Genomic DNA, 224668 nt, shown 5'->3' on the forward strand with positions numbered 1-224668 from the left:
TGGCATCGAACACAATATCGGGATTGGGCACGATATCGCGCTGCGACTGCCGCACCGGATCGGTATGCCTCAGTTCGACCCCAAGCGTCAGCCGGGCATTGTCGCGCAACCGCGTGAGCCCGACATTGCCAGTGCCGCGCGCGCTATTGCCGCGCGTTGTGCCGCCGATCATGCCGCGCACCTCGGTCTGTTCAAACCGGCGTTTGGAGATGACATTGACCAGCCGCCGGGTCGGCGGATAGCCATATTTGAGCGCGGCGGGCTCGGATAGCACCTCGATTTTGTCGATCGCTTCGGGTGGTAAAGAGAAGATTTCTTGGCCGCTCGAAACACGCTGGCCGTTGAACAGGAAGATCGGCTCTCCGCCACTGGCCGACTGCGTTACGCCGCGGATCGTTCGCATCAATTCCGCCACCGTCGACGCGCCGGTGGCCGCGATCGCCTGGGCATCGATCTCCGCCAGCGGATCGACGTTGCTGACTGCCGTGCCACGCCTTCCGGTGACCACGACATCGGTCGCCACCGCCTGCTCGGCAGGGGCCGACTGCGACGGCGCCTCGCCGGTGTCTTGAGCCAAGGCGGAATGACCGCCCGCCAGGATCAGGAGGACGGGAGCCGCCCGCGTGCTCTTCATCAACCACGGAACACAACCGCTTGATCTCACGTGCACAAAAATGCCCTCCCCCCGTCGTTCTAACCGGGGGAGGGCTATTCGTGCAACGCGCGAGGCGCGGCTGCGGTAAGATTAGTTGCGGCTGGAACCGAACAGACGCAGGATAAACAGGAACATGTTGATGAAGTCGAGGTACAGCGACAATGCCGACATAATCACGGTGCGGCCCTCGTCTGCTGTTCCGGCTACATGCGCATACATGCTCTTCGTACGCTGCGTATCATACGCCGTGAGGCCAGCGAACAAGAGCACACCAACAATGCTGATCACCAGTGCCATCACGCTCGACTGGAAGAACAGGTTGAGCAAGCTTGCCACCAGCAGACCAACGACGCCCATGATCAGGAAGGTGCCGAATGCCGACAGATCACGCTTCGTGGTGTAACCGTACAGCGACAAGGCACCGAACGACGCCGCCGTCGCGAAGAAGGCCTGAGCGATTGACGTGCCGCTATACTGCAGGAAAATGGTCGAGAGCGACAGGCCCATCAGGACCGCAAAGCCCCAGAACATCGCCTGCAGCGTTGGCGTGGACATGCGCCCCTGCCCGAAGCTCATGCCGAACACGATCGCCAGGGGCGCGAACATGATGACATATTTCAGAATGCCGGGGTTCATGAACACCTGCTCGGCATAACCGGAGCGCGCGAACAGCAACGCCACGATGCCGGTGAGCAAGATGCCCGACGTCATGTAGTTGTAGACCGAAAGCATGTACGACCGAAGGCCAGCGTCGTACGCTTCCGTACGCGCACCCGCCGCCGTCGCGAAAGTCGCGCCGTTCGGACGTGGGTCAGACCAATTAGCCATTTCCAAGAAACTCCTCTGCCCGGCCACACGCCGGATACTCTGGAATATCGGCGCTCAGTAAACGATTTTCAAGCGATTTGGGGGCGCCGGCCGCAGGCAACATTTCGTTACATGCCGGGGTCCATTCGTTACGCTTCGCCCGAGCGAAGCAGCAAGCGCCCGCGCCTCCTGCCCCGTTCGCCGCATGAGCCCAGCGCGCCGGGATACGTTATAAATCGCAGCGCGCCATAGGCGTCAGGCGGCGCCGAACACCCCGCACGCGATCCGCGCACCGCTATTGCCCGAAGGATCGGTCATCAGATCGTCAGCCGCGGCATGCACGACCAGCGCCGAGCCGTCCGCGTCAAACAACCCAGCCATGGTCATGCCGGGGATGGTGATGCCCAGCGTCCCGCGACCATCGGTGCCGACGATCAGATTGGGTAGATCGCCCCCATGCGGACCCTGCGGGTTCATCGAGCCGTGTTTCATCGCGGTCGGGTTCCAATGCCCGCCCGCCGTCGTGAAGTCCGGCGCATCGCAGCGACCGACCATATGCACATGCGTGCCATGCGTGCCGGAAGGCATCCCGCGCGCGTCGATCGTGAAGCGCAGCCCGCCCGCTACCTCGCTGGCGCTCGCCGTGCCGACCGCCGCGCCGTCGGCCGTCTGCAATGTCGCGACGGCGCGCGCGCCGCCAGCCATCGGCGCGCCAACCGCCAGCTTGTCCTGGTTGCACGCGGCCAGGCCGAGCGTCAGCAGGGCCGCCGTGCCGATGATCGCGATCCGCATGATAATTCTCCGAGGTTGGTGTTCATTAGCGAACACTTACCTGCTCGGAACGGTTCCGAAAAGCGGTGGGGAGCGCCGCCCCCCGGCCATCATCCTGACCATCACACCGGATCCATCGCGCCGCGCTGGCCAGCGAGCGTCGACACGATGGATTCTGACCTTCTTCAATATTGGGTGGGTGGGGGGCAGCCGCCCCTCAATCCCCGGTTAAAATCCGGTCCACCAATTGCTTCACCGACGGGACGAAGCCGTTTGAATAGAACGGATCCTTCTTGAAATTATACGCCCCGTGCCCGGCAAACATCAGGTTGTTATCGGTCGGCCCGCCGTGGGCGATATCCTGCAATGTCTTCTGGATGCAGAAGCTGCGCGGATCGGCCAGCCGGCCCGTTGAATTCGTCTCGCTATCCGCCCAGGCGGAGAACGAGCATTGCGACAAGCAACCCATGCAATCGGCCTGATCCTTGCGGATCCAACCCTTTTCCTCGGGCGTGACGAAGACGAGCGTATTGTCCGGCGTCTTCAGCGCATCGGTATAGCCCTCGCCGAACCATTGCCGCGCGCGTAGCAGATCGTTGCGCGTGACCCAGAAATTCTTGCCCTTCACGCCAACGTCGAGCTGGAACACGTGATCGCCGGCTTCCTGCGTCGAGAAAGCGATCTGGCGTTCGGAGCGCGTCTCCAGAATACGCAAGAATGGGTTCTTCACCGCGCTGGAATAGAAACCGGTGGGGGAGAATTTGTGCAGCAGCACTTCGCCCGGCTCGATCTCCATCAGCTTGTTCTTCCAGCCTTCGGGGATCGGGCTCTCGCGCGTCAGCAAGGGGCGCGTGCCGAATTGGAAGGCGATCGTGCCGAGCTCGGGATTGTCGATCCAATTGCTCCAATCGCGCAGATACCACACGCCGCCGGCCATCACGATCGGCACCGCGTCGGAAATGCCGCCTTCGCGCATCACGTCGCGCAGTTCCTTGACGCGTGGATAGGGATCCTGTGGCTTCAACGGATCTTCGGCGTTGGACAGGCCGTTATGCCCGCCGGCCAGCCAGGGATCCTCATACACCACGGCCGAGAGATAGTCGGCGGCCTTAGAATAGGCCCGCTTCCACAGCGCGCGGAAGGCGCGGCCGGAGCTGACGATCGGAAGATACGTGACATTGTACGAGGCGGCGATTTCGCTCAGCTTATAGGGCATGCCGGCGCCGCAGGTGACGCCCGCGATCAACCCCTTGGTGCGTTCGAGTATGCCGTGCAGGATGCGCTGTGCCCCGCCCATTTCCCACAGCACGTTGATGTTGATCGCGCCCTGCCCACCGGCAATGTCATACGCCTTGTGCACTTGCTGCACCGCGCCCTCGATCGCATAGTCGATCAGCTCTTCGTGCCGCTCGCGCCGCGTCAGCGATTTATAGACCTGCGGAATGATCTTGCCGTCGGGATCATAGCTATCGGCATTGACGGCAGAGACCGTGCCGATGCCACCGGCCGCAGCCCAGGCGCCGGCCGAGGCATGGTTGGTCGCCGCTACGCCCTTGCCGCCCTCTACGAGCGGCCAGACTTCGCGGCCGTTATAGACGATGGGCTTGAGACCTTTGAACACCATTCTCTCCGAACTTAACATACGTTTGATACAAGCAAAGGATGCCGCGACACGAACGAATTGCGACTCAAAGAAGGCGCGCGTGCCGCCCCATTACAGTTTCGTACAGCGACGCATAGCGGGCGATCATGATGTTCTCATCAAAATCCGCCGCTTTCCGTCTGTTAGCGGCGCCGATCGCGGCGCGTAAGGCAGGATCGCGCGCAAGAATCTCAATCGCGTCGCGCAGGGGAACCTCGCCGGGCTGCTCAAGGATGAACGGCGCGTTTTCGACGGCGACCATGCGCGGCACATCGCCGACCGGGGGCGCGACGATCGGCAACCCGGCGGCCATGCCCTCAATCACCGCGATCGGGAATTGCTCGCTTTTGGAGGACAACGCCATGATGTCAAACAGCCCGACAAACGTGTGCGGCGCGCCTAGAAAACCGGGCAGCACCAGCGCATCCTCCAGCCCCATATTCTCTGCCGCGTCCAGGATAGCCTGCCGCTCCGGCCCCTCGCCGACGATCACCAGCCGGATGCGCGCCGAACACCCCCCGACGGCACGAACCAAAAGCGGCAGATCCTTGATCGCGCGCAACCCGGCCAGCGTGCCGACGACGATCTCGCCCGGCTTGCGCTTGAACCCGGGAATCGCCTTGGGATCGCACGTGCCGGCATATGCTGCGGTGGCGATGCCATTAGTGATGCGGTGCACACGCGCTTCGGGCTGCTTCCACACGTCGAGCGCGATGCGGTGCAGCACCTCGGACGGCACGACCAGGGCTTGCGCGGCGGACAAGGCGACGCGGCGATAATAATTGCGCTCGCGCTTCAGCCCGCCCGCTTCATCTTCGGTGAACCCGTCCTCGTGATGCACCAGCGGCGGCGCCCCCTTGGCGAACACGCGCCGCGCCATCACCCCGTCGATCGCGCCCCAGTTATGGCTCAGCACCAGATCGAAGCGCCGCATGTAACGCGCCAGCGCCTCATATCGCGCGACCGAGGGCCGCCCGGTCAGCGGCGGCGGGTTCTGCGCGATCTCGTATTTGATTCCCGCTGCGATCGCGTCACGCGCGCCAAGCTGACCGGGCATGCCCGAAACAATCGTATGCCGCGCACGATCCCCAAAGGCGTTCATCAGCCGCGCCGCGCGAGCCTCGTTGCTGCCCAGATTGAAGCTCGAATGCAGATGCAGGATGTTGGCTGGCTGAGGCATGAGATGCGGCACTAGCGAGGAATGGCGGCGGACACAAAAAACCGCCGCGGATTTCTCCGCAGCGGTCTTTTAGTTACGATAAGGTCGCTTACAGATCGTTGACGGCGCCCTTGACGCTGCCTTTGACGTCCTGCGCGGTGCCCTTGAGCTGCTGCGCCTTGCCTTCGGCCTCCAGCGACTCATTGTCGGTTGCGTCGCCAAACAACTCCTTGGCTTTGCCCGCAATCTTGTTGCCGGCGGCATCGAGCTTGTCGGTGAATTCACCCATGATACTCTCCTTTGTTCACGCAGCGTAATGAACTCGGTCAGCCGGCTGCAGTTCCACGCCAGGCGTCGAAAGCTCGTTTGGAAATATGTGTGATGCGACAGGCGAGATCGGCCTCACCGCTCGCCACCACATAATGATCGCCACCATCGGCAATTCCCGTCGTGAACACGACATTGTCGAGATACATCAGATCCTTGAGCGGCTCGGTCAGCGCCGGCGCCGGCTCCAGCAGCGCTTCGTGCGAGGTGCGCAACACGATGCTGGGGTCATCGCGGTCGAGCATAGACCAATAAGTCCGATAAATGCCGACCACGCCCGACGGCTCGACCCCGTGCCACAAGGTCAGCCAGCCATCCTCGGTCAGTACAGGCGGCGATCCGCCGCCCATCCGCGCGGTGAACACGGTCGCGGCATGCGGCCGGATGCCGGGCTTGTCATAAGGCTTCCAATGTAGCGCATCGGGCGACGACGACAGGTTAATCGACGGCCCGGAACGCCATTCGCTGCCCGGCGGATACGCGAAATACAGATCGCCCAGTGGCCGCGTCTGGGCAACGAATTTACCGCCCACCATGCCTTCGAAGATCAGCATATCCTTGTTCTGGTGATCGAGCACGATCCCCTCCAGTATCCAATCGAGCGCGTCATTCGAGCTGTACAGCGTGGTGCAGTGCCGCTCGGGGCTGACCGAGCAGGTTGTCATCAAATAGCGCTCGCCGACCTTGCTGATCCGAGCATCCTCGACGCCGTAGCATTGATAATCGGCCTGGGGCGCGATCGCGCGATCGTAATGCACCTCGACCAGTGCGGTGCCATCAGCCGACAATTCCACCGGGAGCAGCCACGACAGGCTGGTCAGCGCCATCACTTTCCAGCCGCCGCCGGGGATGAGGAATTTGCGCGGATCCTTGGTATCGACCAGTTCGAGCGGCCAGGCATCGAGCACGTAAGCCCCGTCCGTCCAGCGTATGGCGTGGATTTTCTGCTCCTTGACCGGATGCTTCAGCGCTTCCGCCACGCGGACCATCAGCAGCAGATTGCCGTTGGCTAGCCGCGTCATGCCAGGATTGAACGCGCCAAGCACATAGGTCTCGGCGTCCAGCTTGCCGGCCAGGGGCGAGCGCGCGAGATCGATATCGGCAGGGGTAAAAACGAGTTGGTCGAACGCGAAGGTCATTGGTGCTGGTCCTGTTGCCGGTCCCCAACCCGCTTGTGTCGCCCCGGGACTGTTCCGGGGTCCGCCAGGCCGCTAGGGATTAGAATAGTGCCTCGCGCGGCCATGCCGGCACAATGGACCCCGGAACAAGTCCGGGGTGACGATTTTCGTATTCTTCCCGAGGGTCACGGGCATCAACATTTCTACCGCACTGCGCGGCGCGGCGGCATAAGCCCGTTGTGTGAAGGGCGGACGCCTCGGAGCGGGGGAAGGTTCCGCGGCCTCAAATCCCTTCCCGTCAGCGCAGGGACTTTAGTTCAGCAGCACCCGCTCCAGCAACCGCTCGATGCCTGCCACCACTGCCGGCTCGCAGAGCGTCGGCGTGTGCCCCACGCCCTCCACCGTCACCAGTTCCGACCCCGCCAACGTCTCGGCCATGCGCGCCGCCGTCCGCGGCCCCAGCACGTCCGATCGCTCGCCGCGCACGATCAAGGTAGGCACGCCCTGCAGTTGCTCCAGCGCGCGCCACATATCAGGCCCCGCCTCGTTGCCCGGCACGCGAAACGGCTCGGCGATCTTCATGTCGTAATCAAGCACGATGCGCCCCGCGCCGTTCAACCGGTACAGTCGCTTGGCCATGCCCAGCCAATCGTGGATCGTGTAATGCGGATAAACCTCGGCATTGCCCTCCATCACCGCGCGCGCCGCGTGCATCCAGGTTGGCCAGGTATTCGATTTGCCGACATAGGTGCGGATGCGGCTCAAACCCGCGGTCTCGATCTCGGGCCCGACATCATTGAGCAAGGCGCCGACGATCTTCTCGCGCGCCGTACCCGCTAAGAGCATCGTCACGATCCCGCCGAGCGATGTGCCGAACGCGACATACCGCGCAACGCCCAGTTCGCCGAGCAGCCCCTCGACGTCCTGCACATAGGTCAGCGGCACATAGCTCATCGGATCCTTTGCATAGCCGCTCTCGCCGCGCCCGCGCAGATCGATCGCGATCACCCGCCATTCGCCCCCCAATCGCTCGGCAAGCGCGGCATAATCGCGCGCATTGCGCGTCAGCCCGGGAATGCACAGGATCGGCGGCTTGTCTCTCGGCCCCGGATAATCACGATAATGCAGCCGGACCCCGTCGTTGGACCACCAATATTTGTTTTCGTAAGCGGCCATGGTTGCGTCCCGAGGTTGCGAGCCACCATATCGCCGCATGACCTTGACCCCGCAAGCCTATCGTCCGGAAGCGAAGATCCTCGATCTGGGTGACGCATTCTACGATGCCGTCGACGCCGCAGATTTCCCACAAACAATCCTGCGCTTCCGCAACGATCGCGCCGCCAGCCAAGTAGGCCTCGACACGCTAAGCGACGCCGATTGGGTCACTCATTTCGGCCGCTTGCAGCCGCTACCGGGCAGCCTCGAACAGCCCTTGGCGCTGCGTTATCACGGCCATCAGTTCCGTAATTACAATCCCGATATCGGCGACGGTCGCGGCTTCCTGTTCGCCCAGTTGCGCGACGACCGGGACCGGTTGATGGACCTCGCCACCAAGGGCAGCGGCCAGACACCGTGGAGCCGCTTTGGCGACGGCCGGCTGACGCTGAAGGGCGGCATGCGCGAAATTCTCGCCACTGAGATGCTTGAGGCACTGGGCGTGGAGACGTCGCGCACCTTCTCGCTGATCGAAACCGGCGAGGCGCTGACGCGGGGTGATGAGCCCTCCCCCACGCGCTCGGCAGTGATGGTCCGGCTGAGCCACGGCCATATCCGCATCGGCACGTTCCAGCGCCTCGCGCATTTGCAAGATGCGGATAATATGAATCGGTTGATCGGCTACGTGCTGCGCAATTTCTACGGCGAAGAGCCGGGGGACGCCGCCGCCGCCCGTCTGCTCACGCTGGTCGTCGAGCGTACCGCGAAACTCGCCGCCAGTTATATGGCCGCCGGGTTTGTTCACGGCGTGCTCAACACCGACAATATCAACGTCACCGGCGAAAGCTTCGATTACGGCCCATGGCGCTTCAACCCGAGCTGGGAGCCGGGCTTTACCGCTGCCTATTTCGATCAGCAGGGGCTGTATGCCTTCGGTCGCCAGCCGGAGGCGATCCACTGGAACGCGATGCAGCTCGCTATTGCGCTGCGCACCGTCAGCGAAGCGCAGCCGCTGATCAACGCGCTCGACACGTTTGGTGATCACTATCAGCCAGCAGTCAGCACGGCGCTGCTCTGGCGCCTCGGCTTCGCCCCGCAAAATCCAACGCAGGATCGCGCGCTCATTCAGGCGATCGAACAGCCGCTACGCGAAGGCGCCATCGCGCTCGATCGCTTCTTCTTCGACAGCTTTGGACGGGGTATTCCGGAAAGCTATGGCGATGCCTTCGCCGAAGCCCGCACGCTGATCGCCTTGTACGAACCGCGCAACGATCGCTCGCATCCCTATTGGCATGGCGAACCATGCAGCATGCTCATCGACGAGGTCGAAACTTTGTGGTCGGCAATCGCCGAGCGCGACGATTGGGCACCGCTGAACGCCAAAATCGGAGCAATCCGTCAAATGGGTGAAGCGTTGCTCTAATTCTTCTCCCAAGCGTGCTGGTGAAGGGGGACCGCCCGGCTTCTTCTGCCGGATTGTGGAACGGTAAGCCTAGCAGCGCAACGCTCGTGGCTGCCCTCCATCAGCTTCCTGGTCGCCCTCCCCAAGCAGAGCTCAGGAAGGAATTGCAGAAGCTAGACCCCTCCCGAAATCTGAGGCAAAGACCCACTTAATGTCCGCCGAGCTCATCTCCTACGAACCCGCCACCGGCGCTTTGCTATGGCGTGCCCCAATCGGCGATGTGGATCAGGAGGTCGCCACCGCGCGCGCCAATTGGGCCGGCTGGGCCGCGCAGCCGCTCACCTATCGCATCGAGGCGTTGCGCCGTTTTGGCAACGTCGTCCGCGCACGCAGCGAAGCGTTTACCGATTTGATCGCACGCGAAACCGGCAAACCCGTGTGGGAAGCGCGGACCGAGGTCGACTCGGTCATCGCCAAGGTCGATATTTCGGTCAAAGCTTATTCGGAGCGGACCGCACAGCGCCGCATGGACGCACCAATGGGCAGCCGCATGGCGCTCAGGCACAAGCCGCACGGCGTCCTAGCGGTGCTAGGGCCGTATAATTTCCCCGCGCACCTGCCCAATGGCCACATCGTCCCCGCATTGCTCGCCGGCAACGCGGTGGTGTTCAAACCATCGGAAAAGACCCCGGCGACCGGTGCCTTCCTAGTCGAATGTTTCCATGCCGCCGGCATCCCGGAAGGCTGTATCCGCGTGGTGATCGGCGGACCGGACGAGGGCAAGGCCCTGGCCGCGCATGATGGCATTGACGGGCTGCTCTTCACCGGATCGGCGCGCACCGGGATCGCGCTCAACCGCGCCTTCGCCACCAAGCCCGAAAAGATCCTCGCGCTTGAAATGGGCGGCAACAATCCGATCATCGTGTGGGAATCGCCCGATCTGCATTCCACCGCGGCGCTGATCGTGCAGAGCGCCTTCACCACCGCGGGCCAGCGCTGCACCGCTGCGCGCCGCCTGATCATCGACACGCGCGTGTATGATCAAGTGATTGAGCAGGTGCTCAAGCTCACGGGCAAGCTTATCGTCGACGAACCGCATGCCACCCCCGCCCCGTTCATGGGCTGCGTGATCGACAATGAATCGGCGGACATGCTGACCGACAGCTTCGTTGAGCTGATGATGCGTGGCGGGCGCGCGCTACGCCATCCTGAACGGTTCCGGCCCGGCCGCCCTTTTCTCACTCCCGGGCTGATCGACACGACCGATATGAACGAGCGCCCCGATATCGAACTATTCGGCCCCATCCTGCAGGTGATCCGCGCCACGACCTTCGACGATGCCATCGCCGAGGCGAACAACACGCGCTATGGATTGTCGGCATCGTTGATCAGCCAGACGCCGGAACTGTACGATCGCTTCTGGGCCAATGCCCGCGCCGGCATCGTCAACTGGAACAAGCCGACCAACGGGGCAAGCTCCAGCGCGCCGTTCGGCGGCATTGGCTGGTCCGGCAACCATCGCCCCAGCGCCTATTACGCCGCAGATTATTGTGCCTATCCAGTGGTCAGTAACGAGGCCGATCAAGTGCGGGCAAGCATCGGCATTGGCCTGCGCGACGGATAATTATCTTGCGCCGTTAAGGAACCATAAAGGAGAACAATGGTTTGGGCGTGCGACGTCCAAGGGAGTTATTAAAATTATGCGTAAATTTGTTATTGCTGCTGCTCTGCTCGCAGCTTCCACCGCCGGCGTCGCTTCGGCGCAGGATTCCACCAGCAGCAACGGCACGACGTTCCGTGGCATTCGCGTCGAAGGCCAGGTTGGTGGTGATCGCTTCCAGTCGCAGGGCACGCATAACGACAGCTTCGGTTATGGCGGCCTGATCGGCTTCGACGGCACGATCGGTGATCGTTTCGTCATCGGCGCTGAAGGCACGTTGTGGAATCCGGATGACACCGAGAATTGCGTTGCCGCCGGCGTCAACGGCAGCGGCACGCTGTGCCAGAAGAGCTTCCAGGAATATGGCGTCGCAGTCCGCGCAGGCGTGCTCGTGACCCCGCAGCTGCTGGTCTATGGTAAGGGCGGCTTTGTGAACAACGAACAGCGCAAGAGCTTCACCGGTTCGGCAATCGCTGCACCGGCAGGCGGCGGCAACCTTGCTACGGGCGTTGGTGGATATTACGACCACTTCAACACCGATGGTTACCAGGTTGGCGGCGGCGTTGAGTATTCGCTGACCGACCAGTTCTACGTCAACGGCGAGTATAAGTTCTCGCAGTATTCGGACAACACGTCGCGTCAGCGCGCGCTGATCGGCGTCGGCTTCCGCTTCAAGTAAGCTCAACTCCCGCAGTGATGCGGTAGCAAAGACCCTCTCCCGCGCTGCGGGGGAGGGTTTTTTTGTGCCCTCCGGGCCTCTATAGCGCCCCACATGTCGATCCCCATCCGTGCGCTTGCCGCCCTCGTCGCGAGCTTGCTCGTCGCCCCTGGTTTTGCCAATCCAGTGCGCAAGCCGGCGCCCACGGCTGCCGCACGCGCCGGCATCGTCCGGGTTCAACTCGTCACGACGGCGGGCCCGATCACGCTGGCGCTGGATACACGGCGAGCGCCCGAAACCGCCAAGAACTTCCTCGCCTATGTCGATGACGGTCGCTTCGACGGCGCGATCATCTACCGCGCTGCGCGCTCCAAGAACGCGCCGCAATACGGCTTCATCCAGGGCGGTATCCGCACCGACGCGCGCCGCATCCTGCCCCCGTTCAAGCACGAGCGCACCGATCAAAGCGGCATCCGGCACACCGATGGCACGATCAGCATGGCCCGGCGCACCACCCCCAACTCCGCAGGCGGCAATTTCTTTATCACGGTGGGCGCGATGCCCAGCTTCGACGCCAAGGGCAGCTTCCCTGGCTATGCCGCGTTCGGCCATGTGACCGCGGGCATGCCCACGGTTAAGCGCATTATGGCCGGCAAGACCGGTGGCGCGATGGGCGGGCAGATGTTGCTGAACGGCATCCGCGTGATCAACGCCAAGCGGCTGGATGGCCCGGCCAAGCCGACCGGGCTGGTCAAACCCTGGCTGGTCAAGCGTTAGCGCTGCCACGGTCGAATTGTTGCACCACCGCCACACTGCGTAACAATTCGATAGAAACCATATTGGTCTGATTGTCAGACCAAATCGGTTGGGTCACCTTCGCTCGCGCAACGAACGGGGGATCATCGATGACGTCCAAAGCTGTTTTACGCGGCGGCGCGGCCTTTTGCGCGACAGTCTTTTTTCACATCGGATCGGTTCACGCGCAAACCGTCGAGCCGGTGGCTGCCGCCCTCCATCAGGCGCCAGTCGAGGACATCGTCGTTACCGGTTCGCGCATCCGCCGCGATCCGCTGCAGAACGACAGCCCGGTCGTGCTCATCGATCAGGCCTCGCTTGCGCGTACCGGGCTGTCCTCCGTCGCCGATGTGTTGCAACGCTTGCCCAGCGCGAGCGGCGGGCTGAACTCCAAGGTCAACAATTCGGGCAATCTCGGCAATCCGCCCGATGGCGGCGGCGTGGGTGCGGGATCGGCTGAAATCGATCTGCGCTATCTCAGCTCAAAACGCACGCTCGTGCTGGTCGATGGCTTGCGCTACGTACCCGGCACCAGCGGGAGTGGCATCCCCGCCACGGTCGACCTCAACACGATCCCCGGCAACATGATCGACCGCGTCGAAGTGCTGCAATCGGGCGCCTCCTCGCTCTACGGCTCGGACGCGATCGCCGGCGTGGTCAACATCATCACCGTGGCGCAGCAGGAAGGGCTGCGCGCCTCGGCCCAGTTCGGCACGTTTCGCCAGGGTGACGGCCATACGCAGGATTACAGCGCCAGCTATGGCATCAAGCGGCCGGGGACCAATTTCGTGTTCGGCGCCTCTTATGTGAAGCAAGAAGCGGTGCGGTCGGGCGATCGCGGCATCTCGCTCTTCCCCAATCCCGGGCAGACCGCCTGCACCGATCCGATCGGCGGGTGCTCCAGCGCGGCGGTCAACGGCCGTTTTCTCGGTTCATTCGGGAATCTGACGATCGCCAATCCGCCCAACAACAATCCGACGCTGGCCAATCTGCGCCCGTTCACTGCGTCGGATCGGTTCAATTTCGCGCCGTTCAATTACATTCTGACGCCATCCGAGCGCTACGGCGGCTGGTTCAGCTTCAGGCAGGAGGTCAGGGACAGCGTCAATCTGCGCGTCAAGGCAGCCTATAACCGGCGCAATTCGCAGAATCAGGCCGCGTTCCTGCCGCTGTTCATCGGGCCCGATGCCGGCAATGGCGCGGGCAGCCTGTTCGACACGCTCTCGATAGACGCGACCAACCCGTATAATCCGTTCGGCTACACGCTCTCGGCCGGCAAACCGGGCGAGGCGCCGGCCAACTACTCCTTCATTGCCCGCCGTCTGGTCGAAGCCGGACAGCGCACTTTTAACCAGCAAGTCGATACGATGACCGGCTCAGCCACGCTGGACGGTTCGTTCGGCGTCGGCGAGCGTCGCTGGTATTGGGATGCCAACGCCGCGTTCGGCGTCAACAACGCGCATCAAAGCTTCACCGGCAACGTCAATGCTGCGCGCGTGGCGCAAGCGATTGGTCCCGTCGCATTGTGCACCGGCGCCTGCGTGCCGCTGAACCTGTTCGGCGGCAACGGCTCGGTCACACCCGCCCAGCTCGCCTTCATCGCCTTCACTGAACGCGACAAGAGCGAGCAGAAGCTCTACGATTTCACCGCTAACCTCAACGGCGATCTGTTTGATCTTCCCGCCGGGCCGGTCGGCTTCGCGGTCGGCTACGAACATCGCATTCAGATCGCCAGCTTCGATCCCGACCCGATCGTCGCTGCGGGATTGGGTGCTGACATCCCCTCGAAGCCCGCCGCGGGCCGATACAATTCGGACGAATTCTATGGCGAACTGCGCGTGCCGTTGCTTAAGGACACGCCGTTCTTCAATTCGCTCGAACTCAACGGCTCGGTGCGCCACGCCGATTATTCGATCAGTGGCGGCAGCACGACCTATACCGGTGCGGCGATCTGGAAACCAGTCGCCGATCTGTTGCTGCGTGGTTCCTACGCCACCGGCTTCCGCGCCCCCAGCCTGGGCGAATTGTTCGGTGATCGTTCGCGCTTCGATTTGCCGGCCAACGATCCGTGCACCAGCGCGGCCGGCGGCCTGTTCCAAAGCAACGCCACCGTGCGCGCCAACTGCATCGCCGATGGCGTGCCGGCGGCCGGCAGCTATGCCGAGGACCAGGGCGGGCAGCTTCCCGTGCTGACCCGCGGCAATCGCAATCTTCGCCCGGAAAAGTCGCGCAGCCTGTTGTTCGGCGGCGTTTATTCCCCCGCCTGGACGCGCAGTGCCGGGGCCAGCTTTAGCGTGGAGGCCAATTATTACGACATTCGTGTCACCGACGCGATCGCGGCGGTGGATGCCAACGTGAAGCTCAATAATTGCGCGCTGAGCGGCGATGCCGCGAGCTGCGCGCAGATCGTCCGTACCGCCAACGGCTTCATCAACGAGATCGACGCCACGCTCGACAATCTCGATGCGATCCGCACAAGCGGGTTCGACGCCACGATCAACTACCGCTCGCCCGTCAGCTCGCTCGGCACCTTCGGCCTGTCGGTCAACGCCACACGGCTGCTCAAATACCGCCTGTCCGCCTCGAACGGTGCCGTAGTGATCGACCGTGAAGGCACCGAGCGCGGCAGTCCCGATCAGGCCTTCCCCAAATGGAAGGGCAATGCCACGATCGATTGGGCTTATGGCCCGATCGCTGCGTCGTTCACCGGCCGCTACATCGACGCGGTCACCGAACTCGACGCCAATGGCGATCCCAACGAGCTCAAGAGCCGCTTCTATGGCGATGCGCAGATCATCCTGTCGCCAGCGTTTCTCGATCAGCGCGCGGCGCTGACCATCGGCGTCAACAATGTGTTCAACACCGATCCGCCGGCCTGTTTCAGCTGCAGCCTGAACAATTTCGATCCGACGACGTACGACGTGCCCGGCCAGTTCGGCTATCTGCGCCTATCTTACAAAATGTAACTTCTGCCGGAGCCGCTCGCGCAGTCGGGCGGGCGGCTCTCCTTCTGCGTTGGCGTTGCGTGAGATATTGCCACCGCGGCAGCGAAAGCCCACGAACGATGCTCATCGTTCGAGGAGAGAGACATGTCCGTCAAAGTGGTCGCCTTGGTGTCCGTCAACCCAGGTCAGGACGACGCCTTCATCGCCGCCGCGCAGATCTGCGTCGCCGCCTCGCGCGCCGAGCCCGGCGTACTCCATTACGAGCTATGGCAGGAAAATGACGGCGAGCGCCGGTTCGTATTCAACGAACTGTACGCGGACGACGCGGCCGTGCAGCAGCATATGGCCTCCGATCACTTCAAGGCATTCGGTCTCGCCGTCCGCGATATCGCCGCTGCCCGCCCGACGATCATCGTGACGCACCCGATCGATATCGGCTGAGCACCGGCTGCGATGCTGTACCTCGTCTTGAAAGCCAGCATTTCCGGTGTGCTGATCGCCGTCGCCTCGACGGTCGCCAAGCGCTATCCGGGGTTCGGCGCACTGATCGCCTCGCTGCCGTTAGTCTCGGTGCTCGGCATGATCTGGTTGTGGAACGAGTCGCCGGATGCGGAAACCATGGCGGCGCATGCCGGTGCGACCTTCTGGTACGTCCTGCCGTCCTTGCCGATGTTCCTGCTGATCCCGCTGCTGCTGCGCCACGGCATGAGCTTCTGGATCGCGCTCGCGGCCGGCTGTGCGCTGACCATCACGCTGTATGGCGCGATGACATGGCTCGGCCCACGCTTCGGTTTGCAGCTCTAGCGCGCTCGACAGCCGCCGATCTCACGATCGGCGGCTGCTACTGACGAGACCGGAAATCAGGCCGAACGCGTCGCCACAGTTTTGCCGCGGCGCCGGGCGGCACCGCCGATCATGCCAAAGCCCATCAGCATCATTGCCCAGGTCGCAGGTTCTGGCACGGCCGCTACGGCGCCCAGCACGATGTTGTCGAACTGCACGCCGCTGCCCGTCACCGGCGTCCAGCTGACCGAGGTCACCGGCGCCAGATCGAACGCGAAAGTCGTCGGCAGAAACTTGCCCGCCGTACTGAACGTGCGCGCGGCAGTGCCAAGCGTGCCATCCTGGAAGACAAAGCTGAAATTCACATTGGTCGAAAACGGATTGTAGGCGCCGTTGTCGAAATATTCCGAGAAATCGATCGATTGGAACACGAAAGCGGCACCATCGTCGCTCTTGACCGTCACCGTCGGCGACACGAACTGCGTGAACAGCGATGCCCCCACCTTGTCCATGCTTTTGTATGGTTGCACCGCGGCGAAGCAGCCGCTCTTGTCCCTGCCCTGGCAGTTCGACGCCGTCAGCGTGAAGCCGTCTTCTTTGTATGGGCCGGTGACATAAGTGTAGCTGGTCGAGCTCTTGTTGCGCAACGCATCGAAATCGAGCGTCGTTGCGGCGTGCGCCGGCGCCACCCAGGACAGCAGGCCTGCGGTGGCCGCACCCATGGCACGTGAGATCAGTTTCATAACGCTTTACCCCTTCAACCTGACCGATCATCGGAAAGTTAATGGAGCATTAATGATTGTAAGCGACAGTTCGGTGACGTCGCGCGACATTTTTGACCGCGTCGGCGGGGCGCAAACTTTCCCTACCCCAGCCCCAAGCAACCTTCGGTTGCGCCGCCGCCGCCACGCGACCATCTGACAGCCATGGCCAGTTTGCTCGATCCCACCGCCCGCGGGCGCGTTATCCTCGTCGGCGCGGGGCCGGGGGATCCCGGCCTTCTAACCGTCCGCGCGGTCGAAGCGCTCCGCCAAGCAGATATCGTCGTGCATGATGGCCTGATTGATCCACGCGTGCTCGATATTGCGCCCGCTACGGCGCAGCGCATCTCGGTCGCCAAACAGCGCGCGCGCCACACGCTGCCGCAGGAGGCGATCAATGCGCTGATCGTCGCGCACGTGAAGACCGGCGCGATCGTCATCCGCCTGAAGGGCGGCGATCCGTTCATCTTCGGGCGCGGCGGCGAGGAAGTCGAAGCGGTGCGCGCCGCGGGGCTTCCGGTCGAGGTCATCCCCGGCGTCTCCGCCGCTTTGGGTTGCGCGGCCGAGGCGATGCTACCCCTCACGCACCGCGATCATTCCAGCGCGGTCAGCTTCGTTGCCGGCCAGTGCAAAGGGCTCGCCGATCAGGACTGGTCGGGCTTGGCAGGCCAGGGCCGCACACTGGTCATCTATATGGGCGTCGCCACCGCGTCGGACATCGCCGATAAGTTGATGGCCGATGGCGTTGCCCCCGACATGCCGGTCGCGGTGCTGGAAAAAGGCACGCTTGCGGGGCACCGCGCGATCAAAACCTTGCTTGCCGATCTGGGCCAGATGGTGGAACGCGAGCGCGTCGCCAGCCCGGCGATCATCGTCGTCGGCGAGGTCGTTGAGCTGAGCGACGCCGAGGACAAACTCGCCCGCTGGGCCAAGATTGCGGAAGCTGCAGCATGAAACTTCTTACCGGTAACGATCTGCCCAGCGGCGACGTGGTGTGGTGGACTGGCCAGGGCTGGTCGCGGCATGTCGAGGACGCGACCGACGTTGGCGACAAGGGTGAAGCGATCCTGCGCGCAGAGGAAGGCGCGCGCCGCGTTAACGTGCCCTATGTCATCGATGCGACGCTCACCCCCGAAGGCCCCCGCCCCGCGCATATCAAGGATCGCATCCGCGCGCTCGGGCCGACCGTGCGCACGGATTTGACGTTGAAACCAGCTGATCCGTCGGCGGGCAGTTGGGTGATATGATCCCCTCCCGTCACCCCAGCGAACGCTGGGGTCTCGTGCCGCAAGGGCGCACCATGTTGCTTGAGATCCCAGCTTCCGCTGGGATGACGAGGTAAGAAATGTACAAATACGACTCTTACGACCAGCAGATGGTCGACAACCGTGTCGAGGAATTCCGCGACCAGGTGAAGCGCCGCCTCGCCGGCCAGATCACCGAGGATCAGTTCAAGCCGCTCCGCCTGATGAACGGCCTGTATCTGCAGTTGCACGCCTATATGCTGCGCGTGGCCATTCCGTACGGCACGCTGGACAGCCGCCAGATGCGCATGCTCGCGCATATCGCCCGTACATACGACCGCGATTACGGGCATTTCACCACGCGCCAGAACCTGCAGTTCAACTGGATCAAGCTGGAGGATACGCCCGACATTCTGGCCGAGCTTGCGACCGTCGAGATGCACGCCATCCAGACCAGCGGCAATTGCATCCGCAATATCAGCGCCGATCAATATGCCGGCGCCGCCGCGGACGAGGTCGCCGATCCGCGCATCTGGGCCGAATTGCTGCGCCAGTGGAGCACGTTCCATCCCGAATTCACGTACCTGCCGCGCAAGTTCAAGATCTGCGTGATCGGTGCCGACGAAGATCGCGCGGCGATGCGGCTGCACGATATCGGTATCCAGTTGCTCGAGCGTGACGGCGTGCTGGGTGGCCGCATCCATGTCGGTGGCGGCATGGGCCGCACGCCGATGATCGCCCCCGAAATCCGCGATTTCGTGCCCGCCGACGATCTGCTGAGCTACCTCGAAGCGTGCCTGCGCGTGTACAACCGCTACGGCCGCCGCGACAATATCTACAAGGCTCGCATCAAAATCCTGGTTCACGAGATCGGCGCGGAGGAATATCGCCGCCAGGTCGAAGAGGAATTCGTCGCGGTGAAGGCGCTCGACCTGGATCCGCCCAAGGCCGAGTTCGACCGCATCACCGCGATGTTTGCCGACCCCGCCTTTGATGCCGATGACGGGGCGATCGTGGATCGCAGCGATCCCGATTTTGCGCTGTGGCTCGATCAGAACGTCAAGCCGCACAAGCGGCCCGGCTACGCGATCGTCAATATCAGCCTCAAGCCGCAGGGCGGCATTCCGGGCGATGCAAGTTCGGCACAAATGGATTTGATGGCCGATCTCGGCGAACGCTATAGCTTCGATGAGCTTCGCGTGACGCATGCGCAGAACATCGTCCTGCCGCACGTGCGCCAGGCCGATCTCCATGCCGTGTGGCAACAGCTCGACGCCGCCGGGCTTGCCCCCGCCAATCTCGATCTGATCAGCGATATCATCGCTTGCCCCGGCCTCGATTATTGCAGCTTGGCCAATGCGCGCTCGATCCCGCTGGCGCAAAAGATCACCGAGCGCTTCGCCGATCCCGCACGCCAGCGCGACATCGGCGAATTGAAGGTCAAGATCAGCGGCTGCATCAACGCCTGCGGCCATCATCATGCCGGGCACATCGGCATTCTCGGCGTGGACAAGAAGGGCGTCGAAAACTTCCAGCTGTCGCTCGGAGGCTCGGGCGCGGAGGATGTCAGCCTGGGCAAGATCACCGGCCCCGGCTTCGACGAAGACGGCGTGGTAGATGCAGTCGAGCGCGTCACCGAAACCTATCTCGGGCTGCGTGAGGATGGCGAACGCTTCCTCGATACCTATCGCCGCGTCGGCATGACCCCGTTCAAGGAGGCGATCTATGGATAATCTTCTCCGCTACCGCGACGATCAGCCGCACGAAGAGCCCGCCGTCACGCTCGACGCGTTCCTTGGGCAAACCAACGCCACTGCCGTGCGGATAGAAGCCGGCGACGACGCCCGCGCGCTGCTGCCGCATCTGGGGCAGATCGCGCTGATCGAGATCAGCTTCCCCAGCTTCCGTGACGGCCGCGGCTATAGTGCGGCGCGGATCCTGCGCGAGGCGGGCTATGAGGGCGAATTGCGCGCGCAGGGCGACGTGCTGGTCGATCAGTTGCTGCCGATGCGCCGTTGCGGTTTCGACAGCTTCGCGCCCGAATCCGAAATCGACGCCGCCACTGCCGAAGCCAGCCTGTCGCGCTACGAAAGCTATTACCAGAAAGCGGCCGATCCCGTCGTGCCAATCTGGAAAATGCGGCATGGCTGAAGCAGCGCGCGTTCTCGATTATGTCGACGTAACCCCGTTCACCAAGGTGGACGCGGCGGAAATGAACGCGCGTTTTGCCGGCGTGTCCACGCAGGATATGCTGGCCGAATTACTCGCTGGCGAGCTCAAGGGGCGTATCGCCGCGGTGTCCTCGTTTGGCGCCGAAAGCGCCGTGTTGCTGCACATGGTGGCGCAGATCGACCGCGACGTGCCGGTGATCTTCGTGAACACGCAGAAGATTTTTGGCGAGACGCTGCAATATCGCGACGAGCTCGCCGAACGTCTGGCACTGACGGATCTGCGCGTGTTTCGCCCCGATCCGCGGCTGCTCGCCAGCAAGGATGCAACCGGGCTGCGCTGGAATTACGATCCCGACGGCTGTTGCGATCTGCGCAAGGTCGAGCCGCTGCGCCGGGCGCTTGCCCCGTTCGACGCGTGGATTTCCGGCCGCAAGGGTTTTCAGGCCGGCACGCGCATCGCCATGCCGCGCTTCGAGGAAGACGAAGGCCGCCTGAAGCTCAACCCGCTCGCCGATTGGGATAAGCCCCGCCTCGACGCCTATTTCGCCGAGCATCAGTTGCTGCGCCACCCACTGGAGGCGCAAGGTTATCCCTCGATCGGCTGCGCACCGTGCACCAGCAAAGTGCAACCCGGCGAAGATCCCCGCGCCGGCCGCTGGCGCGGCTGGGAAAAGGTCGAATGCGGCATCCACGTCGCCGAGAAGCCAGGCGAAGAACCGGTCTTCTGAACTCCTTCTAAAGCCCTCTCCCGCCCTTCGCGGGAGAATGGGAGAGGGCTAAGAAGGCAGACGCCTCAATACCCACTCCCGACGAAATCCGAGAAACGCGTGATGCTCGGCTCGAACTTCAGCACCACCTTGCCGGTCGAGCCGTGGCGCTGCTTGGCCACAATGAACTCGGCAAGCCCGAACACGCGCTCCATATCCGTCGCCCAGGCGGCATGATCCTCGAAGATCTTCGCGTTATCGCCCTCGGTCGGTCGCTTGGGCTCCTTCGCCGCGACGTAATAATCCTCGCGGAACACGAACATGACGATATCGGCGTCCTGCTCGATCGAGCCGGATTCGCGCAGATCGGACAGCTGCGGGCGCTTGTCTTCGCGCTGCTCGACCTGACGGCTAAGCTGCGACAGCGCCAGCACGGGCAGGTTCATGTCCTTGGCCAAAGTCTTCAGCCCGCGCGAAATCTCGGAAATTTCCTGTACGCGGCCATCGCCGGAAGCCTTGGCAGAGCCGGTAAGCAGCTGGAGGTAATCGACCACCACCAGCCCGATCTCGTTATTGTGCCGCCGTTGCAGCCGCCGCATGCGCGTGTGCAGCGCACCGATCGTCAGGCCCGCCGTATCGTCGATGAACAGCGGCAGATTTTCCAGATCAGCGGCGGCGGCGGCGAGCTGGTTGAATTCGGCGCGGCTGATCTTGCCCATGCGCAGCGCCTCGCCGCTAATCCGCGCCTGTTCGGCCAGGATACGCGTCGCGAGCTGATCGGCGGACATTTCAAGGCTGAAAAATGCCACCTTCGCGCCCATGGAGGCGCTGTGTTCGATCCCGTCCTGCCGGTCGCGCATGTAACGCTGCGCGGCGTTGAACGCGATGTTGGTGGCGAGCGCCGTCTTGCCCATGCCCGGGCGGCCGGCGAGGATCATGAGATCCGAATGGTGCATGCCGCCGATCTTGGCGTTGATGCTGTCCAGCCCGGTGGTGATGCCCGACAGATGCCCGCCCGAATTGAGCGCCTTTTGCGCCATCTTCACCGCCAGCGTGGTCGCCTGGGCGAAGGTCTTGATCGCGCTCTCGGTGCCGCCATCCGCCGCGACCTTGAACAATTCCTCTTCGGCCAGCTCGATCTGGCCGCGCGGATTGACCTCCTCGGACGTGTCCATCGCGCGTTCGACCAGCCCGCGCCCGACCGTTACCAGCGTGCGCAGCATGGCGAGATCATAGATCTGCTTGGCGAACTGCCGCGCACCGATCAGCCCGGCGCCGCTGCCGGTGAGCTGCGCCAGATAGGCGGGCCCGCCCAGCTCCTTCATCCCCGCATCGCCCTCGAACATCGGGCGCAGCGTGACCGGCGAGGCCAGCATGTCGTTGGCGCGCGCGGTCTTGATTGCGGCGAAGATGCGCCCGTGCAGCGGCTCGAAGAAATGCTCGGGCTCGAGCTTGTCGACCAGATCGTCGGCCAGCCGGTTGTCGATCATCATCGCGCCGAGCATCGCTGCTTCCGCCTCGACATTCTGCGGCAGCTCGGTGATTTCAGGAACGGGTTGAAGCGGGATGATGGAGGCCATCACCGCGTCATAGCCCCCCACGCTCCCGGCTCAAGCCGCTTGCGCCGAACCGCTTGTGGAAAGCGGGGAATGTGGCGCGCGGATGATGCAACCGCGAATGTTGACAATGTTGAGACGCTAGCGGGGTTTTTGGCCTCTTCCGAAAGCCCCCGGTACGGTCGACGACGGCATTGGTATGCACCGCTGGGGCGTTGTAGGACAGCAAGTTTTTCGTCCACGAACATAACGACTTAGCCTGAGCCGACGGATTGAATGCCGGATAGTCGGATCGACTCACCCGCGTGGCACGGGCCTTGGCGCCGGGTGGGCAAGCGAGCGCGACGGGGCCGCGGGGCAGGCCCGGCCCACCGCGCCGAGGCGCGCAATGGATCGCTTCCATTGTCCCCCGCGCGCATCCCTTATAGGGCATGACGGATGGCCGACCCGCGGATCATCAATGTCGAGCTGGACGAGCGCACCATTTTATGGCGCTCGGCGGATATCGAACAGGAACGGCGGATCGCGATCTTCGATCTGATCGAGGGCAATCATTTTGCGCCGCAGCGCGTTCATGCGGATGGCTATGCCGGGCCGTACAAGATTTCGCTCAGCGTGGAGGACGGCCGGCTCGGCATCGCCATCCACCGCGCCGATGACAGCCATCTGGAAACCTATGTGCTCGGGCTCGGGCGCTTTCGCCGCCCGATCAAGGACTATTTCGCCATCTGCGACAGCTATTATGCCGCCATCCGCAACGCCACGCCGGCCCAGATCGAGACGGTCGATATGGCCAGGCGCGGCATTCATAACGAGGCGGCGGAGCTGCTGAAGGAACGGCTGGAGGGCAAGATCGAGATCGATTTCGATACCGCCCGGCGCCTCTTCACGCTGATCTGCGTGCTGCATATCAAGGGCTGACCGAGTGGCTTTACGGGCAGGAGGCGTGCGCATCGACCGCGCCGCGGCGATCATGGTCGTGCTTGGCCTGGCCGCGATCGCCTTGTGGATCGTGGCGCGCGGCTGGCATCCGTCCGACGAGACCTATGCCTTCCAGGGCATCGACATCACGGCGGAACAAGGCACGGTCCATTTCCCGACCGTAGCGGCGGATGGCGTCGATTTCGTTTATCTCCGCGCCACGATGGGCGCAGACGGCCGCGACGCGCAATTCCCCACCTATTGGGCTGACGCCGAGGCCGCCGGCATGCGCCGTGGCGCGCTGCATGTCTGGTCGTTCTGCCGTTCCGGCGCGGACCAGGCGAATAATTTCAACACCAACGTGCCGCGCGCCGATGATGCATTGCCCGCAGCGGTGCTGATCGATTTCACCGATGCGTGCGCCGCACGGCCGCCGCGCGACACCGTCATCGCCGAATTGACCCGATTCGTGATGATGGTCGAGGCGCACACCGGCACACCGATGTTGCTCAAGATCGCCGCCCCGGTCGAACGCCGCTACCAGCTCTCCGGCGCGATCGACCGCCCGGTGTGGAGCATGCGGAATTTCGTCCGGCCAACCTACGCCGTGCGCCCATGGCGCATGTGGCAGGCAAGCGACATGCGCCGTATAGACGGCCTCCCCGGCCCCATTCACTGGAACGTAGTCGCCCCATGACGCTAGACGACATTGTACGAGATCGCCTGATTACCGCCGCGCGCGACGCCGCCACCCGCGCCCATGCGCCCTATTCCAATTTCGGCGTCGGCGCCGCGCTGTTGCTGACCGATGGCAGCGTGGTCACCGGCGCCAATTTCGAAAATGCCAGTTACGGCCTGTCGCTCTGCGCCGAAACGGTGGCGCTGGCCACCGCGAGCAGCGCCGGGCGGCTGGCCGATGTCGTCGCGCTCGCGGTGATCGGCGGCGCGATCGTGCATGGGAAGGTCATCGGTGACACGCCGGTCAGCCCCTGTGGCCGCTGCCGCCAGGTCATCAACGAAGCCGCGCAGATCGGCGGACGCGATATCGTCGTGTGGTGCGGCAGCGCGGAGGGGGATGCAGTGGGGCAGCATTTACTGTCGGAATTGTTGCCATATGCCTTCGGTCCCGCGGATCTCGGCATCGGCTGATGCCGCGTGGCCGCGCTTTGATCGCCGGTGGTGGCATTGCCGGCCTGGCAGCGGCATTGGCCTTGCGCCAGGCGGGCTACGACGTGACGATCTTCGAACGCGCCGGTGCGATCGAACCGGCCGGCTCAGCACTCAGCCTGTGGCCCAATGCAATCGCCGCGCTCGATCGCCTTGGCGTGGGCGCCCGTGTTCGCACTGAAGCTGCGCCGATTGCCACGATGGTGCTTGCCGATCGGCGTGGCGGCGCGCTCTTTGGGCCTCATCCGCTGAGCTCCAACCAGGCGTTCATGGTTACGCGGGCACTATTGCAATCGACGTTGCGTGAGGCCCTTGGTGCCGTCGATCTCCGGTTGGGCCAGCCGATCGCCCAGCTTGAACAGAATGCCGATAGCGTGGCGTTCACCCTGATCGATGGGACGATCGCGCGTGGCGACATCGCGATCGTCGCCGATGGCATCTGGTCTCCCACTGCCACGGAGCTGCTGGGCAACCCGCCCCGCTACCGCGGCTACGGCGGCGTGCTGGCGCTATCCGACCCCGTCGCCGGCCTGGCCTCCACCGGCATCGCTGCTGAATATCAGGGGGACGGCGCGCGCTTTGGCGTGTTCGATATCGGCAACCGCCGACAATATTGGTTTTATATGCACGACACACCCGAGGCGGACATTGCCAGCCTGACGCTTGGCGCTGTTGCCGAGCGCGCCTTGCACTGGCCGGCGGTGGTCCGCGCGGCGATCGCCGCGACACCTGCCGATCGGCTGCTGCCGTTTGCCGTCCATGCCCGTCCGGCCCCCCGCCGCCTCGGCCACGGCCGCGTGCTGTGCGTCGGCGATGCCGCACATGCGATGGAGCCCAATCTCGGCCAGGGCGCTTGCCAGGCGCTCGAGGATGCCGTCGCGCTCGGGTCCGCCGCGAGCATCGTGCAGCCTGACGCCATGCTCGCTACCTATCAGAGCCTGCGCCTCGCCCGCATCCGCGCCTTTGTTCGCCAATCATCCGACGCCCGGCACAGCGCCCATGGCAGCCTGTTCAAGCAGCGCATGGCCCGTGCCATGCTCAGGGCCGTGCCCTCCGCGATCGAACGCCGCCTGCTCGCCCTCATGCACGACATGCCCGCCTATCCGCTTGCCTCGCTCTCCCATTCCCGCAAGAGGATGACGACGCCAACAAGGGGGAGCGCACTATGACCGTCATGTCCGACCGCTGGATTCGCGAGCAGGCACTTACCACCGGCATGATCGAGCCGTTCGTCGACGGGCAGAAGCGCGATGGTTGCATCAGCTATGGCCTGTCCTCCTACGGCTATGACGCGCGCGTGTCGGACGAGTTCAAGATCTTCACCAACATCGATAGCGTGATCGTCGACCCCAAGGATTTCGCCGCCAACAGCTTCGTCGATCGCCAGACCGACGTGTGCATCATCCCGCCGAACAGCTTTGCCCTGGCCCGCACGGTGGAATATTTTCGCGTGCCGCGCGACGTCCTCGTCATCTGCCTGGGCAAATCGACTTATGCGCGCTGCGGGATCATCGTCAACGTAACCCCGCTGGAGCCAGGCTGGGAGGGCCATGTGACGCTGGAATTTTCCAACACCACGCCGCTCCCGGCGAAAATCTACGCCAATGAAGGCGCCTGCCAGTTCCTGTTCCTGCAGGGCAACGAACCGTGCGAGGTCAGCTATGCCGACCGCGCCGGCAAATATATGCGCCAGCGCGGCGTTACCCTGCCGAAAATCTGATCGCCAACCCGCCGGCGGCGCGGGCGCCAGCTGCACCCGACGCCGCCTAGGCCGCTCAGCGCGACGACATCTGCACCCCTGCCAAGTGACGCAACCCGTTGCGCGCAATGTCATGCGATCCCGCGGTGCGATCAGCGGGCACGTCCATCGCCACGTCTGGTTGCGTCAGTACCATGTCATACAACGCACGCGCCTGCTCAAGGCGACCGGTGCGCTGATAGACTGCCGCCAGGTTGAGCAGCAATTCAGGGCGCTGCGGGAAGATCCGCCGCTCGGCGACCAAGGTCCGCTCGGCCGTGGCGAGATCGCCCGCAGCGATCTGGCTATACCCGGTGCGATCCTGCGCGCCTGCTGCCAACGGGGTGGCGGCCGCCACGGCGGCTAGAGTGAAAAGCGCGATACGCATGATCTTTCTCCTGTCAGGCCCTTCGTTCCTGTTCGAAAGGTTTCATATTTATGACAGGAGAATGTCACTTTTGTGAAATACATTCAAGCGTGACCGCACCGCAGCATATTTGCGGTAAGACCCCACTTTTCAGTGGTTTAGTGAAAACAGAATAGCGCAGGCAAAAAAAAGGCGGCCCCGAAGGACCGCCCAATGCGTCTATCTCGTCCGACTCAGAAGTCGTTGCGATACTGCTCGTTGCCGATGAAGCCGAGCTTGGTCACGCCGGAGCGCTTAACGACCGCGAGGACTTCGTCGACCTTGGCATAACGCGCCGCCGGGTCGGGCTGGAAGTGCAGCTCCGGCTCGGGGCTGATCTGGGTCGTCTGTTCCAGATACTGCTGCAGCGTCACGGTATCAACCGGCGCGCCGTTCCACGAAACGACCCCCGCCGGATCGATCGACACCTTGTTCTTCTGGGCATCGACCACGTTCTGCTGGCTGTTCGGGTCATTGACCGGAAGGTCGACCTTCACAGCGTGCGTCTGGATCGGAATGGTGATGATGAACATGATGAGGAGCACGAGCAGGACGTCGATCAACGGCGTCATGTTCATTTCCATCATCGGTTCACCGTCGTCGGAACCTCCGGCCATTGCCATATCAAATTACTCCTATGTGGCTCAGAGCCGGCTCGACGGGGCGCCGGCCGGTGGTTCGGAAATGAACCCGACCCGGGCGAACCCTGCCATCTGCATGGTGTAAACCGTGCCGCCGATGCAGCGATACGGGGTGTTCACGTCGCCGCGGATATGCGCTTCGGGAAGCTCCAGATCCGGGTTGCCGACGCCGCCCTGGCGTTCGATCTCGACCTTGAGCTTGTCGACGGCCTTGGTCAGCAATTCGCCGCTCTTTACGCGCGTCGTGTTCCAATACACGCCGCACGTGCCATCCGGCTCGGTCGTGACGGAGAGGTTGACGTTCTCCGGCTTGGTCGTCGTCGGATCGTACTTCACCTTCGGCAGTTCGAGCTTGATCGCCTGAATGGCGACCGGAACCGCGATCAAGAAGATGATCAGAAGCACGAGCATCACGTCCACCAGCGGCGTGGTGTTGATGTCCGACATTGGCTTTTCGGGGTCGCCCCCACTACTCATTGCCATTGAGGCTTATCCCTATCCATTCAATCGCGCTGGCGGACAGTTCCGGCAACGATGGTCGGGACCGCGCCTGGCGCGGCCCCGGACCCGTCAGCTCAGGTGCGCGGCACGCCACCGGTCTGGCCGGCTGTCGTGGTCGCTACAGCAGGCTTGGCGACGATCGGCTTGGCACCGCTGCGCAGCGAGGTCGGGCGAACCTGGCCATTCGACGCGAGGTTGCCGAGCACGTCGTTCGAGAAGGCCGAGAGGTCTTCCGCGATCGACTTGTTGCGGCGCTGCAGCCAGTTGTAGGCCAGCACGGCCGGAACCGCGACGGCCAGGCCGAGTGCGGTCATGATCAGTGCTTCACCGACCGGGCCGGCAACGGCGTCGATCGAGGCCTGACCAGCGGCGCCGATCTTGATCAGTGCGCGGTAAATACCGATAACCGTGCCGAACAGGCCGACGAACGGCGCAACCGAACCAACCGTTGCAAGGAAGGCGAGACCGCCACCCAGCTTCGAATTGATCGTCGCTTCCGAACGCGCGAGCGAGCCGTGCAGCCAATCATGCGCTTCGACCGGATCGGTCAACTGCTTGTGCTGTTCCTGCGCCATCAGGCCGTCGTCGACGATCTGGCGATAGGCCGAGTTCTTGTCGAGCTTGGCAGCGCCTTCACGCAGCGAACCGGCATTCCAGAAACCTTCGCGCACGCGCTTGGCCTGGTTCATCACCTTCTGCTGTTCGAACAGCTTGGTGAACATGATGTAGAACGACACGATCGACATGAACGCGAGAATGAAGAACACGGTCCAGGCGATCACGCCGCCCTGCTGGAGCGCTTCCCAGAAACCGTATGGATTGGCGCCTTCGGCCGGTGCCGCGCCGGCGGCGAGAATGGTGGTCAACATGTGCGAATAGTCCTCTTAAATAGCATCGACGATCTGCCGGAGCGCGTCACGCGCCCCGGCCGTGGCGTTAATCTTTGGGTAGCACCCATTTCACCGGCAGTGTCGCCGTCGAAGCGATGTTCTGACCGTTGACGTCCTTCGCCGGGGTATATCGAACCCTGCTCTTGGCGATCCGGCACGTGGTCGTATCCAGATCGTTATTGCCGCTCGAGCTGGTCACCGTGCAATCGGTCACGCGACCGTCTACACCCACCGTCAAGCGCGCCACAACACGACCCTCGGCCTCGGCACGAATCGCCGCGGGAGGATAATTGTCGGCGCCAAAATACTGGCCCGGGTTACCCCTGAGGCCGGCAGCCTGCGACGCGCGCGGCGGGGCCGCTGGCGGTGCAGGAGGCGCTGGCGGTGCCGGCGGTGCTGCCACAGGCGTATATTGAATAGCCGGCGGCGGCGTCTGCACGGTCTGAATCTGGACCGGCGGACGGGGCACATTAACGATCGGCGGCGGCGACACCACCGGGGGTGGGGTCAGCGGCGTGTCGGGCGGCGGCGGTGGCGGCTCGTCCGGCGGCGGGGGAGGTGGCTCCTCCACGTCGAACACGTCCATCTTCTCCGTCGCCTTCTTCACGTACTTGTACGCGAGTCCGGTAACGAAGGCATATCCGATCACGGCATGGATGAGCGCGACGATAACGATCGCGACCACCTTGCTACCGCTCATTTTTTGGTCAGCATAGGCCATTCAGAAACGACACTCCTCTATCACGGCCAATTCGGCGCGGCCCTTTCGGCCGTTGGTCCGCCTGCCATGGGCTAGTGTATCCTCAGACAGAGCCGAACCTCTATCGCGAGGTATACAGCGACGCAAACGCTTTGTCGGACGCAACAAACGTACAATCGCAACGCTGCAGAATTATTTCTGTTTAATCGGCGCCCGATACCTTAACTCCATGGTTATGATATTCGTCCTAAAATTGCTTGGCATGGCGCTGCTCGCCACGACCGCCGCTCCCCCCGCCACGGCGCAGGATTCCGCGGTTAACCGCGGGTTAGCGGTTGCCGGACCGCCATATCCGCTGTTTGTGGATTTAACCCTCGCCGCGCCGGTGATCGTCGACGCGACGATCCGCCGCACGACCAGGATCAAGGGCGGTGAAGCCGCTACGGTTCCGGCGGGATTTGTCCGACTTTATATCGAAGCCGATGTGCTCGCGTTGCTCCGGGGGCCGCAAGCACTGCCCGGGCGAATCGGGTATCTGCTTGATGTGCAGCCCGATTCGCGGGGCCGCTTGCCGCAGCTCAAGCGCTTGCGCGTGCTGCTGTTCGCGCGTCCGGTGACCGGTCGCGCCGACCAGATCCAGCTCGTCCGGCCCGATGCGCAACGGCCGTGGAGCCCGGCGGCGGACGACCTGACCCGCCGCATCGCGACGGAGGTCGTCTCGGGCACGGCACCGCCAGAAATTACCGGGGTGGGCAATGCATTCCACGTGGCGGGCTCGCTGCCCGGCGAAGGCGAGACGCAGATCTTCCTCACCACCGCGGATGGCCGTCCGGTATCGCTCGGCATCGCGCGTCGCCCGGACCAGCCACCTTTATGGGGCGTTTCGCTGGCCGACGTGGTCGATCAACGCGGCGCCCCGCCGCCGCGCGATACCTTGTTATGGTATCGGCTGGCCTGCGCCTTGCCGGCCACGCTGCCGGACAGCGCCGTCGGCGAAACCGAGCGGCCCAATGCCGATATTGCGCGCGAGGATTATCGCTTTGTGATCGAATCGCTGGGGCCGTGCACGCGGGAGTGATCGCCTAACGACCAAAATACATCAGAACTGCAGCGCCGGCGCTAACCGCCGACGACCAGCACCTGCCCTGTCGTGGACTTCGCCCCGGCGAGAAACCGCGCTACCGCCACCACGTCCGCCTCGGCAGCATGGTGTCCGATATCCAGCGCGCACAATCGCCTGGGCGCTCGCGCCACTGCCAGCGGTGCGATCGCCGCCAGCACCATCGCCCGATCCACCGCCGGCAGTTCGGGCCCGACAATCACCAGCGCCATCGCCGCATCCGCGCTCTTGATCGCGGCGATCGTCTCCGCGATCGGCAGGCGCGCCACGATCACCGCCCCCTGCCCTTCCAGCGCCGCGCTGACGATGCCCAGCATCGCCTTAGCTCCGATGGCGGACCAGCGTCATGCCGATCGATTCGCCTGCTTCGGCAATCGCCAATTTGACGATTTTGACCTGCACGCGCGCCACGCGCCGATCCTGGAGGAACAAGGTCTCGGTAATATGATCGGCCACGCCCTCGATCAGCGTGAAATGCACGCCGACCGGCAATGCGGTCGTCGCCGCATGTTTGAGATCGAGATAGTTTTTCGACGCGCCAAGCGGCGTATCAGGCTCGAACCGCGCCGGACAATCCAGTTCGACATCGATCGAGATGCGCAGCGGCTGCGGCAGATGCGTCTCTTCGGAATAGATGCCGGTCAACACCTGCACTTCGAGATCATGTACGGCGAGAGTGAGACGATCGTCCAAGCTTCATCCTTTCGACGCACCATCACAGCGCGGGGCTGCGCCATAGCAGATGGCCGCGCAAGCGAAACCCGTGGTCACTGTAGCCCATTCCGCTTGCGTTCACGCGCGCCCGGTCTAAAGCGCGCGGCCCGCGCGCTACGGGCCGAGGAGAGGTTTGTGGTCCAGATCGTGCCGATTGCCGAGATCCCCGCCCCGGACGTCGAGCGCTTGCTAGATGTCGCGTTCGGCCCGGAACGGCACGGCCGTACCGCCTATCGCATCCGCGAGGGCATGGCGCCGCTCGCAGAACTCAGTTTCGCCGCTTTGGAAGAGCGTGCACTGGTCGGCACGATCCAATGCTGGCCGATCACCTTCGATGCCGATGATGGGGAGAGCACGCCGCTGGTTATGCTTGGTCCGGTCGCGGTGGCACCGACGCGCCAGGATATCGGCATCGGACGGCTGCTCATCCATCACGCGCTCGAAGCCGCCGACTCAAGCCGGCACGGCGCCGCCATGGTGCTGATCGGTGATCCGGAATATTATGGTCGCTTCTTCGGCTTCAGCGCCGATCGGACTGCCGGCTGGCGCGTCCCCGGCGTGGTCGAGCAACACCGGCTGCTCGCGCGCGGCGTCGCGGTACCGGCGGGGGCCGGCCTGCTCGCGCCCCGACGCACCATCCAACCCTGACTTGCCCGGTACGCCGCAGCGGCCTAACCCGGCGTCATGCCCATGCCGCCGCCGCCCGATCTGTCCTCGCTGTCGCTCGCCGAGATCGCCCGGCTGGCCGAGGAGCACAAGCTTCCCCCGGTCGATCAATGGCACCCGGAGCATTGCGGCGATAGCGAGATGCGCATCGCGCGCGATGGCACCTGGTTTCACCAAGGGTCACCGATCGGCCGACCGGCAATGGTGCGTTTGTTTTCCACCATCCTGCGCCGCGAGCCCGATGGCGGTTACGTCCTCGTCACCCCGGTCGAGAAGCTCGATATCGAGGTTGAGGATGCGCCATTCCAGGCGGTGGAGCTGAAGGTGGAGGGCGAAGGATCGGCCATGCGCCTCGCCTTCCGGCTCAACACCGGCGATCTGGTCGCTGCCGACGCCGATCATGCGCTGCGCTTCGCGCAGGGTGAGGATGGCCCGCGCCCCTATCTGCGCGTGCGGGGCGGGCTCGAGGCGCTGGTCGTGCGGCCGGTCTATTACGAACTCGTCGCGCTGGCACTGGCGGGGGACGATGCGGCCCCCGGCGTATGGAGCAACGGCGCGTTCTTTCCGATCATGGCATGACGCTGGACCACCGGCTGGCGCGCGCGCTCGCCGCCGGGCAGCACCGCGACACCAACTTGCTGACGGGCGATCACCACGATGCTGCCGATCTGATGATCGCCACCACGCCGGCCGCGGTGCTGATCGCGGTGACCGATCGCGCCGCGCCCGGCGTGCTGCTCACGCGCCGCAACGATGCCATGCGCAAGCATGCCGGGCAGGTCGCCTTTCCCGGCGGGCGCATCGATGCGGACGATGCCGATGCCGTGGCGGCGGCGTTGCGCGAAGCCGAAGAGGAGATCGCGCTGCCGCGCGCTGCGGTGCGCGTCATCGGCACGGCGGATCGCTATCGTACGATCACCGGATTCGAGGTGACGCCAGTGATCGGTGTGGTGCCGCCCGATCTGCCGCTGGTGCTCAACCCCACGGAAGTCGCCGACCTGTTCGAGGTCCCGCTCGATTTCATGCTTGATTCGGCCAACCATCTTGAAGCAACCGTCGAATGGCAGGGCCGCCAGCGGCATTATTACGAGATTTTGTGGGACAGACATCGCATTTGGGGCGCCACTGCGGCGATGATCGTCAATCTATCGCGGCGGCTGCGATGGACCGGGTGATCCCGGCGGAGACGCTGCGGGAGCGCGACGGTCTGGCCGCGCTGATCGAGGCGCTCGGCGCCGCGCAGGGAATGGTGCGCTATGTCGGCGGCATCGTGCGCGATACGTTGCTCGGCATCGATGCCGCAGACATCGATCTCGCCACCAGCCACGCGCCCGAAGATGCGATCTTCGCGCTGAAGCGCGCCGGGATTAAAGTCGTCCCCACCGGCCTGGCGCACGGCACGATCACCGCAGTGCTGCCGTCCGGCCCGGTCGAGGTTACCACCTTGCGCCGGGACGTCTCAACCGATGGGCGCCATGCCGTGGTCGCCTTTACCGACGACTGGCGCGAAGATGCCGCACGGCGCGATTTCACCATCAACGCGCTCTATGCCGATCCACTCAGCGGCGAAGTTTTTGATTATTTCGGCGGGCTCGACGACCTCGCTGCCGCGCGCGTACGCTTTATCGGCGATCCGCTACAGCGCATCGCCGAAGATCACCTCCGCATCCTGCGCTTCTTCCGTTTTCATGCCCGCTTCGGCGACACCCCCGATCCCGCCGGGCTTGCCGCCTGCGTCGATCGCGCCAATGATCTGATGGCGTTATCCCGCGAGCGCATTGCCGCCGAGCTGCTCAAGCTGCTCGTCGCGCCGCACGCCGTGCGCGTTATCACGCTGATGGTCGACCACGCTGTGCTCGCCCCCGTCCTGCCCGAAATCGACGCTACCGGCGTCACCCGCCTGGCGCATGTGGCGGCGCGCGAAGCGGCATCGGGCATTGCGCCCGATCCGATCCGGCGGCTCGCCGCGCTGTTGCCGTGCGATACGGCCATTGCCGAGAATGTCGGCGCGCGCTTGCGGCTGTCGACGCTCGCTCGCCGCCGGCTGATCAGCGGCGCGACCGGCATCGGCCCCGAAGGCCCCGCCGCGATCGGCTATCGCCTCGGCATCGCGCACGCCACCGATCGGCTATTGCTGTCGGATCGCCCGATCGATCAATTGGCGATGCTCAGCGGCTGGACGCCGCCGACATTCCCGCTCAGCGGCGGTCAGCTGGTGGCGCGGGGCATCGACAAGGGCCCGGATGTGGCGCGGATCCTGCGTCAGATCGAGGGATCGTGGATCGCCGAAAACTTTCCCGATGCGACACGTGTCGCCGCGCTCGCCGATGCCGCGACCGCCGACTGGCTGGCCGCGAGAAACGCATAAGCCGCGTCCGCCTCCAGCGGCCGGGCATAAACATAGCCCTGCCCGTAGGTGCAGCCCAGGGCGGCCAGCGTTTGAGACAATTCCCGCGTCTCGATCCCCTCCGCGGTGGTCTGCATCCCCAATGCCTGTGACAAGCTGAGGATCGCCCGCACGATCGCGATCTTGTCGCGGTCGACCAGCATGCCGGTGATAAAGCTGCGATCGATCTTGAGCACGTCGATGGGAAGCTTCTGCAGATAAGCGAGGTTCGAATAGCCCGTGCCGAAATCGTCCATTGCGATCGTCGTGCCCAGCGCCTTTAGCGCGTGCATGATCCCGGCAATGCGATCGGGGTCGCTCACCAGCGCGCTTTCCGTGAGCTCCAGTGACAGCCGGCGGCCATCCAGCCCAAAGGTTGCCAGCGCGCGCTCGATCAGCACCGGGATATTATCACGCTGCAGCTGGATCGCCGACAGGTTGACGGCAAACTTCGCGCCGCAGTCGCCGCCGCTGCGCGCGTCCCACGCGGCTAAGGTGCGTGCCGCTTCGGCGATCGCCCAACGGCCGAGCGGGACGATCAATCCCGATTCCTCGGCCACGGGAATGAATGCGTCCGGGGCATGCACCTGCCCTGCCTTGTCGGTCCACCGGGCGAGCGATTCGAACGCGACGATACGCCCCGTCGCCAGATCGCAGATCGGCTGATAGGTCAGGCGCATATCACCATTCTCGATCGCGCGGCGCAGGCCGGTTTCCATGCCGAACTGCTCGCGCGCCATGTCAAATGCCTGAAACTGATACGCTTCGGCCTTGCCGCTGACCTTCGAGCGCCGCACGGTGAACTGCGCGTGCCGGATCAGATCCTCGGCATTGTCGACATCGGATGAACCAAAGGCGATCCCGATCGAGCAGCAAATCGTGATCTCGTAATCGGACAGGCGGAACGGTGCCGCCAACGCAGCTTCGATACGCGCGGCCACGCGATCCGCGTCGCTCGGCCCATCCTCAAGCGCGAGCAGGATGCCGAATTCGTCGCCCCCCGTCCGGGCAAGGATATCATTACCGCGAATCGCGCCCTTGAGCCGGCGCGCGACCGTGATCAGCAGTTCATCGCCGGCCATCGCGCCCAAACAGGCATTGACGCGGCTGAAGCGATCGAGATCGAGCACCATGACCGCATAACCGCCACGTTCCTGTGCATTTTCCAGCATCGTTTCCAGCCGGTCCGAAAAGCCGGCCCGATTGGGCAGCCCGGTAAGACTGTCGGTGAGCATTTCGCGCCGCAGATTATGTTCAGTGCGCAATTCCGCCGTTTGATCGAGCAACGTCACCAGGCAGCGCTGCCCCTCGCCGCGCACGATCCGCGCCAGGGTTACGCGGTAATGCCGGCAGTCGACGATTTCGCCGAATTGCCAGCTGAATTCCGCCGTCAGCGCATCGCTGTTGAGATAGCCGAGAATATCCGCCTGCATCTGGCGCAGGAAAGGCGACGAGCCGCCCGTCATCCCCAATCCCGCCTGCTGGAAGAGAAGGTTGCACGCGCCCAGCAGCAGCGTGCCATGCCCCGCGATCACCAACGCGGCGGGGATCGGCAACAAACTGATCGCGGACGAGGCGACGGCAAGATCGGGAGCCGCAATGAGCCGCTCGTCGACGATCGCCGTCGATGTTGTGCCGAACCGCGGTAGGGGCTTCGCTTGCGCCATGTTCTGCGGGGCTAGCGCAAGATCGTTAACGTACGCTGAAACCAACGCTCATTTCGGCTCCGTAACAGTGCCCCCGGCGGTGCTCAGGTCTCGTACGAGCAGCGCCATCAGAATTTGTTGTCGCGCGGGAACCCGGTGGGCGGCATCCGCCCCGCCGCGCCGCGGGCGGCACGCCATGGCGAGAGGTCCGTCTCGGTCCGCGTTCGCCCCGTATCCCCCCCCATCGTCCAGCTCAGTCCGCTCGCGAACACGAACGTCACTGCGTCGGACAGCCCGCCATCGCCGTAGCGCTGCAACTGCACCCCCTGCCCTTTGGAAAGTTCGGCGAGTTCGGTGATCGGAAATACCAGCAGTCGCCGATTGTCGCCGATCGCTGCGACATAATCGGCCGCCGGGTCGACCGGCTTGACGAGCTTGAGCTTCGCCCCGATCCGCGGCGTCACCAGCGTCTTGCCCTTGCGCGTTTCGGCGATGGTATCCGTCGTCTGCACGATGAATCCGCGCCCGTCGCTCGCCGCGACGAGCAATTTCTTTGCCCTGCTGGCCGGCAGCAGCGCGACGATGCCGACATCGCCACCCAGATCGATCATCAGCCGCACCGGTTCGCCAAAGCCACGCCCGCCGGGCAATTTGTCCGCGCCGAGCGTGAAGAACCGGCCATTTTCGGCGGCGAGCAACAGCTTGTCCGTCGTCTGCGCATTGAAGGCGAACATCGGTCCGTCGCCTTCCTTGAATTTCAGCGCTGCCAGTGTTGCCTCGTCGGCATGCCCCTTCATCGCGCGGATCCAGCCGCGCTCGGACAGGATCACCGTGATCGGCTCGCGCTCGATCATCAGCTCCATCGGTATCTCGCGCGAGGGCGCCGCCTCGGCGATTGTCGTGCGCCGTTTGCCGAGCGGCGTTTCCGGGCCATAGCGTTCGCGCAACTTGCCCATGTCGCGCTTGAGCCGCGTGCGCTGCCGCGCCTCGCTGCCGAGCAGCAGTTCTAACCCGCTGCGTTCCGTCTCCAGCCCGTCGCGCTCCTTGCGGATCTGCATCTCTTCCAGCTTGCGCAACCGACGCAGCCGCATGTCGAGGATCGCCTCGGCCTGGCGATCGGTCAGCCCGAATTCTGCGATCATGATCGGCTTGGGCTCGTCCTCGGTGCGGATAATCTCGATCACGCGATCGAGATTGAGATAAGCGATGAGATAGCCATCGAGCAGCTCGACGCGATCGGCGATCTTGTCGAGCCGGTGCTGCGAGCGCCGCTGCAGCACCACGAACTGGTGCTCGACCCAGCCCTGTAATGCCTCCCGCAAGCTCATCACGCGCGGCGTGCGCGTCTTGTCGAGCACGTTGAGGTTCAGGCTGACGCGGTTTTCCAGATCGGAGAGGCGGAACAGGCTCTCCATCAGCATGTCGGGATCGACCGTGCGGCTGCGCGGCTCGATCACGATGCGGATCACCGCGTCGGATTCATCCCGCACGTCGGCGAGAATCGGCAATTTCTTGTCGTTGATCAGCCCGGCGATCTGCTCGATCAACTTGCCTTTCTGGATGCCGTACGGAATCTCCGTGACGATGGCATTCCAGCCGCCGCCCTTTTCCTTCTCGATCGACCAGCGCGCCCGCACGCGGAAACCGCCGCGTCCGGTGGCATAGGCCTCCGCAATCGCCGCCGGCGCATCGACCACCAACCCGCCGGTCGGGAAATCCGGCCCCTGCACAAGCTCCAGCACCTGCGCATCGCTGGCATCGGGCTGGTCGATCAGCAGGATCGCCGCATCGAACAATTCGGCGGCGTTGTGCGGCGGAATGCTCGTCGCCATGCCGACGGCGATCCCCGCCGCGCCGTTCGCGAGCAGATTAGGGAACAGGCCCGGCAGCAATTCCGGCTCTTCGTCTTCATTGTTATAGGTCGGGCGGTAATCGACGGCATTTTCGTCGAGCCCTTCCATCATGTCGATGGCGACCTGTGTCAGCCGCGCCTCGGTGTAGCGATACGCCGCGGCGTTATCGCCGTCGATATTGCCGAAATTGCCCTGCCCGTCGACGAGCGGGTAGCGCATCGCGAAATCCTGCGCGAGCCGCACCATCGCGTCATACACCGACTGGTCGCCATGCGGATGATATTTGCCGATCACGTCGCCCACGACGCGCGCGCATTTCTTGTAGCCCTGGCTCGGATCGAGCTTGAGCAACCGCATCGCCCAGAGCAGGCGGCGGTGCACCGGCTTCAGCCCGTCGCGCACATCGGGCAGCGATCGCGCCGTAATCGTGGACAGCGCGTAGACCAGATACCGATCGCTGAGCGCACTATCGAACGGCGCATCGACGATGGCGTTGAAGGGATCTCCGGGGTCTTTTACGTCAGCGGGCATGAGGTTCGATTAGCAGCGCGGTTCGGTCCGCGCCATGGTGTCGGCAAAATCGCCGGCAATCTCGCGCAACAGCCAATCGCGGAACTGGCGGATCTTGGGCACCAGCCGGCGATGCTCGGGATAGACCAGCCAGTAGGCAAACCCCTGCGTCGCGACATGCGCGAACGGCCGCACCAGCCGGCCGGACTCCAGATCATTGCGCCAGAAGAACGGCGTGAGCAGCGCGATGCCCTGCCCGGCGATCGCCGCATTGCCCTCCAGCGCCTGCGAATCGAGCCGCACGCCGCGCCGGGGCGGCCCCGGTGGCGTGCTGCCCGCGCCCGCCAGCCAGACCGGCCACCACGGATCTTCCGGCCCGATCACCGGAAGATGATGCACGTCGTCCGGCGTCAGCCCTCCGCCGTGACGCGCGAGAAATTGCGGGCTGCACATCGGCGTAAAATCGATCGGCACGAGCCGTTCGCTGATCAGCCCCGGCCACACGCCCAATCCCGATCGCACCGCACAATCCACATCGTCGGCGGCAAAGTCGGTCACCGCATCGCTGGTGTGCAGCCGCACCGCCATGTCCGGATGCGCCATCTGGAAACTGCCCAGGCGCCAGGCAAACCAGGTGTTGGCGAAGGTTGTCGAAGTCGACACGGTGAGAAGCGCCGAACCCTCCGCGCGAATTCCAGCAAAAGCAGCATCCAGCCCGTCGAACGCGTGGGATACCTGCGCCCCGGCGCGACGCCCCGCATCCGTCAACACCACGCGTTTCTTTTCGCGGCGAAACAACGGCGCTCCGAGACGCTGCTCGAGCGACTTGATCTGATAACTCACCGCCGCCTGCGTCATGCCGAGTTCGGCCGCTGCGCTGGTGAAATTCTCGTGCCGCGCGGCCGCCTCGAACACGCGGACGGCAGAGAGGGGCGGCAGGTGACGCATCGGCGAATTGATAAGCCTGGCTTGTCGCCCGTGTCGAACGATTTGTTGGCTGCACGAAATATAAGCCGCCACAATCCAAGTCGTCATTAGCATATGATGCAGGAGCCGACAGATGCGCGACGATTTCCTGACTTCCGATTGGGCGGACCATCATCATCTGGTGAGTCGCGATATCCATAAGCTGGTAAAGAGGATCATCTTTGGCTTCAAGCGCCTTCAGGCGCGCCAATTCTATGCGCCTTGGAAGAAAGAACGCCGAGGCCGAAGGGGCGCGCATTGACCATGCGCCGGTGCAACCCATCGTCATCCCAGCGCACGTTGGGATCTCAAGCGGCATAAGCGGAGCATAGCCGCATGAGACCCCAGCCTTCGCTGGGGTGACGAAACGCAACGGTTTCCTGCGGCAACCCTCTCGCCTGCCTCGCCCCCGCCCGCTAAGCCCCGATCATGTTCCGTCTTGCCATTCTCGCGCTGGTCGCGCTCACTCCGGCGGTGACCGCCGCCGACACCCCCAAACTCCTGACCTGGGACGATCTCGCCAGCCGAGCCAAGCCCGCGCCCGATGCAACGATCTCCTACGGTGACGATCACCTGCAAAAGGTCGATCTGTGGCTCCCCGCCGGCCCGCGCCCCACAGGCAAGCGCTTCCCCACCGTGCTGATGGTGCATGGCGGCTGCTGGACCACCAGCATCGCCGATCGCAGCCTGATGAACTGGGTCGCCGACGATCTGCGCAAGGCGGGCTATGCGGTGTGGAATATCGATTATCGCGGCGTCGATCGCACCGGCGGCGGTTATCCCGGCACCTTCCAGGACGCCGCCAAAGCAGCCGATACGCTGCGCGATCACGCACGGCAGTACGGCCTCGACACCCAGCACGTCGTCGCCATCGGTCATAGCGCCGGCGGCCACCTTGCGTTGTGGCTCGCGGCGCGCTCCAAGCTGCCCGCAGACAGCCCGCTCCACACCGCGCGCCCGCTCAGGATCGCGCATGTCATCAGCCTGGGCGGCCTGCCCGATCTCGAAGCTACCGCCGCCAGCCCGGACAATGGCTGCGGCACCGAAGTCGTGGGCGCGCTGCTGGGAAAACCAACGCCGGGACGCCCCGACATCTACCGCGACACCTCGGTCCCTCGCCTGCTCCCGCTGGGAATGCGCCAGGATCTGGTCAACGGGCAGGAAGATCGCATCATCCCAATGCGCCTCGCCACCGGCTATGTTGCGCAGGCCCAAAAGGCCGGCGACAGCATCGCGCTGCACGTGGTGCCGCAAACCGGCCATGTCGAGCTCGTCACGCCAGACACCGCCGCCTGGGCCAAGACCAGGCAATTGCTCGCCGCCGCGCTTGCCCAACGCCACCACTAAACGGCGCCAGCAACGAAAGCCCGCGACGCATAATTGCGCCGCCGCCATGCATTCTATATAGGCGCGCTCATTCCCGCCCCGGCCCGCGACTCCCGTGGGTGCGGGGCGCTCTTGTCGAAGGGTAATGCCATATGGCCCGCCGCCGCCAGATCTACGAAGGCAAGGCCAAGATCCTGTATGAGGGTCCCGAACCCGGCACGTTGATCCAGTACTTCAAGGACGATGCCACCGCATTCAACGCCCAGAAGAAGGGCACGATCAGCGGCAAGGGCGTGCTCAACAACCGCATCAGCGAGCATGTCTTCACGCTGCTCGGGCTGATCGGCGTGCCGACGCACTTCATCCGCCGCCTCAACATGCGCGAGCAGTTGATCCGCCAGGTCGAGATCATCCCGATCGAAGTGGTGATCCGCAACGTGGCCGCCGGCTCGCTGACCAAGCGGCTTGGGATCGAGGAAGGCACGCAGCTCCCACGCACGATCATCGAATATTATTACAAGGACGACGCGCTCGGCGATCCGATGATCACCGACGAGCATATCGCCGCGTTTGGTTGGGCGAGCCAGGAAGAGATGCACGACATCGCCGATCTGGCGATTCGCGTGAACGATTTCCTGTGCGGCATGTTCGCCGCGGTCGGCATCCGCCTGGTCGATTTCAAGCTCGAATTCGGCCGGCTGTGGGATAACGATTACGCCCGTGTGATCCTGGCCGACGAGATCAGCCCGGATGGCTGCCGCCTGTGGGACATGCAGAGCAACGAGAAGCTCGACAAGGACCGTTTCCGCCAGGATCTGGGCGGCGAGGTCGAGGCGTATCAGGAAGTCGCCCGCCGCCTCGGGCTGCTGCCCGAAGGCGCGGACAATGCCGTGCTCGATCTTGAGACGCATCGCAAGAACAAGGCCAAGTAAGCCCCCGGGCTTGAAGGAAGACATATGAAACTCCGCATCATCGTGACGCTGAAGCCCGGCGTGCTCGACCCGCAGGGCAAGGCGATCCACAAGGCGCTTGATAGCCTCGGCTTTGCCGGCGTGCAGGATGTGCGCCAGGGCAAGCTGATCGAGCTCGACGTGGCCGACGCTACGAGCGAGGCGACGATCGACGAGATGTGCCGCAAGCTGCTCGCCAACACGGTGATCGAAAATTACCGGGTCGAGCGCGCATGAAGGCCGCGGTCATCGTGTTTCCCGGCTCCAACTGCGACCGGGATCTGGCCGTGGCGATCCGCGACGTGCATGGCACCGCGCCGACGATGGTGTGGCACGGTGACAGCGAGTTGCCCGACGGGCTCGATCTGATCGCGGTTCCCGGCGGCTTTTCGTATGGCGACTATCTGCGCTCGGGCGCGATGGCGGCGCGCTCGCCGATCATGCGCGCGGTAAGCGATGCCGCCCAGAGCGGTGTGCCCGTGCTGGGCGTGTGCAACGGTTTCCAGGTGCTGACCGAGGCGGGGCTGCTGCCGGGCGCGTTGATGCGCAATGCCGGGATCGATTTCGTCTGCCGCAATGTGTCGCTGACCGTCGACAACGCGCAGAGCCTGTTCACCAGCGGCTATGATGCGGGCGAAACGATCACCGTTCCCGTCGCGCATCACGACGGCAATTATTTCGCCGACGATGCCACGCTCGACCGGCTGGAGGGCGAAGGCCGCGTCGCCTTCCGCTACGCCGAGCGCGTCAACGGATCGTCGCGCGACATTGCCGGGCTGCTCAACGCGCAAGGCAATGTGCTGGGCATGATGCCGCACCCCGAACGCCGCATCGAAGCGGCGCATGGTGGCGACGATGGCCGACGGCTGTTCGAGGGTCTCCTGGAGATGGTCGGTGCCTAGACCTGCGCGCGGAACGGCGTGAAATCGGTGCCTTGGTCGAACACGTCGAGCCCCTCGCGGCGCTTGAGGAAGCCGACCACCAGGTAGGTCACCGGGGTCAGCAACACTTCCCAGCCGACCTTCAGCGCCCATTGCGTGACCAGCACGGTGAGCACCAGATCGTTGGTCCAGCCCGCCGCGCCCCAGAAGGCCAACGGATAGAAGATCAGGCTGTCGATGCCCTGCCCGCCGATCGTCGAGCCGATCGTGCGCATCCACAGATGCTTGCCGCCGCTCCACAGCTTCATCCGCGCGAGAATGTACGAATTGACGAATTCGCCCGCCCAAAAGGCGATCATCGAGGCGAATACGATGCGCGGCACTTGCCCGAACACCGTTTCATACGCCGCCTGGTTGGTCCAATCCGGCGCCGGCGGCAGCGCCACCACCACCCAGGACATGAATGCCATGAAGGCGACCGCGACGAACCCGGCCCAGATTACGCGCCGCGCGCGGGCATAGCCATACACCTCGGTCAGCACGTCGCCGATGACATAGGACAGGGGGAAGAACAGGATGCCCGCACCGAACGGCCAGTCCCCGATCCCCGGCAGATGGATTACCGCCACCTTGCCTGCACCGATCACGTTGGACAGCAACAGGATGGCGACGAACGCCGCCATGACGAAATCGAAATAGCGCAGGTGGCGCGCAGCGATAGCGCTGGCGGCGACGGGCGCTGGCTGATGCTGCAATTCCCCCTGGCTCATTGCGTCGTTTATGATGCCGGTTTCGCCGCCGCGCAATCCGCGCTATTCGGATGCCGTGCGCGCCCGTAGCTCAGTTGGATAGAGCAAGGAGCTTCTACCTCCTCGGTCGGGGGTTCGACTCCCTCCGGGCGCGCCAAGGATCGTTAGGGGGCGCTGGATGAGATTGCCGCTGTTTCTTGTCGCGAGCATGGCGGTGGCCACGCCGCTGCACGCCAGGCTGACCCCACCTGAGGCGCGGATGACCGCGACGGTCGATGCCGAATATGAGCGATCGGTCGCGTTGCTGCAGAAACTGGTCGATCAGAATTCGGGATCGATGAACCTGGCCGGCGTCGCGGCGGTCGGCCGGATGATGCGCGCCGAGCTCGAGCCGCTGGGCTTTGCCGTCCGCTGGGCGCCGATGACCGCGACCAAGCGCGCCGGGCATCTGATCGCTACCCGCGCCGGCAAGGCGGGGGCGAAGCGGCTGTTGCTGGTCGGGCATCTCGATACGGTGTTCGAACAGGATTCGCCGTTTCAGAGGTTCGTGCGGACGGGCGAGCGGGCCGAGGGGCCGGGCGTCGGGGACGACAAGGGCGGCATGGTGGTGATGATCGCCGCGCTGCGCGCGATGCACGCGGCCGGCACGCTGGACGCGGCGAGCATCGAGATCGTGCTGACGGGGGACGAAGAGGATTCGGGCGATCCGATCGCGCTGGCGCGCGCCGATCTGATCGCGGCGGGCAAGCGCGCGGACGTGGCGCTCGATTTCGAGGGACTGTTTGTCGAGAACGGGCAGGACATGGGATCGATCGCACGACGCTCGTCGAACAGCTGGACGCTCAAGACTCAGGGCAAGACCGGCCACTCTTCGCTGATCTTCAACGATATCTATGGCGACGGCGCGATCAACGAGCTGGCGCGCATCCTGGCGGCGTTTCGCAGCGAGTTGCCCGAGCCGAACCTCACCTTCAACACCGGGATCGTGGCCGGCGGCGCGACCGCCACGCTGGATGCCGATGGCGTGCGCGCCAGCGCGAGCGGCAAGAGCAACATCATCCCCTCCACCGCGATCGCGCGCGGCGATTTCCGCACGCTATCGGAGGATCAAACCGCGCGGGTGAAGGCGAAGATGACCGCGATCGTCGCGCGCCATGCGCCGGGCACCGGCGCCGAGATCGTGTTCGAACCAGGCGGCTATCCCGCGATGGCGCCGACACCGGGGAATCGCGCGCTGCTCGACAAACTCAACGGGGTGAACAAGGATCTGGGCCTGGCAGCAATGCCGCCGCTCGATCCGCTGCGCCGCGGCGCGGGCGACATTTCCTTTGTTGCCAATGACGTCGACGGCCTGATCGGGCTTGGCCCGGCAAGCGAAGGCGATCACGCACCGGGCGAGACGGTCGATCTGGCGAGCATGCGCCGCCAGGCAAAGCGCGCGGCGATCCTGATGACGCGGCTGGGCAACGGCGGCTAGCGTGAGCGTTTGCCGCTCGCGCGGCGCATCGCTACATCGGGCTTATGGCCCAATCGCATCCGTTTCATTCGATCCACAGCCACGGGCTGATCCGCGTCGGCGCGTGCACGCCGGCGGCCAGCGTGGGCGATTGCGCCGCCAACGCGGCATCGACCATTACGCTGGCCGAGCAGGGGCATGCGCGCGGCGCCGATCTGCTCGTCTTCCCGGAGCTCAACCTCACCTCGTACGCGATTGACGATCTGCATCTGCAGACCGCGCAGCAGCAGGCCACGCAAGCGGCGATCGCGGACGTGGTGGCGGCCAGCGCCGGCTTGCGCCCCGTCCTTCTGGTGGGTGCCGCCCTCCCCCGCAATGGCCGGCTCTACAATTGCTGCGTCGTCATCGCGCGCGGCCGCATCCTGGGCGTCGTGCCCAAGACGTTCCTGCCCAATTACCGCGAATATTATGAGAAACGCTGGTTCGCCAGCGGCGCCGGGATCACCGGCCCGTGCGATATCACGCTGGCGGGGCAGACCGTCCCGTTCGGCACCGATCTGATCTTCGCGGCGGACGATCTGCCGCATTTCGTTTTCCATGCCGAGATTTGCGAGGATTATTGGGCGCCCACCCCGCCATCGACGATGGGGGCGCTGGCCGGGGCGCTGATCTGCTGCAACCTTTCCGCCTCCAACGCGACGATCGGCAAATCACGCGAGCGTATGATGCTCTCGGCGGCGCAAAGCGCGCGCGCGCTATGCGCCTATGTGTATTCAGCCGCCGGGCCGGGGGAAAGCACCACCGATCTGGCCTGGGACGGCCAGGGCTCGATCCATGAACTGGGCGAGCTGATCGCCGAATCGGCGCGCTTCGATCATCACCCGGAAATCCTGCTCGCCGATATGGATGGCGAGCGCATCGCGCAGGAGCGGATGCGCAACGGCACGTTCGGCGATGCCGCGCGCCTTTCGGGCCACCCTGAAGGAAGCTTCCGTCGCGTCGCTTTCACGCATCAGCCGGCGCTGGGCGACATCGGCTTGTTGCGCGACATCCGGCGCTTCCCGTTCGTGCCCAACACGCCCGAAAAGCTCGACGCGGATTGCTACGAAGCGTTCAACATCCAGGTCGAGGGGCTGCTCAAGCGCTTCGTCGCGGCCCGCGCCGAGCGGCTGGTGATCGGCGTTTCGGGCGGGCTCGATTCGACCCACGCGCTGATCGTCGCGGCAAAGGTGATGGACCGCCTCGGCCGCCCGCGCACGGATATTCTCGGCTTCACCATGCCCGGTTTCGCCACGGGCGAAGACACCAAGCACAATGCGTGGACGCTCATGCGCGCGCTGGGCGTCACCGGCGCGGAAATCGACATCCGCCCCGCCGCGCGGCAGATGCTGGGCGACATGGACCACCCGTTTGCGGACGGCGCGCCGCAATATGACGTGACGTTCGAGAATGTGCAGGCCGGCTTACGCACCGATTACCTGTTCCGCCTGGCCAATCAGCGCGGCGGGCTGGTGATCGGCACGGGCGATCTTTCCGAGCTGGGGCTTGGCTGGTGCACCTATGGCGTCGGCGACCAGATGAGCCATTACGCCGTCAATGCCGGCGTGCCCAAGACGCTGATCCAGTTCCTTATCCGCTGGTGCATCAAGACCGATCAGTTCGACCGCCATACCGATGATGTGCTGGAGGCGATTCTCGGCACCGAAATCTCGCCCGAACTGGTGCCCGCCGGTGCGGATGGCGCGCTGCAAAGCACCGAGGCGCGGATCGGGCCGTATGCGCTCAACGACTTTTTCCTGCATTACACGATTCGCCACGGGCTAGCCCCGTCCAAGATCGCGTTTCTTGCCTGGCATGCCTGGCACGACGCCGATGCGGGGCGCTGGCCGGATCATTTCCCGCGCGAAGCGCATGCCGCTTATGATCTGGCGACGATCAAATTCTGGCTGGAAAAGTTTCTCGTGCGCTTTTTCGTCACCAGCCAGTTCAAGCGTTCGGCGCTGCCCAACGGCCCCAAGGTCTCGGCGGGCGGCGCGCTATCGCCGCGCGGCGACTGGCGTGCGCCCTCGGATGGCACCGCGACGGTGTTTCTGGAGGAGCTGGCGCGCAACGTGCCGTAACACTCGTCCCCACCCCGGACTTGGTCCGGGGTGACGGTCAGAGCTTAGCGTTTGGCCTTGCGCGCCGCATAGCGCGCATCGCGAGCCGCCTTGGCGGCAATGTCGGCATCGATCAGGCGCTGCTTTTCGGCTTCGATCGCAGCCAGCTCGGCTTCGGCCTTGGCGATTTTATCAAGCCGGGCCTGTTCGATCGCCTGGGCCTTTTCGGCGCGGCGCTGGATTTCCTTGGCTTCGCGCGCCTGGCGCGCGGCAGCGCGGGCGGCGGCAACCTCCGGATCGATCTGCGGCTTGGCCTTCAGCTTCTCCAGCGCCTTTTGCTTGGCCTGGGCAGCGAGCGCTGCGCGATCCTGGAAGGTCGGTTCCTTGTACGCCATGTGGTGTCGGGGCCTTTCGGGCACTGATCGTTCAGAATGTGGCGGAGAGGGTGGGATTCGAACCCACGGTACCCGCGAGGGCACGCCGCATTTCGAGTGCGGTACATTCGACCACTCTGCCACCTCTCCGCGAGGTCTTTGATGCTGCCGAACGGGCGACATCGGTCGATGAAGGCGGGCGTCTAATGGACTATCCGGGGCGTGGCAACCCTTCAGCTTGTGCGCTGCGAAAAGGACATTAGATTAGACCCATGTCCCGTTCCCACATTCCCATGACGCCTGCCAATTCCGAGATCGCGCTGCCCCCGATCGCCCATGCCCGCTTCGGCATCGGCGAAATCGTGCGCCATCGCATGTTCGATTTTCGCGGGGTGATTTTCGATATCGACCCGATCTTCGCCAATAGCGACGAATGGTATGATGCGATCCCCGAGGATATCCGGCCCAAGAAGGACCAGCCCTTCTATCACCTGCTCGCCGAAAATATGGAATCGAGCTATATCGCCTATGTCAGCCAGCAGAATCTGATCCCGGACGATAGCGACGAGCCGGTCGATCATCCCGCGATCCGCGGGCTGTTCAGCGACTATGCCGATGGCCGTTACACGCTGCGGCCGCAGCACCGCCACTGAGCGCGTTGCGGCGCACGTAAGCGCCACATTTCCTAAACGTGGCCCCGGACTTGCGCCCGGGTGCCGCAGTTCGGACATACGCCCGGCACCGCATTCTCCGGTCGATCCGGGGGCGCCGCAACGTCCCCTGGATGCCTAGGCTCAATATTTGATGCGCAACCGCGTGTAATAGAAGCCGCCGTTGAAACCGAACGGCCCGCCATTCCGCGCATAAACCTGCCCATCGGCCGCGCCCCCAGTGAGCGGATAAAGCTGCACCGTCGATGTCGCCTTCAGCCGATCGGGTTTTTCGTCAGTGAAGTTCTGCGCGCCGATCGCCAGTGTGAAATGCTCCGCGAAGGTGTAGCTCAGTTCGAGATCGGTGACGAATTTGCTGCCGAACTTCTGGTTCGCATAACCTTCCTCCGGCGTGGTCGCCGTCGCTGCCTTCGTAACGGTCACGCCGTAATCCTGCGCGCCCGTCCACGAGCTGTAGTAGTTTTCGCGCACGTTAAAGCTGAGATCACCCAGCGTCCAACCCACATTGAATACGGCGCGATGGTTCGGTGCCAAATTCTCGGCATCGATCCGTTGAGCCAAGTTGATCACACGCGAATCAAACTCCGTGACCCTGGTTTTGTTGTAATTATACGCCAGCGAGAAATTGAGCTGAGCATCGCTAACCGTGGCACGATAGGTCGCCACGACGTCCACGCCGCGTGTGCGCGTGCGGAAGCCGTTGGTGAAATACTGCACCTGGCCATCGACGCCGACCGGCAGCAGCGCCGGTTGCGCCGCCAGATCCGCCGCCGTCACAATAAACGGCGAGGTCAGGCCGATGCGATCCCGCAGGCTGATCTGATATCCATCGACGGTGATGGTCATGGCGGGGATCGGCTCGAGGATGAAGCCCAAGCCGTAGTTGGTCGATTTTTCGGGCTTGAGCGTGGTGGCGCCATAATATTGCGCGACCGGATTGTTGGTCGGATACGTACCGCTCTGGAAGGCGACGCCGTTGTTGAACGAGGTCGTCACGATCGACACGTTCGCTTGCCCCGGTGACGGCGCGTGGAAGCCGGTGCCGAAGCTGCCACGGATCGAAAAGGCATCGGCCAGCTTGTAGAGTGCGTTGACCTTGCCGACCCAGGCGTCGCCAAACGTATTGTAATGCTCGTAGCGCCCGGCCGCGCCAACCGTCAGCGCCTCGGTCAGATCAGTTTCGAGACCGATATAGGCGCCATAGTTTTCCTGGCTGAACTTGCCCGCAGTGGCCGGGCTGGTGCCGGCATAGCCGCTCGCCCCCACGCCCTGCGCCGCCGTGGTGCCGGTAAAGGTATACACCCCCGGCGCGGTTTGCGTGTAAAGCCGTTGCGCGATGGCATAGGGGCCGGCGCCGTAGGATTGCTCATCGCCCGCCGTCTGTTCGTAGGTTTCCTTGCGGAATTCGCCCCCCGCCGAGATGGTCAGCGGCGCGGCCAAGCCGACATCCGCTGCATAAGTGAAATCGGCGTTGAAGTTCATTTCCTTCTGGATCAGATCGCCAAATTCGAAGCTGGTTTGCGTCGCTGGGCCATAGGAAAAATTGGCCGAATCATACATCGACAGCGTCAGCTTGTTGCGCGCCAGCGTGCCCGACACGTCGTAGCTGAAATCACCGGCCGTGCCCTTATACCCGAGAACACCATAGAGCTGCTCGGTCTCCCCCACGAAGCGCGGCGTAAAGCCAGCGGGATAAAGCTGGCGGAAACGAAAAATATTGCCATCCTGGACAAAGCCCCCCGCCGGGCAGGTCGCGTTGCCGGCCGGGCATGGCGTCATATAGAAGATATTGTTAAACGCGCCGTTGGCGCCCTGATTGCGCACCACGCCCGTAGAATCGACCGCAGTGCTGGACACTGAGGCGCGATAATTGAAGCTCTGATTGCCTTTGTTCTTGGCATAATTGCCGAAGAAATAGATTTTGCTGTCAGCGGTAACGTTGAGCGCAGCATTCACCACGCCCTTGTAGCCATGCGACGGGGAATTGCCCCAAATCTGCACTGGTAGGGGATAATTGGGCAGATCGGGTGCAAGCGCGGGGAAGTTGGCGGCAAAATTGGCGGCTGATGGCCGCGTCTTGCCGCGGCTGGTCTGCCCTTCGTCGACATATTCGGCCGTAACATTGATGAAGCCGAAATCGCTCTTAAGCCCGGCATTGCCGGCGATCTGATAGCTCTCGCCGTCACCTTCATAATATTGCCCGGCGCGGCCGACAATCTCGATCCCCTGATCCTCGCGCAGCCCGTAATTGAGCACGCCGGCAATCGCATCGGAGCCATATTGCGCCGTCGCGCCTTCGCGCAACACCTGCAGGCTGCCGATCGCCAGCGATGGAATAGCCGAGATATCCGGCCCCTGCGCCCCTCGACCAAGCCCCGTGTCGCTGCCGCCATAGACCTGCACCAGCGCGGAGCGGTTGTACCGCTTGCCGTTGAGCATCACCAGCACCTGGTCACCCGACAGGCCGCGCAACGAGGGCGAGCGCACGAAGGTCGAGGCGTCGGAGATCGAGTTTTGCCCGACGAAGAACGACGGCACGATATTCTTCAGCGCGTCCATCATATTGGCGGCGGGCTGCGAGGTCAGCTCGGCGGAACTGATCACATCGACCGGGGAGGGAGAATTGGTCAGCGTGCGATCGGTGCGGCGCGTCCCGATGACGATAACCTCGCTGCTATCCTGCTCCTCGGCTTCGTCAGCGTTGCCGCCAGACTGCTGCGCCACCGAGTTGGGCTCCGCCGGGATGGTATCGGCAAATGCTGGCGCGACGCTAAGGTTGGCTACGGCCAGCGCGAAGATCGAAATCAATGAGTTCTGCATGATGATGAGTACCCCCAAATGAGAAAAGCTCATGAATCCGCGAACAGCGGCCCGTTATGACCGTGCACCACCCTGCCTGGAGGGGTTAGTTACACGACGGCTTTGCTCCACCTGCATATACATTACGGACCGTGTTCATCCTGCTCTGAGCACCGCCCGCGATAGTTCGCATCACGGTAGATCAGATAAAATGGGGATTCACGGTGACGCCCGCATAATCCGTGCGCTATTGCGCATCGGGACCATTTGGTCTTACTCGTTCCGAACACATCACTGTCTGCGGATTTTCCCCCTTACTCATTGTTCTTCATTATTACGGCCGACTGCCCACGGATAAGACGCCACAATAACATCTATATTGCAACATGATGTTGCCCTACCCGGCTAAAAAATGTCCGAGGCGGCCGCTTTCACTGCCTACTATGGCAGATCGGCAACGCTTTCCTGCGCTTGGCGCCGCGTGAATCGGTTGACAGCGACGCCACCCTGACTTAGCTGGCGCTTCTTTCCCGCGTCGGGCTTGCTCGACGTGGGGTATAGTTATTTTGAAAGTGATGTAGGCCATGTTCGCAGTCGTGCGCACGGGCGGCAAGCAATATCGCGTCGCCGCCGGAGACAAGATCGTCGTCGAGAAACTCGATGGTGAAGCAGGTTCGTCGATCTCGTTGAGCGATGTGTTGCTCGCCGGGGAGGGCGCTGAGCTCAAGTCGGTTGAGGGGCTGCTGGTCTCCGCCGAGATCATCGCGCAGGCGAAGGCCGACAAGATCGTCGTCTTCAAGAAGCGTCGCCGGCAGAATTATCGCCGCAAGAACGGCCATCGCCAGCAGCACACGATCCTGCGCATCACCGCGATCGGTGATCACAAAGCAGAAAAGAAGGCTGACAAGCCGACCACCGATGCGACGGGCGCTGAAGCCCCGGCCGCTCAGGCGTAAGGAGTAGTTCGAGATGGCACATAAGAAAGCAGGCGGCTCTTCGCGCAACGGTCGCGATTCGGCCGGTCGTCGCCTTGGCGTGAAAAAGTTCGGTGGCGAATCGGTCGTCCCGGGCAACATTCTCGTGCGTCAGCGCGGCACCAAATTCTATCCCGGCACCAATGTCGGCATGGGCAAGGATCACACCTTGTTCGCGCTGACCGAAGGCCGCGTGACCTTTAAGGAAGGCAAGCTCGGCCGTAAATTCTGCTCGGTCGACATGCCAGTGGCGATTGCCGCGGAATAACATCGGGTAACCAGCCGGGTTGCCCACCAGGGTGACCCGGGTCCGCGCAAGCGGTCCGAACAAGGGAGACGGGTCACCCCGGCTCCCTTTTTTTTGCTCCCTCCCCTGCCCTGTCGCCGGCCCGTCATGAGGATGTGGTTGGGCGACCGCACACGAGGAGAGTAAGATGTTCGCTCGTACCAAGAGATTGACGCTCAGGCCTGGCTGGCCCGAAGATGCGGCCGCGCTGGCGAAGGCCATCGGGCATGAAAGCGTAGTGACCAAAATATCGCAAGCGCCATGGCCCTACACGGCCGAGGACGCACTGGATTTCTTGTCACGGCCGCGCCCGGACAAGGACGCGATAATGCTGATCACAGTGCCGGAGGATACGACCAGGATCATCGGCTGCATCGGCGTGCACGCCGATGGCGATGCGCACGAGCTCGGCTATTGGCTGACGCCCGAGGCCTGGGGCCAGGGCTATGCCACGGAAGCGGGCCGGCAGGCGGTGCAGATCGCGCGCCACGCGCTGGGGCTGAAGCGGCTGAACGCGGGGCATCATATCGACAATCCGGCGTCCGGCCGCGTGCTGGCCAAGCTGGGGTTCAAGCCGACGGGGCGGATCGAGCAGCACTATTGCCGCGCGCGGGGCCACCATGTGCCGTGCGTGAAGATGGCGCTCGATCTGGACGAGGACCGACCGTGTGAGCAACGGCTGGCCGCGTGATCATGGCGCGCAAGCCCCTCACATGCCGGGGGCTTGCGCGGACTAGGCCGCCACCGCGCTCTGGCGTTGCGCCTCGGGCAGCACCGCGGCGGCGTAATCGCTTTCCGCCAGCGCGATCAGCGCGCGATCATCATGATTCCACGGGTGGAAGCCGGGCAGGAAGAAGGCGATCCACGCGCCCAGGATCTTGCGCGCCATGCCGGGATTGCCGAACGCGTAGCGCGCCAGCCCGGCCCATGCCCTGGCACCGGTAATCCCGTCCTGCCGCAGCAAGTCGAGCATCCCGCGGCGACGGCCCTGAAAGAATTTGATCGTCGTGGCGATCATCACGATCGATTTGACCTTCCAGCGCTGCCAGCGGCTCCAATCCTTGGTCGCGTGCAGCCACGTGTCATACGCGACGCCCTTATGCTCGATTTCCTCAGCGGCATGCCAGCGCCACAAGGCCGCGGCCTGCGCATCGCCGCCCGCCAGATGCTGGGGATCGGCGATCAGCTGGTGCGCCAGCATCGCGGTAAAATGCTCGAGCGCCATCGTCGCCGCCAGGCTGGCGATCGGCGGGCGCCCCTTGGTCAGCGCCAGCGCCTTATCGACATCGCGTTCGAGCAACGTCGTGTCATAACCCTGATCGGTGACATGGCGGTTGAACGCGACATGCTCGCGCGTGTGGATCACTTCCTGCTTGATGAACGCCTGGATCTCGGCGCGCAATTGCGGCGGCGTGCCCTCGCGAAACGCGCGCACGCTATCGACGAAATAGCCTTCGCCCTTGGGGAAGGTGACGGACAAGGCGTTGTAAAAGGCGGTCGCATAAGGATCGTCGTTGAGCCACCAACGGCGCATCTGCGTGCCGCGGCCAAAGCGCAGATCGCGCGGCGTGATCGTGAGATCGGCCGGAGTTGTTGCTTTCGGCATGAAAACCTCGGAACAGAAAGAGACTAAAGTGACCGTTGCACCAAACTAGGCTTTACTTACACTCATGTCAATAATGCGTCGCCGGCTCTCCCCCGAACAATCGCGTGAAGCGGCGATCGAGGCGGCGCGTGCGCTGCTGATCGAGGACGGGCCGCAGGCGGTGACGCTGAAGGCCGTGGCGGCGCGGATCGGGCGGACGCATGCCAATCTGCTGCACCATTTCGGCTCGGCCGCGGACCTGCAAAAGGCGCTGATCGCGCATCTCGCGGACACGATCACAGCGCAGATCGGCGACGCCGCCAAGCGCGCGCGCGCGGGCGACCAGGATCCGCGCGAAGTGGTCGATATGACGTTCGATGCGTTTGCGCGCGGCGCCGGCGCGATGGCCAGCTGGATGATCCTGACCGGCAACGAGGATGCGCTCGACCCGATCCTGGAGGCGATCCACAAACTGGTCGATGATCTGTCCGAAGGCCATCAGCCCGGACGCCCCTCGATCCACGAGGAAACGCTGCAGCTGGTCCTGACCGCCCTGGGCGATGCATTGCTCGGCGGGCCAATGGCCAAGGCGCTGGGCTTGCCCCGCACGACCGCGCGGGAATTGGCGGTGAAGACGCTCATTGCCTCGCACGTGAGCGGCACGGCAGGATAAAGCACCGCGTCGTGGCAAAGCCACGCCGTCGTTCCTCGCTCGAGCGAGGCCGGCCGGGCGCGCTTCAGCCTCGCTTTAGCTGCGCTAAAGCTGTAGGCCGCGCGTCATGCACTTCCTAGACCAAGCAAAGATCTTTGTCCGTTCCGGCAATGGCGGCCCCGGGGCCGTCAGCTTTCGCCGTGAAAAGTTCATCGAATATGGCGGCCCCAATGGCGGCAATGGCGGCAAGGGCGGCGACATCGTGTTCGAAGCGGTCGCCGGGCTCAACACGCTGATCGATTTCCGCTACACGCAGCATTTCCGCGCCCCGCGCGGCAAGGGCGGCGCGGGCAGCAATATGACCGGCGCAGGCGGCGAGGATCTTGTCATCAAGGTGCCGGTCGGCACGCAGGTGCTGAGCGAGGACCGCGAAGAGGTGCTGGCCGATTTCACCGAAGTCGGCGAGCGTGTCGTGTTCCTGCGCGGCGGCGATGGCGGGCGCGGCAATGCCAGCTACAAGACCTCGACCAACCGCACGCCGCGCCAGCACGGCACGGGCTGGCCATATGAGGAAATGTGGGTGTGGCTGCGGCTGAAGCTGCTTGCCGATGCCGGGCTGGTCGGCCTGCCCAATGCCGGCAAATCGACCTTCATCAATGCGGTCACCAACGCGCAGGCCAAGGTCGGTTCCTATGCCTTCACCACCACGCGCCCGCAGCTCGGCGTGGTGCGGCACAAGCACAAAGAATTCGTCGTCGCGGATATTCCGGGGCTGATCGAGGGCGCCGCCGAAGGCGCCGGGATCGGCGACCGGTTCCTCGGGCATATCGAGCGGTGCAGCGTGTTGCTCCATCTGGTCGACGCCAACGACAAGGACGTGGCGGAAAGCTACCGCATCGTGCGCGACGAGCTGGAGATTTACGGCGCCGGGCTGATCGACAAGCCGGTGATCGTCGCGCTCAACAAGATCGACACGCTCGACGACGAACTGATCGCGGCGCTCTCGGCCGAACTCGAGGAAGCCAGCGGCGCGGAAGTGATCCCGATCTCGGGCGCGGCCGGCACCGGGCTCGACTGGATCCTCGACAAGATGCTCGAGGCGATCGGGCCATCGGGCGGCGTGGTCGGCGCGGATGACGAGGGCGAGGACGAGATTGCCTGGTCGCCGGTTTGAGCGGTATGCGGGCTGTGATGGGTAACGCCGATGGCGCCTCAACCGGATTACCCTCTGCTGACCGCTGAAGAGTTTCTTCGGTTCGACTTCGGCGATCGAAAAGCCGAGCTCGACAATGGCGTGATTCGGATGCTGGCGGGCGGCACGCGCCGCCATGCCGAGGTGCAGGGCACTATATTTGGCTGGTTGTGGCAGCATCTGCGGGGCAGCCAATGCCGCCCCTACGGGCCAGACATGGCGACCCGCACACGATCAGTCGATCCGCAAACCGGACGTATCGCTCTTCTGTAACGATCGACGCGACGACGATATCCGCTCCTACGATGATCCTCGCATGCTGTTTGAAATACTATCGGCTGGCACGCCCCGCACCGACCTGCGCACCAAGCCCGAAGAATATAAGGCGCTTGATAGCGTCGATACGATCGTTTTCGTCGATACTGCCGCTGAACGGTTGAGGATCGTGCAGCGTACGGCCGCCCACGGCTGGCGCGATATGACTTATCAAGAAGCAGCCGATGTGCCGCTGCCGTCACTAAACATGACGCTCCCGCACAACGAGATTTTTGCGCGAGGTTAGGTTGTAGACTCATAAAGCGGTCATTCCGCTTCCGCCCAATAGCGAACATTCATCTGCTCGTCACAATGAGCTGGTCTCTCGTTCCTGACGCAGGAGACAAATATGTGGCAGCGCACACGCTCGCTTCGAAACTGGATTGTCGTCATGGCTACAGTCGTCGGGCTGAGTGGGATCTGGCTATCTGCCAATGATTGGATCGTGGGCCTGTGCCTGTTAACAGTCCTAGTCATAAACGCGGCTGATTTCTTGGCCGATCGTGTCGGGAGCAGCAGCTAGCCACCAAGTTGCGACATTCGTGATTGGCAAAGCGGACAGACCGAAAACGCCCAGTAGCGGGCATGGTCTCGCCTGTTTGATGACGACCTTCTATTCACCTCGCGTATCCATAGGCGTCGGTGCAGAACGTCATCAGGATGGGATTAGTAAGGTCGCCTCATTGCTAACAAGGAAAGATGCGATACTTTGGCGCTAACCGGAGGTGGGAACGTCTTTCATGGAATGGGTAAATAGTTACCGCCAGCACGTGTCGGGTGAGAAGCCTAACGCGTTCCTATTGCTGATCATGAGGATCTTGCGTGGATTTCGGACTATCTATTTTGGGCTCGCCGTACTTGTCTTAGCTTTTGGGGTTTGGTATGCTTCGACAGTCGATATGGGGCTCGGTGGGGGGATGGCACTAATCCTATTTCCTGCGGCTTCAATCCTTATCAGCATGGTGGGAGTGTTTACTTACGGGGTGGCTCAACTATTTCTGTCACCGTCCTCTCAGGAAAGCTGAGGCTGTGCCCCTCAAAGATGCAGGTCTCTGACGCGTTAGCGTAACGCAAAGGCCGGTTTGTCCACTTGCTTCTCAAAGCGGTCCTTCCGCTCTCCACCAATTCTTGCCGTTCGCGCCATGAGTAGGCGGCCCACATTTTCTGATCACCCCGGGACTTGGTCCCGGGATCACGGCGCCGACAGCGGGGCGCGCTTCCCACTATTGGCCTTGGACGCCGCCTGGTGGACCCCGGACCAAGTTCGGGGTGACGAAGCCGGGAGCAGCACGACGCGCTCGATGCGTCCGCCTCGCGATGGCTTAACTTGGCCGTAAAGCGTGCTAACGCATCGGCCATGTCGCTCTTTCCGCCTTCCGCCTGCCCGCGTCTGATCGTCAAGATCGGATCGGCGTTGCTGGTTGATCCCGATGGCGGGGTGCGGCGGGCGTGGCTGCAGGGGATGGCCGCCAATATCGCCGCGCGCCACGCCGCCGGGCAGCAGATCGCCGTGGTGTCGTCGGGCGCGATTGCGCTCGGCGCGCGGCGGCTGGGGCTGGCCAAGGGCGGACGCGCGAGCCTGGAGGATGCGCAGGCTGCCGCCGCGGTCGGGCAGATAGCGCTGAGCCAGGTCTGGGCCGAGATGCTGGGGGCCGAGGGGCTGACCGCGGCGCAGATGCTGGTCACACTGGATGATCTGGAAGATCGCCGGCGCTACCTGAATGCGGCGGCGACGTTGGACCGACTGCTGGGCCTGGGCGTCGTGCCGGTGCTCAACGAGAATGACAGCGTGGCGACCGAGGAAATACGCTTCGGCGATAACGACCGGCTGGCCGCGCGCGTGGCGCAGGCGGCGGGGGCGCAGGGCGTGGTGCTGCTCAGCGACATTGACGGGCTGTACGATCGCAACCCGGCGCTGCCCGGCGCGGTGCATGTGCCGCGCGTCGAGCGGATCGACGGCGCGGTGGAGGCGATGGCGGATCGCGGCTCCGCCTCGGGCATGGGATCGGGCGGGATGGTCTCGAAGATCGCGGCGGCGCGGATCGCCAATGCCGCCGGCGCGCATCTGGCCATCGCCAGCGGGCGGATCGAACGACCGTTATCTGCGGTGGCGCGGCATACCGTGTTCGTCGCGGAGAAATCCGCGCCGGCGCGCAAGGCGTGGCTGGCCGGCGGGATCACCGCCAAGGGCGCGATCCATGTCGATGCCGGCGCGGCCGCGGCGCTGGCCAGGGGCAACAGCTTGCTGGCGGCGGGCGCGACGCGGATCGACGGCGCGTTCGTGCGCGGCGATCTGGTGACGGTGAACGGGCCGGACGGCGCGATCATCGCGCGCGGGCTGGCGGAATATGATGCGGCGGAGGCGGCGCGGATCATGGGCAAACGCAGCGACGTGCTGGCGGAGGTGCTGGGCTACGCCCCGCGCGGCGCGCTGGTGCATCGCAATCACATGGCAGTGTTGTGATGCGTGACCTCACGCCCCGGTGCGGCGGCATGGGGGAAGCGGCATGAGCGTTCTTGCCATCACCGGCGGCACCGGCTTCGTCGGCACCCGCCTGATCGATCTGGCGCTCGCGCAGGGGCATGGCGTGCGGGCGCTGGCGCGGCAGCCGCAGGAACCGCGCGCCGGCGTCACCTGGATCAGCGGCGCGCTCGATTCGGCCGACGCGCTGCCGCACCTGCTCGACGGCGCGGACGCGGTGATTCACGTCGCCGGCGTGGTCAACGCGCCGACGCGCGATGCTTTTGCGGCCGGCAATATCGCTGGCACGCGGGGCATGGTGGCCACGGCGCTGGCGCACGGCCCGAAGCGCTTCATTCATGTCTCCTCGCTATCCGCGCGGGAACCCGAACTCTCCAATTACGGCTGGTCCAAACGCGGCGGCGAAGACGTGGTCGCCGCGAGTATGCTGGACTGGACGGTGGTGCGCCCGCCGGCGGTGTACGGCCCGGGAGACATGGAGATGCGCGACGTTTTTCGCCTGGCGCGGATGGGGCTTGCGCTGATGCCGCCGCCGGGGCGCCTGTCGCTGATCCATGTCGACGATCTCGCGCGGCTTCTGCTGGTGCTGGTCGCGCGCGATCCGGGGCCGGTGATCCTGGAGCCGGATGATGGCAGAGCGTGGACGCATGACGAGTTCGCCCGCGCGGTGGGCGTGGCGGTGGGGCAGCGCGTGTTGACGTTGCCATTGCCGAAAGGGCTGCTGTCGCTCGCGGCAGCGGCGGACAAAATGTTCCGCGGCGACGAGGCCAAGCTGACGCAGGACCGGGTGAACTATCTCGCGCATCCCGATTGGGCGGCGGACCCGGCGCGGCGCCCGGCGGCAGATTTGTGGCGCGCGGAGATCGCCACGCCCGCCGGACTGGCGGCGACGGCGGCATGGTATCAGGCACACGGGCTGTTGCGGTAGCTAGCGCACCACCCCGGCCATGCGGGGGTGACCATGGTCCGCCACGCTCAGGCCCCCTTCCCGCCGCATTCGCTTGGCAAGTTGCGCGGCAATTGCATATGGACATGGGCATGACAGACCGCACCGAGATTTTCGACACGATCACCGCCCAGATCGCCCCCTTCAACAAGAAGGGCGTGACCGTTACCGAGGCCACCACATTCCAGGGCGATCTGGAATGGGACAGCCTGACGGTGATGGATTTCGTGGCGGCGATCGAGGACGACTTCGACATCCTCATCACCATGAACATGCAGGCCGAGATCGAGACGGTCGGCCAATTGGCCGATGCCGTCGCCAAGCTGAAGGGTTGAGACGATGACCGATGCTGGCCTGGCGGCGGAAAAGCTTCCCGTCGACCCCGTGGAGAGCGCGCCGGCCAATGACGCCGGGCGCGACCTGATGTCCAAATTCGATGCGCTGATCGCCGAGCGCCAGGCGCTGATCGATACGGGCGTGACCGATCCGTTCGCCATCGTGATGGAACAGGTCACCTCGCCGACCGAGGCGGTGATCGCTGGTCGCGACACGATCCTGCTCGGCACGTACAATTATATGGGCATGACGTTCGATCCCGACGTGATCGCCGCCGGCCATGCCGCGCTCGACCAGTTCGGCTCGGGCACCAATGGCAGCCGCATGCTCAACGGCACGTTCCGCGATCATATCGAGGTCGAGGATGCGCTGCGCGATTTCTACGGCATGTCGGGCGCGATCGTCTTTTCCACCGGCTATATGGCCAATCTCGGGATGATTTCGACGCTCGCCGGCAAGGGCGAATATGTCATCCTCGACGCCGACAGCCATGCCTCGATCTATGACGGCTGCAAGCAGGGCAATGCGGAGATCGTGCGCTTCCGCCACAATGATGTCGAGGACCTCGACAAACGCCTGGGCCGCCTGCCCAAGGACGCGGGCAAGCTCGTCATCCTCGAAGGCGTCTATTCGATGCTCGGCGATATCGCACCGCTGGCCGACATGGTCGCGGTGGCCCGGAAGCACGGCGCCATGGTGCTGAGCGACGAGGCGCATTCGATGGGCTTTTACGGCCCCAACGGGCGCGGCGTGTACGAAGAGCAGGGCTGCGACGTCGATTTCATCATCGGCACCTTCTCCAAGTCGGTTGGCACGGTCGGCGGCTTCTGCGTGTCGAACCATCCCAAGTTCGAGGCGATCCGGCTGGCGTGCCGGCCGTATATCTTTACCGCCTCGCTGCCGCCGTCGGTGGTCGCCACCGCCGCGACATCGATCCGCAAGCTGATGACCGCGACCAAGAAACGCGCGCAATTGTGGGACAATGCCCGCAATCTGCATGGCGGGCTGAAGGCGCTTGGCTTCAAGCTCGGCACCGAAAAGCCCGACAGCGCGATCATCGCGATCATCCTCGATGATCAGCAACAGGCGGTGGCGATGTGGCAGGCGCTGCTCGACGGCGGCCTCTACGTCAACATGGCGCGCCCGCCGGCAACGCCGGCCGGCACCTATCTGCTGCGCTGTTCGCTGTGCGCCGAACATACGCCGGCGCAGATCGAAACCGTGCTCGGCATGTTCGCCGCAGCGGGTCGTGCGCTGGGCGTGATCTGAGACGTTTGTCGAACGGCCGAGGCGCGGTGTATATAACGACGGCATGAACGGGATCGAGGGCGAAAGCGCAGCGACCGGAGGCCCCCGAGCCGCCTGGCGCACCATCATGCTGGTCGTGATGGCCGTGCTCGGCGCGGCCACGCTGGTGGCGCTGATCCTGACGCTGACCAGCGCCAACCGCCAGCGCGATCATGCGCTGCGGCTGCAATCGCACAGTTACGAGGTGATGATCCTCGCGCGCACGCTCTCCGGCACGATCGCGCGCAGCGAGGCCTCGCTCGGGCGCTATGTGATCAGCGGCGACAAGCAACTGGGCCGGCTTTATGCCGATGGCTGGCGATCGGCGGGGCGGCAGATCGTGCGGCTCGATCAGGTCACCAGCGACAATGCCGGGCAGCATCGCCGCGTCGACGCACTACGCCGCGGTTATGACGAGCGCGGCGCCGAACTGGCGCTGATCGCGCTCAGCACCAATTACGCCAAGAACGATCAGGCCCTGGCGCGCTATTATCAGGCGCGGCAATCCGTCTCGCTGGCGCGGATCGATCGGCTGCTCGATGCGGTGATCGATGCCGAGCGGCGCTTGCTGCAGGCGCGCACGGCCATCGCCATGGCCACGATCGAGCGCGCCAACCGGCTGGCCGCGGTGCTGGCGACGTTCGGCGTGCTGATCGTGCTGGGGGCGATCGTCCTCGGCTGGCTGACGCTGCAGGCGCTGGGCGACAAGGCCAGCGCGCGCGCCGAGGCGGAGAGCGAGCGCGAGCGCGCGCACGAACTACAAGTGGCGGTGGAGGAAGCGACGAGCGAGCTCAGCCGCCAGGAAAGCAAGCTGCGCCAGGTGCAGAAGATGGAGGCGGTGGGGCAGCTGACCGGCGGCATCGCGCATGATTTCAACAATATGCTGGCGGTGGTGCTGGGCGGGCTGGAGCTTGCGCGGCGCAGCCTGAGCAAGGATCCCAAATCGACGCACCGGCATATCGACAACGCGATGGAGGGCGCCAACCGCGCTGCCGCGCTGACCCGGCGGCTGCTCGCCTTCTCGCGCGAGGAAGCGCTGCATGTCGAACCACTCGCGGCGGGCGCGCTGGTCGCCGGCATGTCCGATCTGCTCGATCGCACGCTGGGCGACGCGATCACGGTGAGCGCGCAGGATCTGTGCGGCGACTGGATGACCTGCGCCGACCGCCACCAGCTGGAAAACGTCATCCTCAATCTCGCGGTAAATGCGCGCGACGCGATGCACGGGCGCGGCACGCTCACCATCGTCACCGCCGCGACGCAGCTTGCCGAACAGGCCGTGGGGCGCTGCGCCGCGGGGGACTATGTCACGATCGCGGTCAGCGACACCGGGCACGGCATGACGCCCGAAGTGATGGAGCGCGTGTTCGAGCCGTTCTTCACCACCAAGCCGATCGGCCAGGGCACCGGGCTGGGGCTGAGCCAGATCTTCGCCTTTATCCGCCAGGCCGAGGGCGAAATCCATCTTGCCTCGACGCCGGGCGAAGGCACCACCGTGACACTGTACCTGCCGCGCTACGTGGCCGTGGGGCTGGCTGTGCCGGAACGGGTGAGCGACGCCGCGCCGATGCAGATCGGCACCACGCTCGACATCCTGGTGGTGGAAGACGATCCGCGTGTGCTGACCGCGACGATCGGCGCGCTGGAGGATCTGGGCCATCGCCCCATTGCCTGCGCCGATCCGCTGGCCGCGCCCGCGTTGCTGGCACAGACCCCGCAGATCGACCTCATCGTCTCGGACGTACTGATGCCGGGGCAGACCGGGCCGGAAATGATCGCCGCCCTGGCGCCGGCCTACCGACATATAGCCGTGCTGTTCGTCACCGGCTTCGCGGGCGACACCAGCGAGGCGCAATTCGGCGGCCACCACGTGCTGCGCAAGCCGTTTACCATCGCCCGGCTCGAACAGGCACTGGCCGAGGCGATGGCCGAACGCCCGGCGGCACCGAGCATCGCGGCGGAATAATCGCGCACGCCAGCGCGACCATTTTGCGGCTGACGGACGCCGATCGCGCCGGTATAGCGACACATTCCCCCGCGCATCCGCGCCCGATCGCGAAAGACCGTTTCCCGCACCATGAAGTCGATCGATCGCTACATGGTCCGGCTGATCCTGCTGCCGCTGATCTCCACGCTGGTCATCTCGGCCATGCTGCTGGTGCTCGATCGCATGCTGCGGCTGTTCGATTTCGTCGCCACCGAAGGCGGGCCGATCAGCGTGGTGTGGAAAATGCTCGCCAATCTGCTGCCCGAATATCTCGGGCTGGGCATCCCCATCGGGCTGTTGCTCGGCGTGCTGCTCGCGTTCCGCAAGCTTGCCACCAGCTCCGAACTCGATGTGATGCGCGGCGTGGGCATGAGCTATTGGCGGCTGTTGCGCGTCCCCTTCATGTTCGCGTTCGTCCTGGCGCTGGCCAATCTGGCGATCGTCGGCTTCGTCCAGCCGCGCGCGCGCTACGCATATGAAGGGCTGCGCTTCGAGCTGCGCACCGGCGCGCTCGGCGCCTCGATCAAGGTCGGCGAGTTCACGCATTTCGGCGATCAGATGACGATCCGCATCGAGCAGAGCCGCGAACAGGGCCGCAAGCTTTCGGGCATCTTCGTGAAAGCGGTGACCAAGAACGGCGCGTCCTATGCGGTGACCGCCGAGACGGGCAAGTTCATGGCCACCGACAATCCCGACGAGATCGTCTTCCAGCTGACCAACGGCGTGCTGATCAACGACGCGCCCGGCCTGTCCTCACCCCGGGTGCTGACCTTCACCACGCATAACCTGCCCATCCCGCTGCCCAAATATGGCGCGTTCCGGCAACGCGGCCAGCGCAACCTGGAGCTGACGCTGCCCGAACTGGCGCAGATCGGTCGCAATCCCGCCGCGACCGAGGACCTGCGCGATACCAGCCGCGCCGCGTTCCACTTCCGCGTGGTCGAGGTGGCGACGATGTTCCTGCTGCCGCTGCTCGCGCTCGCCTTGGGCATCCCGCCCAAGCGCTCGACCTCGGCGCTCGGCGTGTTCCTGGCGATCGTGATGGTGGTGACCTATCACAAGATCAATCAATATGCCGAAGCGATCGGCAGCCTAGGCAAGATCGATCCGCTGATCGCCTTGTGGACGCCGTTCGTGCTGTTCGCCGCGCTGGTCGGCTGGATGTTCTACACCATCGCCTATGTGCCCGACGGCCAGCCGATCGGCGGGCTGGAGCGCGTCGCCGGCAAGATGGCCAAATGGATCGCGCGCCGCATGCCCGGGCGCCGCATGGAGCCGCAATCGTGAGGAATTTCCTCGAATTCTTCCCCTCGCGCGTGGTCGCCTTGTACATGGCGCGGCTGTTCGTCGTGCGCACCTTTGCGATCATGGCGGCGCTGGTGCTGGTGCTGCAGGCGCTCGACCTGCTTGGCCAGACGGGCGACATCCTGGCCTATCCCGGCAATGGCGATACCGAGGTATGGCGCTATGTCGGCCTGCGCGCGCCGCAGATCATCGCCTTCATCCTGCCCTTCTCGGTATTGCTCGGCACGATCCTGACCCTGTCGACGATGAACCAGAATAGCGAGATCATCGCGCTCAAGGCATCGGGCCTGTCCGCGCATCAGGTGCTGGCGCCGCTGATCGCCGCCAGCCTTGTCGTGGCGATGGTGTCGTTCGCGTTCAACGATCGCATCGTGGCGCGCGCCTCGGCCACGCTGGCGCAGTGGCAGAAGGTGAATTACGGGCCGCTGCCCGTGGATCGCGGCGACCGCTACAACGTATGGGTGCGCGATGGCGACGATCTGATCGAGGTCGGGCAGATCAAGGGCAAGGGCGCCGCCGCGCGGCTCGGCAACGTCACGCTATACGATCGGGCCAAGGGCAATCTGGTGTCGATCGTGCAGGCGCCGCGCGGCTCCTATACCGGCGCGGCGTGGCGCATCGAGGAGGCGACGCGCTTCGACGTGGCCAGCGGCCGCGAGACCAAATTGGGCACGGTGATCGTAGCCCAGGGCGTGCGGCCCGATCAGTTCACGCTGGCCACGGTCAACGCCGAAGGCCTGTCGTTCGGCGCGCTGCGCGAGGCGATCGGCGACTTGTCCGACGCCGGGCGCCCGACCAAGGCGCTGGAAGGCGCGGCCTGGCATAAACTGTCCGCGCCGCTGTCAGCGATCCTGATGCCGCTGCTGGGCGCGGTCGCCGCCTTCGGCGTGGCGCGCTCTGGCAAGCTGTTCCTGCGCGCGGCGATCGGCATGGGGCTGGGCTTCGCCTATTTCGTGGCCGACAATTTCGCGCTCGCGATGGGCAATCTGGGGGCCTATCCGCCGTTTCTGGCGGCCTGGGCACCGTTCCTGCTGTTCTTCCTGATCGGCGAAGCAGTGCTGGTGCGGACCGAGGAATAGGATTCGAGCCTGCCCCCAGCGGCCGCCATTTCGGGCTCCCGCAACCCTGACGGTCGTCGGGATTACGCGCGTTGGCGGCTACCGCGCCACCATCGTGCTGCGCGCGATCTTCGCGACCAGGCTGGGCAACCCCGGATAGCTCGCCTTGTGATAAGGCGAGCCCGTCTCGAGCGCTGCCGTAAGGCGACGATGCGCCTCGCCCAGCGCGTGATAGGGCAGTCCCGGCAGCAAGTGATGCAGCGCGTGATAGCGCAAGCCGACCGGCGCCCACAGCATCGGCAGGAAAGCCGGCGGCGGCACGTTGACGCTGTCGAGATACTGGCCGGTGACGGTCATCGCTTCGCCCTCATTCTCCCACAGATGCGCGACCAGCGTGCGCACCTGATTGATCACCATCGATGCCGAGAGGATCACCAGCCCGATGATGAAGGCGCGCAACGGGATCACGCCCGTTGCTACCATCGTCAACAACGCGATTGCCCACAGGCTGGTCAACGTTTCCTGCCACAGCCAGGCGCGCTTCGCCTCGCCCTCGGGCAGGCGGCGGCGGAAGGAGGGGTTGATCGACAGCGACGAATAGCGCTCGACCGTCAGCTTGCGCACCGCAGGGATGAGCGCCGACAACGGCGACAGCACGGCATAGCGGAACAGCAAGGCGACCGGGCCGAGCGCCGAGACGACGATGAACAGCGGCAGCGTCCATGGCTTCATCAGCGCCAGCGGCAGATATTCGGGATCTTCCGCCGTGCCGTAGCGCGTGCGCGCGTGGTGCAGATTGTGCACCCCTTCATACATGAAGCTTGGCAGCAGCAGCGGGATGCCGGCGATCAGGTTCCACCCGAGATGGAAGCCGGGCACCGCCGATGGCTTGAAATGCGTCAGTTCGTGGATGAAGCTGCCGGCGCGGTACAGCGCCAGCACCGAGATCACGCCGGCGAGGATCGCCAGCCCTGTCGTGGGCAGCATCACTGCGGCGACCAGCGCGCCATAGCCGATCCCGGCCGAGGCGATCAGATCGGCCCAATAGACCACCGGCTTGTGCGGCAGCAGATCGCGGCTCAGCTCCGCCGCGGTGCGCAGCATCGCGCGATCATCGGCGATGCGCTCGCGCGTGGCGCGCGGGGGGGCGTCGGCGGGCTGCCCGACAAAGGCGAGTGAGCTATCCATGGTGCGTTGCATTACAGGTAGATAGTGGCGGCACGGTGGCAATCAACGTGTCCTTGACAGCAACACACGCACGCGGGACTTGGACGCCAGTTATGACAAGAGGTGCTGCCGCCGTGGCCAATCCCGCGCTTTCCATCCGCCCCGCCGACAGCAAGGCCGATCGCAAGGCCTTTATCGCCCTGCCCTATCGGCTCAATGCCGATGATCCCAACTGGGTGCCGCCGCTCAAAAGCGAGGAAGCGGAAAAGATCGATCCGAGCAAGAATGGCTGGTTCAGCCATGCCGTGGGGCAATTGTTTCTCGCCCTGCGCGGCGATGCGGTGGTGGGGCGGATTTCCGCGCATATCGATACGCTGGCGCTGACGCTGCCGCCGGAACAGGGCTTCGGCCCCGGCGTCGGCTGCTGGGGCATGCTGGAGGCGGAGGATCGGGGCACGGCGCATGCGCTGATCGTGGCGGCCGAGGACTGGCTGCGCGGCAAGGAGATGACCCGCGCGCTGGGGCCAATCAGCCTGTCGATCTGGGAAGAGCCGGGGCTGCTGGTGATGGGGCATGAGCATCCCCCGACCGTGATGATGGGGCATCACCAGCCGCATTATCAGGAATGGATCGAGAGCGCCGGCTATGCCGGGGTGAAGACGCTTTATACCTACGAGCTCGACATCACGAAGCAGTTCCCGCCGATCTGCGGGCGGATCATCGCCGCGGGCGAGAAGAATGCGCGCATCCGCATTCGCAACGTCGACAAAGCGAAGTTCGACGAAGAGGCGCAGATCATCCTCGCCATCCTCAACGATGCATGGTCGGACAATTGGGGGTTCGTGCCGCTCACCCCGCCGGAGATCGCCGATGTCGGCAAGAAGCTGAAGCCGATCGTGTTCGAGGATCTGATCCGCATCGCCGAAGTGGATGGCGAGCCCGTCGCGTTCATGATCACGCTGCCCGATCTCAACGAGGTGATCGCGCCGCTCAAGGGGAATCTGCTGCCGTTCGGCTGGGCCAAGATCCTGTGGTGGCTGCGCAAGCCCAAGGCGCGGACGATGCGCGTGCCGCTGATGGGCGTGCTCAAGCGGCTGCAATCGTCGCGCATGGCGAGCCAGCTGGCGCTGATGATGATCGAATATATCCGCCGCGCCGCAGTGGCCAATTATGGCGCGTCGCGCGGCGAGATCGGCTGGATCCTGGACGACAATCAGGGGATGCGCTCGATCGCCGATATCCTGGAATGCGATGTAAACAAGAAATACGAAATCTACGGCAAGGACCTGTAACGCCCAGACCCGCGGCGATGGCGTCGCCGCGGGTCTTGCGGGGGTTCATTTGGCCAGCGGATCATATCCTTGGGCGAGCCACTGGTCGCGGGTCTTGCAATATTTGCGCTTGAGATGCGATCCGGTCGGCGTATCGACGATGCAATAGCGGCGATTGGCAGAGGCCTGGGCTGGCTTCTCGGCTGACGGCATAGCTGCAGCGCCGCTGGCGCTGGCGGGCGCAGGCGCTTCCACGGCGCGAGCCTTTTCCGCGGCGGCAGGCGTGGCGATGGCAACGAGTGCGCCGGACAATGCGACGATGACAGTATTGATCATGATATCCTCCATCCGACCTGACGTTTATGCCGGCCGTAGCTGTGTTAGTGCATTATGCATGCCAAACACATGGAGCGTTATATTTCAGTGTCTTAGCGGAAATTCAGCTGCGATGTGGGTAGGATTAGGCACGATCAGTTGGCAAAAATCGCCAATCATCGGCTGATCAGAACCGGCGCGACACGCCGAGATAGAGTTCGGCATCGGGCGTATCGTGATTGAGCCCGGCATTGGCGCCGCAATCGAGCTGAAGATCGTCCCCGATGCGATATCCGAACGACAGGCCGGCGAGCGCCTGGCGGGTTTTGTCGGCGGGATCACGATCACGCAGCATCTGCAGTTCGAGCGAGGTAGAAAGGTTTTCGCTCAGCTTGAGCTCGAGGCCTGCGACCGCACTGTACGCGAGATGCCGACCATGGCCGTCCTCGTCCACCGCGGCATCGATTTCGGGGGTGAATTGCAGATTGACCATATCGCTGAGGTCATACGTGACCGGCACCAACAGTCCCGCGCCCCAATCGCCGCTGCCGACCGCGCCGTGGCCGACCGGCAGCGTGGCGAAGGACGACACTGCTGCCGAAAGCCCCTTGCCGTCGGGATGCGCGACACTGGCCTTGAAGCCGAAATAGGCATCGCCGGCGCCACCGCGGCGCTCGACGCCGCCGACGCCTTTGTCGCGCGTGCGGACATGGCCGAACGGGGTCCAGCCCGCTTGCAGTTCGAGCCTATCGGTGACGCCGAAGCGCGCCTGCGTATCGCCGAGCAATATCGTATCTTCGCGCCCGTCCGAGGTGTCGTCGCGCGTCCAACCGATCAGCGCGGTCTCGACCGATACCTTACCGGGCGACATCGTGCAGGGCGTGGTGCCGAGCCCGCCACGTGACGGACAATATTCGCGCGCCGCGGCCAGCGCAGGCGCGGCAATCGCCGCCGGCAGGAGCAGCACGGCGCGCATCAGGCGTGTCCTCATCGTGCCGTCTTCCTAGCGCAGACGAACCCAGGTGGGGGCGTGATCACTGGCCTTCTCGCGCCCGCGATACTCCTTGTCGACGCCAGCGTCACGCAGCCGATCGGCGGCGATCGGCGACAGCAACAGATGATCGATGCGGAAGCCGGCATCACGCTGCCAGGCACCCGCCTGATAGTCCCAGAAGGTCCACACGCCGCCCTTGGGGAAGCGCGTGCGCAGCGCATCGGTCCAGCCCTGCGCGACCAGCCGGCGATAGCCCTCACGGCTTTCGGGCTGCATCAGCGCATCGCTGGCCATCGCGCGCACCGAAAACGTATCGTCGTCATTGGGAATGACGTTGTAATCGCCCGCCAGCACGACCGGCTTTTCTTCCGTCAGCAAGACGCGCGCACGGGCGGACAAGCGCTCGATCCAGCGCAGCTTATAATCGAATTTGGGGCCGGGAAGCGGATTGCCGTTGGGCAGATAGATCGACGCGACGACCACGCCATTCACCTCGGCCTCGAGATAGCGGCTATGCTCATCCTCCGGCTCACCATCGAGCCCGCGCTGGCGCTCGACCGGATCGGATCCACGCGCCAGAATGGCAACACCGTTCCAGCTTTTCTGGCCATGCCACAACGCACCATAACCGGCCGCGCGGATATCTTCGATCGGGAACGTCTCATCGCTGGTCTTGAGTTCCTGCAGGCACACCACATCGGGCTGCTGCTCGACGAGATATTCCAGCAAACGCGGCAAACGCGCCTTGATACCGTTGATATTGAACGTGACGATTTTCACGAGGGGCGTCAGACCGAAAAGCTGGAGCCGCAGCCGCACCCGGATGCGGCGTTGGGATTCTCGACCTTGAACGCCGCGCCACCCAGCGATTCGACATAATCAACGGCGCAGCCGCGAACGAGATCCAGGCTGATCGAATCGACCACCAAGCGCGCGGCACCCGTTTCGGCGACGGCGTCATCATCGGCGACTGTATCGGCCAGCTCAAATTTATACTGGAAGCCGGAACAGCCGCCGCCATCGACCGCCAGCCGCAGAATAGCGGGCTTGCCTTGCCGCGCCGCGATGGCCGCGACACGCGCGGCAGCGGACGGGGTCAGCGTAACTTCAGCGGGTGCGAGAGTGGCCATGCGGTTTGAGATAGGCGGTCGCGGGGGGAACGGCAACCGGGCGCGGAACGGAGACGTCCCGAGCCCCATGCTTCAACGCCCTCTCATGTTCTTCACGCGAGAGGGCTCAAGACATCATCAGTCAGATGCCGGGCCGCCCACCGCGACCGGGGCCGCCTGCGCGCCGCGATCCTGCACGCCGGCCAGATAATCAGCGGTCTGCAGGAACGGGATCGGGCTGACCGCATGACCATCGATGCGGACTTCGTAATGCAGATGCGGGCCGGTTGAGCGCCCTGTCGACCCCATCAGAGCGATCAACTGCCCGCGCTTCACGCGGGACATCGGCGCGACCATGATCTTGGAAAGGTGGCCGTAGCGCGTCTGGATGCCCTTGCCGTGATTGATTTCGACCAGATTGCCGTAGCCGCCCGACCGCTCGGCGCGGCCAATAATGCCATCCGCCGTCGCATAGATCGGCGTGCCCACGGGGCCGGGAATATCAACGCCCGCATGCATCGCCGCGGTGCCGCGGAATGGATCCGAACGCACGCCGAAATTGCTGGTAAAGCTCATGTGCGCGACCGGCTGCACCGAAGGGATCGAGATCGCGCCGTGCTCGTGGTTATCGAGCTTCTTCCAGGTCATGAACAGGGTGCGGAACTGCGTGTCCGATTGCGCGTCCACATTGGCCGCACTGGCGCTCGCTGCCTCGAACGGGCCACCCTCTGCCGGCGCCGGCGTGGCAGCAGGCGGCGCCGCTGGCGCGGCCTGGGCCATAACGGAAGACGAACAGCAGATTGCCAACGCGGCAATAGTGCGGCCGGTGCGAGCCCGGAGCCGTGCGGTGTTGCCCGCGACATGCGCATTAAAAATATCGGTCATCAGTCCCCGGCGATCTGCTGTGGAAACCGGGAAGTACCGGCGCCCGCCCCTGAACCGTCTGGATCGCAAACCCCTCCGCGCTCCAGACGCCTCCTTGTGACCTTCGGGAACAAATAAGAGCAAGCGCGAAACGGCGATCGAGCGGTCAAGCGCCGGAGACGCGCGGCGAGCCGTTGAAACGAGCGCCGCACCCGCGACATTTCGTAGGGAACCAATCGGTGATTTTAACGTCGCGCTCGAATCTATTGATCGAATTGAGCTTTATTCAGAGCGCGCGAACCGCATCCAGCACCTGCGCGACATGACCCGGCACCCGCACCTTGCGCCAGGCGCGCCGCAGCACGCCACCGGCATCGAACAGGAAGGTCGAGCGATCGATCCCCATATAGGTTTTGCCGTACAATTGCTTCTCGACCCAGCTGCCAAAGGCGGCAAGCACGACACCGTCTTCGTCCGAGGCAAGCGGCACGGCGAGATCATATTTGGCCGCGAACTTCTGATGTTTGGCCGGCGTATCGCGCGACACGCCCAGCACAGCGCAGCCCGCCGCCTGGAAATCGGGATAGGCCGCGCCGAATTCCTGCGCCTCACGCGTGCAGCCCGGCGTGTCATCCTTGGGATAGAAATATAGCACCAGCGGGGCGCCGAGATAATCACGCAGTTTCAGCGTCGCGCCATCGGGCGCCGTCAGCGTGCCTTCAGGCAGGGTCCCGCCTTCTTCAAGTGCCATTGCCGCCTCCAATCTGATGCCAATACTGCAACACTTCCTGCCGCGTGCGCTCGAACGCAGCAAGCGTCTCGGGCCAATCGGCCAGGCCGACGGCGCGCGCGATCAGCGCCTGGGTGACAGGGCCGGGCTCCTGCGCATCCGGCGCCACAAGCCTTAACGTCACGAGCAGCCGGCCGAGCAGATCATAGGCCGGCCGCAGGGCAGCGGGCGCCAGTCCGGCGGCAATCAAGCCATCGATCGCGCGCCCGAGATTGGCGTCGAAGCCGGTGCGATGCACCAGTTGCACGACATGCACGGCGAATTCCAGATCGACCAGGCCGCCGGGCAGCATCTTGGCATCGAGCGGCCCGGCAGGCGGCTTATGCGCCGCCATGTCGGCGCGCATCGTGGTCGCGTCCGCCACGATATCGCGCGCCGGGCGATCGCCAGCGAGCACCGCATCGATCACTGCGATCGTCGCCGCGCGCGCGGCGGGCGCACCGAACACCGGGCGGGCGCGGGTCAGCGCCATATGCTCCCAGCTCCATGCGCTCTCGCGCTGATAACGCGCAAAGCCATCGAGCGAGACGCTCAAGGGACCCTGCGTACCCGACGGGCGCAGCCGGGTATCCACCTCGTAAAGCGGCCCGGCTGCTGTCGCCACGGACAAAGCGGCAGTCAGACGCTGCGCCAAGCGGTTGTAATACAACACCGCCCCCAACGGCTTTTCGCCGTCGGACTCGGCGGCGAAATCGCCGGTGAAGAGATAGATCAGATCGAGATCGGAGGCATGCGTCAGCGCGCCCCCGCCCATCCGGCCGAGCGCCAGCACGACCAATTCGCTACCGGCCACGCGGCCGTGCTTGGCGGCGAATTCGGCGATCGTGGCCTGCGCCAGCACCTCGATCGCCGCCTCTGCCACGCGGGCATAGCCGGCGGACACGTCGAGCGGATCCGCCGCGCCGGCGACGATCTGCGTGCCCAGCGCGAAACGCTTTTCGCCGACGATCTTGCGCACGTGATCGAGCTGCGCCTGATAATCGCCGACGTCGTTCGTCATCTCTACGGCAAGCTGCGCAACCGAGCCGACGGCATCCAGCGCGGTGGCATCGATCAACCCATCCAGCAGCGCGGCGCGTTGGCCAAGCGCATCGGCCAAGGGCGCCGCGTGGCTGAGGATCGCGCCAAGCAGCCGCGCCAGCGCGGGTCGCGCCTCCAGCAAGCGCAGGAAGTTGATCGCGCTGGGCAGGCGCGACAGCATGGCATCGAGCCGCAACATCGCAGCATGCGGATCGGGCGATGTGCCCAGCGCATCGATCAACCCCGGCAACACCGCCTCCAGCGCAGCCAGCGCCGCCGGGCTGCGCAGCGCCGGATAGCTGCCCGCGCGCCATTGTTCGATCCGCTGCACCGCGCTGGTCGTGTCGGCAAATCCCGCGCTGGCGAGCTGACCCGTAAGGCGGGCACGATCATGCGACAGGCCATCGCCTTCATCGGGCTCGATCGCATCGTAGATCCGCGCCGTGCTGCCGATGTGCGGGCGGAGCAGATCGAGCAGATCCGCCCCCTGCCCCAATCCATGCAGCCGCGCGACATTGTCGAGCGCTTCGCCAGTGGGCAGATGATGCGTCTGGCGATCATCGATCATCTGCACGCGGTGTTCGATCGTGCGCAGCACTGCATAGCTATCCGACAGCGCGGCGGCGTTGGCGGGATCGATCCAGCCGCCCGCCGCCAGCGCCGCCAGCGCATCGCGCGTGGCCGGCGCGCGCAGCCCCGGATCGCGCCCGCCATGGATCAACTGATGGATTTGCGCGAAAAACTCGACTTCGCGAATCCCGCCGCGACCGCGCTTGAGATCGAAGCCGGGGCCGAACGCCTGCCCCTGCGCGTGATGATCGCGGATGCGGCGCGAGATGCCGCGAATCTCGCCGATGGCGCCGAAATCGAGCGCGCGACGCCACACGAACGGGCGGATCGTCTCCAGGAAACGCTGCCCCAGCGCGATATCGCCGGCCGCGGCGCGCGCGCGAATGAAGGCGGCGCGCTCCCACGGCAGCGCCTGCGATTCATAATAGCCGATCGCGGCGTCGACGGGCAGCGCCGCCGGTGTCGCCTCGGGCGACGGACGCAGGCGCAGATCGACGCGCAGCACATAGCCATCGCCATCGCGTGCCTGCAGCAGTTCGACGACGCGCTTGGCGATACGCACCGCCGCTTCCTGCGGCTCCTCCTTGCCGCGACACGGCAAGGTGGCAGGATCGAACAGCAGAATGGGATCGATATCGGACGAGTAATTGAGTTCGTGGCTGCCCTGTTTGCCCAGCGCAATGGCGACGAAGCCGCGCGGCGCGGCATCCGGCGTGCGCTCGAGCATCGCGGTGCGAATGGCGGTATCGAGCGCGCGATCGGCGAACGTGCTGAGCGCGCCCGTTACGGCAGTCAGATCCAGCACGCCGGCCAGATCCCCGATCGCGACCAGCAGCGCGAGCCGCCGCCGCTCGAGCCGCAGACGCCGGGCGACCGGCATGGCCGCATCATCGATCGCTACTGCGGCAAGCGGCGGCAGGACGCCGCGTTCGAGCGCTGCCGCCAATGCCGGCTCGCGCGCCAGAATCATGTGCAGGAACGGAGCGTGCGCATGCGCGCGCGCGACCGCGCCGATGATGTCGGGATCAGGCAATGTTGCCATCATGCACCAGCCTCAGCACATTTCGCGGTGTCAAGCATGGGCAAGAAACCAAAGCGCGGGATGATCGTTCGGTAAATATGTCAAAGGATTTTGATCTACCCCGGCGCCAGGCGCAAAGCGGCGACATTGCCGTGGCGGCGCCGCGCCCTTGTGATCAAGTCAGCGGCGCCCTGCACCGCGCCTATGACAATGGCCGCGGCATGCCCGACGATTTCCTCCGCCTGCTGGCCAAGCTCAACGCGCTTTAGTCTCAGCCGCGATCGCGGCTGAGATGTTCTACTTCACCCATGATCGTGTCCAGCGCGGTCATGCCCGGTTCGTTGCTGTGCGTGCGACGCGACGGCAGCGAGCCATCGCCCAGGATCGTTTCCAGCGCCACGCGGCCACGCGCCACGCGGCTTTTGATCGTGCCCACGGCCACGCCGCAGATCTCGGCTGCTTCTTCATAGGCAAAGCCGCCCGCGCCAACGAGGATCAGCGCTTCGCGCTGCGGCTGCGGCAGATGCAACAAGGCACGCTGCATATCGCCCAGTTCGACGTGGCGATCCTGGCTGGCCGGGGCGGCGAGGATCTTGTCGGCGACGAGATCGTCCCATTCGCCCTTGAAGCGCGCGCGCCGCATCTGGCTCAAATACAGATTGCGCAGGATGATGAAGGTCCAGGCGCGCATGTTGGTGCCGGCCTGAAAACGCTGGCGCGCCGCCCAGGCCTTCATCAGCGTTTCCTGCACGAGATCGTCGGCCAGATCGCGATTGCCCGACAGCGAGCGGCCAAAGGCGCGCAGATGCGGAATGACCTGCGCGAGCTCTTTTTTGAACTCCGGATCGGACAGCGCGACGTGTTCAACGACCACATCCTGGCCGCTCTCGTCATCACTGGTTTCGGACTCGATCATGGACACCCGCTTTTTCGCCTCGCTGGCCTGTTACATAGGAAGGCCGCCGGCCGCATGCCAGCGTGCCCCGCAATCGCTGTCGATCAGCCCGCGTAGAACAGGTACGCGAAAATGACGATAACGAGCACCAGTGAGATGGCGAGGATGTACCGCGTCATATGCGGCGTGGAACCCGCGCGGGCTTCCTCGGTCGACACGTGAATCTTGTCATTGGGGTCTGTCATGAATCACCAAACCATCAAAAAACGTTTTGGGTCCGTATCGTTGGGAACTTTCGATACGGACCCTGAGGCTCAGAGCTCCGGCACCGTGGCGGAATCGAAGAACAGCGCCTGGCTGATCGCCGCTTTGACGGTGGACCGCTGGAACGGCTTGGTGATCAGGAACGTCGGCTCGGGCCGCTCGCCGGTGAGCAGACGCTCCGGGAAAGCGGTGATGAAGATCACCGGCACGTTGAATTCGGCCAGGATATCCTTGACCGCATCGATGCCCGACGAATCATCGGCCAGCTGGATATCGGCGAGCACCAGGCCGGGGCGATCCTCCATGGCAAGTGCCACCGCTTCGTCGCGCGTGACGGCAACGCCGGTGACGTCATGCCCGAGATCACGGACGATCGTCTCGATATCCATGGCGATGATCGGCTCGTCCTCGATGATCAGGACGCGCGCACGCGTCTGCTTTTCGATCTCGGCCAGCGCTTCGGCAATCAGGCTGTCGACTTCCGCCACGTCGACATCGATCAGATAGGCCGTATCCTCGGGCGTGAACCCTTCCATCGCGGTCAGCAGAAGAGCCTGGCGCGACAATGGGGTCATCCGTGCGAGGCGCGCGCGCGCGATCGACTCCTGATCGTCATCGGCGCTGGCGCCGGCATTTTCGGGCGTCTCGTCATAATTGGTCGAATTCCAGATCGCCTGGAACATACGATAGAGACCAAGCCGCGGATCGACTTCGCGGGGAAATTCATCCGGCGCCGCGACGATCGCCTCCAGCGTGGCACGGACATAACGATCCCCCTGCGTCTGGCTACCGGTAAGCGCGCGGCCGTAGCGGCGCAGAAAGGGAAGATGGGGGGCAAGCTGCTGTCCAAGCGACATGGCTGTCGGGGTCTCCTGACATGAAAAAGCGCCGTCCTTGTGAAAGCCGGACGGCGCCAATGCAATGCGTTTTGAAAAGGCCAGCAAAACGCCGGACTTTTTCGCATCGTAAGTGGAACAATCGGTGCGCAATTTGGTTTCATGTTGTCGTCACGTGATTTATGCGAGGCAAACGGCGCTTGTGTCTTGCGCCGGTCTTTACATTTTGGCGTCGTCTGCGAAGGACCGCGCGCGATTGGGCTCAAGGCCGGCCACCGCCGGGTGCTTCAGGGGATATTGCATTGCAATCGGGCGATAATACATCGGGCAAGGCAGCTTCCGTGAAGACCAATGAAAAGACGGCGGGCGCTAGCGTTCAGAACAAGGACCGCGATATGGGGTCTGCGCTGCGCACCGTGTATCAAAAAACCGTTGAAGAGAGCATTCCGCCGGAGATGCTGGATCTTTTAGGCAAGCTTGACTGACGCCGTGACCACTTCATCGTGACCACGCCCGTCAACGACCAAGACGCAGCTCCCTCCCGGCCTACCAATCGACCGCTCGCAATGCTGCGACAAATACCGACCGGCGCCAAAATATTCCTGATTCTGAGCGCCGCATTGCTGCCGTTAGCGGTAATCGGGTTCTTCGCGACACTGAAGAGCACGCAGAATGCCGCGGACGAATATCGCGCACAATTGAGCGTGGCCGCCTCCGAGAGCGGCCGTCGCCTCGCGATCGAACTGATCGGCGACATGACGGCGCTGCGGGTGGCTCTGAACGCACTCGAAGCCGATCCGGGTGATGCCCCAAGCTGTGCCCGCGCGCAGGGCGTGTTCGCACAGCAAGTTGCCAGCGGCACGCGCTTCGCCATCCTGGATGGGCAACGACGCGTGTTGTGCGGCGCCGCGCTTCCCGCCGGCGTGACCGCCCCCCCCACACAGTTGGCAAAACCGATTGCCGCCCACTTGATCCCGGGCCGCGGACTGGTGCTGGCGATCCACGGCAGCGGCGGCGCGAGCGCCAACGTGTTCTTCCCGGTGCCGTTCCTCGCCGCGATCGGCCAGCCAAGCGGATTTGGCGCTGCGTTCGAATCGCAATTGTCGAATGCGGATGAAACGCTGACGCTGGTGGCCTTGCCGCCCCGTGGCGCGCTTGAACGGCGCGATATGCTGGAAGCGGATCTCGGCATCGCCGATCTGTCGATGCAGATGACCGTACGCAGCCTGCCGATCTCCTCGCCCCTGCTCATCGCCATGCTGCTGCCGATCCTGATGTGGGCCGCCGCGGCCAGCATCGGCTGGTTCATCGTGGATCACCTGCTCATCCGACCGCTGCGCAAACTGCGCACCAGTGTTGCCGCTTATGTGCCGGGGGAGATCATCGATCCAGCCGAGGTGCGCGCGCTCCCCGCGCAGGAAATTCGCGAACTGGGCGATACCTTTCGCAATATCACCCGCACCGTGGCGGAGCATGAGGCCGGATTGGCCGAAGGCCTGGTGCGTCAGACCAAGCTGACACGCGAAGTGCATCACCGGGTGAAGAACAACCTGCAGGTTATCTCCAGCCTGATCAATTTCCACGCGCGCGGCGCAAAATCGGTCGAAGCAACCGCGGCCTATGCCGGCATCCAGCGCCGCGTCGATGCGCTGGCGGTGGTCCATCGCCACCATTTTGCCGAGATGGAGGAGCATCGCGGCCTCTCGCTCCGCTCGGTGATCGGCGAACTCTCCTCCAACATCCGCGCGACGGCGCCCGAGGGCTCGGGCGGCCTCAGCATCGTTCTCGATGTCGAACCCTTCCTGGCCAACCAGGATGTGGCGGTCGCCATCGCCTTCCTGCTTACCGAAATCGTCGAACTGGCGATGAGCTGCAATCCCGCAGCGCAGATCCGCATCTCGGTCAAACCCAGCGAGACGGCAGAGCGTGCCACGGTGCGGATCAGCTCGCCGGCGCTGATCGAAAGCGATGCGCTGCGCGAGGCAATCGGCCAGCGCTATGGCCGCGTGATGGAGGGCCTGTCGCGGCAGTTGCGCTCCAAACTGCACCACGATCCGCTGATCGGCGCCTATGAAATCTCGGTCGCCGTGACCGGACGCGACTGATTGCTGCAGCGCAGCCAGCTTTCGATCAATAAAATACATTACGGCCGCTTTTTGCGGGAACCGATTATCGCGATGTCCGTTTTACATTCCGGATAGCGAATTTATGCCCCCCCGCTCTCGCTATCCACACCATGGGCCCGACAGCGTCTACCCTCCCCCCCCGGAGACGCTGCCGGGCCCAATACTTTCTTGCCGCCTCTCATGCTGCCACCGGAACGATATTCGGGCGTCGCGCATTGGGCTGTCAGGCAAAACGCCTTTTCATCAGGGAGATTTATATGCGCAAGATCATGGGAATGGCCGTCGTTGCCGCTGCACTGCTGGTCAGCGCCTGCAACACGATCGAAGGCGCCGGCAAGGACGTTTCGTCGGCTGGCAGCACGGTCGCCAAGACGGCAGACGACGCCAAGTAAGCCGCATCCGGTTCGCCGGATACGCACAAGGCCCTCTCCCAAACGGGAGGGGGCCTTTTTCGTGTCTATTTGAAGTCGCTCAAGCCCGCCAAGCTACCGGCAGAAACATCCACCGCGCGACTTTAGCGCCCGACCCGACACGCGCGAACGATGGCAGTTGTCGATCGGCGGCGCCCCGCCGGCCTCAGGCCGCCTCGCTCGCCTCCGCTGCCACTTTGGCACGCTTGCGTTCGGTGAACCAGATCCCGATCAGCGCGAGTTCGTACAACAGCACCAGCGGGATCGCGAGCAGCAGCTGCGAGCCGATATCGGGCGGGGTCAGCACCGCGGCAATGGCGAACGCGCCGACGATGGCGTAGCGCCGTGCGCTGACGAGTTGCGCGCGCGTCACGATGCCGGCGCGTTCGAGCAGCATCAGCAGCACGGGCAGCAGGAACGACAGGCCGAACGCGAACAGGAACTGCATCACGAACGACAGATACGATGTGACGGTGGGCAGCGTCTCCTGCTTGATGCCGCCCAGATCGCCCTGGAACGACAGCAGGAAGTGCAGCGCCATCGGTACGGCGATGCAATAGGCCAGCGTTGCGCCGAGCAGGAACAAGATCGGCGTGGCCAGCAGGAACGGCAGCAAGGCGCGCTTTTCCTGGCGGTACAGGCCGGGCGCGACGAACTGCCACAATTGGTTGGCGATGACCGGGAATGACAGCATCAGCGCGGCGAAAAACGCGACCTTGATCTGCACGAAAAAGGCGCTGAACACTTCGGTGGAAATGATCGTCTTCTGCCCCGCCACGACCAGCGGGCGGACGAGGAAGGCAAAGATTTCGCGCGAGAAATAGAAGGACAGGCCAAAGGTGATGGCCAACGCCACCGCACAATACAACAATCGGCGACGCAGTTCGATCAGGTGATCGAGCAACGGCGCGCGCGAGGCGTCGATTTCGGTTTCTGCCGCATCGCTCACGATGCGGCCTTGCGCTTGCGCGGCTTTTTGGCCGGGGGCACGGCGCCTTCGTCGGATTGGGCCGTGACGGGTGCGTCGAACGCCAGTTGTGGTGGGGATTGCTCGGCAATCGGCGCGGCCGGCGATGGTGAGGCCGGCAGCACAGGCGGATCGGCCGCAAAGGCCGGTTGCTCGACCATCACCGGGGGCGCTTCGCCGTCATGCTCGTCCTGATGCTCGATCACCGTCGGCTCGCTCTGCGGCAACATGGCTGGCGCGGGGTGCTCGCTCATGATGCGGGCATTTTCCGCCGCCCACTTCTTTTCCATTTCTTCAAGCTCGGCCTCACGCACCATCGAATCGAAACCGGAGCGGAACTGGCGCATCACGCCACGCGCCCGCCCGACCCAATAGCCGACGAAGCGCATCGCCTTGGGCAGATCCTTGGGGCCGATCACGACCAGCGCGACCAGCGCGACCAGCAGCAATTCGGTAGGCGCGACGTCGAACATGAATGCCTATCGCTCAAAGTGGACGAATTCGGCCGCGGGGCGAAGCGCCCCGGCAGCAAAATCGACGCCGGTCGCGACTAAGCGCGAACGGCGTAGTTTACGGGCGCTCCTCGCGCAGCTTTTCGCCGTCGCGATCGAACGCCGGATCGGCCGCCGGCTTGGCGTCGATCCGCGATGGCGCCGCCGGCGTCACGGTACGCTCGTCTTCCTCGTCCGCCATGCCCTTCTTGAAGCTTTTCAGCCCCTTGGCGACATCGCCCATCATGTCCGAAAAGCGCCCCTTACCGAACAGGAGCATCACGATCACACCGACTACCAGCCAATGCCAGATACTAAGGCCACCCATCACAGAATCTCCTGATTTCGGCCCCCATCTAGTCCTGTTCGTCCGCGCTTTCCACCTCCGTCTCATCGGGCCCGATTTCATCGCCGGTTTGATCGCCCAAGTGATCAAAGGCGAGATCGACCGGATCGAGCAATCCGGCGGCCTTCAGATCATCGAGCCCGGGCAGATCGCGGCGGCTGGCCAGCCCGAAATGCGCGAGGAAATCGGGCGTTGTCGCGTAGAGCAGCGGCCGCCCGGGGACCTCGCGCCGCCCCGCGGGCCGCACCCAGCCCGCCTCCATCAGCACGTCGATCGTGCCCTTGCTGATCTGCACGCCGCGAATCGCCTCGATCTCTGCGCGCGTTGCCGGTTCGTGATAGGCGATGATCGCCAGCGTCTCGATCCCCGCGCGGCTCAATTTTCGTGGTTCTTCCCGGTCGCGGCGCAGCAGATGCGCCAGATCGGGCGCGGTCTGGAAATGCCAGCGCTCACCGCGCCGCACCAGCTCCACGCCGCGCCCGGCATAGGCCGCCTGCACCGCCTCCAGCGCCGCGGGGATGCCGCTCGCCCCGTTCAGATGCGTGGCGATCTGATCGACGCTCATCGGCTCGGTCGCGGCGAACAGCACCGCTTCGACGGCGCGCGCGCGATCGTCGGGCGCGCTCATGCGGGCGCCCTAAGATAGAGCGGCGCGAACGGCGATTTCTGCCTGAGTTCCACCCGCCCCTGCCGCGCCAGTTCCAACGCCGCGACGAAACTGGAGGCGAGCGCGGATTTGCGGAACGCGCTGCTCTCCGTGTCCGGCAGGAAACTCTCGATCACGCCCCATTCCACCGTCATGCCGAGCAGCCGCGAAACGCGCTCCAGCGCCGCCTCCAGCGTCATTACGTGGCGATCGGCGACGACGTGCATCACCGGGCGGGTGCGCGCGCTGATGCGGCCATAAGCGGCGATCAGATCGTAAAGCTCGGCCTGCCACAGCGACTTGCGCACCGTCCGCAATCCCTCGGGCGCGCCGCGCGGGAACACGTCGCGCCCGATGCGATCGCGCGCCATCAGCCGTGCGCCGCCCTCGCGCATCGCGCTGAGCCGCTCCAGCCGCAACTGCAGCCGCAGCGCCAGTTCTTCCGGATCGGGCTCGACGGTCGGGTCGCGCGGCAGCAGCAGCGCGGATTTGAGATAAGCGAGCCACGCCGCCATCACGAGGTAATCCGCCGCCAGTTCGAGTTTCAGCGTCTTGGCCTGGTCAACGAAGCGCAGATATTGATCGACCAGGGCAAGGATCGATATCTCGCGCAGATCGACCTTCTGATGCCGCGCCAGCGCGAGCAAAAGATCGAGCGGGCCTTCCCAGCCGCCGAGATCGAGATTGAGGGTTTCAGGGTGGTCGTTCACCAGATCAATCTAGCGCTATTCGTCTTTGTGGCCATCCCCGAGCCGGCGACCTCACGCCCGCGAGGTTGCGGTCTCAGTGGGGCGAGCGCGCCGCGCGCCGCATCAAGATCCCAGCGTTCGCTGGGATGACGGACGATATCGGCAGCTATGCCACCGCCAGAAGCGCATCGCGCTTCGCGATCAACGACGCCAGATCGCCCTCACCGCGTACACCCGCAATCGTCGCCATCGCGCGATCCAGCCGCGCGCGGGACACGTCAGAGATGGGCGCCAGCCGCGCGGCGATATGCTCCATCTCGTCCATCCGCCCCCAGCAATCGAGCACCACGTCGCAACCCGCAGCGATCGCGCCCGCCGCTTTGTCGCCCGCGCTGCCGGAGAGCGCCTTCATGTCGATATCGTCGGTCATCAACAATCCGTCGAAGCCGATACGCTGGCGGATCACCTGCTCGATCACGATCGGCGACAGCGTCGCAGGGCGCTCCTTGTCCCACGCGTCGAACACAATGTGCGAGGTCATGCCCATTGCCGCCCCGTTGAGCGCGATGAACGGCGCGAGATCGATCTCCAGTTCAGCCTCGGACGCCGAGACGGTCGGAAGCGACAGATGCGAATCGACCTTGGCGCGGCCGTGCCCCGGCATATGCTTGACCACGCCGACCACGCCGCCGCGCTGCAGCCCCTCGAGCATCGCCCGCCCCATCGCCGCGACGCGCAGCGGCTCGCGCCCCAGGGCGCGGCTGGTGATCATCTCGGTCGTATCGGCATGCGCGACATCGAGCAGCGGCAGGCAATCAACGGTGATGCCAACTTCGGCCAGCGTGAGCGCGATCGCCTCGGCATTGGCGCGCGCTGCTTCGATCGCGGAGATCGGGGCGGTCTCATATAATTTGTCGAAGGCCGGCCCCGCTGGGAAGGCGGGCCATTCCGGCGGCTGCATCCGCGCCACGCGCCCGCCTTCCTGATCGATCAGGATCGCCAGATCATTGCGCCCGGCAAGCGCACGCAGATCGTCCGTCAGCGCGCGGACCTGCGCCCGGGTTTCGATGTTACGCTTGAACAGGATGTAACCGGCCGGCTCGACCGCGCCGAAAAACGTGCGTTCGGCCGGCGTGAGAGCCGGGCCGGAGAGGCCGAAAATGACGGGGATCATGAGAGCTGCTCCAACGCGCGCGGTGCGCAAGGGGAGGCCTATATCAAGCCCCTCCCCGTTAGGGGAGAAGCTTGCGAACTCAATCGCTCGCCACGAAACAGGCTTCGCCCGCCACCTTCAGCTTGCCGCACAATTCGCGCGCCTGCCCCGCGCTGCCGGCGTTGACGCGCAAGCGATACACCGTGCGCCCGTTGACCTCGGCCTTCTGCACCGACTTGCCGAGCGGCTCGAGATACGCAAAGCGCGTCGATGCTCGCGTCCAGCCGGCATTGGCCTCGCGCTCGCTGTCGAACGAACCGATCTGCACCAGCGCGCCACCCGAGGCGCCGGACGCGGCCGACCTACGGCCCGGCCCGGTCGGTGCTGCGGTCAGCTTGCCGCTCGACGCGGGCAATGCGGCGACCGCGGTGTTGCCACCGCTCTGGCCGGTCGTCGCGCTGCTCGCCTTGGTCCCGACGATCGGCGTCTCCGGCACTGCATCGACGTTGATCCTGGCGTCGCCCGTCGCACTGCCATCGCTCGTGGCGATCGCGCTATCGCCTTCGCCCTCGACCTTGAGCCCACCCGGTTCGTCCGGCTTGATCTTGTAATCCCCCGCCGGCGCCGCGATCAGATCGCCATTGCCGTCCGAGACGCGCGCGCCCTGATAGTAATAATATCCGAACACCGCCGCGGCGAGCACCGCCAGGCCAAGCGCGACGAGCAGCACCAGCCGCAGCACCCCACTATTATCCTCATAATCGTCATCGACCGTTTCGAGCCAGGGCAGTCGATCCTCGTCCCGCACCTCGACATCACCAGAGGTTGCCATCGTCACATCTCCTGGACCGCCTGCACCCCCATGATGCCCAGACCGTTACGGATAACTTGCCCGATCGCGTCGGCCAAGAAAAGCCGCGCGCAGGTCAACGCCGCATCATCGGCAATCAGGAAACGACGCGATGGATCATCCTTGCCGGCATTCCATAACGCATGGAGCGATGCCGCCAAGTCATAGAGATAGAAAGCAATCCGGTGCGGCTCGCGCGCTTGCGCGGCGGTATCGACGACACGCGGGAATTGCGCCGCGAGTTTCACCAGCGCCAGTTCCTGCGTATCAAGCTGGGACAGATCGATCGCCTTGCAGCCGATCCCCGCCTCCGCCACTTTGCGCTTGAGCGACGCGATCCGCGCATGCGCATATTGCACGTAGAACACGGGATTATCCTTCGAGGCCTCGACCACCTTGGCGAAATCGAAATCCATCTGCGCATCGGCCTTGCGCGTCAGCATCGTAAAGCGGACGACATCCTTGCCCACTTCGGTAACGACATCCGCCAGCGTGACGAAATTGCCCGAGCGCTTGGACATCTTGACCGGCTCGCCGCCGCGCAGCAGCCGCACCATCTGCACCAGCTTGACGTCGAACTTGGTCTTGCCGCCGGTCAGCGCCTGCACTGCGGCGACGATGCGCTTCACCGTGCCGGCATGATCCGCGCCCCAGATGTCGATCAGCGCATCCGCGCTTTGCGCCTTCTGGTAGTGATAGGCGAGATCGGCGCCGAAATAGGTCCATTCGCCGCTCGATTTGCGGATCGGGCGATCCTGATCATCGCCAAACTGCGTCGAACGGAACAGCGGCAGCACCACTGGCTCCCAGTCTTCGAGCTCCTGGCCCTTGGGGGCTTCCAGCACGCCATCATAGATCAGCCCACGCGCACGCAGCTCCTTCTCGGCCGCCTGCGGCTTGCCCGCTGCCTGCAACTCGGCCTCGGACGAAAACAGATCGTGATGGATGCCGAGCAGCGCCAGATCCGCCTTGATCAGCACCAGCATCGCCGCGACGGCGCTTTTGCGGAACAGCACCAGCCAGTCGGCCTCGGGCGCATCGACGTAGCGATCACCGAATTCCTGCGCCAATGCCTGCCCCACCGGGACAAGATAATCACCCGGATACAGACCTTCGGGAATCTCGATCGTCGCGCCGAGCGCCTCGCGGTACCGCAGGTGCACCGAGCGCGCGAGCGTATCGACCTGCCCACCGGCATCGTTAACATAATATTCGCGGATCACTGTATTGCCGGCGAATTCAAGCAGGCTGGCCAATGCATCGCCGACCACCGCCCCGCGGCAATGCCCCATATGCATCGGCCCCGTCGGATTGGCCGAGACATATTCGATGTTCACCGTCGTCCCCCGCCCGCGCGCGGAGCGACCGTAATCGTCGCCGCCATCGACGATGGCTGACAGCTCGGCGCGCCACGTATCTTCGCTGAGCGTAAGATTGATGAAGCCAGGCCCGGCGACGGACACCGCCTCGACCTCATCCAGCTCGCCGAGCTTGGCGGCGATCTTCTCCGCCAGCGCGCGCGGGTTGGTTCCTGCCGGCTTGGCCAGGACCATCGCCGCGTTGGTCGCCAGATCGCCATGCGTCACGTCGCGCGGCGGCTCGACCGTCACGGCGGTGCGGTTAAGCGCTGCGGGCAGATCGCCCGTAGCAACGAGCGTATCGAGAACGGCATCGAGATGCGCGGCGAACCTGGTGTAAAGCGTCATGCGCGGGCGCTTAGAACAATGCGCGGCGAAAGGGAATTCTGTGCTGGCGGCCTGCATCCCCGAGAAGCCGGTTGCCGATTGCGTTTGATGCAACCACGCCCACACCCTTTGCGATTGGCTTTATGTGGCAGTGCAATATTATTGCCGACAGTTAGCGATAACACGAACCTCAGGACAGGGTGCTGGATCCGGCCTTCGACCATTCGAAAGGACCAGAAACATGACCAAATTCCTCACCGCCGCGCTGCTCGCCGCCATCGCCATCCCTGCCGTCGCCTCGGCCGAAGAAGCGCCGCAGCGCAGCTTCACGCGCGATGGCCAAACCTTCGTCTACACCTCAGTCGTCAAGGACGACAAAACCGTGCTCAGCGGCCATGCCTATCCATCGGGTCGCGATTTCACGCTCTCCGTGCGCGGCAAGCGCGTACGTGGCTATGCCGGTGGCGTTCCCGTGTCGTTTGTGGCCGAAAGCGCATTGCCGCGCAGCACCGGTACCGCGCTGGCATCACGCTAACGGTACCCAGCACCGGGCCGGTCAGCGACCGGCCCGGTGCATTTTGCCCTGCATTAGAACCCTTCGGGCAGATCCACCGGCCCGACCGCCTCGCGATAGCGCGTAACCGCATAGCGATCCGTCATGCCGGCGATAAAATCGGCGATGTGCCGGCTGCGATACGGCTCCGATGCGGGCAAGCGCCCGGACCAGTCCGCCGGCATCAGCCCCGGATCGGCGCGATAAGCGGCAAACAGCCCGGCGACCACGTGATGCGCCGCCTGCGCCGCCTCCAACTGGCGCGGATGATGATATAAATTGGTATACATGAAGCGCTTCAGATCGCGCTCATGCTCGCGCATGGCCGGCGAAAAACCGACCAGCTGATCCGCCAGCCGCACGTCGGCCGCGGTTTCGATGCGTGCTGCGGCGATCCGCGCCTCGCTCTCGGCAATCACGTCATTGACCATTCGGCCGATCTGGCTTCGGATCAATTCGCCGACCAAGCGTTCGGGTGGAAGATCGGCATTGCGCGCGCACGTTGCCGACCATCCTTCGGCCACCACCGGCACCGCCAGGATCTGATCGACACTCAGCAGCCCGGCGCGCAGACCATCATCGATATCGTGATTGTCATAGGCGATATCGTCAGCGATCGCCGCCACCTGCGCTTCCAGGCTGGGCCAGCGCGTCAGATCGAGCGGAAAGGCCGCATCCGCCGCCGCCAGTGCCCAGCCCGGTCGGTGGATCGGCCCGTTATGCTTGGCCAGCCCCTCCAGCGTTTCCCAGGTGAGGTTGAGCCCCGACCAGCGTGGATAAGGCGAATCGATCATCATCAGGGCGCGCAGCGTGTTGCCGTTGTGATCGAAGCCGCCATGCCCCCCCTCTTCTTCGGAAGGGCCGAGCGCCTCCTGCAGCGCATCCTCGCCGGCATGGCCGAACGGCGGGTGGCCGATATCGTGCGCCAGGCATAACGCCTCGGTGAGATCCTCGTTCAGCCCCAAGGTGCGCGCGATCGTGCGGCCGATCTGCGCCACCTCCAGGCTGTGCGTCAGCCGGACACGGAAATGATCGCCATCGGGCGACAGGAACACCTGCGTCTTGTGGCGCAAGCGGCGAAAGCTGATCGAGTGGACGATACGATCACGATCGCGCTGAAAAGCATCGCGCGGCCCGCGAATTTCCTGGGCGACAGTCTCGCTTTGTTCTTTATGCAGACGACCGCGGCTCTGCGATGGATCCGACGCCCAGGGCGCCGGATGCCTCATTGCATCAATCCATTCGTGTCGCTGAACAATGGGATCACTTCGCCGCCAATTTGGCGACCTTTTGCCCGGCCTCACTGGTAAAGGTAAAGGCCGAAAGCCCCTCTTTAGACAATGTATTGACGAAGCTGCGCGCCTCGGACTCGCTCTTGAACGGCCCGGTCAGCACGCGATTGGAGGCGCGTTGCGCCGCAGTCCAGCCCGTCTTGCCTTTGAAGGCGAGCGGCGCCTTGGTTCGCACCCGCGCCCATTCCTTGGGCAGATCGCCCTCATTGGCGCCGCCCGCCACCTGCACCCATATGCGCGCCGGTTCGAGCAACTTGGGGTCGTTTTTCTTCTTGAGCTCTTCGGCCTTCTTCGTCTCGGCGAGCTTCTTGGCCTCGGCGAGCTTCTTCGCATCCGCCAGCTTCTTGGCTTCGACCGCCTTCTTGGCCTCGGCCAGCTTCCTGGCATCGGCCAGCTTCTTGTCACGGAGCGCCCTTGCGGCGGCGACGGCCTTATCGTTGGCCAGGCGATCCGCAGCGCGCTGATCGTCGGACACCGGCGCAACCGTTGCGGGCGACGTCGCCGCGATCGGTTGCGACGCGACCGGCGCAACGGCGGCAACAGGCTCGGCGCCGACTGGTGGAACATCAAGCTCGGCACCGGGCACAGTGATATTGGCGATGATCTTGGCCAGGATCGAATCCTCGCCGCGGGCCGGGCCAGGCGCCGGCGGCAGGATCGGCGGCGGCAGGATCGGCGGCGGCAGGATCGGCGGCGTTACGGCCGCAACCTGCTGCGTCGATTCCGTGGCGGCACTGCTCGATATGGGCTGCGCGACGGGAGGCATAGTCGCTGCTGGCGGCATTGCGCCGGGTTGCACTGGCGCAGGCGTCGGTTCGGCCGCGACCACCACCGGCCGCGGGGTAACCACCTGCGCGATGCTGACAGCGGGCGGCACGGCGCGCACCGGCACCCCGTTAGCGGGCGCCGTGCTCGGTGCCGGGCTCGGCGCCGCGCGATCGGTCGGCGCCGGTGCACGCATCGGCTGCACCGCGGCCACCGACGCGTCGCGCGCCGCCGCGCCCGCGTTCTGCGATTGGCTCGCCGCCGCGCTATAAGGCGGCGAGATTCGGGCCGCTTGATTGGTCGGGGTCGTTACTGGAGCCTGATAGGATGGCGGTTGCGGCGACGGCGCCGGGGCGCGCACCGTCGCCACCTGGATGCTGCTGCGGGCCTGCGTCTCGCGTTTTTCGCGCGCGCGCCGGGCGCGACGATCCTCCTTGGCCGGCACCGCGGCGACCGTGACCACCGCCGCCGCGACCGGTGCGGGCCGCCCCGGCTCGGGCAACAAAACGGGCAGGCGTGGCGTCAGCCGGGCATCGGCGAGCCGCTGCGGGGTCGCGCGCACTTCGCCGAAATGCACGGCGAAAGCGCGATCGATCGGCCCCAGCGTGGCAAGCCTACTGAAGAACGGTTGCAGTCCCTGCCCCAGCCCGCCCGGCATCATGCTGGCGGCGATGCGCTCGGCGCCCTGGCTATCGCCGGTCATCGCCAGGATGAAGGCGCGCGTGCGCCACGCGCCACGATCGCTGCGGCGGAGCAGCGGATCGATGATCGCCAGCGCCTCGTCGCGCTTGCCCGAGATACCGAGCGACAAAGCATAACGGCGCAACGTCTCGTCCGCCGGGCCGCCACGCAGCGCCAGCCGGTAATCGCGTTGCGCGCGCTCCTGCTCGCCGATCAGATCATAGGCCAGCCCGCGATCCGCGGCAAAACGCCGCATGTCGCCGCGCAGCGCTTCCGCCTCGGCAAACAGCCGTAGCGCCTCGCCGGGCCGCCCGGCCTGGACAAGGATCGTCGCGCGACCGGCCTTGATCCGCGGATTGCTCGGATCGATCCGCTCGGCGCGCGCGAAAAAGCCGGCAGCGGCGGTGGCGTCGCCCAGCTTGAGCGTCAGTTCGCCCGCCCGCACCATGGCATTGAGGTCACCGGGATTGGCCGCCAGCGTGCGCATCTCGCCGGCCAGCGCATCGGCATCGGGCGTGGCGGGCTGAACGAACACGGTCTGCGCGCGCGCCGCAAGCGGCGCCAGGACGAGTGGCGCAGCGAGGGCAGCGGCAAAAAGGCGGCGGGTGCGAAATACTGTCATCGGAATCGATGCTAGACGCCAGCGCAGGTGAACCGGCAATGTCCGTCACCCCACCGGCGCGACGGGCCGACGCACACCGGCGACCGGCCGGTGGCGCCCGCCGCGATTGCCTTACTGATTGTTCTGACGATGCAGGAAACGCGGAATATCAAGCGGATCCTTCTCCGGCTCGTCCTCACGCGCCGCGCCGCGCGTCGCGCCCGACATGCGCTCGAACAGCGTCCCGCCGAGCTTCACGCGCGGCGCCGGAGCGATCGGCGCGGGCTCAGCTACCGGCTCGGCCTGCGGTGCGCCGGGCGACAACCAGCGGCGGCGCTGGCTGCCATCGGCCACGTCCTGCGCCGGCACCGCGGCGGCTTCATTACCGAAGCTCAGCGGCGCGCGCGGCGGGGCCACGGCATCGCTTCCCAGCACCAGTTCGTCCTCGTCCGCCGGCGCTTCGGGCGCGGCAAGGCCCGAGGCATCATCCATCGTCGGCATCGGCTCGACCAAGGGCGCGACCGCGGCGGGGGCCGGTGCGGCGACCGGCTCCTCGGTCTTCTTGGGCGCTGCAAAGGTGAAAGCGCGCGTCGTCGTGGCGGGCGTCTCAACACGCGCCACAGCCTCTATCCCGGTGGCGACCACCGAGACGCGGATCTTGCCTTCGAGATCGGGGTTGAACGCCGAACCCCAGATAATGTTGGCGTCTTCATCGACCAGTTCGCGAATATGGTTTGCGGCCTCATCGACCTCGAGCAGGCGCATATCGTCGCCGCCGGTGATCGAGACGATCACGCCCTTGGCGCCCTTCATCGACACGCCATCGAGCAGCGGGTTGGCGATCGCCATCGATGCCGCCTCGATCGCGCGATTATCGCCCGATGCTTCGCCCGTGCCCATCATCGCCTTGCCCATTTCCTGCATGACGGAACGGACATCGGCGAAATCGAGATTAATCAGGCCAGGCATGACCATCAGATCGGTGATCCCGCGCACGCCCTGCTGCAGAACTTCGTCCGCCATCTGGAACGCTTCCTTGAACGTCGTGTTGGCGTTGGCGACCAGGAACAGATTCTGGTTGGGGATGACGATCAGCGTATCGACGTACTTCTGCAGTTCCTCGATGCCGGCATCCGCCGCCTTGGCGCGTCGGCTGCCCTCGAAGGCGAACGGCTTGGTCACCACGCCGACGGTCAGGATGCCCATGTCGCGTGCCGCCTTGGCGATGACGGGGGCTGCCCCAGTGCCGGTGCCGCCGCCCATGCCTGCGGCGATGAACACCATGTGGCTGCCTTCGAGCGTCTTGGCGAGCTGGTCGATCGTTTCTTCCGCCGCGGCGCGACCGATTTCGGGGCGGCTGCCCGCGCCCAAGCCCTGCGTGATCTTGGCACCCAGCTGGATGCGCTGCGACGCGCTCGACTGCTTGAGCGCCTGCGCGTCGGTATTGGCGACCAAAAAGTCGACGCCCTGCACTTCGGCACGGATCATATTGGCAATCGCGTTGCCACCCGCCCCGCCGACGCCGATCACGGCGATGCGCGGGGTGAGTTCGTCAACTTCCGGAGCCAGAAATTCGATGCTCATGGGTCTTGTCTCCAGCGTGCGCCCATACACCGGCGCACATGATTAATTTGCATTGTGTTTGCACTATCGCCTTGGCCGGTGCCAGCGCGAATGATGCAGGCTGTCGGAAAAGCTCAATAATTCGCCCGTGCCATGGCGATTAGCCGCCGGATCACGGAAAAACCCTTCTGCCGATGCACCGTCTGGTGCTTGCTCGAGAGCGAGCGCAGATCGACCGGATCGGAAGCAGCGTAAAAGGCGAGCCCGGCCAGAGTGGTGAATGCCGGCCCGGAATGCGCCTCGGGCAATGCCGTCAGCCCGCGCGGCCGCCCGACCCGAACCGAACGCCCCAGCGCCTGCTGCGCATAATCGGCCACGCCCTTCAATTCCGCGCCCCCGCCGGTCAGCACGACCTGGCGCCCGACAGGGCCGGAGAATTTCAGCTCGGTCAGCGCCTTCTGCACTTCGCCGATCAGATGATCGAGCCGCTGGCGGATCACCGCGATCAGCTGCGCGCGCGTGATCCGCGTGCCATCGCCCTGCCCGTCCTCCGCGCTGATCGGCGCGACATCGATCATGTCGTGATTGTCGCGGGGGCTGGCATTGGCCGATCCGTAGAAGCATTTCATCCGTTCGGCCTGCGCGCGGCTGGTGCCGAAGGCCGACGCGATATCGTCGGTAATATCCTGCGCGCCGAACGGGATCGAGGTCAGCCCGACGAGCATGCCGCCGGCGAACAGTGACACATTGGTGATGCCCGCGCCCAATTCGACCAGCGCTACGCCCAGTTCGCGCTCTTCATCGGACAGGCACGCCATGCCCGTCGCCACCGGCGCGGCGATGATGGATTTCACCTCGAGATGGGCGTTGGCGACGCACAGCCCCAGATTGCGCACCGGCGAACCATCGGCGGCGACGACATGGATATGCACGCCGAGCCGATCGGCATGCAGCCCGAGCGGCTTCTTGACGCCGGTCAGCCCATCCAGCGTGTACAGCGCGGGCTGCGCATGCAGCACCATGCGGCCCGCTGGGTCGATCGACTCCCGCCCGGCATGCAGCAGCGCATCGATATCGGATTGCTCGACCCGGTGGCCGCCCAGCTCGAATTCGATCGACGCGACATCGCTGACCAGCCCGCCGGCGGAAAAGCTCACCCACACATTCTGGATGTTGACCCCGGCAATGCGCTCGGCCTGCTCGACCGCCTCGCGCACCGCCGCTTCGGTGGCATCGGCATCGGCGATGTAACCGCGCTTCACGCCGCGGCTTTCGCGCTGCCCGGTGCCAAGCACGATCAGTTCGCCGCCATCGCCCTTCTGCGCGATCATCGCCGAAACCTTGGACGACCCGATATCGAGCGCCGTGATCAATCCCTCTGGTGCTACCTTCGCCATGTTCTTTACCCCTGCCCCGCCACGCTACCACGCTTATGCGCTTCGATCACTGCCGGTGGCGGCGCCGCCCCCGCCTGGTTGGGATCGGTGATCGCGCGACCGGCGCTGTCGCCCGGCTTGCGCGCCACCAATTTGGCCGGATCACGCATGTCGAAGCGCAGCCAGCCCTTGCCGAGCAGCGGCTTCACCCCATCCAGTTGCGCGAACTTGGTCAGCGCGGTCGCCGCGGCCTGTTCGCCCTCGGGCAAGGCCAGCGTCTCGCCGCTTTCGAACGTCAAATTCCACCGCCGATTGCCGACCCAGGTCGCCGCCTTGACGATTGGCCGCAACGCCGGCGCTGCGCCGAGCAATTTCTGATACGCCGCTTCCTGCATGTTCGCGCCCGGCCCGATGACCAGCGGCAGATCCGGCATCGCATCGGGGCGCACCGGCTCCAGCCATACGCCATCCGAACCGATCAGCGACAATTGTCCCTTATCCTGCCACACGGCCGTCGGCTTGCGCTCGACGATATGGACCAGCAGCGTGTCGGGCAGCCGACGCGAGACATGCGCGTCCTGTACCCAGCCGTAACGCAGCAATTTCTGCCGCACGTCTTCCAGCCGCACCAGTGGCATGGCGGTCGATTGCTGATCGAGCGCCACGGCATAGACCGACATGCGATCCATCCGGCTGACCCCCGTCAGCTCGATCTTGTCGACGCGAAAGCCGGCGCGCCCGACGCCTTCGGCCATGGCGGTCCCGATCGCCGAGGGCACGCCGGCCCATACCGCGATGGTCCCGAGGCCGGCGATCACTGCGCCGGTAATCGTCCAGGTCGCCAAACGATGGAGCGTGGCTTCGCTGATCGGCAGCGCCGCGATCATGCGGTCGATCACCGAGACGCGCGGGGCTTTGCGTTTCTGCACCGGCCGACGCGCCGGGCTGCGTTTCAGCGTGCGGCTGCTCACAGCAGCGCCTCGTCGACGATCTTCTGCACCAGTTCGGGATAACTCATCCCGTTGTGCCGCGCCTGTTCGGGCACCAGACTGAGTGCGGTCATCCCCGGCTGCGTGTTGACCTCGAGCAGGAACAGGCCGTCGACGCCACGCTCGTCATCCCAGCGGAAGTCCGAGCGCGAGCAGCCTTTGCAGCCGAGCAAGCGGTGTGACTCCAGTGCCAGTGCCTTGCAGGCTTCGGCTATCTCGTCCGGAATGTCCGCTGGATAGACATGCTCGGTCAGGCCATCGGTATATTTGGAATCGTAATCGTAAAACCCACTCTTGGGCTTCAACTCGGTGACGCCCATCGCCCAGTCGCCGAGCACCGCGGTGGTCAGTTCGCGGCCACGGATAAACGGCTCGGCGAGCAATTCATCGAATTCCTGCCACGGGCCCACCGCGCCCGGCGCGATCGGGTTGCCGTAATCACCATCCTCGGTGACGATCGCCACGCCGACCGAGGAGCCCTCGTTGACCGGCTTCAGCACATAGGGCCGCGGCAGTGGATCGCCTTCGTACAAGCTCGCGCTTTTCACGATCCGGCCGCCGGGCATCGGAATGCCGTGCGGCACCAGCGCCTGCTTGGTCAGCACCTTGTCGATCGCGATGACCGAGCTGACCATGCCGGAATGCGTATAACGCAGGCCCATCAGATCGAGCATGCCCTGCACGGCGCCATCCTCGCCCGGCGTGCCGTGCAGCGCGTTGAACACCACATCGGGCGCAGCCTCGGCCAGCCGCGCGGCGACGTCATGGCCCATGTCGATGCGCGTCACACGATGCCCGAGCGATTCCAGCGCCTCGGCCACGCCCGCGCCCGACAGCAGCGACACGGCGCGTTCGGCCGACCAGCCGCCCATCAATACAGCGATATGCAGAACGCTCACGATGTCACCCCCACCCGCTGAATTTCCCATTCCAGCTCGACCCCCGATTGCGCCTTCACCTTGGCCCGGACCTCTTCGCCCAGCGCCTCGATCTCCGCGCTCGTCGCATTCCCCAGGTTGAGCAGGAAATTGGTATGTTTTTCACTGACCTGCGCGTCACCGCGCTTCAGCCCGCGGCACCCGGCCTCGTCGACCAACTGCCACGCCTTGTGCCCCTCGGGATTCTTGAACGTCGATCCGCCGGTCTTCGAGCGCAGCGGTTGCGACGCTTCGCGCGCGGCGGCGATGCGATCCATCTCGGCCTGGATCGCCACCGTGTCGCCCGGCGCGCCGCGGAACGTTGCGCTGACCACGACGCAGCCGTCGGGCAGCGTGGAGTGGCGATAGGTGTAGCCGAGTTGGTCGACGCGCAACGTGATCTGCTCGCCCGAGCGCAGCACGACATCGCACGCAACAAGAATTTCGCTGGTATCACGGCCATAAGCGCCGCCATTCATGCGCACGAACCCGCCCACCGTACCGGGGATCGAGCGCAGGAATTCGACCCCGGCAATCCCGGCGTCGCGCGCGGTGGAGGACACCAGGATGCCGCTTGCCCCGCCGCCGCATTGGAGCGTCGTCGCATCGAGCGCCGCGACCTTGGCGAACGGCTTGCCCAGCCGCACGACCACGCCGGGGACGCCGCCATCGCGCACGATCATGTTGGACCCGAGACCCAGCGCCATGACGGGCACGGCGGGATCGAGCGCGGCAAGGAAGTCGCTGAGATCGGCGATGTCCTTGGGCTCGAACAGCCACTCGGCGGCACCGCCGGATTTGAACCAGACGAGCGGGGCGAGCGGGGCGTCTGCCGTCAGGCGGCCACGAATGTGCTTAAGGGGGGTAGAGGAGGGCACGGCACTCACCGTGCAGCCTCGATTCCGGCGACAAGGCCAGCGGCCCATTTGGTGATATCCCCAGCCCCCAGGCATACCACCATATCGCCCGGCCTGGTCACTTCGGCCAGCAGCCCGGCCAGCGTGTCCGCATCCGCCACCGTCGCGGCCGAGCGATGCCCGCGCCGCTTCAATCCTTCGACCAAAGCCGCCGCATCCACGCCCTCAATCGGCGCTTCGCCCGCGGCATAGACCGGCGTGACCAGCACCATATCGGCATCGTTGAACGCCTGCTGGAACTCCTCCATCAGATTGCCCAGCCGCGTATAGCGATGCGGCTGGACCACCGCGATGACGCGGTTTTCCACGCCCTCGCGCGCCGCCGCCAGCACGGCCTTGATCTCGACCGGGTGGTGCCCGTAATCGTCGATCACTGTTACGCCGCCGGTCTCGCCGACCTTGGTAAAGCGCCGTTTGACGCCGCCGAACTTGGCAAAGCCGGTGCGGATCGTCTCGTCAGGGATGCCCATTTCCAGCGCGACGCCGATCGCCGCCAGCGCATTCTGCACGTTATGCCGCCCGGGCATCGGCATCTCGATCCCCTCGATCGAGCGCACCGATCCGTCGCGCGCACGCACCAGGCATTCGAAGCGATTGCCGCCGGGGATCGGCGTCACATTGACCCCGCGCACATCGGCCTGCGCCGCGAACCCGTACGTGACCACTCGGCGATCGCGCACGCGCGGGATGATCGCCTGGACTTCGGGATGATCGAGGCACAGCAACGCCGCACCGTAAAACGGCACGTTCTCGATGAAATCGACGAATGCGTCCTTCACGGCCTCGAACGAGCCGTAATGATCGAGATGCTCGGGATCGATATTGGTAACCACCGCGATCGTGCCGTCCAGGCGCAGGAAGCTGCCGTCGCTCTCGTCCGCCTCGACCACCATCCAGTCGCTCGCGCCCAGCCGCGCGTTCGAGCCATAGGAGTTGATGATCCCGCCATTGATCACCGTGGGATCGACCCCGCCGGCATCGAGCAACGCTGCGATCATCGACGTGGTCGTCGTCTTGCCGTGCGTGCCCGCCACCGCGACGGTCGATTTCAGCCGCATCAGCTCGGCCAGCATCTCCGCGCGCCGCACCACCGGCACGCGCTTTTCCAGCGCCGCTTCGACTTCAGGATTACTGCGCACGATCGCGGTGGAGGTGACGACCACCGCCGCCTCGCCAATATTCTCTGCCGCATGGCCGATCGCCACGCGGATGCCCTTGTCGCGCAGGCCCTGCACGACATAGCCCTCGGCCACGTCCGAGCCCTGCACGTCATAGCCCAGATTCTTCATCACCTCGGCAATGCCCGACATGCCGATCCCGCCGATGCCAACGAAATGGATCGTGCCGATATCGGTGGCGACACCCCTCATGCTTCAGAATCCTTCATGCGTAAGCCGCCGCGTCGCCGAACTTGATCGGCCGGTTGAGCCCGATCGGCATGTCGCCGTGCGGGCTATCGAGACTTTCGACCAGATCGGCCAGATCGCGCACCGCATCGGGCCGCCCGCAGCTGCGCGCGCGCCCGGCGGCATTTTGCAGCGCTTCGGGATCGAGCCCCAGCCGCTGCATCTGCCGCGCCAGCTCGATCGGCGTGAAACTGCGCTGATCGATCGTCCGCGCGCCACCGGCATCGGTCATTTCGCGCGCATTGACCGTCTGGTGATCGTCGGTGGCCGAGGGCAGCGGCACGAGGATCGCGGGCCGCCCGGCCACGGTCAATTCGGCCAGCGTAGAGGCGCCCGCGCGCGCGATCACCAGATGCGTCCAGGCCAGTTGCTCGGGCATATCGGGCAGATAAGTGGCCAGTTCTGCGGCGATCGACAGCTCGGCATATTTCGCCCGCGCGGCATCGATATCTTCGATGCGCGCCTGATGCGTCACTTGCAGGCGGCGGCGGAAGCTGACCGGCAGCAGCGACAACCCATCGGGCACGACGTGCGACAGGATGCTCGCACCCTGGCTCCCGCCGGTTACCAGCACGCGGAAAATGCCGTCTTCCTCGAGCAGAGGATACGGTTGCGCGCGCAATGCCAGCACCTCGGCGCGCACCGGATTGCCGACCAGATGCGCCTTGCCGCGATATTTGGGCTTGAGCCGTTCGACATTGGCATAGGACGTGGCGATGGCATTCACACGCCCCGCCACCAGCCGGTTGACCCGCCCGAGCACGGCGTTCTGCTCATGCACCGCGGTCGGGATCCCCGCGCTGAATGCCGCGAGCAGCGCCGGCAGCGCGGGATAGCCGCCGAAGCCGATCACCGCCGACGGCTTTTGATGCTTGTAGAGCTCGATCGCCAGCGCCCGCCCGGCGACCATCGCCTTGATCGCCTTGGCCCAGCCGATCACGCCGCCCGACAGCCGCCCGGCGGGGAGCACATGCGTCTGTATGCCGTCGAACAACCCGGGGAAGCGCACGCCGCGCGCGTCGGAAATCAGCGAAACGTGATGCCCGCGTTTGCCCAGTTCCGCAGCCAGCGATGCTGCCGGCACCATGTGCCCGCCGGTGCCGCCCGCCGCCAATACGAAATGCTTCTGTACACTCATTCGCCGCTCCACCGCGCGATATAGGGAGAGCGCGACACGAACGGGTTTCGCCGTGTGAATGCAAGCAGCAATCCCATGCCGATCGACAGCGCGATCATCGACGATCCGCCATAGCTGATGAACGGCAGCGTCATGCCCTTGCTTGGCGCCATGCCGGTATTCACCGCCATGCTGATCAGCGCCTGCGCGCCGAACTGCGTGGCGAGACCCGCCGCGGCATACAGGCGGAACTCGTCCTGCTCGTCGAGCAGTTTGACGAACACGCGCACCACGATGGCGAGGAACAGGATGGCGATGATGGCGCAGGCGATCAGGCCGAATTCCTCGCCGATCACCGAATAGATATAATCGGTATGTCCCTCGGGCAGGCGGAATTTCATCGTGCCGCCGCCGGGGCCGGTGCCGCGCCAGCCGCCATTGGTGATCGCGTTATAGGCGGCGTTGGTCTGGAAATTGTCCGATCCGCCCTCGGTGCCCGGGAACAGGAACGCATCGATGCGCACGCGCGCGGTATCGTAGAACAGATAGGCCGCGACCAGCGCGACCGGCACGCAGCCGAGCAACCCGATCATCACCCGCACCGGCGTGCCCGCGATCATCAGCAAGGCGATCCATACCGAGCAGAACACCACGGTCTGGCCGAAATCGGGCTGCAGCATCAGCAGCAGCGCGACCAAGGCGGTCAGCCCGCCGGTAATCCATACCACCGGCACTTGCGCATCCTTGGCGCGCAACGACAGCAGCCACGCCAGGGTGACGATGAAGAAGGGCTTGAGGAACTCCGATGGCTGCATCGATGCCACGCCGAAATTGATCCAGCGCGTCGCGCCGTTGCGCTCGAAGCCGATCACCGGCACGGCCATCAGCAGCACCAGGCAGACCAGCGCGCCGATCAGCGCCATGCGCCGTGCGACCGTTACCGGCAGCATCGAGGTGATGAACAGCACGGGCAGCGACACGCCGACCCAGCCCAATTGCCACCAGAGATAATATAGCGGCGCAATATGATGCTTGTCGTCCGAATAGCGTTGCGCCGCGGCGGGCGATGCCGCGCCGACCGCGACCAGCCCGATGGCGATCAGCAGCAGCGCGAGCAGCAGCAGCACGCGATCGATATCCCAGAACCACATGCCGAGCGCCGAGCGATCGCCGCGCCCGCCGCGATCCTTCATGCTGGTCCAGAAACCGGGTTTGGGGCGGGTGCGCAGGTCGGTCATGCCAAGGCCTCCACCAGCGCCCGGAACTGATCGCCGCGATCCTCGAAATCGCGAAACTGGTCGAACGAGGCGCAGGCCGGGGAGAGCAACACGGTCTCACCAGAACGCGCATTGGCCGCGGCGCTGGCGACGGCGGTGGCAAGTGTGCCGCTCCGTTCGACCGGCACCCTGCCAGCGAGGATCGCGGCAAAGCTCTGGCCCGACGCGCCGATCGTATAGGCCTTCACGACATGGTCGAACGCTGGCGCGCAGGCGTCGAGATCATCCGACTTGGCCTGCCCGCCAAGAATCCAGTGAATGCGGGGGAACGCGGCCAGCGCCGGTGCGACGGATTCCGGGTTGGTAGCCTTGCTGTCGTTGACGAACGCCACGCCGTTGATTGTGGCGACATGCTCCATCCGATGCGGCAATCCGGCAAAGCTGACCAGCGCCGCATCGATCACCGCATCCGCCACGCCGAGATGCCGCGCCACCGCAATTGCGGCTTTGGCGTTGAGCAGATTGTGCGGGCCGCGCAAGGCCGGCCAATCCGCCACCGCGCCCGGATCGACATCGGCGACGAATTGGATGATCGGGTCTTCCGCATCATCAAGCACATCGAAATCCGCTTCGGCTTCGCCATCCACGACGGCGAGTTGCTGCGGGGACTGCATGGCAAACAGCCGTGCCTTGGACGCGGCGTAATCGGCCAACCCGTCATAGCGATCGAGGTGATCCGGCGTGATGTTGAGCAACACCGCGACATCGCAATCCAGCGTCTGCGTCAGATCGATCTGATAGCTCGACAGTTCCAGCACATACACGCCGCCCTCGGGCAATGGCTCCTGCTCAAGGATCGGCAGCCCGATATTGCCGCCGAGCCGCGACGGCACGCCCGCGGTCTGCAGGATATGGTGGATCAACGATACCGTCGTCGATTTCCCGTTGGTCCCGGTAACGCCGACCACCTTGTGCGCCGGCAGCGAGGCACGGGCCTGCGCGAACAATTCGATGTCGCCGATGATCGGCACCCCCGCCGCGCGCGCCCTGGCGGCGATCGGGTGGCGGTTGAGCGGGACGCCGGGGGAGACTACCACAGCGTCAAAGCCGGAAAGATCTATCGTCTCCGGGTCTGCGAACGTCAAAAGCCCCTCCCCTTCAGGGGAGGGGTTGGGGGTGGGGGCTATCCCCAAGCGCGGCGTATGCGGCATGTCCCCACCCCAACCCCTCCCCTGAAGGGGAGGGGCTTCAAGAAGCGCGTCACGCTTCGCCGCATCCGTATCCCACGCCACCACCCGCGCCCCGCTCGCCACCAGCGCGCGCACCGTCGCCGCGCCGGAACGCGCCAGCCCCAGCACAGCGAAGCTCTTGGCCGCCCAGAGGGGCGAGGTGATCACCGCAATTTCAACGTCGAGAGGCCAGCCAGCGCCAGCACGAAGGCGATGATCCAGAAGCGGATCACGACCGTCGCCTCGGCCCAGCCGAGCTGTTCGAAATGATGGTGGATCGGCGCCATCTTGAACACGCGGCGGCCGGTGCGCTTGTAGAAGAACACCTGGATGATGACGCTAAGCGCCTCCATCACGAAGAGCCCCCCGATGATCCCCAGCACGATCTCATGATGCGCGACGACCGAGATCGCGCCCAGGGCGCCGCCGAGCGCGAGGCTCCCGGTATCGCCCATGAACACCGCGGCCGGCGGCGCATTGAACCACAGGAAGGCGAGCCCCGCCCCGACGATGGCGCCGCAGAAGATCGCCAGTTCACCCGCGCCGGGCACATGGGGGATGCCGAGATAGGTCGCGAACTTCACGTTGCCGCACAGATACACGATGACCATGAACGCCACCGAGGCGATGATCACCGGCATCGTCGCGAGGCCATCCAGCCCGTCGGTCAGGTTCACGGCATTGCCGAACGCCACGATCGTGAACGCGGCAAACACGATGTAGAAATAGCCCAGATCGATCGAGATGTTGCTGAAGAACGGCAGATACAGAAGCGTGCCGTTCTGCCCGACGATGATCCAGCTGGCGAGCAAGGCGATGGCGAATTCGCCCAGCAGCCGCGTCCGCCCGGACACGCCCGCGGTGCTGGCTTTACGCACCTTGTCGTAATCGTCGAGGAAGCCGATCGCGCCGAACCCCAGCGTGACGAACAGGCAGGCCCAGACATAGGGGTTGCGGATATCCATGAACATCAGGATCGACAGACCCATGCTGGTCAGGATCATCAGCCCGCCCATCGTCGGCGTGCCGCGCTTGGCGAGATGCGTTTGCGGCCCGTCGGCGCGGATCGGCTGCCCCTTGCCTTGGCGCACGCGCAGCCAGCCGATGAAGCGCGGCCCGATGATCAGCCCGATCACCAGCGCCATCGTCACCGCCCCGCCGGTGCGCACCGATTGGTAGCGCAGCAGATTGAGCAGCCCCGGAAAACCCAGATAATCGGCGAGGATAAACAGCATTATAGTGTCCCGGCGTGCAGGCTGGCGACCAACGCCGCCAGCCCCACGCCATTCGATCCCTTGATGAGCACCGCATCGCCCGGCGCCACGATTGTCATCAGGCTTGTCCGGGCAGCGGCGGCATCGGCCACATGGACGAATTGCACGCGCCCCTCAAGCGCTTCCGCAAGCGCTGCCATCTCCGCGCCCACCAATATGGCGCGGGATACCCCCGCTTGGACGATCGGATCGGCCAGCGCGGCGTGATACGCGGCACTGCCCTCGCCCAGTTCACGCATTTCGCCCAGCACGGCGATCTTGCGCGTGGCAGCATCGGCGCCGAGCACGGCAAGCGTGGCGCGCATCGAGGCCGGGTTGGCATTATAGCTCTCGTCGATTACCAGCGCCTCGCCCCCCGGCAGCGGCGCCGTGAAACGCGCGCCGCGCCCCTGCAGACCGCCCAGTTCGGCAAGCGCCAGCCCGGCCATGGCCAGATCGCCGCCAACCGCATCGACCGCGGCGAGCACGCCCAGCGCGTTGGACACCCAGTGCATCCCCGGCTGCGCCATGGTGAAGCTCAGCTCGCGCTCGCCGAGACGTGCGGTAACGAAGGTCGCACCAAGCGACGTGCGCATGGCCTCGATCGCGCGCACATCCGCGCCGTCGTCGAGCCCGAACGTCACGATATGTGCCGCATGCGGCCGCGCCGCGGCGAGCAGCCGTTCGCGATGCGGGCTGTCGTACGGAATGATCGCGGTGCCGCCGGGCTCGAGCCCGGCAAAGATTTCGCCCTTCGCATCGGCGATCCCCGATTCGTCGGGAAAGAAGGCCGTATGCGCCGGCGCGATCGCGGTGATCATCGCCACATGCGGCCGCACCAGCGTGGTGAGATGCGCGAGCTCGCCCGCATGGTTCATGCCCATTTCGAACACGCCGTAGCGCGCCGTCGCCGGCATCCGCGCCAGGCTGAGCGGCACGCCGGTATGGTTGTTGTAGCTTTTCACCGAGCGATGCGCCGCGCCGGGCTGCGCGCGATCGAGCGCGGCGAACAGCGCTTCCTTGGTGCTCGTTTTGCCCACCGATCCGGTCACGCCGATGATCCGTGCGCTGCTGCGCCTGCGCGAGGCCACCGCCAGCGCCTCCAGCGCGGCCATCGTGTCGGCCACGCGGACGTGCGGGTGCGCGGTGTGCTGGCTGACGATCGCCCCCGCCGCGCCCTGGGCGAACGCCTGATCGAGGAAACGATGGCCATCGGTCGTCTCGCCGGTCAGCGCGATGAACAGATCGCCCGGCCCTACTTCGCGCGAATCGAACGTGACGCCGGTAACGGAGAACACGCCCGAGGCGGCGCCGCCCGTCGCCGCGGCGATTTCGGCAGAGGTCCACAAGGTCACGCCGCCATCTCCCGCGCCACGCTCACATCATCAAACGGCAGCACCAGATCCCCGACGATCTGCCCCTGCTCATGCCCCTTGCCCGCGACCAGCACGATATCCTCCGGCCCCGACAGCGCGATCGCCGCGCCGATCGCCTCGCGGCGGGACCCGATCTCGGTCGCCCCCGGCGCGCCTTCCAGCACCATCGCGCGGATCGTGGCCGCATCCTCGCCGCGCGGGTTGTCGTCGGTCACGATCACCACATCGGCCAGGGCGGCGGCGATGGCGCCCATCGCCGCGCGCTTGCCCTGATCGCGATCGCCGCCTGCGCCGAATACCACGATCAACCTGCCCTTCGCGTGTGGTGCCAGGGCGGCGATGGCGGCCTCCAGCGCGTCGGGCGTATGGGCATAATCGACATAGACCGGCGCGCCGCTGCGCGCGATCACCGCCCGTTCGAGCCGCCCGCGCACCGGCTGTAACCGCGCCAGGCTGGCCAGTGTCGCCGCGACATCGCCGCCCGTGGCAATCACCAGCCCCGCCGACACCATGGCATTGGCCGCCTGATACGCGCCAATCAGCGGCAGATTGATCTCGAACGTCCGCCCTTCGGCCATGATCGCCAGCCCTTGCCCCAGCAAGGTCGGATCGCGCGACACCAGCTTCAGCGTCTCCCCCTGTGTTCCCACTGACAGGACCCGCACGCCGCGCGCGCGGGCAATCTCCATCACCTGCGCGGAGAGCGGATCATCGGCCCAGACCACCGCGGCGCCATCAGCAGAAACGACTTCCGAAAACAGCCGCATCTTGGCCTCAAAATAGGCCGCCATCGTGCCGTGATAATCGAGATGATCGCGGCTGAGATTGGTAAAGCCCGCTGCCCGCACGGGCAGCCCTTCGGTGCGATATTGCTCCAGCCCATGCGAGGAGGCTTCGAACGCGACATGGCTGACGCCCTCGCGCGCCAGCCCTGCGGTATTGGACAGGAACGTCACCACATCGGGCGTGGTCAGCCCCGTGGATACGCGGTCATCGCCCGTGGTCACGCCCAGCGTGCCGATCGACGCGGCGTGAAACCCCGCCATGCGCCACAATTGCCGGGTCATTTCCACGCACGAGGTTTTGCCGTTGGTGCCCGTCACCGCCACGGCCACCGCGGGAAACGGCGCGAAGAAACGCGCCGCCAGCCCGGCAAACGCCCGGCGCGGATTGGCATCGGCAATGTGCACCGCGCCCTCGACACGTGCCTCGGGCCGCGCCACCACGGCGATCGCCCCCGCCTTTACCGCCGCGGCGATATAGTCTTCGCCATTCACCTTGCTGCCCGCGAACGCGCCGAACACGGTGCCGCTGGCCACCTTGCGATGATCGATGGCAAAGCCGCTGACCGTCGCTTGCTCATCGCCGCCCGTGAGAAGGCCGAGCTTCATTCGGCATCCAGCGCGGATTCGCCCGGCGCACGCCACAGCAATGGCAGCAGGTCGGATACGTCCACATCGCGCGCATTATCCGGCATCACGCCCAGCATCGCGCCGGTGCGGCTGATCACCCGGCTGACCACCGGCGCCGCGGTATACGCCGCGGTGGTCTGGAAGGAATTCTCCTTCACGCGCTTGGGGCTGTCCATCATGGCGACCACGACATAGCGGGGATTATCCATCGGGAAGGCCGCGGCGAAGGTCGAGACGTTGGCATTCTTCAGATAGCCGCCGCCGCCCGCCACTTCGGCCGTGCCCGTCTTGCCACCGACGCGGTAACCCGGCGCCTCGGCCATGCGGCCGGTGCCCTGCGTCACGATCATACGCAGCAACTGGCGCATGCGCGCGCTGGTTGATGGCGCGATCACGCGCCGCCCCTTGGCCGCCTGGCCTGGTGCCACCCGCAGCAGGGTGGTGGGACGCCAGATTCCGCCATTCACCAGCGTGGCATAGGCATTGGCCAGATGCAGCGGGGTGACGGCGATGCCGTGGCCATAGGCCGTCGTCATCACCGTGGTGCGCGCCCAGTATACCGGCCATAGCGGCTTCTGCTTTTCGCGCAGCTCGATATCCGGCTTGGTGCCGAAGCCCAATTTAGTGAACATCGCCGACAGCCGTTCCTTGCCGATCTGATCGGCGATCCGCGCGGTGGCGATGTTGGACGAGTGGATCAACGTTTCGGGGATATTGAGGAAGCGTTTCTGCGCGTGATCGTCATGGATGGTGAAGCCGCCGACATGCAGCGGTTGCGTGGCATCGAAGCGCTTGGCCATGCTCGTCACCACGCCGGTGTCGATCGCGGTTGCCATGGTGATCGGCTTGAAGGCCGAGCCAAGCTCATACACGCTCTGCGTCACGTTGTTGCGCAGCGATTCCTTATTGGCCGATCCCACCTTGTTGGGATTGAACACCGGCAGCGACGCCATGGCGATCACTTCGCCGGTATCGACATCCAGCACCACGCCCGTTGCGCCGCGTGCCTGATAGGCGTTCATCGCCGCGCCGAGCTCGCTCTCCATTGCCGCCTGCACACGGTAATCGATTGACAGGCTGAGCGGCGTCGCGCGATCGATCGGGTTGGCCAGCCGTTCGTCGAACGCGCGCTCGATCCCGCTGGCCCCCGCCAGACGACCCGCTGCGGCATCGGGGCTGAGAAAGCCCAGCACATGCGCCGCCAGCGTGGTTTGCGGATACAGCCGCTCGGGTTCTTTCTCGAACACCACCGCGGGCTCGCCCAGCGCGTTCACGGCGGTGACCAGCGAGGGCGAGGCGTGATGCTCGAGGAAAGTGAACGACGCGGTCATGTTCAGCCGCTCGTAAAACCACGCCTGATCATGCGTCGGGATCAGCGCGGCGAGCTTGGCGGCCAGCTCGTGCTTGTCACCCAGCACCTTGCCCGGATGCACGCCAATACCCCAGGCTTCGATCGTGCGCGCCAGTGGCTCGCCGTTACGATCGACGATATCGCCACGCGACCAGCTCGCGCTCAGCATCGCCGCGCGCGCACTCCCCGGATCAGCGGCAAACGACAGCACCGCCAGCCGGATGAGGACAACGGCGATGGCGGCGGCGAACAACAGGAGCAGGATCATCAGACGCGTGTGCACCGTCTGGATCAGCACCTGGCGCTGAGCCGTCGGGCGCCGATGCGGCATGGGACGGGCGAGCGCGATGCTCACCGCAAGCGGCCGGCTTCCCGGCTGGCGCCGCTGGTCAGATCGCCGATCATCGAATCGCTGAGCAGTTTGCGATCCAGCATCGCCACCGCCTGCGTCTTGCGCGGCACCGCCGCGGTCTTCACGGGCGCGATGGTGGGCTGCGGCTTGGCGCTGGCCACGGCGACGCTGACCACCGCGGGTGCGGCGGTCGGCGCAGGCGCGGTGGCGCCGCTGTTATGCTGCGGCACGATCAGCGCCGCAGTCTTGACCGGCGTGGCGCTAGCGACGAGCGGACGGTTGAAGTCGAGCGACGCCAGCTGCGCTTCATCGGCGACATATTGCCCGGCGACCGGCGCGGCCAGCCGCAGCGTCTCGCCGTTCCACTTTTCCAGCTGCGCGATATTGGCGCGCGTCTCGAATTCGGTTTCCAGCGCGCGGATATCGCGATTGGCCTGCGCGATCTCGCGCGTCGTGGTGTCGAGCTTCTTGCGCTCCGCCGCGACATGCAGCGGCACGATCAGCACACCAAGCGCGACCACCACGCTGACGCCGAACCAGGCCAGCATCTTCCAAACAAATGCCATCATGCCGAAATTTCCCTGTTCGTATCGGGGGTCGTCGTCGCCGCGCCCCAGGCGGCCGCCGCCGTCCGTGTCGCCACGCGTAAAGTCGCTGATCGCGCGCGCGGATTGCGCGCGATCTCGTCGTCGCCGGCGCGCACCGCCCGCGCCACCGCTTCGAAGCTCGGCGCGTGCGCCGCCTTCACTTCGGGCAGATGCCGCGAGCCCGAGGGCAGCGCGCCGCTGCGTTCGCGGAAGAAGCGCTTGACCAGCCGATCCTCGCCCGAATGGAACGTGATCACCGCCAGCCGGCCGCCTGGCTTCAACACGCGCTCGGCCGCCGCCAGACCGTCTTCGAGCTCGCCCAGCTCGCGATTGACCTCGATGCGCAGCGCCTGGAACGTGCGCGTCGCCGGATCCTTCTTGTCATGCGGTTTGTAGCCGAGCGCGCGGCGCACGACCTGCGCCAGTTGCGCGGTGCGCGTGATCGGCCGTGCGCCAACGATGAACTGCGCCACGCGGCGCGAGCGCGGCTCATCACCGAATTCGTACAGCACGTTGGCAATGTGCGCCTCATCCGCGGTGTTGACGAAATCCGCCGCGGTCTGCCCTTCCTGGCTCATGCGCATGTCGAGCGGCCCGTCGGCCTGAAAGCTGAACCCGCGCTCGGGCTGGTCGAGCTGCATCGAGGAAACGCCGATATCCATCGTCACGCCGTCCACCGGCAGCGCATCCAGCGCGGCAAGCTCGGCTTCCATCGCTGAAAAGGTCGCCGGCACCAGCGTCAGCGCGTCCTGCTCAGCCTCGAGCGCCCGCCCCGCGGCAATCGCATCGGGATCGCGATCGAAGGCCAGTACATGCGCGCCCGCCTCGATCATCGCACGAGTATAGCCGCCCGCGCCGAACGTCGCATCGACATGACGCTCACCAGGGGCAATGGCGAGCGCGTCGAGCACTTCGGCGAGCAGGACAGGGATGTGCGGGGCGTCGGCCACGGGAAAGCTCACAGCGCGATCCCCTTCTGCTGGCAATGAAAGCGCGCACAATCCTTCATCACTTCGGCGACGTCGGATTCGATCAGCGTGCGCGGATCCCAGATCTCGAAACATTCGAACGTGCCGTAGAAAAAGGCGTTGGCACCGATCTTGGCGCGAAAGCGCGCGAAGGCGGGCATGATGAAGCGACCGCTGCCATCGAACGGCACCGGCTCGCCCTGCACCATTTCGCGCAACAGATTGGGGTTATGCGTGCCGTGCTTGGCGACATAGGCGGCCTGCAACTGCGCGGCGCGCTCCTTCAGCAGCGCGCGATAGCCATCGTCATAGCCGATCAGGCAGGGGCTGCTTTGGTGCGCGCCGATGATGACGCTGCCGCCATCCTTGCCATCGGGTCGCGGACTGTTGATGGCGAGCGCCGCCCGAAGGGAAGCAGGAATGGCGCACCGGCCCTTGTCATCGACAAGGCCAAGTCCGTCACCCTGATAATCCACCCTTTCGATCACGCTTACCCCAATTCAGCAGGCATGACTTCCCCGGGCCTGGAAGCGACGCTGAATCGATTCCGGGTTCCTGACTGGTGCAGGCCAAAGAGTATGCCCCTCGATATGATAGGGGTATCGCGGGAGCGCCGGGGATTCAAGGGGAAACCGCGGGATATCCGGGGAAATGACCTTATCCCGCTATATTCTGGCCACAATATTTCCGTGCAAAATCAGCGCGTTCTTCATACGTTCGCGGGTTAAGGCGATGTTCACCAAGAAATTGGCGCGCGCCGCGATGCCGCGCCCATATTTTCCCCGATTATCCCCGCGGCGCGCGCGCCCGGAGCGTCGGTCAGCGTGCGCCCGTGCCGGGCGCCGCGGCCATGCTGTTTTCGGTAGCGGTGCTCGGCGTCACGCCGAGATCGGCCAGCGGCTCGCTGCCATCGCTGCCATCGCCGAGCGCCGCCATGCCATTGCCCATCGTCAGATTGGCCACGATGTCGGCACGCGCGCCACCCGAAACGGCGCGTTCGCGGCTGGCCGTCGCGAGGATCGCCGCGGCCAGCCCGATCAGCAGCAGCACGGCGGCGAGGCCGATCATGCCGACCCGCACGCGCTGGGTCGTTTGGGCTGTATCACTGGCGGGAGAGCTGGTTTTCATCATGCCTGTGGCAGAAATGTACCAGAAACGCTTCGTCGTGTCGATGCCACCGCTCAACTGCGCGCGAGCCATGCTGGAACGGGCAATCCTTTGGCCTCCAACCAGTCCCGATTATACAGCGTTGAAAGATAGCGAAATCCGGTATCGCACAGGATCGTGGCGATGCGTTTGCCCGGCCCTAGATGCCGGGCCAGGCGCACCGCGCCGGCGACGTTGATCCCCGACGAGAGCCCCAGGCACAACCCTTCCTCAGCCAGCAGCCGCTCGACCCATTCCATCCCTTCGGCATCCGAAATGCGGAACTGCGTATCGATCGGTGCGCCTTCCAGATTGGCGGTGATGCGCCCCTGCCCGATGCCTTCGGCGACCGACGATCCTTCCGATTTCAGCTCGCCATGGGCATAATATTCGTACAGCGCGGCGCCATGCGGATCGGCCAGCGCGATGCACACGGCCTCATCCTTGGCCTTCAGCCCCAGCCCCACCCCGGCGATCGTCCCCCCGGTGCCCGCAGCACATACGAAGCCATCGACCCGCCCTTCCATCTGCGCCCAGATCTCCTCGGCGGTGCCGGTGATGTGCGCACGGCGATTGGCGATATTGTCGAACTGGTTGGCCCACACGGCATTGGGCGTTTCCTCGGCCAGGCGGCGCGAAGTGTGCACGAAATGGCCCGGATTGGCATAAGGCGCCGCAGGCACCAGCACGAGTTCGGCGCCCAGCGCACGCAATGTGTCCATCTTCTCGCGTGATTGCGTCTCGGGCATGACGATGATCGTCTTGTAGCCCTTGGCATTGGCGACCAGCGCCAGCCCGATGCCGGTATTGCCCGCCGTCCCCTCGACGAACGTGCCGCCCGGCTGGATGCTGCCACGCGCCTCGGCATCCTCGACGATCGACAATGCGGCACGATCCTTGACCGAGGCGCCCGGATTGGTGAATTCGCATTTGCCGAAAATATCGCAGCCGGTAGCCTCGCTCGGCCCCTTCAGGCGAACCAGTGGCGTGTTTCCAATCAAGGCGAGCGTATCTGATGTGGTGTGCATGCCCCCTAGATAGGCGATGCCGCCGCTCGGGCAATCCACGCAATGTTGACTGCCGCGAAGTGGGGCTTGTGGTATCGCGGCGATCGTTGGAGATGGATCATGGGCGGGCAACGCAGCATCAAGGGCGGAGAGACGGTTCGCTCGCGCGAAATCTGGCCGATGCCACCGGGCAATCCGTCACCGCGGCGATCGAAGCCGCATTGCGCGATCAGATGATCCGGCGAGACGAAGTGGTGCTGGCCTGGATCGCGGCGATCGCGCCAGCGCTCAAGCCGCCGCCGCGCGCAGATGCGACCCCCGCCGACAGCGGCCCCGCCGGACGGCGATGACGATCAAGCGCAGCTTCCCCCCCGTCGTCGACGCGCGCACGCGGCTGCTCGTCCTCGGCAGCCTGCCGGGCGATGCTTCGCTTGCCGTGGCGCGTTATTATGCGCATCCGCAAAACCAGTTCTGGCGGCTGATGGCGGCGGTGATCGATATCGATTTGCCCGGCCTGCCTTACGATGCGCGGCTGGCCGCGCTCCTCGCCGCGCGTGTCGGGCTGTGGGATGTGGTCGCCAGCGCCACGCGCGCCGGCAGCACCGACGCGGCGATGCGCGACCTGATCGGCAACGATCTGCCCGGGCTGGTCGCCACCCTGCCCGATCTTCGCGCAATCGCGTTCAATGGCGCCACGTCCTTCCGCCACGGCAGTCGCCAGCTTGCCGGCCAGACGCAAGCGGCGCTGATCGCACTGCCATCGAGCAGCCCGCTCCACACGATCGGGATCAAGGCCAAGCTGGCGTCGTGGCGCGGCCTGCGCGACATGCTGTGACGCGGATGAGTTGTGCCACCGGGGCCGGCGCCATAAGCTGCGCACCCTACCCGACCGACAAGGATCGCGCATGAACCCCCTGCAAGTCTGCGGTCTGCTCATCAGCACCGTATCGCTCGGCGGTTGCGTTGCGGGAATTGCGACGAGCGCGGTCGGCATGGCGGTGCGGGGCACGCGCGCCGCGCCGCAGGACAATAGCGCGCTCGCGCCCAACGCGCGCGACGCCTGCAGCGCCCAGGCCGCGCGCTACGGCGCGGTGCACATCATCGACATGCAACAGGTCGCGATCAACAAGATCAAGATATGGGGCACAGCCGGCGACGGCGCCGCGCGCCAGTCGTTCGAATGCACCTACGGCACCAAGGTGACCGGTTTCAAGCTGCGCAAAATTCCACTGCGGCGGTGAGCGCCAGCCTCAATCCTTGCGAAAGAACCGATCCGCCACATTCTGCGCGATCCGCGCCGGGCGATGCGTCTTGGCATCGACACAGCACCAGCTGGATTGCACTTCGGCCAGCACTTCCTCGCCACGCTTGATGATCGTCTGGTAGAAAGCGCGCGCGCCCTGGACCTTTTCGAGCAACACCGTGGCGACCACCTCGTCATCGAGAAAGGTGGGCTTGCGATAAGTGATCTCGTGCTTGAGCGCCACCCACAGATTCGCTGCCACCGCTTCGGCCGGGGCAAAGCGCTGCCAGTGGCTGACCACCGCGTCCTGCACCCATTTTAGGTAGGAGGCATTGTTGACATGACCCATGAAGTCGATGTCGGCGGGGTCGATCCCGATCGGGAAGCTATGGGGGATTGCTGTACTCACGCCGCAGCGCATAGCAGCTAATGCATTACCGCGCGATGAATTTCACGTTTCCGGATGATGACTGCGCCCGGCGCGCGCCACTGTCCTACCGCCATATGTTCTGCTATTGTTCTGCTATGGACCGTTTGATCGAGTCGTACGCCACTCCGCTGCCTCAGGATTCGTGCGCAGTTGCGCGCGCGCACGCGAGTCCGTGCGACTTTCGTGACTTTCCGCCCGTCGCGCACTCCTTTCCACCGCGCCCGTTGCGCTGGCTGTTCCTGGATCTCAATTCCTATTTCGCCAGCGTCGAGCAGCAGCTCGATCCCGCGCTCCGCGGCAAACCGATTCTCGTCGCGCCGGTCGACAGCGACACCACCGTGGCGATTGCCGCCAGCATCGAGGCCAAACGCTACGGCATTTCCACCGGCACGCCGGTGTGGGAGGCAAAGCGGCTGTGCCGTGATCTGATCGTCACCCCTGCCCGCCATGATCAATATGTCATTTTCCATGACGCCATCGTTGCGGAGATCTGGCGCCACATCCCGGTCACCAAGGTCTGTTCGATCGATGAAGTCGCCTGTCGCCTGCTCGATAACGAGAACAGCCTGGAGGCAGCCACTGCGCTTGCGCACCGCATCAAGGCGGGGATCCGCGCCAATATCGGCGAATGTCTGACCAGTTCGGTCGGCATCGCCCCCAACCGGTTGCTCGCCAAGCTGGCGTCGGACATGCAGAAGCCCGACGGGCTGATCGTGCTCCACGCCGAATCGCTGCCGCAGCGGCTTTACGACATGCCGCTGCGCGATATCTGCGGCATCGGCGCGAAGATGGAGCGGCGCCTGGCGCAGGACGGCATCAACGACATTAGGCAATATTGCGAGCGCCGCCCGCGCGACGCCGGCAGCGCCTGGGGCGGCACCAATGGCGATCGGCTGTGGTATCTGCTCCACGGCGTCGATCTGCCCGAAAAGGCTACGCAGAGCCGCAGCATCGGGCACAGCCACGTGCTCTCGCCGGGCAAGCGCGGGGTCGAGCCGGTGCGGCTCACCGCGCGCCGGCTTGCGCTCAAGGCCACCAGCCGGCTGCGCCGCAAGGGCTATCGCAGCCGCCTGCTCGTGCTCCACGCCCGCTTCGAGCATGATAAATCGTCGTGGCGCGCCAGCCGCAAGCTTTCCCCCACGCAGGATAGCTTCGCCGTGCTCGCCGCGCTGGACGCGCTGTTCCCGCAATTGGTTGCCGCCGGACGCGCGCGGCCGGGTGATTTCCAGATCCGCATGATCGGCGTTACCTTGTCTGAGATCGAGCCGGTCGGCGCGGAACAGGCCAGCCTGTTCGGCCTGCTCGATCCTGACGATCCGCTGGCGCGCGAAACGCGCACCTTATCGCTCAGTCGGGCAATGGATCGCATCAACGAGAAGTTCGGTCGCAACGCGGTCAGCCTCGGCCCGCAATCGGGCGGCCGCATCGATCGCGTCGGCACCAAGATCGCTTTTGGCCGCATTCCCGATCTCGATGAATTTCACGAATAGGCGGTGGCGCGGCGGCGCCTCAACGAGCCGCAAACAAAAGCAATAATTATTGCACTGCACACGATCAAACGCACGGTTTCCGTACCTGCGCTTGACGTTTTCCTTCGCGTGCGCGAAGCAGCGGCCGTAATGAAAATCATGCTCCCCAGCCTCGCCGCTGTCGCGCTCCTGGCGCTGACGGCTTGTGACAACAAGACCCCCGAGGTCGTCTCCAGCGTGTCTGAAGACCCGCAGGCCGCAGCGATCGCGAACCGCGCGCCCGTCGAACTGCCGCCGGCGATCAAGGCCGAGAAGTCGATGCGCTGCCAGCCGGGCAACGTGCTGTTCTTCGTCACCTTCTTTGAAGGCGACAAGCAGGCGCGCGTGCGCACCGAAAAGGGCGGCACCCCGGTCACCGTCACTGCGGCGACCGCGGGCGAGCCGCTGACCGGCGAAGGCTGGACGCTGACCGGCACGCCGACCAGCGCCAAGATCACCCAGCCGGGCAAGGGCGATTTCACCTGCAAGGGCTGATCGCACACGGTTGACGACAATATCGGCCGGCGGAGCGATCCGCTGGCTTTTTTTGCCGCTTATCAGCCGCGCGGCATACCGCGCTCTTTGGCCAAGCGCTTATCGAGCAGCCGCTCAAATTTTCTGACATAGGCTCGGCAGGCCCCCGGATCCACAAACGGGTTCGGCGTCCGTTGCTGCTGCAAGCGCGCAAAGGCGACGTCACCGCCCGACTGGTCGGGATGTGCCGTCAGCAGGATGTCGCAGGGCATCGCCCGCAACGTCGCGAACGTCCCGCGAAATGCCGCCACCACCGCCGCATGCGCCGGATCGGAGAAGCGGTAACCCTCCGCCGCCACCGGATTGAGGCTGGAGGCAAATACCACCGCGGCACACTGAGCGCCCTCGCACGATCGCCACGCCCAGCTCATGCTGCCGGCGGTATGCCCGGGCGTCGCATGCGCGGTGACGATCGTGTCACCCAGCTTCAGCTGCGCGCCATCGCGCACGATGCGTAGCCGCTGAACCGGCGGGAATGGCGGCAGTTGTGCCGCCTGCGGATCGCCCGCCCCACTTCGCCCGCGCCGCAACACCGCCGCCGCCGCGCCGCTCGCCACCACCGTCGCTCCGGTATCGCGGGCCAGCGCTGCGAGGCCGCCGGCATGATCGTAATGCGGTTCGGTGCTGAGAATATATTTGACGTCGCCGAGCTTGAAGCCAAGCGCGCGAATATTGCGCTCGATCGCCGGCACTGCCTGGGGCACTGCCCCGTCGATCAGGATCAGCCCCGCCTGCGTGCGGATCAGCGCGACATTGAGGCCACCGAAGCCGACCAGATAGCTGTTACCGAAGATGCGCGTCGGCGGCTGAGGAGACAACCAGCGCGCGGCATAATCGCCCGCGATCGGGCGCAGCAACGGATCATCGCCGTTGGATGCGGCGCCCCCCGCCCCCGCTACCGCCAGCACCCCAACCAAGCTCATGCCGCGCCACGCTATCCGTCTCATCGCTCACCTCACCCGGATCAATATCGGTAAATTGCCTCTAACAGCGGATCGTGACCAAGCATCATTTCTCGACAGCAGCCCGACACGCCTGCCATGACGGCGTTCCGCGGCTGGATCACCGAAGCCATCGCGCACGATCACGCGGCCGTTTAGGCATGCCGACCGTCTTGCGCCTGCCCAATTGCTCCGCCACGATACGGCCATGTCGACGATCGCTATCTACAGCCTCAAGGGCGGTGTCGGGAAAACCACGCTTGCCGTCAATCTCGCCTGGGCAGCGGCCACGCAGTCGTCGCGGCGCACCCTGTTGTGGGATCTCGATCCGCAGGCTGCCTCCAGCTATCTGCTGTCGGGAGCACGGGCCAAGGAACAGGCGCAGGCGGTGTTCTCCAGGGATCTCGAGCCCGAGAAACTGATCCGTCGCACCGAGATCGAGCGGCTCGATCTGCTGCCTGCCGATGCCTCGCTGCGCGGGCTCGATCTGCTGTTTCACACGCTCGACAAGAAGAAGCGGCTGGCCAAATTGCTCACGGGGCTGCGCAAAAGCTATGACCGCGTGCTGCTCGATTGCCCCCCCGGCCTCACCGAAACCAGCGATCAGGTGATGCGCGCGGCGGATCTGATCGTCGTGCCGGTGATCCCCTCGCCGCTTTCCGAACGCGCCTTCGCCGAGGTGGAACGGCATCTCGGCGCCAAGGCGCAGTTGCTGCCGGTCCATTCGATGGTCGACAAGCGCCGCAAGCTCCATGCCGACGCGCTCGCACGCCACCCCGACTGGCCGGTCATCCCCATGGCCAGCGTGATCGAATCGATGACTGTCCGGCGCGCGCCGGTCGGCAGCTTTGCCGGGCGATCGGCCGGCGGCCAGGCCTTTGCGCGGCTCTGGCAAGACATCGAAAAGCGCCTGGCGGCATGAGGCGCTCGGGACGTGCCACACCCGATGCCGCACCGCTCGATCCGCAGATGGTGCTCGGCGCTTATGCCATCGGCGTGTTTCCGATGGCCGATGCGCGCGATGCGCGCAGCATTCACTGGGTCGAGCCGAAGGACCGCGCGATCCTGCCGCTTGATCGCTTTCATCTGTCCAAATCACTACGCAAGACACTGTCCGCCGATCGTTTCCGGATCACCGCGGACCAGGCCTTTGCCGACATCATCCAGCTCTGCGCCGAAGCCGCCGAGGACCGCCCCGACACGTGGATCAATGGGCAGATCGAAGAGGTCTATCTCCAATTGCATGCGCAGGGCTTTGCCCATTCGATCGAAGTGTGGGAAGGCGAGCGGCTCGCTGGCGGACTTTATGGCCTGGCGCTGGGGCGCGCATTTTTCGGCGAATCGATGGTCAGCCGCGCGCGCGATGCCTCCAAAGTGGCGATCGCCGCTTTGGTCGCGCGGCTGCGCGTCGGCGGGTTCAGCCTGCTCGATTGCCAGTTCATGACCGATCATCTCGCCTCATTGGGCGCGATCGAGATTCCGCGCCGCGCCTATCTCGGGCTGCTGTCCGGCGCGATCTCGGGCGTGGTCGGCGCGGGCGCGACCGGCGCGACAGATGCCGCCGGCGACTTCTTCGCGCTCGATCGCGGTGCCGCGGTGCCGTTCGCGCTACCCGCCCCACCGCTCACCGTATTCGGCCCCCCCTCGGGGAAGGTCATCGCGCAGCTCTTGGTCCACACATCGTAGACCGGGTGCGGCACGACGTTCAGCCCCGGCCGTTCCTTATAGAGCCAGCCCGAAAAGACCCGGCGAAACTGCCGATCGGTACCGGCGACATCGAGTTGCACGAACGCCCCGGTATAGGGCTGCTGCTCCCACGGCGCGGTGCGCTCGCACGCGCGCAGCCGGATCACCACATCGCCGATGCGCACCGCCTGACCCGGCTTCAACGTCACCTCGCGCGCGATGCCATTGCGCTTGTTGAGCAGCCCCAGCACCGCCACGCGCTGCGCCATCGGCGTCGCGCCGAGCGATGGGTCCGGCCCGCCCGACACATCCACCGTGGTCACGTCGTTCGCCTGCGGCGCCTCGTCCAGCGCGGTGCGAATATCGGGGCGCATATCGGGCTGCACCGCGGCAGGGTGATCCTGCAGCTGTTCATAGCCATAATAGCCAGCCGCGCCGAGCCCGGCGACCAGCGCCGTCACCCCCAGCCAGCGCTGCAAATTCACGCGTCCGGCGTCCAGGCTTCGTAATCGCCGGTGGCAGCGGAACGCTTCCCGCCCTTTTCAAGCGCGCCGGCGGGCCGATAGGCAAGCGGCGTGCCGGTCATGTTGGCCATGGCCGGCTGCTCCCACGCGCGCGCGGCGGGCAGCGCGCGATCGGGCAGATCATCGACCTGATGATGCAACCAGCTGAACCATTCGGGCGCGACGCGGCTCGCATCATTGGCGCCGTTATAGATCACCCAGCGCCGCGGATTGCCGTTGGTATCGCTGCCGCCCTGATAATAGACGTTGCCCAGCGAATCCTCGCCGACCACGACCTTGCCGCGCAGGCCGAACCAGGTGCCGATCGTGGCGCCGTTCCACCAGGTGAATGGATTGAGATTTATGCCCATGCGCACGCCAATAGCCGGGCGAGTGGGGCTCTGGCAATTCGTCAAATACGCGGGACGCGCGGGCAGCGATGGCGAATGTTGAGAAAGTTGACACGCTGGCGACGTTTTGTGCCGCAGGCGCCGGGGAAGCACGTCCTATGCACGCTGACGCGCGCGCTACGCGTCGCCTGCGCGTCACCTACGCCCCGGCGAGGCACCGCGCAGGGGCAGCAGACGCGAGCGTAGCGGTTGGCGGACCGACGATGTCAAAGATCGTGACGAGAATTTCACATGAAATCCAACATTGCAAGGAGGTTGACGTCGTGGTGACCCGCCACGGCGTTTGCCACAATCCTCCCCCTGGCCGGGAGGATCATTGGTGGGCAAAGCGCGGTACCCACAACACGATCGCCCCCACCCGCGCCGCCGGGCGATACGCCGCCATGGCCCGGACAAGCCGGGGATGCTCGCCGATCCAGGCCGTGCCGGGCTCGTCATCGACCAGCACGATATCGGGCCGGCCGCGTACGATGTCCGCCGCAAGCATCGCGGCATCCTCCGCTTCGGCACGCACGAAGGCGGCGCGGCGCGCCGGGGTCAGCCCGGATTCTCTCAGCTGCTGGCGCGCATTGCCGGTGACCCACAGGCTGCCGCGCCGCCCGACCCAGCGCCCCTGCACCCAGCGCGTCAGCGGATGGCCCAACGCAAAATCGGTCGACACGCCGATCAGCCTGGGATGCGCCGGCGCGATGCCGACGACCGCATCGCGCAGCGCATAAGGCTCGGGCACGCGGGCATACTCGAACAAAGCGATAAGCGCCAAGATCATGCCGCATAGCGCACCGAAGCGTCGGCCCGGCCCGGGCCGCACGAGCTGCAGCGCGACCGCCAGCAACGCCAGTGCAACCGCGGGATAGCCGTGATTGAGATACCCTTTGCCCTGAACCAGCGCGGCGATCACCAGCCCGGCGGCGGCAAGCAATGCCACCATCGCCGGCGGCGCGACCCGATTGCGCGCGAGCCGCACGGTGAGCGCGCCCGCCACGGCCGGGATCAGCACCATCGTGCCCAACAGCAAATGCGCCCAGCTATCGCGCCCGGGCAGATAGACGAGCCGCAGCAGCGGCACCATGTCGGCCAGATAGTGCGGGAAGACGCACAGCACCACGACCGCATAGACCGTGCACACCATGGCAAAGGCCAGCCACTCGACGCCCAGCACACGCCAAAACGTGCCGCGCCGCGCGATCGCCGAGGCGAGCACGGGGAGCAGCGCCAGCACGAGATGCGGCTTGATCACGACCATGATCCCCGCGCCCAGCCCGGCGCTCAAAGCATCGCGCGTGCGGACGTCGCGGCCCTCGCTGCGCGCCACGAGCAGCGCGAGCATCGGCAGGCTGGCAATCAGCGCGACATGCTCGCGCTGCGCAAAAACATCCGCGGGGAGCACCAGCAGCACGCCTGCCGCAACCGCCGCGAGCCACCCGCGCGCAGCCGCAGGCGGATCGAGCAGCCGCCCCGCCTGGGCGATCGAGAAGGCCGCCAGCACGGTGATGGCCACGACCGTTAGCGGCTCCACGGGCATGGCCAGCCTGCGCGCCAGCGCCACGAACGGCATATAGAGCAGCACCGAGGCCGGTGGGTTCACTTCCTCGATATCGCGGTACAACGTGGCGCCATCGATCACCCGCTCCGCCGCGGTGAGCAGCCAGGAGACGTCGCAATCGAGCGACGACACGGCCTGCAGGATCAGCGCGACGCCGGCGACCAGCACGACCAGCCAGAACGGAGACACAGGCGTGCGCGGGACGACGGGGGACAAAGCGGGCATGAACGCCCGGATAGACCATGCAGGTTGCGGATTGGTTAGGGCGCGCGAAGCACGCACCATCGGCGCGACACGCCACGCCGCTGTTCAACGACTTCTGCCTCTGCCTCGTTCGGTCTGCTAGCGTTCGCCGCGGCCGCGGATCGGCAACTCGCCGCCGCGCCTCATTCCGCCGCGGGCCCGCCCGGCCAGCGCACGCGATCGCCCTCGGCGATGCCCAACGCGCTGGCACGGCCGCCATTCAACTCCAGCACCGCCGCCACGGGCTCGCCCGAGGCCACGGGCGTTTCGGAAAAGGGCACGGTATTTTCGGCGATCCGCGCGATCGTGCCGTCGGCGCGGATGAAGATGATGTCGAGGCTGCTGGGCGTGTTCTTCATCCAGAAACTCGCCTCGCGCGGCGGGCCGCCCTCGGGCGGATACGGCGCGAACAGCATGCCCTCATCCGCCGGGATACCGGTGCGGAACATCAGGCCCTTTTCCTGCTGCGCCGCGGTCTTGGCCAGTTCGACGGAAAAGCCATGCGCGCCGCCGGCACTGGTGATCGTCAGCGGCAGCTTGGCTTGCGCCACGCCGGCCGTCGATCCGGGATCACTTGGCTCACACGCGGCCGCGAGCATCGCCCCGCCAAGCGCGAGCGCGAGCATCATCCGGCGAACGATCATTAGCTGTCCTCTTCGACCTCGACCGCCAACGGGCCCTTGCGCCCGTCGACGATCCGCGCGCGCAGCCGTTGCGCGGGTTCGATATCGATAACCCCCGCGCGGCGCAGCGTTTCCATATGCACGAAGATATCTGACGAATCGCTATCGCGCACCAGGAAGCCGTAGCCCTTCAACCGATTAAACCATTTGATGCTCGCGCCCTCGAATGGCCCGGCCTGATCGAGCAGCCCGGTGGGGTCGACCCGGTCGCCCGACGGGCGGGCGCGCACCGGGGGCTCGACCGCGTTGCTGAGATCGATCGACAGGATCTCGGTCGCCTGCAGCCCGCGATCGCGCGGTGCCGCGAGGCATTCGACGCGCGCGCCCTCGGGCAGGCTGCGGCGGCCGTGCGGCTGCAACACCGAAAAGTGAATCAGGATATCGCCCACGCCCGGTTCATCGCCCACCACGAACCCAAAACCGCGCGTGACATCGAACCATTTTAGTGTGCCGGCATAAGGCCTTGCGGCGGAAGACACGTCTCCGCCGGGCTCGGCCAGTACCGGCTCGCCAGTGTGGCCCCCAACAGCCTGCTGCGCAGTAGAACGCATGGTCAATTCCCCCAAAACGGTTCTTAGCACGGCTGGCCCCTGAGAAAAAAGGCCCTCACACGCAATTTACGTTTCAATCTTGAGACAATTCCTCAATCGGCGCGCCCGGCGCCATGGTGGCGATGCGCCGCGCCAGCGTAAAATCATGCCCGCCACGGATCATCGCGCCGATCTGCTTCTCCCGCACCGCGCGATCCGGCACGGCCAGCGCGAACGGCCCGATGCGTTTTTTGCGGGCAAAAGTCAGCGCCGCCTGCAGCGCGCGATCCTCGATCGCGGGCGCCAGCGCGGCGGCGTCGTCCTCGGCAATCCCGGCCTGGCGCAAGGTGGCGCTGACACGGCGCTGCCCCAGCCCGCGCCGCGCCATCGCGGCAGCACGCGCCTCACCAAATGCGCGATCATCGATATAGCCGAGTTCGGCCAATTTCTCGGCCAGCGCCACCGGGTCCGCCGCCGCCCCGTCCCACCCGCGTTCGCGGATCTTGCGCAGGAGATAATCGACCAGACGGCCGCGCGTGGTGGCGAAGCGCTCGACATAACGCAGCGCCAGCCGCTCGAGCGCGGCGGCATCAAGTGGCGGCACCGGGCGGCGCTCCCTGGGGGCGGATCGAGAGGGGTAAGCAGGCATGCGCCATCATTGTGCCACAGTCGGCATGGATTTTGAACGCGCGCGGTGTGTATTGCGCATGATTTGGGAATTTCGGCGGCATGATCCGCCACCAAGGGCGTAAGAATATGACGAAAGACGTTTTGCAGCAGGATGATGGGCACGTGGCGGCACCGATCGCCACCCCGACCGCCGATCCGTTGCCGCGGCGTTTCGCCGATTTCGACACGCTGGGCGCGGCGCTGGACTATGCCGCCAGTGGCCAGCGCGGGCTGAATTTCCACGATGCGCGCGGCACGCTGGTGCGCGCCTATCCGTTCGCCGAGATGCGCCGCGATGCGCTGGCCATGGCGCGCCGCCTGATCGCTGCCGGGATTACGCCCGAAGACCGCATCGCGCTGGTCGCCGAGACCGGGCCGGAATTCGCCGCTTTGTTCTTCGGCGTGGTCTATGCCGGCGCCTGGCCCGTACCGCTGCCGCTGCCGACGTCGTTCGGCGGCAAGGAATCCTATATCGAGCAGCTGCGCGTGCAGCTTTCCAGCTGCGATCCGACGATGCTGGTCTACCCGCCCGAACTGGCCGAGATGGCCGGCGCCGCCGCGCGCGGCGCCGGTGTCGAAGGGATCGACTGGGTCGATTTTGCCGCGCGTGCCGCGCCCGACGTCGCGCTGCCCCAGGCGCGCGGCAGCGATGTTGCGTATCTGCAATATTCCAGCGGCTCGACGCGCTTTCCGCATGGCGTCGCCATCACGCACCATGCGCTGCTCAACAATCTCGCCGCGCACAGCCATGGCATGGAAGTGGTCGACAGCGATCGCTGCGTTTCCTGGCTGCCCTGGTATCATGACATGGGGCTGGTCGGCTGTTTCCTGTCGCCGGTGGCCAACCAGGTATCGACCGATTATCTCAAGACCGAGGATTTCGCGCGCCGCCCGCTTGCCTGGCTCGATCTGATCAGCCGCAACGCCGGCACCACGCTCTCTTATTCGCCGACCTTCGGCTACGATATCTGCGCGCGCCGCATCTCCACGCAGATCAAGGCGGCGGACCGCTTCGATCTGTCGCGCTGGCGCGTCGCCGGCAATGGCGCCGACATGATCCGGCCGGACGTGATGCAAAGCTTCGTCGATGCCTTTGCTGATGCCGGGTTCAAGGCCAGCGCCTTCCTGCCGAGCTACGGCCTGGCCGAGGCGACGCTGGCCGTGTCGATCATGCCGCCGGGCGAAGGGATCCGCGTCGAACTGGTCGAGGAGACGCAATTGTCGGGCGTGGCCGCCGGGCAGGATCGCCCGCAGCGCTTCCGCGCGATCGTCAATTGCGGCAAGCCCGCGCGCGACATGACGATCGAAATCCGTGAGGAAGACGGCACACCGCTGCCCGAGCGCGCGATCGGCAAGGTATGGTGCACCGGGCCTTCGCTGATGGTGGGTTACTTCCGCGATGAGGCGGCAACGGCGGCGTGCATGGCCCCCGATTCCAACGGACGCGGCTGGCTCGACACCGGCGACATGGGGTATCTCAGCGACGGCTATATCTACATCGTCGGCCGCGCCAAGGACATGATCATCGTCAACGGCCGCAACCATTGGCCGCAGGACATCGAATGGGCGGTCGAGCAATTGCCCGGCTTCAAGGCCGGCGACATTGCCGCCTTCGCGATCACGACGCCTGGCGGCGAAGAAACTCCCGCCGTTCTGGTTCAATGCCGCAGCTCGGACGATGCCGAACGCATCCGGCTGCGCGAGGAAATTCGCGAGCGCGTCCGCTCGGTCACCGGCATGAACTGCGTGATCGAACTGATCCCGCCGCGCACGCTGCCGCGCACCAGCTCGGGCAAATTGAGCCGCGCCAAGGCGCGCAACCTGTATCTGAGCGGTGACATCAAGCCCTATGATATCGCGGCCTGACGACATCGCTTTCCAGCGGTATCGCGAAGTGACAAATTAAACGTACAATTCGCAATATTCGATCCGATTTGCTGATTATTCTAACGATCCGCTAACCTGCGTCGCGTATGGCAAGCGGGTGAACACGCAGCCCAGCCCCCATTTTGCACCCCCGCGGATCGACGCTCGCGCGTTGCTCGGGCTGTACGACCCAGCCGACTCCCATGAATGGGGCGCGATTCGCGCCGCGCAATTGAACGGCGGCGGTGCTCTCGCCGCTGCTTTGCTCGGCGCCAACCTCCTTGCCGCAGCGCTGGTGGCGTGGCTGCTGATGCCCGTCCTACCCGCCGGGGCGGTGATCGGCTGGACCATCATGATGGGCATCGTCGCCATCGCGGTAAGCCTGCGCCGGCGCGCGGGGCGCCGTCGCAGCGGCCATAGCGCAACGGTGCGTGAGTTGCGCGCCTCGGTGATGGACGCAACCGCGCTGGCGATCGTCTGGGCGATCCCGCCATTGGCGGTCGGGTTGCGCGGCGACGCCGATAGCGCGTTCGGCCTATTGATGGTGGTCGCCGTGCTGATGACCGCGTCCGCCCTGTCGTTGGCGGCGCTCCCGCTCGCAACGATCAGTTTCCTGCTCATTCTGGGCAGCGCCGCGGCGATCATGATGGGGCTGATCGCGGGGCCGACATTTGCCGCCGCGATCACCGTTTTCACCGCCTTGCTGCTGATTGGTTGCTTTTCCCGCGCGCGCGCGCTCGTCATCATCCGGGCCAGCGAGCTGGCGCTTGCCGAACGCGACGACACGATCAGCTTGTTGCTGCGCGAATTCGAAGACCATAGCGCCGACTGGCTGTGGGAAATCGACGCGCAACGCACCATCGTGCGCGCCAGCCCACGCTTCGCGCATTCGGTGGGGCTCGATCCGGTTACCGTCAACGGCATGCCCTTTCTGCAGGTGCTGGCCGGGAGAACTTGGGAGGCCGGCAATTTCACGGCGGGCCTGCGGCTGCTGTCGGAAAAATTGAAAGGCCGCGAGCCGTTTCGTGATCTGGTGCTGGCCGTGCCGGTGGGGGAGGAAGAGCGCTGGTGGTCGATCGCGGCGTCACCACGGTTCGACGAAAGCGGCGCGTTTGTCGGCTTTCGCGGCGTCGGCTCGGACGTGACGGAGCAGCGCGCCTCGACCGACAAGATCAATCGCATGGCGCGTTTCGACACGTTGACCGGCCTGCCCAACCGGCTGCTGATCAACGAAGCGCTGGGGCGGGCGATGGGCGACGCGGAAAAATGGAGCAGCCGGTGCGCGTTCATGATGATCGATCTGGATCGCTTCAAAGCCATTAACGACACGCTCGGCCACCCGATCGGCGATCGCCTGCTGGGCCGCGTGTCCGAGCGGCTGGGCCAGTTGGTGACCGAAAACGAGATGATCGGACGCCTTGGCGGCGACGAATTCGCCGTGGTGGTGCGCGATGCGAGCTCGCTGGAGCGCCTGGAAAAGCTTGCCCGCTTGATCATCGACACGCTCTCGCGCCCTTACGAGATCGACGCGCATACCTTGTTTATTGGCGCCAGCATCGGCATCGCCGTCGGCCCGCGCGACGGGCGCACCACGGAGATGCTGATCCGTTCGGCCGATCTGGCGTTGTACCGCTCCAAGGACGCCGGCGGCGGGACGTTCCATTGCTACGAACCACAACTGCATGTCGACGCCGAGGAACGCCGCGTGCTCGAACTCGCGCTGCGCCAGGCGCTCAACAATAACGAGATGCACCTCCATTACCAGCCGGTGGTCGATGCGCGCACCGGCGCGCTGACCGGGTTCGAGGCGCTGCTACGCTGGACGCATCCCCAATTCGGCGCAATCCCGCCAACCAAATTCGTGCCACTGGCAGAAGAAACCCACATGATCGCGCCGATCGGCGAGTGGGTATTGCGCAGCGCGTGCGCCGAAGCGGCGCGCTGGGACGATCCGGTGCGCGTGGCGGTCAACGTATCGCCCGAACAATTGTACAACCCGGCGTTCGTCACGGTCGTCGCCTCGGCATTGGCGAACAGCGGCCTGCCCGCCGAGCGGCTTGAACTGGAAGTCACCGAAAGCGTGTTCATGCGCGAAGGCACGTGCGCGGTGCGCGTACTGGAAAAGATCCTCGATATGGGCGTGCGGCTCAGCCTTGACGATTTCGGCACCGGGTACAGCTCGCTCGGCTATCTTAGCCGCACGCGCTTTTCCTCGATCAAGATCGATCGCAGCTTCGTGACGCAAGCCGCGGGCGGCGCCCCCGAAGCGGTGGCGATCATACGGGCAGTGGTCGCCTTGGCCGGCAGCCTGGGCATGGCCACCACCGCCGAGGGCGTGGAAACCGAAGACGAACATGTCATGGTGCAACAGCTCGGCTGCACCAAGGTGCAAGGTTATTATTTCGGCCGCCCGCTGCCGGTGGCGGAAGCGCGCACCATCGCCAGCCGCGGCCGCCGCGCCGCCGCCTGACAGCGCTTGCGAAGCGCACCATTGCTGGGTATGGCGGGGGGATAGGGGTGTAGCTCAGTTGGTTAGAGCGTCGGTCTCCAAAACCGAAGGCCCACGGTTCGAGTCCGTGCTCCCCTGCCATCCCCCTCCCCGCCACGTATAGCACCTGCCCCCCGGGACACCGCGCGCTTGCGTTCGCCCCCCCGCGGCGCTAGATGCATCACCCATCCGATAGCGAGGATGAGACTTTCGCCGGTTCCTCTTGAGGCACCGGTCGGCGGTCTCTGCCCCGCAGATGCGGCATTTTTAGCAAACGAGTACCAGCACCGTGGCGAAAACGACACCGATCGAGTTCATCCGTCAGGTCCAGGCCGAGACCAAGAAGGTCGTGTGGCCGACGCGCAAGGAAACCGTGATGACCGGCGTGATGGTGATGATCATGACGACGATCCTGGCGATCTTCTTCTTCGGCATCGACAAGATGTTCGACGGGATCGTCAAGCTGCTGCTGTCGCTCGCTACCAAGGGTTGAGATCATGTCGCGCTGGTACATCATTCACGCTTATTCCGGCTTCGAGGGCAAGGTTCGCGACGCGATCATGGCCGAAGCGACGCGCATGGGGCTCGAGCAACTCGTCGAACAGATCGAAGTGCCGACCGAGACGATCACCGAGGCGCGCCGCGGCAAGAAGATCGCCGTCGAGCGCAAGTTCATGCCGGGCTATGTGCTGGCCAAGCTGAACATGACCGACGACGTCTATCACCTCGTCAAGAACACCCCCAAGGTGACGGGCTTCCTCGGCAGCATGGGCAAGCCGCAGGCGATCAGCGAGGCCGAGGCCGCGCGCATGCTGAACAGCAAGGAAGAAGCCGCCGCCGCGCCGAAGCAGAAGATGAAGGTCGATTACGAGATCGGCGATTCGGTCAAGGTACTGGACGGCCCGTTCGCGAGCTTCAACGGCATCGTCGAGGAACTCGATTTCGATCGCAGCCGCGTCAAGGTCAGCGTGTCGATCTTCGGCCGCGCGACGCCGGTGGAACTGGAATTCGAGCAAGTCGAGCGCGCCAAGTAAGGCTGCGCCTTACGCAGCGATTGCACAGGATCAGCGCAGGTTGATCCTGTGCCATATTGCCCCCAGGCGCGACGCTGAATCCTTGCCGTGGAAATGCCGGTGGCCCTGGCGGAATGCTATTTCGGCTACCCGTCGGCCGGCAATCGCGCTGGCGACGGGGTGCCCCTGCAGCCACTTCTCCAGGCTCCGGGCGGCACGCCGAACTCTTTCTTGAACGCTCGATTGAAAGCGGCTTCCGAATTGAAGCCGATCGAATAGGCGACGTTGCAGACACTGTGACGACCGTCTTTCAGCAGGTCGGCGGCGACGCTCATGCGGTGCCGCGCGAGGTACCGCATCGGCGGATCGCCCAGAAAGCGGGTAAATCGTTCCGCAAAGGCGGAGCGCGACAAGCCGGCCTGTCGCGCCAGCGTGTCGGTCGTCCAATCTTCGGCATAGCGGGCGTGGACGAGGCCCAGCGCGCAGCTGACATGCGGGTCGCGCAACCCATCCAGCCAGCCGCTCTGCCCGGGCGGCAACGCTTCCAGATACTGCCTCACGGCTTCGGCAAAAAGCAGTTCTGCGAGCCGGCTTACCAACTCGGGGGAGCCATGCCCCCCTTCCGACGCAAAGCGGATCGAACTCGCGAGCCACGCACCGCTGGCGCCTTCGGACGCATCGATCACGAGGATACTGGGCAAACTCAGCAGGAACGGATCGACCGGCGTTAGCGTGCCGAGAAAGCCGCACAGGATTCGCGTCCGCTCACCACCCCCGCCATGCTTGATGCGGAGCATCTGACCGTCGCCCTGCGGGATGACAAGGTCACGCGCGTCGATCGCACCCATCGAGAGATCACTACCCAGCAGATGCCGATCGTTGCGCGGCAATAGCAGGATCTGGCCTGCCGCGATCCGCGCCGGCGCGCCCGTCGCCACCGAACACAGAAGCTCGCCTGACTGGACATAATGGTACGAAATAACGTGCCGAGGTTCGGGGAAATAGGCGGCGCAATCCGACGGGTGAATGCACGACGTGACGCACCAGGGGCTGCTGAACTCGGCAGAGAGAAATACACTCCCCGACAATTTCATCGATGACACGATAGCGTTCAGCGTATCCATGCAGCATCTCCACCGTCCACTTCCGGCGTCTCGATCAACGGTCACGGCGTCGTGGTCATTCTACGGCACGGCAGCGCGCGGTAAAAGCCATTACAACGCCAACGGGCGGCGCGGCCAATGTTGGCCGCCACCGATCCGGGCCTTGACTACTGAAGAATAGCACTATGGCCGTCGAATTCGAGGCGTCGCTACAGGCAATCACGGAGAAAAGTGAATGTTCCACAGCAAATTACGCGCACTTCGTCATGCCCTTTTACTTGTCTTGAGCTTCATCAGTGGTGTGACTGTCTTGAGCGCCACCGTCGTCGTGATGGGCGCGATCCAACCCGTCATACCCCGGCCGCTCTGGGCCTGAGACATCATGGGAGACAGAATATGAAGCACAGCTTCACCTTTGGCGACGTGCTTGCCACATCGCTGCGTTCGGCATGGCAGATCGAGGATGTCCTTCCGACCGGCGCCATGCTCGACTTTTCCTGCGCTTTCCTGCCGGAATCGCTGGCACGATCGGCCGCTGCGGAAGCGCTCAGCGCGCCCGAGCAGCGCACGCTCAATCATGTGCGCGCGCATGAATATCTGTCGATGTTCGGACTGGTCGAGGAATTCATCCTCCCGTTCGTGCTCGATCATGCCCGCCCGCAACTGGATGGTGATGATCACCGCGTCCGCGCACTGCTCAACTTCGCCGGCGAAGAGGCAAAACACATCCACCTGTTCAAGCTATTCCATCAGCGCTTCACCGATGGCTTCGGCAGCCCCTGTGAGGTCATCGGACCGCCGGGCGTGATCGCCGCCGAAGTACTGCGCCACGATCCGCTCTCGGTAGCGCTGCTGGTTCTCCATATCGAATGGATGAGCCAGCGCCATTATGTCGAGAGCATACGCGATGATCACGCGCTGGATCCGCTCTTCAAAAGCCTGTTGAAGCACCACTGGATCGAGGAGGCGCAGCACGCCAGGCTCGATATGCTTATGGTCGAGGCGCTGGCCGATGGTCGCGACGCCGCCGGCATCGCGGCTGCGGTCGACGGCTACCTCGCGCTCGGCGCTTTTCTTGACGCGGGCCTGCAGGCGCAGGCCGGGCTCAACCTCGATGCGCTCGAACGCGCCACCGGCCGCGCGCTGGCGCCTGCGCAACGCGATGCGCTGGCCAGCGCGCAGCATCAGGCATTGCGCTGGACCTATATCGGCTCCGGCATGACTCACCCCAAGGTGCTGGGCACGCTCGCTGCGCTGTCGCCCGATGCCCACGACCGGGTCGCCGCCATCGCCCCCGCCTTCTGCTGAACTGTCACTCTGGAAAGGAACCACGACATGCTCGACACCACGATACAGCGATCAGTCAACGGCATCGACCTTGCCGCGCTGGGGGAAACCGTCGCCGCCATCGAGGCCAATCCCGACCTCGGCATTGTGGAGTTCCGCGTCCGGACCGACTGGACCGGCCAGACGCGGTCGCGAACCACCGTGGAAAGCTTTCGGCTCGCCGGGCAGGAGATCGCGCGCGCCTTCACCATCGTCGCCGACGAGCCGATCGAGCTGCTCGGCACCAATCAGGCACCCAACCCGCAGGAGTTGCTGATGACGGCCGTCAATGCGTGCATGACGGTTGGCTATGTCGCCCAGGCGTCGTTGCGCGGTATCACGCTGACCACGTGTCGGATCGACACCGACGGCCAGCTCGACCTGCGCGGCTTTCTTGGTTTAGACGATGCGGTGCCGCCCGGATATCGGCGGCTCAATTACACCGTCACGCTCGAGGGCGACGGCAGCCGGGATCAGTATGAGGCGATCCACGAGGCCGTCATGGCGACCTCGCCCAATTACTTCAATCTGGCGCGGCCGATCGAGATGTGCGGCCGCCTCGCCTGACCATTCAACCGCGAGGCTGGAGACCGTGCGTCAGACGGGTGGGCGGTGGCTTGGAGGCATGCTGAACAGCGAGGAAGCCGCGGCGCCCAGGCAGAAGATGAAGGTCGATTATGAGATCGGCGGTGCTGGACGGCCCGTTCACGCGCGTCAACGGCGGGTGATCGCCGAGGCACGATGAAGCGCCGGCCACCGCGCGGTACGTCGGCTGGCATACCGCGCGGCGCCCCGAACCTCAGAAGCCTTTTCTCAACGTCACAAAGAACTGCCGGGGCGCGCCGGCGAGCAGCGTCTGGTTGTCGCCGCTGAAGCCGAAGCCGTTCGAGCCGATTGTACCGACATAATCGAGATCGGTCAGGTTGGTGACGCTGCCTTCGATGCCCACGCCGTTGAGCACGCCTTCGCGGCGGAACGTGTAGCCGATCGTCGCATCGACCAGCACGCGGCCCTTGACCGACTGGTCGTTGAGATAGGTGAAGTACCGCTTCGACATATAGTTCGCGCCGACCCGGGCAAGGAATCGCCCGTCGTCATACACCGCCTCGCCCTTGACCATATGCTCCGGATTGTCCGGCACGGTCTTGCCCTTGGTCGCGATGGCCGGCGTGCCGGCGACATTGCTGATCACGTCATCGCGATATTCCGCCTTGCCGTAGGAATAGGAGGCGAACAGCGACACGGGGGGCAGCGGCTTGTAGATGACGGTTGCCTCCACGCCGTAATTGCGCACCGAGCCGACATTCTGCAGCGTCGTGGGTTTGCCCGCACCGCCCGTGCCGTTGGGCAGCGACAGCAACCGGTTGGAGAAATCGACATAATATCCGGCCAGCGAGGCCTGGAACCCGCTGCTGCGCACGCGCCCGCCAAGCTCATAGCTGGTCGAGCGTTCGGGCTTCAGCGTGCCCCGGATCGCGTTCAGCCCCGCCTGCGTGGTGGCGAAGGGCGAGCCGCCGACCGCCGCCGAGGTGAAGGCGCGCATGTTCTGCGTAAACGTCGCGAACAGCTCGGCATCCTCGCCGACATGATAGAGCGCGCCGGCCTGCGGCAGGAACCAGTCCCTCGCCTCGATCTCGCCCGCCGCCAGCGTGCCGACGATACGCGTCGCCTTGTTCTTGACCTGCAGGCCCTTCCACCCGCCCGACAGCGTGAGATCGCCGAGGGTCAATTTATCCGAGACGTAATACATCATCGTCTCGGTGTTGAATTTCACGTCGAACTGCGTGGCGAACGGGTTCTTCTTGAATTCGAGCGTCGGCAGCGAAGCGGTCGACTGGTTGGCGAGGCCATAGAAGCGGCGCGCATTCTGGAAATCGTTCGATTCATACCAGCCGCCGATTTCGAGATGGTTGGCGCCGGTATCGATCGCGACATGGCCGAGCACGCCACCGCGATGGATATCATATTCGGTGGTGCGCACCGATAGCGACGAGCCGCCCGGCGTCGGCGTGTAAGGCAGATACCACAGGCCCTGGCCGTGATTGTCATGATAATAGCCGGTCAGCACGAGCGAGACATTCTCGGTCAAGCGGCTATCGACCGTCAGCCCGGCGAGATAATCGCGGCGCAGGCCGGCGGCATCGAAATAGGCATCATCGACCGTGGCATAAGGCCCGGGCAGCGGCAGGCCCGCCTGGTAAGCCGTGGCGATGGCCTGGGCGAGCGCGAAATCGTTCGAGATATTATCGAGATCATAGCCGTATTTCCGGATCAGCCCGAGGCTCAGATCCTGATAATCCTGTTCGCGGCGATCGGAGAAGTTGAAGAAGCCGGTGATCGAGCCCCGGTCGCCCAGATCCTGCACAATCTTGGCATTGACCTGATGCTGGCGCTGCTCGCCAAACCCTTTCCACTTGTCGGTCTTGAGATAGCCATAGCTGAGATAGCCCTTGAGCCCCTGCCCCGTGAGATCACCGCTTTCGAGCCGGACGAAGCCGCGCCACGTTTCGTCGCTGCCATAGGTGCCGGAGGCGACGATATCGGCCTTGTCCCTGGGGGCAAGCGAGGTGAATTCGATCGTCCCGCCCAGATTGCTGCTCGACGCCGTGCCCAGCGCACCGGCGCCCTGCGCGACCGACGCGGTGCCGAGATTTTCCGAAATGATCGCACGGCTGATGTGCAGCCCGTTGGCGTTGCCATAGCTCATATCACCCAGCGGCACGCCATCCAGCGTGAAGCCCAGCTGGTTCTGGTTGAACCCGCGCAACGTGATGCGCGACGACCATTCATACGCGCCGAACGCATCCGCCGCCTGATAATTGACGCCGGGGAGCTTGCTGATCGCTTTGAGCGGCGTGGAACCGGGCGTCAGCCGGTTGATATCGATCGCGCTGACCGTCTGCACCTGGCGCGCCTGGCCGAAGCCGAGCACGACAATGTCGGCGCCCTCGGCCGGATCGGTGGCCGCGGCGGCATCGCTGGCGAGCGGCGCGGGTCCGTCTGCGGCGATGGCGCTTTGCGCGATCGCGGCGGTCGAGGTGCAGGCAAGCAGGAACGACCCTGCGAACAGGTGCAGACGAACGGACATAGTCGGTATCTCCCTGGCGAGCCGATGTTCGGCCTCGCCCGGCGCGTGACCGGTTGTTGTTGCACCGTAATGACCGATCGACGGCGCTGTGAAGACGCGCGTTTGACGGAATCATGTCACATTTTTTTCGCGCCCCGAAGATCGTTTACCGTTCAGGGGCTTAGCCGGGCGCGGCAGGCATGGCTGGCGCATGATATTTGCCGTTCATGCGCGCGTCTTGCCATCCCCCAGCCGCCACCCGCCAAACAGCGCCCGCCCCTGCTGATGCGGCGCCCGCCCGCGCGCCTTGCTCCAGCCGGTCACCTGATCCAGCGCGGGCAGCACCGGCGGCGGCGGCTCGTGCGGGCTGCGCGCGGCTGCTTCGGCGCGGGCGGCTTCGGCGAGGCGGTATTTCTCGCGCTCGCGCTCCTGATTGGCGCGGTACATCGCGGCCTGGCGATGCGAATGCGCCTCGCTGGATTCGCCGCGACGGCGCTTGATATGCGCGGGCTCGGCCTGGAGCCGCGCTTCCTTCTGGTGGAGATAGAGCAATTGCAGCGATTCCGCGACCGTCATGCGGGGCATGGCGGGCGGATCATTGTGCCGCCAGGCGTCGTCGGTGTGCGCCTCGATCTGCTGGCTGGCGAGCAAGGCTTCCTCGACCCGGTCATAGCCTTGCTCAAGCGCCAATTGCCATTCGCGTGCGAAGGCGGGGCTGTGGTTGCGGCGGTGATAGAAGGCGCTGTGCGTGAAGCCGGCGGCGGCGGCGGCGAGGCGGATGTTGGCGGTGGCGCCGAGCGCGGCGAGGAAGGCCTGTTCGGCGGCGCGAGTGAGGCGGCCGGGCTGTGCGCGGCGCAGTTGGAGGCGGCCGGACTTTGTGCGGGTGGGGCGGGGTTCGGGCTGTGGTGAGCCGGTCTTTCCGGGGCTTACCCCTCCACCACCCTGCAGGTGGTCCCCCTCCCCGAGCAGAGCTCGGGGAGCAATTAGCGCGGCGTTGGCGATCACCAGGGCGGCATCCCACTCGGCGGCGAAGGCGGGGTGTTTGGCGCGGCGTTTGGTCAAGGTGCTGCGGTGGAGGCCGAGTGTGCGGGCGGCGTCCCGCGCGTTGCCGGTGCGGCGCAGCTCGGCGAGGAAGGCGGCGTTCTGCAATGCCTGATGGCGAGTGAAAGGGCGCGACATGCCCGATCTGTTCTCAAATCTTTTCCAACATTGCTCCAACATTGCGCCAGCATTGGGCCAGCATCGCGCCGCCATCGCAGGGCGCGCCGCAGACAATGCGCGGCTCATGACGGGCGCGCCCTGATTCTCCGTGTCCTCTGCGTCCTCTGCGCGACATGAAGGCTGGTTCGCGCAGAGGCGCTGAGGACGCAGAGAGAGAGAAGGGTGGTTCACGCGGAGGCGCGAAGGCGCGGGGGAGACGAGTGGCTTGCGCTACGCGCGGGAAAAAGTGCAGGGGGAGGTGCGGATGTTGCCGCGGCGTGGGTTTTGCGGTATGCGCGCCCCCTTCCAACGAGACATCGGTGGATTCGTGCGGGAGGCGCCTTTTCGGGGGCGTCGCTTGAACCGCTAAACTTGAACCGGGCGGGGCGCTTCGTGCGCCGCCGCCCTCTAGAGAGTGAGACTGCCACATGGCAAAGAAGATTACCGGCTATATCAAGCTGCAGGTTCCTGCAGGCAAGGCCAACCCCTCCCCGCCGATCGGCCCTGCGCTGGGTCAGCGCGGCGTGAACATCATGGAATTCTGCAAGGCGTTCAACGCCTCGACGGGCGATCAGGAAGCCGGCACGCCGCTGCCGACCGTGATCACCGTCTATGCCGATCGCTCGTTCTCGTTCGAGACCAAGACGCCGCCGGCATCGTATCTGATCAAGAAGGCCGCGAACATCAAATCGGGCTCGAAGGAGCCGGGCAAGATTTCGGGTGGCAAGATCACGCGTTCGCAGCTCGCCGATATCGCGACCGCGAAGATGAAGGATCTCAACGCCAACGACCTGACCGCGGCAACGAAGATCATCGAAGGCAGCGCGCGGGCCATGGGCCTCGACGTGGTGGAGGGCTAAGATCATGGCATTCAAGAGCAAGAAGCAGAAGGCAATCACGATCGATCGTGAGAAGCTCCACGGCATCGACGAAGCGATCGCGCTGGCCAAATCGGGCGCGACGAGCAAGTTCGACGAGACGATCGAAGTCGCGCTGAACCTGGGCGTCGATCCGCGTCACGCCGACCAGATGGTCCGCGGCGTGGTGACGCTGCCCAAGGGCACCGGCAAGACGGTGCGTGTCGGCGTGTTCGCCAAGGGCGCAAAGGCCGACGAAGCCCGTGCGGCCGGCGCCGACGTGGTCGGTGCGGAAGACCTGATGGAGCTCGTTCAGGGCGGCACGATCGATTTCGATCGCTGCATCGCCACCCCGGACATGATGGGCGTGGTCGGTCGGCTCGGCAAGATCCTGGGGCCAAAGGGCATGATGCCCAACCCCAAGCTCGGCACCGTGACGATGAACGTCGCTGCCGCCGTCGAAGCGGCCAAGGGCGGCCAGATCGAATATCGCGTCGAAAAGGCCGGTATCATCCATTCGGGGATCGGCAAGGCGAGCTTCCCGGCGGAAGACCTGCGCGCCAATTTCGACGCGCTGGTCGATGCGATCGTCAAGGCCAAGCCATCGGGCGCCAAGGGCAAATATGTCCAGAAGGTCGCCGTCAGCTCGACGATGGGCGTGGGCATCAAGGTCGATGTGGCGGGCGTCGTTGCTGCCTAAGCGATACGCCTAGCCTTACGCTACGCGCCGGCGCTGCCCTGGGCAGCAGGCGCGTTGGTCACAGGCGAGGGGACAGGCGTATGCCCGTCCCCGCCGAAGTAGAGGGGGTCGCGAGCCATGCTCGCGACCCCTTTTCGTTGGCCGGGTTTGGGCGCGTCGATGTCGTGCAGCGCCTGGGTGGGGGCGCCCAGCACGGCGGCGCGGGCGCGCAGGCTGGCATCCAGAAACGGCGTGCTGCGCGCGAGGAAGCGCCGCGGGGTCGTGCCCAGAAACGTGTTCGCATCGCGCAGGAAATGCGGCAGATCAAAATAGCTCTGATCGAGCTTACCATAATCGATCGTGTGCCCCGGCCCCAGGATCCGCAGGAACGACCGCAGGAACCGCGCCCGGCGCAACAGCAGCTTGGGCGGAAAACCGAAATGACGCACCGCGAGCCGACGCAGTGCATGCGGCTCGAGCCCGAGCGTCGCGGCGACATGGCCGATCTCGGTCGATCCATCACGCGCGATAAAGGCCATCAACTGACGCACCAGCGCATCATCGCGCTGCACGCAGGCCGCGCCGCGGGGATGATGCAGCGGCGTGAGCTGTTCGCGCAGCAGCGCATCGAGCACGGGGGCGACCTGCCCCTCCCGATCGGTGGCGTGCAGCGCGGCGTGCAAGCGGGGGCCGAAATCACCCGCCACGGCGGTGGCGAGCGGCGCGACGCGATCGCGAAAGACCGCGGCGGGCTGATCGATCAACCGGCTCCAGCCCAGCGCGCTGATCCCGAAGCCGATCAGGATGCCGCTATTGGTGACGGCCCGCAGCGCGTGCGAGGTGGGGCCAAACAGGCTGACCTGCGGCACCGGATCGAACGTGCGCCGCGCGATCGACACGGAGAAGGGCTCCGCATCGATGGCAATGCGGATGCTGGCCGCGCCCGGCAGGAACCAATCGACCTGCCCGCGATGCCGCGTATCCGCGCAATAGACATGATAGCCGGTGATATAATCGGCGAGATCGTCGGCGGGCTGATCGTAGCGGATCGACATGCCGGGGGGCATAGCGAACGTATCGACCGCGATGCCCGGACAATTGGTACCGCCCAGCATCTTCCCCTGCCCGATCACCGCCCCGCGCTGTTCGGTCGGCAGCGTTTCACCCAAAACCGATCTATCAATGTTATGCACGGCGGCACTCCCTCAAGACCCGGCCGACTCGGCCCCCTGCAATAGATGGTATATGGTGCCGTAATTGATCGGGATTGTAAAAATCTCCTTGGCAGCTGCGGTATAGATGCGCGCATCACGGGGATAAAACTGATATGAGGTTTCTATCAGACCGAAACGAACACGTTCAGGACAATTGTTATGCATGTGTTGATGATCGCTTTGCTGATCGGGTGGGGCTTGCCGCTGAGCCTCATGATAATCGCCTATCTCGCGGCGCTGATCTCGCCGCGCGCACGCGTGTTCCTGCGCCGTCATCTCATCGCCGATTGAGGGTGACGCAAAACGGGCGGGGATTGCTCCCCGCCCGTTTTGCGGCGGCTTCTGATTATCGTGCGGGCGCTATATCCGGCACGATGGCAGCCCTGCGGTGCCGCCAGCCATCTTTCGCACGCGCGGGAACGGCTGTATCGCCCAGGTGGCCGAGGATCGCCGTTATCGTCGCAGGCCGAACATCGAGGTGGATGTCGACATCTCCGAATGGCTGATCATGCTGGCGCGGATCTTGCTCTGGTCCATTCTAGCTGCGAGCCGGGCCAGCTCGGAATAGCTGGCTGCGGTCCGACGATGGATGGCGCAGCATTCGGCGTCCATCGACGACTCGGCAAATTGCCGTGCCCTGGCCGCGCGCGCTTCGTATTCGTGCGGATTACATATAGTCGACATGAAGCTCTCCGTCCGATGGACGATGCTCGAGACCGCCTCAACCACCAAGACCAGCGATTACCCCATGCTAATACCGCCAATGATGGACTTCTTAATCTAGATCAGTTTTCTTACTAATTTTGCCAAGCCGGCGGTAGCTGCTTTTTAGCGATCTGCCCAAGCATGACGAGAGGTGTCCGACAATCGGTGGCCGGCCCCCGCCCCGGCCATTCCAGGCAAACACAAAGACGGGCCGGGATCGCTCCCGGCCCGTCCTCGTCCGACAGCGATCCTTACAGACCGATCACGCCGCCATCATTCTTGGTGATGACCACCGTGGCCGAGCGCGGGCGCGACGGCGTGGCGGGCGTGCCCGACTGGCTGGCGGGCCAGCTGCTGGTAATGTTCGCCGCATTGCCATTTTCGCCCGGATGCTGGACGTTGATGAATACCGATTTGCCATCCGGCGTGGTGAACACGCCGGTGATTTCGCATTCCTTCGGCCCGACGAGGAAGCGGCGCAGCGCCGTGCCCGGTGCCTTGCCGACGCGCGTGGCCTGCGTGCCCGTCGCGGCGCCGAGCGTATTGGTGATCGTCTTCACCGCACCATCATCGACCACGCCGGGGATCGCCGCCAGCATCATGCAGTTGGTGACATCGGTATAGGCGCCATCGTCGGTCTGGATCCACATCACCGGGGTCGCCTGACCCGTGGTGTTGCTGGGCAGACCGAACCACAGGCCATCGGGCGACGAGAAATCGTTGGTCGCATCGAGGCCCGACAGATTGATGTTGGCAGCATCGAGATCGCTGCCCGCGCCGAAGGCATAGATGTCCCATTTGAAGGTCAGCGCTTCGGACGTGTCGCCGGTTTCGCGCAGGCGGATGATGTGGCCGTTGGGGTTCCCACTGTTCCCGCCGCCTGTCGTCTTAGGGTCGGTATAGGCGCGGGGGTTGGCCGCATCGGTGTTGGCGACGGTGCGCGAGCTGTTGTTGGTCAGCGTGAGGTACATCTCGCCGGTCGCCGGATTGACCGCCGTCCATTCCGGACGATCCATCTTGGTCGCGCCGAGCACGTCGGCGGCAAGCCGCGTGTTGATCAGCACATCGGCCTGATCGGCGAACGGATACACCGTGCTGGCCGCGGTCAGCCCGTTCTGACCGAACACCAGCGGCAGCCAGGTGCCGCTGCCATCAGCATTGAGCTTGGCGACATAGAGGATGCCGGCATCGAGATACTTATCGCCCATCGCCAGGCGGTCGGCGTTGGTGGCATCCGCCGCGGCCCATTTGGCGGTCGACACGAACTTGTAGAGATATTCGTTCTGCGCATCATCACCCATGTAGAAAGCGGGCGACACGCCAGGCACGGTGCGGCCAATCACGCAGCCTTCGTGGTTCATGCGGCCAAGCGCGGTGCGCTTGCGCGGCACCGACGTCGCGTTGAACGGATCGATTTCAACGATCCAGCCATATTGGAACGCTTCGTGGCGGAAATCGGCCGTGCCATCCGCAGCGGTGCCGGCCCGCGCGGTGATGTTCCAGCGCGTGTACAGCGTGCTGGTGGTGTCTGCCGCGACGACCGTGGCCCAATTGTTGTTGCCGCCGCGACCTTCCGAGATGCCATAGCGCGCAAGCGAGGTATTTTCCTTGGCAGCACCGGCGGCGATGCGCACCGCGGCATCACCCGCCGTACGGCGGAAATAGCCGGCCCAATTTTCTTCCGCGGTGAGATACGTGTTCCACGGCATCGTGCCGTTGGCGCAATTGTTGATCGTACCGCGCCCGGCCGTGCCGTCCGTGGAATACAGCGTCTTGAGCTGCGTATCGCCTTTGGCCGGGCCGCTGAACGTCATCGGCGTCAGCGGAGTGATGCGACGATTGAGCGCGCCGCTCTGCAGATAGCTCCACGCGCCGCCCGCCGCGCGGTTTACCTCGACCACCGACACGCCGTGGCATTCGATTTCCTTGAGCGCTTCGGCCTCGGGGCGGACACCGCCGACCGAGGTCTGGCCAGCAGCGTGCAGATACGAAGAGGTAATGTTCTCGTGGTTCATTACCAGCAGGCCGCGCGTGTTGCTGGTGGGATCGGGCGCGGTGCCGGTGGCGGCGAGACCGAAATAGGTCATGCCATCATGATGATCGCCGGCGCGCTTGGAGAATTCGGTATCCGTGCCGTCATTCTTATAGGCGGCGACGCCGTTGGCGATCGGATCGCCCAGACGATACAGCACGGTGGCGGTGTAACCGGCCGGGACGGTGACGATATCGTCGCGGTTCTTGGCCACGGCGGTGAAGCCGAGCACGGCCGGGTTGATCGTGACCGTGGTATCCGCGGTGGTCGGGTTGTTGCTGATGCTGGTGCCGGTGAAGCGGAACACCAGCGGCGTGGCGGTGGTCACGCTCGGCGCGACGAACGTCGATACGGTGGGGCTGACCGTGGTCAGCGTGACGGGCGTGCCGCTGACCTGGGTCCAGCCCGAGCTCAGCGAATTGCCGGTGACCGAGCCGGTGAGCGTGACCGTCATGCCCGAGGTCGCGGTGCCATTGGCGCCGGCCGACACGGCAACGTTGGGAGCCTCATCGGGCTCCGACGAACCACAGGCGGACAGCATCGCGCCGCCGAATACCGCAGTGGCCATGGCCGAGACGCCGCCGAACAAGGTCTGGCGACGCGAATAGCGCGACGCGATCAGATCGTTGAGATGCGGATTGGCGGAGCGATTGGTATCGATATCGCCATCGTCATAGCCGAAGCTGGTCTCGGTGATCGCGTTCATGGCATATTTCCCCTGTTATGGCCCTGCGGCTCTGCACGACGCTGTGACGTGGGATCGCGGCAGCCGCGTTGCGCAACGGCGACAGGGGGGAGACGGTTTGGCGACGGATTTGTGACGCAGGGTGGGCGTGCCGGAATTGATAAACGGATCGCTACACAATCCGGCCACGGGGACGGGTTTGCACCCTGCTCTGGAAGCGGCTGGCATCGTCCGATTGTGTTGAAAAACGCTGGCTTGCAGTCTTGGCGGAGGCCTGATTCAATCGTTCCGAGGTGAACGGAGACGGGCCGATGATGGGCGAGCGGACAGTGGCGCAGGAGGCGTTGTTCTACAGCTTCAGTCTGGAGCGGCATGTTCCTGCGGATCACATGCTGCGCTCGATCGACCGGTTCGTGGACCTGTCGGGCATCCGCGAGCATCTGAAGCCGTTCTACAGCGAGATGGGACGGCCATCGATCGACCCCGAGCTGATGATCCGCATGCTCATCATCGGCTACTGCATGGGGATCCGTTCCGAGCGTCGGTTGTGCGACGAGGTGCATCTGAACCTGGCCTATCGCTGGTTCTGCCGGCTGGGGCTCGAGGCGGATGTGCCCGACCATTCGACCTTCTCGAAGAACCGCCATGGCCGCTTCCGCGACAGCGACCTGCTGCGCCGGCTGTTCGAAACGACGGTCGAGCGCTGCATGGCCGAGGGGTTGGTTGGCGGCGAGGGCTTCGCTGTCGATGCGAGTTTGATCCGGGCCGATGCCAATCGCCAGACTGGCGGCCCGGGGAGCGAGGGCCTGTCGCCCGACGCCGACACTCGTGCCGTTCGTGAGTATCTTGCCGTTCTCGACGATGCCGCATTCGGGGCGGCCACGCCGGTCGTGCCGAAGTTTCTGGCACCGGCGGATCCAGCGTCGCGCTGGACCTGCGCGCATGGCGGGCAGGCCTATTACGCCTACTCGACCAACTACCTCATGGATCTCGACCACGCCGTCATCATGGACGTGGAGGCGAGCACCGCGATCCGGCAGGCCGAGGTGACCGCCTGCAAACGGATGATCGAGCGCGTGCAGGACCGGTTTGGCGTCTGGCCCGAACGGCTGGCAGCGGACACGGGGTATGGCTCGGCCGAGATGCTGGCGTGGCTCGTTCACGAGCGCGATATCCAGCCTCACATACCGGTGTTCGACAAGTCGGTCCGACGTGACGGCACGTTCGAGCGCGCCGACTTTAGCTATGACATCGAGCGCGATGTCTACACCTGCCCGGCAGGAGAAGAGTTGCGCCGTTACTGGCTGAGGGCCGCGCCGCGAAGGAGCAACCGCCAGTCGATGGCCTGTACAGATACCGGACCCGCAAGGCCGCGTGCGACGCTTGCAACCTGCGGCCTCGGTGTTGCCCGAACGGACCACACCGGAAGATCTTGCGCTCCGTCCATGAAGGCGCCCGCGATCTCGCTCGCGATATTGCCACCACCGACGCCTATGTGACGTCTCGTCGAGAGCGCAAGAAAGTCGAAATGCTGTTCGCGCACCTCAAGCGCATCCTGAAGCTGGATCGACTAAGCCTGCGAGGTCCTAACGGCGCCAAAGACGAGTTCCTCCTCGCTGCCACCGCGCAAAACCTCCGCAAGATGGCCAGACTGATCCCGATGCCGACGCAGATGGCACCCGCCTGAGGCGTCGCGCGCGCCTAGCTCTGTTTTAGAACCACGGGCCTGCCCGGCGCCGACCCCGACTTTTTTAACAGAATCGCCCAGTTGCGGACGTTGAAACCATCTGCTCAAATCGCTGCTGTTTAGGCCGACGCAGTATTGATGAAATGCAGCGCCTTTAGAAACTGCCTCGGAGGATTTCGATGAGTCGTTTCTCGTCTTGGGGTTTGATGCTGTGCGTATCCTTCGACCTGATCGCGGTGCAAGCGCCTGCGGGAGCCACACAAGCGGGGCCGGACGCCTTGGTCGCCGCGCTGCCGCCGCTCGAGGGCATGCGGCTGACGCGATTTCAGGCCGGCATCTTGGGCATCACACAGCGCCATCTAATCGCTCTAAACCGGGGACAGGTCCCCGACGTCGAGGCGCTGTTGACGACGCATCACATGTGCTTTCGGACGATCGCCGCGCGGGCCGTACAACGGCGCTATGCCGGGATTGCCGATCAGTTATCCGCAGAGGAGCGCGGGCAGGTCATTGCACACCTGAGGGTGCCCGCGGCAGCGAAGCTGCTTGCCTTTGAGGAGGGGTCGGAGGCGCGGCTAGTGCTGACCCCAGCGGAGCTGCCGGTGGCGATGGGCGACGCGCCAGGCGTGAGCCGCTTTTATCGGTTGGTGCGCAATCGGCTACGCGAGATACGGCTGGGGGCGCCGGGACCCGAGTGCCAGCAAGTGATGGAGCGGGACTTCGCCACGCGTGCGATGAAGTTCGTGCCGTTGCCGCCTGAGCCCGGTGAGCAGGCAGCGCTCGCGCCCCTTCCGCCGGCGATCAAGGCGAAATTGAATCGCGAGGCGATGGGGGCGGTCTTGGCGGGCGTTGTGGCGCAGCTGAAGCGCTGCCGGATCGCGTCTTCTGAACAGGTAGGCGCGGACGCGATCGTCTGGCTCACGATCGCGTTCGATCAGCACGGCGTGCCAGTCGGCGCTCCCCAGATGGTGCGATCGACGGGCGAACCGAATGCGGTTGCGCAGGTGCGCGAGCACGGGAGCAACCTGCTGCAGCGTTGCGCACCCTTTGACGTAACTGGGATTGCTCCTGGGGTCGACGGGCGGCGGACGCTGACACTAAGGCTGCCGCCTGTGCTGCCCTGACCCGAAGCCGCGTGCGCAACAAGATAGAGGCCACGATGGCCCCAAACGTTAGATCGCCACGTCCGCTTTCCGCCACCTCCTGCCGTTGGCAGATTGGACAAACCATAACGACCTCGATCGGGGCATGCCTTGCGCCCTCTCTCGCCGCGCACGGACCCGCCGGGATTTGACTTTGCCCGGCATTGCGCTAACAGGCGCGCTCTCTCTGCTGCCGGTTTGCCGGGAGTCGAGAACCGTCCGAGACAGCAGGTGGTGGGGATTTGCCCCGTCTTAATGTCCTGCCTAGACGGGGAATGGATTTTTCCGCTTGGCGTGGTTTCCCGCGCTGACGGTCTGCTTGCTGCCCCAAAGCAGCCGAGTATCCCCATGCCCCTATCGACGGACAACCCGGATGCGCGGGGTGTTCCCATGCGTCCGGTATTAACCGGCCCGTCTGCTTCGGCATGCGGGCCAGACACGTGGAGAATGGCATGGATCGCGCTCAAAAGACCGAGCTCGTCGCCGAGCTGAACCGCAACTTTGCCGAAGTGGGCGTGGTGGTTGTCACCCGCAATCTCGGCATGACCGTTTCGCAGTCGACCAAACTGCGCAACGCGATGCGTGATGCCGGCGCGACCTACAAGGTCTCGAAGAACAAGCTTGCCAAGATCGCACTCGATGGCACGGATTACGGTTCGCTGAGCGACATGCTCACCGGCCCCGTAGGCCTGGCCAGCTCGATCGATCCCGTCGCGGCCGCCAAGGTGGTGGTCGATTTCGCGAAGACGAACGACAAGTTCGAAATCGTCGGCGGGGCGATGGGTGCGACTGCCCTCGACGTAGAAGGCGTGAAGGCGCTCGCAACGCTGCCGTCGCTGGATGAACTGCGTGCCAAGATCGTCGGCCTCATCGTGGCACCCGCCACGAAGATCGCCACGATCACGCAGGCTCCGGCAGCGCAGCTCGCGCGCGTGCTTTCCGCTTATGCGGAGAAGGAAGCAGCCTGAGCCACCTCCCTCACGGGAGACCTCAGGGCTTACTCGAGACTATTTCGTTGAACTGAACCGATGGGGCCCGCCAATTTCCAGGGGCGCCCCGATACTGGAGACTACACATGGCAGACCTGAACGCGCTGGTTGACAGCCTGAGCGAACTGACCGTCCTCGAAGCCGCTGAGCTTTCGAAGATGCTCGAAGAGAAGTGGGGCGTTTCGGCCGCAGCAGCGGTTGCAGCACCTGCAGCAGGCGGCGGCGCAGCTGCTCCTGCAGCTGAAGAGAAGACCGAATTCGACGTCATCCTGACGGGCGACGGCGGCAAGAAGATCAACGTCATCAAGGAAGTCCGTGCGATCACCGCGCTCGGCCTGACCGAAGCCAAGACGCTGGTCGAATCCGCTCCGAAGGCCATCAAGGAAGGCATTTCGAAGGACGAAGCCGAGAAGATCAAGACGCAGCTGGAAGCAGCCGGCGCCACGGTCGAAATCAAGTAAGCCGCACGCGGAGAGACGCTTTAGCCAAGGCTAAAGCGCACTCCCGCAAGGCCGGCCGGCAGCCGTCAGGCTGTCCGACGAGCATGGGCTTTGCCCATACTGGCCCGCAGCAAAAGGAATGGGCGGCCCCAGCGATGGTGCCGCCCTTTTCGCGTCAGTGCTATAGCGCCGAGACCGCCGGAGCGCGCTGGCGGCCGCGCCGCGCCTAACGTCACTACGGCGCGGGCATCGTGCCGGGACGCAGGTACGCGAACATGTGCGTGACATAATCCCCCTTGCCCAGTTCAACCCCCTGGTGCCGCAGGATCGCATAAGCCGCGACGAGGTGAAAGTAGAACTGCGGCAGCGCCCAATCCCGCGCGTATTGTTCGGCGGTGAGATCAAACACCATGCCCATCGGCAGCGCGTGGGCGATCGGGGTTTGGGGATCGATATCGCGCAGCTCCGACGCGACTGTCTCGACGATCGCCACGGTTTCCTCGATCCGCGCCTTAGCATTGGCGATGGTGCCGGGATGGTCGGCGGCGTTACGCCCCTCGTCCAGCAGAACCTGGATCGAGGCGGGCAACGCCTGCCCCTGCAGCCGGAACACGCCCTCCTGCGCCTGCACGCATGCGAAGCGGATCTGGGTGGACAACGAGAACATGTCAGGCGCGAGGCGCGCGGCAAGCAGCGCGCCCGCCTCGCTTGGCGTCAGCTGCGCCTCCGCCTTGCCGAGCCAGGCCGACAGCGCCTGCAGCATCTGTACGTAAGTGGGCACGAGAACGTCTGATAACGTCACGAAGGTTCCTTTCGGGTGAGCACCGCCCTGTTCAGGCCGGGGCGATAGCGCGATGGCCGCCCACCGGGCAAGCCGGCGTCTCCCACGCCGCCGCCCCCCGCCGTGCCACGATGAAGCGCGCGATGCGCACCTGCACCGCCGGCAGCGCCAGGGCCAGCACGCCGACGACCACCGCATCGAGCGTCAGCAGCAGATATTGCACGGCCGGCGCCTGCCCGATCGACCAGCGGTGGAGCATCTGGTGGAGCAAGCCGAGGGGCACACGCATGAGGAACATAACCGGCAGGGCCCAGAGATAGAGGAAGCGCGTCGTCTTGGCAGAGCTGATCGGGCCGTACCGATCGGTGCCCATCGCGGCGCTGACGAACCACAGGAACAGCAGCGGCTCGAGCACCTGCTGGCCGAGGCCCACCACCGTGCGCATCAACAGCGCCTGGTCCCGACCGCCGCCGGCCACGCCGACGACCAGCTCGGAATGGATCGACAGCGCCGCCGGAACGAGTTGGAACAGCACCACCCAGACGTACCGGCGGAGCGCCGACCGCGTCGGCCGCACCGCGTCGCGCGCATCCCCGGTGATGTAATAGCGCATCGCCATGAAGCCGACGGCATAGAGGATCAGCATCTTGGGCCAGGCGAACGCCATGCGGATCGGCGTTGCGCCCGCCGCCTTGCGCACCGCGCTGTCCGGCGAGAAAAAGCCGACCTGCAGCTCCACCATGTGCTGCGCGAACTCGATCCCGATCATCAGTGCGACGAGCCAGGGCAGCGCCCGCGCCGCGCCCCAGCTGTCGCGGAACGCGCCGCCCCAATTAACGAAAAATGCCTTGATCATGTCTCTTCCCCCTCGATCCGCAGCACGTCCCCCGGCTGGCACTCCAGCACGGTGCAGATCGCTTCCAGTGTTGAAAAACGGATTGCCTTGGCCTTGCCGGTCTTGAGGATCGACAGATTGGCCAAGGTGATATCCACCGCCGCCGACAGCTCGGTCAGCGTCATGCCGCGTGCCAGCAGCAGATCGTCGAGCTTGACCGTGACGGGCATCAGACGGTCATCTCGAGTTCGTCGCGCATGCGCGTTCCGACGCTGAACACGCGCGCGAGGATGAACAGCAGGAGCACGGCGAACCAGCCTCCAAACGACGGCGACCAACCGCCGGTTTCGATATCATGCGATGCCAGCACCCAGGCGACCAAACCAAACGCCAGATCGAGCAGTTGAATCATCAGCAGGGCCCAGCCCACCGCCTGTAGCCGGTCGGCATTGGCGGCGATGAACGGATCGCCGGCCTGCGTGGTCGCAATCATCGCGCGCAGCCGCGTCAGGATCACGTGCAGCGGCGGCCCGGCGACGACGCCGAGTAGGAAGATGACGCGCAGCGCGACCAGCACCGGTTCCACCGGTTGCGACGGATATTTCGCCGCCAGCATGGCCAGGATCGCCGGGGCGAAGGGGAAGGACAACAGCAAGCCGGCGGCAAATCCGGCGACGCACACCCAGTTGAGGATGTTGGCCAGGGTGAGGGCGACACCCCCGACCCGCAACAGACGATCATTCATGCGCGACTCCTTATCGATAAACGATATTATCGTTTATCGATAAGGTCAAGCATTCTAGCGATCAGGAGTCGAACATGCCGAGCCAGTCGCGGGAGCCGTGGAGGATGCGCAGCACTTCGATGTGCATGCCGGCAGCACGTAGAGGATCAGAAAGCCGGCGTGGCTCAGCTTGTGCACGGGCCTGCCATCGAACCGGCCAACGATCGGAAAGCGCTGCGGGTGCCGATCAAGCGAGCCGCAGCGTGCTTCTAGTTCATCGACGAACGTGAAAGCACGCATCGGATTGCCCAACGCGATATGATCACCGATTTCGGTAAGGCCGGCACGCGCCCCGAAACCGATGATCACTTGCATGCCGCAGACCGCTCCTCCGCTGCCATGGCAAGGTATTTCGCCTTGAGCTCGGCGAACACCTCCTCCGCCGGATAGACCCGCCCGGCGTCGATATCGTCGAGGCCTTTCTGAATCTCCATCTCGAAGCGCGCCCAGCGGGCCGCGTCGATCGCGACGCGGCGGATGCCTTCGCGCAACACGTCGTCACGCGTGCCGTAGCGCCCCGTCGCGACCAGCCGGTCGAGCGTGGCTTCTGATTCATCGCCGAGATCGATGCCGTCCGTCATCGCGCACCTCCGAGCCGAAGAAGATAGGTTGCGCGGGCCGCTATCAACCCAGGCGGGCGCTCTTAGCGCTCGTCCGGCTGAACCTGTTTCAGCATCCAGGCGCGATCGTCCGCCTCGCTGACGGTGTCGATGTGGCTGCTGGCCGCACCTGGATCCTGAAACGAGTTCAGGATGACGGTAGGACGGGGCGATCGACCCGCTACTTCGCCAGCGCCGCCGACTGGTCCACCGCCACCACCGGCAGCCACACCGCGCTGGCCGCCGCGCCGCCGCGTTCGATCGTTACCGTGGCCTTCTGGTAATCGCTTTTCTTCGCCAGGAAGATGTTGGGGACGAATTTCTGCGGGTTGCGATCGTACAGGGGGAATTGCGAGGACTGGATCTGCACCATGATGCGGTGGCCGGGCTGGAACACGTGGTTCACCGTCGGCAGACGGAATTTGTAGCGCTGAACCTTGCCCGCCGGGATCGCGCTGGGGTGCGCGAAGCTGTCGCGATAGCGGCCGCGGAAGATGTCCTGGCTGATGGGCAATTGGTAGCCGCCCATCTTGGCGTCGCTGGCCATCTCGCCCGGATAAACGTCGATCACTTTCACGACGAAATCGCCGTCGGTGCCGGTCGTCCTGGCGAAGATATCGGCGATCGGCGCGCCGGAGACGCGCACCGCTTCGCTAAGGACGGGCGTTTCATAGGTCATCACATCGGGCCGGCCGTCGACGCCGCGCTGATCGCTGACCAGCCAGTCGCCCCAGCGGCCATCGCCGAAATTGACCGGGCGCGGCAGATGCGGGACGGGCTTGGCGGGATCGGAGACGTAGCTGTCGCCCCCTGCCCCGCCACGCTCGAAGCCGAGCCCGCCGCTGCCCTGCAGGTAGATCGGCTTGAGCGGTGACGCGCAGCCCTGCTCGCACGCCAGCGGCCAGGTCGCGAATTTGTCCCAATGATTCTCGCCGGTATTGTAGATCGTCGCGGCTGGGAGCGTGACCGCCGGGCCGTCCTTCAGATACTGGTTGAACAGCGGCAGCACCATCTGCTCGCGGAATTGCTGCGCGGTATCGCCGTCCCACTGGAACGCACCGAGGCTGCGGCCTTCGCGATTGATCTGGCTGTGCCGCCACGGCCCCATGACGAGGAAATTGTTGCCGGTCTTGCCTTTTGCCTTGAGCGCCTCCCACGCGGTGATCGCGCCGTACATATCCTCCTGATCCCACAGCCCCTGTTCCCAGATCGTCGGCACGTTGGAGGGATTGGCGGCGAGCAATTTGTCGAGCGCCTGCCCCTGCCAGAAGGCATCATAGGACGGGTGCGCGACCATGCGCTGCCAATAGGGCAATTGCGCATAACCGGACTTCTCCGCCCAGGCGCCGGCCGAGCCGACGTCGCGGAAATTGTCGTAATCGTCATAGCCGCCGGTCGGCGGGGCCTTGCCCGCGCCCTTATAGCCGGTCTGGCCGCCGAGCCAGGCGATGTTGGCGAGGCGGAAGGCGCCGTAATGGAACCAGTCATCCCCCATCCAGCCATCGATCATCGGGCTTTCCGGCGCGGCGACTTTCAGCGCGGGGTGCGGGTTGAGCAGCGCCATCGCCACCGTGAAGCCCTCATAGGATGAGCCGATCATGCCGACGCGGCCGTTACTTTCGGGAAGATTGGCCTTGTTCACCAGCCACTCGATCGTGTCATAGGCATCGGTGACGTGATCGACCTTGGTCGGGTTGAGCGGGCCGATCACCGGGCGGGTGACGACATAATCGCCCTCCGAGCCGTATTTGCCGCGAATGTCCTGATAGACGCGGATATAGCCGCCCTTCACGAACATCTCGTCGGCGAGCGGCAGCGTGGAGAGCATGCTGGTGCTGTCCTGCCGCCTGGCGCGGCTGCCCGCATCATAGGGCGTGCGGGTGAGCACGATCGGTGCGTTCTTCGCGCCCTTGGCAACGACGATCACCGTGAACAGCTTGGTGCCGTCGCGCATCGGGACCATCACGTCGCGGCGCTCGAAATCGTTGGCGGCGGTGGGCGGGGTGAATTTGGCGGGGATATCGCCGGTGGGCACGGGCGCCTGCTGCGCGGTGGCGGAGACGGCGAGCGCGGTGCAGGCCAGAAGGGTGAGAAGGCGCGGCGACGTGATGTTGATCATCGGATACTCCCTGGAGGGCCTAGCTTGCGCCATTGCCCGGGCGAGATCAATCACTTGGGCAGGAGCCTAGCGCTCCACCGCGAGCGTGTGCGGGCGCGCGCCGACGCGATCGAACATGCGCGGCCCGGTATCGAGCCGGAACGGCGCCATCTTGGCCTCCGCCCCCTTGTCGATGCCGATGACATAGGCGCCGGCGACCTGACCGCTGGCCGCGGTGCCCCAGCCATAAAGGAGGTTGAGCGACAGCAACGGCACGAAGAACGGGCGTTCCTGCACCGTCATTACGTTGAGCGCCTCCTGCGGCAGCATCGCCATGCCGGCCAGCGACACTTGCTCGCTCGCGGCGAGATTGAACGGCGCGACGGCCGGGCGGCCGATCGGCGCGGCGTAAAGCGCGGCGAGAAACGCATCCTGCTCCGCGCTGGCGCTCAACAGGCGCAGATCGAGCTGGATGCCGATGGCGGTGGCGTCTCCGATATTGCGCACGTCGAGCTCGTAATCGACCGCCGCGCTGGTGAGATTGGTGCCCGCGCGGACCACGCGCAGCGTGAGCTCGAGCCGGGCGCGCGGCGCCTCGGGCTGCGCCACGCGCAGGAAGGACGGCGCCGGCGCCGTTGGTACGGGCGCGGGTATGGGGGCGGGTATGGGGGCGGCGGCGGTGGGCAGCGGCGCCGGAGGGTCGTGCCGCTCGGGCTGGGGCGGCGCGGTATCGCTGAGGTCGATCGCGATCTCCTCCGCCTCGATGAAAGCCGCGCGCTGGCGGCGGCGATAGCGCTGATAGAGCAAGGCGGCGAGGCCGAGCGCGGCCAGCAGCAGCACGATGGCGAGTATGATCAGCCGGGAATCGGTGCGCGAGCCCGCAACCTGCTGCGGCTCGGATGCGGGCGTGGGCATGGGCGTGAGCGCGGGCGTGGCGACGGGGCGCGGCTGGGGCGCGGGCGGCGTGGCCGGGGTTTCGATTGGCGGCAGCGGCGCGGGCGCGATCGGCGCGGCCACCGGGGGCGCGGCGGGGCGCGGCGCGGCGGATGCCGGGGTCGGCGTGGCGCGCGGCGTGGGCGCTGGCATGGGGGTGGCGCGGGGGGTGGCGCGGGGGGTGGCGCGCGGCGTGGGAGCTACGGTCGGCACGGCGGATGGGGCGAGCGGCGCCTCGGTCGGGCGGGGGCGCGGGCCGCGGAGATCGAAACCTTCAAGCCCGGGCACCAACTGGCCCTGCTCGTTCTGCGCCACGGCGGGCAGCGCCGCGAGCAGCAGCGGGACGGCGATCAACGATAAAGCTAAGCGACAGGCCACGCGTCTTTTCCCGAACAGTTCACGCGAGCGCCATAGGGCGGGCGCGGCGGGCGCGGCAAGCCGGGAGGGACGATCGGGCGCGCTGGCGGGGTCGCTGGCGGTGTTCGGGCGTCGGGGGAAGAAGGTAAGACTCGCACGAAGACACGAAGACGCGAAGACGCGAAGAGAAGATGGATCTTCACCGCTTCGTGGCTTCGTGGCTTCGTGCGACATCTGCTTGCGCGCGCTGTCGACCTGGAAGGACGCTCGACTGACCCGCGATTACCAGTGATCCTCCCCCGCCAGGGGGAGGTGGCATGCGCAGCACGACGGAGGGGGCGGTTCGCGACACTGGCGGCGGGAGTCCGCCCCCTCCGTCGCCTTCGGCGCCACCTCCCCCTGGCGGGGGAGGATCGTTGGAGCGAACTTTGGTTAGGGACGAGACACTGCCGCTGGGACCCGATTGCGGACCACTCTTCATCGCCAGCAGCTCGAACGGCAAGGTGGCCTCCGATCACCTCCGCCGGCGCTTGATGCGCGGCAGACCCCGGACCAAGTCCGGGGTGACGATCTTAAGGTCATGTGCTACCCAAAGCGGGCGGGAACGCGTGCCGGGCCTCGCGGGATTTTGTTCCCTCGGGCGTTTGACTAAATCCGCCCCTGCGCCTATATCCGACTTCCACCACAATCCTCGGGAAATGATGTGCCGTCGCGCAGTGCATCGATCGTATTGGGAATTTTGGTTTCATAGACGCCGACAAGCTGCTGTTTTCCGAGGAGGATAACACGCGGCTTTTTGGCGTTTTCTGCGTGCCCGCCCGGGCGATCCGGGCACCTAATTTCGGCCTCACCAGGCCAAGACCGAGGGCAAGACTACATGGCATCCAAGGCATATGACGGCGGCACGCTGAAGCGTCGCATCCGCAAGGTTTTCGGCAATATCCACGAAGTCGTGCAGATGCCGAACCTGATCGAGGTTCAGCGCGAATCGTATGAGCAGTTCCTGCGCTCCGATCCGGCGACCGGCTATGTTTCGGGCCTTGAGAAGACGCTGCGTTCGGTGTTCCCGATCCGCGATTTCGCCGGCACCGCCGAGCTCGACTTCGTCAATTACGAGCTTGAGCCGCCGAAGTTCGACACGGACGAGTGCCGCCAGCGCGGCATCACGTATGCCGCGCCGATGCGCGTTACGCTGCGCCTGATCGTGTTCGAGGTGGACGCCGATACCGATGCCCGCTCGGTGCTCGATATCAAGGAGCAGGACGTCTATATGGGCGACATGCCCCTGATGACGGGCAACGGCACCTTCATCATCAACGGCACGGAACGCGTGATCGTCAGCCAGATGCACCGCTCGCCGGGCGTGCTGTTCGATCATGACCGCGGCAAGACGCATGCCTCGGGCAAATATCTGTTTGCGGCACGCGTGATCCCGTATCGCGGGTCGTGGCTCGATTTCGAATTCGACGCCAAGGACATCGTCAACGTTCGCATCGATCGCAAGCGCAAGCTGCCGGTGACGGCATTGCTGTACGCGCTCGGCATGACGTCGGAGGAAATCCTCAACCACTTCTACAACCGCGTGACCTTCGTCCGCGGCCAGGGTGGCTGGATCATTCCGTTCCAGGCCGAGAACTGGCGCGGCCAGAAGCCGATGTTCGACATCATCGATGCGAAGACCGGCGAAGTCGTGTTCCCGTCGGGCCAGAAGATTTCCCCCCGCGCCGCCAACAAGTCGGCCAAGGACGGTCTCACCGATCTGCTGATCCCGACCGAGGAAATCTTCGGCCGGTACAGCGCCTATGACCTGATCAACGAGACGACCGGCCAGATCTATATCGAGGCGGGCGACGAAGTATCGGCCGACAATCTCGAGCTGCTCGACAAGGCCGGGATCGATCGCATCGAATTGCTCGATATCGATCACATCGCGACGGGCCCATGGATCCGCAACACGCTGAAGGTCGACAAGGCCGAGGAGCGCGAGCAGGCATTGAGCGACATCTACCGCGTCATGCGCCCGGGCGAGCCGCCCACGCTGGAAACGGCGGAAGCCTTGTTCAGCGGGCTGTTCTTCGATCCCGATCGCTACGATCTGTCGGCGGTCGGTCGCGTCAAGCTCAACATGCGTCTCGACCTCGATGCCGAGGATACCGTGACGACATTGCGCAGCGAGGATATCCTCGCGGTGATCAAGACGCTCGTCGATCTGAAGGACGGCAAGGGCGATATCGACGATATCGACAACCTCGGTAACCGTCGTGTCCGCTCGGTCGGCGAATTGCTCGAGAACCAGTATCGCGTCGGCCTGCTCCGCATGGAGCGCGCCGTGAAGGAGCGCATGTCGTCGGTCGACGTGTCGACCGTCATGCCGAACGACCTGATCAACGCCAAGCCGGCGGTGGCCGCGGTGCGCGAATTCTTCGGCTCGTCGCAGCTGTCGCAGTTCATGGATCAGACCAACCCGCTGTCCGAAGTCACCCACAAGCGCCGCGTGTCGGCGCTTGGACCAGGTGGCCTGACGCGCGAGCGCGCGGGCTTCGAAGTCCGCGACGTTCATCCGACGCATTATGGCCGCATCTGCCCGATCGAGACGCCGGAAGGCCCGAACATCGGCCTGATCAACTCGCTGGCGTCGTTCTCGCGCGTCAACAAGTATGGCTTCATCGAGACGCCGTACCGCAAGGTCGTCGATCACAAGGTGACGGATGACGTCGTCTATCTGTCGGCGATGGAAGAAGCCAAGCACACGATCGCGCAGGCCAACGCCGATCTCGACGCGGATAACGGCTTCACCGAGGAACTGGTCTCGTCGCGTCAGGCGGGCGAATTCCTGATGGCGATCCCGACCAACATCACGCTGATGGACGTTTCCCCCAAGCAGCTCGTCTCGGTTGCCGCATCGCTCATTCCGTTCCTGGAAAACGATGACGCCAACCGCGCGCTGATGGGCTCCAACATGCAGCGTCAGGCCGTGCCGCTCGTCCAGGCCGAGGCGCCGTTCGTCGGCACCGGCATGGAAGAGACCGTGGCGCGTGACTCTGGCGCAGCGATCTCGGCCAAGCGCGCCGGCATCGTCGATCAGGTGGATGCGGCACGCATCGTCATCCGGGCGACCGGCGACGTGGAAGCGGGCCGATCGGGCGTCGACATCTACACGCTGATGAAGTTCCAGCGCTCGAACCAGAACACCTGCATCAACCAGCGTCCGCTGGTGAAGGTGGGCGACGTGATCAACGCCGGCGACGTGCTTGCCGATGGCCCGTCGACCGAGTTTGGCGAGCTCGCGCTGGGCCGCAACAGCCTCGTCGCGTTCATGCCGTGGAACGGGTATAATTACGAGGATTCGATCCTCATCTCCGAGCGCATCGTGAAGGACGACGTGTTCACGTCGATCCACATCGAAGAATTCGAAGTGATGGCGCGCGACACCAAGCTCGGGCCGGAGGACATCACACGCGATATCCCCAACGTCGGCGAGGAAGCACTCCGCAACCTCGACGAAGCAGGCATCGTGTATATCGGCGCCGAAGTGGAGCCGGGCGACATCCTGGCCGGCAAGATCACCCCCAAGGGGGAATCGCCGATGACGCCGGAAGAAAAGCTGCTCCGCGCGATCTTCGGCGAGAAGGCGTCGGACGTGCGCGATACCTCGCTCCGCCTGCCGCCGGGCGTTGCCGGTACGGTCGTCGAGGTGCGCGTGTTCAATCGCCACGGCATCGACAAGGACGAGCGCGCGATGGCGATCGAGCGCGAGGAAATCGAGCGGCTGAAGAAGGATTCGGACGATGAGCGTTCGATCCTCAACCGCGCGACCTGGAGCCGGCTGCGCGAGATGCTGATCGGCCAGACCTCGACTTCGGTGCCCAAGGGCCTGAAGAAGGGCGCGGTGATCGATCAGGATCTGCTCGACCAGGTCGATCGTCACGAATGGTGGAAATTCTCGGTTGCCGACGACAAGGCGCAGAGCGATCTCGAAGCGGTCAAGGTGCAGTATGACGATGCCGTGAAGGTGATCGTCGACAAGTTCCAGGATCGCCGCGACAAGCTGGAGCGTGGCGACGAGCTGCCGCCAGGCGTGCTCAAGATGGTCAAGGTGTTCGTGGCGGTGAAGCGCAAGCTGCAGCCGGGCGACAAGATGGCCGGCCGTCACGGCAACAAGGGCGTGATCTCGCGCATCCTGCCGGCGGAGGACATGCCGTTCCTCGCCGATGGGACGCCGGTGGATATCGTGCTCAACCCGCTGGGCGTGCCGAGCCGCATGAACGTCGGGCAGATCTTCGAAACGCATCTCGGCTGGGCGGCGCGCAATCTGGGTCAGCAGATCCACACCGCGCTGGAAGATTGGCGTGAGGCCAATCCCAACCCCGAAACCGGCGCGATGCCGGAAGCGGTCAAGGCGCGTCTGCTCGAAGTGTATGGCGAGCATTATGCGGCGGAGATCGAGGCACGCAGCCCCGAGCAGATCATCGAGCTGGCAAGCAACCTGAAGACCGGCGTGCCGATGGGCACCCCCGTGTTCGACGGTGCCCGCGAGGCCGATGTGTCCGACATGCTGAGCCTTGCCGGGCTGCACACGTCGGGTCAGTCGGAACTGTTCGACGGGCGCACGGGCGATATGTTCGATCGCAAGGTGACGGTGGGCATCATCTATATGCTGAAGCTCCACCATCTGGTCGACGACAAGATCCACGCACGGTCGATCGGGCCGTACTCGCTCGTCACGCAGCAGCCGCTGGGTGGTAAGGCGCAGTTCGGCGGGCAGCGCTTCGGCGAGATGGAGGTCTGGGCGCTCCAGGCTTACGGCGCGGCGTATACCTTGCAGGAAATGCTCACGGTGAAGTCGGACGACGTGGTCGGCCGCACCAAGGTCTATGAGGCGATCGTCAAGGGCGACGACACGTTCGAGGCGGGCATTCCGGAGAGCTTCAACGTGCTCGTCAAGGAAATGCGCTCGCTGGGCCTGAACATCGAGCTGACCAGCGTGGAACAGTTCGACACCGACGGCGTCGCCATCGCGGCGGAGTAAGCACCTTCTTCCCCCCTCCCGCTTGCGGGAGGGGTCGGGGGAGGGCCTGTTGGGTCAGGCGCTTCCTCACGACATCCCCTCCCCCAACCCCTCCCGCACGCGGGAGGGGAGTTAAGGGGCCCTCCCGCAAGGTGAGGGAACTGGAGAATCAGAATGAACGAACTGACCAATTTCGCCAATCCGGTCGTCAAGGCCGAGACTTTCGACCAGATTCAGATCGGCATCGCCAGCCCGGACAAGATCCGTTCGTGGTCGTTCGGTGAGATCAAAAAGCCGGAAACCATCAACTATCGCACGTTCAAGCCCGAGCGTGACGGCCTGTTCTGTGCGCGCATCTTCGGTCCGATCAAGGATTACGAGTGCCTGTGCGGCAAGTACAAGCGCATGAAATACAAGGGCATCGTCTGCGAGAAGTGCGGCGTCGAGGTCACCGTTTCGAAGGTCCGCCGCGAGCGCATGGGCCATATCGAGCTGGCGGCGCCCGTCGCGCACATCTGGTTCCTGAAGTCGCTGCCGAGCCGCATCGGCCTGCTGCTCGACATGCAGCTCAAGCAGCTCGAGCGCGTGCTGTATTTCGAGGCGTATATCGTGATCGAGCCGGGCATCACCCCGCTCGAAAAGTATCAGCTGATGACCGAGGACGAGCTGCTCGACGCGCAGGACGAGTATGGCGAAGATGCCTTCTCGGCCGGCATCGGCGCCGAAGCCGTGCGCATCATGCTGCAGGATCTGGATCTCGAGGGCGAGCGCAAGGAGCTGCTGGAAGAACTGGCGGTTACCAAGTCGGAACTGAAGCCCAAGAAGATCATCAAGCGCCTGAAGGTCGTCGAATCGTTCATCGATTCGGGCAACAAGCCCGAATGGATGATCCTCGAGGTCGTGCCGGTCATCCCGCCCGAGCTGCGCCCGCTGGTGCCGCTTGACGGTGGTCGTTTCGCGACGTCGGATCTGAACGATCTGTATCGCCGCGTGATCAACCGCAACAACCGCCTGAAGCGCCTGATGGAGCTGCGCGCGCCGGACATCATCGTCCGCAACGAGAAGCGCATGCTGCAGGAGGCCGTCGACGCATTGTTCGACAATGGTCGCCGCGGTCGCACGATCACGGGTGCCAACAAGCGTCCGCTGAAGTCGCTGTCCGACATGCTCAAGGGCAAGCAGGGCCGCTTCCGTCAGAACCTGCTCGGCAAGCGCGTCGACTATTCGGGTCGTTCGGTCATCGTGACCGGGCCGGAACTCAAGCTGCACCAGTGCGGCCTGCCCAAGAAGATGGCGCTCGAGCTGTTCAAGCCGTTCATCTACGCGCGTCTCGATGCCAAGGGTCTGTCGATGACCCTGAAGCAGGCGAAGAAGTGGGTCGAGAAGGAGCGCAAGGAAGTCTGGGACATTCTCGACGAAGTCATTCGCGAGCACCCGGTCATGCTGAACCGCGCGCCGACGCTTCACCGTCTGGGCATCCAGGCGTTCGAGCCGGTGCTGATCGAGGGCAAGGCGATCCAGCTTCACCCATTGGTCTGCTCCGCGTTCAACGCCGATTTCGACGGCGATCAGATGGCCGTGCACGTCCCGCTGAGCCTCGAGGCACAGCTCGAAGCGCGCGTCCTGATGATGTCGACCAACAACATCCTGTCGCCCGCCAACGGCAAGCCGATCATCGTGCCGTCGCAGGACATGGTGCTGGGCCTGTATTATCTGTCGATGCTCAAGGAAGACGAGCCCGGCCAGGGCATGATGATTTCGGACATGTCCGAAGTGCATCAGGCGCTGGAAGCTGGCGCGGTGACCCTGCACACCAAGATCATCAGCCGCGTTCCGCAGATCGATGCCGACGGCAAGAGCATCATGAAGCGTTACGAGACGACGCCGGGCCGCATGCTGCTCGGCGAGACGCTCCCGCAGGCGCACAAAGTGCCGTTCGACACCGTCAATCGCCTGCTGACCAAGAAGGACGTGGGCGACGTGATCGACGAGGTCTATCGTCACACCGGCCAGAAGGAGACCGTGCTGTTCGCCGATGCGATCATGGCACTGGGCTTCAAGCATGCGTTCAAGGCGGGCATCTCGTTCGGCAAGGACGACATGATCATTCCGGACGCCAAGATCGGTCTGGTCGATGAGACCAAGGCCTTGGTGAAGGACTTCGAGCAGCAATATCAGGACGGCCTGATCACGCAGCAGGAGAAGTACAACAAGGTGATCGACGCCTGGAGCCGTTGCGGCGACCAGGTGGCCAACGCCATGATGGACGAGATCAAATCGGTGAAGAAGCTGCCCAACGGCCGCGAAGCACCGATCAACTCGATCTACATGATGGCGCACTCCGGTGCCCGTGGTTCGCAGGCGCAGATCAAGCAGCTCGCCGGCATGCGCGGGCTGATGGCCAAGCCATCGGGCGAGATCATCGAAACGCCGATCATCTCGAACTTCAAGGAAGGCCTGACCGTCCTTGAATATTTCAACTCCACCCACGGCGCCCGTAAGGGTCTCGCGGATACGGCGTTGAAAACCGCCAACTCGGGCTATCTCACGCGTCGTCTGGTCGATGTTTCGCAGGATTGCGTGATCATCGAGCTGGATTGCGGCACGACCCGCGCGCTGGAAATGCGCGCGATCGTTCAGGGTGGCTCGACCATCGCGTCGCTCGGCGAGCGTATCCTGGGCCGCACCACGGCCGAGGACATCATCGATCCGAAGACCAATAAGGTTGTCATCCCATCGGGCACGCTGCTCGATGAGCCGATGATCACCACGATCGAGGCGCTGGGCACGCAATCGTGCAAGATCCGCAGCCCGCTGGTCTGCGAAACGAAGATCGGCGTGTGCGGCAAGTGCTACGGGCGCGATCTCGCCCGCGGTACGCCGGTGAACATCGGTGAAGCGGTCGGCGTTATCGCCGCGCAGTCGATCGGTGAGCCGGGCACGCAGCTGACCATGCGTACGTTCCACATCGGTGGCGCGGCGCAGCTCAATGAAACGTCCAACCTGGAGGCAGTGGCCGACGGCACGATGGAATATCGTGACCTGCGCGTCATCGTCGATCAGCGCGGCCGTCGCGTGGTGCTGAGCCGTTCGGGCGAAGTGGCGATCGTCGACATGGATGGCCGCGAGCGTGCGGTGCATCGCATCCCCTACGGCGCATACGTGCTGTTCGATGATGGCCACATCGTCGAAAAGGGCGACCGGATGGCCGAATGGGATCCGTTCACCATGCCGGTGATCACGGAAAACCCGGGCGTGGTGAAATATGTCGATCTGATCGAGGGCAAGACGCTCACCGAGCAGGCCGACGAAGCGACCGGCATTTCGCAGCGGGTCGTCACCGAAAACCGCGGCATCGCCTCCAAGAAGGAGGATCTTCGTCCTCGCCTGACGCTGACCGGCGACAGCGCGGAAGAAGCCGGCCGTTACATGCTGGTCGCGGGCGCCACGCTCTCGGTCGAGGATGGGGCGACGGTCCAGGGCGGCGACGTGCTGGCGCGTGTCAGCCGCGAGAGTGCCAAGACGCGCGACATCACCGGTGGTCTGCCGCGGGTGGCCGAGCTGTTCGAAGCGCGCAAGCCGAAGGAAAATGCCATCATCGCGAAGGTCTCGGGCCGTGTCGTGTTCGGCAAGGACTATAAGGCCAAGCGCAAGATCGGCATTCAGCCCGAGGATGGCAGCGAGGTCGTCGAGTATCTGGTGCCGAAGTCCAAGGTGATCGACGTGCAGGAAGGCGATTACGTCAAGCGCGGCGATAACCTGATCGGCGGTTCGCCGGATCCGCACGATATTCTCGAAGTGCTCGGTATCGAGCCCTTGGCCGAATATCTCGTGTCCGAAATCCAGGAAGTGTATCGTCTGCAGGGCGTGAAGATCAACGACAAGCACATCGAGACGATCGTTCGTCAGATGCTGCAGAAGGTTGAGATCACCGATGGCGGCGACACCACGTTGCTGGCGGGCGAGCAGGTCGATCGCGACGAGATGGACGAGTATAACTCCAAGCTCGACAAGAAGCAGGTCAAGGCACAGGGCAAGCCCGTGCTGCTCGGCATCACCAAGGCGTCGCTGCAAACGCGCAGCTTCATCTCGGCGGCGTCGTTCCAGGAGACCACGCGCGTGCTGACCGAAGCTTCGGTGCAGGGCAAGAAGGACACGCTGACCGGCCTGAAGGAGAACGTGATCGTGGGCCGGCTCATCCCCGCCGGTACCGGCGCGGGCATGAACCGGATGCGCATCGCCGCCTCCAGCCGTGATGCGGTGCTGCGCGTGTCGCAGCGCAAGATGGCCGAAGTGTCGATCGCCATGGCCAATTCGGCCGCCGAGGAACGTGCTGCCGAAAAGCTGCGCAACGTGGCGGACGATACCGGTGATGATGCGCTGGGCGCGGTCGTGACCAGCGGCACGGGCACCGATGCGGATGCGGGCGATTACCTGATCAAGGAGTGATCGGGGCGCGCCTCATCGGCATGAACTGAAAGAAGCGCCGTCCGGGATGTCCCGGGCGGCGGTTTTTCGTTGGGGCGGTCGCCGGCGGGCCGGCGGCGATTGGCGCCTGCCCGCTTCACGGCCCGTTCACGCGCCACGACGCATCGCTGCATCCTCCGATTGCCAGCGCTGGAAAACTCCCCGATATGTGCGTCATGAAACGCAGCAGCGCGAAGTCCTGGATCGCCGGTGTCGCGGCCTCCCTGCTGCTTTGGGCGCAGCCCGCGGCGGCGCAATCGATCCTGCGCGACGCCGAGACCGAACAGATGTTCGCCGATATGTCGCGGCCGCTGGTGGTCGCCGCCGGGCTGTCGCCCGCCAATGTCCGCGTCGTGCTGATCAACGATGGCTCAATCAACGCCTTCGTCGCCGGCGGGCAGACCGTTTATATCCATTCCGGGCTGCTCGCCGCGGCCGACAATGCCAATGAAGTGCAGGGCGTGATCGCGCACGAGCTGGGCCATATCGCCGATGGCCATGTCGTGCTGCAGGATGCCGGCAGCAAGCCGGCGATGGGCATCACGCTGCTGAGCATGGTCGTCGGGCTGGCCGCGGCGGTGGCCGGCGCGGGCGATGCCGGGATGGCGATCATGGGGCTCGGCCAGGCCGCCGGCATGGGCAAGTTCCTCGCCTTCAGCCGGGTGCAGGAATCGACTGCCGATGCCGCCGGCGCCAAATATCTCAACGGTTCCGGCGTCAGCGGGCGCGGCATGCTGTCTTTCTTCAGGAAGTTGCAGAGCCAGGAATATGCCTATGGCCTGCGGAATATCGATCCGTTTGCGCAGAGCCATCCGTTGAGCGGGCAACGCATCGAAAATCTGCGCAACGATCTGATGGCCGGCAAATCATGGAACGCCAAACCCGATCTCGCGCTGGAGGAACGCTTCAAGCGCGTGAAGGCCAAGCTCAACGGCTATGTCGCCGATGCCAAGACCACGCTGAACACCTATCCGGAAGAAGATCAGAGCGTGTACGCGCATTATGCGCGGGCCTATGCCTGGCACAAATCGGGCTATCCCGCCAAAGCCGATGCCGAGGCGGCTGCGCTGATCAAGGCTGATCCGCACGATCCCTATTTCCTGGAGATCCAGGGGCAGATCCTGCTGGAAGCGGGCAAGCCGAGCGAGGCGATCGCGCCGTTGCGCGAAGCGACCGATCGATCGAACAATTCTCCGCTGGTGGCCACCACCTTCGGCCACGCGCTGATCGCCACCGAGGACGCCAAGAATTACCCCGAGGCGGTGCGCGTGCTGCGCCAGGCCGTGCAGCGTGACGATCAGAACCCGTTTGCCTGGTATCAGCTTGGTACCGTCTATGAGCGCATCGGCGATGAGCCCCGCGCCCTGCTGGCGACCGCCGAGCGCGCCAGCCAGAACGGCGATTCGCGCACCGCAGCCTATAGCGCGCGCGGCGCGATGGCCGGGCTTACCCCCAACACGTCCGATTGGATCCGCGCGCAGGACATCGCCATGACCGCGCAGAACGACATGGACGACAACCCGAAAAAGTATCGCAGACGATGATCTATGCCGAAACCAAATCCTCGCTGACGCTGGCCGCGCTGCTGCTGGCGGCGACATTGGCCGGCGGCGGCATCCTGTGGGTGGCGCAACGCGCCGCGCCGGGCGCATTAGAGGGGGCGGACAAGGCCCGTGTCGAGGAAACGGTGCGCGAGTATGTCCTGACGCATCCCGAGATCATTCCCGAGGCGATGAAGCGTCTGCAACAGCGCGAGACCGGCAAGACCATTGCCGCCAACCGCGCCGCGATCCTCGAACCGTTTGGCGATGCGTGGATCGGCAATCCCCAGGGCGATGTCACCCTGGTCGAATATTTCGATTATAATTGCGGCTATTGCCGCTCCAGCCTGCCGGCAATCGCCGAGCTGGTGCGCCGCGATCCGGGCGTGCGCGTGGTGTTCAAGGAATTCCCCATCCTGAGCGAGGACAGCATCACCGCCGCGCGGCTCAGCCTGGCGGCGGCGGATCAGGGCAAGTTCAAGGCCTTTCACGATGCGCTCTATGCGGCCGGGCCGGTGAGCGCGCAGACGATGCAGGCGGCGGCCAAGTCGGCCGGGATCGATCTGGCCAAGGCGGCGGCGATGACGCCCCGGGCCGAGGCAGAGATCGCCGCCAACCGCCAGGTGGCCCAGGCGCTGGGGCTGACCGGCACACCCAGCTGGGTGATCGGAACGAAGGTCGTCTCCGCCGCACTGCCGCTGGAGGAGCTGGAGAAGGCGGTGAAGGAAGCGCGGGCCGCGTCCTCCTAAGCCCCTCCCCTTCAGGGGAGGGGTTGGGGTGGGGGCGTGCCTCACGACGTTGCACCTGGGGAGAGCCCCCACCCCTTCCCCTCCCCTGAAGGGGAGGGGCTTTAAGATTCGTCCCGCTTGCACCCCACCGCCCTCACCCCCATCTCCACGCCATCCAAGGGGACCCATACACTTGCCAACTATCCTGTCCGTCGCCGGCGTCTCCAAGACGTACGATTCCGGCACCACCGCATTGTCACCGATCGACCTGCAGATCGAAAAAGGCGAAATTTTCGCGCTGCTCGGCCCCAATGGCGCGGGCAAGACGACGCTGATCAGCATCATCTGCGGCATCGTCACGCCTTCGTCGGGCACCATCACCGTGATGGGGCATGACGCGATCAAGGATTTCCGCGCCGCGCGCCGCCTGGTCGGGCTCGTGCCGCAGGAATTGTCGGTCGACATGTTCGAAACCGTGCTCGCCACGGTGAAGTTCAGCCGCCGCCTGTTCGGTCGCTCGGGCCATGACGCGTATATCGAGCAGGTGCTGCGTGATCTGTCTTTGTGGGACAAGCGCCATGCCAAGATTATGGAGCTATCCGGCGGGATGAAGCGCCGCGTGCTGATCGCCAAGGCGCTGAGCCATGAGCCCGATATCCTGTTTCTCGACGAGCCCACCGCGGGTGTCGATGTGTCGTTGCGCCGCGACATGTGGAAGCTGATCCATCGCCTGCGCGAGCGCGGCGTGACGATCATCCTGACCACGCATTATATCGAGGAGGCCGAGGAAATGGCCGACCGGGTCGGCGTGATCGACAAGGGCAAGCTCGTGCTGGTCGAGCGCAAGACCGAGTTGATGAAGCGGCTGGGCAAGCGTCAGGTGCTGGTGGCCTTGCGCCGCCCGCTAGCCGCCGTGCCCGCCGCGCTGGCCAATTGGGACGTCGAACTGGGGGACGAGGGGTATGTGATGCGTCACACCTTCGTCGCCGATGGCGATCGCGACGGCATTCCCGCCTTCCTGCGCAAGCTCGATGAGCTGGGCATCGAATTCACCGATCTCGATACGCATCGCAGTTCGCTTGAGGACATATTTGTCGACCTGGTCGGCCGGAAGGACGCGGCATGAGCGCGCATGGTTTCAACGCCCACGGCGTGTGGGCGATCTATCGCTTCGAAATGGCGCGCGCGCTACGTACCCTGTGGCAGAGCGTGGCCACCCCGGTGATCACCACCTCGCTCTATTTCGTCGTGTTCGGCGGGGCGATCGGCAGCCGCATGCAATCGGTGGAAGGTGTCGGCTATGGCAGCTTCATCGTCCCCGGCCTGATCATGCTCTCGCTGTTGACGCAGAGCATCTCCAACGCCTCGATCGGCATCTACTTCCCCAAATTCACCGGCACGATGTATGAGCTGCTCTCGGCGCCCATCTCGGCGATGGAGATGGTGATCGGCTATGTCGGTGCCGCGGCGACCAAGTCGGTCATCCTGGGGCTGATCATCCTCGCCACCGCCACCTTGTTCGTCGATCTGCCGATCCAGCATCCGCTGATGATGCTCACCTTCCTCGTGCTGACCAGCATCGCCTTCAGCCTGTTCGGCTTCATCATCGGGGTGTGGGCCAAGGGGTTCGAGCAACTGAATTTTGTGCCCGCCTTGCTGATCACGCCGCTCACGTTCCTGGGCGGCGCGTTCTATTCGATCGACATGCTGCCGCAGCCGTGGCGCACGGTGAGCCTGTTCAACCCGGTGGTCTATCTCGTCAGCGGCTTCCGCTGGAGCTTCTTCGGGCAAGGCGATGTCGGCGTGGGCGCGAGCCTGGCCTTCACCTTCGCCTTCCTGCTGCTGTGCCTCGGGGTGATCGCCTGGATCTTCAAGACGGGGTACCGGATGAAGAGCTGAGGTTGAGGGGCCAACGCCGTCTTCTAAAGCCCTCTCCTGCTCGTCGCGGGAGAGGGTTGGGTGAGGGTCTTCTTCTTTCGCCGCCCGAGAATAGAAGAAGCAGAAGACCCTCACCCAACCCTCTCCCATAAAGAATGGGAGAGGGCTTAGAAGGGAATGGCCGCGAACCTCAGATCCGGTGTTCGCCCTTGACCCAGCGTACCGTGCCGCTCGACGCGCGCATCACCACGCTCTCGGTGGTCATCGTGCCGCCCTTGCGCTTCACGCCCTCTAGCAGCGAGCCATCGGTCACCCCGGTGGCGGCGAAGATGCAATCGCCGCGCGCCAGTTCGGTCAGGTCATATTGCTTGTCGAGATCGGTCACGCCCCATTTGGCCGCGCGCCCGCGCTCGTCGTCGTTGCGGAACAGCAACCGGCCCTTGAACTGGCCGCCGACGCAGCGCAAAGCCGCCGCCGCCAGCACGCCCTCCGGCGCGCCGCCCGCGCCCATATAGATGTCTATCGTGGTATCGGGATTAGTCGTCGCGATCACGCCGGCGACGTCGCCATCGCCGATCAGCATGATGCCCACGCCCAGCGCGCGCAGCTCGGCGATAAGCTTTTCATGGCGCGGACGATCCAGCACGCAGGCGATGATCTCGCTGGGATCGACGCCCTTGGCCGCCGCCAGCGCGCGGATATTCTCGGTTGGCGTCTTGTCCAGATCGATGATGCCTTCGGGATAGCCCGGGCCGACCGCGATCTTGTCCATATACACGTCGGGCGCGTTGAGCAGTCCGCCTTGTTCGGCAATCGCCAGCACGGCGAGCGAGTTCGGCCCCGCCGTGGCGCAGATCGTCGTACCTTCGAGCGGATCGAGCGCGATATCGATCTTGGGGCCCTTGCCGATCGCCGAGCCTACCTTTTCACCGATGAACAGCATCGGCGCCTCGTCGCGCTCGCCCTCACCGATCACCACGGTGCCGTCCATATACAGCGAATTGAGCGCCTCGCGCATCGCCTCGACGGCGGCAGCATCGGCGGCCTTTTCGTCGCCGCGCCCGACCAGCTTGGAAGCGGCGATGGCCGCCGCTTCGGTGACGCGCACCATTTCGAGGACGAGGACGCGATCGAGTACCTGGCTGGCGGTGGTGGTCATGAGATTCCCCTTTGGGTTTGGCTTGGCCTAGGCAGGCTGCGTGACATTGTCGAGACGAGTCCCCCTCCCGCATGCGGGAGGGGAGGAGGATCAATCCCGCAGTAACTCGTTGATGCTCGTCTTGCTGCGCGTCTGCGCATCGACGCGCTTGACGATCACCGCGCAATACAGGCCGAGATCGCCCCCGGTCGAGCCCGGCACGACCACGGCATAAGGCGGCACCTCGCCCTTGAATATCTCGCCGGTCGCGCGATCGATGATCTTGGTGCTCGCCCCCAGATACACGCCCATCGCCAGCACCGCGCCTTCGCCGACGCGCACGCCTTCGGCCACTTCGCTGCGCGCGCCGATGAACGCGCCGTCACCGATGATCACCGGATCGGCCTGTAACGGCTCGAGCACGCCGCCGATCCCGGCGCCGCCCGAAATATGCACGTTCCGGCCGATCTGCGCGCAACTGCCGACCGTGGCCCAGGCATCGATCATCGTATTCTCGCCGACATAGCCGCCGATATTGACGAAGCTCGGCATGAGCACCGCGCCCTTGGCGATATAGGCGCCGCGCCGCACGATGCTGCCCGGCACGCTGCGGAACCCCGCGGCGCGATACCGCGTCGCATCCCAGCCCTCGAACTTGCTTGGCACCTTGTCGAACCAGGTCGAGCCGCCCGGCCCCTGGATCACCTCGTTGTCATTGAGCCGGAACGACAGCAACACCGCCTTCTTGAGCCACTGATTGACCGTCCAGCCGCCCTGCCCGTCCGGCGCGGCGACGCGCGCCTGGCCCGAATCAAGCAATTCGAGCGCGTCGTCCACCGCGCTGCGCACCGCGCCTACGGTGGTGAAGCCCAGATCCGCGCGGTCTTCCCATGCGGCATCGATCGTGTTCTGCAGATTGTCGCTCATGCGGCCTCCAATATTTCTTCCAGCCAGTGGCGGATGTCATGCGTGATGAAATCGACGTGCTCGTGGCTTTCGTCGGGTGTTTGCTCGGAGCCGTTATTCACCCACAAGGTGGTCATGCCAATCGCCTTGGCCGGCTTCAGATTGCGCGCCATATCCTCGGCGAACAGCGAGGCATGCGGATCGAGATCGAACGCGGCACACAGGCCGGCATAGGCCGACGCCTGCGGTTTCGGCGCCAGATCCATCGCATGGATATCGTGGATCGCCTCGAAACTGTCGCTCAGCCCCAGCCGGCCGAGCACGTTGGCGGCATAAGGCGTATCGGCATTGGTGAAGACGATCTTGCGCCCTGGCAGCTTGGCGATCGCCGCGGCAAGCGGGGCGTTTTCCTCCAGCGCGTCCATCTCGACATCGTGGACGAAGGCGAGGAATTCGTGTGGATCGACATCGTGATCCGCCATCAGCCCGGCGAGCGTCGTGCCATGCGCGTGGAAATAGCCCTTCTGAATGCGGCGCGCCTCGACCAGATCAACACCCAGCCGCTCGGCAATATACGCGCCCATCTTGGCATCGATGCCATCGAACAGCCGCGCGCTTGCCGGATACAGCGTGTTATCGAGATCGAAGATCCAGTTGCGGATATGGGTGAGGCGGGGATCCATGTGCGCGGCTCTAAGCGGGGCGGGCGTGAGGGGCAAGGCGGGAGCGGCTTGATAAGCCCCTCCCCTTCGGGGGAGGAGGGGCCGGGCTGAAGAAGTTGTGCGCCGTGCCCAAGAACTACTCCTGCGCCCGCGGGTGGCGTTATCAGCCGGGCTTCCTATCTCTGGTGCATGACAGCTTATTCCCTGCTCGATCTCGTCCCCGTCATCGACGGCGGCACCGTCTCTCAAGCGCTGGCCAATGCCGCCGATCTCGCGCAGCATGCCGAGAAGGTGGGCTTCCGCCGCTACTGGACCGCCGAGCATCACGGCATGGCCGGCATCGCCAGCGCGGCCACCTCGGTCGTGCTCGGCCATGTCGCCGCCGCCACGTCCACGATCCGCATCGGCGCCGGTGGCATCATGCTGCCTAATCATGCGCCATTGGCGATCGCCGAGCAATTCGGCACGCTCGATGCGTTGTTCCCCGGCCGGATCGATCTCGGCCTCGGTCGCGCCCCCGGGTCCGACCAGCGCGTCGCGCATGCCATGCGTCGCACGCTGAACAGCGACGCCAACGCCTTCCCGCAGGACGTGCTCGAATTGCAAAGCCTGTTCGCCGATGACGGCCAGACTGGCATCACCGCGACGCCAGGGGCCGGCGCGAACGTGGATCTGTGGATCCTCGGCTCCAGCACGTTCGGCGCGCAGCTCGCCGCGGCACTGGGCCTGCCTTATGCCTTCGCGTCGCATTTCGCGCCGGACGCGCTGATGAGCGCGCTCGCCATCTACCGTCGCGATTTCAAGCCCTCGGCCGCGCTCGATCGGCCGCATGTCATGGCCGGGTTCAACGTGTTCGCCGCCGATAGCGATGAGGAAGGCGAATTGCTCGCCAGTTCGCAGCAGCAGGCGTTCGTCGCGTTGCGCACCGGCAATCCGGGTAAACTCAAGCCGCCGGTCGCCGGTTATCGCGCGAGCCTGGGCGCGCAGGGCCAGGCGATCCTCGATCACACGTTGCAATGCTCGGCGGTTGGCGGCCCCGCCAAAGTGGCGCGCGAGATTGCCGCGTTCGTCGCGCGAACCGGCGTGGACGAGCTGATGGTGGCGAGCTCGATCTATGATCACGCGGCGCGCAAACGCAGTCTGGAAATTACTGCGGACGCGATGGCGGAGCTGAAGGTAGCCGCCTGACCTCTTAGCCCTCTCCCATTCTTCATGGGAGAGGGTTGGGTGAGGGTCTTCTTCTTTTTTAAGCGTGATAATAGAAGAAGAAGACCCTCACCCAACCCTCTCCCGCGAAGAGCGGGAGAGGGCCTTAAGCAAGGCGCTCAATTCGCCGCCGGCAGCCTTAATCGAACGAGCAGACCACCGAGATCCTCGCTCTCCTCCAGGCTCACCGTGCCCTCGTAAATCTCCGCCACATCGCGCACGATGGCCATGCCCAGGCCGGTGCCGGGCTTGCCGCTATCCAGCCGCACGCCGCGATCGAAGATGCGCACGCGCTCCTCCTCCGGAATCCCCGCCCCGTCATCCTCGATGAGAAATTCGACGAACCCCGAATGCTGGCCGACCGTGACGAACACGCTGCCGCCGCCATATTTGGCCGCGTTCTCGATCAGATTGCCGAGCATCTCATCCAGATCCTGCCGCTCGACATGGACCTGCAGCGTCTTGGGGCCGTCAATGTCGATGCGCACATGCCGGTATAGCCGCGCCACCGCGCGCTCGACCGATTCGAGGCTCGGCCACACATCCGCGCGGCTATGCGCCGATCCCCGCCGCCCCACCGCGCGCGCGCGCGCCAGATGGTGATCGACCTGGCGCCGCATCGTGCGCGCCTCGCGGATCACCGTCTCGCCGAGATCCTCGGCCTCCGCGGTTGCCGCGTTCATGATGACGGTGAGCGGCGTCTTCAGCGCATGCGCGAGATTGCCCGCATGGCGCCGCGCTTCCTCGGCCTGGCGCTCGTTATGCGCGATCAGCCCGTTCAGTTCCTCGACCATCGGCGCGACCTCGATCGGCATCGGGCGCTCGATCTGTCGCGACTGGCCGGAACGCATCCGGGCGATTTCCTCGCGCACCTTGCGCAGCGGCCACAGCCCGTAAAAAGTCTGCAGCGCGGCCATCATCAGCAGCCCGAGCCCGAGCAGCAGGAAACTGCGCACCAGCGTCTTGCGCAGCGCATTGATCTGCGCATCGACATTCTCGCGGCTTTGCGCGACGGAAAAGCGCCAATTGACGTCCGATCCGGGCAGTTTGACGTCGCGTTCGAGCAGGCGCAGTCTCTCATTGGGAAATTGTTTGCTGTCGTAGATATGCACGTCGCGATCGGCATGCGTGGCGCCAAAGGCCAGCCGGCGATCCCAGAGCGACCGCGACGGAAATGCCTCGCGGCCCTTGGCCGAGACCTGCCAGTACAGCCCGGAGCCGGGCTCCAGGAAGCGCTGATCGGCCGGTTCGCGGTTGAACATGACCTCGCCGTCAGGGCCGATCTCGGCCGAGACGATGAGGGCCGTCAGCACATATTCGAGCTGATCGTCGAAATTGCGCGTCACCGCCTGAGTCAGCACGCGATCGAGCGCGAAGCCGCCGCCGCTGAGCAGCACGAGAATCCACACCGCCGCGATCATGATCATGCGGCGGGAGAGGGATCCCGTGGTGCGCACATAGCCGCGACTGGGCGGGTTTTCCGGATCGATGGGGAGTGTTGCCGCTTCCATATTATCCGTCATGCTGAACTTGTTTCAGCATCCAGGCGCGGTCAACCGACCCACTGACCGGGTCCGTTTGGCGAATGACCGCGCCTGGATCCTGAAACAAGTTCAGGATGACGACAAAGGCGAGGTCAGGCATCCGGATCCTCGAGGCTGTACCCGAGCCCCCGGATCGTCGTAATCACATCCTGTCCGAGCTTCTTGCGGATGCGCGTGACGAACACCTCGATCGTGTTCGAATCGCGATCGAAATCCTGGTCATAGATATGCTCGATCAGCTCGGTGCGGCTGACCACCTTGCCCTTGTGATGCAGCAGATAGCTGAGCAATTTATATTCCTGCGCGGTCAGCTTGACCGGCTCGCCCGCCTTGGTGACCTTGCCCGAACGCGTATCGAGCCGCACATCGCCGGCGGTGAGTTCCGACGAGGCATTGCCGCTCGCGCGGCGGATCAGCGCGCGCAGCCGCGCGATCAGTTCTTCCGACTGGAACGGCTTGGCGACATAATCATCCGCGCCGGCATCCAGCCCGGCGACCTTATCCGACCAGCTATCCCGCGCGGTCAGCACCAGCACCGGCGCGGTGCGGCCTTCCTTCCGCCAGCGATCGAGCACGGTCAGCCCGTCGATCTCGGGCAGGCCGAGATCGAGCACGATGGCGTCGTAATTCTCGGTCGAGCCCATGAAATGCCCTTCCTCGCCATCGGTCGCGAGATCGATGGCATAGCCCGCGCCTTCCAGCGTGTTCTTCAGCTGCTGGCCGAGATTGGGTTCGTCTTCGACGATCAGGACGCGCATCTTCTTCCCCTTGTTATTCTGTGCTGGTGCTTATGGGCCGGTCTGGCGCAGCACCTGGCCCGATCGGCCATCGACATCCACCCAGATCACCGTGCCATCGCGCAGGAATTTCAGCGTGTAAATGCTGCTATAGCTATCGAATTCGACGCCGAGATATTGCGCGCCGCGCATTTGTGGCACGGTGCGCCGCTCGATTTCGCGTAGCGGCATGATCTTGCCCTGGCGGCGCGCCTCGAACGCCTCCGCCTGATCGCCGCGGCGCTGCGCCGGGAGCGCAGGCGCGGCGACGACGGGCGCGGCAATCAGGCATAAAGCGAGGGGGGCAAACATCTTCATCGGGGTGTCGCATAGGCATCCAGCCTTGAACAGCCTGTGAATAGGCCTGGCAAAACTTGCGCGGCGCGCCCGGCAACGGTAGCGCAAGCCAAACCCCAGCCGCTCGCGAGGATCAGAGGCGGCGCGTGTCGAGTCGCTCGATCCGCGCGGCGCCGCTGCGAACCGCACGGCCAGCAAGAAATACGATCGTCATGGCCGCTCCCGCCCCAATCCTCGCGTTTGAAAATCTCGGCATCATCCAGGGCTCGGGCTGGCTGTTCCGTAATCTCGACATCCATGTCGGCCCGCGCGATCGGCTCGCGCTGATCGGTCGCAACGGCGCGGGCAAGACCACGCTGATGAAGCTCATCGCCGGCACGATCGAGGCCGATGAAGGCCGCCGCACGATCCAGCCGGGCACGCGCGTGATCCTGCTCGAACAGGAACCCGATCTGCGCGCCTACAAGACCTTGCTCGATTATGTGCTGGCGGGCGACGATGCGCCGATGGAATATGAAGCGGATGCGATCGCCGATCAGCTCGGCATCGATCTGTCGCGCGATGCCGCCTCGGCCAGCGGCGGCGAGCGCCGCCGCGCGGCGATCGTCCGCGCGCTGGCGATGGAGCCCGACGTACTGCTGCTCGACGAGCCCACCAACCATCTCGATATCGCCGCGATCGAATGGATCGAGCAATGGCTTAGCCGCTTCAACGGCGCGTTCGTCGTGATCAGCCATGATCGTACTTTCCTGACCCGGCTGACCAAGCAGACCCTGTGGCTCGATCGCGGCGCGGTGCGGCGCGCGGAGATCGGTTTTGGCGGGTTCGATGCCTGGACCGAGCAGGTCTATGCCGATGAAGCGCGCAATGCCGAAAAGCTCGATGCCAAGTTGAAGCTGGAGGAGCATTGGCTGCTGCGCGGTGTCACCGGGCGGCGCAAGCGCAACCAGGGGCGGCTGACCAAGCTCGTCGAGATGCGCGCCGAACGCGCCTCGATGATCGGGCCGCAGGGCTCGGCCAATCTGACGATCGGCACCGATGACGCCAAGACCAAGGTGGTGATCGACGCCAAGCATATTTCCAAGAGCTTCGGCGAGCGGCCGATCATCACCGACCTGTCGCTCCGGGTGACACGCAAGGATCGCATCGGCATCGTCGGCGCCAATGGCGCGGGCAAATCGACCCTCCTCAAGCTGCTCACCGGCGAACTCGCGCCCGATACCGGCGAGATCCGCTTCGCCAAGACGATGGAACGCATCGTCATCGATCAGCAGCGCAGCAAGATGGCGCCGGAAAAGACCGTGCGCGACGTGCTGGCGGATGGCGGCGACTGGGTCGAGGTGCAGGGCAATCGCAAGCACGTGGTCGGCTATCTCAAGGAATTCCTGTTCGATCCCAACGTGCTGGATGCCAAGGTCGGCACGCTGTCGGGCGGCGAGCGCTCCCGCCTGCTGCTCGCGCGCGAATTCGCCAAGCCCAGCAACCTGCTGGTGCTCGACGAGCCGACCAACGATCTCGATCTCGAAACGCTCGATCTGCTGCAGGACGTGATCGGCGATTATGAGGGCACCGTGCTGATCGTCAGCCACGATCGCGACTTTCTCGATCGCACCGTGACGATCACGCTGGGCCTCGATGGCTCGGGCACGGTCGATGTCGTGGCCGGCGGCTATGAGGATTGGGAGCGCAAGCGCAAGGCCGCGGCGCCCAAGCGCGGCGGCGGCAACCGCAAGGTGCAGGCCACCGCGCCCCCGCCCCCGCCCGCCCCCAAGGTGAAGCTGACGTTCAAGGACCAGCGCGATTACGAGGTGCTCCCCAAGCGCATCGAGGAGCTCGACGCGGCGATCGTGCGCGACGAAAAGATCCTCGCCGATCCGGCGCTCTATTCAAAGGATTTTGCCAGGTTCGAGCGCCTGAACAAGGACATCGCGGCAGCGCGCGCCGAGAAGGAAGCGGCCGAGCTGCGCTGGCTCGAACTGGCGGAGTTGGTGGGCGGCTGATTGCGATGCCGCGTCTCGGATGATATTCTCGGGCATAGATGGGGAGTCCGACCGATGAACGCGGTACGCACAATCAATGTCGCATTAAGTGACGAACTCGCCGTCGAGCTGGACGAGGCGGTCGCGAATGGCGAGTATGACAGCTCCGGGGAAGTTATCCGTGAGCTGTTGCTGATCTGGTCGAGCGAGCGAGCTGGCCCCGCCGCCAATCTGGAGCGTCTTCGGGCGATGATCCGCGAAGGATTGGCCAGCGGTGAGCCGATCGACGGCAATTTCGACCTCACGGATATCAAAAGGTGCAGCGAGGCACGTTTGACGGCGTTGCGCACCAACTGACCCGTGCGCCTGCGCCGTTTGCCGTCGGCGATTTCGGACGTCGACGAACTGTGGTTATATGTCACGCAGCATGATCCGGCTGCAGCCGAGCGCATTATCGACGATCTGAATACGGCGATCGCCAAATCGACGGTCTGAATACGGCGATCGCCAAATTGCTCGATTTCCCGCTGATAGGCAGAGCACGCCCCGATCTTCATCCCGTCGTCCGCAGCATTCCGGTAAAACCCTATGTCGTGGTGTACCGCGTGATCGACGATACGATCGTGATCATCCGCGTGTTTCACGCCGCGCGTGACGTTGCGAGCCTAGATTTTGCCACTGATTGAGGCGTTCAACCCAGCGTCTTGCCGTGCCGCCCCGCGAGATCGACGATATAGTGCCACGCCACGCGGCCTGAGCGGCTGCCGCGGCGGGTCGCCCAGCCCACCGCATCGGCGGGATCGAAGGGCAGAGCGTGCGCAGTCGTGTAACCCTCGACCACCGCCAGATACATATCCTGATCCATCACGTGGAAACCGAGGCTGAGCCCGAAGCGGTCGGCCAGCGCCAGTTGATCGTCGATCGCATCGCGCGGATTGATCTGCCCCGACGCCGTCGGGTCTTGCTCGGCACTATCGCGCGGGATCAGGTGGCGGCGGTTAGCGGTGACGAGCAGACGGGCATTGGCCGGGCGCGCTTCCGCCCCCCCTTCCAGCATCGAACGCAAGGCGCGGCCATCGGCCGCCGCGTCGAACCCGAGATCGTCGATGAACAAGGCAAAGGCGCGCGGCACGTCGGCGATCTTGGCGAACAGCTGCGGCAGGCTGCCAAGATCATGCGTGGCGATTTCGATCAGCGCAAGCGACGCCCCGGCAGCCTGCAGATGCGCCACCGCGGCCTTGACCAGCGCCGATTTGCCCGTGCCGCGCGCGCCCCAGAGCAGCACGTCGTGCGCCGCATGCCCATGCGCGAGCCGATCGAGATTGGCCACCAAGGCGGCTTTCTGCGCCGCCACACCGTGCAATTGGGCGAGCGGCAGCGCGGCAAACGCCCGCGCCGCGGTCAGCGTGTCGCCGCGCCAGACATAGGCAGCGTGCGCCTGGGGATCGGCAGACGTGGGCGGAGGCGGCGCGAGGCGCTCCAATGCGGCGGCGATCCGGTCTAGGGCGTCGGTCATGCCGCCGCCATAACCGCTCCGGCGCGCCGCGTCATCCGAGCGGCCCGTGGCGGCGTGAACTGATCGGGCATTCCGACCGGACATGATAGGCCCGCCCCCCGGCGCCATCGCCGATCAGGCGTGCAGATCATAGCTCTTGAGCAGATCATACAGGGTCGGGCGGCTGATCCCGAGCAGCTTGGCGGTGTTCGAAATGTTGCCGTCCGCGCGGGCGAGCGCCTGACGGATCGCCTGGCGATCCGCCGCTTCGCGGGCCGCGCGCAGATTGAGCGGCAGCTCATCAGTCGCCGCCAGATCCAGATCCGCCGCCGTGACCAACTTGCCTTCGGCCATGATCACCGCACGCTTCATGCGGTTTTCGAGTTCGCGCACATTGCCCGGCCAGCCCCATGCCGCGATCGCGGCGCGCGCATCGGGCGCCAGCCCAGTAACCGCCGGCTGCAGGGCCTTGGCATATTTGCGCAGCAAATGTTGCGCCAGCAATCCGGCGTCACCGGCGCGCTCGGCCAGCACAGGGATACGCACCACGATCTCGGCGAGGCGATAATAGAGATCTTCGCGAAACGTGCCTGCCGCGACCATCGCATCGACATCCTGATGCGTCGCACAGACGATCCGCGTATTCACCGCGATCGCCTTGCGCCCGCCGATCCGCTCGATCGTGCGCTCCTGCAGGAAGCGTAGCAATTTCACCTGCAAGGGCAGCGGAATGTCTCCCACCTCGTCGAGAAACAGCGTGCCGCCATGCGCCTGTTCGATCTTGCCTTCGGTGGTCTTTACCGCGCCCGTGAACGCGCCCTTTTCATGGCCGAACAATTCGCTTTCCAGCAGCGTTTCGGGGATCGCCGCGCAATTGATCGCGACGAACGCGCCGCCCGCGCGCGGGCTGAGATCATGCACGCCGCGCGCGAGCAGTTCCTTGCCCGTGCCGCTCGCGCCGCGCAGCATCACCGTGACATCTGCCGGCGCGACACGCTCAATCATGCGCGTGACCTTCAGCATTTCGGGCGCGGCAGTGATCATTCCGCCGAGCGCGGGGCCGGCCTGCGCGGCGAACAGCCGCCGGTTCTCGGTTTCGAGCGCATGAACGTGAAACGCGCGTGCGACGATCAGCCCCAACTGATCGATGTCGATCGGCTTGGCGTAGAAATCCCAGGCGCCGTCCGCAATCGCCTGCAACGCGCTATCGCGCGCGCCGTGCCCGGAGGCGACGATCACTTTGGTCGAGGGCTTCAACCGCAATATCTCGCGCAGCGTGGCGAACCCTTCGCTGGTGCCGTCCACGTCTGGCGGCAGACCGAGATCCAGCGTCACTACCGCCGGTTCTTCGGCACGGATCGCGTCGAGCGCGGTGGCGCGATCGGAGGCGACGATCACCTCATAATCCTCATAGGCCCAACGCAGCTGGCGCTGCAGCCCGAGATCGTCTTCGACGATGAGCAGTTTGGGCTTGGCGGTCATGCAGCCCGCTCCAAATGGTGGGCTGCGACAGGGGCCAAGCGGACACGAAAAATGCTGCCTTCGCCCTCGCGGCTGGTGACGGTGATTGTTCCGCCCATCGCCTCGGCCAGCTGACGCGCCTCAAACGCGCCAAGGCCGAACCCGCCGGGTTTGGATGAAACGAACGGCTTGAACAACCGGTCGCGGACGAAGGCAGGCGACATGCCCGCGCCGGTATCCATGACCGCAACAACCGGCCGGCCGTCCTCATTGTCGAGCGTAATCGTTACCCGCGCGTCAGGCGCACTGGCTTCGCTGGCGTTCTGCATCAGATGTACGAGCAGTTGTTCGAGCCGCGCTGGATCGACCAGCGCGCTGATCGCCGCACCGCGCACATCGATCGGATGCGCGATGCGGCGCGCGACGCGTTCGGCCAGCGGGCGTAATTCGGTCGGGCGCGGCTCCTCTGTGCGCCCGGTGTGATGCTGCGACAGGCGGGCGAGCAGATCGTTCATCCGGCCCGCCGAATCATGCAGCGTGGCGATCATGTCGGCGCGATATGCGGGATTGTCGGCGTGCCGCTCGGCGTTGCGCGCGGTCAGCGTCAACTGACTGACCAGATTCTTGATATCGTGCAGGATGAACGCGAAACGGCGGTTGAACTCGTCGAAGCGTGCGCTTTCGGCCAGTGCCTCCTGCGCCTGACCCTCGGCGAGAAAGCTCGCCGCCTGGCGCCCGACGATGCGCAGCAGATCGAAATCCTCCCAATCGAGCGCGCGATCCACCGGCGGACGCGCCAGCAGCACCGCACCCTGCAATCGATCGAAATATACCAGCGGCACGATCACCCAGGCATTCGTATCCAACAGCATCCAGGTGGGCGGCGTAACCATCGTCTCTGCCCCGCCCCGAACCGCATCCAGCTCGATGATGCGGCTGCTGGTGGCGAGCCCGAGCAGCAACGCCTCGTCCGTGGCGGCGAGCGACACGGTATCGTGCTCCCACTGCCATGCCGCACCGATGCCCAGCCCCTGCCCCTCCGGCACGAGCAGCAAACCGGCGGGCGAATCGGTCAGATCGGCGATCGCCTTGATCACGCGCTGATCGAGCGCCAGCGCGACATCGCCCCCGGCCTTGCCCAGCGTTCCCGTAAATCGGATCCACTCTTCGCGATAATCGTAGCGATGGCTGAACAAATGCTTGGCCAGCACAACCTTGGCCCAGGCCTTGAGCCACGGCGACGACGCGAGCACGAGCATCGCGGCGGTCGAGCCGAACACAAATGCGGTCTGCACGATGCGCGCGTTTGCGCCGATCCCGGCCAGGGCGCTCGTCGCCAGCATCATCGTCAGCAAATAGAGCACGACAGCGGCGAGCGAGAGCGACAGCCACGCCACCGAGCGCGACAGATGCAATGTCCAGTCGCCATTCCGCAGCACGGCCACCGCAAACAACGGCGCGAGCAGCGCCATCATCACCCCGCGCACCGCGATCAAATCGACGACCGTCCCGTGCGTTACATAGGTGATGGCGTAAACCACCAGATCCATGCCCCACATCGCCGCCAGCGCGATGACCAGCAAGCGGATGCCGCCGCGCGCAGCGGGGGCGACGGTGGCATAGAGATGTTCGACCAGCACCAGCGCGCTGACGGCGACGATCATGCCGAACAGCACGCTGACCCAAGCCAGCGTCGCGGCCTCGCCCGGTCGTGTGGCGGGCACGATCGGCACGATGATCGCCAGGCATAACGTCAGCACGACCGCGATATAGACGGCGGTGATCGCGCGCGCCTGCGGCACGGCGGGCTGACGGCGCAGCAGCGCGTGCATGAACCAGAGCCAGGCGACATTGCGTATCCCTTCGGTCACGCGCGCCGCGATATCGTTGGCATCGATCCCGGCCACGGCGAGGGCCCATAAAGCAGTGCCCACCAGCGCGACCACGAAGCTCCAGCGCGGCAGCGCGGTCGACGCATCGCGCACTTGCGACAGCGCGATCATGCAGAATAGCAAGGCCGCCAGCGAATAGCCCCACAGCGTGACGGTCAGCGCCATGGCTCAGCGTACCCCTGTGGGCCAAAGCCTGACGCGGATCGTCGGCAACGGGATCATGTTGCGGCGCGCCCGATCGGTGCGGATGTAAGCTTTTCCGACATATCGCGCCCGATGTCGCAGAAATTGACGAACAAAGATTGAAGAGCCGGACCGAGTTTTCATGTATGGGCCGGTTCGTAACCATGCGCGTGTGCCAAAAAGGCGCGCTTCAGGAGTGAGTTGATGCCGCTTTCCCGACCGATCGTCCCCGTCATCCTCTCCGGCGGGTCGGGCACGCGGTTATGGCCCATGTCGCGGCCCGAGCGGCCCAAGCAGATGCTAGCGCTCACCGCCGAGGAAACGATGCTGCAGCTGACGGCAACGCGCGCCATCGGTGAGCGGTTCGCCGCGCCGATCGTCGTCGCCAACGCGCGCCATGCGGACATGATCGACGCGCAATTGGGCGCGGTCGAGGCGAGTGCTGCGGCGATCATCCTCGAACCCGCCGGGCGCAACACCGCGCCGGCGATCGCGCTGGCGGCGATTGCCGCCGGCGGCGGGGCCGAGCCGTTGCTGATCATGCCCTCGGATCACGTCATCGCCGATGTCCCCGCCTTCCATGCGGCGATCCATGCGGCGATGCCGATGGTCGCGGATGGGTGGCTGGTGACGTTCGGTATCGCGCCCGACGCGCCCGAAACCGGCTATGGCTATATCCAGGTGGGGGACGAGATCGCCCCCGGCGTGAACCGCGTTCGCGCCTTTGTCGAAAAGCCCCCGCTGGAGAAAGCGCAAGCGATGCTCGCCGCGGGCGATCATGCCTGGAACGGCGGCATCTTCCTGTTCCGCGCCGATACCTATCTGGCCGCACTGGCGGCGTTCGCGCCCGACATGCTGGCCGCGTGCCAGAAAGCGATGGACGGCGCGCGCCGCGAAGATCGCCGTATATTCCCGGATGCAGACGCCTTTGCCGCCTCACCGTCCGATTCAATCGATTACGCGGTGATGGAAAAGGCTGACCGTGTCGCCGTGGTGCCGGTGAGCATGGGCTGGAGCGATCTCGGCAGCTGGGACGCGCTGTATGCGCTCGACGCGGACGACAAGGGCGATGCCCATCGCGGCGATATTGTGGCGATCGACACCGCCAATTGCCTGGTGCGCAGCGATGGCGTGCGCATCGCCATGCTGGGCGTGGAGGATCTGATCGTGGTGGCCAGCGGCAACGATGTGTTGATCCTGCCGCGCGGGCGCAGCCAGGAGGTCAAGCGGCTGTTGGAGGCGATGAAGGACGGCTGAGGCGCCACGATACGGAAAAGGCCGGCGGGATTGCTCCCGGCCGGCCTTTTCTTTGTCCAGCTGGTGGCTGGTCGGTGTGGATCTGGCCGAGCCTCGGCAAAGCCGAGGCTTTCGTCGGACGGGATCGGTGGCTACGCCGCCGACCCGCCGGCCGGATCGAAACAAGTCCTGAGCTAAGCGGGCTTAGCTCAGGCCGTTTTCGATCAGAAGTCCATGCCGCCCATGCCGCCCATGCCGCCGCCGCCGCCCATCGGCATTGCCGGCTTGTCTTCCGGCAGTTCCGAGATCGCCGCTTCGGTGGTGATCAGCAGGCCGGCGACCGAGGCCGCATCCTGCAGCGCGGTACGAACGACCTTGGTCGGATCGATCACGCCGGCTTCCACCAGGTTCTCATAGACGTCGGTCTGCGCGTTGAAGCCCAGATTGTCATCGTTACCCTCGAGCAGCTTGCCCGAGATCACCGCACCGTCATGACCGGCATTCTGCGCGATCTGGCGGACCGGCGCGTACAGCGCCTTGCGGACGATATCGATGCCGCGCGTCTGGTCGTCGTTTGCGCCCTTCATGCCCTCGAGTGCCTTGGTGGCATAGAGGAGTGCGGTACCGCCGCCGGGGACGATGCCTTCTTCGACGGCTGCGCGGGTGGCGTGCAGTGCGTCGTCGACGCGATCCTTGCGCTCCTTGACTTCCACTTCGGTCGACCCGCCGACCTTGATCACTGCGACACCGCCGGCGAGCTTCGCCAGACGCTCCTGCAGCTTCTCCTTGTCGTAATCGCTCGTCGTGTTCTCGATCTGCTGACGGATCGCATCGGTGCGGCCCTTGATCGATTCGTGATCACCGGCACCATCGACGATGATCGTGTTGTCCTTGTCGATCGTGACGCGCTTGGCGGTGCCGAGCATGCCGAGCGTGACCGATTCGAGCTTGATGCCGAGATCTTCCGAGATCATCTCGCCCTTGGTGAGGATCGCGATGTCTTCCAGCATCGCCTTGCGACGATCACCGAAGCCCGGCGCCTTGACCGCTGCGACCTTCAGGCCACCGCGCAGCTTGTTGACGACGAGCGTGGCGAGCGCCTCACCCTCGATATCTTCCGCGATGATCAGCAGCGGGCGACCCGACTGAACGACGGCTTCCAGGATCGGGAGCATCGCCTGCAGGTTGCTGAGCTTCTTTTCGTGGATCAGGATATACGGATCGGCGAGTTCGACCGACATCTTCTCGGGGTTCGTGACGAAATACGGCGAGAGATAGCCGCGATCGAACTGCATGCCTTCAACGACGTCGAGCTCGAATTCGAGGCCCTTGGCTTCCTCGACGGTGATCACGCCTTCCTTGCCGACGCGCTCCATCGCTTCAGCGATCTTCTCGCCGACGACGGTATCGCCGTTAGCCGAGATGATGCCGACCTGCGCGACTTCCTTGGTGCCGGCGACCGGCTTCGAACGCGCCTTGATGTCCTCGACGACCTTGATCACGGCCATATCGATGCCGCGCTTCAGATCCATCGGGTTCATGCCGGCGGATACCGACTTCATGCCCTCGCGGACGATCGCCTGCGCCAGAACGGTCGCGGTGGTCGTGCCGTCGCCGGCGATGTCGTTGGTCTTCGAGGCGACTTCGCGCAGCATCTGCGCGCCCATGTTCTCGAACTTGTCCTTGAGCTCGATTTCCTTGGCGACGGTGACGCCGTCCTTGGTGATGCGCGGGGCGCCATAGCTCTTGTCGATCACGACGTTGCGGCCCTTTGGCCCCAGCGTGACCTTCACGGCATCGGCAAGGATATCCACGCCGCGCAGGATGCGTTCACGTGCGTCACGCGAAAATTTTACGTCTTTGGCTGCCATGTTTCGGCTGACCTTTCATATCTAAAGAGACGATAGTGACCGTTGGCGGGAGAGCCGCGGTCGCCACCAGGAATGGCTTAGCCGACGATCCCCAGGATGTCGGATTCCTTCATGATCAGAAGGTCTTCGCCGTCGATCTTCACTTCGGTGCCGGACCATTTGCCGAACAGGATCTTGTCGCCGGCCTTGACCTCGAGCGGGTGGATTTCGCCAGCCTCGTTACGAGCGCCGGTGCCGACCGAGACGACTTCGCCTTCCTGCGGCTTTTCCTTAGCGGTCTCCGGGATGATGATCCCGCCAGCGGTCTTCTCTTCTGCCTCTACGCGGCGGACGAGGACGCGGTCATGCAATGGACGAAAGCTCATGCGTGCCAATCCTTATATTATGAAACTGAATGCTTGTTAGCACTCACCCGAGGTGAGTGCCAGCAACGCTCATATGATGCTAGCAGTCGCGCGCGTCAACCATATGACCATGCGAAATCGGCCTGATCAGCCAGCCGGAGCCGGGAGCAGGCCGAGCCGCGCGCGCATCGACCAGCGCCACACCAGCAACGCGGAGACCACGGCCAGCCCGACCGCGAGACCGATCCAGATACCGACCCCCTGCCAATGCACGCCGAAGCCGAGCCCGATCGCAGTGCCAAAGCCGACCACCCAATAGCCGAACGCAGCGATGACCATCGGCATACGCGTATCCTGCAGCCCGCGCAGCACGCCCGCCGCCACCGTCTGCGCGCCATCGAACAACTGGAACAGCGCGGCGATGACGAGATACTGCAAGGCCAGCGCAACGAGCTGCGCATTTTGCGGCGCATCGACATCGATATAGGCGCTGATGAACAGCCGCGGGAACAGCCACAGCAAAGACGCCGTCAGCCCCATGAAGCCAATGCCGACACCCAGCGCAACCCAGCCCGCGCGCGTGATCCATTTGAGATCGCCCGCGCCGTACGCCATGCCGACGCGGATCGTTGCCGCCTGCCCGACGCCGAACGGAATCTGGAATGCGATCGCGGCGATCTGCAGCGCAATGGCGTGCGCGCCGACTTCCCCCACGCCGATCAGCCCCATCAGCAGCCCGGCGGCGCTGAACAAGGCGCCCTCCAGCGTGAAGATCAGGGCGATCGGCACGCCCAGGCGGACGATTTCGCGAAAACGGCTCCATTCGGTACGCCACCAATGGCCGAACAGACGATAACGGCGGATTTTCGGATCGAGCGTGAGAATCGCGGCATACGCGAGCAGCATGGCGACGCTGGTGATCACGCTGGAGATCGCCGACCCCGTCAGCCCCAGAGCGGGGAAGCCAAAATGCCCGAACACCAATAGCCAGTTGCCGGCGAGATTGACCGCCAGCGCCAGCGCAGTGATCGCGGTGGCCCAGCCCGCCCGGCCAAGCGCGGCGGCGGTGACGCGCATCGCGCCGCTGGCCACTGCCGGGATCAACGCAAGCAGCAAGATGCGCAGGAAATGCCCGGCCTGCGCGGCGACCACCGGATCCTGATCGGCCAGCAGCAAGAGACGTTCGCCCTGCGACAGCAGCAGGACGAACGGCATGCTGGCCAGCACCGAAAGCCACATCGCCATGCGGAACGAGCGCCGCACCTGCCGCACGGCATGGCGCCTGGCACCCAGCTCCGCCGCGATAACCGGGGCGCATGCCCCGACCAGCCCGGTCAGTGCCCACATCACGACAGAATAGAGGTAAACGCCGAGTGTCGCCGCAGCCAGCGCCACTGCGCCCAACCGTGCGACAAAGATCACGTCGATGGCGTACACCGCCATCTGCAGCAGATTGGCGGCGGCGAGCGGCGTGGCGAGGCGGAGCAACGCGCGCAACTCATCCCGCGCGGTGGCGGGCGGCGGCCCGGTCAGGGCGGGCGTGGTGAGGGGCAGATCCATCGGGAGGCGCGGTGTAGCCACTTACTCCCCTCGCTGAAAGGGAGGGGTTGGGGGTAAATGGCGTCCGGGCGTGCGGACGTTGCAGCGACAGCGGCAGCGACAGCGGCAAGCGGCACCGGCACCGGCACCGTATCGCGTACAGCCCCCCGGCCCTGCACAGGATGGGGAGCAATACCGCCACAAGGCGTATTGCCCGAACCACACACGGCACGGTAAGGCTGGCACGACAGGCCGCCGCGCGTGGGCGGCTGTGAAGGAGACCGGCATCGTGAGACTCGTTCGGGGCGCTTGGAAGCTACTGGTCGGCATCAAGGACGCGCTCGTCCTCGCCGCGATGCTGCTGTTTTTCGGCGTGCTGTTTGCGGGGCTCGCCACGCGGCCCGGCCCGGCGACGATCAAGGATGGTGCCTTGCTGCTCGATCTCAAGGGCCAGATCGTCGAACAGCCGAGCGAAACCGATCCGTTCGCAGCGCTGAGCGGCAGCGTGCCGACGCGCGAATATCGCCTGCGCGATGTGGTGCGGCTGCTCGACAAGGCCAAAAGCGACCCCCGCGTGAAGGTCGTCGTGCTCGATCTCGGCAGCTTTACCGGCGGTTATCCCGCCGCGCTCAACGAGGTTGGCGAGGCGATCCGCGCCGTGCGCGATGGTGCCGACGGCAAGGGGGGCAAACCCGTGCTGGCTTATGCCACCGCTTATACCGATAGCAGCTACCGGCTGGCAGCGAATGCCAGCGAGATCTGGATGAACCCGATGGGCGGCACGCTGCTCACCGGCCCGGGCGGATCGCAGCTTTATTACAAGGGCCTGATCGATCGGCTCGGCGTCAACGCGCACATCTACCGCGTGGGCAAATACAAATCGTTCGTCGAACCCTATACCCGCGCCGATCAGTCGCCCGAGGCCAAGCAGGCCGCCGGCGCGCTGCAATCCGTGTTGTTCGACCAATGGAAGACGCAGGTGGCGCGCGCGCGGCCCAAAGCGAAGTTCCAGCCGATGTTCGATGCGCCCGATGCGGTGATCACGGCGGCGAGCGGCGATATCGCCAAGGCCAATCTGCAGGCGGGCCTCGTCGACAAGCTGGCCGAGCGGATCGATTTCGACAAGCGCGTGGGGCAATTGGCCGGCACCGATCGGGCCAAGGCCGCGGGCAATTTCCGCACGATCCGGTACGACGCGTATCTTGCCGCCAATCCGCTGCCGACGAGCGGCGACCAGATCGGCGTGCTGACCGTTGCGGGCGATATCGTGGATGGCAAGGCGCCTGCCGGCAGGGCCGGCGGCGACACGATTTCCAAGGCGCTGCTCGACGGGCTGGCCAAGAAAAACCTCAAGGCGCTGGTCGTGCGGATCGATTCGCCGGGCGGCTCGGCGCTGGCCTCGGAAAAAATCCGCACCGCGATCCTCGAGGCCAAGGCACGCAAGCTGCCGGTGGTGATCTCGATGGGCTCGCTCGCCGCTTCGGGCGGCTATTGGGTGGCGACGGCAGGCGATACGATCTTTGCCGAGCCGACCACGATCACCGGCTCGATCGGGATTTTCGGCATCATCCCGACATTCGAAAATACGCTCGCCAAGATCGGCGTGACCAGCGACGGCGTGAAAACCACGCCGCTTTCGGGCCAGCCCGACGTGATCGGCGGCACCAATCCGGAAACGGATCGGCTGCTGCAATCGGCGATCGAGCATGGCTATGCGCAGTTCATCGGCCGCGTGGCCAAGGCGCGCAAGATGACGCCGGAGCGCGTCAACGAAATCGCGCAGGGCCGCGTCTGGGATGGCGGCACCGCGCGACAGATCGGGCTGGTCGACCGCTTCGGCACGGTGGACGACGCGATCGCCGAGGCGGCCAAGCGCGCGGGGCTGAAGGGCAATGTGCAGGCCGTGTATCTGGAGAAGGAACCGGGCTGGCTGGGCAAGCTTGCCGCGCAATTCCGCGGCGGGAGCAATGACGAGGATGACGCCGAAGGCGACGTGTTCGCGCGGATCAGCGCGGATCACAAGGCCGTGCTGGCGCGCGCGCTGGGCGACATGCAGCGCCTCACGCGCTCCTCCTCGGTGCAGGCCAAGTGCCTCGAATGCGTCGGCATGGGGCCGGTGGCGACGCCCGCGGCGAGCGATCTGCGCCTGATCGACCTGCTGTTTGCGAAATTCGCTTCGTGATCGCAATCCGGCCGGCACGCCCGGAAGACGCCGCCGCGATCGCCGCCATCTATGCGCCGTTCGTGCTGACCGGCACCGTCTCGTTCGAGAGCGAGGCGCCCGACGCACGCCAGATACGCGCGCGCATGACTGCCTCGGACGGCATGTATCCGTGGCTGGTGGCGACCAATGGCGAGGCCGACGGATCGCCGGGCGGGGTGCTGGCCTTTGCCTATGCCACCAAGTTCCGCGATCGGCCGGCATACCGCTATGTCGTCGAAACCTCGATCTACGTCGCCGGGACGGTGGAGCGGCAGGGCATCGGGCGGCTGCTGTACGAAGCGCTGATCGATACGCTGCGCGCGCAGGGCTTTACCCAGGCGATCGGCGTGATCGCGCTGCCCAACGAAGGATCGATCGGACTGCACGAGGCGAGCGGCTTCCGGCGCGCCGGCGTGTACCGCGAGGTCGGCTACAAGAACGGCCGCTGGATCGATGTCGGCTTCTGGCAATGCGAGCTCAACCGATCGACCGTGCCGCCGACCGAGCCGCGGCCGTTCAGCGACGTGGGGCTGGTGCGCGTGTGAGCAGGCTGGCGCGCTGGTGATGGCCAAGATCGCGCGCGCCGCGCCGACGCTGACCGTCAATCTGGGCGATCTCGTATCCGGGCCGTTCGATCCGCGGCGCAGCGCCGAGGCACGGCACCGGTCGCAATAGAAAAGCGGTGCTTTACTGAAACAGAACGGGTGCGCGCGGGTTAAAGGTGCATGACGACCTCCACCGTCCCTTATGCCCTGGTCGTCGATGACGACGCGCTGATCCTGATGCACGCGTGCGACATCTTGGAGGAAGCGGGGTTCCGCTTCTACGAGGCGGGCAGCGGGGATGAGGCAAAGGAGCTGCTCGCTGCGCACGCCGAGGAAGTGACGTTATTATTCTCCGATGTGGAGATGCCGGGCGAAACGGACGGCTTCGCGCTGGCGCGGCATGTCGCCGAGCACTGGCCGTGGATCGAGATCGTCATCGCCAGCGGGCGCCTTTTGCCCGAGCTTGGCGACATGCCGGACAAGGCCACTTTCATCACCAAACCGTTCAACAGCCAGATGGTGATCGGTCATCTGCAAGAGAAACTGCCCGACGGCAAAAAACCCGAGCCGCTGAAGCGGGCAAGTTAATTATCTCGGTTATAGACATGAGTTAACGTGGTAGCTGTTGCTCTACCATACCTCCGCGCTAAAGGGCTTTATAAAGGGAGATCGCATTTACCATGACGACCAAGCCGCCCGCCGAATATGAGTGGCAGACGGAGCAGCTGCGGCTGGCCGTGACTGCGGCGGGCGTGGCGCTATGGTCGTGGAACGTGGACACTGATCTGTTCACCATGGACAAACGCGGTTTCGAACTGTGGGGCATGCCGTGGAGCGACACGGTGACGTTCGAGGAATTGTCATCGCATATCCATCCGGCCGACCGTGATCGGGTGCGATCGGCATTCAACGCCACCCGTGCCGTGCTGGGCGATTACGAAACCGACTTTCGCATCATGATCGGTGACGAAGTGCGGTGGATCGCGGCGCGCGGCAAGGGCGACGATGCGGGGATTGTGGGGCGGACGATGTTCGGCATCTTCCTTGATGTCACCGGGCGCAAGCAGGCCGAGGAAGGGCATGAACTGCTCGCCGGCGAGATGAGCCACCGCGTCAAGAATCTGCTCGCCATCGCCTCGGGGCTGACCGCGATCACCTCACGCGCGGCGGAGACGACCGAGGAAATGGCGCGCGAGCTGACCGGGCGGCTGACCGCGCTGGGCCGCGCGCATGATCTGGTTCGGCCCTTGCCGAATGGCCAGGGCGCGGCGGCGTTGCTGGGTGATCTGCTGTCGATCCTGCTTGCGCCGTATGACGATCTCGGCGCCTTCAAGGGGCGCATTCGCGTGGCGGTCGAGCGGCTCGGCGTGGGCGAAAGCGCGGCCACCGGGGTCGCGTTGATCGTCCACGAGCTGGCGACCAATTCGATGAAATACGGTGCCTTGTCCTGCCCGACCGGCACGCTCGAAGTGACCAGTGAGTCCGAGGCCGAGTTTGTCGTGCTGACCTGGTCGGAACATGGCGGGCCGACGGTAAAGACACCGGACGGCCCGGCCGGGTTTGGCAGCAAATTGGTCGATCGCAGCATCTCGGGGCAATTGGGCGGGACGATCGATTATAACTGGTCGGCGGGTGGCTTGATCGTCACGCTGCGGATCAAGCGCGCGCGGCTGGCGTCCTAGTCAACGGCGGCCGCGATAGGCCGGCAAGCCTAGATGATAGCGGATCGCGGCGGCGCGGAGCGCAAAGCCGGCGGCGGCGGCGATGGTCGCGGCAATCGCCGGCGCCAGGCCGAGCGAGACGAGCGAGACATAGAGCGCGGCCGACAAGGCCGCCGCCGTCACATATAGTTCGGGGCGCATCAGGATCGACGGTTCGCCGGCCAGCACGTCGCGGATGATGCCGCCGACACAGCCGGTGATCACGCCCATCAGCACGGCCGGCACGGGCGGCACGCCGTAATTCAGCGCCTTGGCCGCGCCATAGACGGCATAAGCGGCAAGACCAACGGCATCGAACCAATCGAGCGCCGCGCCCTTCCACCAGCGCTCGGGCGTTGCCCAGATGGTGAAGGCGACGATCAGGCATACCGCCGCCGGGCGGCTGTCATGGATCCAGAAGACCGGCGCATCGATCAGCAGATCGCGCATCGTGCCGCCGCCGACCCCCGTGATCAGCGCAAAGAAGGTAAGCGTGACGATCGTCTGCCCGCGCTTGGCCGCGGCGAGCGCGCCGGAGGCGGCGAACACCGCGAGACCGGCAAGATCGAACCAGGGGGCGAAATCGGGAATGACGTGAGCAACGGGCAGCATGAGGGCGGCTTAGCGCAGGTTGGCTTCGCGGCGAAGCCAAAGCCCACCCCTTCGCCGCCGCCCAAACAAAAGGGGCCGGCATTGCTGCCGACCCCCTCTGTCGCCGCGACTTGAGGGTCCGCGCGACGCCCGTCTTGGAAGACCCGCGTCTGCTTCACCCGCATCGTGGCGGCACGCCTGACATCCGCCGCGAACGGCCGACATCCGGTGTTTGGTCATCGGGCACGAGGTCGATATGCCGCGAGGCGATCGGTGACTCGTGATCGAGATGACCAGCGCGCATGCCCGGTTGCCCGAGCGCACGTGCCTTCGGCCCCGTCACCCGCGCAGGCCCCGCTTGGGCGTTCCCGCAGGACCGTCCGCGCTGCCCGGCGCTGCCGCGACCGACGCCCTTTGCCTGCCAAGAGGCAAAGACCGTGTGGAGTGCCACCCCCCTGCTTTCCGGCGCGCGCGCTTTCGCGTGGCGGCTAACGCACTGGATCGGCGCTCCCCCGATGCGTCACGCTACGGCCCTTTCGGGCGCAACCGCCGCCTCGGCATAGGTTGCTAATGCTTCCGCCATTTACGGCTTCTTCATCCGCTTCCTACACATGAGAAGGTGTCACTGAATCAGGCCGCCGCCAACTGTCAAATGCTCGGCACCGGCTGTGGATAACGTGGATAACGTGGATAGAACGGCCACGCGGAGCACCTGAACAATCGACAACGACAGGTTGTATTACGTTCATGCAACGAATTCTAAAAAGCCGACGTTCTGCAATCACCTGTTTCAAGACCAAGGGAATTTCTGTCATGCGTAAGTTCATTCTCGCTCTCACCGCCCTCTCGGTGGCGGTTCCTGCCACGATGGCCTTCCCGACCAGCCAGGCCGAGGCGCGCAGCAAGTATCGCGAATGGCGCGGCAAGGATGGCCGGACCTATTGCAAGAAGAGCAATGGCACGACCGGCCTGATCGTCGGCGGCGTGGGCGGCGCGCTGCTCGGCCGCACGATCGACACGCGCGGCGACCGTACGGTCGGCACGCTGGGCGGCGCTGCACTGGGCGCGCTGGCCGGTCGCGAGATCGATCGCACCAACAGCAACAACAAGCGCCGTTGCCGCTAAGCGCTAGCGACACCATCTGACAGGGGGCGTGAGCGGGAAACCGTTCGCGCCCCTTTTCATATCTGGAGACTGCACATGACGACGCGCACCGGTTCGGCGAAGTACGAAGGCTTCGGCAAAGACGGCAAGGGCCATGTCTCGACCCAGTCGGGCATTCTCGCGGACACGCCTTATGGCTTCAATACGCGGTTCGAAGACGCGCCTGGCACCAACCCGGAAGAGCTGATCGCCGCGGCGCATGCCAGCTGCTTCACGATGGCGCTGAGCTTCGCGCTCGCCGGCGCTGGGTTTAACGACGGCACGCTGGAAACCAGCGCCAAGGTGACGCTCGACAAGGATGGCGACGGCTTCACGATCACCAAATCGGCGCTCGACCTGAAGGCCACCGTGCCCGGCATCGATGCCGCGCAGTTCGCCGAGCTCGCCAAGGGTGCGGAGAAGAATTGCCCCGTGTCCAAGCTGCTCAACGCTGAAGTGACGCTGACGCACACGCTGAACGGCTGAGCGACCGGCTTATGCCGATCCACCACCAGACCAGGCCCGGCGCGCAAGCGTCGGGCCTTTTGGTTGCTGCCGCTGCGCGCGGACCAGAATTAGAGCAGGCCACCGCCGAGCGAGAGGCGAACCGCGCAGACGATGATCAGCAGGATGTTGAGATTACGCCCGGCATTGCTCGACGACAGCGCGCCGAGCGCGGCACCGACGATGCCGAGCGGGATGATCATCCAGTTAAGCCAGCCGAGAAACGGGACAAAGCCTACCACCGCGAGGAGCAGGACGACGAGGCCGATCAGGATCGAGAGAATATTGAGCATCCGCAGAACATGGCCGCATAAGGCGTTTTACGCAAGTAGCACGCCCAAGCATGTCAGCGCGGCGCCGGCGCCATTTGCAGAGCGCAGGCTGCACGAGAGAACGTGGCGCGCCTTCCCCCTTCAATGAGGCAGTTCTATTTCAGCGCCATCCGCGCTAGTGGAACGCGCATGTATTCCTTGTTTCTTGTTATGGCCGGCGGCGCGGTCGGCTCCGGCGCGCGGTATTTGACCGGGCGGGCGACGCTTGGCGCGTTCGGGCCGGCCTATCCCTGGGGCACGCTGGCGGTGAACCTGATCGGCGGTTTGCTGATGGGGGCGCTGATCGGCGTGCTGGCGCGCAGCAGCGCGAGCGAGAATTGGCGGCTGCTGCTCGCGGTCGGCGCGCTGGGCGGGTTTACCACTTTCTCCGCCTTCTCGCTCGATACCGTCATGATGATCGAGCGCGGTGCGCTGGGCACGGCGGCGCTGTATGTGCTGATCTCGGTCATCGGCTCGATCGCCGCCTTGTTTGCCGGGCTGATGCTGACCCGATCGATTTTTGGAACTGTCGCATGAGCGAACAAGACGTCCGCAATTTCAATGTCGGGTTCGACGATGACGGGATCCGGCTGGATCGCTGGTTCAAGCGCCATCTGCCCGAGACGAGCTTCACCACCGTGGCGATGTGGGCGCGCAGCGGGCAGCTGCGCGTGGACGGCGCGCGCGCCACGCCGGGCGATCGGATCGTCGCCGGCCAGCAGATCCGCGTGCCGCCGGAAGAGGCCGCCCGCCCCGAAATGCCCGGCGCGCCGAAGAAACGCGACCGGCCCGAGCTGAGCCCCGAGCAGACCGCGTTCATCCAGGCGCTGGTGATCCACCGCGACAAGCAGGGCATCGTGCTCAACAAGCCGCCGGGCCTGGCCACGCAGGGCGGGACCAAGACGATCGAGCATGTCGATGCGCTGCTCGATGGCATCCAGTTCGATGGCGAGAGCCGGCCGAAACTGGTCCACCGGCTCGACAAGGATACCAGCGGCGTGCTGCTGATCGCGCGCACCACGCGCGCGGCGGGCTATTTCGCCAAGGCCTTCTCCTCGCGCACCGCCAAGAAGATCTATTGGGCGCTGATCGTCGGCGTGCCCTCGATCGAGGATGGCACGATCGACCTGCCGATCGGCAAGCAGCCGGGCAGCGGCGGCGAGAAGATGCATGTCGACGAGGCGGAGGGTTCCCCTGCGCGCACGCGCTACCGCGTGATCGAGCGCGCCGGCAATAATACCGCCTGGGTCGAGCTGATCCCGCATACCGGGCGCACGCACCAGCTGCGCGTGCATATGGCGGCAATCGGCCATCCGATCGTCGGCGATGGCAAATATGGCGGCCAGGCGGCGTTCCTGACCGGCGGCATCTCGCGCAAAATGCATCTGCACGCGCGGCGGTTGCGCATCGATCATCCCGATGGCGGCGAGATCGACGTGCAGGCGGAATTGCCGACGCATTTCGCCGAGAGCCTGAAACATCTCGGCTTTGACGAGATGCTCGGCAACATGATGCCGCTCGATACGCCCCCGCCCCCGTCCAAGGCGGTGAAGAAGCAGCAGGCCAAGCAGCATGCCAAGAACGTGCGCAAGGATCGCAAGGGCGAACGGCGCAATCGCGGCAGCGAGGCGGCGGCGCGTCCCGGTGCCAAGCCACCGCTCAAGGCAAAGCCCAAGCCCAAGCCCAAGGCGCCGGGCGCAAAGCCGGGACCCAAGCCGCGGCCGCGGACGCAGGGCTGATGCCGGGGCTGGGCTGAGCATGCATCCCGACCGCACCTTTCACTGGGAAGACCGCGCGGCCATGCGCGAGCTCGTCTCGGCGCTTGGCTTTGGCGCGCTGTTCGCCGCCACGCCCGATGGCCCGCGCGTGGCGCATGTGCCGATCGTGTGGCTCGGTGACGAGACGATCGCGCTGCATGTCGCGCGCGGTAATGGCATCACACGGCATCTGGATGGCGCGACGGCGTTGTTCGTGGCGCAGGGGCCGGATGGCTATGTCAGCCCGGACTGGTACGGGCTGGGCCCCAACGAAGTGCCGACCTGGAACTACCTCGCGGTCGAGCTGGAGGGCACGATGCGGCGGATGGACGAGGCGGGGCTGATCGATCAGCTCGATCGCCTGTCAGCCACGCAGGAAGCGCAGCTGGCACCCAAGACGCCGTGGACGCGCGACAAGATGGACACCAGGCTGTTCGCGCAGATGACGCGCGGCATTATCGGCTTTCGGATGGAGATCAGCGGCTGGCGCGGCACGCGCAAGCTCGGCCAGCACAAGCCCGCTGCGGCGCGGATCGGCGCGGCGGACGGCGCCGATGCGGCGGGCCGGCGCGCGATTGCGCATCTGATGCGCGCGGCATGACCAACAGGCTCGCCTTGTTCGATTGCGATGGCACGCTCGTCGATAGCCAGGCCAATATCTGCCAGGCGATGGAGCAGACCTTCAAGCTGCACGGGCTGGCGGCGCCGGGGCGACCGGCGATCCGCCGCATCGTCGGGCTAAGCCTGGTCGAGGCGATGCAGGGGCTGCTGCCCGATGCGCCCGACGCGCTCGCGCACGCCATGGCGGAAGATTACAAGGCCGCGTTCCGCCGCATGCGCACCAGCGGCGAGCTTGATGACGAGCCGTTGTTCGAGGGCATGATCGCCGCGCTCGATACGCTGGCGACGGCGGGCTGGCTGTTCGGCGTGGCGACGGGCAAATCGGATCGCGGGCTCGCGCATGTGCTGGACGTGCATAATATCACCGCGCGCTTCGTGACGCTGCAGACGGCCGATCGCCACCCCTCCAAGCCGCATCCGTCGATGATCGAGACGGCGATGGCGGAGGCCGGCGCGGTGCCCGAGACGACCGTGATGATCGGCGATACGAGCTACGACATGCTGATGGCGCGCGCCGCGGGGGCGCGCGCACTGGGCGTCGCCTGGGGCTATCATCCGCCCGTGGAATTGCTGGCGGCGGGGGCACATGCCGTGGCCGAGGATGTCGCCGATCTGCCCGCGCATATGGAGGCCTGATATGCCCGAGCCCGACACGACCGCGCGCAACCGCTACTTTCTGATGACCGGCAGCCGGCTGGTCGGCGTGGCCGGCGCGATGCTCGGGCTGGTGCTGATCGGCCGCGCCGTGGCGACGGAGCAGAAGGTGATCGGCGTCGCGCTGGTGCTGGCGGCGATGATCTTCATCGCCGTGGTGCCGAGCGCGCTGGCGCGGCGCTGGCGTACGCCGCCTGAATTATGAAGCGCTTCTGGACCGAAGTGAGCGTCGATGCAGCGGGCGTCGTGGTGCTCGACGGCAAGCCGGTGCGCACGCCCGGGCGCTTGCCCCTGGCTATCCCCTTCCCGGCTTTGGCCGCGGCGGTGGCAGCCGAGTGGCGCGCGGTCAAGGGCGAGATCGATCCGCGCGCGATGCCGCTGACGGGCCTGGCCAACGCGGCGATCGAGCGCGTGCCGCAGGACCAGGCGGCCTTCGCGGCCAATCTGGCGCGCTTCGGCGAGAGCGATCTGCTCTGTTATCGCGCGGAAGAACCGCCCGCGTTGGTCGCGCGGCAGGCCGCGCTGTGGGATCCGCTGCTGGCCTGGGCGCGGCACCGCTACGACGTGCATTTCGCGCTGGTCGGCGGCGTGATGCATCAACCGCAACCGACGGCCACGATCACGCGGCTGCGCGAGGCGGTGGCGGCGCGCTCGGCGTGGGAGCTGGCGGGATTGTCGCCGGTGGTGACGATCGGCGGCTCGCTGATCGCGGGGCTGGCGCTGCTCGAAGGCGCGGTGGGTGCCGAGACGGCATGGCGCGCGGCCGAGGCGGACGAGGATTGGCAGACCGAGCAATGGGGCCGCGACGAGGTTTCGCTGGCGGCACTGGCGGCCAGGCGGCGCGATTTTTTCGGCGGGGCGGAATTTTTGGCGCTGCTACGCTGATCAGCGCAGCAATTTACGGATGAAGCCGATGATCCCGGTCTGGCGTGAGCGTTTCAGCCGTTCCGCCGCCAGGATCGTTTTGACGCACTCGAAACACTCTTCGACGTCGTCATTGACCAGCACATAATCATAGCCGTCCCAGTGGCTTACCTCGTTGGCGGCGCGCGCCATGCGGGCGTCGATCACGTCCATCGAATCGGTGCGGCGGCCGATCAGCCGATCGCGCAGGATCGGCATTGAGGGCGGCAGGATGAACACGCGGACGACATCGCCACCGGCCAATTGATGCAATTGCTGCGCACCCTGCCAATCGATGTCGAACAGGATGTCGTGGCCCTGTTCCAGCGCATTCCAGACCTGCGCCTTGGGCGTGCCGTAACGGTGATCGAAGACGTGCGCCCATTCGAGAAACTCGTGGTTCGCGACCATCTGGCGGAACGTCTCGAGATCGGTGAAATGATAATGCACGCCGTCCACTTCGCCAGGGCGGATCGGGCGCGTGGTGTAGGAAACCGACACCTGCAGTTCCGGGTTGGCGTGCAGCAGCTTGCCGGCGATGGTCGATTTGCCTGCGCCGGAGGGCGAAGACAGCACGAACATCATGCCACGGCGCTTGAAGCCATGGGGATCTTCAGGATGTTCGGAGAGCGTTTCGGACGTCAGCATGAGCGCTAGTGGCGTGGCGAGCGCCGCCGCGTCAAGTCACGCATCCGAGAATCATGGTCGCCGGGGCACTCGCGCCGGCGACCCTTTATCAGATTGTCGTATTGCGGCGCGTGTCGCGCCGACGGTCATAGGCCTTTTTGGCGACATAGGCGCCGCCCAGGGCGAGGCCCAGCGGGCCCATCCGGCTGAGCACGCGGCTGGCGACCAACCCGATCGCCGCGCCCTTGAGTCCGCCGCTGCCATCGCGACGATCGATCTCGCGACCCACCAATGCACCGATAATACCGCGAATCATGCTCGTTTTTCCTTCACATCATCACCGCCGAAAACGACGGCCTTAAGTTCGCCGGCGCCGCGCAGCACGGCCCAGCCGACTGCGTAGGTAACCACCAGAGGCAGCGCCACCTTCAGCACGTTGGCGACGATCGCGCCCTTGATCGCGCCATCGGCTGCGCCGTCATCGCCGCTCATCGAATCGATCGCGCCACCGATCAGCGCGCCTATCGTCGTTGCACTCATCGAGTTTCTCCCTTGTTCGAGGGCATAGCGCGGGACGGGCCAGGTTGTTCCGCCAAATTACTCCCCGGGGACGGCGAAATGGATCACACCATATCTTCGGGGCGGACCAGGCGATCGAAGGTGGGTTCGTCGACCAGACCCAGTGCCAGCCCGGCCTCCTTCAGCGTCAGCCCCTCGGCGTGCGCGTGCTTGGCGATCTTGGCGGCGTTGTCGTAGCCGATTTCGGGCGCCAGCGCCGTGACCAGCATGAGCGAGCGGGCGACGAGATCGTCGATGCGCGCGCGGTTCGGCTCCAGCCCATCGACGCAGCGTGTCGCGAAGCTCTGCATGCCCACCGTGAGCAGATCGATCGAGCGCAGCACGGCCGCGCCGATCAGCGGCTTGAACACGTTGAGCTCCAGATGCCCCTGCAAGCCACCGACAGTGATCGCGGCATGATTGCCGATCACCTGCGCCGCCACCATCGTCAGCATCTCGCACTGCGTGGGATTGACCTTGCCCGGCATGATCGAGCTGCCCGGCTCGTTTTCGGGCAGGTTGAGCTCGCCGATGCCCGAGCGCGGGCCGGACCCCAGCAGGCGGATATCGTTGGCAATCTTGGTCAGCGCGACGGCCAGCGTGTTCAAGCGGCCGGAGAAATCGACCAGTGTGTCATGCGTGGCCAGCGCCTCGAACTTATTAGGCGCGGTTGCGAAGGCGAAGCCGCTGAGATCGCTGATCGCAGCCGCGAAATCCTCGGCAAAGCCGGCGGGCGTGTTGAGCCCGGTGCCGACCGCGGTGCCGCCCTGCGCGAGTTTGCTCAGGCCATGCTCGATCAGCGGCAGGATGCGCGTGCGGGCGAGGCGGAGCTGCGCGTAATAACCGCTGAATTCCTGGCCGAGCGTGAGCGGCGTGGCATCCTGCAGATGCGTCCGCCCGATCTTGACGATGTCGCCCCACGCCTCGACCTTGGCGAGCAGACTGGCCTCGAGCTGTTCGAGCGCGGGGATCAGCCGATCGCGCGCGGCGAGCGCGGCGGCGACGTGCAGCGCGGTCGGGAAGCTGTCGTTGGACGACTGGCTCATATTGACGTGATCATTGGGATGCACGGGGGACTTGCCGCCGCGCTTGGCCGTCAGCAGTTCGTTGGCGCGCCCGGCGATCACCTCGTTGACGTTCATATTGCTCTGCGTGCCGCTGCCCGTCTGCCAGATGACCAGCGGGAAATGATCGTCGTGACGCCCCGCGGCGACTTCGGCGGCGGCGGTGTCGATCGCGTCGGCGAGGCTCGCCTCCAGGCCGTGCTGGCGATTGACGCGGGCGGCGGCCTGTTTGACCAAAGCGAGCGCGTGGACGATCTCGATCGGCATGCGTTCGCGCGCACCGAACGGAAAATTCTCGATCGAACGCTGCGTTTGTGCGCCCCAATAGGCGGTTGCGGGCACGGCTACGGGTCCGAACGAGTCGGTTTCGGTGCGGGTGTCGGTCATGTGCTGCTCCGTCATGCCGGACTTGTTCCGGCATCCACTGTGCCGCTTAGCCCGTTGGTCATGATGTGCGGCGCGGTGGCCCCCGGAACAAGTCCGGGGTGACGGTTAGTTTTGTGGCGGCCGATTGCCCGCCTATTTTTTACGCTTGAAATCCACCGCGACGACGTTCGAGCCATCCTCGACCGGCACCGCGGTCGGCCCGTCATTTTCCGCTTCATCGTGCGGATCGGGGCTGTCGGGGCCTTCCTGCGCCTGGAAGCGCAGTTCGAAATTGACGCTGGGATCATGGAAGCCGGTGACCGCCGAATAGGGGATGACCAGCTTCGAGGGCACCTGATTGAAGCTCAGGCCGACCGAGAAGCGCTCGTCATCGACCAGCAGATCCCAATAGCGATTCTGCATGACGATGGTCATCTCGTCCGGGAACCGCTCGATCAGCCGCTGCGGGATATCCACGCCGGGATTCTGCGTCTTGAAGGTGATGTAGAAATGATGCTCGCCGGGCAGGCCGCCATTTTCCGCGACGGAGCCGAGCACACGGCCGACCACCGCGCGCAGCGCCTCCTGCACGATCTCGTCATAGGGAATCAGGCTATCGGGCAGACCATCACTCATGGCCCCTTGGGTAGCGCGCTTTGGGGGCGGGTCAAGATTGCATGCGTCTGGCATGACGCTATTGGGGTGCCATGCGTACCGCCACCATCAATCGATCGACCAGCGAAACCAGCATCGCGGTCTCCATCAACCTCGACGGCACGGGGGCGTATAACGTCTCCACCGGGGTCGGCTTTTTCGATCACATGCTCGAGCAGCTCTCGCGCCACTCGCTGATCGATCTCGACGTGAAGACGGTGGGCGATCTGCATATCGACCAGCATCATACGGTGGAGGATACCGGTCTGGCGATCGGCGAGGCGATCGCCCAGGCGCTGGGCGACAAGCGCGGCATCCGGCGCTACGCCGACGCGCTGAGCCCGATGGACGAAACGCTCGCCCGGGTGGCGATCGATATTTCGGGGCGGCCGTATCTCGTATGGAAGACCGAATTCAGCCAGAAGCGGCTGGGCGAGATGGACACCGAAATGTTCGAGCATTTCTTCCATTCCTTCGCGCAGACCGCGGGTGTCACGCTGCACATCGAGACGCTGTACGGGCAGAACAATCATCATATCGCCGAGGCCGCGTTCAAGGGCGTGGCGCGCGCGCTGCGCGAGGCGGTGGAAATCGATCCGCGCAAGGCGGGCGTGATCCCGAGCACCAAGGGCGTGCTGTAATGGCCAAGCATCGCGCCGCCGGGCCATTGTGCCTTATCCTGCTCGATTATGTCGCGCCGCTCGCGGAGGTCGATGCGCAGATGGCGGCGCATGTCGCCTGGCTGGAGCGCGGGTTCGACGCGAGCGTGTTCCTGATCGCCGGGCGGCAGGATCCGCGCGTCGGCGGTGTGATCGTCGCGCGCGGGGCGCTGGCCGAGGCGGAAGCGCTGGCGGCGAGCGATCCGTTCGTGACGAGCGGCGTGGCGACGGCGCGGGTGATTGCCTTCAACGCCAGCTTCGCCGCGCCGGAGATTGCGGCACTTCTAGCATGAGGGGTTTGGCATGACGCTGGCGCTGATCGATTATGGCGCGGGCAATCTGCATTCGGTGGCCAATGCGCTGAAGGCGGCGGGGGCGGCCGACATTCTGATTACGCCCGATGCCGATGCGGTGGCGCGCGCGGACCGCATCGTGCTGCCCGGCGTCGGCGCGTTCGGCGCGTGCGCCGCGGCGCTGCGCGCGGTGCCCGGCATGATCGAAGCGCTGGAACAGCGCGTGCGGCACGACGGCGCGCCGTTTCTCGGCATCTGCGTCGGCATGCAATTGATGGCCGAGACGGGCGAGGAACATGGCGTGCACCAGGGGCTGGGCTGGATGCAGGGCACGGTCGCGCTGCTCGAGCCGACCGACCCCGCCGCCAAGGTGCCGCATATGGGCTGGAACGACGTGACCGCCCTGCCCCATGCTTTGCCCCACGCGCTGGTCGAGCCGGGCGAGGCCTATTTCCTGCATTCCTATGCCTATCGCGGGCGCGATGTGATCGCGACCACCGATCATGCCGGCGCGGTTACCGCGGCGATCGGGCACGACAATATGCTGGGGGTGCAATTCCACCCCGAAAAGAGCCAGCGTTACGGGCTGGCGCTCCTCGAAAGGTTTCTCGCATGGCGTCCCTGATCGTGTTTCCCGCTATCGATCTCAAGGGTGGGCAGGTCGTGCGGCTGGCCGAAGGCGATATGGATCGTGCAACGGTCTATGGCGATGATCCGGCGGCGCAGGCGATGATCTTTGCCGGCCAGGGCGCGGATTATCTGCACGTCGTCGATCTCGATGGCGCGTTTGCCGGTGCGTCGGTCAATGGCGATGCGGTGCGCGATATCGTCGCGCAGTTCCCCGGACATGTGCAATTGGGCGGGGGGATACGCGATCGCGCGGCGATCGAGCGCTGGTTCGATCTCGGCGTGTCGCGCGTGGTGATCGGCACCGCGGCGCTGGAGAATCCCGAACTGGTGCGCCAGGCCGCGAACGATTTTCCCGGCGGGATCGTCGTCGCGGTGGATGCCAAGGACGGCATGGTGGCGACGCGTGGCTGGGCCGATGTCTCGACCGTCGCGGTGGTCGATATGGCGCGGCGGTTCGAAGATGCCGGCGTGGCGGCGCTCTTGTTCACCGATGTCGGGCGTGACGGGATGCTGAAGGGCTGCAATGTCGAGGCGACCGTGGATCTGGCGCGCAGCGTGCGCATCCCTGTAATCGCCAGCGGCGGCGTGGCGGGGATCGGCGAAATCCATGTGCTGGCGCTGCATGCCGCAGACGGCGTGGAAGGCGTGATCACCGGGCGCGCGCTGTATGACGGGCGGCTGGACCTGGCCGCGGCGCTCAGCGTGGCGGCGGCGGCGTGAGATTCTCCCCTCCCGCTTGCGGGAGGGGTCGGGGGAGGGCATGTGCCCACGTGATGACCTGCACTACGCTGACACGCCCTCCCCTAGCCCCTCCCGCAAGCGGGAGGGGGATTAGATGACGGTCCGCGCGCGCGTGATCCCGTGCCTTGACGTGGCCAACGGCCGTGTCGTCAAGGGCGTCAATTTCGTCGATCTGCAAGATGCCGGCGATCCGGTCGAACAGGCCCGCGCCTATGATGCGGCGGGCGCTGACGAGCTCTGCTTCCTCGACATCACCGCCAGTCACGAGGCGCGCGGCACGATTCTGGATGTCGTGCGGCGGACGGCCGAAGTGTGCTTCATGCCGCTGACCGTCGGCGGCGGGGTACGCTCGGCCGACGATGCCCGCGCGCTGCTGCTGGCGGGCGCGGACAAGGTGGCGGTCAATTCCGCCGCCGTGGCGCGCCCCGAACTGGTCGCCGACATCGCCGATCGCTTCGGCAGCCAATGCTGTGTCGCCTCGGTCGACGCGCGACGCAGCGGTGGGCGCTGGGAAGTGTTTACGCATGGCGGCCGGCGCGCGACCGGGATCGACGCGATCGACCATGCGCTGAACCTCGTGCGGCTCGGCGCGGGCGAATTGCTGGTGACATCGATGGACCGCGATGGGACGCGCGGCGGGTATGATCTGGAACTGATCCGCACCATCGCCGATCAGGTGGCGGTGCCGGTGGTCGCATCGGGCGGCGTGGGCGGGCTGGACGATCTGGTGGCCGGCGTGATCGAAGGCCATGCCAGCGCGGTGCTGGCGGCGAGCATTTTCCATTTCGGCGAAGCCAGCATTGCGGATGCGCATGCCGCGCTGGCGCAAGCCGGCGTGGCTGTCAGGCGACCGCTTTAGCTATAGTCGCAGGAGGTGCCAGAATGTTAACTGCCCGGCGCTATCGACACCCTATGCGTACGTTGTTTCTGCTCCTGGTCCTCGTCGTGCCCACCGCCGTGTTCGCCGCGCACACTGGCGTGCCGCAGGCCCGTACCAGCCCGGAATGGTCAGACATTGCCTTGTTCGCGATGACGTGCATCGGCGTGTTCGTCGTCCGCCGGGCGTTGCGGGCGCGCTTCGCCAAGCGGCGCAAGGATTGACCTTACCCCAGCCATACGCCAGCGAAGGGCGCATGGCAGAAGATTTTCTCGATACGCTGGAAGCGACGATCCGCAGCCGCCGCGGTGCCGATCCGACCACGTCCTACACCGCCAAGCTGTTCCAGCGTGGCCGCGCGAAGATCGCGCAGAAGGTGGGTGAGGAAGCGGTTGAGACGGTGATCGCTGCGGTGGCCGATGATCGTCAGGAAATGGTGTCCGAGGCGACCGACCTGCTCTTCCACCTGATGGTGTTGCTGGCCGATGCCGGCCTCGGCCTGGACGATATCCGCGCCGAGATGATGCGCCGCGAAGGCGTTTCGGGGATCGACGAGAAGGCGGCACGTACGCCATAACTCCCCCTCCCGCTTGCGGGAGAGGCTGAGGGAGGGCATGTAAGCCACTATCGCCGGGATGCTAGGACAGGCCCTCCCCTAGCCCCTCCCGCAGGCGGGAGGGGGATTCTTAAAATGCCGATCGACGCGACCAAGCCGTATGACGACCAGAACATCTTCGCCAAGATCCTGCGCGACGAGATTCCGTCGAGCCGCGTTTATGAGGACGAATGGGCGATCGCCTTCCACGACATCAATGCGCAGGCGCCGATCCACATCCTGGTGATCCCGCGTGGGCCTTACGTATCGTGGGACGATTTCAGCGCGAACGCCTCGGCCGACGAGATTGCCGGCTTCATTCGCGCGGTCGGCACGGTGGCGCGCGATGCCGGGCTGGTGCCACGTGGCTATCGCTTGCTTGCCAATACCGGGCGCCAGGCGGGGCAGGAAGTGCCGCATCTGCACGTCCATCTGTTCGCCGGGCAGCCGCTAGGGCCTATGCTGGCACGCTAAACCCCGGCGCGCCGCCCGATAAGGGATTGCGCGTCTTCATTTTGTCATTAGGCTCCGCCCCATAACGAGCCGGCCCCGAGCGCCGGTCGCTTTTGGGAAAAGCACTTCATGATATTTGGGCGTATCAAGCCACTCGACGCCATTCTGGCGACGGCCGAGAAGAAATCACTGCACCGTTCGCTGGGCTGGTTCCAGCTGACCTTGTTCGGCATCGGTTGCGTGATCGGCACGGGCATTTTCGTACTCACCGCCGCGGGCGCGCAGAAAGCCGGCCCTGGCCTGCTGCTCGCTTTCGCTATCGCCGGCGGAATCTGCATCATCGCCGCACTCTGCTATGCCGAGATCGGCTCGATGATCCCGGTCGCCGGTTCCGCTTATACGTATACCTATACGACGATGGGCGAATTGCTCGCCTGGACAGTGGGCTGGGCCTTGATCCTCGAATATGCCGTCGCGGCAAGCGCGGTGGCGGTCGGCTGGTCGGGGTATTTCACCGGGACCATTTTGAACCAGACCCTGGGCATACATCTGCCCGCCTGGCTGGCCACCGCTCCGCTGGCGATGGGCGGATCGCCGGGCGGCCTCATCAACCTGCCCGCGGTCATTATCGCGCTGCTCGTCACCTGGCTGCTGATGATCGGCACGAGCGAAAGCGCCAAGGTCAACGCGGTACTGGTGCTGATCAAGGTCACCGCGCTCACCGCGTTCATCGTGCTGACCTTGCCTTCCGACCAATTCGATGCGGCGCGCTTCAATCCTTTCCTGCCCGCTGGCCTGTTCGGCGGCTTCGGCAGCGGAGTGGGCGCGGTCGGCGCGGCGGCAACAATCTTTTTCGCCTATGTCGGCTTCGACGCGGTCTCCACCGCGGCGGAAGAAACCAAGAACCCGCAGCGCAACGTGCCTATCGGCCTGATTGCCTCGCTGCTGTTTTGCACCGTATTCTACATGCTGGTCGCCGCCGGCGCGGTTGGCACGATCGGTGGCCAGCCGATCATGGGCCCAGGCGGCGTACCCTTCCCTGCGGGATCGGAAGAGCTGGCGCGCCAATGTGCCTTGCCACAGCATGCCCAGGCGCTGGTCTGTTCGAACGAGGCACTGGCGCACGTGCTGCGCCAGATCGGTTTTGGCACGATCGGCAATTTCCTTGGTTATGCCGCGTTCATCGCGCTGCCGTCGGTGATCCTGATCCTGCTGTTCGGGCAGACCCGCATCTTCTTCGTGATGAGCCGCGACGGTCTGCTGCCCGAGAAGCTTTCGGCCATTCACCCCAAGTGGAAGACGCCGTATATCGTGACCGCGATAACCGGCGGCGCAGTAGCGTTTGCGGCGGCGTTCCTGCCGGTCGGTAAGCTTGCCGACATCGCCAACGCCGGCACGCTCTACGCCTTCATGATGGTCGCCGTAGCGGTAATGATCCTGCGCCGGACCGCGCCGAACGTGAAGCGCAGCTTCAAGACGCCAATGCTGTGGTTGATCGGGCCGCTGACGATTTTCGGCTGCGTATTCCTGTTCTTCAACCTGCCGCTGGAGGCCATGTTGGTGTTGCCCGCCTGGGGCGCGGTGGGGCTGGTGATCTATTACGCCTATGGTTATCGCGCGAGCCATGTCGCGCGGGGGATCGTCGAGACGAACCCCGATCTGCCGGCGGATCTGACCGGGATCGATTACCCGCACTGAGCGGGGCGATCTTCAACAAAAAAAGGCCGGGGAGCGATCCCCGGCCTTTTTCATATGCTCGTCACCCCGGACTCGTTTGGTCAGTCAAGCTTTGCCGCCAGTACCTTCAAATCCACCTGCGGGCGGGCGCCGACATGGCTGATGATCTCCGCGGCACAGAGCGCGCCGAGCTTGAGCGACTGTTCGACGCTCTTACCGTTGGCCTGGCCCGACAGGAAGCCGGCGGCGAACAGATCACCCGCGCCGGTCGTGTCGACCACGCGATCGATCGGCTCGGCGGATACCGCAACGGTCTTGCCGCCCGACACGGCGATCGCGCCACGTTCGCTGCGGGTCACCACCAACATCGGCACCTGCGCCGCTGCGGCCGATACGGCGGCGTCGAAATCCTCCGTCTCCATCAACGCCAGGATCTCCGCCTCATTGGCGAACATGATGTCGATCAGGCCATCGGCCATCAGACGGCGGAAATCGCCACCGTGGCGCGAGATGCAGAACACGTCGCTCAGCGTGAAGGCGACCTTGCGCCCCGCCTTGCGCGAGACCTCGATCGCCGCGCGCATCGCCTGGCGCGGTTCCTCGGGATCCCACAGATAGCCTTCGAGATACAGGATCGCGGCATCGGCGATCAGGTCGCGGTCGAGCGCCGCCTCGGGCAGGAATTGCGAGGCGCCGAGAAAGGTGTTCATCGTGCGCTGACCATCGGGCGTGACGAAGATCAGGCAACGCGCGGTGGTCGGCTCGCCCTCTCGTGCCACGGTGCCGAAGGTGACGCCCATCGCGCGGATATCGTGCGCGAACACGTCGCCCAGCTGGTCCTTGGCGACCTGGCCGATAAAGCCGCATTTGCCGCCCAGCGCGGCGATGCCGGCGACGGTGTTCGCCGCCGAGCCGCCCGAGGCCTCGATGCCGGGGCCCATCTTGTCATACAAGGCGTCGGCTTCCTCGGGCGAGAACATCAGCTGCATCGAGCCCTTGGCCATGTTCTCGGCGGCGAGGAAGGCGTCGTCGGAATGCGACAGGACATCGACGATGGCATTGCCGATCGCGACGACATCATAGGTGGGGCTGGTCAAAGGGTGCGCTCCTGAGCGGATAATGTTGGCTTGGCCGTAAAGGGGCGTCCCGTTGCGTGCAACCGGTGGTGGTCCGCGCTTCCTCCTCCATCGTCCGTCATGCTGAACTTGTTTCAGCATCCAGGCGCGCTCATCTGCCCCTCGGATCGCGTCTTTCGACTGCTGACCGCGCCTGGATCCTGAAACGAGTTCAGCATGACGACGTTGGGAGAGCGCAACGTGACACGCCGGTGGACTTGCCCTCGGCACGCGGTACACCGCCCCCAATGATCCGTGCCTTCTTCCTTTCCGTCGGGCAACTCGGCGATCGGCGCATCCTGGCGGTGTTCCTCAAATCGCTGGCGCTGACCATCGCCCTGCTGGCGGCGCTCGGCGGGGGCGCGTGGTACACGCTGACCTGGCTCGCGGGCTATTGGGGCTGGGGCAGCGGCGCGCAAAGCATCGCCGGGGTGGCGGCGGTCGCGCTGGCCTTGATCGCCGCCGGCATCCTGTTTCGTGGTGTCGCGGTGCTGGTGATCGGCATCTTCGCCGACGACGTGGTCAAGGCGGTCGAGGCGAAACACTATCCCCAGGCGCTGGCCAGCGCGCGCGACGTGTTGCTGGCGCGGTCGGTCGCCATGGGGCTGGGCTCGGTCGGGCGGTTCGCGATCGTCAATCTCGCGTTGCTGCCGGTCTATATCGTGCTGCTGTTCACCGGTATCGGCCCGGCGATCCTGTTTTTCGTCGTCAATGGCTGGCTGCTGGGGCGCGATCTCGGCGACATGGTCGCGGCGCGGCACATGGACGCGACGGACCTGAAGGGCTGGCGCGGAACGACCGCGCTGAGCCGGTTCGCGCTCGGGCTGATCGGAACAGGATTGTTCGTCGTGCCGATCGTCAATCTGGCCGCGCCCGTTATAGTCGCGGCGATGGCGACGCATTGGTTTCACTCAGGGTTTCAGGGACGCAAAGCATGAAGCGATTGGCATTGGCGCTGATCCCGGGCCTCGTGCTCGCCGGCTGTGCCGCGGGCGGCACCGCGCGGCCGACGCGCACGGCGTTCGTGCCGATCCCGACCGGTACGCTGGGGCTTGAAGGCGTGATCGGGCAGAACGCCCGCGGGCTGGTGGCGCGGCTCGGCACGCCGGTTGCCGATCTGATCGAGGGCAACGCGCGCAAGCTGCAATTCGCCAGCGGGACGTGCGTGCTCGACGCCTATCTGTACCCCAAAGGCAGCGCCGAGCCGGTGGTGACGTATCTCGACGCGCGGCAGGGCGATGGCAGCCCGGTCGACCGCGCAAGCTGCGTTTCGGCGCTGCAGATGAAGGCGCGCGGGGGGAAGTAACGCCGGCGCGGCGCGCCCGCGTCAATCGCCCATCGCGACGATCCGCGTGCCCAGCCGTTCGGCTTCGGCGGCGTCGTGCGTGACCATCAGGATCGGCAATCGCACGACATCGCGGAGATGCTCGATCGCGCGGGTGATTTCCTCGCGGCGGGGGGCATCGAGCGAAGATAACGGTTCGTCGAGCAGCAGAAAGGCGGGATCGCTGAGCAACGCGCGGCCGATGGCGACGCGGCGCGCTTCGCCGCCCGAGAGCGAGCGCGGCCAGCGATCGAGCAGATGATCGATGCCGAGAAAGGCGATCGGGGCGAGATCGAGCGGGCGATCCGGTGCGGCGTAACGAAGGTTTGCAACAACCTTCATATGCGGGAACAGGCGTGAGTCTTGGAAGACATAACCGGCACGCCTCCGTTCGGGCGGCATGCTGTTGAAATCCCAGGGATCCCACGACTCATCAAACAGGGTCCGACCGGCGACGCGGATATGTCCTGCCCCCGGGTCGATCAGTCCGGCAATCATGTTCAACACGCTCGTCTTGCCGGCACCCGATGGGCCGAACAGCACCGTCAGACCATCGACCGGCTCGATCCGGCAGCGGATTTCGGTGGCGCCGACATTACCGTGGATATCGACGTCAAAGGACATGAACGCCCCGCCCCGCGCGCCTGGCGAGCAGTTCAGAGGCGACCAACGCGGCAAGCGACAGCGCGACCGAGATCGCGCTGAGCCGCAGCACCATCGCGTCACCGCCGGGTTGCTGGAGCGCGCTGTAGATGGCGAGCGGCAGCGTCTGCGTCTGGCCGGGCACGTTGGAGACGAATGTGATGGTCGCGCCGAATTCGCCCAGCGCACGGGCGAAGCCGAGCACCGTGCCGGCCAGCACCCCCGGCAGCGCTAAGGGCAAAGTGATGGTGCGGAAGACGCGCGCGGGGCTGGCGCCGAGCGTGCGCGCGGCGCCCTCGAGCCGGCGGTCGACCGCTTCCAGCGAGAGGCGGATGGCGCGGACCATGAGCGGGAGCGCCATGATGCCGGCGGCGATGGCGGCACCCGTCCAGCGAAACAGCACGCTGATGCCGAAGGCTTGTTGGAGAAAGGCACCGAGCGGACCGGAGGGGGCGAAGGCGAGCAGCAACAGCCAGCCGGTGACGACGGGGGGCACGACCAGCGGCAAGTGGATCGCGGCATCGAGCAGGATCTTGCCGGGGAAGCTGGCGCGGGCGAGCAGCCAGGCCAAGGCGAAGGCGATCGGCAGCGTGACGAGCAGCGCCGCGCCGCCGACCTGCAGCGACAGCATGACGATGCCCCATTCCGCGGACGTCAGCATCAGCGCGCGATGAACCCGTAACGCACGAAGATCGCCTTGCCCGCGCGCGACAGGAGGAAGCGGCGGAAGGCTTCGCCCTCCAGGTTGCGCGAGGCGGCGAGGCGGGCGAGCGGATAGACGATCGGCGGGTGGCTGGCGGCGGGGAAGACGCCGGCGATGCGCACCGCGCGCGACGCCCGCGCATCCGTTGCATAGACGATGCCGAGCGGGGCGGCGCCGCGCTCGACCAGCGCCAGCGCGGCGCGGACATTCTCGGCAGCCACGACCTGCGGCGCGACCTGCCCCCACGCGCCGAGCCGCTGCAGCGCGAGCTTGCCATATTTGCCCGCCGGCACGCTGGCGGGATCGGCCATGGCCAGCGGGCCGGCGCCGAGCGTGCGCGCGAGCGCGGCGGCGGGGCGCTGCGGGATGCGCGTGGCGCTGCCGGCGGGCGCAATGACGACGAGGCGATTGCCGAGGAAATCTGCGCGCGTGGCGGGGGCGAGCAGATTTTTCGCCGCGACCGCATTCATCCATTGCTCGTCAGCGGACAGGAACAGATCGGCGGGGGCGCCGGCGATCAGCTGACGCGCGAGCGCGGAGGAAGCGGCAAAGGAGATGACCGGCCGGGGATGGCCACGCCGCGCCCAGGCGGCGGCGGCGGCGGTCATCGATTCCTGCAAAGAAGCGGCGGCGAGGACGAGCGGCGCGCGGGGTTGTGCGTTCGCCGGGGCCAGCGCGAGGAGGAGCGCGGCGGCGAGCGCGGCGAGCGTGGTGAGGAGAGTGCGCGGGCGGGGCATGCGGCGCGGTATAGCGGGGCGATCGGGGAGCGGCTATCCTGCGATGCCGCTGCCCCCGGACCGCGCCCGGGGGGACGACGTGCGGGTCATCGACAGGCCGCCGAGGCCGCCTAGGCCGCCGCGGCTGACTGCATCCGATCACAAGCTCGGAACCGATGCGCATTTTTCGCTGTCCTACAACGAACCATATGGGTTATTCTGCGACTCATGGCAGAGACCCCCTCCCCCGCTTCCGCCCCAGCGCCCGAGCCCGAGCCTGCGCCCGAGCCAGCGCTGCCGGACTTCGCGCCGGTGCCGCGTCAGATCATCCGGCATGGCGGCTGGTCGCCCGAGCGGCAGCGGGCGTTCATCGCCGCGCTGGCGGATACCGGATCGGTGCCCGCCGCGTGCCGCATCGTCAACATGGCCAAGAGCCGCGCTTATGCGCTGCGCCGTGAGCCGGGCGCGGAGGGCTTTCGCCGGGCCTGGGATGCGGCGCTCGATCTCGGGCTGCAGGTGCTGAAGGACGAGGCGTTCGATCGCGCGCTCAACGGGCAACTGGTGCCGCTGTTCGTGGGCGGCAAGCTGGTCGGCTATCACCGCAAGAAGAATGATGCGCTGCTGATGTTCTGCCTGCGGCATTACGGCGTGGATGCCAACGGGCGGCGCGTGACGATCAATTATTTCAGCAGCAAGGCTAGTGCCGGGGCCGGGGCCAGTGCCGGAGCCGGGGCGAGCGCCGGGGCCGCGACGGGCGGGGCCGCGACGGGCGGGGGCATGGCCGAGCCCGGAGCGGTGGCGGCAGAGACGACACCCGGCGGCTCGCTTACCGTGCCGCTGGCGCCGGCGCAGCGCGCCGAGCGCGGGCGGCGGCGCAAGACCCCCATCGTGGCGGCACACGCCCCCGCACTCGCACCCGCACCCGCCAGCGGCGCGGCGGCGCAGGCCGAGACATCGCACACCAGCATCCGCACGGTGATCACCGGCGCCGCCGCGGGCGATAGCGGGGTGCGCGCGGACGAGGCGGCGGCGGCGATCGCCGCGTTCGAGGGCGTAGCGCTGGACGAGGAGGCGCAGGCCGCGATCCGCGCCGCGCTGGAGGCATGCGCGGCGCGCGCGCGGGCGACCTTGCCCCAGGATGATCCCGAGCGGGCGTTCGTGGCGGCGGACGAGGTGAACGGGGCATTCGTCGGCGCGCTGGAACACGGCATGGAGGCGGCGGAGCCGGAGCGGCCCGCGGGTGAGGTCGGCTGGCAGATGCTCGACGATCATGCCGCGCTGGACGCGATCGATGCGGCGGTGGCGCGGATCGAGGCGGCGCAGGCGGGCACTCCGCTGCCCCCGCCCCCACCACCGCCGTGGAGCCCGGCGCGCGCGCTGCTGCTGGTCGAGCGCGCCTCCGACGCGCAGGCGGGCTGGCCGCGCATCGTCACCCCGCTGCGCGACGACATCGCGGCGGCGCTGGACCGCCTGGACTGCCGTGGCGGCCCGACGATCGAGGCACGGCTGCGCGCGCGCAGCGCCGCCGAACGCGTGCTGCGCGCGCCGCCCGGCGACGCAACGACGGATGCGCTGGCGATCTGGCGCGCGGCGGAGACGGAAGCGGCCTGGGCGGCGTGGCTGGGGAGCGCGCCGGGGGTGGCGGCGCTACCGCCGGCGGCGGTGCCGGCGGTGCGGCTGGGGGCGGACGGGCGATTGCTGAGCGAGGCGGAGCTGTTGGAGAAGGGGGATTTGTTGGTGCCGTATTAGGGTGATGCTCTAGCGATTCCTGTTGAACCCGCTGGGCGGCCACTTAAAAGCGATCAACCCTCGATAACGCTATCGTAGCCCTCATAGAGGCTCACAGAACGCCGCTAAGAGCAGTAGTATTTTTTTTGGCAGTTGGACCTGCCAAACCCAAAAAACGCCTCAGCGAGCCTCAAAGCGTAAAATTTTCCATGCTGCATAAATTCAATGTCAAGACCGAATTTGACAATGCCAGCAGAAACTACGAAATTCACCCTCTAGGCGGCATGCCGGGGGCGTGCCGATTTCCAAGCTCTACGACTGATAGAAGGAGGCAAGTGTAATGACCGCATACCCGCCCCTCGCAGTCGCCAACGCTGTTCTCGATGAAGCTCGAGTACAGGGTAAATCGTTAACGATTATGCAGCTTCTTAAGCTAGTTTATATTGCCCATGGGTGGTCGCTTGCGTTGTTGAAAGCTCCCTTAGTAGATCAGCAGCCGGAGGCATGGCAGCACGGCCCTGTCTTCCCGTCAGTTTACCGTGAATTTCGCCGTTTTGGATCTCAGCCCATCGTAGGAAATGCCGTTGGACCGTTTGGCATGGTGCCGACAGCAAAACTATCGAGTCAGCAAAGCGCCGTCATTCAGTCTGTGGTAAAAAGCTACGGTGATATGCATGCGTTCTCACTGTCGCGCATAACGCATGAACCGGGCACGCCCTGGTCTCAGACATACCGCGGCGGCCTCGGAAATTCCGACGAAATTCCTAATGCAATTATTAGCGAGCACTATACAAAGTTGGCAGATGAGCGACAGCCTAAAGCCTGAGCCGTCGATTGGCGACATAATTGGTGAGGTTGCTGCAACAGAGCGGGCGGCTGCATCACTTGCACCAGATGATCTGAAGAGCCTTGCTGACCGCGTCGATCTACTGACCGCTGATTTCGGTCGATGGGAATCTTATAAGGCTGCCTCTGCTGAATATATCACTGCATTTCGAGACGAGGTTGATTGGCACCGGCGCATTCGCCTGGCTGTTTCCGTAGCATGCGCCATCATCGTTCTCTTTTTCGCAATTTTATTAGTTGTAGTTTTGCGCCACGCGAATACGATTTTTGATCGGAACTCAGGTCATGCGCTCACTGCGCTTATAGTGGCGACCGTTACCGGCAGCGTCATCATAACCATCGCAGTTACCAAAGGTGCATTTCAAACTATGGCTGATCGCAATGCCGGCTTGCCGATGCCCGACCACATGAAAGAGATCGTTGAAGCGGGCAAAAATCTAATAGGTGGTGGAAAACTGTAACCTTCGCGGATATTAGAGCTAGTGAGCTGTGCAAGGCCGAACGATCCCACCATAATTTCAGAGCCATGTCAGTCGAGTTCTTGGGACACGCCGGTGAGCATTGGCAAAATCGATAGCGTCGTGACGCCGGGGGGAACACGGCTGGCCGTGCAGTGGGACGATGGGCGGCGGGCGGAGATCGATCTGGCGGGCGTGATCGCCGGGCACGCTGCTCTAGCGGCGCTGGCCGATCCGGACGTTTTCGCCGGCGTGCAGCGGGCCGCGGATGGCTGGTCGATCGAGTGGCCGCCGTGCGGGATCGACTTCGGGGCCGCGCAATTGCGGCGCTGGGCCGATGAGCAGGCCGGCGAGACGATGCCGGCGGCGGATTTTCGCGGCTGGATCGAGCGGCATGAGATGACGCTCGAAGTGGCAGCGGCGGCGCTGGGGCTGTCGCGGCGGACGATCGCTTATTATCTGAGCGGGGAACAGCCGGTGCCCAAGACGGTGATGCTGGCGACCGAGGGGTTTGATGCGCGGGCGGCGGCTTGAGGGGGTGTTGCGGGGGTGCCCTCGTCCGTTACACCGGGGTTGCGCCGGGGACCCGCTTTTTGGGCGGCGAGGAAGAAGCGGGAGCCCGGGGTCGAGCCCGGGGTGACGAGGGGGGTGCGCTGGGTCTGGGGGACACTCGGGCTTGCGCCGCGGCAAAGCCGCGTCGTCGGACGGTTCGGTCGAGGCGCGCTCGACCGACCGCCGGCCGGCATTCGGCTGATCCGCGGCTAAGCGCTTTCGCGCTTAGCCTTGGGCCTCATGCATCATCGCCCATCCGCAGCGCCGCGATGAACGCCTCCTGCGGAATGCTCACGCTGCCATATTCGCGCATCTTGAGCTTCCCCTTCTTCTGCTTCTCGAGCAGCTTCTTCTTGCGGCTGGCATCGCCGCCATAGCATTTCGCGGTGACGTCCTTGCGCATCGCGCTGATCGTTTCGCGCGCGATCACCTTGCCGCCGATCGCCGCCTGGATCGGGATCTTGAACAGGTGGCGCGGGATCAGATCCTTGAGGCGCTCGACCATGCCGCGGCCGCGCACTTCGGCGGTGCCGCGGTGGACGATCATGCTCAGCGCATCGACCGGCTCCTCGTTGACGAGGATGCTCATCTTGACGAGATCGCCCTCGCGATAGCCGATCTGCGTGTAATCGAAGCTGGCATAGCCCTTGGACAGCGATTTCAGGCGATCGTAGAAATCGAACACGACTTCGTTGAGCGGCAGCTCATAAGTCGCCTGCGCGCGGCCACCGACATACGTCAGGTTCTTCTGGATGCCGCGACGATCCTGGCAGAGCTTCAGGATCGAGCCGAGATATTCATCGGGCACGTAGATCACCGCGTTGATCCACGGCTCGCTGATCGTGGCGATCTTGTTGGGATCGGGCATGTCGGCGGGGTTGTGCAGCTCGAACTGCGTCTGCCCGGCGGGATCGGGATGGCTGAGCTCGATCTCATAGACCACCGACGGCGCGGTGGTGATCAGATCGAGATCATATTCGCGCGTCAGGCGCTCCTGGATGATCTCCAGGTGGAGCAGCCCGAGGAAACCGCAGCGGAAGCCGAAGCCCAGCGCCGCGCTGGTTTCCATCTCGAAGCTGAAGCTGGCATCGTTGAGCCGCAGCTTGCTGATGCTTTCGCGCAGTTTCTCGAAATCGTTGGCATCGACCGGGAACAGCCCGCAGAACACCACCGGCTGGACTTCCTTGAACCCCGCCAGCGGCTCGAGCGCGGGGCGCTTGACGTCGGTGATCGTGTCGCCGACGCGGGTCTGCGCGACTTCCTTGATCTGCGCGGTGATGAAGCCGATTTCGCCGACGCCGAGTTCGGTGAGCTGCTCGATGCGCGGGCGGAAGCAGCCAACGCGATCGATCAGATGCTGCGTGCCGGTGGCCATGAACTTGACCAGCTGGCCCTTTTTCAGCGTGCCGGCGACGACGCGGACGAGGATGACGACGCCGAGATAGGGATCGTACCAGCTGTCGACCAGCATGGCCTTCAAGGGCGCGTCGGGATCGCCCTTGGGCGGCGGGATGCGCGTGACGACGGCTTCCAGCACCTCGCGGATGCCGATGCCGGATTTGGCCGAGGTGAGCACGGCCTGCGACGCATCCAGCCCGATGACTTCCTCGATCTCGGCCTTGACCTTGTCGGGATCGGCGGCGGGCAGATCGATCTTGTTGATCACGGGCACGATCTCGTGATTGTGCTCGATCGACTGATAGACGTTGGCGAGCGTCTGCGCCTCGACGCCCTGCGCGGCATCGACGACCAGCAGCGCGCCTTCGCACGCGGCGAGGGAGCGCGACACTTCATAGGCGAAATCGACGTGGCCGGGCGTGTCCATCAGGTTCAGCGTGTAGGTTTCGCCGTCATCCGCCTTGTAGGCGAGGCGCACGGTCTGCGCCTTGATGGTGATGCCGCGCTCCTTCTCGATCTCCATGTTATCGAGCACCTGTTCGGACATTTCGCGCGCGGAGAGCCCGCCCGTCTCCTGGATCAGGCGATCGGCAAGCGTCGACTTGCCGTGATCGATATGCGCGATGATGCTGAAATTGCGGATCTTATCGAGAGGAGTGGCCACGTGTTTCTGTCAATCTGTGAAAGGTCTCAGGGGCCGATAGCACCGACCTGAGGAATCGCGAAGGGGCCGCGACGTTTCACCACCGCCGCGCCGCCCGGCAAGTTGGCGCGGCGATCGAGGCAATATTTGATCGGCAGTTTATTTGCGTCGCCGGATATTGCACAAGGTTTCGGGTAGTAAAACGGGGGGTAAGCGGATGCTGTGCAATAACCGGTTTATTATAAGTGGCTTGCTGGCCGCGGCGGCACTGACGATCGCGACTCAGGCGATGGCGCGCGACAAGCCGAGCAAAGTGCAAAAGGCGCAGGAACAGGCCGTGACGGACGTGCCGCGCTGCACCCGCAAATTGGGCACGGTATCGGTGATGGATGGCGACGATCCCTCGGGCTGGACGCAGTTCCAGCTGGCCGGGCCACAGAAGCTGCTGAAAGTGCTGATCCAGCGTTCGGGCTGTTTCAATCTGGTCGATCGCGGCTCCGGCCTCAGCGCGGCGCAGCGCGAGCGCGATATCGGCGGCGATCTCGGGCTGCAGCGGCGCTCGAACGTCGGCCAGGGGCAGATCAAGGCGGCGGATTACGTGCTGGTCGCCGAGGTGCAGGCGGCCAACCGCAATTCCGGCGGCAGCGCGGTCGGCGCCGGGATTGGCGGCCTGGTCGGCGGGCGCTTTGGCGGACTGCTGGGCGGCGTGGGCAGCCGCAAGATGGAGGCGAACACGGTGCTGTCGCTGACCAACGTGCGCACCACCGAGACGATCGCCGTGCAGGACGGCTATGCCGCCAAGAACAGCCTGACGTTCGGCGTGGGCGGCGGAGCCGGTTTCCTGGGAGGCGGCGCGGCGGCGGTGGGCGGCGGTTATGACAATACCGATATCGGTCGGATCGTGACGCTGGCGTTCATCCAGGCCTATGCCAAGATGGTCAACGAGCTCGGCCTCGTCCAGCCCGGCGCGGCGGGCACCGCCGAGGCGGCGCCGGCCAAGACCTTCACCGCGCAAGGCCCGGTGGCGATGCGCACTACCGCCTCGGCCGCCGGCCGCGTGGTGCGAACGCTGCCGCCCGGCGCGATCGTCTATCCGACCGGCGAGAAGAACGGGCTGTGGTGGCAAGTGGCGGACGAGAACGACAATGTCGGCTGGGTGCTGAACACCAAGCTGGCACCGTCGAACTGAGCCGGGAGCGCGGGCATGCCGCGCAATCGGGCATATCGCGCGGCGCGATCGCGGCCTATTACGGCGTGAAACCGAGTGGAGTATCGACAGATGAAGCTTGTTCTTTCCGCCGCCCTGGCCCTCGCGCTGACCGCCCTGCCCGCGCATGCAGCCCTGCCGGTGGGTGCGGCCGCACCGAATATCGTCACCAAGGCGGCGAAAGGCGGCAAGCAGTTCGATTTCGCGCTCAAGACGGCGCTGAAGAAGGGCCCGGTGGTGGTATATTTCTTCCCCGCCGCGTTTACCGGCGGCTGCACGATCGAGGCGCATGCCTTTGCCGAGGCGGCGGATGATTTTGCCGCCAATGGCGCGAGCCTGATCGGGCTTTCCGCCGATCCGATCGACAAGCTCGCCAAATTCTCGATCGAGGCATGCCGCGACAAATTCCCGGTGGGCACGGCAAGCGCGGGAACGATCAAGGGCTATGACGTGCAGATGGCGCCCGGCGCCAAAATGACCAACCGCACAAGCTATGTCATCGCGCCGGGCGGCAAGGTGATCTTTGCGCTGACGCAAGGCAATCCGGTGGGGCATGTCGAGGGCACGCTGGCGGCGGTGAAGGCGTATCGGGCGGGGAAGCGGTAACGGGGCAACGCCCACTACGGGGCGTCACCCCAGCGAAAGCCGGGGTCTCGTGGGGCTGGCGACGCTTTCGTGCCGCTTGAGATCCCAGCGTTCGCGAGGATGACGGATCGGTTGGTGTCGGCGCGCATCCCAAGCGGGGTTGGCGCGTTACCTCTCGCATGACGACGATCGACACGCTCCGCCAGCAGATGGAAGCCGCCGCCGAGGCGCAGGATTTCGCGCTCGCGGCGACGCTGCGCGACCAGATCAGCATCCTGCGCGGGCAGGATGGCGCGGCGGATGCGGCGGCGATCGACGCCGCCGGGCTGACGCGGCAGCAGCCGGGCAAGATGGGGCTCGGCACCAGCCAGCAGCGCTACACCCCGCCGCCCGGCTGGACGCCGCCGGCCAAGCCCGACCCGATGACGCGCGGGCGCGGGCGCAAGGCTAAATCTTCCTGACCCGCTATCGCCGCGCGCCCCGCCCGGCTAGGCGGGGACGATGACCACCGCCCCCACGACCTTAAAATATGCCATCGTGATGGGGGCCAAGGGCCGGCTGGGGCGCGCCTTCGTGCAGCGCCTGCGGCGGGATGGATTCGAGGTCGAGGCGGTGGATATCGGCGAGCCGCGGCGCGGCCATGCGCCGGGCTACAAACCCTATCTGTTCGATTGCGCGTACAGCCATGACGAGCCCGATGCGCATGTCGCGCGCGTGACCGGGCATTTGCAGGAGTGGCAGCGCTACGCCGCGATCTTCGTGCCGTCATCAATGTGGATCGATCACGACCATGCTTACGGCCGCGCCAAGCGTCAGGTGGAGCAGCTCGCCGCGCAGTATCGTCTGCAGGGCGCGCATATCGTGACCGATCGCATCGGCTATTTTCCGGGCGACGGGATCGCCGCCGACCCCGCCAACCCGATGTACGAACACCGCGTGACCGGCGACGCGCTATATGCCCGCGTGATGCAACGGATGCAGCCGGCGGCCTGACGGCGCGCCGGCGCAGCCACGCCTATTCCGCGGCTTCGGCGAGCAGCGCTTCCTTCCACACCAGCACCGGCTTGCGCGCCGCCAGCGTTTCATCGAGCCGGCTGCGCGGGGCGAAATGCGGCGCGGTCTTGAGCGCCACATCGCCGGCCTTGGCGCGTTCCGCCACCGAGCGCAGCGCGCCGATGAACTGATCCAACGCGGCCTTGCTTTCCGTCTCGGTCGGCTCGACCAGCATCGCGCCGTGGACGACGAGCGGGAAATACATCGTCATCGGATGATAGCCCTCGTCGATCAGCCCCTTGGCGATATCGATCGTGGAGAAGCCCTCGGCGAGATTGTCATCGGAGAACAGCGCTTCGTGCATGCACGGCCCCGAATGCCCGAACGGCGCAACCAGCGTGTCCCCCAGCGAGCGCAGGATATAATTCGCGTTGAGCACGGCATCTTCGGCGACCTGACGCAGCCCATCCGCGCCGTGGCTGAGAATGTACGTCAGCGCGCGCGTGAACATGCCCATCTGGCCGTGGAAGGCGACCATGCGGCCGAAGGTCTGATCGTGATGTTCTTCGGCGGTTTCTTCCTCGACAAGGCGGAAGCCGGCATCCGTCTTCTCGACGAACGGCAGCGGCGCGAACGGGGTGAGCGCCTTCGACAGCACGACCGGGCCGGAGCCTGGGCCGCCGCCGCCATGCGGGGTGGAGAAGGTCTTGTGCAGATTGATGTGCATGGCATCGATGCCAAGATCGCCCGGCCGCACCCGGCCGACGATGGCGTTGAAATTCGCGCCATCGCAATAGACCAGCCCGCCGGCGGCATGCACCGCGTCGGAAATCTCACGCATGTCGCGCTCGAACAGACCGCAGGTGTTGGGATTGGTGATCATCACGCCGGCGACATCGGGGCCGAGGCGCGCGATCAGCGCGGCGGTATCGACACGACCTTCGCTGGTGGCGGGAATATCCTCGACACGGTAGCCGGCAAAGGCGGCGGTGGCCGGGTTGGTGCCGTGCGCGCTTTCGGGCACGAGGATGACCTTGCGATGGCCCTCGCCGCGCGCTTCGAGCGCGGCCTTGATGGCGAGAATGCCGCAAAGCTCGCCATGCGCGCCGGCCTTGGGGCTCATCGCCACCGAATCCATGCCGGTGAGCGTCACCAGCCAGTGCGCGAGCTGGTGAATCACTTCCAGCGCGCCCTGCACGGTATCGACCGGCTGCAGCGGGTGGACGTCGGCAAAGCCCGGAAGCCGCGCCGTCTTCTCGTTGAGGCGCGGGTTGTGCTTCATCGTGCAGCTGCCGAGCGGGAAGAAGCCGAGATCGATGCCGTAATTCTGGCGGCTGAGCCGGGTATAGTGGCGCACCGCTTCGGGCTCGGACAGGCCCGGCAGACCGATCGCCGCGGTACGGGCGAGATTGCCCAAGCGCCCCTTCAGCCCCTCCCCTTCAGCGGATGGGCTTCTTTCGGCGAAATCGACGCCCGTCGTATGGATATCGCCGATCTCGAAGATCAGGGCCTCTTCCAGCATCAGCGCCTTGTTGCCGGTGAAGGTCGGGGCGGCGCTGGTGCCCTGCTGGGGCGCTTCGGGGCGCCAGCCGCTTGCGTTGATGCTCATGCCAGAACCTCCTGCAGTGCGGCGGCAAGTGTCTCCACGTCCTCCGCAGTCGTCGTTTCGGTCACTGCGACCACCAGCCCGTTGGCAAGCGCGTCCTCACCCGGATAGAGCCGGCCAAGCGACACGCCGGCGAGGATCCCCCGATCGGCCAAGGCACGGACGATCGGGCGCGCTTCGACCGGCAGCTTGAGCGTGAATTCGTTGAAGAAGCTGGGCGTGACCAATTCCACGCCGGGGATCTGCGCCAGCCGCTCGGCCGCGGCGACCGCGCCCGCGTGGTTGATCTCGGCCAGCGTGCGCAAGCCCGCTTCGCCGAGCAGGGTCATGTGGATCGAGAAAGCGAGCGCGCACAGCCCGCTATTGGTGCAGATGTTCGACGTGGCTTTTTCGCGACGAATATGCTGCTCGCGCGTGCTGAGCGTCAGCACGAACCCGCGGCGCCCATCGGCATCGACCGTCTCGCCGCACAACCGGCCCGGCATCTGGCGAACGTATTTTTCCTTGCAGCCGAACAGGCCGACATACGGCCCGCCGAATTGCAGCCCGACGCCCAGCGACTGTCCTTCGCCAACCACGATATCCGCGCCCATCTCGCCGGGCGAACGGATCGCGCCGAGCGCCACCGGCTCGGTGACCACGGCAATCAGCAACGCCTTGTTGGCCTGGCAGGCGGCGGCGAGCCCGGTCAGGTCTTCGATGCGGCCGAGAATGTCGGGATATTGCACGACCACGCACGACGTATCGCCATCGATGCGGGCGATCAGATCGGCGATGTCGGTGTCGGCCGCCAATGTCGGCGCGGCGGTTTCGAGCACGTCGCCGGTGAACTTGGCCATCGTGTTGGCGACCGACACGTAATGCGGGTGCAGCCCGGAGGAGAGCAGCGCCTTGGCGCGTTTGGTGACGCGGCGCGCCATGCCGATCGCTTCCCAGCACGCGGTGGAGCCATCGTACATCGAGGCGTTGGCGACATCGGTGCCGAGCAATCGCGCGACCTGCGTCTGGAATTCGAACAGCATCTGCAGCGTGCCCTGCGCGATTTCCGGCTGGTACGGCGTATAGGCGGTGAGGAATTCGCCGCGCTGGATCAGATGATCGACGCTGGCGGGCACGTGATGCTTGTACGCGCCGCAGCCGAGGAAGAACGGGCCATCGCTGGCGGCGATGTTCTTGCGCGACAACGCGGTCATGTGGCGTTCGACGGCGAGTTCGCTGGCGTGCATCGGCAGGCCGTGGATCGGGCCATCGAGCTGCGCGACGGCAGGCACATCGACGAACAGGTCATCGACCGAGGCCGCGCCGATGACGGCGAGCATTTCGGTACGGTCGTGGGGTGTCAGGGGCAGGTAGCGCATTTGAACTACTCCTCCCCTCCCGCTTGCGGGAGGGGCTGGTGAACTACTCCTCCCCTCCCGCAAGCGGGAGGGGAGAATTACAGCGCCGCGATGAAGGCGGCGTAGGCGGTTTCGTCCATCATCGCCTCGAGCTCGCTGGGGTCGCTGAGCGTGATCTTGAAGAACCAGCCGTTGGTCTCCGGCTCCTCGTTGACCAGGGCGGGCGTGTCGGCGAGCGCGGCATTGCCCTCGAGCACGGTGCCGCTGGCCGGGGCATAGACATCCGACGCCGCCTTGACCGATTCGACCACCGCGGCGTCATCGCCCTTGGCGAGCGTCTTGCCCGTCTCGGGCACGTCGACGAACACGATGTCGCCGAGCTGGCTTTGCGCATAATCGGAGATGCCGACCGTGCCGACATCGCCGGTGACGTCGATCCATTCATGATCCTGGGTGAAATAGCGGCTCATTTCAGGTGCTCCTCGCACGGACGTAACGATGGGGGATGAAGGGCATGGCGGTGACGATGCCGCTGTGCCGCTTGTCGCGCTGCGACAGCTGGAGGACGGTGCCGATCTCGGCCAAGGCGGGCGGCACATAGGCCATGGCGATGGGGGCGTTCAGCGAGGGCGCGAAGCCACCGCTGGTGACCGTCCCGATCTCCGCGCCGCTGGCATCGACGACGGCGGCGCCTTCGCGCACCGGCTGGCGCCCCTCGATGACCAGGCCGACGCGGCGCAGCGGCGGGCCGTTCTCGCGTTCCTCCAGGATGCGCGCGGCGCCGGGGAAATTGGCTTCCGTGCGGCGGCGCTTGCTGCCGATGGCGAAGTTCAATGCGGCCATGATCGGCGTCGTCTCGGTATCCAGATCGTGGCCGTAGAGCGGCAGATCCGCCTCCAGCCGCAGCGAATCGCGCGCGCCGAGACCGATCGGCTTCACTTCCGGCTCGGCGGTGAGCGCATCGGCGAAGGCCGCGGCATGCTCGGCATCGAGCGAGATTTCGAACCCATCCTCACCGGTATAGCCCGAACGGCTGATCCACAGATCGATATCCTGCCAGGTGAAGCGCCCGCCAGTCATGAACACGAGCTGCTCGACGCCGGGCACGAGCCGAGCCAGCGCGGTGACCGCCTCGGGCCCCTGCAGCGCGAGCAAGGCGGCATCGGCCATGTGGTTGATCGTCACGTCATCGGGCAGATGATCGAGCAGATGCGTGATGTCGTCATATTTCACCGCGCCGTTGACGACCATGTAGATGCCGTCGTCCCAGCGCGTGAACATCAGATCGTCGAGGATGCCGCCATTGTCAGCGAGCAGCAGCGAATATTTCTGCGCGTTCACTTTGACGCTCGCCACATCGGCGGGGATCAGCGCCTCGAGCGCGGCATCGAGCCCGTCGCCGGACAAGAACAGCTGGCCCATATGCGACACATCGAACAGCCCGGCATGCTCGCGCACCCACAGATGCTCGGCCATGATGCCGTCATACTGGACCGGCATCTCATAGCCGGCGAACGGCACCATGCGGCCGCCCCGCGCGCGATGCCAAGCATCGAGCGGGAGCAGCTCGTTCTCGATCTCGGGGCCTTCTTCGGCACCACCATTATCGTAATCGCTCAATCTCGGTCTCCGCAGCGGTGCAACAGCGCTCCGGCGCGCGTGCGCCGCAGTATGTTGCCCCCTCTGTCACGGAACCTGAGAGCTTTGACCACGCAGCTCGCCGCGCGGCTTACACCTTCGGTGGCGCCCTTGCGGGCGCGCTTTCCAGAGTGTCTTCAGCCTTGCGCGGTCCGGTTGCCTGAGAGATTCCGGGGCGGTTGCTCCTTCGGCGGCAGGTGAACCCTGCACTCTCCCGCGCACGACCATGACGGTTGCCCGTCATCGACGCGTCCGGTGTGACGCGCCGCAGCATGACTGTCAAACGCGATTAGCGCGTGGCGTTATATTTCAGCTGTTCGTCGGTGAGCTGGAAGCCGACCAGCGCCTCGAAGCTGGCGCGCAGCACGGCCTGGCGCACGTCGGGCGCGGACAGCGGATCGACCGCGGCGTTGCTGTCCCCCGCCTTGCGCTTCTGCGTGAGCTTCTTGCGCACATCCTCGGGCAGCGTGGCGGCGCTGCGCGCGACCATCGCGCTGGCCGTGCCGCTGGTCTGCGCGCGTGTCTGGCCGGCATCGAAATGCACGTTCACGCGGCCGATTCGCTTGGCCACCACCGCGGTGCCGCCGCGCACGATCGTGATGAAATAGGGCACCGTGACATCGCGCGGCGCATCGCCGCGCAGCCGGCTGGCACGCACGTCGAACCTCACCGTGGTGACGATATCGGCGCCCGTCTCGTCGCAGGTCGAGCGCACGTTGGTCATCACCGCCGTCACGTCGATCGCCGAGGCGTCGCGGCTGGCGGGGGGATCGAACATGGTGATATCGCCGGTCGAGGCGGGCACGCCGACGCTGGGGCAGGCCGAGCGCACCGAGGTGATGCCGACGCCGCCCTCGAGATCGATCTGGCCCTTGCCGGCGCAGCCGCCAACCACAACGGCAAGCATCAGGGGAGCAAGAATCTTCCGGGCTGTCACGGGCATACGCACCTTAATCTGGGACGGCGGGTGCGACGTGCGGCCTGCCTTTGGAACGGCGGTTAGCATAGGAAGCGGCTTTCGCGCGCGCAAGCAATCGCGTAGGGATCGCCGCATGGCACCAGCACCGAAACCGGCCCTCGACCTGCTGATCGCTGCCCCGCGCGGTTTCTGCGCCGGGGTCGATCGCGCGATCCGCATCGTCGAACTGGCGATCGAGAAACACGGCGCACCCGTTTATGTGCGGCACGAGATCGTCCACAACAAATATGTCGTCGACACGCTGAAGGCGCAGGGCGCGGTGTTCGTCGAGGATCTGAGCGGCGTGCCCGATGGCAAGCCAGTGGTGTTCTCCGCGCATGGCGTGCCCAAATCGGTGCCCGCCGAAGCGCAGGGGCGCGGGCTCGATTATCTCGACGCGACCTGCCCGCTCGTCTCCAAAGTGCATCGCCAGGCCGAACGATTGGTGGCGCAGGGCAAGCATATCGTGTTCATCGGCCATGCCGGCCACCCGGAAGTGATCGGCACGTTCGGCCAGGTGCCGACGGGCGTGATGACGCTGATCGAGACGGCGGCCGATGCCGAGGCGTTCCAGCCCGCCGATCCGACCAATATCGCGTTCCTGACGCAGACCACTTTGTCGGTCGACGATACGGCGGAGGTGGTGGCGATCTTGCAGCGCCGCTTCGCCGCGATCCAGGCGCCACGCCCGGACGACATCTGCTACGCGACGTCCAACCGCCAGACCGCGGTGAAGGCGATCGCCACGATGTGCGATGCGATGCTGGTGATCGGCGCACCCAATTCGTCAAACTCCGTCCGGCTGGTGGAAGTGGCCGAGCGCGAAGGCACGCCGGCGCGGCTGATCCAGCGCGCCGATGAGCTGGATCTGGCGTTTCTGGTGGGCGTGGGGACGCTGGGGATCACCGCGGGCGCCTCGGCCCCCGAGATCCTGGTGCGCGAACTGGTCGCGCGGCTGGGCGAGCATTTCACGATCACCGAGCGCGAGCTGGAAACCAACCGCGAGACGATCTCGTTCAAGCTGCCGCGCGGGCTGGAAGCCGCCGCCGCCTAAGGGCGCAGACAGGTAATCCCCGCTCCCTCGTCACCCCGGACTTGTTCCGGGGTCCGCGGAGCGGCATGGGACGAGAATGGAATCTTTAGCGCAAGCCTGGCTGCACGGCTCACCCCGGAACAAGTTCGGGGTGACGACCGGGGGCTGCTCCCCAACCGCGATGCGGCGCTGATATGGCGGTCTACACGCACGTCTCCGCCGAGGCGCTCGGCGCATTCCTCGCGCGCTACGATTGCGGCGCGCTGGTCTCCGCCAAAGGCATTGCCGAGGGGGTGGAGAACAGCAACTATCTCGTCGACACCACCACCGGCCGGTTCATCCTGACGTTGTACGAAAAGCGCGTTGATACCGGCGACCTGCCATATTTTCTGGGCCTGCTCGACCATTTGGCCGCAAAAGGCTTGCCCGTGCCACCAGCGATCAAGGATCGCGCCGGCCATGCGATCCAAACCCTGGAAGGGCGCCCGGCATGCCTGATCCGTTTCCTTCCCGGAGTATCGCTCACCCGCCCCACGCCGATCCAGGCTCGATCCGCCGGTCGGGCGTTGGCCGATCTGCACGCAGCGACCGCCGATTTCGAGGAAGACCGGCTGAATTCGATGGGGATAGAGAGTTGGCTGCCACTGTGGGAACGGTGCGGTCGGAGCCTCGACCAAATAGCACCCGGGCTTTACGACGACATCGGTTTTGCCATCGGCGACGTTTCCGCGACCTGGCCGCAAGGCGAGCTTGAGCGCTGCGCGATCCATGCCGATCTTTTCCCGGATAACGTGCTGATGCGTGGCGACTCCGTCAGCGGGCTGATCGATTTCTACTTCGCGTGCACGGACTACCGCCTCTATGACTTGGCAATCATGCATGCGGCTTGGTCGTTTGACGCGAGCGGCAATGAGTACGATGCATCCGTGGGCGACGCGCTGATTTCGGGCTATTCGGAGATATTCCCGTTCACCGATGATGACCAAATCCATTTCTATGGGCTGGCCAGCGGCGCTTGCCTCCGGTTCACATTGTCGCGCGCTTGGGACTGGCTCAACACGCCAGCCGATGCGCTGGTAACCCGCAAAGACCCGCTAGCCTTCTGGCGGCGGCTCAAAGAATATGATCGCAACTTAGCAAGTCTGATGAACACATTACGATGACTGAAACAGCTGAAATGTCCCGCGTCGAAATCGCCACCGATGGCGCGTGCAAGGGCAATCCCGGGCCGGGCGGCTGGGGCGCGCTGGTGCGCGCGGGCGATAAGGAGAAAGAGCTTTCCGGGGGCGAGAAGCTGACCACCAACAACCGCATGGAGCTGACCGCGGCGATTGAGGGGCTGAACGCGCTGAAGCGCCCGTGCCGCGTGACGCTGTCGACCGACAGCCGCTATGTGATGGATGGGCTGACCAAGTGGATCAAGGGCTGGCAGAAGAATGGCTGGAAGACCGCGGCCAAACAGCCGGTGAAGAATGCCGATCTGTGGCAGGCGCTGCTGGATGCCGCCAAGCCGCACCGCATCGATTGGGTGTGGGTGAAGGGGCATGCCGGGAATGCGGATAACGAGCGGGTGGACAAGCTGGCCAGCGACGCCGCAGTAAAGGCGGGGCGCTCTTAATTCCTCCCGGAGCTTGCTCGGGGCAGGAATCGGCGCAATGCCGTCGTCACCCCGGGCTTGACCCGGGGCCCCGCTCCTTCTTCGCACGCTGCGGACCGAACAGCGTCACCCCGGCTCAAGGCCGGGGCGACGGATGACGGAGGCGCAGCTCGCTGACCGGGGCACCTACACGAAGAAGCTAGAAGCGGAACCGACCGGGCGCGTATACCCCGGCATCGATATCGGCGACGAACGCCTCGGGCGCCACGCCCAGCAGCAGCCCCGCGGCCAGCGCGGCGGCGGCGGGGGCGGTCTGGATGCCGAAGCCGCCCTGCCCCGCGCACCAGAAGAAATCACCCCGCCCCGGCTCGAAACCATAAACCGGCAGGCGATCGGGGGCGAAGCTGCGCAGGCCCGCCCAGCGCCGCTCGACCGCCGCCACGCGCCAGTCGACCGCCTGCTCGAAGCGATCGATGGCGATCGCCACGTCGAGCTCCTCGGGCTGGACATCGTGCGGATCGACCGGGGTTTCGTCATGCGGGCTGAGCCACAGCCGCCCGGCCCCTTCGGGCTTGAAATAGAAATTGCCCGATATGTCCGCGACGTGCGGCAGATCGGCGGGGGATGGCGGATCGGTGCGCAATTGCACGACCGTGCGGCGATAGGGTTGGATCCCGATCGGCCCGATGCCGGCGCGCTCGGCAACCGCATCGGCCCAGGCGCCCGCGGCGTTGACCACGATATCCGCCGCGAACGTGCCCGCCCCCGTCTTCAGCGTCCAGCCGCGCGTGGCGGCATTGAGCGACGCGCCGGTGACCAGTGTCGCGCCGTGGCGGCGCGCGCGGGCGAGGCAATCGGCATGCAAGGCGGCCACGTCGATATAGGCGCTGCTCGCCTCCATCACGCCGAGCGACCAATCGGCGCGCAGCCCGGGCACCAGCGGGCGCGGATCGAGCGGGGTGAGCGCCACGCCGCTTTCGGCGAATTCGGCGAGGAAGGCGTCGATCCTGCCGGCATCCTGCGCGCGGCCGATATGCAGCGAGCCGAGCGGCGCCAGGAAGCCACCATCGCGCAGCGCCGGGCCGGAGGCGGTGGTGAGCGGCTGGATGCCGGGGCCGCCATAGCTTTCCGACCAGAAGGCGGCCGAGCGCCCCGTGGCGTGATAGCCCGGCGCGTCTTCGCCCTCCAGCAGCAGCACCGATGCGCCCCCGCCGCTGAGATCGCCGATCGCGGCGGCGAGGCTGGCGCCGGCGATGCCGGCCCCCACGATGGCGATGTCATAGCGCATCAGCGCGCCGGGCCGGGCGCGTGGGCAGCGAGGAAGCGATCGATCGCGGCGAGCGCGCGATCGCGCACGCCATCCGCCTCGCGCAGGATTTCGTGCGCCGATTCCGGCCCGAAGCGCAGCACCTGCGCGGCGGGCAGGCGCGCGGCGACCTGCAGCGCGGCAACGGGGCTGACCAATTGATCCGCCTCGGCGACGATCAGCAGCGTCGGCACGCGCAGTGTCGCGAGGCGCGCATCATCGCGCAGCGCGCGGGTCGATTCGAACGCGCGAATCAGCCACTGCCAGCTGGGCGGCCCCATCAGCAATTCGGGCTTTTCATGCTGCCACCACAATTCATCTTCGTAGCGGCCATGATCGTGCGTGAGCAGTGCTTCACGCGTATCGGTGGTCGCCGGGCGCTCATTGCCTTTCCACGCGGCGCGCGCGGGATTGCTGAGCCGGCCGACGAATTTGGCCAGCCGCTCGCCCCAGCGCGCACCGATCGGGCTGTGCAGCCCGAGCATCGGCGCGATCAGCACCGCGGCATCGGGCACCACCCCCTCGGCCATTGCGCGCAACGCGAGATGCCCGCCCATCGAATGCCCCATGAGCACGTGCGGGCCCGGCGTCACCGCCTGCCATTCGGCCCAAAAGGCCCGGAAATCCGCGATATATTCACTAAAATTCTCGACATGGCCGACATGCCGATCGGGCGACAGACGCCCCGATCCGCCCTGCCCGCGCCAATCGAACGCGCTGACATGCCAGCCGGCATCATGCCACGCGGCAAACGATTCGAGATACTTTTCGAACACGTCGCCGCGCCCGCCCTGA

At 65.2% G+C, this 224668-nt stretch carries 230 protein-coding genes, 3 tRNA genes, 2 pseudogenes and 1 riboswitch (2 of these 236 running past the window's edge); of the genes and pseudogenes, 118 read left to right on the forward strand and 117 right to left on the reverse strand.

Annotation, left to right across the window (positions count from 1 at the left end):
• From ABC969_RS04125 to ABC969_RS04160, 8 genes are all read right to left on the reverse strand, one after another.
• Positions 1-577, reverse strand: the 5' end (the start) of a protein-coding gene (locus ABC969_RS04125; protein WP_345863146.1) for a TonB-dependent receptor. The gene continues 1895 nt to the left of window position 1, outside the view; the window shows 577 of its 2472 coding nt (coding positions 1-577); it begins with the start codon at positions 575-577; the stop codon falls past the left edge of the window.
• A gap of 168 nt (positions 578-745) precedes the next feature.
• Entirely contained in the window at positions 746-1483 is a 738-nt protein-coding gene (locus tag ABC969_RS04130; RefSeq protein WP_345863147.1) for a Bax inhibitor-1/YccA family protein, read from the reverse strand.
• 234 nt (positions 1484-1717) lie between these two features.
• Entirely contained in the window at positions 1718-2254 is a 537-nt protein-coding gene (locus ABC969_RS04135) for a superoxide dismutase family protein (protein ID WP_345863148.1), read from the reverse strand.
• Between the two features lie 196 nt (positions 2255-2450).
• Positions 2451-3854, reverse strand: coding sequence for an NAD(P)H-dependent flavin oxidoreductase (locus tag ABC969_RS04140; RefSeq protein ID WP_345863150.1), 1404 nt, complete (start codon positions 3852-3854; stop codon positions 2451-2453).
• 67 nt (positions 3855-3921) lie between these two features.
• On the reverse strand, positions 3922-5055 hold the full coding sequence (locus ABC969_RS04145) for a glycosyltransferase family 4 protein (RefSeq protein WP_345863151.1): 1134 nt from the start codon (positions 5053-5055) through the stop codon (positions 3922-3924).
• 88 nt (positions 5056-5143) lie between these two features.
• Positions 5144-5323: a CsbD family protein gene (locus tag ABC969_RS04150; protein WP_345863152.1), complete on the reverse strand. Its 180-nt coding sequence runs from the start codon at positions 5321-5323 to the stop codon at positions 5144-5146.
• 37 nt (positions 5324-5360) lie between these two features.
• Positions 5361-6500 carry a glycoside hydrolase family 130 protein gene (locus tag ABC969_RS04155; protein WP_345863154.1) on the reverse strand — a complete coding sequence of 380 codons (1140 nt, stop codon included), beginning with the start codon at positions 6498-6500 and terminating at the stop codon, positions 5361-5363.
• A 291-nt stretch (positions 6501-6791) separates the two neighbouring features.
• A complete protein-coding gene (locus ABC969_RS04160) occupies positions 6792-7655 on the reverse strand; it encodes an alpha/beta fold hydrolase (RefSeq protein WP_345863156.1) in 864 nt (287 codons plus the stop codon).
• Between the two features lie 37 nt (positions 7656-7692).
• On the opposite strand from ABC969_RS04160, the gene ABC969_RS04165 reads away from it, so the two are divergent.
• The 7 genes from ABC969_RS04165 to ABC969_RS04195 all read left to right on the forward strand — a co-directional run bounded on the left by ABC969_RS04165 (position 7693) and on the right by ABC969_RS04195 (position 15898).
• Positions 7693-9057: a protein adenylyltransferase SelO family protein gene (locus tag ABC969_RS04165; RefSeq protein ID WP_345863158.1), complete on the forward strand. Its 1365-nt coding sequence runs from the start codon at positions 7693-7695 to the stop codon at positions 9055-9057.
• Between the two features lie 190 nt (positions 9058-9247).
• Positions 9248-10660: a succinylglutamate-semialdehyde dehydrogenase gene (astD, locus tag ABC969_RS04170; protein WP_345863160.1), complete on the forward strand. Its 1413-nt coding sequence runs from the start codon at positions 9248-9250 to the stop codon at positions 10658-10660.
• Positions 10641-11375 (forward strand): outer membrane protein, encoded by a 735-nt coding sequence (locus tag ABC969_RS04175; protein ID WP_345863162.1) that lies wholly within the window; start codon positions 10641-10643, stop codon positions 11373-11375. The genes astD and ABC969_RS04175 overlap by 20 nt, the downstream gene beginning before the upstream one ends.
• A 93-nt stretch (positions 11376-11468) precedes the next feature.
• Positions 11469-12131 carry a peptidylprolyl isomerase gene (locus ABC969_RS04180; RefSeq protein WP_345863163.1) on the forward strand — a complete coding sequence of 221 codons (663 nt, stop codon included), beginning with the start codon at positions 11469-11471 and terminating at the stop codon, positions 12129-12131.
• A gap of 128 nt (positions 12132-12259) precedes the next feature.
• Positions 12260-15115 carry a TonB-dependent receptor domain-containing protein gene (locus ABC969_RS04185; protein ID WP_345863165.1) on the forward strand — a complete coding sequence of 952 codons (2856 nt, stop codon included), beginning with the start codon at positions 12260-12262 and terminating at the stop codon, positions 15113-15115.
• Positions 15116-15238: 123 nt separating this feature from the next.
• On the forward strand, positions 15239-15535 hold the full coding sequence (locus ABC969_RS04190) for a putative quinol monooxygenase (protein ID WP_345863167.1): 297 nt from the start codon (positions 15239-15241) through the stop codon (positions 15533-15535).
• A gap of 12 nt (positions 15536-15547) precedes the next feature.
• Positions 15548-15898, forward strand: a complete 351-nt coding sequence (locus ABC969_RS04195) for a DUF3147 family protein (protein ID WP_345863168.1) — start codon at positions 15548-15550, stop codon at positions 15896-15898.
• 56 nt (positions 15899-15954) lie between these two features.
• Here ABC969_RS04195 and ABC969_RS04200 read toward each other — a convergent pair whose 3' ends face one another.
• Entirely contained in the window at positions 15955-16620 is a 666-nt protein-coding gene (locus tag ABC969_RS04200) for a PEPxxWA-CTERM sorting domain-containing protein (protein WP_345863169.1), read from the reverse strand.
• A 183-nt stretch (positions 16621-16803) separates the two neighbouring features.
• On the opposite strand from ABC969_RS04200, the gene cobA reads away from it, so the two are divergent.
• The 5 genes from cobA to ABC969_RS04225 all read left to right on the forward strand — a co-directional run bounded on the left by cobA (position 16804) and on the right by ABC969_RS04225 (position 20781).
• The gene (gene cobA, locus ABC969_RS04205; RefSeq protein WP_345863170.1) at positions 16804-17592 is read left to right on the forward strand and encodes a uroporphyrinogen-III C-methyltransferase; all 789 of its coding nucleotides are present in this window, start codon (positions 16804-16806) and stop codon (positions 17590-17592) included.
• A complete protein-coding gene (locus ABC969_RS04210) occupies positions 17589-17885 on the forward strand; it encodes a DUF2849 domain-containing protein (protein ID WP_345863172.1) in 297 nt (98 codons plus the stop codon). Before cobA ends, ABC969_RS04210 begins: the two co-directional genes overlap by 4 nt.
• A 98-nt stretch (positions 17886-17983) precedes the next feature.
• Positions 17984-19615, forward strand: coding sequence for a nitrite/sulfite reductase (locus ABC969_RS04215; protein ID WP_345863174.1), 1632 nt, complete (start codon positions 17984-17986; stop codon positions 19613-19615).
• Positions 19608-20033 carry a DUF934 domain-containing protein gene (locus tag ABC969_RS04220; RefSeq protein ID WP_345863175.1) on the forward strand — a complete coding sequence of 142 codons (426 nt, stop codon included), beginning with the start codon at positions 19608-19610 and terminating at the stop codon, positions 20031-20033. Before ABC969_RS04215 ends, ABC969_RS04220 begins: the two co-directional genes overlap by 8 nt.
• Entirely contained in the window at positions 20026-20781 is a 756-nt protein-coding gene (locus ABC969_RS04225; protein WP_345863177.1) for a phosphoadenylyl-sulfate reductase, read from the forward strand. Before ABC969_RS04220 ends, ABC969_RS04225 begins: the two co-directional genes overlap by 8 nt.
• A gap of 65 nt (positions 20782-20846) precedes the next feature.
• Here ABC969_RS04225 and ABC969_RS04230 read toward each other — a convergent pair whose 3' ends face one another.
• Positions 20847-22340 carry a replicative DNA helicase gene (locus ABC969_RS04230; RefSeq protein ID WP_345863178.1) on the reverse strand — a complete coding sequence of 498 codons (1494 nt, stop codon included), beginning with the start codon at positions 22338-22340 and terminating at the stop codon, positions 20847-20849.
• 414 nt (positions 22341-22754) lie between these two features.
• On the opposite strand from ABC969_RS04230, the gene ABC969_RS04235 reads away from it, so the two are divergent.
• Genes ABC969_RS04235 through dcd form a run of 5 tightly spaced genes read left to right on the forward strand, consistent with a single transcriptional unit; the run spans position 22755 to position 26124 of the window.
• Positions 22755-23237 carry a UPF0262 family protein gene (locus ABC969_RS04235; protein ID WP_345863179.1) on the forward strand — a complete coding sequence of 161 codons (483 nt, stop codon included), beginning with the start codon at positions 22755-22757 and terminating at the stop codon, positions 23235-23237.
• Positions 23238-23262: 25 nt separating this feature from the next.
• Positions 23263-23934 (forward strand): GH25 family lysozyme, encoded by a 672-nt coding sequence (locus tag ABC969_RS04240; protein WP_345863180.1) that lies wholly within the window; start codon positions 23263-23265, stop codon positions 23932-23934.
• Positions 23931-24386: a cytidine deaminase gene (locus ABC969_RS04245; RefSeq protein ID WP_345863181.1), complete on the forward strand. Its 456-nt coding sequence runs from the start codon at positions 23931-23933 to the stop codon at positions 24384-24386. Before ABC969_RS04240 ends, ABC969_RS04245 begins: the two co-directional genes overlap by 4 nt.
• Positions 24386-25573 carry an FAD-dependent oxidoreductase gene (locus tag ABC969_RS04250; RefSeq protein WP_345863182.1) on the forward strand — a complete coding sequence of 396 codons (1188 nt, stop codon included), beginning with the start codon at positions 24386-24388 and terminating at the stop codon, positions 25571-25573. Before ABC969_RS04245 ends, ABC969_RS04250 begins: the two co-directional genes overlap by 1 nt.
• Positions 25570-26124, forward strand: a complete 555-nt coding sequence (dcd, locus tag ABC969_RS04255) for a dCTP deaminase (protein ID WP_345863184.1) — start codon at positions 25570-25572, stop codon at positions 26122-26124. The genes ABC969_RS04250 and dcd overlap by 4 nt, the downstream gene beginning before the upstream one ends.
• A 55-nt stretch (positions 26125-26179) precedes the next feature.
• Here dcd and ABC969_RS04260 read toward each other — a convergent pair whose 3' ends face one another.
• The 5 genes from ABC969_RS04260 to ABC969_RS04280 form a co-directional block, all read right to left on the reverse strand.
• Positions 26180-26530: a tetratricopeptide repeat protein gene (locus tag ABC969_RS04260; RefSeq protein WP_345863186.1), complete on the reverse strand. Its 351-nt coding sequence runs from the start codon at positions 26528-26530 to the stop codon at positions 26180-26182.
• A 212-nt stretch (positions 26531-26742) separates the two neighbouring features.
• Positions 26743-27171 (reverse strand): ExbD/TolR family protein, encoded by a 429-nt coding sequence (locus ABC969_RS04265; RefSeq protein WP_345863188.1) that lies wholly within the window; start codon positions 27169-27171, stop codon positions 26743-26745.
• 21 nt (positions 27172-27192) lie between these two features.
• Complete coding sequence (locus ABC969_RS04270; protein WP_345863190.1) at positions 27193-27672, reverse strand: ExbD/TolR family protein; 480 nt, start codon at positions 27670-27672, stop codon at positions 27193-27195.
• Between the two features lie 92 nt (positions 27673-27764).
• A complete protein-coding gene (locus ABC969_RS04275) occupies positions 27765-28559 on the reverse strand; it encodes a MotA/TolQ/ExbB proton channel family protein (protein WP_345863192.1) in 795 nt (264 codons plus the stop codon).
• Between the two features lie 67 nt (positions 28560-28626).
• Positions 28627-29301 carry an energy transducer TonB gene (locus tag ABC969_RS04280; protein ID WP_345863194.1) on the reverse strand — a complete coding sequence of 225 codons (675 nt, stop codon included), beginning with the start codon at positions 29299-29301 and terminating at the stop codon, positions 28627-28629.
• Between the two features lie 208 nt (positions 29302-29509).
• On the opposite strand from ABC969_RS04280, the gene ABC969_RS04285 reads away from it, so the two are divergent.
• The gene (locus ABC969_RS04285) at positions 29510-30358 is read left to right on the forward strand and encodes a hypothetical protein (protein WP_345863195.1); all 849 of its coding nucleotides are present in this window, start codon (positions 29510-29512) and stop codon (positions 30356-30358) included.
• Between the two features lie 41 nt (positions 30359-30399).
• Here ABC969_RS04285 and ABC969_RS04290 read toward each other — a convergent pair whose 3' ends face one another.
• Both ABC969_RS04290 and ABC969_RS04295 read right to left on the reverse strand, forming a co-directional pair.
• Positions 30400-30717, reverse strand: coding sequence for a Rossmann fold domain-containing protein (locus ABC969_RS04290; protein ID WP_345863197.1), 318 nt, complete (start codon positions 30715-30717; stop codon positions 30400-30402).
• A 4-nt stretch (positions 30718-30721) separates the two neighbouring features.
• Positions 30722-31093 (reverse strand): dihydroneopterin aldolase, encoded by a 372-nt coding sequence (locus ABC969_RS04295; protein WP_345863198.1) that lies wholly within the window; start codon positions 31091-31093, stop codon positions 30722-30724.
• A 156-nt stretch (positions 31094-31249) separates the two neighbouring features.
• Between ABC969_RS04295 and ABC969_RS04300 the strand changes: the two genes are divergently transcribed.
• From ABC969_RS04300 to ABC969_RS04315, 4 genes are read left to right on the forward strand one after another with little or no spacing between them, the layout of a single operon-like run.
• Entirely contained in the window at positions 31250-31762 is a 513-nt protein-coding gene (locus tag ABC969_RS04300) for a GNAT family N-acetyltransferase (RefSeq protein ID WP_345863199.1), read from the forward strand.
• 36 nt (positions 31763-31798) lie between these two features.
• Positions 31799-32359, forward strand: a complete 561-nt coding sequence (locus tag ABC969_RS04305) for a DUF1285 domain-containing protein (RefSeq protein WP_345863202.1) — start codon at positions 31799-31801, stop codon at positions 32357-32359.
• Positions 32356-32955: a CoA pyrophosphatase gene (locus ABC969_RS04310; protein ID WP_345863204.1), complete on the forward strand. Its 600-nt coding sequence runs from the start codon at positions 32356-32358 to the stop codon at positions 32953-32955. Before ABC969_RS04305 ends, ABC969_RS04310 begins: the two co-directional genes overlap by 4 nt.
• On the forward strand, positions 32943-34148 hold the full coding sequence (locus ABC969_RS04315; RefSeq protein WP_345863205.1) for a CCA tRNA nucleotidyltransferase: 1206 nt from the start codon (positions 32943-32945) through the stop codon (positions 34146-34148). Before ABC969_RS04310 ends, ABC969_RS04315 begins: the two co-directional genes overlap by 13 nt.
• On the opposite strand, the gene ABC969_RS04320 is transcribed toward ABC969_RS04315, so the two are convergent.
• From ABC969_RS04320 to ABC969_RS04330, 3 genes are all read right to left on the reverse strand, one after another.
• Positions 34043-35833, reverse strand: a complete 1791-nt coding sequence (locus tag ABC969_RS04320) for a putative bifunctional diguanylate cyclase/phosphodiesterase (protein WP_345863206.1) — start codon at positions 35831-35833, stop codon at positions 34043-34045. The two genes, ABC969_RS04315 and ABC969_RS04320, sit on opposite strands and share 106 nt — an antisense overlap.
• A 107-nt stretch (positions 35834-35940) precedes the next feature.
• On the reverse strand, positions 35941-38196 hold the full coding sequence (parC, locus tag ABC969_RS04325; protein ID WP_345863207.1) for a DNA topoisomerase IV subunit A: 2256 nt from the start codon (positions 38194-38196) through the stop codon (positions 35941-35943).
• Between the two features lie 9 nt (positions 38197-38205).
• On the reverse strand, positions 38206-39123 hold the full coding sequence (locus tag ABC969_RS04330) for a LysR substrate-binding domain-containing protein (protein ID WP_345863209.1): 918 nt from the start codon (positions 39121-39123) through the stop codon (positions 38206-38208).
• Positions 39124-39235: 112 nt separating this feature from the next.
• Between ABC969_RS04330 and ABC969_RS04335 the strand changes: the two genes are divergently transcribed.
• The 5 genes from ABC969_RS04335 to purQ all read left to right on the forward strand — a co-directional run bounded on the left by ABC969_RS04335 (position 39236) and on the right by purQ (position 42319).
• Positions 39236-39403, forward strand: a complete 168-nt coding sequence (locus ABC969_RS04335; protein ID WP_345863211.1) for a hypothetical protein — start codon at positions 39236-39238, stop codon at positions 39401-39403.
• Positions 39404-39570: 167 nt separating this feature from the next.
• Entirely contained in the window at positions 39571-40488 is a 918-nt protein-coding gene (locus ABC969_RS04340) for an alpha/beta fold hydrolase (RefSeq protein ID WP_345863212.1), read from the forward strand.
• A 131-nt stretch (positions 40489-40619) separates the two neighbouring features.
• Complete coding sequence (gene purC / locus ABC969_RS04345; protein ID WP_345863213.1) at positions 40620-41399, forward strand: phosphoribosylaminoimidazolesuccinocarboxamide synthase; 780 nt, start codon at positions 40620-40622, stop codon at positions 41397-41399.
• A 24-nt stretch (positions 41400-41423) separates the two neighbouring features.
• On the forward strand, positions 41424-41654 hold the full coding sequence (gene purS / locus ABC969_RS04350; RefSeq protein WP_345863214.1) for a phosphoribosylformylglycinamidine synthase subunit PurS: 231 nt from the start codon (positions 41424-41426) through the stop codon (positions 41652-41654).
• Positions 41651-42319 carry a phosphoribosylformylglycinamidine synthase subunit PurQ gene (gene purQ / locus ABC969_RS04355; RefSeq protein ID WP_345863216.1) on the forward strand — a complete coding sequence of 223 codons (669 nt, stop codon included), beginning with the start codon at positions 41651-41653 and terminating at the stop codon, positions 42317-42319. Before purS ends, purQ begins: the two co-directional genes overlap by 4 nt.
• On the opposite strand, the gene ABC969_RS04360 is transcribed toward purQ, so the two are convergent.
• Positions 42316-43068, reverse strand: a complete 753-nt coding sequence (locus tag ABC969_RS04360; RefSeq protein ID WP_345863218.1) for a queuosine precursor transporter — start codon at positions 43066-43068, stop codon at positions 42316-42318. The two genes, purQ and ABC969_RS04360, sit on opposite strands and share 4 nt — an antisense overlap.
• A 59-nt stretch (positions 43069-43127) precedes the next feature.
• Here ABC969_RS04360 and ABC969_RS04365 point away from each other — a divergent pair.
• From ABC969_RS04365 to ABC969_RS04375, 3 genes are all read left to right on the forward strand, one after another.
• Positions 43128-43204 (forward strand) — tRNA-Arg (locus ABC969_RS04365).
• Between the two features lie 21 nt (positions 43205-43225).
• Positions 43226-44524: a M20/M25/M40 family metallo-hydrolase gene (locus ABC969_RS04370; protein WP_345863219.1), complete on the forward strand. Its 1299-nt coding sequence runs from the start codon at positions 43226-43228 to the stop codon at positions 44522-44524.
• A 44-nt stretch (positions 44525-44568) separates the two neighbouring features.
• Positions 44569-46623 (forward strand): NAD(+) synthase, encoded by a 2055-nt coding sequence (locus tag ABC969_RS04375; RefSeq protein WP_345863221.1) that lies wholly within the window; start codon positions 44569-44571, stop codon positions 46621-46623.
• 44 nt (positions 46624-46667) lie between these two features.
• Here ABC969_RS04375 and ABC969_RS04380 read toward each other — a convergent pair whose 3' ends face one another.
• Both ABC969_RS04380 and ABC969_RS04385 read right to left on the reverse strand, forming a co-directional pair.
• Entirely contained in the window at positions 46668-46997 is a 330-nt protein-coding gene (locus ABC969_RS04380; protein ID WP_345863223.1) for a DUF6481 family protein, read from the reverse strand.
• Between the two features lie 39 nt (positions 46998-47036).
• Positions 47037-47126 (reverse strand) — tRNA-Ser (locus ABC969_RS04385).
• Positions 47127-47248: 122 nt separating this feature from the next.
• Here ABC969_RS04385 and hspQ point away from each other — a divergent pair.
• Entirely contained in the window at positions 47249-47629 is a 381-nt protein-coding gene (hspQ, locus tag ABC969_RS04390; protein ID WP_345863225.1) for a heat shock protein HspQ, read from the forward strand.
• A gap of 141 nt (positions 47630-47770) precedes the next feature.
• Here the strand turns inward: hspQ and ABC969_RS04395 are convergent, their stop codons facing one another.
• Entirely contained in the window at positions 47771-50467 is a 2697-nt protein-coding gene (locus ABC969_RS04395; RefSeq protein WP_345863226.1) for a TonB-dependent receptor plug domain-containing protein, read from the reverse strand.
• Positions 50468-51030: 563 nt separating this feature from the next.
• Between ABC969_RS04395 and rplU the strand changes: the two genes are divergently transcribed.
• From rplU to ABC969_RS04410, 3 genes are all read left to right on the forward strand, one after another.
• Complete coding sequence (gene rplU / locus ABC969_RS04400) at positions 51031-51402, forward strand: 50S ribosomal protein L21 (protein ID WP_345863228.1); 372 nt, start codon at positions 51031-51033, stop codon at positions 51400-51402.
• Positions 51403-51415: 13 nt separating this feature from the next.
• A complete protein-coding gene (gene rpmA / locus ABC969_RS04405) occupies positions 51416-51688 on the forward strand; it encodes a 50S ribosomal protein L27 (RefSeq protein WP_261292437.1) in 273 nt (90 codons plus the stop codon).
• Between the two features lie 166 nt (positions 51689-51854).
• A complete protein-coding gene (locus ABC969_RS04410; RefSeq protein ID WP_345863232.1) occupies positions 51855-52397 on the forward strand; it encodes a GNAT family N-acetyltransferase in 543 nt (180 codons plus the stop codon).
• Positions 52398-52439: 42 nt separating this feature from the next.
• On the opposite strand, the gene ABC969_RS04415 is transcribed toward ABC969_RS04410, so the two are convergent.
• The gene (locus ABC969_RS04415; protein ID WP_345863233.1) at positions 52440-53312 is read right to left on the reverse strand and encodes a metal-dependent hydrolase; all 873 of its coding nucleotides are present in this window, start codon (positions 53310-53312) and stop codon (positions 52440-52442) included.
• Between the two features lie 64 nt (positions 53313-53376).
• Here ABC969_RS04415 and ABC969_RS04420 point away from each other — a divergent pair, with 64 nt between their 5' ends.
• The 11 genes from ABC969_RS04420 (at position 53377) to lptG (ending at position 64872) form a co-directional block, all read left to right on the forward strand.
• Positions 53377-53964: a TetR/AcrR family transcriptional regulator gene (locus ABC969_RS04420; protein ID WP_345863234.1), complete on the forward strand. Its 588-nt coding sequence runs from the start codon at positions 53377-53379 to the stop codon at positions 53962-53964.
• Between the two features lie 106 nt (positions 53965-54070).
• On the forward strand, positions 54071-55117 hold the full coding sequence (gene obgE / locus ABC969_RS04425) for a GTPase ObgE (protein ID WP_345863235.1): 1047 nt from the start codon (positions 54071-54073) through the stop codon (positions 55115-55117).
• A 30-nt stretch (positions 55118-55147) separates the two neighbouring features.
• Complete coding sequence (locus ABC969_RS04430; protein ID WP_345863844.1) at positions 55148-55408, forward strand: Uma2 family endonuclease; 261 nt, start codon at positions 55148-55150, stop codon at positions 55406-55408.
• The gene (locus ABC969_RS04435; RefSeq protein WP_345863237.1) at positions 55296-55697 is read left to right on the forward strand and encodes a Uma2 family endonuclease; all 402 of its coding nucleotides are present in this window, start codon (positions 55296-55298) and stop codon (positions 55695-55697) included. The genes ABC969_RS04430 and ABC969_RS04435 overlap by 113 nt, the downstream gene beginning before the upstream one ends.
• Positions 55698-56807: 1110 nt before the next feature.
• Positions 56808-57914: a glutamate 5-kinase gene (gene proB, locus ABC969_RS04440; protein ID WP_345863238.1), complete on the forward strand. Its 1107-nt coding sequence runs from the start codon at positions 56808-56810 to the stop codon at positions 57912-57914.
• A gap of 43 nt (positions 57915-57957) precedes the next feature.
• Complete coding sequence (locus ABC969_RS04445; RefSeq protein ID WP_345863240.1) at positions 57958-58860, forward strand: NAD-dependent epimerase/dehydratase family protein; 903 nt, start codon at positions 57958-57960, stop codon at positions 58858-58860.
• 110 nt (positions 58861-58970) lie between these two features.
• Positions 58971-59213, forward strand: coding sequence for an acyl carrier protein (locus ABC969_RS04450; protein ID WP_345863242.1), 243 nt, complete (start codon positions 58971-58973; stop codon positions 59211-59213).
• A gap of 4 nt (positions 59214-59217) precedes the next feature.
• Positions 59218-60483 (forward strand): serine palmitoyltransferase, encoded by a 1266-nt coding sequence (spt, locus tag ABC969_RS04455; protein WP_345863244.1) that lies wholly within the window; start codon positions 59218-59220, stop codon positions 60481-60483.
• A 43-nt stretch (positions 60484-60526) separates the two neighbouring features.
• The gene (locus ABC969_RS04460; protein ID WP_380808595.1) at positions 60527-62467 is read left to right on the forward strand and encodes an ATP-binding protein; all 1941 of its coding nucleotides are present in this window, start codon (positions 60527-60529) and stop codon (positions 62465-62467) included.
• A 111-nt stretch (positions 62468-62578) separates the two neighbouring features.
• Positions 62579-63775 carry an LPS export ABC transporter permease LptF gene (gene lptF / locus ABC969_RS04465; protein ID WP_345863246.1) on the forward strand — a complete coding sequence of 399 codons (1197 nt, stop codon included), beginning with the start codon at positions 62579-62581 and terminating at the stop codon, positions 63773-63775.
• A 44-nt stretch (positions 63776-63819) separates the two neighbouring features.
• On the forward strand, positions 63820-64872 hold the full coding sequence (gene lptG / locus ABC969_RS04470) for an LPS export ABC transporter permease LptG (protein ID WP_345863820.1): 1053 nt from the start codon (positions 63820-63822) through the stop codon (positions 64870-64872).
• Between the two features lie 78 nt (positions 64873-64950).
• Here lptG and ABC969_RS04475 read toward each other — a convergent pair whose 3' ends face one another.
• On the reverse strand, positions 64951-66039 hold the full coding sequence (locus ABC969_RS04475) for a fatty acid desaturase family protein (RefSeq protein ID WP_345863247.1): 1089 nt from the start codon (positions 66037-66039) through the stop codon (positions 64951-64953).
• Positions 66040-66152: 113 nt separating this feature from the next.
• Here ABC969_RS04475 and ABC969_RS04480 point away from each other — a divergent pair, with 113 nt between their 5' ends.
• Positions 66153-67310, forward strand: a complete 1158-nt coding sequence (locus ABC969_RS04480; protein WP_345863821.1) for an N-acetyltransferase — start codon at positions 66153-66155, stop codon at positions 67308-67310.
• Positions 67311-67355: 45 nt separating this feature from the next.
• Here ABC969_RS04480 and ABC969_RS04485 read toward each other — a convergent pair whose 3' ends face one another.
• The 7 genes from ABC969_RS04485 to ABC969_RS04515 all read right to left on the reverse strand — a co-directional run bounded on the left by ABC969_RS04485 (position 67356) and on the right by ABC969_RS04515 (position 73993).
• On the reverse strand, positions 67356-67625 hold the full coding sequence (locus ABC969_RS04485; RefSeq protein WP_345863248.1) for a hypothetical protein: 270 nt from the start codon (positions 67623-67625) through the stop codon (positions 67356-67358).
• A gap of 166 nt (positions 67626-67791) precedes the next feature.
• The gene (locus ABC969_RS04490) at positions 67792-68595 is read right to left on the reverse strand and encodes a transporter (RefSeq protein ID WP_345863250.1); all 804 of its coding nucleotides are present in this window, start codon (positions 68593-68595) and stop codon (positions 67792-67794) included.
• A gap of 12 nt (positions 68596-68607) precedes the next feature.
• A complete protein-coding gene (gene xth, locus ABC969_RS04495) occupies positions 68608-69378 on the reverse strand; it encodes an exodeoxyribonuclease III (protein WP_345863252.1) in 771 nt (256 codons plus the stop codon).
• A gap of 8 nt (positions 69379-69386) precedes the next feature.
• Positions 69387-69728, reverse strand: a complete 342-nt coding sequence (gene erpA, locus ABC969_RS04500) for an iron-sulfur cluster insertion protein ErpA (protein WP_345863253.1) — start codon at positions 69726-69728, stop codon at positions 69387-69389.
• Between the two features lie 117 nt (positions 69729-69845).
• Positions 69846-70592, reverse strand: coding sequence for a M23 family metallopeptidase (locus ABC969_RS04505; RefSeq protein WP_345863254.1), 747 nt, complete (start codon positions 70590-70592; stop codon positions 69846-69848).
• 265 nt (positions 70593-70857) lie between these two features.
• Complete coding sequence (locus ABC969_RS04510; protein ID WP_345863255.1) at positions 70858-71322, reverse strand: peroxiredoxin; 465 nt, start codon at positions 71320-71322, stop codon at positions 70858-70860.
• Entirely contained in the window at positions 71312-73993 is a 2682-nt protein-coding gene (locus ABC969_RS04515; protein WP_345863822.1) for a bifunctional [glutamine synthetase] adenylyltransferase/[glutamine synthetase]-adenylyl-L-tyrosine phosphorylase, read from the reverse strand. The genes ABC969_RS04510 and ABC969_RS04515 overlap by 11 nt, the downstream gene beginning before the upstream one ends.
• A 77-nt stretch (positions 73994-74070) precedes the next feature.
• On the opposite strand from ABC969_RS04515, the gene ABC969_RS04520 reads away from it, so the two are divergent.
• Positions 74071-74241 (forward strand): hypothetical protein, encoded by a 171-nt coding sequence (locus ABC969_RS04520; protein ID WP_345863256.1) that lies wholly within the window; start codon positions 74071-74073, stop codon positions 74239-74241.
• Positions 74242-74243: 2 nt separating this feature from the next.
• Here ABC969_RS04520 and ABC969_RS04525 read toward each other — a convergent pair whose 3' ends face one another.
• The 3 genes from ABC969_RS04525 to ABC969_RS04535 form a co-directional block, all read right to left on the reverse strand.
• Entirely contained in the window at positions 74244-74888 is a 645-nt protein-coding gene (locus ABC969_RS04525) for a sigma-70 family RNA polymerase sigma factor (protein WP_345863257.1), read from the reverse strand.
• Between the two features lie 83 nt (positions 74889-74971).
• Complete coding sequence (locus ABC969_RS04530; protein WP_345863258.1) at positions 74972-75112, reverse strand: hypothetical protein; 141 nt, start codon at positions 75110-75112, stop codon at positions 74972-74974.
• Between the two features lie 69 nt (positions 75113-75181).
• Positions 75182-75988 (reverse strand): response regulator, encoded by an 807-nt coding sequence (locus tag ABC969_RS04535; RefSeq protein ID WP_345863259.1) that lies wholly within the window; start codon positions 75986-75988, stop codon positions 75182-75184.
• 320 nt (positions 75989-76308) lie between these two features.
• On the opposite strand from ABC969_RS04535, the gene ABC969_RS04540 reads away from it, so the two are divergent.
• From ABC969_RS04540 to ABC969_RS04550, 3 genes are all read left to right on the forward strand, one after another.
• Positions 76309-76452 (forward strand): NepR family anti-sigma factor, encoded by a 144-nt coding sequence (locus tag ABC969_RS04540; RefSeq protein WP_345863260.1) that lies wholly within the window; start codon positions 76309-76311, stop codon positions 76450-76452.
• Positions 76453-76533: 81 nt separating this feature from the next.
• A complete protein-coding gene (locus ABC969_RS04545; RefSeq protein ID WP_345863261.1) occupies positions 76534-78072 on the forward strand; it encodes a sensor histidine kinase in 1539 nt (512 codons plus the stop codon).
• Positions 78073-78350: 278 nt separating this feature from the next.
• On the forward strand, positions 78351-78485 hold the full coding sequence (locus tag ABC969_RS04550) for an entericidin A/B family lipoprotein (RefSeq protein WP_345863262.1): 135 nt from the start codon (positions 78351-78353) through the stop codon (positions 78483-78485).
• Between the two features lie 184 nt (positions 78486-78669).
• Here ABC969_RS04550 and tatC read toward each other — a convergent pair whose 3' ends face one another.
• From tatC to argS, 8 genes are all read right to left on the reverse strand, one after another.
• Positions 78670-79452 (reverse strand): twin-arginine translocase subunit TatC, encoded by a 783-nt coding sequence (gene tatC, locus ABC969_RS04555; RefSeq protein ID WP_345863263.1) that lies wholly within the window; start codon positions 79450-79452, stop codon positions 78670-78672.
• Positions 79449-79943 (reverse strand): Sec-independent protein translocase protein TatB, encoded by a 495-nt coding sequence (gene tatB, locus ABC969_RS04560; protein WP_345863264.1) that lies wholly within the window; start codon positions 79941-79943, stop codon positions 79449-79451. The genes tatC and tatB overlap by 4 nt, the downstream gene beginning before the upstream one ends.
• A 97-nt stretch (positions 79944-80040) precedes the next feature.
• A complete protein-coding gene (locus ABC969_RS04565; RefSeq protein ID WP_345863265.1) occupies positions 80041-80289 on the reverse strand; it encodes a twin-arginine translocase TatA/TatE family subunit in 249 nt (82 codons plus the stop codon).
• Between the two features lie 28 nt (positions 80290-80317).
• Entirely contained in the window at positions 80318-80935 is a 618-nt protein-coding gene (scpB, locus tag ABC969_RS04570) for an SMC-Scp complex subunit ScpB (protein WP_345863266.1), read from the reverse strand.
• Entirely contained in the window at positions 80932-81663 is a 732-nt protein-coding gene (locus tag ABC969_RS04575; RefSeq protein WP_345863267.1) for a segregation and condensation protein A, read from the reverse strand. The genes scpB and ABC969_RS04575 overlap by 4 nt, the downstream gene beginning before the upstream one ends.
• Positions 81664-81808: 145 nt before the next feature.
• Positions 81809-82816, reverse strand: a complete 1008-nt coding sequence (locus ABC969_RS04580) for a glycoside hydrolase family 3 N-terminal domain-containing protein (RefSeq protein WP_345863268.1) — start codon at positions 82814-82816, stop codon at positions 81809-81811.
• A gap of 79 nt (positions 82817-82895) precedes the next feature.
• Positions 82896-83627, reverse strand: coding sequence for an SPOR domain-containing protein (locus ABC969_RS04585; protein WP_345863271.1), 732 nt, complete (start codon positions 83625-83627; stop codon positions 82896-82898).
• Positions 83628-83629: 2 nt separating this feature from the next.
• On the reverse strand, positions 83630-85351 hold the full coding sequence (argS, locus tag ABC969_RS04590; protein ID WP_345863273.1) for an arginine--tRNA ligase: 1722 nt from the start codon (positions 85349-85351) through the stop codon (positions 83630-83632).
• A gap of 220 nt (positions 85352-85571) precedes the next feature.
• Between argS and ABC969_RS04595 the strand changes: the two genes are divergently transcribed.
• Positions 85572-85865, forward strand: coding sequence for a hypothetical protein (locus tag ABC969_RS04595; RefSeq protein WP_345863275.1), 294 nt, complete (start codon positions 85572-85574; stop codon positions 85863-85865).
• A gap of 53 nt (positions 85866-85918) precedes the next feature.
• On the opposite strand, the gene ABC969_RS04600 is transcribed toward ABC969_RS04595, so the two are convergent.
• The 20 genes from ABC969_RS04600 to ABC969_RS04695 form a co-directional block, all read right to left on the reverse strand.
• Entirely contained in the window at positions 85919-87112 is a 1194-nt protein-coding gene (locus ABC969_RS04600; protein ID WP_345863277.1) for a deoxyguanosinetriphosphate triphosphohydrolase, read from the reverse strand.
• Positions 87113-87146: 34 nt separating this feature from the next.
• Complete coding sequence (locus tag ABC969_RS04605) at positions 87147-89243, reverse strand: SPOR domain-containing protein (protein WP_345863279.1); 2097 nt, start codon at positions 89241-89243, stop codon at positions 87147-87149.
• Positions 89244-89354: 111 nt separating this feature from the next.
• Entirely contained in the window at positions 89355-90806 is a 1452-nt protein-coding gene (gene ftsZ, locus ABC969_RS04610) for a cell division protein FtsZ (protein ID WP_345863281.1), read from the reverse strand.
• 113 nt (positions 90807-90919) lie between these two features.
• The gene (ftsA, locus tag ABC969_RS04615; RefSeq protein ID WP_345863283.1) at positions 90920-92182 is read right to left on the reverse strand and encodes a cell division protein FtsA; all 1263 of its coding nucleotides are present in this window, start codon (positions 92180-92182) and stop codon (positions 90920-90922) included.
• Positions 92183-92187: 5 nt separating this feature from the next.
• A complete protein-coding gene (locus tag ABC969_RS04620; protein ID WP_345863285.1) occupies positions 92188-93132 on the reverse strand; it encodes a cell division protein FtsQ/DivIB in 945 nt (314 codons plus the stop codon).
• Positions 93129-94022 carry a D-alanine--D-alanine ligase gene (locus ABC969_RS04625; RefSeq protein ID WP_380808956.1) on the reverse strand — a complete coding sequence of 298 codons (894 nt, stop codon included), beginning with the start codon at positions 94020-94022 and terminating at the stop codon, positions 93129-93131. The genes ABC969_RS04620 and ABC969_RS04625 overlap by 4 nt, the downstream gene beginning before the upstream one ends.
• Before the next feature lie 23 nt (positions 94023-94045).
• Positions 94046-94993, reverse strand: coding sequence for a UDP-N-acetylmuramate dehydrogenase (gene murB, locus ABC969_RS04630; RefSeq protein ID WP_345863290.1), 948 nt, complete (start codon positions 94991-94993; stop codon positions 94046-94048).
• Positions 94951-96354 (reverse strand): UDP-N-acetylmuramate--L-alanine ligase, encoded by a 1404-nt coding sequence (gene murC, locus ABC969_RS04635; protein WP_345863292.1) that lies wholly within the window; start codon positions 96352-96354, stop codon positions 94951-94953. Before murC ends, murB begins: the two co-directional genes overlap by 43 nt.
• Positions 96355-96367: 13 nt before the next feature.
• Entirely contained in the window at positions 96368-97528 is a 1161-nt protein-coding gene (murG, locus tag ABC969_RS04640) for an undecaprenyldiphospho-muramoylpentapeptide beta-N-acetylglucosaminyltransferase (RefSeq protein WP_345863294.1), read from the reverse strand.
• Complete coding sequence (locus ABC969_RS04645) at positions 97525-98745, reverse strand: peptidoglycan glycosyltransferase FtsW (RefSeq protein ID WP_345863295.1); 1221 nt, start codon at positions 98743-98745, stop codon at positions 97525-97527. Before ABC969_RS04645 ends, murG begins: the two co-directional genes overlap by 4 nt.
• On the reverse strand, positions 98742-100121 hold the full coding sequence (murD, locus tag ABC969_RS04650) for a UDP-N-acetylmuramoyl-L-alanine--D-glutamate ligase (RefSeq protein WP_345863296.1): 1380 nt from the start codon (positions 100119-100121) through the stop codon (positions 98742-98744). The genes ABC969_RS04645 and murD overlap by 4 nt, the downstream gene beginning before the upstream one ends.
• Entirely contained in the window at positions 100118-101188 is a 1071-nt protein-coding gene (gene mraY, locus ABC969_RS04655) for a phospho-N-acetylmuramoyl-pentapeptide-transferase (RefSeq protein ID WP_345863297.1), read from the reverse strand. Before mraY ends, murD begins: the two co-directional genes overlap by 4 nt.
• Positions 101188-102561: a UDP-N-acetylmuramoyl-tripeptide--D-alanyl-D-alanine ligase gene (locus ABC969_RS04660; RefSeq protein WP_345863300.1), complete on the reverse strand. Its 1374-nt coding sequence runs from the start codon at positions 102559-102561 to the stop codon at positions 101188-101190. The genes mraY and ABC969_RS04660 overlap by 1 nt, the downstream gene beginning before the upstream one ends.
• Entirely contained in the window at positions 102558-103973 is a 1416-nt protein-coding gene (locus tag ABC969_RS04665) for a UDP-N-acetylmuramoyl-L-alanyl-D-glutamate--2,6-diaminopimelate ligase (protein WP_345863301.1), read from the reverse strand. The genes ABC969_RS04660 and ABC969_RS04665 overlap by 4 nt, the downstream gene beginning before the upstream one ends.
• Positions 103970-105700, reverse strand: coding sequence for a peptidoglycan D,D-transpeptidase FtsI family protein (locus ABC969_RS04670; protein ID WP_345863302.1), 1731 nt, complete (start codon positions 105698-105700; stop codon positions 103970-103972). Before ABC969_RS04670 ends, ABC969_RS04665 begins: the two co-directional genes overlap by 4 nt.
• Entirely contained in the window at positions 105697-106266 is a 570-nt protein-coding gene (locus ABC969_RS04675) for a hypothetical protein (RefSeq protein ID WP_345863304.1), read from the reverse strand. The genes ABC969_RS04670 and ABC969_RS04675 overlap by 4 nt, the downstream gene beginning before the upstream one ends.
• Positions 106263-107246 carry a 16S rRNA (cytosine(1402)-N(4))-methyltransferase RsmH gene (rsmH, locus tag ABC969_RS04680; RefSeq protein ID WP_345863305.1) on the reverse strand — a complete coding sequence of 328 codons (984 nt, stop codon included), beginning with the start codon at positions 107244-107246 and terminating at the stop codon, positions 106263-106265. Before rsmH ends, ABC969_RS04675 begins: the two co-directional genes overlap by 4 nt.
• Positions 107243-107740, reverse strand: coding sequence for a division/cell wall cluster transcriptional repressor MraZ (locus ABC969_RS04685; RefSeq protein WP_345863306.1), 498 nt, complete (start codon positions 107738-107740; stop codon positions 107243-107245). The genes rsmH and ABC969_RS04685 overlap by 4 nt, the downstream gene beginning before the upstream one ends.
• Before the next feature lie 331 nt (positions 107741-108071).
• Positions 108072-108452, reverse strand: coding sequence for a hypothetical protein (locus ABC969_RS04690; protein WP_345863308.1), 381 nt, complete (start codon positions 108450-108452; stop codon positions 108072-108074).
• A complete protein-coding gene (locus tag ABC969_RS04695) occupies positions 108434-109426 on the reverse strand; it encodes a cysteine synthase A (protein ID WP_345863309.1) in 993 nt (330 codons plus the stop codon). Before ABC969_RS04695 ends, ABC969_RS04690 begins: the two co-directional genes overlap by 19 nt.
• A gap of 86 nt (positions 109427-109512) precedes the next feature.
• Here ABC969_RS04695 and ABC969_RS04700 point away from each other — a divergent pair, with 86 nt between their 5' ends.
• From ABC969_RS04700 to ABC969_RS04710, 3 genes are all read left to right on the forward strand, one after another.
• Entirely contained in the window at positions 109513-109755 is a 243-nt protein-coding gene (locus ABC969_RS04700; protein WP_345863310.1) for a type II toxin-antitoxin system VapB family antitoxin, read from the forward strand.
• Positions 109752-110240 carry a DNA-deoxyinosine glycosylase gene (locus ABC969_RS04705; RefSeq protein WP_345863311.1) on the forward strand — a complete coding sequence of 163 codons (489 nt, stop codon included), beginning with the start codon at positions 109752-109754 and terminating at the stop codon, positions 110238-110240. The genes ABC969_RS04700 and ABC969_RS04705 overlap by 4 nt, the downstream gene beginning before the upstream one ends.
• Before the next feature lie 70 nt (positions 110241-110310).
• Positions 110311-110646 carry a hypothetical protein gene (locus ABC969_RS04710; protein WP_345863312.1) on the forward strand — a complete coding sequence of 112 codons (336 nt, stop codon included), beginning with the start codon at positions 110311-110313 and terminating at the stop codon, positions 110644-110646.
• Positions 110647-110655: 9 nt separating this feature from the next.
• On the opposite strand, the gene ABC969_RS04715 is transcribed toward ABC969_RS04710, so the two are convergent.
• Positions 110656-111069 (reverse strand): acyl-CoA thioesterase, encoded by a 414-nt coding sequence (locus ABC969_RS04715; protein ID WP_380808575.1) that lies wholly within the window; start codon positions 111067-111069, stop codon positions 110656-110658.
• A gap of 233 nt (positions 111070-111302) precedes the next feature.
• Here ABC969_RS04715 and ABC969_RS04720 point away from each other — a divergent pair, with 233 nt between their 5' ends.
• Positions 111303-112568 (forward strand): Y-family DNA polymerase, encoded by a 1266-nt coding sequence (locus ABC969_RS04720; protein WP_345863314.1) that lies wholly within the window; start codon positions 111303-111305, stop codon positions 112566-112568.
• A 3-nt stretch (positions 112569-112571) separates the two neighbouring features.
• Positions 112572-113081 carry a hypothetical protein gene (locus ABC969_RS04725; RefSeq protein ID WP_345863316.1) on the forward strand — a complete coding sequence of 170 codons (510 nt, stop codon included), beginning with the start codon at positions 112572-112574 and terminating at the stop codon, positions 113079-113081.
• A gap of 62 nt (positions 113082-113143) precedes the next feature.
• On the opposite strand, the gene bla is transcribed toward ABC969_RS04725, so the two are convergent.
• Positions 113144-114043, reverse strand: a complete 900-nt coding sequence (gene bla / locus ABC969_RS04730; protein WP_345863317.1) for a subclass B3 metallo-beta-lactamase — start codon at positions 114041-114043, stop codon at positions 113144-113146.
• Positions 114044-114269: 226 nt separating this feature from the next.
• Between bla and ABC969_RS04735 the strand changes: the two genes are divergently transcribed.
• Together ABC969_RS04735 and aat are read left to right on the forward strand one after the other, a co-directional pair.
• Entirely contained in the window at positions 114270-114983 is a 714-nt protein-coding gene (locus ABC969_RS04735) for a ParA family protein (protein ID WP_345863319.1), read from the forward strand.
• The gene (gene aat, locus ABC969_RS04740) at positions 114980-115747 is read left to right on the forward strand and encodes a leucyl/phenylalanyl-tRNA--protein transferase (RefSeq protein ID WP_345863320.1); all 768 of its coding nucleotides are present in this window, start codon (positions 114980-114982) and stop codon (positions 115745-115747) included. The genes ABC969_RS04735 and aat overlap by 4 nt, the downstream gene beginning before the upstream one ends.
• Positions 115748-115782: 35 nt before the next feature.
• Here the strand turns inward: aat and ABC969_RS04745 are convergent.
• The 6 genes and pseudogenes from ABC969_RS04745 to ABC969_RS04770 all read right to left on the reverse strand — a co-directional run.
• A pseudogene (locus tag ABC969_RS04745) lies at positions 115783-116121 on the reverse strand (DUF2155 domain-containing protein); the annotation flags it as partial.
• Positions 116122-116228: 107 nt separating this feature from the next.
• Positions 116229-116621: an NADH:ubiquinone oxidoreductase subunit NDUFA12 gene (locus tag ABC969_RS04750; RefSeq protein ID WP_345863323.1), complete on the reverse strand. Its 393-nt coding sequence runs from the start codon at positions 116619-116621 to the stop codon at positions 116229-116231.
• 352 nt (positions 116622-116973) lie between these two features.
• Positions 116974-118431, reverse strand: a complete 1458-nt coding sequence (locus ABC969_RS04755) for a hypothetical protein (protein WP_345863325.1) — start codon at positions 118429-118431, stop codon at positions 116974-116976.
• Between the two features lie 161 nt (positions 118432-118592).
• Positions 118593-119093, reverse strand: coding sequence for a DUF192 domain-containing protein (locus tag ABC969_RS04760; RefSeq protein WP_380808568.1), 501 nt, complete (start codon positions 119091-119093; stop codon positions 118593-118595).
• On the reverse strand, positions 119093-119683 hold the full coding sequence (locus ABC969_RS04765; protein ID WP_345863326.1) for a cold-shock protein: 591 nt from the start codon (positions 119681-119683) through the stop codon (positions 119093-119095). Before ABC969_RS04765 ends, ABC969_RS04760 begins: the two co-directional genes overlap by 1 nt.
• Positions 119684-119756: 73 nt before the next feature.
• Entirely contained in the window at positions 119757-120311 is a 555-nt protein-coding gene (locus tag ABC969_RS04770; protein WP_345863328.1) for a regulatory protein RecX, read from the reverse strand.
• A 107-nt stretch (positions 120312-120418) separates the two neighbouring features.
• Here ABC969_RS04770 and ABC969_RS04775 point away from each other — a divergent pair, with 107 nt between their 5' ends.
• The 5 genes from ABC969_RS04775 to nusG all read left to right on the forward strand — a co-directional run bounded on the left by ABC969_RS04775 (position 120419) and on the right by nusG (position 125719).
• Entirely contained in the window at positions 120419-122197 is a 1779-nt protein-coding gene (locus ABC969_RS04775) for a fatty acyl-AMP ligase (protein WP_345863330.1), read from the forward strand.
• A 118-nt stretch (positions 122198-122315) separates the two neighbouring features.
• Positions 122316-124667, forward strand: coding sequence for a putative bifunctional diguanylate cyclase/phosphodiesterase (locus tag ABC969_RS04780; RefSeq protein WP_345863332.1), 2352 nt, complete (start codon positions 122316-122318; stop codon positions 124665-124667).
• Between the two features lie 43 nt (positions 124668-124710).
• Positions 124711-124787, forward strand: a tRNA-Trp gene (locus tag ABC969_RS04785).
• A gap of 187 nt (positions 124788-124974) precedes the next feature.
• Entirely contained in the window at positions 124975-125178 is a 204-nt protein-coding gene (secE, locus tag ABC969_RS04790; RefSeq protein ID WP_345863333.1) for a preprotein translocase subunit SecE, read from the forward strand.
• 4 nt (positions 125179-125182) lie between these two features.
• Positions 125183-125719: a transcription termination/antitermination protein NusG gene (gene nusG, locus ABC969_RS04795; RefSeq protein WP_345863334.1), complete on the forward strand. Its 537-nt coding sequence runs from the start codon at positions 125183-125185 to the stop codon at positions 125717-125719.
• A 125-nt stretch (positions 125720-125844) separates the two neighbouring features.
• Here the strand turns inward: nusG and ABC969_RS04800 are convergent, their stop codons facing one another.
• Positions 125845-126822 (reverse strand): AraC family transcriptional regulator, encoded by a 978-nt coding sequence (locus ABC969_RS04800; protein WP_345863335.1) that lies wholly within the window; start codon positions 126820-126822, stop codon positions 125845-125847.
• A gap of 375 nt (positions 126823-127197) precedes the next feature.
• On the opposite strand from ABC969_RS04800, the gene ABC969_RS04805 reads away from it, so the two are divergent.
• On the forward strand, positions 127198-128109 hold the full coding sequence (locus ABC969_RS04805; protein WP_345863337.1) for a diiron oxygenase: 912 nt from the start codon (positions 127198-127200) through the stop codon (positions 128107-128109).
• A gap of 27 nt (positions 128110-128136) precedes the next feature.
• Complete coding sequence (locus ABC969_RS04810; RefSeq protein ID WP_345863338.1) at positions 128137-128694, forward strand: OsmC family protein; 558 nt, start codon at positions 128137-128139, stop codon at positions 128692-128694.
• Positions 128695-128926: 232 nt separating this feature from the next.
• Here ABC969_RS04810 and ABC969_RS04815 read toward each other — a convergent pair whose 3' ends face one another.
• Positions 128927-131215 carry a TonB-dependent receptor domain-containing protein gene (locus tag ABC969_RS04815; protein WP_345863340.1) on the reverse strand — a complete coding sequence of 763 codons (2289 nt, stop codon included), beginning with the start codon at positions 131213-131215 and terminating at the stop codon, positions 128927-128929.
• Between the two features lie 204 nt (positions 131216-131419).
• Positions 131420-132373 carry a hypothetical protein gene (locus ABC969_RS04820; protein WP_380808562.1) on the reverse strand — a complete coding sequence of 318 codons (954 nt, stop codon included), beginning with the start codon at positions 132371-132373 and terminating at the stop codon, positions 131420-131422.
• Between the two features lie 449 nt (positions 132374-132822).
• Here ABC969_RS04820 and rplK point away from each other — a divergent pair, with 449 nt between their 5' ends.
• Complete coding sequence (rplK, locus tag ABC969_RS04825; RefSeq protein ID WP_345863343.1) at positions 132823-133254, forward strand: 50S ribosomal protein L11; 432 nt, start codon at positions 132823-132825, stop codon at positions 133252-133254.
• Positions 133255-133258: 4 nt separating this feature from the next.
• Complete coding sequence (gene rplA, locus ABC969_RS04830) at positions 133259-133951, forward strand: 50S ribosomal protein L1 (protein WP_345863345.1); 693 nt, start codon at positions 133259-133261, stop codon at positions 133949-133951.
• Positions 133952-133971: 20 nt separating this feature from the next.
• On the opposite strand, the gene ABC969_RS04835 is transcribed toward rplA, so the two are convergent.
• Positions 133972-135123: a hypothetical protein gene (locus ABC969_RS04835; protein ID WP_345863347.1), complete on the reverse strand. Its 1152-nt coding sequence runs from the start codon at positions 135121-135123 to the stop codon at positions 133972-133974.
• Positions 135124-135303: 180 nt separating this feature from the next.
• Here ABC969_RS04835 and ABC969_RS04840 point away from each other — a divergent pair, with 180 nt between their 5' ends.
• Positions 135304-135435, forward strand: a complete 132-nt coding sequence (locus tag ABC969_RS04840; RefSeq protein ID WP_345863348.1) for a hypothetical protein — start codon at positions 135304-135306, stop codon at positions 135433-135435.
• A gap of 665 nt (positions 135436-136100) precedes the next feature.
• Here the strand turns inward: ABC969_RS04840 and ABC969_RS04845 are convergent.
• Positions 136101-138587 carry a PhoX family protein gene (locus tag ABC969_RS04845; protein WP_345863349.1) on the reverse strand — a complete coding sequence of 829 codons (2487 nt, stop codon included), beginning with the start codon at positions 138585-138587 and terminating at the stop codon, positions 136101-136103.
• A 290-nt stretch (positions 138588-138877) separates the two neighbouring features.
• Here ABC969_RS04845 and ABC969_RS04850 point away from each other — a divergent pair.
• From ABC969_RS04850 to rplL, 4 genes and pseudogenes are all read left to right on the forward strand, one after another.
• Positions 138878-140253 (forward strand): annotated as a pseudogene (locus ABC969_RS04850) (transposase).
• A 179-nt stretch (positions 140254-140432) separates the two neighbouring features.
• Positions 140433-141377: a hypothetical protein gene (locus tag ABC969_RS04855; RefSeq protein WP_345863350.1), complete on the forward strand. Its 945-nt coding sequence runs from the start codon at positions 140433-140435 to the stop codon at positions 141375-141377.
• A 470-nt stretch (positions 141378-141847) separates the two neighbouring features.
• The gene (gene rplJ, locus ABC969_RS04860; RefSeq protein WP_345863352.1) at positions 141848-142363 is read left to right on the forward strand and encodes a 50S ribosomal protein L10; all 516 of its coding nucleotides are present in this window, start codon (positions 141848-141850) and stop codon (positions 142361-142363) included.
• Between the two features lie 107 nt (positions 142364-142470).
• On the forward strand, positions 142471-142845 hold the full coding sequence (gene rplL / locus ABC969_RS04865; RefSeq protein WP_332708485.1) for a 50S ribosomal protein L7/L12: 375 nt from the start codon (positions 142471-142473) through the stop codon (positions 142843-142845).
• A 214-nt stretch (positions 142846-143059) separates the two neighbouring features.
• Here the strand turns inward: rplL and ABC969_RS04870 are convergent, their stop codons facing one another.
• The 8 genes from ABC969_RS04870 to ABC969_RS04905 form a co-directional block, all read right to left on the reverse strand.
• Positions 143060-143626 carry a DUF1993 domain-containing protein gene (locus ABC969_RS04870; RefSeq protein ID WP_345863355.1) on the reverse strand — a complete coding sequence of 189 codons (567 nt, stop codon included), beginning with the start codon at positions 143624-143626 and terminating at the stop codon, positions 143060-143062.
• Positions 143627-143657: 31 nt separating this feature from the next.
• The gene (locus ABC969_RS04875; protein WP_345863357.1) at positions 143658-144461 is read right to left on the reverse strand and encodes a hypothetical protein; all 804 of its coding nucleotides are present in this window, start codon (positions 144459-144461) and stop codon (positions 143658-143660) included.
• Positions 144458-144670, reverse strand: a complete 213-nt coding sequence (locus ABC969_RS04880) for a helix-turn-helix domain-containing protein (RefSeq protein WP_345863358.1) — start codon at positions 144668-144670, stop codon at positions 144458-144460. Before ABC969_RS04880 ends, ABC969_RS04875 begins: the two co-directional genes overlap by 4 nt.
• Positions 144670-145185 carry a DUF2975 domain-containing protein gene (locus ABC969_RS04885; RefSeq protein ID WP_345863360.1) on the reverse strand — a complete coding sequence of 172 codons (516 nt, stop codon included), beginning with the start codon at positions 145183-145185 and terminating at the stop codon, positions 144670-144672. Before ABC969_RS04885 ends, ABC969_RS04880 begins: the two co-directional genes overlap by 1 nt.
• Before the next feature lie 54 nt (positions 145186-145239).
• A complete protein-coding gene (locus ABC969_RS04890; RefSeq protein WP_345863361.1) occupies positions 145240-145539 on the reverse strand; it encodes a type II toxin-antitoxin system RelE/ParE family toxin in 300 nt (99 codons plus the stop codon).
• On the reverse strand, positions 145530-145805 hold the full coding sequence (locus ABC969_RS04895; RefSeq protein ID WP_345863364.1) for a ribbon-helix-helix domain-containing protein: 276 nt from the start codon (positions 145803-145805) through the stop codon (positions 145530-145532). The genes ABC969_RS04890 and ABC969_RS04895 overlap by 10 nt, the downstream gene beginning before the upstream one ends.
• A gap of 199 nt (positions 145806-146004) precedes the next feature.
• Positions 146005-147942, reverse strand: coding sequence for a CocE/NonD family hydrolase (locus tag ABC969_RS04900; RefSeq protein WP_345863365.1), 1938 nt, complete (start codon positions 147940-147942; stop codon positions 146005-146007).
• Positions 147943-148008: 66 nt separating this feature from the next.
• On the reverse strand, positions 148009-149232 hold the full coding sequence (locus ABC969_RS04905; protein WP_345863367.1) for a hypothetical protein: 1224 nt from the start codon (positions 149230-149232) through the stop codon (positions 148009-148011).
• An 856-nt stretch (positions 149233-150088) separates the two neighbouring features.
• On the opposite strand from ABC969_RS04905, the gene rpoB reads away from it, so the two are divergent.
• From rpoB to ABC969_RS04935, 6 genes are all read left to right on the forward strand, one after another.
• A complete protein-coding gene (gene rpoB, locus ABC969_RS04910) occupies positions 150089-154240 on the forward strand; it encodes a DNA-directed RNA polymerase subunit beta (protein ID WP_345863369.1) in 4152 nt (1383 codons plus the stop codon).
• Positions 154241-154393: 153 nt separating this feature from the next.
• Positions 154394-158668 carry a DNA-directed RNA polymerase subunit beta' gene (gene rpoC / locus ABC969_RS04915; protein ID WP_345863371.1) on the forward strand — a complete coding sequence of 1425 codons (4275 nt, stop codon included), beginning with the start codon at positions 154394-154396 and terminating at the stop codon, positions 158666-158668.
• 194 nt (positions 158669-158862) lie between these two features.
• Entirely contained in the window at positions 158863-160230 is a 1368-nt protein-coding gene (locus ABC969_RS04920; protein WP_345863372.1) for a M48 family metalloprotease, read from the forward strand.
• A complete protein-coding gene (locus tag ABC969_RS04925) occupies positions 160227-160976 on the forward strand; it encodes a DsbA family protein (protein ID WP_345863373.1) in 750 nt (249 codons plus the stop codon). The genes ABC969_RS04920 and ABC969_RS04925 overlap by 4 nt, the downstream gene beginning before the upstream one ends.
• 172 nt (positions 160977-161148) lie before the next feature.
• Positions 161149-162081, forward strand: coding sequence for an ABC transporter ATP-binding protein (locus ABC969_RS04930; RefSeq protein WP_345863375.1), 933 nt, complete (start codon positions 161149-161151; stop codon positions 162079-162081).
• Positions 162078-162854, forward strand: a complete 777-nt coding sequence (locus ABC969_RS04935; RefSeq protein ID WP_345863376.1) for an ABC transporter permease — start codon at positions 162078-162080, stop codon at positions 162852-162854. The genes ABC969_RS04930 and ABC969_RS04935 overlap by 4 nt, the downstream gene beginning before the upstream one ends.
• Before the next feature lie 169 nt (positions 162855-163023).
• On the opposite strand, the gene glpX is transcribed toward ABC969_RS04935, so the two are convergent.
• The 3 genes from glpX to ABC969_RS04950 all read right to left on the reverse strand — a co-directional run bounded on the left by glpX (position 163024) and on the right by ABC969_RS04950 (position 165560).
• Complete coding sequence (glpX, locus tag ABC969_RS04940; RefSeq protein WP_345863377.1) at positions 163024-163992, reverse strand: class II fructose-bisphosphatase; 969 nt, start codon at positions 163990-163992, stop codon at positions 163024-163026.
• A 90-nt stretch (positions 163993-164082) separates the two neighbouring features.
• Positions 164083-164898, reverse strand: a complete 816-nt coding sequence (gene dapD, locus ABC969_RS04945) for a 2,3,4,5-tetrahydropyridine-2,6-dicarboxylate N-succinyltransferase (protein ID WP_345863379.1) — start codon at positions 164896-164898, stop codon at positions 164083-164085.
• Entirely contained in the window at positions 164895-165560 is a 666-nt protein-coding gene (locus tag ABC969_RS04950) for a pyrimidine 5'-nucleotidase (RefSeq protein ID WP_345863382.1), read from the reverse strand. The genes dapD and ABC969_RS04950 overlap by 4 nt, the downstream gene beginning before the upstream one ends.
• A 168-nt stretch (positions 165561-165728) precedes the next feature.
• On the opposite strand from ABC969_RS04950, the gene ABC969_RS04955 reads away from it, so the two are divergent.
• Positions 165729-166727, forward strand: coding sequence for an LLM class flavin-dependent oxidoreductase (locus ABC969_RS04955; RefSeq protein WP_345863383.1), 999 nt, complete (start codon positions 165729-165731; stop codon positions 166725-166727).
• Between the two features lie 137 nt (positions 166728-166864).
• Here the strand turns inward: ABC969_RS04955 and ABC969_RS04960 are convergent, their stop codons facing one another.
• Genes ABC969_RS04960 through ABC969_RS04975 form a run of 4 tightly spaced genes read right to left on the reverse strand, consistent with a single transcriptional unit; the run spans position 166865 to position 169383 of the window.
• A complete protein-coding gene (locus ABC969_RS04960) occupies positions 166865-168256 on the reverse strand; it encodes a sensor histidine kinase (protein ID WP_345863826.1) in 1392 nt (463 codons plus the stop codon).
• Between the two features lies 1 nt (position 168257).
• Positions 168258-168389: a hypothetical protein gene (locus tag ABC969_RS04965; RefSeq protein ID WP_345863384.1), complete on the reverse strand. Its 132-nt coding sequence runs from the start codon at positions 168387-168389 to the stop codon at positions 168258-168260.
• Positions 168382-169047, reverse strand: coding sequence for a response regulator transcription factor (locus tag ABC969_RS04970; protein WP_345863385.1), 666 nt, complete (start codon positions 169045-169047; stop codon positions 168382-168384). Before ABC969_RS04970 ends, ABC969_RS04965 begins: the two co-directional genes overlap by 8 nt.
• Positions 169048-169077: 30 nt before the next feature.
• A complete protein-coding gene (locus tag ABC969_RS04975) occupies positions 169078-169383 on the reverse strand; it encodes a hypothetical protein (protein WP_345863386.1) in 306 nt (101 codons plus the stop codon).
• Between the two features lie 191 nt (positions 169384-169574).
• On the opposite strand from ABC969_RS04975, the gene ABC969_RS04980 reads away from it, so the two are divergent.
• From ABC969_RS04980 to ABC969_RS04995, 4 genes are read left to right on the forward strand one after another with little or no spacing between them, the layout of a single operon-like run.
• Positions 169575-171362, forward strand: coding sequence for an ABC-F family ATP-binding cassette domain-containing protein (locus tag ABC969_RS04980; protein ID WP_345863387.1), 1788 nt, complete (start codon positions 169575-169577; stop codon positions 171360-171362).
• 54 nt (positions 171363-171416) lie between these two features.
• Positions 171417-171698 (forward strand): ribbon-helix-helix domain-containing protein, encoded by a 282-nt coding sequence (locus tag ABC969_RS04985; protein WP_345863388.1) that lies wholly within the window; start codon positions 171417-171419, stop codon positions 171696-171698.
• 3 nt (positions 171699-171701) lie between these two features.
• A complete protein-coding gene (locus ABC969_RS04990) occupies positions 171702-171836 on the forward strand; it encodes a hypothetical protein (protein ID WP_345863389.1) in 135 nt (44 codons plus the stop codon).
• A gap of 17 nt (positions 171837-171853) precedes the next feature.
• Positions 171854-172027: a type II toxin-antitoxin system RelE/ParE family toxin gene (locus ABC969_RS04995; protein WP_345863390.1), complete on the forward strand. Its 174-nt coding sequence runs from the start codon at positions 171854-171856 to the stop codon at positions 172025-172027.
• Between the two features lie 5 nt (positions 172028-172032).
• Here ABC969_RS04995 and ABC969_RS05000 read toward each other — a convergent pair whose 3' ends face one another.
• The 3 genes from ABC969_RS05000 to prsK form a co-directional block, all read right to left on the reverse strand.
• A complete protein-coding gene (locus ABC969_RS05000) occupies positions 172033-172857 on the reverse strand; it encodes an ATP-binding protein (RefSeq protein WP_345863391.1) in 825 nt (274 codons plus the stop codon).
• Between the two features lie 114 nt (positions 172858-172971).
• A complete protein-coding gene (prsR, locus tag ABC969_RS05005; protein WP_345863392.1) occupies positions 172972-174318 on the reverse strand; it encodes a PEP-CTERM-box response regulator transcription factor in 1347 nt (448 codons plus the stop codon).
• The gene (gene prsK, locus ABC969_RS05010) at positions 174315-176354 is read right to left on the reverse strand and encodes an XrtA/PEP-CTERM system histidine kinase PrsK (protein WP_345863393.1); all 2040 of its coding nucleotides are present in this window, start codon (positions 176352-176354) and stop codon (positions 174315-174317) included. The genes prsR and prsK overlap by 4 nt, the downstream gene beginning before the upstream one ends.
• Before the next feature lie 222 nt (positions 176355-176576).
• On the opposite strand from prsK, the gene ABC969_RS05015 reads away from it, so the two are divergent.
• Complete coding sequence (locus tag ABC969_RS05015) at positions 176577-177629, forward strand: mannose-1-phosphate guanylyltransferase/mannose-6-phosphate isomerase (protein WP_345863394.1); 1053 nt, start codon at positions 176577-176579, stop codon at positions 177627-177629.
• Positions 177630-177832: 203 nt separating this feature from the next.
• Here the strand turns inward: ABC969_RS05015 and groL are convergent, their stop codons facing one another.
• The 3 genes from groL to ABC969_RS05030 form a co-directional block, all read right to left on the reverse strand.
• Positions 177833-179479: a chaperonin GroEL gene (gene groL / locus ABC969_RS05020; RefSeq protein ID WP_332708084.1), complete on the reverse strand. Its 1647-nt coding sequence runs from the start codon at positions 179477-179479 to the stop codon at positions 177833-177835.
• A 77-nt stretch (positions 179480-179556) separates the two neighbouring features.
• Positions 179557-179844: a co-chaperone GroES gene (groES, locus tag ABC969_RS05025; protein ID WP_261293479.1), complete on the reverse strand. Its 288-nt coding sequence runs from the start codon at positions 179842-179844 to the stop codon at positions 179557-179559.
• 126 nt (positions 179845-179970) lie between these two features.
• Complete coding sequence (locus ABC969_RS05030) at positions 179971-181383, reverse strand: MATE family efflux transporter (RefSeq protein WP_380808537.1); 1413 nt, start codon at positions 181381-181383, stop codon at positions 179971-179973.
• Positions 181384-181651: 268 nt separating this feature from the next.
• On the opposite strand from ABC969_RS05030, the gene sppA reads away from it, so the two are divergent.
• From sppA to ABC969_RS05050, 4 genes are all read left to right on the forward strand, one after another.
• Positions 181652-183544 carry a signal peptide peptidase SppA gene (sppA, locus tag ABC969_RS05035; RefSeq protein ID WP_345863397.1) on the forward strand — a complete coding sequence of 631 codons (1893 nt, stop codon included), beginning with the start codon at positions 181652-181654 and terminating at the stop codon, positions 183542-183544.
• Positions 183541-184110 carry a GNAT family N-acetyltransferase gene (locus tag ABC969_RS05040; RefSeq protein ID WP_345863398.1) on the forward strand — a complete coding sequence of 190 codons (570 nt, stop codon included), beginning with the start codon at positions 183541-183543 and terminating at the stop codon, positions 184108-184110. Before sppA ends, ABC969_RS05040 begins: the two co-directional genes overlap by 4 nt.
• A gap of 180 nt (positions 184111-184290) precedes the next feature.
• Positions 184291-184698, forward strand: coding sequence for a response regulator (locus ABC969_RS05045; protein ID WP_345863399.1), 408 nt, complete (start codon positions 184291-184293; stop codon positions 184696-184698).
• Positions 184699-184790: 92 nt separating this feature from the next.
• Complete coding sequence (locus tag ABC969_RS05050; RefSeq protein ID WP_345863400.1) at positions 184791-185792, forward strand: sensor histidine kinase; 1002 nt, start codon at positions 184791-184793, stop codon at positions 185790-185792.
• Here the strand turns inward: ABC969_RS05050 and ABC969_RS05055 are convergent, their stop codons facing one another.
• Positions 185793-186422 (reverse strand): trimeric intracellular cation channel family protein, encoded by a 630-nt coding sequence (locus ABC969_RS05055; protein ID WP_345863402.1) that lies wholly within the window; start codon positions 186420-186422, stop codon positions 185793-185795.
• 792 nt (positions 186423-187214) lie between these two features.
• Here ABC969_RS05055 and ABC969_RS05060 point away from each other — a divergent pair.
• A complete protein-coding gene (locus ABC969_RS05060; protein ID WP_345863403.1) occupies positions 187215-187526 on the forward strand; it encodes a glycine zipper 2TM domain-containing protein in 312 nt (103 codons plus the stop codon).
• Positions 187527-187601: 75 nt separating this feature from the next.
• Positions 187602-188030: an OsmC family protein gene (locus tag ABC969_RS05065; protein WP_345863404.1), complete on the forward strand. Its 429-nt coding sequence runs from the start codon at positions 187602-187604 to the stop codon at positions 188028-188030.
• A gap of 89 nt (positions 188031-188119) precedes the next feature.
• Here ABC969_RS05065 and ABC969_RS05070 read toward each other — a convergent pair whose 3' ends face one another.
• Positions 188120-188341, reverse strand: coding sequence for a hypothetical protein (locus ABC969_RS05070; RefSeq protein ID WP_345863405.1), 222 nt, complete (start codon positions 188339-188341; stop codon positions 188120-188122).
• A 168-nt stretch (positions 188342-188509) separates the two neighbouring features.
• On the opposite strand from ABC969_RS05070, the gene crcB reads away from it, so the two are divergent.
• The 6 genes from crcB to ABC969_RS05100 are packed head-to-tail and all read left to right on the forward strand — an operon-like array spanning position 188510 to position 192276.
• Positions 188510-188896 carry a fluoride efflux transporter CrcB gene (gene crcB, locus ABC969_RS05075; protein WP_345863406.1) on the forward strand — a complete coding sequence of 129 codons (387 nt, stop codon included), beginning with the start codon at positions 188510-188512 and terminating at the stop codon, positions 188894-188896.
• Positions 188893-190098 carry an RluA family pseudouridine synthase gene (locus tag ABC969_RS05080; protein ID WP_345863408.1) on the forward strand — a complete coding sequence of 402 codons (1206 nt, stop codon included), beginning with the start codon at positions 188893-188895 and terminating at the stop codon, positions 190096-190098. Before crcB ends, ABC969_RS05080 begins: the two co-directional genes overlap by 4 nt.
• 19 nt (positions 190099-190117) lie before the next feature.
• Complete coding sequence (locus ABC969_RS05085; protein WP_345863409.1) at positions 190118-190717, forward strand: FMN-binding negative transcriptional regulator; 600 nt, start codon at positions 190118-190120, stop codon at positions 190715-190717.
• Positions 190714-191373, forward strand: coding sequence for an HAD-IA family hydrolase (locus tag ABC969_RS05090; RefSeq protein WP_345863411.1), 660 nt, complete (start codon positions 190714-190716; stop codon positions 191371-191373). The genes ABC969_RS05085 and ABC969_RS05090 overlap by 4 nt, the downstream gene beginning before the upstream one ends.
• Position 191374: 1 nt before the next feature.
• Positions 191375-191596 (forward strand): hypothetical protein, encoded by a 222-nt coding sequence (locus tag ABC969_RS05095; RefSeq protein WP_345863412.1) that lies wholly within the window; start codon positions 191375-191377, stop codon positions 191594-191596.
• The gene (locus ABC969_RS05100) at positions 191593-192276 is read left to right on the forward strand and encodes an ATP12 family chaperone protein (protein WP_345863414.1); all 684 of its coding nucleotides are present in this window, start codon (positions 191593-191595) and stop codon (positions 192274-192276) included. The genes ABC969_RS05095 and ABC969_RS05100 overlap by 4 nt, the downstream gene beginning before the upstream one ends.
• Here ABC969_RS05100 and gmk read toward each other — a convergent pair whose 3' ends face one another.
• The 5 genes from gmk to ABC969_RS05125 all read right to left on the reverse strand — a co-directional run bounded on the left by gmk (position 192277) and on the right by ABC969_RS05125 (position 195545).
• The gene (gmk, locus tag ABC969_RS05105) at positions 192277-192942 is read right to left on the reverse strand and encodes a guanylate kinase (protein ID WP_345863416.1); all 666 of its coding nucleotides are present in this window, start codon (positions 192940-192942) and stop codon (positions 192277-192279) included.
• A gap of 88 nt (positions 192943-193030) precedes the next feature.
• Positions 193031-193237, reverse strand: coding sequence for a hypothetical protein (locus ABC969_RS05110; RefSeq protein WP_345863417.1), 207 nt, complete (start codon positions 193235-193237; stop codon positions 193031-193033).
• Positions 193234-193461, reverse strand: a complete 228-nt coding sequence (locus ABC969_RS05115) for a hypothetical protein (protein WP_345863418.1) — start codon at positions 193459-193461, stop codon at positions 193234-193236. The genes ABC969_RS05110 and ABC969_RS05115 overlap by 4 nt, the downstream gene beginning before the upstream one ends.
• A gap of 83 nt (positions 193462-193544) precedes the next feature.
• A complete protein-coding gene (gene fumC / locus ABC969_RS05120; RefSeq protein WP_345863420.1) occupies positions 193545-194930 on the reverse strand; it encodes a class II fumarate hydratase in 1386 nt (461 codons plus the stop codon).
• Positions 194931-195062: 132 nt separating this feature from the next.
• Positions 195063-195545 carry an SspB family protein gene (locus tag ABC969_RS05125; RefSeq protein ID WP_345863422.1) on the reverse strand — a complete coding sequence of 161 codons (483 nt, stop codon included), beginning with the start codon at positions 195543-195545 and terminating at the stop codon, positions 195063-195065.
• A gap of 71 nt (positions 195546-195616) precedes the next feature.
• On the opposite strand from ABC969_RS05125, the gene hisB reads away from it, so the two are divergent.
• The 9 genes from hisB to ABC969_RS05170 all read left to right on the forward strand — a co-directional run bounded on the left by hisB (position 195617) and on the right by ABC969_RS05170 (position 201509).
• Positions 195617-196204 carry an imidazoleglycerol-phosphate dehydratase HisB gene (gene hisB / locus ABC969_RS05130; RefSeq protein ID WP_345863423.1) on the forward strand — a complete coding sequence of 196 codons (588 nt, stop codon included), beginning with the start codon at positions 195617-195619 and terminating at the stop codon, positions 196202-196204.
• Positions 196204-196515, forward strand: coding sequence for a YciI family protein (locus ABC969_RS05135; protein WP_345863425.1), 312 nt, complete (start codon positions 196204-196206; stop codon positions 196513-196515). The genes hisB and ABC969_RS05135 overlap by 1 nt, the downstream gene beginning before the upstream one ends.
• A 10-nt stretch (positions 196516-196525) precedes the next feature.
• Positions 196526-197140, forward strand: coding sequence for an imidazole glycerol phosphate synthase subunit HisH (hisH, locus tag ABC969_RS05140; protein ID WP_345863427.1), 615 nt, complete (start codon positions 196526-196528; stop codon positions 197138-197140).
• Positions 197128-197865, forward strand: a complete 738-nt coding sequence (gene hisA / locus ABC969_RS05145; RefSeq protein WP_345863429.1) for a 1-(5-phosphoribosyl)-5-[(5-phosphoribosylamino)methylideneamino]imidazole-4-carboxamide isomerase — start codon at positions 197128-197130, stop codon at positions 197863-197865. Before hisH ends, hisA begins: the two co-directional genes overlap by 13 nt.
• A gap of 115 nt (positions 197866-197980) precedes the next feature.
• Positions 197981-198745 (forward strand): imidazole glycerol phosphate synthase subunit HisF, encoded by a 765-nt coding sequence (gene hisF, locus ABC969_RS05150; RefSeq protein ID WP_345863430.1) that lies wholly within the window; start codon positions 197981-197983, stop codon positions 198743-198745.
• A 53-nt stretch (positions 198746-198798) separates the two neighbouring features.
• The gene (locus ABC969_RS05155) at positions 198799-198987 is read left to right on the forward strand and encodes a hypothetical protein (RefSeq protein WP_345863431.1); all 189 of its coding nucleotides are present in this window, start codon (positions 198799-198801) and stop codon (positions 198985-198987) included.
• 32 nt (positions 198988-199019) lie between these two features.
• Positions 199020-199340 (forward strand): phosphoribosyl-ATP diphosphatase, encoded by a 321-nt coding sequence (locus ABC969_RS05160; RefSeq protein ID WP_345863432.1) that lies wholly within the window; start codon positions 199020-199022, stop codon positions 199338-199340.
• A gap of 114 nt (positions 199341-199454) precedes the next feature.
• Positions 199455-199832: a histidine triad nucleotide-binding protein gene (locus ABC969_RS05165; RefSeq protein WP_345863433.1), complete on the forward strand. Its 378-nt coding sequence runs from the start codon at positions 199455-199457 to the stop codon at positions 199830-199832.
• A 108-nt stretch (positions 199833-199940) separates the two neighbouring features.
• Positions 199941-201509: an amino acid permease gene (locus tag ABC969_RS05170; RefSeq protein ID WP_345863434.1), complete on the forward strand. Its 1569-nt coding sequence runs from the start codon at positions 199941-199943 to the stop codon at positions 201507-201509.
• An 80-nt stretch (positions 201510-201589) separates the two neighbouring features.
• Here ABC969_RS05170 and ABC969_RS05175 read toward each other — a convergent pair whose 3' ends face one another.
• Positions 201590-202585, reverse strand: a complete 996-nt coding sequence (locus ABC969_RS05175; RefSeq protein WP_345863436.1) for an adenosine kinase — start codon at positions 202583-202585, stop codon at positions 201590-201592.
• Between the two features lie 266 nt (positions 202586-202851).
• Here ABC969_RS05175 and ABC969_RS05180 point away from each other — a divergent pair, with 266 nt between their 5' ends.
• Positions 202852-203541, forward strand: a complete 690-nt coding sequence (locus tag ABC969_RS05180) for an EI24 domain-containing protein (RefSeq protein ID WP_345863438.1) — start codon at positions 202852-202854, stop codon at positions 203539-203541.
• Positions 203538-203909, forward strand: coding sequence for a hypothetical protein (locus tag ABC969_RS05185; protein ID WP_345863439.1), 372 nt, complete (start codon positions 203538-203540; stop codon positions 203907-203909). Before ABC969_RS05180 ends, ABC969_RS05185 begins: the two co-directional genes overlap by 4 nt.
• Before the next feature lie 21 nt (positions 203910-203930).
• Here ABC969_RS05185 and ABC969_RS05190 read toward each other — a convergent pair whose 3' ends face one another.
• Genes ABC969_RS05190 through modA form a run of 3 tightly spaced genes read right to left on the reverse strand, consistent with a single transcriptional unit; the run spans position 203931 to position 206009 of the window.
• Positions 203931-204551: an ATP-binding cassette domain-containing protein gene (locus ABC969_RS05190; protein ID WP_345863440.1), complete on the reverse strand. Its 621-nt coding sequence runs from the start codon at positions 204549-204551 to the stop codon at positions 203931-203933.
• A complete protein-coding gene (modB, locus tag ABC969_RS05195) occupies positions 204541-205230 on the reverse strand; it encodes a molybdate ABC transporter permease subunit (RefSeq protein WP_345863441.1) in 690 nt (229 codons plus the stop codon). The genes ABC969_RS05190 and modB overlap by 11 nt, the downstream gene beginning before the upstream one ends.
• A complete protein-coding gene (modA, locus tag ABC969_RS05200; RefSeq protein ID WP_345863442.1) occupies positions 205230-206009 on the reverse strand; it encodes a molybdate ABC transporter substrate-binding protein in 780 nt (259 codons plus the stop codon). Before modA ends, modB begins: the two co-directional genes overlap by 1 nt.
• A 207-nt stretch (positions 206010-206216) precedes the next feature.
• Here modA and ABC969_RS05205 point away from each other — a divergent pair, with 207 nt between their 5' ends.
• The 4 genes from ABC969_RS05205 to ABC969_RS05220 all read left to right on the forward strand — a co-directional run bounded on the left by ABC969_RS05205 (position 206217) and on the right by ABC969_RS05220 (position 209554).
• Positions 206217-207737, forward strand: a complete 1521-nt coding sequence (locus ABC969_RS05205) for a hypothetical protein (protein ID WP_345863443.1) — start codon at positions 206217-206219, stop codon at positions 207735-207737.
• Positions 207738-208056: 319 nt separating this feature from the next.
• Positions 208057-208542, forward strand: coding sequence for a Panacea domain-containing protein (locus tag ABC969_RS05210; protein ID WP_345863445.1), 486 nt, complete (start codon positions 208057-208059; stop codon positions 208540-208542).
• Positions 208520-209023: a hypothetical protein gene (locus tag ABC969_RS05215; RefSeq protein ID WP_345863446.1), complete on the forward strand. Its 504-nt coding sequence runs from the start codon at positions 208520-208522 to the stop codon at positions 209021-209023. Before ABC969_RS05210 ends, ABC969_RS05215 begins: the two co-directional genes overlap by 23 nt.
• A gap of 93 nt (positions 209024-209116) precedes the next feature.
• Positions 209117-209554, forward strand: coding sequence for a DUF2442 domain-containing protein (locus ABC969_RS05220; protein ID WP_345863448.1), 438 nt, complete (start codon positions 209117-209119; stop codon positions 209552-209554).
• Between the two features lie 256 nt (positions 209555-209810).
• On the opposite strand, the gene lepA is transcribed toward ABC969_RS05220, so the two are convergent.
• The gene (lepA, locus tag ABC969_RS05225) at positions 209811-211634 is read right to left on the reverse strand and encodes a translation elongation factor 4 (RefSeq protein ID WP_345863449.1); all 1824 of its coding nucleotides are present in this window, start codon (positions 211632-211634) and stop codon (positions 209811-209813) included.
• A gap of 196 nt (positions 211635-211830) precedes the next feature.
• On the opposite strand from lepA, the gene ABC969_RS05230 reads away from it, so the two are divergent.
• The 4 genes from ABC969_RS05230 to ABC969_RS05245 all read left to right on the forward strand — a co-directional run bounded on the left by ABC969_RS05230 (position 211831) and on the right by ABC969_RS05245 (position 214398).
• Entirely contained in the window at positions 211831-212802 is a 972-nt protein-coding gene (locus ABC969_RS05230; protein ID WP_345863450.1) for a CsgG/HfaB family protein, read from the forward strand.
• Positions 212803-212892: 90 nt separating this feature from the next.
• Positions 212893-213426, forward strand: a complete 534-nt coding sequence (locus ABC969_RS05235) for a redoxin domain-containing protein (RefSeq protein ID WP_345863452.1) — start codon at positions 212893-212895, stop codon at positions 213424-213426.
• A gap of 158 nt (positions 213427-213584) precedes the next feature.
• Positions 213585-213866 (forward strand): UvrB/UvrC motif-containing protein, encoded by a 282-nt coding sequence (locus tag ABC969_RS05240; protein ID WP_345863454.1) that lies wholly within the window; start codon positions 213585-213587, stop codon positions 213864-213866.
• Between the two features lie 40 nt (positions 213867-213906).
• The gene (locus tag ABC969_RS05245; protein ID WP_345863456.1) at positions 213907-214398 is read left to right on the forward strand and encodes an NAD-dependent epimerase/dehydratase family protein; all 492 of its coding nucleotides are present in this window, start codon (positions 213907-213909) and stop codon (positions 214396-214398) included.
• Between the two features lie 22 nt (positions 214399-214420).
• On the opposite strand, the gene gcvPB is transcribed toward ABC969_RS05245, so the two are convergent.
• The 5 genes from gcvPB to ABC969_RS05270 all read right to left on the reverse strand — a co-directional run bounded on the left by gcvPB (position 214421) and on the right by ABC969_RS05270 (position 219886).
• Positions 214421-216007, reverse strand: a complete 1587-nt coding sequence (gcvPB, locus tag ABC969_RS05250; protein ID WP_345863458.1) for an aminomethyl-transferring glycine dehydrogenase subunit GcvPB — start codon at positions 216005-216007, stop codon at positions 214421-214423.
• Positions 216004-217362 (reverse strand): aminomethyl-transferring glycine dehydrogenase subunit GcvPA, encoded by a 1359-nt coding sequence (gene gcvPA, locus ABC969_RS05255; RefSeq protein WP_345863460.1) that lies wholly within the window; start codon positions 217360-217362, stop codon positions 216004-216006. The genes gcvPB and gcvPA overlap by 4 nt, the downstream gene beginning before the upstream one ends.
• Before the next feature lie 77 nt (positions 217363-217439).
• Positions 217440-217811, reverse strand: a complete 372-nt coding sequence (gene gcvH / locus ABC969_RS05260) for a glycine cleavage system protein GcvH (protein ID WP_345863461.1) — start codon at positions 217809-217811, stop codon at positions 217440-217442.
• Between the two features lies 1 nt (position 217812).
• On the reverse strand, positions 217813-218961 hold the full coding sequence (gene gcvT, locus ABC969_RS05265) for a glycine cleavage system aminomethyltransferase GcvT (protein WP_345863462.1): 1149 nt from the start codon (positions 218959-218961) through the stop codon (positions 217813-217815).
• Positions 218962-219117: 156 nt separating this feature from the next.
• Positions 219118-219206: riboswitch (glycine riboswitch) on the reverse strand.
• Between the two features lie 62 nt (positions 219207-219268).
• Positions 219269-219886: a hypothetical protein gene (locus tag ABC969_RS05270; protein WP_345863463.1), complete on the reverse strand. Its 618-nt coding sequence runs from the start codon at positions 219884-219886 to the stop codon at positions 219269-219271.
• 145 nt (positions 219887-220031) lie between these two features.
• Between ABC969_RS05270 and ispH the strand changes: the two genes are divergently transcribed.
• The 3 genes from ispH (at position 220032) to rnhA (ending at position 222588) form a co-directional block, all read left to right on the forward strand.
• Positions 220032-220991 (forward strand): 4-hydroxy-3-methylbut-2-enyl diphosphate reductase, encoded by a 960-nt coding sequence (gene ispH / locus ABC969_RS05275; RefSeq protein WP_345863465.1) that lies wholly within the window; start codon positions 220032-220034, stop codon positions 220989-220991.
• Between the two features lie 173 nt (positions 220992-221164).
• The gene (gene thrB, locus ABC969_RS05280; RefSeq protein ID WP_345863466.1) at positions 221165-222133 is read left to right on the forward strand and encodes a homoserine kinase; all 969 of its coding nucleotides are present in this window, start codon (positions 221165-221167) and stop codon (positions 222131-222133) included.
• On the forward strand, positions 222130-222588 hold the full coding sequence (rnhA, locus tag ABC969_RS05285) for a ribonuclease HI (protein WP_345863467.1): 459 nt from the start codon (positions 222130-222132) through the stop codon (positions 222586-222588). The genes thrB and rnhA overlap by 4 nt, the downstream gene beginning before the upstream one ends.
• Before the next feature lie 178 nt (positions 222589-222766).
• Here rnhA and ABC969_RS05290 read toward each other — a convergent pair whose 3' ends face one another.
• Both ABC969_RS05290 and ABC969_RS05295 read right to left on the reverse strand, forming a co-directional pair.
• A complete protein-coding gene (locus ABC969_RS05290; RefSeq protein WP_345863468.1) occupies positions 222767-223855 on the reverse strand; it encodes an NAD(P)/FAD-dependent oxidoreductase in 1089 nt (362 codons plus the stop codon).
• On the reverse strand, positions 223855-224668 hold the 3' portion of the coding sequence (locus ABC969_RS05295; protein ID WP_345863469.1) for an alpha/beta fold hydrolase. 134 nt of this gene lie beyond the right edge of the window; the window shows 814 of its 948 coding nt (coding positions 135-948); its start codon lies off the right edge, out of view; it ends in the stop codon at positions 223855-223857. Before ABC969_RS05295 ends, ABC969_RS05290 begins: the two co-directional genes overlap by 1 nt.

Source organism: Sphingomonas qilianensis (assembly GCF_039614825.1).
Lineage (GTDB): Bacteria > Pseudomonadota > Alphaproteobacteria > Sphingomonadales > Sphingomonadaceae > Sphingomonas > Sphingomonas qilianensis.

Coding starts and splice junctions, on each gene's coding strand:
- ABC969_RS04130 (WP_345863147.1), bottom strand. CDS start 1,483: ATGGCTAATTGGTCTGACCCACGTCCGAACGGCGCGACTTTCGCGACG.
- ABC969_RS04135 (WP_345863148.1), bottom strand. CDS start 2,254: ATGCGGATCGCGATCATCGGCACGGCGGCCCTGCTGACGCTCGGCCTG.
- ABC969_RS04145 (WP_345863151.1), bottom strand. CDS start 5,055: ATGCCTCAGCCAGCCAACATCCTGCATCTGCATTCGAGCTTCAATCTG.
- ABC969_RS04150 (WP_345863152.1), bottom strand. CDS start 5,323: ATGGGTGAATTCACCGACAAGCTCGATGCCGCCGGCAACAAGATTGCG.
- ABC969_RS04155 (WP_345863154.1), bottom strand. CDS start 6,500: ATGACCTTCGCGTTCGACCAACTCGTTTTTACCCCTGCCGATATCGAT.
- ABC969_RS04160 (WP_345863156.1), bottom strand. CDS start 7,655: ATGGCCGCTTACGAAAACAAATATTGGTGGTCCAACGACGGGGTCCGG.
- ABC969_RS04165 (WP_345863158.1), top strand. CDS start 7,693: ATGACCTTGACCCCGCAAGCCTATCGTCCGGAAGCGAAGATCCTCGAT.
- astD (WP_345863160.1), top strand. CDS start 9,248: ATGTCCGCCGAGCTCATCTCCTACGAACCCGCCACCGGCGCTTTGCTA.
- ABC969_RS04180 (WP_345863163.1), top strand. CDS start 11,469: ATGTCGATCCCCATCCGTGCGCTTGCCGCCCTCGTCGCGAGCTTGCTC.
- ABC969_RS04185 (WP_345863165.1), top strand. CDS start 12,260: ATGACGTCCAAAGCTGTTTTACGCGGCGGCGCGGCCTTTTGCGCGACA.
- ABC969_RS04190 (WP_345863167.1), top strand. CDS start 15,239: ATGTCCGTCAAAGTGGTCGCCTTGGTGTCCGTCAACCCAGGTCAGGAC.
- ABC969_RS04195 (WP_345863168.1), top strand. CDS start 15,548: ATGCTGTACCTCGTCTTGAAAGCCAGCATTTCCGGTGTGCTGATCGCC.
- ABC969_RS04200 (WP_345863169.1), bottom strand. CDS start 16,620: ATGAAACTGATCTCACGTGCCATGGGTGCGGCCACCGCAGGCCTGCTG.
- cobA (WP_345863170.1), top strand. CDS start 16,804: ATGGCCAGTTTGCTCGATCCCACCGCCCGCGGGCGCGTTATCCTCGTC.
- ABC969_RS04210 (WP_345863172.1), top strand. CDS start 17,589: ATGAAACTTCTTACCGGTAACGATCTGCCCAGCGGCGACGTGGTGTGG.
- ABC969_RS04215 (WP_345863174.1), top strand. CDS start 17,984: ATGTACAAATACGACTCTTACGACCAGCAGATGGTCGACAACCGTGTC.
- ABC969_RS04220 (WP_345863175.1), top strand. CDS start 19,608: ATGGATAATCTTCTCCGCTACCGCGACGATCAGCCGCACGAAGAGCCC.
- ABC969_RS04225 (WP_345863177.1), top strand. CDS start 20,026: ATGGCTGAAGCAGCGCGCGTTCTCGATTATGTCGACGTAACCCCGTTC.
- ABC969_RS04230 (WP_345863178.1), bottom strand. CDS start 22,340: ATGGCCTCCATCATCCCGCTTCAACCCGTTCCTGAAATCACCGAGCTG.
- ABC969_RS04235 (WP_345863179.1), top strand. CDS start 22,755: ATGGCCGACCCGCGGATCATCAATGTCGAGCTGGACGAGCGCACCATT.
- ABC969_RS04245 (WP_345863181.1), top strand. CDS start 23,931: ATGACGCTAGACGACATTGTACGAGATCGCCTGATTACCGCCGCGCGC.
- ABC969_RS04250 (WP_345863182.1), top strand. CDS start 24,386: ATGCCGCGTGGCCGCGCTTTGATCGCCGGTGGTGGCATTGCCGGCCTG.
- dcd (WP_345863184.1), top strand. CDS start 25,570: ATGACCGTCATGTCCGACCGCTGGATTCGCGAGCAGGCACTTACCACC.
- ABC969_RS04260 (WP_345863186.1), bottom strand. CDS start 26,530: ATGCGTATCGCGCTTTTCACTCTAGCCGCCGTGGCGGCCGCCACCCCG.
- ABC969_RS04265 (WP_345863188.1), bottom strand. CDS start 27,171: ATGGCAATGGCCGGAGGTTCCGACGACGGTGAACCGATGATGGAAATG.
- ABC969_RS04270 (WP_345863190.1), bottom strand. CDS start 27,672: ATGGCAATGAGTAGTGGGGGCGACCCCGAAAAGCCAATGTCGGACATC.
- ABC969_RS04275 (WP_345863192.1), bottom strand. CDS start 28,559: ATGTTGACCACCATTCTCGCCGCCGGCGCGGCACCGGCCGAAGGCGCC.
- ABC969_RS04280 (WP_345863194.1), bottom strand. CDS start 29,301: ATGGCCTATGCTGACCAAAAAATGAGCGGTAGCAAGGTGGTCGCGATC.
- ABC969_RS04285 (WP_345863195.1), top strand. CDS start 29,510: ATGGTTATGATATTCGTCCTAAAATTGCTTGGCATGGCGCTGCTCGCC.
- ABC969_RS04290 (WP_345863197.1), bottom strand. CDS start 30,717: ATGCTGGGCATCGTCAGCGCGGCGCTGGAAGGGCAGGGGGCGGTGATC.
- ABC969_RS04305 (WP_345863202.1), top strand. CDS start 31,799: ATGCCCATGCCGCCGCCGCCCGATCTGTCCTCGCTGTCGCTCGCCGAG.
- ABC969_RS04310 (WP_345863204.1), top strand. CDS start 32,356: ATGACGCTGGACCACCGGCTGGCGCGCGCGCTCGCCGCCGGGCAGCAC.
- ABC969_RS04315 (WP_345863205.1), top strand. CDS start 32,943: ATGGACCGGGTGATCCCGGCGGAGACGCTGCGGGAGCGCGACGGTCTG.
- ABC969_RS04320 (WP_345863206.1), bottom strand. CDS start 35,833: ATGGCGCAAGCGAAGCCCCTACCGCGGTTCGGCACAACATCGACGGCG.
- parC (WP_345863207.1), bottom strand. CDS start 38,196: ATGCCCGCTGACGTAAAAGACCCCGGAGATCCCTTCAACGCCATCGTC.
- ABC969_RS04330 (WP_345863209.1), bottom strand. CDS start 39,123: ATGCGTCACCTGCCGCCCCTCTCTGCCGTCCGCGTGTTCGAGGCGGCC.
- ABC969_RS04335 (WP_345863211.1), top strand. CDS start 39,236: ATGCGCGACGATTTCCTGACTTCCGATTGGGCGGACCATCATCATCTG.
- ABC969_RS04340 (WP_345863212.1), top strand. CDS start 39,571: ATGTTCCGTCTTGCCATTCTCGCGCTGGTCGCGCTCACTCCGGCGGTG.
- purC (WP_345863213.1), top strand. CDS start 40,620: ATGGCCCGCCGCCGCCAGATCTACGAAGGCAAGGCCAAGATCCTGTAT.
- purS (WP_345863214.1), top strand. CDS start 41,424: ATGAAACTCCGCATCATCGTGACGCTGAAGCCCGGCGTGCTCGACCCG.
- purQ (WP_345863216.1), top strand. CDS start 41,651: ATGAAGGCCGCGGTCATCGTGTTTCCCGGCTCCAACTGCGACCGGGAT.
- ABC969_RS04360 (WP_345863218.1), bottom strand. CDS start 43,068: ATGAGCCAGGGGGAATTGCAGCATCAGCCAGCGCCCGTCGCCGCCAGC.
- ABC969_RS04370 (WP_345863219.1), top strand. CDS start 43,226: ATGAGATTGCCGCTGTTTCTTGTCGCGAGCATGGCGGTGGCCACGCCG.
- ABC969_RS04375 (WP_345863221.1), top strand. CDS start 44,569: ATGGCCCAATCGCATCCGTTTCATTCGATCCACAGCCACGGGCTGATC.
- ABC969_RS04380 (WP_345863223.1), bottom strand. CDS start 46,997: ATGGCGTACAAGGAACCGACCTTCCAGGATCGCGCAGCGCTCGCTGCC.
- hspQ (WP_345863225.1), top strand. CDS start 47,249: ATGTCCCGTTCCCACATTCCCATGACGCCTGCCAATTCCGAGATCGCG.
- ABC969_RS04395 (WP_345863226.1), bottom strand. CDS start 50,467: ATGCAGAACTCATTGATTTCGATCTTCGCGCTGGCCGTAGCCAACCTT.
- rplU (WP_345863228.1), top strand. CDS start 51,031: ATGTTCGCAGTCGTGCGCACGGGCGGCAAGCAATATCGCGTCGCCGCC.
- rpmA (WP_261292437.1), top strand. CDS start 51,416: ATGGCACATAAGAAAGCAGGCGGCTCTTCGCGCAACGGTCGCGATTCG.
- ABC969_RS04410 (WP_345863232.1), top strand. CDS start 51,855: ATGTTCGCTCGTACCAAGAGATTGACGCTCAGGCCTGGCTGGCCCGAA.
- ABC969_RS04415 (WP_345863233.1), bottom strand. CDS start 53,312: ATGCCGAAAGCAACAACTCCGGCCGATCTCACGATCACGCCGCGCGAT.
- ABC969_RS04420 (WP_345863234.1), top strand. CDS start 53,377: ATGTCAATAATGCGTCGCCGGCTCTCCCCCGAACAATCGCGTGAAGCG.
- obgE (WP_345863235.1), top strand. CDS start 54,071: ATGCACTTCCTAGACCAAGCAAAGATCTTTGTCCGTTCCGGCAATGGC.
- ABC969_RS04430 (WP_345863844.1), top strand. CDS start 55,148: ATGGCGCCTCAACCGGATTACCCTCTGCTGACCGCTGAAGAGTTTCTT.
- proB (WP_345863238.1), top strand. CDS start 56,808: ATGTCGCTCTTTCCGCCTTCCGCCTGCCCGCGTCTGATCGTCAAGATC.
- ABC969_RS04445 (WP_345863240.1), top strand. CDS start 57,958: ATGAGCGTTCTTGCCATCACCGGCGGCACCGGCTTCGTCGGCACCCGC.
- ABC969_RS04450 (WP_345863242.1), top strand. CDS start 58,971: ATGACAGACCGCACCGAGATTTTCGACACGATCACCGCCCAGATCGCC.
- spt (WP_345863244.1), top strand. CDS start 59,218: ATGACCGATGCTGGCCTGGCGGCGGAAAAGCTTCCCGTCGACCCCGTG.
- ABC969_RS04460 (WP_380808595.1), top strand. CDS start 60,527: ATGAACGGGATCGAGGGCGAAAGCGCAGCGACCGGAGGCCCCCGAGCC.
- lptF (WP_345863246.1), top strand. CDS start 62,579: ATGAAGTCGATCGATCGCTACATGGTCCGGCTGATCCTGCTGCCGCTG.
- lptG (WP_345863820.1), top strand. CDS start 63,820: ATGGCGCGGCTGTTCGTCGTGCGCACCTTTGCGATCATGGCGGCGCTG.
- ABC969_RS04475 (WP_345863247.1), bottom strand. CDS start 66,039: ATGGATAGCTCACTCGCCTTTGTCGGGCAGCCCGCCGACGCCCCCCCG.
- ABC969_RS04485 (WP_345863248.1), bottom strand. CDS start 67,625: ATGATCAATACTGTCATCGTCGCATTGTCCGGCGCACTCGTTGCCATC.
- ABC969_RS04490 (WP_345863250.1), bottom strand. CDS start 68,595: ATGAGGACACGCCTGATGCGCGCCGTGCTGCTCCTGCCGGCGGCGATT.
- erpA (WP_345863253.1), bottom strand. CDS start 69,728: ATGGCCACTCTCGCACCCGCTGAAGTTACGCTGACCCCGTCCGCTGCC.
- ABC969_RS04505 (WP_345863254.1), bottom strand. CDS start 70,592: ATGACCGATATTTTTAATGCGCATGTCGCGGGCAACACCGCACGGCTC.
- ABC969_RS04510 (WP_345863255.1), bottom strand. CDS start 71,322: ATGGCACTTGAAGAAGGCGGGACCCTGCCTGAAGGCACGCTGACGGCG.
- ABC969_RS04515 (WP_345863822.1), bottom strand. CDS start 73,993: ATGGCAACATTGCCTGATCCCGACATCATCGGCGCGGTCGCGCGCGCG.
- ABC969_RS04520 (WP_345863256.1), top strand. CDS start 74,071: ATGTCAAAGGATTTTGATCTACCCCGGCGCCAGGCGCAAAGCGGCGAC.
- ABC969_RS04525 (WP_345863257.1), bottom strand. CDS start 74,888: ATGATCGAGTCCGAAACCAGTGATGACGAGAGCGGCCAGGATGTGGTC.
- ABC969_RS04530 (WP_345863258.1), bottom strand. CDS start 75,112: ATGACAGACCCCAATGACAAGATTCACGTGTCGACCGAGGAAGCCCGC.
- ABC969_RS04535 (WP_345863259.1), bottom strand. CDS start 75,988: ATGTCGCTTGGACAGCAGCTTGCCCCCCATCTTCCCTTTCTGCGCCGC.
- ABC969_RS04545 (WP_345863261.1), top strand. CDS start 76,534: ATGCTGCGACAAATACCGACCGGCGCCAAAATATTCCTGATTCTGAGC.
- ABC969_RS04550 (WP_345863262.1), top strand. CDS start 78,351: ATGCGCAAGATCATGGGAATGGCCGTCGTTGCCGCTGCACTGCTGGTC.
- tatB (WP_345863264.1), bottom strand. CDS start 79,943: ATGTTCGACGTCGCGCCTACCGAATTGCTGCTGGTCGCGCTGGTCGCG.
- ABC969_RS04565 (WP_345863265.1), bottom strand. CDS start 80,289: ATGGGTGGCCTTAGTATCTGGCATTGGCTGGTAGTCGGTGTGATCGTG.
- scpB (WP_345863266.1), bottom strand. CDS start 80,935: ATGAGCGCGCCCGACGATCGCGCGCGCGCCGTCGAAGCGGTGCTGTTC.
- ABC969_RS04580 (WP_345863268.1), bottom strand. CDS start 82,816: ATGATCCCCGTCATTTTCGGCCTCTCCGGCCCGGCTCTCACGCCGGCC.
- ABC969_RS04585 (WP_345863271.1), bottom strand. CDS start 83,627: ATGGCAACCTCTGGTGATGTCGAGGTGCGGGACGAGGATCGACTGCCC.
- argS (WP_345863273.1), bottom strand. CDS start 85,351: ATGACGCTTTACACCAGGTTCGCCGCGCATCTCGATGCCGTTCTCGAT.
- ABC969_RS04595 (WP_345863275.1), top strand. CDS start 85,572: ATGACCAAATTCCTCACCGCCGCGCTGCTCGCCGCCATCGCCATCCCT.
- ABC969_RS04600 (WP_345863277.1), bottom strand. CDS start 87,112: ATGAGGCATCCGGCGCCCTGGGCGTCGGATCCATCGCAGAGCCGCGGT.
- ABC969_RS04605 (WP_345863279.1), bottom strand. CDS start 89,243: ATGACAGTATTTCGCACCCGCCGCCTTTTTGCCGCTGCCCTCGCTGCG.
- ftsZ (WP_345863281.1), bottom strand. CDS start 90,806: ATGAGCATCGAATTTCTGGCTCCGGAAGTTGACGAACTCACCCCGCGC.
- ftsA (WP_345863283.1), bottom strand. CDS start 92,182: ATGGCGAAGGTAGCACCAGAGGGATTGATCACGGCGCTCGATATCGGG.
- ABC969_RS04625 (WP_380808956.1), bottom strand. CDS start 94,022: ATGGGCGGCTGGTCGGCCGAACGCGCCGTGTCGCTGCTGTCGGGCGCG.
- murB (WP_345863290.1), bottom strand. CDS start 94,993: ATGGGCCGCTGGCCTTGTCGCCGGAATCGAGGCTGCACGGTGAGTGCC.
- murC (WP_345863292.1), bottom strand. CDS start 96,354: ATGAGGGGTGTCGCCACCGATATCGGCACGATCCATTTCGTTGGCATC.
- murG (WP_345863294.1), bottom strand. CDS start 97,528: ATGAGTGTACAGAAGCATTTCGTATTGGCGGCGGGCGGCACCGGCGGG.
- ABC969_RS04645 (WP_345863295.1), bottom strand. CDS start 98,745: ATGACCGACCTGCGCACCCGCCCCAAACCCGGTTTCTGGACCAGCATG.
- mraY (WP_345863297.1), bottom strand. CDS start 101,188: ATGCTGTTTATCCTCGCCGATTATCTGGGTTTTCCGGGGCTGCTCAAT.
- ABC969_RS04665 (WP_345863301.1), bottom strand. CDS start 103,973: ATGAAGCTCGGCCTTCTCACGGGCGGCGATGAGCAAGCGACGGTCAGC.
- ABC969_RS04675 (WP_345863304.1), bottom strand. CDS start 106,266: ATGATGGCATTTGTTTGGAAGATGCTGGCCTGGTTCGGCGTCAGCGTG.
- ABC969_RS04690 (WP_345863308.1), bottom strand. CDS start 108,452: ATGGCTCGCGCGCAGTTGAGCGGTGGCATCGACACGACGAAGCGTTTC.
- ABC969_RS04695 (WP_345863309.1), bottom strand. CDS start 109,426: ATGCACACCACATCAGATACGCTCGCCTTGATTGGAAACACGCCACTG.
- ABC969_RS04705 (WP_345863311.1), top strand. CDS start 109,752: ATGACGATCAAGCGCAGCTTCCCCCCCGTCGTCGACGCGCGCACGCGG.
- ABC969_RS04710 (WP_345863312.1), top strand. CDS start 110,311: ATGAACCCCCTGCAAGTCTGCGGTCTGCTCATCAGCACCGTATCGCTC.
- ABC969_RS04715 (WP_380808575.1), bottom strand. CDS start 111,069: ATGCGCTGCGGCGTGAGTACAGCAATCCCCCATAGCTTCCCGATCGGG.
- bla (WP_345863317.1), bottom strand. CDS start 114,043: ATGAGCTTGGTTGGGGTGCTGGCGGTAGCGGGGGCGGGGGGCGCCGCA.
- ABC969_RS04735 (WP_345863319.1), top strand. CDS start 114,270: ATGTCGACGATCGCTATCTACAGCCTCAAGGGCGGTGTCGGGAAAACC.
- aat (WP_345863320.1), top strand. CDS start 114,980: ATGAGGCGCTCGGGACGTGCCACACCCGATGCCGCACCGCTCGATCCG.
- ABC969_RS04750 (WP_345863323.1), bottom strand. CDS start 116,621: ATGGGCATAAATCTCAATCCATTCACCTGGTGGAACGGCGCCACGATC.
- ABC969_RS04755 (WP_345863325.1), bottom strand. CDS start 118,431: ATGCCCGCTTTGTCCCCCGTCGTCCCGCGCACGCCTGTGTCTCCGTTC.
- ABC969_RS04760 (WP_380808568.1), bottom strand. CDS start 119,093: ATGATCGTTCGCCGGATGATGCTCGCGCTCGCGCTTGGCGGGGCGATG.
- ABC969_RS04765 (WP_345863326.1), bottom strand. CDS start 119,683: ATGCGTTCTACTGCGCAGCAGGCTGTTGGGGGCCACACTGGCGAGCCG.
- ABC969_RS04770 (WP_345863328.1), bottom strand. CDS start 120,311: ATGCCTGCTTACCCCTCTCGATCCGCCCCCAGGGAGCGCCGCCCGGTG.
- ABC969_RS04775 (WP_345863330.1), top strand. CDS start 120,419: ATGACGAAAGACGTTTTGCAGCAGGATGATGGGCACGTGGCGGCACCG.
- nusG (WP_345863334.1), top strand. CDS start 125,183: ATGTCGCGCTGGTACATCATTCACGCTTATTCCGGCTTCGAGGGCAAG.
- ABC969_RS04800 (WP_345863335.1), bottom strand. CDS start 126,822: ATGGATACGCTGAACGCTATCGTGTCATCGATGAAATTGTCGGGGAGT.
- ABC969_RS04805 (WP_345863337.1), top strand. CDS start 127,198: ATGAAGCACAGCTTCACCTTTGGCGACGTGCTTGCCACATCGCTGCGT.
- ABC969_RS04810 (WP_345863338.1), top strand. CDS start 128,137: ATGCTCGACACCACGATACAGCGATCAGTCAACGGCATCGACCTTGCC.
- ABC969_RS04815 (WP_345863340.1), bottom strand. CDS start 131,215: ATGTCCGTTCGTCTGCACCTGTTCGCAGGGTCGTTCCTGCTTGCCTGC.
- ABC969_RS04820 (WP_380808562.1), bottom strand. CDS start 132,373: ATGTCGCGCCCTTTCACTCGCCATCAGGCATTGCAGAACGCCGCCTTC.
- rplK (WP_345863343.1), top strand. CDS start 132,823: ATGGCAAAGAAGATTACCGGCTATATCAAGCTGCAGGTTCCTGCAGGC.
- rplA (WP_345863345.1), top strand. CDS start 133,259: ATGGCATTCAAGAGCAAGAAGCAGAAGGCAATCACGATCGATCGTGAG.
- ABC969_RS04840 (WP_345863348.1), top strand. CDS start 135,304: ATGCATGTGTTGATGATCGCTTTGCTGATCGGGTGGGGCTTGCCGCTG.
- ABC969_RS04845 (WP_345863349.1), bottom strand. CDS start 138,587: ATGAACGCGATCACCGAGACCAGCTTCGGCTATGACGATGGCGATATC.
- ABC969_RS04855 (WP_345863350.1), top strand. CDS start 140,433: ATGAGTCGTTTCTCGTCTTGGGGTTTGATGCTGTGCGTATCCTTCGAC.
- rplJ (WP_345863352.1), top strand. CDS start 141,848: ATGGATCGCGCTCAAAAGACCGAGCTCGTCGCCGAGCTGAACCGCAAC.
- rplL (WP_332708485.1), top strand. CDS start 142,471: ATGGCAGACCTGAACGCGCTGGTTGACAGCCTGAGCGAACTGACCGTC.
- ABC969_RS04875 (WP_345863357.1), bottom strand. CDS start 144,461: ATGATCAAGGCATTTTTCGTTAATTGGGGCGGCGCGTTCCGCGACAGC.
- ABC969_RS04880 (WP_345863358.1), bottom strand. CDS start 144,670: ATGCCCGTCACGGTCAAGCTCGACGATCTGCTGCTGGCACGCGGCATG.
- ABC969_RS04885 (WP_345863360.1), bottom strand. CDS start 145,185: ATGAATGATCGTCTGTTGCGGGTCGGGGGTGTCGCCCTCACCCTGGCC.
- ABC969_RS04890 (WP_345863361.1), bottom strand. CDS start 145,539: ATGCAAGTGATCATCGGTTTCGGGGCGCGTGCCGGCCTTACCGAAATC.
- ABC969_RS04895 (WP_345863364.1), bottom strand. CDS start 145,805: ATGACGGACGGCATCGATCTCGGCGATGAATCAGAAGCCACGCTCGAC.
- ABC969_RS04900 (WP_345863365.1), bottom strand. CDS start 147,942: ATGATCAACATCACGTCGCCGCGCCTTCTCACCCTTCTGGCCTGCACC.
- rpoB (WP_345863369.1), top strand. CDS start 150,089: ATGGCATCCAAGGCATATGACGGCGGCACGCTGAAGCGTCGCATCCGC.
- rpoC (WP_345863371.1), top strand. CDS start 154,394: ATGAACGAACTGACCAATTTCGCCAATCCGGTCGTCAAGGCCGAGACT.
- ABC969_RS04920 (WP_345863372.1), top strand. CDS start 158,863: ATGAAACGCAGCAGCGCGAAGTCCTGGATCGCCGGTGTCGCGGCCTCC.
- ABC969_RS04925 (WP_345863373.1), top strand. CDS start 160,227: ATGATCTATGCCGAAACCAAATCCTCGCTGACGCTGGCCGCGCTGCTG.
- ABC969_RS04935 (WP_345863376.1), top strand. CDS start 162,078: ATGAGCGCGCATGGTTTCAACGCCCACGGCGTGTGGGCGATCTATCGC.
- glpX (WP_345863377.1), bottom strand. CDS start 163,992: ATGACCACCACCGCCAGCCAGGTACTCGATCGCGTCCTCGTCCTCGAA.
- dapD (WP_345863379.1), bottom strand. CDS start 164,898: ATGAGCGACAATCTGCAGAACACGATCGATGCCGCATGGGAAGACCGC.
- ABC969_RS04950 (WP_345863382.1), bottom strand. CDS start 165,560: ATGGATCCCCGCCTCACCCATATCCGCAACTGGATCTTCGATCTCGAT.
- ABC969_RS04955 (WP_345863383.1), top strand. CDS start 165,729: ATGACAGCTTATTCCCTGCTCGATCTCGTCCCCGTCATCGACGGCGGC.
- ABC969_RS04960 (WP_345863826.1), bottom strand. CDS start 168,256: ATGGAAGCGGCAACACTCCCCATCGATCCGGAAAACCCGCCCAGTCGC.
- ABC969_RS04965 (WP_345863384.1), bottom strand. CDS start 168,389: ATGCCTGACCTCGCCTTTGTCGTCATCCTGAACTTGTTTCAGGATCCA.
- ABC969_RS04970 (WP_345863385.1), bottom strand. CDS start 169,047: ATGCGCGTCCTGATCGTCGAAGACGAACCCAATCTCGGCCAGCAGCTG.
- ABC969_RS04975 (WP_345863386.1), bottom strand. CDS start 169,383: ATGAAGATGTTTGCCCCCCTCGCTTTATGCCTGATTGCCGCGCCCGTC.
- ABC969_RS04980 (WP_345863387.1), top strand. CDS start 169,575: ATGGCCGCTCCCGCCCCAATCCTCGCGTTTGAAAATCTCGGCATCATC.
- ABC969_RS04985 (WP_345863388.1), top strand. CDS start 171,417: ATGAACGCGGTACGCACAATCAATGTCGCATTAAGTGACGAACTCGCC.
- ABC969_RS05000 (WP_345863391.1), bottom strand. CDS start 172,857: ATGACCGACGCCCTAGACCGGATCGCCGCCGCATTGGAGCGCCTCGCG.
- prsR (WP_345863392.1), bottom strand. CDS start 174,318: ATGACCGCCAAGCCCAAACTGCTCATCGTCGAAGACGATCTCGGGCTG.
- prsK (WP_345863393.1), bottom strand. CDS start 176,354: ATGGCGCTGACCGTCACGCTGTGGGGCTATTCGCTGGCGGCCTTGCTA.
- ABC969_RS05015 (WP_345863394.1), top strand. CDS start 176,577: ATGCCGCTTTCCCGACCGATCGTCCCCGTCATCCTCTCCGGCGGGTCG.
- groL (WP_332708084.1), bottom strand. CDS start 179,479: ATGGCAGCCAAAGACGTAAAATTTTCGCGTGACGCACGTGAACGCATC.
- groES (WP_261293479.1), bottom strand. CDS start 179,844: ATGAGCTTTCGTCCATTGCATGACCGCGTCCTCGTCCGCCGCGTAGAG.
- ABC969_RS05030 (WP_380808537.1), bottom strand. CDS start 181,383: ATGGATCTGCCCCTCACCACGCCCGCCCTGACCGGGCCGCCGCCCGCC.
- ABC969_RS05045 (WP_345863399.1), top strand. CDS start 184,291: ATGACGACCTCCACCGTCCCTTATGCCCTGGTCGTCGATGACGACGCG.
- ABC969_RS05050 (WP_345863400.1), top strand. CDS start 184,791: ATGACGACCAAGCCGCCCGCCGAATATGAGTGGCAGACGGAGCAGCTG.
- ABC969_RS05055 (WP_345863402.1), bottom strand. CDS start 186,422: ATGCTGCCCGTTGCTCACGTCATTCCCGATTTCGCCCCCTGGTTCGAT.
- ABC969_RS05060 (WP_345863403.1), top strand. CDS start 187,215: ATGCGTAAGTTCATTCTCGCTCTCACCGCCCTCTCGGTGGCGGTTCCT.
- ABC969_RS05065 (WP_345863404.1), top strand. CDS start 187,602: ATGACGACGCGCACCGGTTCGGCGAAGTACGAAGGCTTCGGCAAAGAC.
- ABC969_RS05070 (WP_345863405.1), bottom strand. CDS start 188,341: ATGCTCAATATTCTCTCGATCCTGATCGGCCTCGTCGTCCTGCTCCTC.
- crcB (WP_345863406.1), top strand. CDS start 188,510: ATGTATTCCTTGTTTCTTGTTATGGCCGGCGGCGCGGTCGGCTCCGGC.
- ABC969_RS05080 (WP_345863408.1), top strand. CDS start 188,893: ATGAGCGAACAAGACGTCCGCAATTTCAATGTCGGGTTCGACGATGAC.
- ABC969_RS05085 (WP_345863409.1), top strand. CDS start 190,118: ATGCATCCCGACCGCACCTTTCACTGGGAAGACCGCGCGGCCATGCGC.
- ABC969_RS05090 (WP_345863411.1), top strand. CDS start 190,714: ATGACCAACAGGCTCGCCTTGTTCGATTGCGATGGCACGCTCGTCGAT.
- ABC969_RS05095 (WP_345863412.1), top strand. CDS start 191,375: ATGCCCGAGCCCGACACGACCGCGCGCAACCGCTACTTTCTGATGACC.
- ABC969_RS05100 (WP_345863414.1), top strand. CDS start 191,593: ATGAAGCGCTTCTGGACCGAAGTGAGCGTCGATGCAGCGGGCGTCGTG.
- gmk (WP_345863416.1), bottom strand. CDS start 192,942: ATGCTGACGTCCGAAACGCTCTCCGAACATCCTGAAGATCCCCATGGC.
- ABC969_RS05110 (WP_345863417.1), bottom strand. CDS start 193,237: ATGATTCGCGGTATTATCGGTGCATTGGTGGGTCGCGAGATCGATCGT.
- ABC969_RS05115 (WP_345863418.1), bottom strand. CDS start 193,461: ATGAGTGCAACGACGATAGGCGCGCTGATCGGTGGCGCGATCGATTCG.
- fumC (WP_345863420.1), bottom strand. CDS start 194,930: ATGACCGACACCCGCACCGAAACCGACTCGTTCGGACCCGTAGCCGTG.
- ABC969_RS05125 (WP_345863422.1), bottom strand. CDS start 195,545: ATGAGTGATGGTCTGCCCGATAGCCTGATTCCCTATGACGAGATCGTG.
- hisB (WP_345863423.1), top strand. CDS start 195,617: ATGCGTACCGCCACCATCAATCGATCGACCAGCGAAACCAGCATCGCG.
- ABC969_RS05135 (WP_345863425.1), top strand. CDS start 196,204: ATGGCCAAGCATCGCGCCGCCGGGCCATTGTGCCTTATCCTGCTCGAT.
- hisH (WP_345863427.1), top strand. CDS start 196,526: ATGACGCTGGCGCTGATCGATTATGGCGCGGGCAATCTGCATTCGGTG.
- hisA (WP_345863429.1), top strand. CDS start 197,128: ATGGCGTCCCTGATCGTGTTTCCCGCTATCGATCTCAAGGGTGGGCAG.
- hisF (WP_345863430.1), top strand. CDS start 197,981: ATGACGGTCCGCGCGCGCGTGATCCCGTGCCTTGACGTGGCCAACGGC.
- ABC969_RS05155 (WP_345863431.1), top strand. CDS start 198,799: ATGCGTACGTTGTTTCTGCTCCTGGTCCTCGTCGTGCCCACCGCCGTG.
- ABC969_RS05160 (WP_345863432.1), top strand. CDS start 199,020: ATGGCAGAAGATTTTCTCGATACGCTGGAAGCGACGATCCGCAGCCGC.
- ABC969_RS05165 (WP_345863433.1), top strand. CDS start 199,455: ATGCCGATCGACGCGACCAAGCCGTATGACGACCAGAACATCTTCGCC.
- ABC969_RS05170 (WP_345863434.1), top strand. CDS start 199,941: ATGATATTTGGGCGTATCAAGCCACTCGACGCCATTCTGGCGACGGCC.
- ABC969_RS05180 (WP_345863438.1), top strand. CDS start 202,852: ATGATCCGTGCCTTCTTCCTTTCCGTCGGGCAACTCGGCGATCGGCGC.
- ABC969_RS05185 (WP_345863439.1), top strand. CDS start 203,538: ATGAAGCGATTGGCATTGGCGCTGATCCCGGGCCTCGTGCTCGCCGGC.
- ABC969_RS05190 (WP_345863440.1), bottom strand. CDS start 204,551: ATGTCCTTTGACGTCGATATCCACGGTAATGTCGGCGCCACCGAAATC.
- modB (WP_345863441.1), bottom strand. CDS start 205,230: ATGCTGACGTCCGCGGAATGGGGCATCGTCATGCTGTCGCTGCAGGTC.
- modA (WP_345863442.1), bottom strand. CDS start 206,009: ATGCCCCGCCCGCGCACTCTCCTCACCACGCTCGCCGCGCTCGCCGCC.
- ABC969_RS05205 (WP_345863443.1), top strand. CDS start 206,217: ATGGCAGAGACCCCCTCCCCCGCTTCCGCCCCAGCGCCCGAGCCCGAG.
- ABC969_RS05210 (WP_345863445.1), top strand. CDS start 208,057: ATGACCGCATACCCGCCCCTCGCAGTCGCCAACGCTGTTCTCGATGAA.
- ABC969_RS05215 (WP_345863446.1), top strand. CDS start 208,520: ATGAGCGACAGCCTAAAGCCTGAGCCGTCGATTGGCGACATAATTGGT.
- ABC969_RS05230 (WP_345863450.1), top strand. CDS start 211,831: ATGCTGTGCAATAACCGGTTTATTATAAGTGGCTTGCTGGCCGCGGCG.
- ABC969_RS05235 (WP_345863452.1), top strand. CDS start 212,893: ATGAAGCTTGTTCTTTCCGCCGCCCTGGCCCTCGCGCTGACCGCCCTG.
- ABC969_RS05240 (WP_345863454.1), top strand. CDS start 213,585: ATGACGACGATCGACACGCTCCGCCAGCAGATGGAAGCCGCCGCCGAG.
- ABC969_RS05245 (WP_345863456.1), top strand. CDS start 213,907: ATGACCACCGCCCCCACGACCTTAAAATATGCCATCGTGATGGGGGCC.
- gcvPB (WP_345863458.1), bottom strand. CDS start 216,007: ATGAGCATCAACGCAAGCGGCTGGCGCCCCGAAGCGCCCCAGCAGGGC.
- gcvPA (WP_345863460.1), bottom strand. CDS start 217,362: ATGCGCTACCTGCCCCTGACACCCCACGACCGTACCGAAATGCTCGCC.
- gcvH (WP_345863461.1), bottom strand. CDS start 217,811: ATGAGCCGCTATTTCACCCAGGATCATGAATGGATCGACGTCACCGGC.
- ABC969_RS05270 (WP_345863463.1), bottom strand. CDS start 219,886: ATGCTTGCCGTTGTGGTTGGCGGCTGCGCCGGCAAGGGCCAGATCGAT.
- ispH (WP_345863465.1), top strand. CDS start 220,032: ATGGCACCAGCACCGAAACCGGCCCTCGACCTGCTGATCGCTGCCCCG.
- thrB (WP_345863466.1), top strand. CDS start 221,165: ATGGCGGTCTACACGCACGTCTCCGCCGAGGCGCTCGGCGCATTCCTC.
- rnhA (WP_345863467.1), top strand. CDS start 222,130: ATGACTGAAACAGCTGAAATGTCCCGCGTCGAAATCGCCACCGATGGC.
- ABC969_RS05290 (WP_345863468.1), bottom strand. CDS start 223,855: ATGCGCTATGACATCGCCATCGTGGGGGCCGGCATCGCCGGCGCCAGC.